This window comes from Paenibacillus naphthalenovorans (assembly GCF_001465255.1).
In the GTDB taxonomy this organism is placed as follows: domain Bacteria; phylum Bacillota; class Bacilli; order Paenibacillales; family NBRC-103111; genus Paenibacillus_G; species Paenibacillus_G naphthalenovorans.
In genome coordinates, this window is record NZ_CP013652.1 from 518,892 (window position 1) to 747,440 (window position 228,549).

The 228,549-nt window shown below is 50.0% G+C and carries 229 protein-coding genes, 1 tRNA gene, 1 other RNA gene, 5 pseudogenes, 1 CRISPR repeat array and 1 riboswitch; of the genes and pseudogenes, 147 read left to right on the forward strand and 89 right to left on the reverse strand.

Annotation, left to right across the window (positions count from 1 at the left end; translation table 11 throughout):
* Nucleotides 1-756: 756 nt before the first annotated feature.
* From IJ22_RS02495 to IJ22_RS02510, 5 genes and pseudogenes are all read left to right on the forward strand, one after another.
* Nucleotides 757-1,515 (forward strand): stalk domain-containing protein, encoded by a 759-nt coding sequence (locus IJ22_RS02495; protein WP_145862489.1) that lies wholly within the window; start codon nt 757-759, stop codon nt 1,513-1,515.
* A 319-nt stretch (nt 1,516-1,834) separates the two neighbouring features.
* Nucleotides 1,835-2,044, forward strand: a pseudogene (locus IJ22_RS25540) (transposase domain-containing protein); the annotation flags it as partial.
* Nucleotides 2,045-2,169: 125 nt separating this feature from the next.
* Entirely contained in the window at nt 2,170-3,210 is a 1,041-nt protein-coding gene (locus IJ22_RS02500) for a zinc-dependent alcohol dehydrogenase family protein (RefSeq protein ID WP_062407010.1), read from the forward strand.
* Nucleotides 3,211-3,618: 408 nt separating this feature from the next.
* Complete coding sequence (locus IJ22_RS02505) at nt 3,619-4,041, forward strand: VOC family protein (protein ID WP_062407012.1); 423 nt, start codon at nt 3,619-3,621, stop codon at nt 4,039-4,041.
* 245 nt (nt 4,042-4,286) lie between these two features.
* Complete coding sequence (locus IJ22_RS02510) at nt 4,287-4,613, forward strand: EAL domain-containing protein (protein ID WP_256380595.1); 327 nt, start codon at nt 4,287-4,289, stop codon at nt 4,611-4,613.
* A gap of 593 nt (nt 4,614-5,206) precedes the next feature.
* On the opposite strand, the gene IJ22_RS02515 is transcribed toward IJ22_RS02510, so the two are convergent.
* The 3 genes from IJ22_RS02515 to IJ22_RS02530 all read right to left on the reverse strand — a co-directional run bounded on the left by IJ22_RS02515 (nt 5,207) and on the right by IJ22_RS02530 (nt 9,579).
* Nucleotides 5,207-7,426, reverse strand: a complete 2,220-nt coding sequence (locus IJ22_RS02515) for a methyl-accepting chemotaxis protein (protein WP_062407014.1) — start codon at nt 7,424-7,426, stop codon at nt 5,207-5,209.
* A 312-nt stretch (nt 7,427-7,738) separates the two neighbouring features.
* Nucleotides 7,739-8,086: a hypothetical protein gene (locus IJ22_RS02520; RefSeq protein WP_054819727.1), complete on the reverse strand. Its 348-nt coding sequence runs from the start codon at nt 8,084-8,086 to the stop codon at nt 7,739-7,741.
* Nucleotides 8,087-8,886: 800 nt separating this feature from the next.
* On the reverse strand, nt 8,887-9,579 hold the full coding sequence (locus IJ22_RS02530; protein WP_062407018.1) for a cupin domain-containing protein: 693 nt from the start codon (nt 9,577-9,579) through the stop codon (nt 8,887-8,889).
* 591 nt (nt 9,580-10,170) lie between these two features.
* Between IJ22_RS02530 and IJ22_RS02535 the strand changes: the two genes are divergently transcribed.
* The 3 genes from IJ22_RS02535 (at nt 10,171) to IJ22_RS02545 (ending at nt 16,990) form a co-directional block, all read left to right on the forward strand.
* Complete coding sequence (locus IJ22_RS02535) at nt 10,171-10,563, forward strand: hypothetical protein (RefSeq protein WP_062407020.1); 393 nt, start codon at nt 10,171-10,173, stop codon at nt 10,561-10,563.
* 121 nt (nt 10,564-10,684) lie between these two features.
* Entirely contained in the window at nt 10,685-15,730 is a 5,046-nt protein-coding gene (locus tag IJ22_RS02540; RefSeq protein WP_145862490.1) for an NEAT domain-containing protein, read from the forward strand.
* 99 nt (nt 15,731-15,829) lie between these two features.
* Nucleotides 15,830-16,990: an S-layer homology domain-containing protein gene (locus IJ22_RS02545; protein WP_062407023.1), complete on the forward strand. Its 1,161-nt coding sequence runs from the start codon at nt 15,830-15,832 to the stop codon at nt 16,988-16,990.
* Between the two features lie 15 nt (nt 16,991-17,005).
* Here the strand turns inward: IJ22_RS02545 and IJ22_RS02550 are convergent, their stop codons facing one another.
* From IJ22_RS02550 to IJ22_RS02560, 3 genes are all read right to left on the reverse strand, one after another.
* Nucleotides 17,006-18,199, reverse strand: coding sequence for an oxalate decarboxylase family bicupin (locus IJ22_RS02550; RefSeq protein WP_062407024.1), 1,194 nt, complete (start codon nt 18,197-18,199; stop codon nt 17,006-17,008).
* 168 nt (nt 18,200-18,367) lie between these two features.
* Entirely contained in the window at nt 18,368-18,859 is a 492-nt protein-coding gene (locus IJ22_RS25940) for a phage lytic cycle repressor MrpR family protein (protein ID WP_137669905.1), read from the reverse strand.
* Nucleotides 18,860-19,087: 228 nt separating this feature from the next.
* Nucleotides 19,088-19,315 (reverse strand): hypothetical protein, encoded by a 228-nt coding sequence (locus tag IJ22_RS02560; protein WP_137669906.1) that lies wholly within the window; start codon nt 19,313-19,315, stop codon nt 19,088-19,090.
* 574 nt (nt 19,316-19,889) lie between these two features.
* Here IJ22_RS02560 and IJ22_RS02565 point away from each other — a divergent pair.
* Nucleotides 19,890-20,219, forward strand: a complete 330-nt coding sequence (locus IJ22_RS02565; protein WP_062407030.1) for a winged helix-turn-helix transcriptional regulator — start codon at nt 19,890-19,892, stop codon at nt 20,217-20,219.
* Nucleotides 20,220-20,276: 57 nt separating this feature from the next.
* On the opposite strand, the gene IJ22_RS02570 is transcribed toward IJ22_RS02565, so the two are convergent.
* Entirely contained in the window at nt 20,277-21,023 is a 747-nt protein-coding gene (locus tag IJ22_RS02570) for a polysaccharide deacetylase family protein (RefSeq protein ID WP_062407032.1), read from the reverse strand.
* 117 nt (nt 21,024-21,140) lie between these two features.
* Nucleotides 21,141-22,157, reverse strand: coding sequence for an aldose 1-epimerase (locus tag IJ22_RS02575; protein WP_062407034.1), 1,017 nt, complete (start codon nt 22,155-22,157; stop codon nt 21,141-21,143).
* A 236-nt stretch (nt 22,158-22,393) separates the two neighbouring features.
* On the opposite strand from IJ22_RS02575, the gene IJ22_RS02580 reads away from it, so the two are divergent.
* From IJ22_RS02580 to IJ22_RS02620, 9 genes are all read left to right on the forward strand, one after another.
* A complete protein-coding gene (locus IJ22_RS02580) occupies nt 22,394-23,392 on the forward strand; it encodes a LacI family DNA-binding transcriptional regulator (RefSeq protein WP_062407036.1) in 999 nt (332 codons plus the stop codon).
* A gap of 112 nt (nt 23,393-23,504) precedes the next feature.
* On the forward strand, nt 23,505-25,310 hold the full coding sequence (locus tag IJ22_RS02585) for an L-fucose isomerase (RefSeq protein ID WP_062407037.1): 1,806 nt from the start codon (nt 23,505-23,507) through the stop codon (nt 25,308-25,310).
* Nucleotides 25,307-26,980 (forward strand): ribulokinase, encoded by a 1,674-nt coding sequence (locus IJ22_RS02590; protein ID WP_062407039.1) that lies wholly within the window; start codon nt 25,307-25,309, stop codon nt 26,978-26,980. The genes IJ22_RS02585 and IJ22_RS02590 overlap by 4 nt, the downstream gene beginning before the upstream one ends.
* Before the next feature lie 172 nt (nt 26,981-27,152).
* Nucleotides 27,153-27,485: a metal-sensitive transcriptional regulator gene (locus tag IJ22_RS02595; protein WP_054819715.1), complete on the forward strand. Its 333-nt coding sequence runs from the start codon at nt 27,153-27,155 to the stop codon at nt 27,483-27,485.
* Nucleotides 27,486-27,500: 15 nt separating this feature from the next.
* Nucleotides 27,501-27,701 carry a copper ion binding protein gene (locus tag IJ22_RS02600; protein ID WP_062407041.1) on the forward strand — a complete coding sequence of 67 codons (201 nt, stop codon included), beginning with the start codon at nt 27,501-27,503 and terminating at the stop codon, nt 27,699-27,701.
* Nucleotides 27,702-28,027: 326 nt separating this feature from the next.
* Entirely contained in the window at nt 28,028-29,254 is a 1,227-nt protein-coding gene (locus IJ22_RS02605) for a GTP-binding protein (protein WP_062407042.1), read from the forward strand.
* Nucleotides 29,255-29,287: 33 nt separating this feature from the next.
* Nucleotides 29,288-29,437 (forward strand): 50S ribosomal protein L33, encoded by a 150-nt coding sequence (gene rpmG / locus IJ22_RS02610; protein WP_062407044.1) that lies wholly within the window; start codon nt 29,288-29,290, stop codon nt 29,435-29,437.
* Between the two features lie 148 nt (nt 29,438-29,585).
* Nucleotides 29,586-31,361 (forward strand): copper amine oxidase N-terminal domain-containing protein, encoded by a 1,776-nt coding sequence (locus IJ22_RS02615; RefSeq protein ID WP_062407046.1) that lies wholly within the window; start codon nt 29,586-29,588, stop codon nt 31,359-31,361.
* A 172-nt stretch (nt 31,362-31,533) separates the two neighbouring features.
* Nucleotides 31,534-32,019 (forward strand): hypothetical protein, encoded by a 486-nt coding sequence (locus IJ22_RS02620; protein WP_062407048.1) that lies wholly within the window; start codon nt 31,534-31,536, stop codon nt 32,017-32,019.
* 52 nt (nt 32,020-32,071) lie between these two features.
* Here the strand turns inward: IJ22_RS02620 and IJ22_RS02625 are convergent, their stop codons facing one another.
* Entirely contained in the window at nt 32,072-33,022 is a 951-nt protein-coding gene (locus tag IJ22_RS02625; protein ID WP_235594235.1) for an SPL family radical SAM protein, read from the reverse strand.
* A 111-nt stretch (nt 33,023-33,133) separates the two neighbouring features.
* Between IJ22_RS02625 and IJ22_RS02630 the strand changes: the two genes are divergently transcribed.
* The 3 genes from IJ22_RS02630 to IJ22_RS27105 all read left to right on the forward strand — a co-directional run bounded on the left by IJ22_RS02630 (nt 33,134) and on the right by IJ22_RS27105 (nt 35,199).
* Nucleotides 33,134-33,412 carry an alpha/beta-type small acid-soluble spore protein gene (locus IJ22_RS02630; RefSeq protein ID WP_062407049.1) on the forward strand — a complete coding sequence of 93 codons (279 nt, stop codon included), beginning with the start codon at nt 33,134-33,136 and terminating at the stop codon, nt 33,410-33,412.
* A gap of 186 nt (nt 33,413-33,598) precedes the next feature.
* Entirely contained in the window at nt 33,599-34,882 is a 1,284-nt protein-coding gene (locus tag IJ22_RS02635; protein ID WP_062407050.1) for a sensor domain-containing diguanylate cyclase, read from the forward strand.
* A 59-nt stretch (nt 34,883-34,941) separates the two neighbouring features.
* Nucleotides 34,942-35,199, forward strand: a complete 258-nt coding sequence (locus IJ22_RS27105; protein WP_082660634.1) for a transposase — start codon at nt 34,942-34,944, stop codon at nt 35,197-35,199.
* A 194-nt stretch (nt 35,200-35,393) separates the two neighbouring features.
* Here IJ22_RS27105 and IJ22_RS26645 read toward each other — a convergent pair whose 3' ends face one another.
* Nucleotides 35,394-35,522 (reverse strand): DUF6254 family protein, encoded by a 129-nt coding sequence (locus IJ22_RS26645; protein ID WP_235594236.1) that lies wholly within the window; start codon nt 35,520-35,522, stop codon nt 35,394-35,396.
* A 186-nt stretch (nt 35,523-35,708) separates the two neighbouring features.
* Here IJ22_RS26645 and IJ22_RS02640 point away from each other — a divergent pair, with 186 nt between their 5' ends.
* Complete coding sequence (locus IJ22_RS02640; protein WP_062407053.1) at nt 35,709-36,917, forward strand: MFS transporter; 1,209 nt, start codon at nt 35,709-35,711, stop codon at nt 36,915-36,917.
* A gap of 106 nt (nt 36,918-37,023) precedes the next feature.
* On the opposite strand, the gene IJ22_RS02645 is transcribed toward IJ22_RS02640, so the two are convergent.
* Complete coding sequence (locus IJ22_RS02645) at nt 37,024-37,209, reverse strand: hypothetical protein (RefSeq protein ID WP_062407055.1); 186 nt, start codon at nt 37,207-37,209, stop codon at nt 37,024-37,026.
* A gap of 173 nt (nt 37,210-37,382) precedes the next feature.
* Between IJ22_RS02645 and IJ22_RS02650 the strand changes: the two genes are divergently transcribed.
* Complete coding sequence (locus IJ22_RS02650) at nt 37,383-37,901, forward strand: DUF2062 domain-containing protein (RefSeq protein WP_054819055.1); 519 nt, start codon at nt 37,383-37,385, stop codon at nt 37,899-37,901.
* A gap of 30 nt (nt 37,902-37,931) precedes the next feature.
* Here IJ22_RS02650 and IJ22_RS02655 read toward each other — a convergent pair whose 3' ends face one another.
* Nucleotides 37,932-38,363 (reverse strand): MarR family winged helix-turn-helix transcriptional regulator, encoded by a 432-nt coding sequence (locus tag IJ22_RS02655; RefSeq protein ID WP_062407057.1) that lies wholly within the window; start codon nt 38,361-38,363, stop codon nt 37,932-37,934.
* A 111-nt stretch (nt 38,364-38,474) separates the two neighbouring features.
* On the opposite strand from IJ22_RS02655, the gene IJ22_RS02660 reads away from it, so the two are divergent.
* Both IJ22_RS02660 and IJ22_RS02670 read left to right on the forward strand, forming a co-directional pair.
* Nucleotides 38,475-38,702 (forward strand): DUF2642 domain-containing protein, encoded by a 228-nt coding sequence (locus IJ22_RS02660; protein ID WP_054819056.1) that lies wholly within the window; start codon nt 38,475-38,477, stop codon nt 38,700-38,702.
* Between the two features lie 198 nt (nt 38,703-38,900).
* Nucleotides 38,901-39,218 (forward strand): hypothetical protein, encoded by a 318-nt coding sequence (locus tag IJ22_RS02670; RefSeq protein WP_062407059.1) that lies wholly within the window; start codon nt 38,901-38,903, stop codon nt 39,216-39,218.
* Between the two features lie 207 nt (nt 39,219-39,425).
* Here the strand turns inward: IJ22_RS02670 and IJ22_RS02675 are convergent, their stop codons facing one another.
* Together IJ22_RS02675 and IJ22_RS02680 are read right to left on the reverse strand one after the other, a co-directional pair.
* On the reverse strand, nt 39,426-40,052 hold the full coding sequence (locus IJ22_RS02675) for an FMN-dependent NADH-azoreductase (RefSeq protein ID WP_062407061.1): 627 nt from the start codon (nt 40,050-40,052) through the stop codon (nt 39,426-39,428).
* Between the two features lie 129 nt (nt 40,053-40,181).
* Nucleotides 40,182-40,439 (reverse strand): hypothetical protein, encoded by a 258-nt coding sequence (locus IJ22_RS02680; protein ID WP_054819058.1) that lies wholly within the window; start codon nt 40,437-40,439, stop codon nt 40,182-40,184.
* A 272-nt stretch (nt 40,440-40,711) separates the two neighbouring features.
* Here IJ22_RS02680 and IJ22_RS02685 point away from each other — a divergent pair, with 272 nt between their 5' ends.
* A complete protein-coding gene (locus tag IJ22_RS02685) occupies nt 40,712-41,377 on the forward strand; it encodes a tetratricopeptide repeat protein (protein WP_062407063.1) in 666 nt (221 codons plus the stop codon).
* Here the strand turns inward: IJ22_RS02685 and thiO are convergent.
* Together thiO and IJ22_RS02695 are read right to left on the reverse strand one after the other, a co-directional pair.
* Entirely contained in the window at nt 41,372-42,529 is a 1,158-nt protein-coding gene (gene thiO, locus IJ22_RS02690) for a glycine oxidase ThiO (protein WP_054819060.1), read from the reverse strand. The two genes, IJ22_RS02685 and thiO, sit on opposite strands and share 6 nt — an antisense overlap.
* On the reverse strand, nt 42,526-43,170 hold the full coding sequence (locus tag IJ22_RS02695) for a thiamine phosphate synthase (RefSeq protein ID WP_062410830.1): 645 nt from the start codon (nt 43,168-43,170) through the stop codon (nt 42,526-42,528). The genes thiO and IJ22_RS02695 overlap by 4 nt, the downstream gene beginning before the upstream one ends.
* A 220-nt stretch (nt 43,171-43,390) precedes the next feature.
* Here IJ22_RS02695 and thiD point away from each other — a divergent pair, with 220 nt between their 5' ends.
* From thiD to IJ22_RS02715, 4 genes are all read left to right on the forward strand, one after another.
* A complete protein-coding gene (gene thiD, locus IJ22_RS02700; protein ID WP_062407065.1) occupies nt 43,391-44,209 on the forward strand; it encodes a bifunctional hydroxymethylpyrimidine kinase/phosphomethylpyrimidine kinase in 819 nt (272 codons plus the stop codon).
* A 114-nt stretch (nt 44,210-44,323) separates the two neighbouring features.
* Nucleotides 44,324-44,773 (forward strand): DUF86 domain-containing protein, encoded by a 450-nt coding sequence (locus IJ22_RS02705; RefSeq protein ID WP_054819062.1) that lies wholly within the window; start codon nt 44,324-44,326, stop codon nt 44,771-44,773.
* A gap of 201 nt (nt 44,774-44,974) precedes the next feature.
* A complete protein-coding gene (locus IJ22_RS02710; protein WP_054819063.1) occupies nt 44,975-45,610 on the forward strand; it encodes a helix-turn-helix transcriptional regulator in 636 nt (211 codons plus the stop codon).
* Nucleotides 45,611-45,723: 113 nt separating this feature from the next.
* Nucleotides 45,724-45,903, forward strand: a complete 180-nt coding sequence (locus tag IJ22_RS02715; protein ID WP_054819064.1) for a hypothetical protein — start codon at nt 45,724-45,726, stop codon at nt 45,901-45,903.
* A 40-nt stretch (nt 45,904-45,943) separates the two neighbouring features.
* Here the strand turns inward: IJ22_RS02715 and IJ22_RS02720 are convergent, their stop codons facing one another.
* Nucleotides 45,944-47,044 carry an LCP family protein gene (locus IJ22_RS02720; RefSeq protein ID WP_082660642.1) on the reverse strand — a complete coding sequence of 367 codons (1,101 nt, stop codon included), beginning with the start codon at nt 47,042-47,044 and terminating at the stop codon, nt 45,944-45,946.
* A 301-nt stretch (nt 47,045-47,345) separates the two neighbouring features.
* Between IJ22_RS02720 and IJ22_RS02725 the strand changes: the two genes are divergently transcribed.
* The gene (locus IJ22_RS02725) at nt 47,346-47,912 is read left to right on the forward strand and encodes an FAD-dependent oxidoreductase (protein ID WP_062407067.1); all 567 of its coding nucleotides are present in this window, start codon (nt 47,346-47,348) and stop codon (nt 47,910-47,912) included.
* Nucleotides 47,913-48,009: 97 nt separating this feature from the next.
* On the opposite strand, the gene IJ22_RS02730 is transcribed toward IJ22_RS02725, so the two are convergent.
* Nucleotides 48,010-48,645 (reverse strand): bifunctional 4-hydroxy-2-oxoglutarate aldolase/2-dehydro-3-deoxy-phosphogluconate aldolase, encoded by a 636-nt coding sequence (locus IJ22_RS02730; protein WP_062407068.1) that lies wholly within the window; start codon nt 48,643-48,645, stop codon nt 48,010-48,012.
* A gap of 251 nt (nt 48,646-48,896) precedes the next feature.
* Here IJ22_RS02730 and IJ22_RS02735 point away from each other — a divergent pair, with 251 nt between their 5' ends.
* Entirely contained in the window at nt 48,897-49,340 is a 444-nt protein-coding gene (locus IJ22_RS02735) for a DUF948 domain-containing protein (RefSeq protein WP_062407071.1), read from the forward strand.
* A 7-nt stretch (nt 49,341-49,347) separates the two neighbouring features.
* The gene (locus IJ22_RS02740; protein WP_062407073.1) at nt 49,348-49,752 is read left to right on the forward strand and encodes a YtxH domain-containing protein; all 405 of its coding nucleotides are present in this window, start codon (nt 49,348-49,350) and stop codon (nt 49,750-49,752) included.
* Between the two features lie 62 nt (nt 49,753-49,814).
* Here IJ22_RS02740 and IJ22_RS02745 read toward each other — a convergent pair whose 3' ends face one another.
* From IJ22_RS02745 to IJ22_RS02770, 7 genes are all read right to left on the reverse strand, one after another.
* Entirely contained in the window at nt 49,815-51,020 is a 1,206-nt protein-coding gene (locus IJ22_RS02745) for a phosphodiester glycosidase family protein (RefSeq protein WP_062407075.1), read from the reverse strand.
* A gap of 91 nt (nt 51,021-51,111) precedes the next feature.
* A complete protein-coding gene (locus tag IJ22_RS02750; protein WP_062407076.1) occupies nt 51,112-52,920 on the reverse strand; it encodes a putative bifunctional diguanylate cyclase/phosphodiesterase in 1,809 nt (602 codons plus the stop codon).
* A 73-nt stretch (nt 52,921-52,993) separates the two neighbouring features.
* A complete protein-coding gene (locus IJ22_RS25945) occupies nt 52,994-53,116 on the reverse strand; it encodes a cyclic lactone autoinducer peptide (protein WP_137669923.1) in 123 nt (40 codons plus the stop codon).
* Nucleotides 53,088-53,669, reverse strand: coding sequence for an accessory gene regulator ArgB-like protein (locus IJ22_RS27110; protein ID WP_082660644.1), 582 nt, complete (start codon nt 53,667-53,669; stop codon nt 53,088-53,090). The genes IJ22_RS25945 and IJ22_RS27110 overlap by 29 nt, the downstream gene beginning before the upstream one ends.
* Nucleotides 53,617-54,351 (reverse strand): hypothetical protein, encoded by a 735-nt coding sequence (locus IJ22_RS02760; protein ID WP_054819071.1) that lies wholly within the window; start codon nt 54,349-54,351, stop codon nt 53,617-53,619. Before IJ22_RS02760 ends, IJ22_RS27110 begins: the two co-directional genes overlap by 53 nt.
* A gap of 363 nt (nt 54,352-54,714) precedes the next feature.
* Nucleotides 54,715-55,317 carry a hypothetical protein gene (locus tag IJ22_RS02765; RefSeq protein WP_137669924.1) on the reverse strand — a complete coding sequence of 201 codons (603 nt, stop codon included), beginning with the start codon at nt 55,315-55,317 and terminating at the stop codon, nt 54,715-54,717.
* Between the two features lie 295 nt (nt 55,318-55,612).
* Nucleotides 55,613-56,278 (reverse strand): helix-turn-helix domain-containing protein, encoded by a 666-nt coding sequence (locus tag IJ22_RS02770; RefSeq protein WP_054819073.1) that lies wholly within the window; start codon nt 56,276-56,278, stop codon nt 55,613-55,615.
* 164 nt (nt 56,279-56,442) lie between these two features.
* Here IJ22_RS02770 and IJ22_RS02775 point away from each other — a divergent pair, with 164 nt between their 5' ends.
* From IJ22_RS02775 to IJ22_RS02795, 5 genes are all read left to right on the forward strand, one after another.
* The gene (locus IJ22_RS02775) at nt 56,443-56,880 is read left to right on the forward strand and encodes a hypothetical protein (protein WP_062407082.1); all 438 of its coding nucleotides are present in this window, start codon (nt 56,443-56,445) and stop codon (nt 56,878-56,880) included.
* Between the two features lie 212 nt (nt 56,881-57,092).
* Complete coding sequence (locus IJ22_RS02780; RefSeq protein WP_054819074.1) at nt 57,093-57,521, forward strand: disulfide oxidoreductase; 429 nt, start codon at nt 57,093-57,095, stop codon at nt 57,519-57,521.
* Between the two features lie 172 nt (nt 57,522-57,693).
* The gene (racE, locus tag IJ22_RS02785) at nt 57,694-58,503 is read left to right on the forward strand and encodes a glutamate racemase (protein ID WP_054819075.1); all 810 of its coding nucleotides are present in this window, start codon (nt 57,694-57,696) and stop codon (nt 58,501-58,503) included.
* Nucleotides 58,504-58,580: 77 nt separating this feature from the next.
* Nucleotides 58,581-59,651 (forward strand): M14 family metallopeptidase, encoded by a 1,071-nt coding sequence (locus IJ22_RS02790; protein WP_062407084.1) that lies wholly within the window; start codon nt 58,581-58,583, stop codon nt 59,649-59,651.
* Nucleotides 59,652-59,805: 154 nt separating this feature from the next.
* Nucleotides 59,806-60,039, forward strand: coding sequence for a hypothetical protein (locus IJ22_RS02795; RefSeq protein ID WP_054819076.1), 234 nt, complete (start codon nt 59,806-59,808; stop codon nt 60,037-60,039).
* A 41-nt stretch (nt 60,040-60,080) separates the two neighbouring features.
* Here the strand turns inward: IJ22_RS02795 and ytvI are convergent, their stop codons facing one another.
* Nucleotides 60,081-61,190, reverse strand: coding sequence for a sporulation integral membrane protein YtvI (gene ytvI, locus IJ22_RS02800; protein ID WP_054819077.1), 1,110 nt, complete (start codon nt 61,188-61,190; stop codon nt 60,081-60,083).
* 19 nt (nt 61,191-61,209) lie between these two features.
* Entirely contained in the window at nt 61,210-61,593 is a 384-nt protein-coding gene (locus tag IJ22_RS02805) for a winged helix-turn-helix transcriptional regulator (protein WP_054819078.1), read from the reverse strand.
* 305 nt (nt 61,594-61,898) lie between these two features.
* Between IJ22_RS02805 and IJ22_RS02810 the strand changes: the two genes are divergently transcribed.
* The 3 genes from IJ22_RS02810 to IJ22_RS02820 all read left to right on the forward strand — a co-directional run bounded on the left by IJ22_RS02810 (nt 61,899) and on the right by IJ22_RS02820 (nt 63,250).
* The gene (locus IJ22_RS02810) at nt 61,899-62,201 is read left to right on the forward strand and encodes a hypothetical protein (RefSeq protein WP_054819079.1); all 303 of its coding nucleotides are present in this window, start codon (nt 61,899-61,901) and stop codon (nt 62,199-62,201) included.
* Between the two features lie 51 nt (nt 62,202-62,252).
* Complete coding sequence (locus IJ22_RS02815; RefSeq protein WP_054819080.1) at nt 62,253-62,474, forward strand: YuzB family protein; 222 nt, start codon at nt 62,253-62,255, stop codon at nt 62,472-62,474.
* A 302-nt stretch (nt 62,475-62,776) separates the two neighbouring features.
* Nucleotides 62,777-62,868, forward strand: a riboswitch (cyclic di-GMP riboswitch).
* A gap of 82 nt (nt 62,869-62,950) precedes the next feature.
* Complete coding sequence (locus IJ22_RS02820) at nt 62,951-63,250, forward strand: hypothetical protein (protein ID WP_062407086.1); 300 nt, start codon at nt 62,951-62,953, stop codon at nt 63,248-63,250.
* A gap of 168 nt (nt 63,251-63,418) precedes the next feature.
* Here IJ22_RS02820 and IJ22_RS02825 read toward each other — a convergent pair whose 3' ends face one another.
* Nucleotides 63,419-64,594: a THUMP domain-containing class I SAM-dependent RNA methyltransferase gene (locus tag IJ22_RS02825; protein ID WP_062407088.1), complete on the reverse strand. Its 1,176-nt coding sequence runs from the start codon at nt 64,592-64,594 to the stop codon at nt 63,419-63,421.
* A gap of 228 nt (nt 64,595-64,822) precedes the next feature.
* Between IJ22_RS02825 and IJ22_RS02830 the strand changes: the two genes are divergently transcribed.
* Nucleotides 64,823-65,464 carry an O-methyltransferase gene (locus tag IJ22_RS02830; RefSeq protein ID WP_054819082.1) on the forward strand — a complete coding sequence of 214 codons (642 nt, stop codon included), beginning with the start codon at nt 64,823-64,825 and terminating at the stop codon, nt 65,462-65,464.
* Between the two features lie 84 nt (nt 65,465-65,548).
* Complete coding sequence (gene aspA / locus IJ22_RS02835) at nt 65,549-66,982, forward strand: aspartate ammonia-lyase (protein ID WP_054819083.1); 1,434 nt, start codon at nt 65,549-65,551, stop codon at nt 66,980-66,982.
* A gap of 93 nt (nt 66,983-67,075) precedes the next feature.
* Here the strand turns inward: aspA and IJ22_RS02840 are convergent, their stop codons facing one another.
* Nucleotides 67,076-67,837: an IclR family transcriptional regulator gene (locus IJ22_RS02840; protein ID WP_062407090.1), complete on the reverse strand. Its 762-nt coding sequence runs from the start codon at nt 67,835-67,837 to the stop codon at nt 67,076-67,078.
* Between the two features lie 247 nt (nt 67,838-68,084).
* Between IJ22_RS02840 and IJ22_RS02845 the strand changes: the two genes are divergently transcribed.
* From IJ22_RS02845 to IJ22_RS02865, 5 genes are read left to right on the forward strand one after another with little or no spacing between them, the layout of a single operon-like run.
* A complete protein-coding gene (locus IJ22_RS02845; protein ID WP_062407092.1) occupies nt 68,085-69,194 on the forward strand; it encodes an extracellular solute-binding protein in 1,110 nt (369 codons plus the stop codon).
* Between the two features lie 9 nt (nt 69,195-69,203).
* Nucleotides 69,204-70,325: an ABC transporter ATP-binding protein gene (locus tag IJ22_RS02850; RefSeq protein ID WP_062410832.1), complete on the forward strand. Its 1,122-nt coding sequence runs from the start codon at nt 69,204-69,206 to the stop codon at nt 70,323-70,325.
* Nucleotides 70,318-71,175 carry an ABC transporter permease gene (locus IJ22_RS02855; RefSeq protein WP_062407094.1) on the forward strand — a complete coding sequence of 286 codons (858 nt, stop codon included), beginning with the start codon at nt 70,318-70,320 and terminating at the stop codon, nt 71,173-71,175. The genes IJ22_RS02850 and IJ22_RS02855 overlap by 8 nt, the downstream gene beginning before the upstream one ends.
* Entirely contained in the window at nt 71,172-71,975 is an 804-nt protein-coding gene (locus IJ22_RS02860) for an ABC transporter permease (RefSeq protein ID WP_054819085.1), read from the forward strand. Before IJ22_RS02855 ends, IJ22_RS02860 begins: the two co-directional genes overlap by 4 nt.
* A 55-nt stretch (nt 71,976-72,030) precedes the next feature.
* Nucleotides 72,031-73,137: a M20 family metallopeptidase gene (locus IJ22_RS02865; RefSeq protein ID WP_062410833.1), complete on the forward strand. Its 1,107-nt coding sequence runs from the start codon at nt 72,031-72,033 to the stop codon at nt 73,135-73,137.
* A 130-nt stretch (nt 73,138-73,267) separates the two neighbouring features.
* Here IJ22_RS02865 and IJ22_RS02870 read toward each other — a convergent pair whose 3' ends face one another.
* The 5 genes from IJ22_RS02870 to IJ22_RS02890 all read right to left on the reverse strand — a co-directional run bounded on the left by IJ22_RS02870 (nt 73,268) and on the right by IJ22_RS02890 (nt 77,921).
* A complete protein-coding gene (locus tag IJ22_RS02870) occupies nt 73,268-74,479 on the reverse strand; it encodes an MFS transporter (RefSeq protein WP_082660645.1) in 1,212 nt (403 codons plus the stop codon).
* Between the two features lie 45 nt (nt 74,480-74,524).
* On the reverse strand, nt 74,525-75,274 hold the full coding sequence (locus IJ22_RS02875) for a metallophosphoesterase family protein (RefSeq protein WP_062407096.1): 750 nt from the start codon (nt 75,272-75,274) through the stop codon (nt 74,525-74,527).
* 63 nt (nt 75,275-75,337) lie between these two features.
* Nucleotides 75,338-76,309, reverse strand: a complete 972-nt coding sequence (locus IJ22_RS02880; RefSeq protein WP_062407098.1) for an ABC transporter ATP-binding protein — start codon at nt 76,307-76,309, stop codon at nt 75,338-75,340.
* 47 nt (nt 76,310-76,356) lie between these two features.
* Nucleotides 76,357-77,148, reverse strand: a complete 792-nt coding sequence (locus IJ22_RS02885) for an ABC transporter permease (RefSeq protein ID WP_062407100.1) — start codon at nt 77,146-77,148, stop codon at nt 76,357-76,359.
* Entirely contained in the window at nt 77,145-77,921 is a 777-nt protein-coding gene (locus IJ22_RS02890) for an ABC transporter permease (protein ID WP_062407102.1), read from the reverse strand. The genes IJ22_RS02885 and IJ22_RS02890 overlap by 4 nt, the downstream gene beginning before the upstream one ends.
* Before the next feature lie 295 nt (nt 77,922-78,216).
* Here IJ22_RS02890 and IJ22_RS02895 point away from each other — a divergent pair, with 295 nt between their 5' ends.
* Both IJ22_RS02895 and IJ22_RS02900 read left to right on the forward strand, forming a co-directional pair.
* A complete protein-coding gene (locus tag IJ22_RS02895) occupies nt 78,217-79,791 on the forward strand; it encodes a CapA family protein (protein WP_062407104.1) in 1,575 nt (524 codons plus the stop codon).
* A 529-nt stretch (nt 79,792-80,320) separates the two neighbouring features.
* A complete protein-coding gene (locus tag IJ22_RS02900; protein WP_062407106.1) occupies nt 80,321-81,133 on the forward strand; it encodes a DUF92 domain-containing protein in 813 nt (270 codons plus the stop codon).
* A 171-nt stretch (nt 81,134-81,304) separates the two neighbouring features.
* Here IJ22_RS02900 and IJ22_RS02905 read toward each other — a convergent pair whose 3' ends face one another.
* The 7 genes from IJ22_RS02905 to IJ22_RS02935 form a co-directional block, all read right to left on the reverse strand.
* Complete coding sequence (locus IJ22_RS02905) at nt 81,305-83,809, reverse strand: beta-propeller domain-containing protein (protein WP_062407108.1); 2,505 nt, start codon at nt 83,807-83,809, stop codon at nt 81,305-81,307.
* A 128-nt stretch (nt 83,810-83,937) separates the two neighbouring features.
* Complete coding sequence (locus IJ22_RS02910; protein ID WP_062407110.1) at nt 83,938-85,278, reverse strand: sensor domain-containing diguanylate cyclase; 1,341 nt, start codon at nt 85,276-85,278, stop codon at nt 83,938-83,940.
* Between the two features lie 136 nt (nt 85,279-85,414).
* A complete protein-coding gene (locus IJ22_RS02915) occupies nt 85,415-85,771 on the reverse strand; it encodes a LapA family protein (protein WP_062407112.1) in 357 nt (118 codons plus the stop codon).
* An 83-nt stretch (nt 85,772-85,854) separates the two neighbouring features.
* Nucleotides 85,855-87,645, reverse strand: a complete 1,791-nt coding sequence (gene pepF, locus IJ22_RS02920) for an oligoendopeptidase F (RefSeq protein ID WP_082660971.1) — start codon at nt 87,643-87,645, stop codon at nt 85,855-85,857.
* A 227-nt stretch (nt 87,646-87,872) separates the two neighbouring features.
* Nucleotides 87,873-88,064: a hypothetical protein gene (locus IJ22_RS02925; protein WP_235594237.1), complete on the reverse strand. Its 192-nt coding sequence runs from the start codon at nt 88,062-88,064 to the stop codon at nt 87,873-87,875.
* Nucleotides 88,065-88,247: 183 nt separating this feature from the next.
* Entirely contained in the window at nt 88,248-89,054 is an 807-nt protein-coding gene (locus tag IJ22_RS02930; protein ID WP_062407118.1) for a TerC family protein, read from the reverse strand.
* Between the two features lie 293 nt (nt 89,055-89,347).
* The gene (locus IJ22_RS02935; RefSeq protein WP_054820221.1) at nt 89,348-89,581 is read right to left on the reverse strand and encodes a hypothetical protein; all 234 of its coding nucleotides are present in this window, start codon (nt 89,579-89,581) and stop codon (nt 89,348-89,350) included.
* A gap of 268 nt (nt 89,582-89,849) precedes the next feature.
* Between IJ22_RS02935 and IJ22_RS26650 the strand changes: the two genes are divergently transcribed.
* The 4 genes from IJ22_RS26650 to IJ22_RS27115 all read left to right on the forward strand — a co-directional run bounded on the left by IJ22_RS26650 (nt 89,850) and on the right by IJ22_RS27115 (nt 91,641).
* On the forward strand, nt 89,850-90,278 hold the full coding sequence (locus IJ22_RS26650; protein ID WP_235594238.1) for a hypothetical protein: 429 nt from the start codon (nt 89,850-89,852) through the stop codon (nt 90,276-90,278).
* 292 nt (nt 90,279-90,570) lie between these two features.
* Nucleotides 90,571-90,768 carry a cold shock domain-containing protein gene (locus IJ22_RS02945; protein ID WP_062407120.1) on the forward strand — a complete coding sequence of 66 codons (198 nt, stop codon included), beginning with the start codon at nt 90,571-90,573 and terminating at the stop codon, nt 90,766-90,768.
* Between the two features lie 250 nt (nt 90,769-91,018).
* A complete protein-coding gene (locus IJ22_RS25550; RefSeq protein ID WP_082660647.1) occupies nt 91,019-91,297 on the forward strand; it encodes a transposase in 279 nt (92 codons plus the stop codon).
* The gene (locus IJ22_RS27115) at nt 91,249-91,641 is read left to right on the forward strand and encodes an IS110 family transposase (RefSeq protein ID WP_062407122.1); all 393 of its coding nucleotides are present in this window, start codon (nt 91,249-91,251) and stop codon (nt 91,639-91,641) included. The genes IJ22_RS25550 and IJ22_RS27115 overlap by 49 nt, the downstream gene beginning before the upstream one ends.
* Before the next feature lie 86 nt (nt 91,642-91,727).
* Here IJ22_RS27115 and IJ22_RS02955 read toward each other — a convergent pair whose 3' ends face one another.
* From IJ22_RS02955 to IJ22_RS02965, 4 genes are all read right to left on the reverse strand, one after another.
* Entirely contained in the window at nt 91,728-92,396 is a 669-nt protein-coding gene (locus IJ22_RS02955) for a nitroreductase family protein (protein ID WP_082660649.1), read from the reverse strand.
* A 100-nt stretch (nt 92,397-92,496) separates the two neighbouring features.
* A complete protein-coding gene (locus IJ22_RS26980) occupies nt 92,497-92,628 on the reverse strand; it encodes a hypothetical protein (RefSeq protein ID WP_256380586.1) in 132 nt (43 codons plus the stop codon).
* Nucleotides 92,628-93,821 carry an MFS transporter gene (locus tag IJ22_RS02960; RefSeq protein WP_062407124.1) on the reverse strand — a complete coding sequence of 398 codons (1,194 nt, stop codon included), beginning with the start codon at nt 93,819-93,821 and terminating at the stop codon, nt 92,628-92,630. Before IJ22_RS02960 ends, IJ22_RS26980 begins: the two co-directional genes overlap by 1 nt.
* The gene (locus tag IJ22_RS02965) at nt 93,818-95,182 is read right to left on the reverse strand and encodes an MATE family efflux transporter (protein WP_062407126.1); all 1,365 of its coding nucleotides are present in this window, start codon (nt 95,180-95,182) and stop codon (nt 93,818-93,820) included. The genes IJ22_RS02960 and IJ22_RS02965 overlap by 4 nt, the downstream gene beginning before the upstream one ends.
* Nucleotides 95,183-95,347: 165 nt before the next feature.
* Here IJ22_RS02965 and IJ22_RS02970 point away from each other — a divergent pair, with 165 nt between their 5' ends.
* Genes IJ22_RS02970 through pfkA form a run of 4 tightly spaced genes read left to right on the forward strand, consistent with a single transcriptional unit; the run spans nt 95,348 to nt 98,386 of the window.
* Nucleotides 95,348-95,665, forward strand: a complete 318-nt coding sequence (locus tag IJ22_RS02970; protein ID WP_054819020.1) for a hypothetical protein — start codon at nt 95,348-95,350, stop codon at nt 95,663-95,665.
* Between the two features lie 38 nt (nt 95,666-95,703).
* A complete protein-coding gene (locus IJ22_RS02975; protein WP_062407128.1) occupies nt 95,704-96,300 on the forward strand; it encodes a hypothetical protein in 597 nt (198 codons plus the stop codon).
* Between the two features lie 47 nt (nt 96,301-96,347).
* Complete coding sequence (locus tag IJ22_RS02980; protein WP_054819044.1) at nt 96,348-97,373, forward strand: tetraprenyl-beta-curcumene synthase family protein; 1,026 nt, start codon at nt 96,348-96,350, stop codon at nt 97,371-97,373.
* Between the two features lie 47 nt (nt 97,374-97,420).
* On the forward strand, nt 97,421-98,386 hold the full coding sequence (gene pfkA / locus IJ22_RS02985) for a 6-phosphofructokinase (RefSeq protein ID WP_054819022.1): 966 nt from the start codon (nt 97,421-97,423) through the stop codon (nt 98,384-98,386).
* 65 nt (nt 98,387-98,451) lie between these two features.
* On the opposite strand, the gene IJ22_RS02990 is transcribed toward pfkA, so the two are convergent.
* The gene (locus IJ22_RS02990) at nt 98,452-98,895 is read right to left on the reverse strand and encodes a peroxiredoxin (protein ID WP_062407130.1); all 444 of its coding nucleotides are present in this window, start codon (nt 98,893-98,895) and stop codon (nt 98,452-98,454) included.
* 180 nt (nt 98,896-99,075) lie between these two features.
* Between IJ22_RS02990 and IJ22_RS02995 the strand changes: the two genes are divergently transcribed.
* The gene (locus IJ22_RS02995) at nt 99,076-99,777 is read left to right on the forward strand and encodes a uracil-DNA glycosylase (RefSeq protein WP_235594239.1); all 702 of its coding nucleotides are present in this window, start codon (nt 99,076-99,078) and stop codon (nt 99,775-99,777) included.
* Between the two features lie 123 nt (nt 99,778-99,900).
* Here the strand turns inward: IJ22_RS02995 and IJ22_RS27120 are convergent, their stop codons facing one another.
* Together IJ22_RS27120 and IJ22_RS27125 are read right to left on the reverse strand one after the other, a co-directional pair.
* Entirely contained in the window at nt 99,901-100,026 is a 126-nt protein-coding gene (locus tag IJ22_RS27120) for a putative glycoside hydrolase (protein ID WP_375162528.1), read from the reverse strand.
* 20 nt (nt 100,027-100,046) lie between these two features.
* Nucleotides 100,047-100,394, reverse strand: coding sequence for a putative glycoside hydrolase (locus IJ22_RS27125; protein ID WP_062407132.1), 348 nt, complete (start codon nt 100,392-100,394; stop codon nt 100,047-100,049).
* Between the two features lie 248 nt (nt 100,395-100,642).
* On the opposite strand from IJ22_RS27125, the gene IJ22_RS03005 reads away from it, so the two are divergent.
* Nucleotides 100,643-101,803 carry an MFS transporter gene (locus tag IJ22_RS03005; RefSeq protein WP_062407134.1) on the forward strand — a complete coding sequence of 387 codons (1,161 nt, stop codon included), beginning with the start codon at nt 100,643-100,645 and terminating at the stop codon, nt 101,801-101,803.
* Here the strand turns inward: IJ22_RS03005 and tatA are convergent.
* The 3 genes from tatA to IJ22_RS03020 form a co-directional block, all read right to left on the reverse strand.
* The gene (gene tatA / locus IJ22_RS03010) at nt 101,796-102,020 is read right to left on the reverse strand and encodes a twin-arginine translocase TatA/TatE family subunit (RefSeq protein WP_054819025.1); all 225 of its coding nucleotides are present in this window, start codon (nt 102,018-102,020) and stop codon (nt 101,796-101,798) included. The two genes, IJ22_RS03005 and tatA, sit on opposite strands and share 8 nt — an antisense overlap.
* 134 nt (nt 102,021-102,154) lie before the next feature.
* Nucleotides 102,155-102,349 (reverse strand): hypothetical protein, encoded by a 195-nt coding sequence (locus tag IJ22_RS03015; protein ID WP_054819026.1) that lies wholly within the window; start codon nt 102,347-102,349, stop codon nt 102,155-102,157.
* A gap of 178 nt (nt 102,350-102,527) precedes the next feature.
* Nucleotides 102,528-103,358 (reverse strand): YitT family protein, encoded by an 831-nt coding sequence (locus IJ22_RS03020; RefSeq protein WP_062407136.1) that lies wholly within the window; start codon nt 103,356-103,358, stop codon nt 102,528-102,530.
* Between IJ22_RS03020 and IJ22_RS25560 the strand changes: the two are divergent.
* Nucleotides 103,314-103,712, forward strand: a pseudogene (locus IJ22_RS25560) (transposase); the annotation flags it as partial. The gene IJ22_RS03020 and the pseudogene IJ22_RS25560 overlap by 45 nt on opposite strands.
* Before the next feature lie 114 nt (nt 103,713-103,826).
* On the opposite strand, the gene IJ22_RS03030 reads toward IJ22_RS25560, so the two are convergent.
* Nucleotides 103,827-104,510 (reverse strand): DUF4247 domain-containing protein, encoded by a 684-nt coding sequence (locus IJ22_RS03030; RefSeq protein WP_235594241.1) that lies wholly within the window; start codon nt 104,508-104,510, stop codon nt 103,827-103,829.
* 49 nt (nt 104,511-104,559) lie between these two features.
* Nucleotides 104,560-105,093 carry a DUF4178 domain-containing protein gene (locus IJ22_RS03035; protein ID WP_062407138.1) on the reverse strand — a complete coding sequence of 178 codons (534 nt, stop codon included), beginning with the start codon at nt 105,091-105,093 and terminating at the stop codon, nt 104,560-104,562.
* Between the two features lie 276 nt (nt 105,094-105,369).
* Between IJ22_RS03035 and cshA the strand changes: the two genes are divergently transcribed.
* The 4 genes from cshA to fsa all read left to right on the forward strand — a co-directional run bounded on the left by cshA (nt 105,370) and on the right by fsa (nt 108,905).
* A complete protein-coding gene (gene cshA, locus IJ22_RS03040) occupies nt 105,370-106,926 on the forward strand; it encodes a degradosome RNA helicase CshA (protein WP_062407141.1) in 1,557 nt (518 codons plus the stop codon).
* A 172-nt stretch (nt 106,927-107,098) separates the two neighbouring features.
* On the forward strand, nt 107,099-107,941 hold the full coding sequence (locus tag IJ22_RS03045; protein WP_074727871.1) for a YesL family protein: 843 nt from the start codon (nt 107,099-107,101) through the stop codon (nt 107,939-107,941).
* A gap of 77 nt (nt 107,942-108,018) precedes the next feature.
* Nucleotides 108,019-108,199, forward strand: a non-coding RNA gene (gene ssrS, locus IJ22_RS03050) — 6S RNA.
* Nucleotides 108,200-108,248: 49 nt separating this feature from the next.
* Complete coding sequence (gene fsa / locus IJ22_RS03055) at nt 108,249-108,905, forward strand: fructose-6-phosphate aldolase (protein ID WP_062407143.1); 657 nt, start codon at nt 108,249-108,251, stop codon at nt 108,903-108,905.
* A 56-nt stretch (nt 108,906-108,961) separates the two neighbouring features.
* Here fsa and xylB read toward each other — a convergent pair whose 3' ends face one another.
* Nucleotides 108,962-110,494 carry a xylulokinase gene (gene xylB / locus IJ22_RS03060; protein WP_062407144.1) on the reverse strand — a complete coding sequence of 511 codons (1,533 nt, stop codon included), beginning with the start codon at nt 110,492-110,494 and terminating at the stop codon, nt 108,962-108,964.
* Nucleotides 110,495-110,685: 191 nt separating this feature from the next.
* On the opposite strand from xylB, the gene IJ22_RS03065 reads away from it, so the two are divergent.
* Nucleotides 110,686-111,882, forward strand: coding sequence for an ROK family transcriptional regulator (locus tag IJ22_RS03065; protein WP_062407146.1), 1,197 nt, complete (start codon nt 110,686-110,688; stop codon nt 111,880-111,882).
* Between the two features lie 104 nt (nt 111,883-111,986).
* On the forward strand, nt 111,987-112,376 hold the full coding sequence (locus tag IJ22_RS03070; protein WP_062407148.1) for a DUF1499 domain-containing protein: 390 nt from the start codon (nt 111,987-111,989) through the stop codon (nt 112,374-112,376).
* Nucleotides 112,377-112,479: 103 nt separating this feature from the next.
* Here the strand turns inward: IJ22_RS03070 and tpx are convergent, their stop codons facing one another.
* A complete protein-coding gene (tpx, locus tag IJ22_RS03075; protein ID WP_054819028.1) occupies nt 112,480-112,983 on the reverse strand; it encodes a thiol peroxidase in 504 nt (167 codons plus the stop codon).
* Between the two features lie 127 nt (nt 112,984-113,110).
* Here tpx and IJ22_RS03080 point away from each other — a divergent pair, with 127 nt between their 5' ends.
* Nucleotides 113,111-114,004 (forward strand): glutamate biosynthesis transcriptional regulator GltC, encoded by an 894-nt coding sequence (locus IJ22_RS03080; RefSeq protein ID WP_054819029.1) that lies wholly within the window; start codon nt 113,111-113,113, stop codon nt 114,002-114,004.
* A gap of 84 nt (nt 114,005-114,088) precedes the next feature.
* Here the strand turns inward: IJ22_RS03080 and IJ22_RS03085 are convergent, their stop codons facing one another.
* Both IJ22_RS03085 and IJ22_RS03090 read right to left on the reverse strand, forming a co-directional pair.
* Nucleotides 114,089-114,772, reverse strand: coding sequence for a zinc metallopeptidase (locus tag IJ22_RS03085; protein WP_054819030.1), 684 nt, complete (start codon nt 114,770-114,772; stop codon nt 114,089-114,091).
* Between the two features lie 30 nt (nt 114,773-114,802).
* Nucleotides 114,803-115,231 (reverse strand): helix-turn-helix domain-containing protein, encoded by a 429-nt coding sequence (locus tag IJ22_RS03090; RefSeq protein WP_054819031.1) that lies wholly within the window; start codon nt 115,229-115,231, stop codon nt 114,803-114,805.
* A gap of 368 nt (nt 115,232-115,599) precedes the next feature.
* Here IJ22_RS03090 and IJ22_RS03095 point away from each other — a divergent pair, with 368 nt between their 5' ends.
* The 3 genes from IJ22_RS03095 to IJ22_RS03105 are packed head-to-tail and all read left to right on the forward strand — an operon-like array spanning nt 115,600 to nt 118,852.
* The gene (locus tag IJ22_RS03095) at nt 115,600-116,988 is read left to right on the forward strand and encodes an ammonium transporter (RefSeq protein ID WP_418007084.1); all 1,389 of its coding nucleotides are present in this window, start codon (nt 115,600-115,602) and stop codon (nt 116,986-116,988) included.
* A 38-nt stretch (nt 116,989-117,026) separates the two neighbouring features.
* Nucleotides 117,027-118,094 carry a DUF294 nucleotidyltransferase-like domain-containing protein gene (locus IJ22_RS03100; RefSeq protein WP_062407152.1) on the forward strand — a complete coding sequence of 356 codons (1,068 nt, stop codon included), beginning with the start codon at nt 117,027-117,029 and terminating at the stop codon, nt 118,092-118,094.
* 23 nt (nt 118,095-118,117) lie between these two features.
* Nucleotides 118,118-118,852 (forward strand): exonuclease domain-containing protein, encoded by a 735-nt coding sequence (locus tag IJ22_RS03105; protein ID WP_054819033.1) that lies wholly within the window; start codon nt 118,118-118,120, stop codon nt 118,850-118,852.
* A 46-nt stretch (nt 118,853-118,898) separates the two neighbouring features.
* On the opposite strand, the gene IJ22_RS03110 is transcribed toward IJ22_RS03105, so the two are convergent.
* Both IJ22_RS03110 and IJ22_RS03115 read right to left on the reverse strand, forming a co-directional pair.
* Nucleotides 118,899-119,348: a M67 family metallopeptidase gene (locus tag IJ22_RS03110; RefSeq protein ID WP_062407154.1), complete on the reverse strand. Its 450-nt coding sequence runs from the start codon at nt 119,346-119,348 to the stop codon at nt 118,899-118,901.
* A gap of 75 nt (nt 119,349-119,423) precedes the next feature.
* On the reverse strand, nt 119,424-120,719 hold the full coding sequence (locus tag IJ22_RS03115) for an MFS transporter (RefSeq protein ID WP_062407156.1): 1,296 nt from the start codon (nt 120,717-120,719) through the stop codon (nt 119,424-119,426).
* A 175-nt stretch (nt 120,720-120,894) separates the two neighbouring features.
* On the opposite strand from IJ22_RS03115, the gene IJ22_RS03120 reads away from it, so the two are divergent.
* Complete coding sequence (locus IJ22_RS03120) at nt 120,895-121,437, forward strand: TlpA family protein disulfide reductase (protein WP_062407158.1); 543 nt, start codon at nt 120,895-120,897, stop codon at nt 121,435-121,437.
* A gap of 57 nt (nt 121,438-121,494) precedes the next feature.
* Here IJ22_RS03120 and cimA read toward each other — a convergent pair whose 3' ends face one another.
* Nucleotides 121,495-123,117 (reverse strand): citramalate synthase, encoded by a 1,623-nt coding sequence (gene cimA, locus IJ22_RS03125; RefSeq protein WP_062407160.1) that lies wholly within the window; start codon nt 123,115-123,117, stop codon nt 121,495-121,497.
* A gap of 166 nt (nt 123,118-123,283) precedes the next feature.
* Between cimA and IJ22_RS03130 the strand changes: the two genes are divergently transcribed.
* The 7 genes from IJ22_RS03130 (at nt 123,284) to IJ22_RS03160 (ending at nt 132,448) form a co-directional block, all read left to right on the forward strand.
* Nucleotides 123,284-124,591, forward strand: coding sequence for a DNA polymerase IV (locus tag IJ22_RS03130; RefSeq protein WP_062407162.1), 1,308 nt, complete (start codon nt 123,284-123,286; stop codon nt 124,589-124,591).
* Nucleotides 124,588-125,082: a molybdopterin-guanine dinucleotide biosynthesis protein B gene (gene mobB / locus IJ22_RS03135; protein ID WP_062407164.1), complete on the forward strand. Its 495-nt coding sequence runs from the start codon at nt 124,588-124,590 to the stop codon at nt 125,080-125,082. Before IJ22_RS03130 ends, mobB begins: the two co-directional genes overlap by 4 nt.
* A 99-nt stretch (nt 125,083-125,181) precedes the next feature.
* Nucleotides 125,182-125,418, forward strand: coding sequence for a ferredoxin (locus IJ22_RS03140; protein WP_054819035.1), 237 nt, complete (start codon nt 125,182-125,184; stop codon nt 125,416-125,418).
* A 142-nt stretch (nt 125,419-125,560) separates the two neighbouring features.
* A complete protein-coding gene (locus IJ22_RS03145; RefSeq protein WP_082660650.1) occupies nt 125,561-127,435 on the forward strand; it encodes a CHASE2 domain-containing protein in 1,875 nt (624 codons plus the stop codon).
* The gene (locus IJ22_RS03150; RefSeq protein WP_145862491.1) at nt 127,414-129,246 is read left to right on the forward strand and encodes a FecR family protein; all 1,833 of its coding nucleotides are present in this window, start codon (nt 127,414-127,416) and stop codon (nt 129,244-129,246) included. Before IJ22_RS03145 ends, IJ22_RS03150 begins: the two co-directional genes overlap by 22 nt.
* A 28-nt stretch (nt 129,247-129,274) precedes the next feature.
* The gene (locus IJ22_RS03155; protein WP_062407168.1) at nt 129,275-130,876 is read left to right on the forward strand and encodes a stalk domain-containing protein; all 1,602 of its coding nucleotides are present in this window, start codon (nt 129,275-129,277) and stop codon (nt 130,874-130,876) included.
* Between the two features lie 156 nt (nt 130,877-131,032).
* On the forward strand, nt 131,033-132,448 hold the full coding sequence (locus IJ22_RS03160; protein WP_235594242.1) for a L,D-transpeptidase family protein: 1,416 nt from the start codon (nt 131,033-131,035) through the stop codon (nt 132,446-132,448).
* Between the two features lie 47 nt (nt 132,449-132,495).
* Here IJ22_RS03160 and IJ22_RS26495 read toward each other — a convergent pair whose 3' ends face one another.
* Nucleotides 132,496-132,633 carry a hypothetical protein gene (locus tag IJ22_RS26495; RefSeq protein WP_171005842.1) on the reverse strand — a complete coding sequence of 46 codons (138 nt, stop codon included), beginning with the start codon at nt 132,631-132,633 and terminating at the stop codon, nt 132,496-132,498.
* A 166-nt stretch (nt 132,634-132,799) separates the two neighbouring features.
* Here IJ22_RS26495 and IJ22_RS03165 point away from each other — a divergent pair, with 166 nt between their 5' ends.
* The 3 genes from IJ22_RS03165 to IJ22_RS03175 are packed head-to-tail and all read left to right on the forward strand — an operon-like array spanning nt 132,800 to nt 135,183.
* Entirely contained in the window at nt 132,800-133,900 is a 1,101-nt protein-coding gene (locus IJ22_RS03165; RefSeq protein WP_062407170.1) for a quinone-dependent dihydroorotate dehydrogenase, read from the forward strand.
* Nucleotides 133,901-133,919: 19 nt separating this feature from the next.
* Nucleotides 133,920-134,723, forward strand: a complete 804-nt coding sequence (yjbM, locus tag IJ22_RS03170; RefSeq protein ID WP_062407171.1) for a GTP diphosphokinase — start codon at nt 133,920-133,922, stop codon at nt 134,721-134,723.
* 34 nt (nt 134,724-134,757) lie between these two features.
* Entirely contained in the window at nt 134,758-135,183 is a 426-nt protein-coding gene (locus IJ22_RS03175) for a DUF309 domain-containing protein (RefSeq protein ID WP_235594243.1), read from the forward strand.
* 73 nt (nt 135,184-135,256) lie between these two features.
* On the opposite strand, the gene IJ22_RS03180 is transcribed toward IJ22_RS03175, so the two are convergent.
* The gene (locus IJ22_RS03180) at nt 135,257-135,739 is read right to left on the reverse strand and encodes a thioredoxin family protein (RefSeq protein ID WP_062407173.1); all 483 of its coding nucleotides are present in this window, start codon (nt 135,737-135,739) and stop codon (nt 135,257-135,259) included.
* 223 nt (nt 135,740-135,962) lie between these two features.
* Here IJ22_RS03180 and IJ22_RS03185 point away from each other — a divergent pair, with 223 nt between their 5' ends.
* From IJ22_RS03185 to IJ22_RS03195, 3 genes are read left to right on the forward strand one after another with little or no spacing between them, the layout of a single operon-like run.
* Nucleotides 135,963-137,438 carry an RsmB/NOP family class I SAM-dependent RNA methyltransferase gene (locus IJ22_RS03185; protein WP_062407175.1) on the forward strand — a complete coding sequence of 492 codons (1,476 nt, stop codon included), beginning with the start codon at nt 135,963-135,965 and terminating at the stop codon, nt 137,436-137,438.
* A 2-nt stretch (nt 137,439-137,440) separates the two neighbouring features.
* Nucleotides 137,441-138,196 carry a pseudouridine synthase gene (locus IJ22_RS03190; protein WP_062407177.1) on the forward strand — a complete coding sequence of 252 codons (756 nt, stop codon included), beginning with the start codon at nt 137,441-137,443 and terminating at the stop codon, nt 138,194-138,196.
* A gap of 19 nt (nt 138,197-138,215) precedes the next feature.
* Complete coding sequence (locus IJ22_RS03195) at nt 138,216-139,028, forward strand: Cof-type HAD-IIB family hydrolase (RefSeq protein ID WP_054820140.1); 813 nt, start codon at nt 138,216-138,218, stop codon at nt 139,026-139,028.
* A gap of 96 nt (nt 139,029-139,124) precedes the next feature.
* Here the strand turns inward: IJ22_RS03195 and IJ22_RS25565 are convergent, their stop codons facing one another.
* Complete coding sequence (locus tag IJ22_RS25565; RefSeq protein WP_082660651.1) at nt 139,125-139,217, reverse strand: sporulation protein YjcZ; 93 nt, start codon at nt 139,215-139,217, stop codon at nt 139,125-139,127.
* A 190-nt stretch (nt 139,218-139,407) separates the two neighbouring features.
* Between IJ22_RS25565 and IJ22_RS03200 the strand changes: the two genes are divergently transcribed.
* Complete coding sequence (locus IJ22_RS03200; RefSeq protein WP_062407179.1) at nt 139,408-140,451, forward strand: hypothetical protein; 1,044 nt, start codon at nt 139,408-139,410, stop codon at nt 140,449-140,451.
* Between the two features lie 82 nt (nt 140,452-140,533).
* On the opposite strand, the gene IJ22_RS03205 is transcribed toward IJ22_RS03200, so the two are convergent.
* Nucleotides 140,534-141,907 carry an RsmB/NOP family class I SAM-dependent RNA methyltransferase gene (locus IJ22_RS03205; protein ID WP_062407181.1) on the reverse strand — a complete coding sequence of 458 codons (1,374 nt, stop codon included), beginning with the start codon at nt 141,905-141,907 and terminating at the stop codon, nt 140,534-140,536.
* A 210-nt stretch (nt 141,908-142,117) separates the two neighbouring features.
* Between IJ22_RS03205 and queD the strand changes: the two genes are divergently transcribed.
* From queD to queC, 3 genes are all read left to right on the forward strand, one after another.
* Nucleotides 142,118-142,594, forward strand: coding sequence for a 6-carboxytetrahydropterin synthase QueD (queD, locus tag IJ22_RS03210; protein ID WP_062407184.1), 477 nt, complete (start codon nt 142,118-142,120; stop codon nt 142,592-142,594).
* 44 nt (nt 142,595-142,638) lie between these two features.
* On the forward strand, nt 142,639-143,298 hold the full coding sequence (locus IJ22_RS03215; protein WP_082660972.1) for a 7-carboxy-7-deazaguanine synthase QueE: 660 nt from the start codon (nt 142,639-142,641) through the stop codon (nt 143,296-143,298).
* A gap of 71 nt (nt 143,299-143,369) precedes the next feature.
* Nucleotides 143,370-144,065: a 7-cyano-7-deazaguanine synthase QueC gene (queC, locus tag IJ22_RS03220; RefSeq protein ID WP_062410839.1), complete on the forward strand. Its 696-nt coding sequence runs from the start codon at nt 143,370-143,372 to the stop codon at nt 144,063-144,065.
* 52 nt (nt 144,066-144,117) lie between these two features.
* Here the strand turns inward: queC and IJ22_RS03225 are convergent, their stop codons facing one another.
* Both IJ22_RS03225 and IJ22_RS03230 read right to left on the reverse strand, forming a co-directional pair.
* Nucleotides 144,118-144,375: a DUF1450 domain-containing protein gene (locus IJ22_RS03225; RefSeq protein WP_054820137.1), complete on the reverse strand. Its 258-nt coding sequence runs from the start codon at nt 144,373-144,375 to the stop codon at nt 144,118-144,120.
* Between the two features lie 120 nt (nt 144,376-144,495).
* Complete coding sequence (locus tag IJ22_RS03230) at nt 144,496-144,948, reverse strand: helix-turn-helix domain-containing protein (RefSeq protein WP_062407185.1); 453 nt, start codon at nt 144,946-144,948, stop codon at nt 144,496-144,498.
* A 1,129-nt stretch (nt 144,949-146,077) separates the two neighbouring features.
* On the opposite strand from IJ22_RS03230, the gene IJ22_RS03235 reads away from it, so the two are divergent.
* Nucleotides 146,078-146,695, forward strand: a complete 618-nt coding sequence (locus tag IJ22_RS03235; protein WP_062407187.1) for a rhomboid family intramembrane serine protease — start codon at nt 146,078-146,080, stop codon at nt 146,693-146,695.
* Nucleotides 146,696-146,884: 189 nt separating this feature from the next.
* Nucleotides 146,885-147,091 carry a helix-turn-helix domain-containing protein gene (locus IJ22_RS03240; protein ID WP_054820134.1) on the forward strand — a complete coding sequence of 69 codons (207 nt, stop codon included), beginning with the start codon at nt 146,885-146,887 and terminating at the stop codon, nt 147,089-147,091.
* A 131-nt stretch (nt 147,092-147,222) separates the two neighbouring features.
* On the opposite strand, the gene IJ22_RS03245 is transcribed toward IJ22_RS03240, so the two are convergent.
* Nucleotides 147,223-148,365 (reverse strand): GGDEF domain-containing protein, encoded by a 1,143-nt coding sequence (locus tag IJ22_RS03245; RefSeq protein ID WP_137669947.1) that lies wholly within the window; start codon nt 148,363-148,365, stop codon nt 147,223-147,225.
* A gap of 168 nt (nt 148,366-148,533) precedes the next feature.
* On the opposite strand from IJ22_RS03245, the gene IJ22_RS03250 reads away from it, so the two are divergent.
* Genes IJ22_RS03250 through IJ22_RS03260 form a run of 3 tightly spaced genes read left to right on the forward strand, consistent with a single transcriptional unit; the run spans nt 148,534 to nt 154,138 of the window.
* Nucleotides 148,534-149,664, forward strand: a complete 1,131-nt coding sequence (locus IJ22_RS03250; RefSeq protein WP_062407190.1) for a glycosyltransferase family 4 protein — start codon at nt 148,534-148,536, stop codon at nt 149,662-149,664.
* A gap of 26 nt (nt 149,665-149,690) precedes the next feature.
* A complete protein-coding gene (locus IJ22_RS03255) occupies nt 149,691-150,968 on the forward strand; it encodes a metallophosphoesterase family protein (RefSeq protein ID WP_062407192.1) in 1,278 nt (425 codons plus the stop codon).
* Nucleotides 150,965-154,138, forward strand: a complete 3,174-nt coding sequence (locus IJ22_RS03260; RefSeq protein ID WP_062407195.1) for an ATP-binding protein — start codon at nt 150,965-150,967, stop codon at nt 154,136-154,138. The genes IJ22_RS03255 and IJ22_RS03260 overlap by 4 nt, the downstream gene beginning before the upstream one ends.
* A 57-nt stretch (nt 154,139-154,195) precedes the next feature.
* Here IJ22_RS03260 and IJ22_RS03265 read toward each other — a convergent pair whose 3' ends face one another.
* Nucleotides 154,196-155,128, reverse strand: a complete 933-nt coding sequence (locus tag IJ22_RS03265; RefSeq protein ID WP_062407197.1) for an EamA family transporter — start codon at nt 155,126-155,128, stop codon at nt 154,196-154,198.
* 36 nt (nt 155,129-155,164) lie between these two features.
* On the reverse strand, nt 155,165-155,926 hold the full coding sequence (locus tag IJ22_RS03270; protein WP_062407199.1) for an SDR family NAD(P)-dependent oxidoreductase: 762 nt from the start codon (nt 155,924-155,926) through the stop codon (nt 155,165-155,167).
* Between the two features lie 104 nt (nt 155,927-156,030).
* Here IJ22_RS03270 and IJ22_RS03275 point away from each other — a divergent pair, with 104 nt between their 5' ends.
* Nucleotides 156,031-156,324, forward strand: coding sequence for a hypothetical protein (locus tag IJ22_RS03275; protein WP_062407201.1), 294 nt, complete (start codon nt 156,031-156,033; stop codon nt 156,322-156,324).
* Nucleotides 156,325-156,356: 32 nt separating this feature from the next.
* Nucleotides 156,357-156,809 (forward strand): hypothetical protein, encoded by a 453-nt coding sequence (locus IJ22_RS03280; protein WP_062407203.1) that lies wholly within the window; start codon nt 156,357-156,359, stop codon nt 156,807-156,809.
* On the opposite strand, the gene IJ22_RS03285 is transcribed toward IJ22_RS03280, so the two are convergent.
* Complete coding sequence (locus tag IJ22_RS03285) at nt 156,735-157,781, reverse strand: YkvI family membrane protein (RefSeq protein WP_062407205.1); 1,047 nt, start codon at nt 157,779-157,781, stop codon at nt 156,735-156,737. The genes IJ22_RS03280 and IJ22_RS03285 overlap by 75 nt on opposite strands.
* A 191-nt stretch (nt 157,782-157,972) precedes the next feature.
* Between IJ22_RS03285 and IJ22_RS03290 the strand changes: the two genes are divergently transcribed.
* Nucleotides 157,973-158,575, forward strand: a complete 603-nt coding sequence (locus tag IJ22_RS03290; RefSeq protein ID WP_235594244.1) for a DedA family protein — start codon at nt 157,973-157,975, stop codon at nt 158,573-158,575.
* 113 nt (nt 158,576-158,688) lie between these two features.
* Here IJ22_RS03290 and IJ22_RS03295 read toward each other — a convergent pair whose 3' ends face one another.
* The gene (locus IJ22_RS03295; protein WP_062407209.1) at nt 158,689-159,411 is read right to left on the reverse strand and encodes a DUF4309 domain-containing protein; all 723 of its coding nucleotides are present in this window, start codon (nt 159,409-159,411) and stop codon (nt 158,689-158,691) included.
* A gap of 304 nt (nt 159,412-159,715) precedes the next feature.
* Between IJ22_RS03295 and IJ22_RS03300 the strand changes: the two genes are divergently transcribed.
* Both IJ22_RS03300 and IJ22_RS03305 read left to right on the forward strand, forming a co-directional pair.
* Nucleotides 159,716-160,285 carry a xanthine phosphoribosyltransferase gene (locus IJ22_RS03300; protein WP_062407212.1) on the forward strand — a complete coding sequence of 190 codons (570 nt, stop codon included), beginning with the start codon at nt 159,716-159,718 and terminating at the stop codon, nt 160,283-160,285.
* Between the two features lie 142 nt (nt 160,286-160,427).
* Entirely contained in the window at nt 160,428-160,751 is a 324-nt protein-coding gene (locus IJ22_RS03305; protein WP_062407214.1) for a hypothetical protein, read from the forward strand.
* Between the two features lie 118 nt (nt 160,752-160,869).
* Here the strand turns inward: IJ22_RS03305 and rpiA are convergent, their stop codons facing one another.
* Entirely contained in the window at nt 160,870-161,541 is a 672-nt protein-coding gene (rpiA, locus tag IJ22_RS03310) for a ribose-5-phosphate isomerase RpiA (protein ID WP_062407216.1), read from the reverse strand.
* 86 nt (nt 161,542-161,627) lie between these two features.
* Nucleotides 161,628-162,269, reverse strand: coding sequence for a substrate-binding domain-containing protein (locus tag IJ22_RS03315; RefSeq protein WP_062407218.1), 642 nt, complete (start codon nt 162,267-162,269; stop codon nt 161,628-161,630).
* Nucleotides 162,270-162,512: 243 nt separating this feature from the next.
* Here IJ22_RS03315 and IJ22_RS26225 point away from each other — a divergent pair, with 243 nt between their 5' ends.
* The 4 genes from IJ22_RS26225 (at nt 162,513) to IJ22_RS03330 (ending at nt 163,752) form a co-directional block, all read left to right on the forward strand.
* Nucleotides 162,513-162,656 carry a hypothetical protein gene (locus IJ22_RS26225; protein WP_160327339.1) on the forward strand — a complete coding sequence of 48 codons (144 nt, stop codon included), beginning with the start codon at nt 162,513-162,515 and terminating at the stop codon, nt 162,654-162,656.
* A gap of 64 nt (nt 162,657-162,720) precedes the next feature.
* Complete coding sequence (locus IJ22_RS03320) at nt 162,721-162,948, forward strand: hypothetical protein (protein ID WP_054820161.1); 228 nt, start codon at nt 162,721-162,723, stop codon at nt 162,946-162,948.
* Between the two features lie 246 nt (nt 162,949-163,194).
* Entirely contained in the window at nt 163,195-163,416 is a 222-nt protein-coding gene (locus IJ22_RS03325; protein WP_062407220.1) for a hypothetical protein, read from the forward strand.
* A gap of 252 nt (nt 163,417-163,668) precedes the next feature.
* Nucleotides 163,669-163,752, forward strand: a tRNA-Leu gene (locus tag IJ22_RS03330).
* 114 nt (nt 163,753-163,866) lie between these two features.
* On the opposite strand, the gene IJ22_RS03335 is transcribed toward IJ22_RS03330, so the two are convergent.
* Nucleotides 163,867-165,036, reverse strand: a complete 1,170-nt coding sequence (locus IJ22_RS03335; protein ID WP_062407222.1) for a 2-methylaconitate cis-trans isomerase PrpF family protein — start codon at nt 165,034-165,036, stop codon at nt 163,867-163,869.
* A 136-nt stretch (nt 165,037-165,172) separates the two neighbouring features.
* Here IJ22_RS03335 and IJ22_RS03340 point away from each other — a divergent pair, with 136 nt between their 5' ends.
* The 11 genes from IJ22_RS03340 to cas2 all read left to right on the forward strand — a co-directional run bounded on the left by IJ22_RS03340 (nt 165,173) and on the right by cas2 (nt 177,916).
* Nucleotides 165,173-166,045, forward strand: a complete 873-nt coding sequence (locus IJ22_RS03340; protein WP_054820096.1) for a LysR family transcriptional regulator — start codon at nt 165,173-165,175, stop codon at nt 166,043-166,045.
* Between the two features lie 190 nt (nt 166,046-166,235).
* On the forward strand, nt 166,236-167,288 hold the full coding sequence (locus tag IJ22_RS03345; protein WP_062407224.1) for a Bug family tripartite tricarboxylate transporter substrate binding protein: 1,053 nt from the start codon (nt 166,236-166,238) through the stop codon (nt 167,286-167,288).
* A gap of 83 nt (nt 167,289-167,371) precedes the next feature.
* Nucleotides 167,372-167,833, forward strand: a complete 462-nt coding sequence (locus IJ22_RS03350) for a tripartite tricarboxylate transporter TctB family protein (protein ID WP_054820097.1) — start codon at nt 167,372-167,374, stop codon at nt 167,831-167,833.
* 12 nt (nt 167,834-167,845) lie between these two features.
* Entirely contained in the window at nt 167,846-169,372 is a 1,527-nt protein-coding gene (locus tag IJ22_RS03355; RefSeq protein WP_062407226.1) for a tripartite tricarboxylate transporter permease, read from the forward strand.
* 398 nt (nt 169,373-169,770) lie between these two features.
* Nucleotides 169,771-172,197, forward strand: a complete 2,427-nt coding sequence (locus tag IJ22_RS03360) for a CRISPR-associated helicase/endonuclease Cas3 (protein WP_062407228.1) — start codon at nt 169,771-169,773, stop codon at nt 172,195-172,197.
* Between the two features lie 186 nt (nt 172,198-172,383).
* Nucleotides 172,384-173,103, forward strand: coding sequence for a type I-C CRISPR-associated protein Cas5c (gene cas5c / locus IJ22_RS03365; protein ID WP_054820098.1), 720 nt, complete (start codon nt 172,384-172,386; stop codon nt 173,101-173,103).
* Nucleotides 173,100-174,992: a type I-C CRISPR-associated protein Cas8c/Csd1 gene (gene cas8c, locus IJ22_RS03370; protein WP_062407230.1), complete on the forward strand. Its 1,893-nt coding sequence runs from the start codon at nt 173,100-173,102 to the stop codon at nt 174,990-174,992. The genes cas5c and cas8c overlap by 4 nt, the downstream gene beginning before the upstream one ends.
* Nucleotides 174,993-175,007: 15 nt before the next feature.
* Entirely contained in the window at nt 175,008-175,868 is an 861-nt protein-coding gene (gene cas7c / locus IJ22_RS03375) for a type I-C CRISPR-associated protein Cas7/Csd2 (protein WP_062407232.1), read from the forward strand.
* Nucleotides 175,858-176,517, forward strand: a complete 660-nt coding sequence (cas4, locus tag IJ22_RS03380) for a CRISPR-associated protein Cas4 (protein WP_062407234.1) — start codon at nt 175,858-175,860, stop codon at nt 176,515-176,517. Before cas7c ends, cas4 begins: the two co-directional genes overlap by 11 nt.
* Entirely contained in the window at nt 176,514-177,545 is a 1,032-nt protein-coding gene (cas1c, locus tag IJ22_RS03385; RefSeq protein WP_062407236.1) for a type I-C CRISPR-associated endonuclease Cas1c, read from the forward strand. Before cas4 ends, cas1c begins: the two co-directional genes overlap by 4 nt.
* 80 nt (nt 177,546-177,625) lie before the next feature.
* Complete coding sequence (gene cas2, locus IJ22_RS03390) at nt 177,626-177,916, forward strand: CRISPR-associated endonuclease Cas2 (RefSeq protein ID WP_054820100.1); 291 nt, start codon at nt 177,626-177,628, stop codon at nt 177,914-177,916.
* A 169-nt stretch (nt 177,917-178,085) separates the two neighbouring features.
* Nucleotides 178,086-179,114: direct repeats of the CRISPR family, unit length 32 nt; unit sequence GTCGCATCCCATGCGGATGCGTGGATTGAAAT.
* A 90-nt stretch (nt 179,115-179,204) separates the two neighbouring features.
* Here cas2 and IJ22_RS25570 read toward each other — a convergent pair.
* Nucleotides 179,205-179,516 (reverse strand): hypothetical protein, encoded by a 312-nt coding sequence (locus IJ22_RS25570; RefSeq protein WP_235594245.1) that lies wholly within the window; start codon nt 179,514-179,516, stop codon nt 179,205-179,207.
* A 374-nt stretch (nt 179,517-179,890) separates the two neighbouring features.
* On the opposite strand from IJ22_RS25570, the gene IJ22_RS03395 reads away from it, so the two are divergent.
* The 7 genes from IJ22_RS03395 to IJ22_RS03425 all read left to right on the forward strand — a co-directional run bounded on the left by IJ22_RS03395 (nt 179,891) and on the right by IJ22_RS03425 (nt 185,108).
* A complete protein-coding gene (locus IJ22_RS03395) occupies nt 179,891-180,853 on the forward strand; it encodes a VOC family protein (protein WP_062407240.1) in 963 nt (320 codons plus the stop codon).
* Between the two features lie 50 nt (nt 180,854-180,903).
* Nucleotides 180,904-181,749, forward strand: a complete 846-nt coding sequence (locus IJ22_RS03400; RefSeq protein ID WP_054818009.1) for an alpha/beta fold hydrolase — start codon at nt 180,904-180,906, stop codon at nt 181,747-181,749.
* Nucleotides 181,739-182,437 (forward strand): GntR family transcriptional regulator, encoded by a 699-nt coding sequence (locus IJ22_RS03405; RefSeq protein ID WP_062407241.1) that lies wholly within the window; start codon nt 181,739-181,741, stop codon nt 182,435-182,437. Before IJ22_RS03400 ends, IJ22_RS03405 begins: the two co-directional genes overlap by 11 nt.
* 49 nt (nt 182,438-182,486) lie before the next feature.
* Nucleotides 182,487-183,782: an aromatic ring-hydroxylating oxygenase subunit alpha gene (locus IJ22_RS03410; protein ID WP_062407243.1), complete on the forward strand. Its 1,296-nt coding sequence runs from the start codon at nt 182,487-182,489 to the stop codon at nt 183,780-183,782.
* Nucleotides 183,775-184,278, forward strand: a complete 504-nt coding sequence (locus IJ22_RS03415; RefSeq protein WP_062407251.1) for an aromatic-ring-hydroxylating dioxygenase subunit beta — start codon at nt 183,775-183,777, stop codon at nt 184,276-184,278. The genes IJ22_RS03410 and IJ22_RS03415 overlap by 8 nt, the downstream gene beginning before the upstream one ends.
* A gap of 30 nt (nt 184,279-184,308) precedes the next feature.
* Nucleotides 184,309-184,509, forward strand: coding sequence for a hypothetical protein (locus IJ22_RS03420; RefSeq protein WP_054818007.1), 201 nt, complete (start codon nt 184,309-184,311; stop codon nt 184,507-184,509).
* Nucleotides 184,510-184,622: 113 nt separating this feature from the next.
* Nucleotides 184,623-185,108 (forward strand): GNAT family N-acetyltransferase, encoded by a 486-nt coding sequence (locus IJ22_RS03425; protein WP_062407253.1) that lies wholly within the window; start codon nt 184,623-184,625, stop codon nt 185,106-185,108.
* 56 nt (nt 185,109-185,164) lie between these two features.
* Here the strand turns inward: IJ22_RS03425 and IJ22_RS03430 are convergent, their stop codons facing one another.
* Nucleotides 185,165-185,605, reverse strand: coding sequence for an Hsp20/alpha crystallin family protein (locus IJ22_RS03430; protein ID WP_062407254.1), 441 nt, complete (start codon nt 185,603-185,605; stop codon nt 185,165-185,167).
* Between the two features lie 290 nt (nt 185,606-185,895).
* Here IJ22_RS03430 and argS point away from each other — a divergent pair, with 290 nt between their 5' ends.
* Together argS and IJ22_RS03440 are read left to right on the forward strand one after the other, a co-directional pair.
* A complete protein-coding gene (gene argS, locus IJ22_RS03435) occupies nt 185,896-187,611 on the forward strand; it encodes an arginine--tRNA ligase (RefSeq protein WP_062407256.1) in 1,716 nt (571 codons plus the stop codon).
* A 74-nt stretch (nt 187,612-187,685) separates the two neighbouring features.
* The gene (locus IJ22_RS03440; RefSeq protein WP_062407258.1) at nt 187,686-187,880 is read left to right on the forward strand and encodes a YqzE family protein; all 195 of its coding nucleotides are present in this window, start codon (nt 187,686-187,688) and stop codon (nt 187,878-187,880) included.
* Nucleotides 187,881-188,106: 226 nt separating this feature from the next.
* On the opposite strand, the gene IJ22_RS03445 is transcribed toward IJ22_RS03440, so the two are convergent.
* The 3 genes from IJ22_RS03445 to IJ22_RS03455 form a co-directional block, all read right to left on the reverse strand.
* Nucleotides 188,107-189,042, reverse strand: coding sequence for a hypothetical protein (locus IJ22_RS03445; protein WP_054818016.1), 936 nt, complete (start codon nt 189,040-189,042; stop codon nt 188,107-188,109).
* A 167-nt stretch (nt 189,043-189,209) separates the two neighbouring features.
* A complete protein-coding gene (locus IJ22_RS03450) occupies nt 189,210-190,187 on the reverse strand; it encodes a YqhG family protein (RefSeq protein WP_062407260.1) in 978 nt (325 codons plus the stop codon).
* A 2-nt stretch (nt 190,188-190,189) separates the two neighbouring features.
* Complete coding sequence (locus IJ22_RS03455) at nt 190,190-191,998, reverse strand: DEAD/DEAH box helicase (RefSeq protein WP_062407262.1); 1,809 nt, start codon at nt 191,996-191,998, stop codon at nt 190,190-190,192.
* A gap of 209 nt (nt 191,999-192,207) precedes the next feature.
* Here IJ22_RS03455 and IJ22_RS03460 point away from each other — a divergent pair, with 209 nt between their 5' ends.
* Nucleotides 192,208-193,053 (forward strand): lipoate--protein ligase family protein, encoded by an 846-nt coding sequence (locus tag IJ22_RS03460; RefSeq protein ID WP_062407264.1) that lies wholly within the window; start codon nt 192,208-192,210, stop codon nt 193,051-193,053.
* 74 nt (nt 193,054-193,127) lie between these two features.
* On the opposite strand, the gene IJ22_RS03465 is transcribed toward IJ22_RS03460, so the two are convergent.
* Together IJ22_RS03465 and dat are read right to left on the reverse strand one after the other, a co-directional pair.
* The gene (locus IJ22_RS03465) at nt 193,128-193,454 is read right to left on the reverse strand and encodes a DMT family transporter (protein ID WP_054818015.1); all 327 of its coding nucleotides are present in this window, start codon (nt 193,452-193,454) and stop codon (nt 193,128-193,130) included.
* 262 nt (nt 193,455-193,716) lie between these two features.
* On the reverse strand, nt 193,717-194,556 hold the full coding sequence (dat, locus tag IJ22_RS03470; protein WP_062407265.1) for a D-amino-acid transaminase: 840 nt from the start codon (nt 194,554-194,556) through the stop codon (nt 193,717-193,719).
* Between the two features lie 392 nt (nt 194,557-194,948).
* Here dat and IJ22_RS03475 point away from each other — a divergent pair, with 392 nt between their 5' ends.
* Complete coding sequence (locus IJ22_RS03475) at nt 194,949-197,549, forward strand: adenosylcobalamin-dependent ribonucleoside-diphosphate reductase (RefSeq protein WP_062407267.1); 2,601 nt, start codon at nt 194,949-194,951, stop codon at nt 197,547-197,549.
* Nucleotides 197,550-197,816: 267 nt separating this feature from the next.
* A pseudogene (locus tag IJ22_RS25575) lies at nt 197,817-197,996 on the forward strand (transposase); the annotation flags it as partial.
* Here IJ22_RS25575 and IJ22_RS25580 read toward each other — a convergent pair.
* A pseudogene (locus IJ22_RS25580) lies at nt 197,983-198,141 on the reverse strand (transposase); the annotation flags it as partial. The pseudogenes IJ22_RS25575 and IJ22_RS25580 overlap by 14 nt on opposite strands.
* Nucleotides 198,135-198,311: pseudogene (locus tag IJ22_RS03480) on the reverse strand (IS256 family transposase); the annotation flags it as partial. The pseudogenes IJ22_RS25580 and IJ22_RS03480, both read right to left, overlap by 7 nt.
* A gap of 298 nt (nt 198,312-198,609) precedes the next feature.
* Between IJ22_RS03480 and IJ22_RS03485 the strand changes: the two are divergent.
* The 9 genes from IJ22_RS03485 to IJ22_RS25585 all read left to right on the forward strand — a co-directional run bounded on the left by IJ22_RS03485 (nt 198,610) and on the right by IJ22_RS25585 (nt 209,397).
* Nucleotides 198,610-199,248 (forward strand): Crp/Fnr family transcriptional regulator, encoded by a 639-nt coding sequence (locus IJ22_RS03485; protein WP_054818001.1) that lies wholly within the window; start codon nt 198,610-198,612, stop codon nt 199,246-199,248.
* A gap of 68 nt (nt 199,249-199,316) precedes the next feature.
* Nucleotides 199,317-200,246, forward strand: a complete 930-nt coding sequence (locus tag IJ22_RS03490) for an MBL fold metallo-hydrolase (protein WP_062407269.1) — start codon at nt 199,317-199,319, stop codon at nt 200,244-200,246.
* Nucleotides 200,247-200,975: 729 nt separating this feature from the next.
* Entirely contained in the window at nt 200,976-202,259 is a 1,284-nt protein-coding gene (locus IJ22_RS03495) for a M20 family metallo-hydrolase (protein WP_062407271.1), read from the forward strand.
* Nucleotides 202,256-203,875, forward strand: coding sequence for an ABC transporter substrate-binding protein (locus IJ22_RS03500; RefSeq protein ID WP_062407273.1), 1,620 nt, complete (start codon nt 202,256-202,258; stop codon nt 203,873-203,875). Before IJ22_RS03495 ends, IJ22_RS03500 begins: the two co-directional genes overlap by 4 nt.
* A gap of 57 nt (nt 203,876-203,932) precedes the next feature.
* Nucleotides 203,933-204,886 carry an ABC transporter permease gene (locus IJ22_RS03505; protein ID WP_054817994.1) on the forward strand — a complete coding sequence of 318 codons (954 nt, stop codon included), beginning with the start codon at nt 203,933-203,935 and terminating at the stop codon, nt 204,884-204,886.
* Between the two features lie 34 nt (nt 204,887-204,920).
* A complete protein-coding gene (locus IJ22_RS03510) occupies nt 204,921-205,832 on the forward strand; it encodes an ABC transporter permease (protein ID WP_074730088.1) in 912 nt (303 codons plus the stop codon).
* Between the two features lie 20 nt (nt 205,833-205,852).
* Nucleotides 205,853-206,866, forward strand: a complete 1,014-nt coding sequence (locus IJ22_RS03515; RefSeq protein ID WP_062407275.1) for an ABC transporter ATP-binding protein — start codon at nt 205,853-205,855, stop codon at nt 206,864-206,866.
* A 4-nt stretch (nt 206,867-206,870) separates the two neighbouring features.
* On the forward strand, nt 206,871-207,935 hold the full coding sequence (locus IJ22_RS03520) for an oligopeptide/dipeptide ABC transporter ATP-binding protein (RefSeq protein ID WP_062407277.1): 1,065 nt from the start codon (nt 206,871-206,873) through the stop codon (nt 207,933-207,935).
* Nucleotides 207,936-208,036: 101 nt separating this feature from the next.
* Nucleotides 208,037-209,397 (forward strand): IS3 family transposase gene (locus tag IJ22_RS25585; RefSeq protein WP_137670821.1). Its coding sequence is split into 2 segments (ribosomal slippage): nt 208,037-208,493 and nt 208,493-209,397, totalling 1,362 coding nucleotides; the frame shifts between segments, so codons are not numbered across the junction.
* Between the two features lie 97 nt (nt 209,398-209,494).
* Here the strand turns inward: IJ22_RS25585 and ald are convergent.
* Genes ald through IJ22_RS03545 form a run of 3 tightly spaced genes read right to left on the reverse strand, consistent with a single transcriptional unit; the run spans nt 209,495 to nt 212,876 of the window.
* Complete coding sequence (ald, locus tag IJ22_RS03535) at nt 209,495-210,613, reverse strand: alanine dehydrogenase (RefSeq protein ID WP_054817989.1); 1,119 nt, start codon at nt 210,611-210,613, stop codon at nt 209,495-209,497.
* On the reverse strand, nt 210,610-211,503 hold the full coding sequence (locus IJ22_RS03540) for an NAD(P)-dependent oxidoreductase (RefSeq protein ID WP_062407282.1): 894 nt from the start codon (nt 211,501-211,503) through the stop codon (nt 210,610-210,612). Before IJ22_RS03540 ends, ald begins: the two co-directional genes overlap by 4 nt.
* Complete coding sequence (locus IJ22_RS03545; RefSeq protein ID WP_082660654.1) at nt 211,500-212,876, reverse strand: aspartate aminotransferase family protein; 1,377 nt, start codon at nt 212,874-212,876, stop codon at nt 211,500-211,502. The genes IJ22_RS03540 and IJ22_RS03545 overlap by 4 nt, the downstream gene beginning before the upstream one ends.
* A gap of 136 nt (nt 212,877-213,012) precedes the next feature.
* Here IJ22_RS03545 and IJ22_RS03550 point away from each other — a divergent pair, with 136 nt between their 5' ends.
* The gene (locus IJ22_RS03550) at nt 213,013-214,659 is read left to right on the forward strand and encodes a PucR family transcriptional regulator (protein ID WP_062407286.1); all 1,647 of its coding nucleotides are present in this window, start codon (nt 213,013-213,015) and stop codon (nt 214,657-214,659) included.
* A 24-nt stretch (nt 214,660-214,683) separates the two neighbouring features.
* Here the strand turns inward: IJ22_RS03550 and IJ22_RS03555 are convergent, their stop codons facing one another.
* Both IJ22_RS03555 and IJ22_RS03560 read right to left on the reverse strand, forming a co-directional pair.
* Nucleotides 214,684-215,310, reverse strand: coding sequence for an FMN-dependent NADH-azoreductase (locus IJ22_RS03555; protein WP_062407288.1), 627 nt, complete (start codon nt 215,308-215,310; stop codon nt 214,684-214,686).
* Between the two features lie 61 nt (nt 215,311-215,371).
* Nucleotides 215,372-215,794 carry a MarR family winged helix-turn-helix transcriptional regulator gene (locus tag IJ22_RS03560; protein ID WP_062407290.1) on the reverse strand — a complete coding sequence of 141 codons (423 nt, stop codon included), beginning with the start codon at nt 215,792-215,794 and terminating at the stop codon, nt 215,372-215,374.
* A gap of 227 nt (nt 215,795-216,021) precedes the next feature.
* Here IJ22_RS03560 and IJ22_RS03565 point away from each other — a divergent pair, with 227 nt between their 5' ends.
* The 11 genes from IJ22_RS03565 to IJ22_RS03615 all read left to right on the forward strand — a co-directional run bounded on the left by IJ22_RS03565 (nt 216,022) and on the right by IJ22_RS03615 (nt 226,623).
* On the forward strand, nt 216,022-216,663 hold the full coding sequence (locus IJ22_RS03565) for a GntR family transcriptional regulator (protein ID WP_062407292.1): 642 nt from the start codon (nt 216,022-216,024) through the stop codon (nt 216,661-216,663).
* Between the two features lie 158 nt (nt 216,664-216,821).
* Complete coding sequence (locus IJ22_RS03570) at nt 216,822-217,718, forward strand: NAD(P)-dependent oxidoreductase (protein WP_062407294.1); 897 nt, start codon at nt 216,822-216,824, stop codon at nt 217,716-217,718.
* Nucleotides 217,719-217,839: 121 nt separating this feature from the next.
* Nucleotides 217,840-218,289 carry a tripartite tricarboxylate transporter TctB family protein gene (locus IJ22_RS03575; RefSeq protein WP_062407296.1) on the forward strand — a complete coding sequence of 150 codons (450 nt, stop codon included), beginning with the start codon at nt 217,840-217,842 and terminating at the stop codon, nt 218,287-218,289.
* An 11-nt stretch (nt 218,290-218,300) separates the two neighbouring features.
* A complete protein-coding gene (locus IJ22_RS03580; RefSeq protein WP_235594247.1) occupies nt 218,301-219,809 on the forward strand; it encodes a tripartite tricarboxylate transporter permease in 1,509 nt (502 codons plus the stop codon).
* Between the two features lie 71 nt (nt 219,810-219,880).
* Nucleotides 219,881-220,900, forward strand: a complete 1,020-nt coding sequence (locus tag IJ22_RS03585; protein ID WP_062407300.1) for a tripartite tricarboxylate transporter substrate binding protein — start codon at nt 219,881-219,883, stop codon at nt 220,898-220,900.
* Between the two features lie 138 nt (nt 220,901-221,038).
* The gene (locus tag IJ22_RS03590; protein ID WP_062407302.1) at nt 221,039-221,923 is read left to right on the forward strand and encodes a DUF6282 family protein; all 885 of its coding nucleotides are present in this window, start codon (nt 221,039-221,041) and stop codon (nt 221,921-221,923) included.
* A gap of 18 nt (nt 221,924-221,941) precedes the next feature.
* Nucleotides 221,942-222,673: a PIG-L deacetylase family protein gene (locus tag IJ22_RS03595; protein WP_171005846.1), complete on the forward strand. Its 732-nt coding sequence runs from the start codon at nt 221,942-221,944 to the stop codon at nt 222,671-222,673.
* Nucleotides 222,673-223,383 (forward strand): 4-carboxy-4-hydroxy-2-oxoadipate aldolase/oxaloacetate decarboxylase, encoded by a 711-nt coding sequence (locus IJ22_RS03600; RefSeq protein ID WP_062407304.1) that lies wholly within the window; start codon nt 222,673-222,675, stop codon nt 223,381-223,383. Before IJ22_RS03595 ends, IJ22_RS03600 begins: the two co-directional genes overlap by 1 nt.
* Nucleotides 223,384-223,599: 216 nt before the next feature.
* On the forward strand, nt 223,600-224,241 hold the full coding sequence (locus tag IJ22_RS03605; RefSeq protein ID WP_062407306.1) for a GntR family transcriptional regulator: 642 nt from the start codon (nt 223,600-223,602) through the stop codon (nt 224,239-224,241).
* A 178-nt stretch (nt 224,242-224,419) separates the two neighbouring features.
* Nucleotides 224,420-225,637: a formaldehyde dehydrogenase, glutathione-independent gene (gene fdhA, locus IJ22_RS03610; protein WP_062407308.1), complete on the forward strand. Its 1,218-nt coding sequence runs from the start codon at nt 224,420-224,422 to the stop codon at nt 225,635-225,637.
* A 26-nt stretch (nt 225,638-225,663) separates the two neighbouring features.
* Nucleotides 225,664-226,623 (forward strand): catechol 2,3-dioxygenase, encoded by a 960-nt coding sequence (locus tag IJ22_RS03615; protein ID WP_062407309.1) that lies wholly within the window; start codon nt 225,664-225,666, stop codon nt 226,621-226,623.
* 190 nt (nt 226,624-226,813) lie between these two features.
* Here IJ22_RS03615 and IJ22_RS03620 read toward each other — a convergent pair whose 3' ends face one another.
* The gene (locus IJ22_RS03620) at nt 226,814-228,151 is read right to left on the reverse strand and encodes an LLM class flavin-dependent oxidoreductase (RefSeq protein ID WP_062407311.1); all 1,338 of its coding nucleotides are present in this window, start codon (nt 228,149-228,151) and stop codon (nt 226,814-226,816) included.
* Nucleotides 228,152-228,549 lie beyond the last annotated feature (398 nt).

Sequence of the window (228,549 nt, forward strand, 5' to 3'; positions counted from 1 at the left end):
TTTGATTTGCTCGAAAATGTACAATCCATTTAACTTTTTATCGCTATTTGTAGTCAACATTAGGGACATTAATCCTATTTTCTAGTTCCTTCTTACGTTCAGCAAAACATTGTAGTTAGCGTTAAATAGGGCTAAAAGAATTAGTACTTTTTGCAGGAAAAACAATGAAAACGTCGGAATTTTGGAATGTTTGATTAATTTCCATTAGGAGGAACAAGATGGAACTCATTGAAATATCAAGACCCGCTCGTCCTCAAAATGGCGAGATCCTTTTTGGCACTCCGATCCCTCCTATTGATAAATTACTGTTACTACCACTTTTATTGGCGATTACCCTATCCCTCAAAAGTACAATATTGTTGCATCTCAGGGGATCGGTCCCAAATTAAAAGATTATATAAATCCAGCGCGCGGGTTGCCGCATGGTGGCGGAAATAATCCTCACACAATAGCCGAAGATTTGATACAGAATTGGGATAAGTATTGCAATGCAAGACTGGTATCAGCAAGAAGAGCCATGTAAACCTCACTGTAGAGTTGGAGACATATATACGCAATTTTGATTTTTCTATTGTTCAGGAAATCCCTCCCATTCAACTTATTGATGAATACAGTAAGACATAGTTTTTCTTTCAATTGGGAGTAAGTATATTTAGTATTGTAAAACTGAACTTTAAGGGGAAATTACTTTTTTTACATTCATACACCAAAAACATCCATTTATTGGTATTTTAAAAACTATATTATATAATATAGGTGAAAATAAAATTTGGAGGTTGGATTTATGAAAAAAAAAAGATAGTTATACCAGGATTAGTATTAAGTTTTTTATTTTCATCAATAGCATATTCGTCTGATTCTATTCAGGCTCTTTTATTCCCTGTATCTTTATCTATTAATGGAGAACGTGTTGAAAATTTGTATAAACCGATTTTAAATTACAATGGCGATGCTTATTTACCATTACGTTTTATTGTAGAAAAGACAAATGGTAAAGTAGATTATGACAGTTCCACTAATAATATAGATATAGAATATCAAAATACCGATCCATTAAAATCAGAAGTAACTTCCTTAATAAAAGATGAAAACTTTCACCTTTTACTAAATTCCGAAAAAAAGATTTACGATAGTAAAGAACCTATTAATATGTGGGGAACATTAAGATATATAGGGGAAGACGAAATAACGATCACCCATGGCGACCCCTTGCTTATTTATTCAATAAAAGATAGCAATGGTAATTATGAGGAGATGGGTATAAGAACCGTTTTGCTGGAAGAAACATTTAGTCCCAATAATGAATATACTTCAAAACCTCCATTATATCTTTCTGAATCATTTAATTTCCAAAAGAGTAAAATGTCAAGTCCTGAACAATTTCTTCAACAAACAAGAAAGGCATGGAAGTTAAATCCAGGTGAATACACCATAGGAGTTCGTGCATTATTTACTCAAACTTCAACTAATCAAAATAAAGAGTTATATACTGAAATCGTTATACAAGTTAAATAAATGGTTTTAGTAATGTAAATCGTAAAGACTAATTTGGTTGGCTCGTCCACAGCATGCCGAGGCTAAGGGGTAAATTCGCCGGATGCGGCGCAGTACGGCAAGGTGTTGACGCATAGCGTCGTTGCCGCTAGTCCGGTATATAAGCAAGTGTAATGGATGTGGACAGTCAGCCGCTGTATCGGCAAGAGTAGCAGTTTGCCCGCATGGGGCCGCCTTCTGTACGACTATCGGCCGACGCGCGGCGGTGAGCATTCCCGGAACTGTCTGAGGGGATTCAGCGGCTACCTGCACGTAGACGCTACTCCGGCGACCACATGGGAATGGGTTGTTTGCGAACACGCCGCGTGGGGCGAAGAGCAGCGCGATCATCTACAGCGTGATCGTAACGGCAAAAGAGAACCAGTTTAACCCGTTCAAGTACTTGATGTACCTGTTCGAGCAACTTCCCGAACAGAAAAATCCAGAAGCGTTGGACAGAAATAACAATTATCGTCGCGTTGCTGTTGAATGGCATAGTGTGTCCGGATAAAAGCTGATGATGAATACTTTTTCTTAATTAGGAAAAACTTTTTAGCGGCGATGAATGAAGCTTAAACGGTAAGTTATCTTGATCAGACTTCTCACCAACACTAGAAATTATCAGGGGGCATACGTATGAAAGCACTTGTTTACCTTGGACCGCAAAAGAAGGAGTGGACAGATAAAGAAAAGCCAAAGATTGAAAAAGCGACCGACGCGATCGTAAAAATCACGAAAACAACGATTTGCGGTACGGATTTGCATATTTTAAGCGGGGATGTACCTGCCGTGACCGCTGGTCGTATACTTGGTCATGAAGGTGTGGGCATTGTGGAGGAAGTCGGTTCAGCAGTGAACCGTTTCAAACCGGGAGACAATGTGTTGCTATCGTGTGTAACTGCTTGTGGTCGCTGTGATTATTGCAAAAAACAGATGTATGCTCATTGTGAAGACGGAGGATGGATACTAGGTCATTTGATCGATGGCACTCAGGCCGAATATGTTCGCATTCCTTATGCAGATACGAGCATGTATCATATTCCTGATGGGAGCGATGAAGAAGCATTGGTCATGTTAAGTGATATTTTGCCAACTGCTTTTGAAATCGGTGTGATCAACGGGAAAGTGGAGCCAGGCAATGTCGTGGCCATCGTCGGGGCAGGTCCGGTCGGAATGTCCTCACTTCTGACAGCTCAGCTTTATTCACCTGCAGAGATCATCATGATCGACCTTGATGAACACCGATTGGAGTTAGCCAAAAAATTCGGGGCATCTAAAACGGTAAACAGTTCTAAAGGTAACGTAATTGAAAACGTACTGGCCTTGACGAATGGGAAAGGGGTCGATGTTGCCATTGAGGCTGTTGGATACCCGGTAACTTTTGATATATGTCAACGTATTCTCAAGCCAGGTGGACGACTTGCCAACGTTGGAGTCCATGGAAAGCCTGTCGAATTACATTTGGAGGATTTGTGGATTCGAAATGTAACGATTACAACCGGATTGGTGAGCACGTCTACGACGCCGATGTTATTGAAAACTGTTCAGTCTGATAAGATTAAACCGGCAGAGCTGATTACACACCGTTTTCCACTGCAAGATATTATAAAAGCATATGAAGTATTTGGCAATGCAGCCAAAGAAAAAGCGTTGAAAGTCATTTTGTACAATGAGTGAAGCTTTTAGGCCCTAAATCACTCCTTTACGGCTATACTTATGATGTAAAGACGGGGCGTCTGGTGGAAGTTCCGCAAGCGACAGAAGCGGGACGGACGAATGCAAACGTACAATCGCAGCAGTCTTTTATCCCATAAAAAATCATCCCTGAGAACCCTCCATAGATATTCTTATAAGACAAAGGCACCGCTTAATAACGGCACCTTTGTCTTTTTGTTATAAAACCACTCTTTCCATTATAGCTTTAAAATACAGATACTATGATCAATCCCATTTTATACATCATTTCAAGCGCTTTTACGGTCTGGCTCCTGGTCAATAACTTTGTCCGTTTTTTACAAGATCACAAAGTTAAATATGCTATCATTCAGGTAAGCAAAAATAAATCGATTTGAGGAGGTATTTATGATGAAACCACGCATTTCTGTTCTCACATTAGGCGTAGACGATTTGGAAAGGTCTTTGACCTTCTATCGTGACGGACTGGGGCTGCCGACACAAGGCATCATAGGCAAAGAGTTCGAACATGGAGCGGTTGCCTTTTTCGACTTGCAAGCTGGTGTAAAATTGGCTATCTGGAATCGCATCGATCTTTCCCATGAGGCAAAGGTCCCCCTGACACCGCCGAGTTCTACCGAAATGACGATTGGTCACAATGTAGGCAGTAAAGAAGAAGTGGATAAGATCATGGAACAAGCCCAAAACGCAGGAGCCATTATTACGGACCCTGCGCATGATACCTTCTGGGGAGGATATTCCGGCCACTTCCTAGATCCGGATGGGCATTTATGGGAAGTGGTGTGGAATCCAGAGTGGGACATCACGGATTGAGTCGATGACAGATTCACAGTCGATTATTTATTATCTATCGCGGAATGTAGTACTATTAAGCTAACTTTGACCCGAGCCCGCTTTACTTTATCCAGCCATTTGGAGCGTAGCGCCTCCGATGGCGGTTTAACCGGGCCGATTTCGGTAACGCGTACGGGTGTGATTCCGCAAGATTGTTTAGTATTTGAAATCACGGAAAGTATCAGTATCCACCAATCGATTCTATACTTTGCACCCTCAATGACCTGAAGAAGATCGGAGTTCGTGTGGCGATTGACGATTTTGGAAAAGGGTATTCCGCTCTCAATTATTTGAAACACTTTCCCATCGATATTTTGAAAATTGACAAATGTTTTATAAAGGATATCAACGTGGATGAGAGAGACGCCGTGATCACGCAGGCCATGATCAATATGGCGCACGGTATGGGATTGAAAGTGATCGCTGAAGGCGTGGAAACGGTAAGACAGTTGGAATGTCTGAAACATTTGAGATGCGATATGATGCAGGGTCATTTGATAAGTAGACCTTTGCCGGCAAAAATAGCTTCAAGATTTTTAGAACATCCGTAATCATTCTTTACATAATTAGGAGTGACCCATATGTGGATTAAAAAGAAGCTTCATTTTCCCCAGCTTACCGATTTTGAACATCATTTTTTGGAAAAAGCAAAGCCGCCTTCGAATCCATGAATCATAACATTCAGGAATTGCAAGCGAACGCGCAGGATCTCCGCTCCCTCGTCATAGTCATTGAGGAAATCGGTACGGCTACTCAAAAAGTATCGCAATCAGCCGAAAAGCTTAACAATCAAGCGCTGCATAAATTCTGATCGGTATCTTCCTCCCGCCGAACTTAATTTGTCCAAGATATGAAGTGTATAAGCCAGACGTAAGTGCCAGCTGTTTTTGGCTCATTTCTTTTCTGAGCCCCGCGGCACACTCGAACATAGAAACAAAAACTCAAAAAGCTTTGATCCACAAAGTTTTCCTCTGTTCTTTCCCTTACATACAAAACTCCAATTCTCCTTTCCACCGGCAGCTATTTCGGAGGGGTTCGATCTCCCTTGGCTACATAAACGAAGAAAACCGATCCAAAAAGGTCGGTTTTCTTCGTTTTTGAATTAGACGCTGCTTTCCTGGTTATAGGTATTCTTCGATTCGGGTCAGCGGACCCGGGATTCACTCAGCTTGAATTGGCCTACGAGCTGCTGCAGCAGGACGGTAATCGCCTCCACGCTTTGCGAGGTTTGGCGGACGCTCATGATTTCGCTCATCAGCTCCTGCACCTTCGACTCGACTTCGGTTGAAATGCTGCGGTTCTCGATGCTGACGGCCGCAATCTTCTCCATCAGCGTTACGACTTCGTCGACCACCTGGGATTTCCGCTCATCCTCCGCCGTAGCGGCGGTCAGCATTCCGGAAGCGGCGGCAACCAGCTCATTGCCTTCCTTGACCACCTGTGTGCCTTCGTCCATCGATTGATACGCCCGCTGCGCATCCTGATAAATGTGCTGTATAATTTCATGCACTTCCCCGGTCGATTTTTTCGTCATTTCCGCCAGCGTGCGGATCTCCGACGCCACTACGGCGAAGCCCCGGCCGTGTTCGCCCACGCGCGCCGCCTCGATAGAGGCATTAAGCGCCAGCAGATGCGTTTGTGCGGATATTTCTTCAATGGCAATCAGCACGCTGCGGATTTGCTCGGCCGTATGCATGAACGTCCGGATCGATTCGTTGGTTTCCTGTACTTTGGAGGAGATGTGGTGCATCTTGTCCCCGATCCGCTCGACTTCACTCTGGGCCGTCGCAATTTGCCTCGCGGCTTCCATCTCCATCTGACGAAGTTGCAGCCGCATTTCCCCCGCAACGTCCTTGGCGATATCGATGTCTTTGAGCTGGCTTCGTATGCTGCGGATCATTTCCTGTACATTGAGGCTTACCCGCTCGGTCGAGTCGGCTGTGATGCCTGCGGATTTGTTTAATACGTGCTGGCTGGTCAACACGTCATTCGCTGCAGATTTGACCCGGAGCATAATGCTTTCCAGCGAATCGATCATATTGTTGATCCATTTGGCCAGCTCACGGGTCTCATCGTTTTCGAACTCATTCGGTTTTAGACGCTGTGTCAAATCCCCTTTACCTTCCGCATTGATGCGGATGAACCGGTTGATGGCGCGCAGACGATCGACAACGTTCCTTGTCTCTTTCCTGTGAAGCATCCGGGCGGCCGTTAAAGCGAACAGCAGCTGGAAAAAGGCCGCCATCGTGCCGGTTATCCAGAGAGGAGCCCGGGCGGCGATGAAATAGATCAGAAACCCGGCTATGAATGCGAAACAAACGGCCAACAACGCGTGGAGCTTGAAATGCCGCCAGCTTATGCTGCGGATCCGGTACACCTCTTCCAAATCGCCCTCGCACATCATTCCCCACAGATCCGGGCAGTGCGGGAGCCGGAACGTCACTCCCTTGCCAATGACGGGAATGTGACGATAATCGGAATATCCCGGAAATTCCACAAAAAGGTTGCTGCCGTTGCGTATGGTATTGGCGACGCCCGGGTGCAGCTGTCCGGTAGCCGGATCGGTGAATACCAGCTCCAGCTCAGTATGCTCCTTCACGCTGACAACGCCCCATTCGGTCGTCACACCGTCCTTCAAGTTTTCGCCGTGGGTAAACGTGCGGTCCTCGAACCGGCTTCTGGACAGCGCCGTACCCGGCGCGATGTGCTTATTCAGCTCAGGCTTCGCCATAAATATGTAATTGTCCCCCGAATCCGGGTAAACGTGACCGGATTCCCGCTGGATCAAGTCCCCGATCACATCGTTCGGCACTCTGCCGCAAACCGCCCCGCGCCAGCGTCCGTCCTCCACGACGGGCTGTATGAATAAAAGCGTCATTTTGTCGTGGAAGGAGGACGATCTCGGGCCGATCTGGAGCGTCAGCTTGTCTGCATACGGCCCGAACAGGCACTTCCTGCCTTCTTCGGCCGAAGCGGAATAGCTTATACCGGGACAGAACGCTTCCTGCTCCGCATAGGTTTTCCCGATATGCTGCGGAAAAGTCGAGTACACGACGCTGCGCTTGTCGTCCAACAAGAACAGTTCTGTGAAATCGGTTCCCCGATTGTAGCAGTCGGCAAACAAACGATCCCAAACCGCGGATGGCTGTCCGCTAAACAGCGAAGCGCCGTCAGCAGCAGACCTCATCAGATCGAGGAGACGATCCAGATGCCGCCAATAATCCTCCGTCCAAGACATGAGGACGTTCATTCTTGTCTCGGCGATTCCTTCAAAAATTTCTTCCACGTCCATTTTCAAGTCGTGATTCAAACGATAAGAGCGCCAAAGCGGAAACCCCTTTTTAAAACCTAACCAATCAAACATGTACCCACCCCTCACAAATGATATTTTCTATCTTTATATGTTATATATAATACCATAAAAGATTAGATTTTGGGAAAAATTATAAAAATCAAATTTATGTTATGTAATATTACTTAAGATACGTATGTTTCGGTATGGTTACGATGACACACTAGTTTCGAACCTATTCTTTCGGAAGGCAGATTCCTTATAAAAGAGCGAAACGATAAGGTCATTCTCTTACCGTTTCGCTTTTATTTTCTTTTTAAAAAGTCTGCGGGCTTGATTTCAAGCTTTGTGCAAAGCTTGAAATATCCCCAATCATGGAACAATTTACAATGTTTTCCGTGTCGAGAATCGAATCAGCGCACTTAAATCCTGTGCCTGCTTGAACACGAGCAAATACGGATGCTGACCTGAAGCATTGTGGTATGTGTAAATACCCGTGCGTAAATATTCTAAATGAAGTACATATGCATCGTTGATTACATTCCACATCAGGTCACGGATGAACTCAGCATCTAGGCCGGCTTCGAGCAGAACGTCTTTGCAGAGTTGAACATAGGAGGCTACATCAAAGTTGAATTGTCTGCGAAGATTTTCTGCAATCGATTCGGCCAGTCGTTGTTGGATGTATATCTTGCTGAGTTCAATGTTGTAGACAAGACTGCTCTGAGCCATTGGCATCACCTCCTCTCTGGTGCATCAAAAAGGGCACCATACCAGGCATAACCCAAAAGTTACGCCTTGCGTGGTGTCCTCCAATTACACGTAAGCAACTCTATAGTGAGGGTTCAGTCTATGCTTGGCTTGGGGTGCCTGGATCACTAGGAAGAAATGATTCATCTGCATCCGGATAAGGAACTTGGAATTCTCGTTGTTCTCCAAGTCAGCAATCCCAGCAGCAACATAGCAGTAATCAAGCGGAATTAGTCATTGGTGAGAATCGTGTTCTCATCGTGCTTTTTCCGGAGCCTGTATTTAAAAATTTTACAGGGAATGAAATTGCAGATCCAAAGCAATCTTCCGAAGTATTGTTTTCCATTGATGCGGAGAGCAGGGGAGAAGTTGATGAAATCGCAAAGAGGGCGGTAGAGGCAGGCGGTATGATCTTTAGTGAACCCGCAGAGCATCAAGGCTGGATGTACGGCTGCGGTTTGATTTGGATGGACATCGATGGAATGCGTTGTATATGGATATGAGTAAGTTACGTGAAGAGTAAAATGCCATTTTTGTCCGCCGCGTAGATGAGCCTCCGGTCATGATTTTTGGCGATGCAGTCTATTTTTCTACATTTGTCTTATTTTTCTGTAAATAGTTCATCTAATCCACACTCCGCTTGCGGTAAATTACCAGTCACGCAAAAAAAAAGCCGCCCTGTTCGGCAGCTTGCGTCGTTTCCCTGCTTGACAACAACAAATGAAATCGACATTTCCCGGGGATGCGGCAGATCCCGTTTTTTTTCGTTAATGCGCAATCATTCAGAGACCGTTATGATAGTATCCCCATCCATTGCCGATAACGGGCTGCTGCTGCCAGTATGCATCATGTTGAAGCTGCGGGTAGCCATATGCCCGGTTGTAGTATGTCTGATTCGTGTTGGCCGGATTGGCCGCAGCTTGGCTTTGGACCTGATCTGACATGCAATCGCTGGGTGGTCCGATAACAACGGTTTTTGTAATAGGTGCCAATGCATCCTTCACTTTTGCCTCATTGAGGCAATACGTATGAGCAAATACATTCGCCGGCGTTAATCGCAAGAGATCGGAAGCACCTATGAACTCCGGAATTGGCGCATCGAAAATGGCCAATAAATGAGTGTTGTCGGCCGAGGCTATCTCATAATGCCACCATCCCTGGGGCACACTGGCGACCTGGCCCGGCTGGATGGGAAAATGGAGAAGCTCTTTGGTAAAAGGGTTAATCAAGGAGACAACAGCGGCGCCTGAAATACAATAGACCAATTCTGAGGCATTTTGATGGATATGGGGCTCGATGACGTTTCCCGTACTAAGATAAATGTCCAGCAGGGATACATTTCCTAATGTGTTAAGCTGGTGGATGGAAAGACCGTTAATATAATTCCGATTATCCTTTTTAAAAAAAAGATTGTTGTTTAAATCAAACGAAAATTGAACGGATGGCGAAGTATAGTCCATATATGAAACCGACACTTTTTTTTCTTCCCTTCATTTTAAAATAGGCACTTGACTGATGGGATATCTTATGTTGCACCCCGAATAAACGTGCGCTTGATGAAGCCGCCGATTTGGGGAGGATTGTAGTCCAACTATAAAATGGATTCATCTATTAAAAAATTTAATAGTTGGAAATAGGGATTGACATAATTTAGAATTCGAGTATAAAATTTTGGTATCGATGAACGATGTACACGTTATCGATAATCTGCAAAATGAGGTACACGGCCTGAAGATTTATGTACCTCTGCCACAGGTTTTTTTTTACAACATGATTGATAATGATTATCGTTGTCATTATCTATATACTTCCTTTGTACTGTGGCATCAATTTCAAGCAAGCGGGAAAGGAGGAATGAAGTCCGGTCTCATTTCTAAAGCTTAGTCTGATTGGCTCATTGCTTTCATCGGACGCCTGTCAGTAATTTTTTTGCATTATTACTGATAATGATTATCATTTTTACTTATTTTTTTCTGCGGCAGGCATTCCTGCTTCAAGAAATGCTTTAGGCCTAAGCAGTCGTCAAGTTGAAAGTACAAAACCAAACTAAGGGAGTGTATTCCAAGATGAAATTATCGGTGAAAAAAACGTTCTCCATGCTGATGCTGGTGTTCATGCTCACCATTGTGTTGGCATTACCTGCTTTTGCTGCGGCTACGAACTATCAATTTTTGGATGCAAACGGGAATTACTCTCCACATGCGACTGCTTTCACTTATGATGCGGTGATTTCCGGATCGACAGTGACTGTTCATTACGATAGTGCTTACGTCTACGGCTTGAAGGTCTATAATGCCGCCACAGGTCTCTATGATACAATTCCCGGTACGGTATCAGGCAGCTATATTTATTTCACATTTGATGTGAATGACTTTGATACGAATCTGCCTGTTAAACTTGGTGTGAATGCTGGGCCTCATAGCGGAGACCTGGATTTGTTCATCGAATGGCTATTATAATCCGCAGTTAGCCGGCTAAAGGCAACTGCTAATCATGTAAGGAGTGAAGAATGGCTTGCCGTTACCGGAGCCATTCTTCGCTTGTTATGCAAACACCGAATGTTTAAGGAGAGTAATTCAATTGGCTAATCAATTTAGGAAAACTGTGGCGATGATTCTTACCTTCGTATTGTTTCTGTCTGCCATACATATAGGGCCGGCATCGGCGGAAGAAAGTCCGGCTACCGTGCCCGACGGGGTATACCCGATCGAATTCCGGTATGTTCAGGATAAAAACCCTACGCAAACCTCGGTATCCAATTCATACATGGTTCCGGGCACAGGGAAATTAATTGTGCAGAACGGAAAGGCGAAATTCGAGAATGAGATTTCGAAGGAAAACTATGCTTTATTTGAATATTTCGGTTCGCGTATGGCTGGCAGGGATAAGGCTGTCATTCAAGAAACCGCAGGTCAGGAACCGGTTATTATTGGCATTGAGGGCTATCAACCGGTTGCGACCCGGTTGACCGATGACGGCAATCATGTGATTGTCCAGATCGAAATAGCGGAAATCGGGAAGATACAAGATATTTTAATGCATATTCACGATAAGGATAATATCTATCAATTACCGCAGCCTTATAACTATTGGTATAATGTCGGTTTGGAATTGGATATAAGCGGTCTTCCCGGAACCGGCGGAGACGGTGGAGACGGTGGAGACGGCGGAAGTGGCGGTGACAGTACACCAGTTACTTTAGAAATGTTTAATAATCTGGTTACAGTGGCACGTTCCGTTTATGAAAGCACTTACGAAGGAACGGGCGATGGTTTCTATCCTGTCGGATCCAAAACGGCATTATATAACAGCATCACAACAACGGAAAGCATCGCAGCGAGTGCCGGGGGCAACCAGGTGCTGTTGAAGGCAGCCTACGATATTTTAAACGAAGCATTAAATCATTATCAATCTTTGCGTATTGTCGTTAACAAGACAAGTTTAATTGAATTAATAGAACAAATAAGGTTATTTACGGAAACAGCCAAGGAAGGCGGAACAGCTGAGGGCGGTCCGGGCGGTTCAACTACCTTTGCCATATCTGATAAAGAATATGCCTATCCCACAGTCAGCAGCTTTGTAAACAGACTTGCAGAGGCATCGAATGTTGTAGCTGACCCCAATGCTTCTCCGGAAGATGTGGCCAATCAATATAATTTGTTGTATAACGGTGATTCGCTCCGAGTCGGATTTAAAGATATCGAGAAAAGACAGTTTCTGGCTTCGACAGTGAGAATTATGGTTCTGGATACGGATACCGTAACCACTACTTACTCCGTTTATGCCAATGAGTTCAAGCCAACGGCGACCATACTCCATCAAGCGGAAGCGCCTTATTACCAAGCCTACGCTAACATTACTTTTGTCAATCCTGAAGGCGAATTGGATGTCAAACGAACCAATCCCAATTCGGCAGGATACTATACTCCAACCTCGTTCAGCCTCAGTGGAGTTCCGGTGCGGAACAGCTCGGACGAGCACAATAAAACGTACCAGGTGAGCATCAGATATCAAACTGCTGATGATTCCAAATGGAGGGGATTGTCGGGGCTGCGGTACACGGTCAACGGTGTTACCAAAACCGTCTTTATCAGCTACAATGCGGAGCAGCTTGACGCATTAAACGCCTCCATTGATGCCGCCAAGCAGATCTATCATACGGCTGTGGAAGGTACGGCGCCAGGACAATATAGTGCAGGCTCCAAAGCAAAGCTGCTGCAAGCCATTGAGCTTGCCGAAGTTACCGGAAGCAACCTTGCCGCTCCAAGACCGCAAATCGCTGCGGCTGCGACCGCTTTGCAAACGGCAGTGGAAGCATTCCAGGCAACGGCTGCGCGTACGGTCTATTTCTCGGCCGTTCATGCAACGAAGGACGCTTTCTCTTCCATGGATAACTACTTCGTGAAGCCGGCGGTCGTGACTACAGAAGAGGATGGCGCTGTCTATGCATCTGTAACCATTAAGGACAGCTCACGCATACCGGAATTCAAAGTTAAGCAAAACGGCGAATTTGTGGAAGCCGCTTTGGTGAGCGAGGATACAGCAGCGAATACAAGGGTCGTTAAATTCAAGATTGATCATTTGCAGGAGCTTCTTGATGCGAAGGTGCGTGTGGTCGTGCCGGCGCAAGGTTATGAGAGTACCCATGACATTCGTTTGAACTTTAACAATGTAGACAATACTGCGCTGTCCCAGGCTATTGCCAATGCGACTGCAGTACATCGGGCGGCGGTGGCAGGTACACAGCCGGGCCAATACCCGGAAGCGGCCAAGGCTGCTCTTCAGAGCGCAATCGATGCTGCCGGTGCCGAAGCAGCACGAGTAACGGGCACGCCGGAACAGACAGCCGCAGCGCTGCTGGCGCTGCAGCAAGCATTAAATACGTTCAAGGCGTCTGTGATTTCCAGTCCCGGCCAATATCCTATCGGTTTCACGATCTACAAAGTGAATACCAATGAACCATCGGTTATGTACGACTATGTAGATAAAACAAGCGGCAAATTAACGCTAAGAGACGGCAAAAAATATGTGTCGTTCACCCTAAATCAAAGTAAAGAAATTGTAAGCTTCAAAACAAAGTTAAACGCGGACTCGCCGTTAATCGAAACCATTACAATAAATACCGATGCAGCAGCTAACCAAAGAACGGTTGAATTCGAAGTGGAGGATTTAACGAAAAAAGTTGACGGATGGGTAAAAATTTATTGGGATTTAGGGCCTCCGATCGGCATTTACGATCATGAGTACGAGGTTCAGATCGGATTCAGCGATTTGCCGGCCATTCCCGATCCGGTCAACAAAACCGCATTAAACACATTGATTGCCGACGCCCAAGCGAAACATGCGGCGGCAGTGGAAGGAACGCAAGTTGGGCAGTATCCTGCAGGTTCGAAAGCCAAGCTGCTAACGGCGATTACTGCAGCACAAGCGGTAGCTGCCGACTCGGCGGCCACACAGCAGCAGGTGAACGAAGCGCATAACGCGCTGCAAGCAGCGGTAACGGCGTTCGTTAACTCTGTTAATACCGGCGGACCGGTGACAGTAGACAAAACCGTATTAAATGCCGCCATCGCCGACGCTCAAGCCAAGTATGATGCCGCAGTCGAGGGAACGGCGTTAGGTCAATATTTGGCCGGCGCCAAAAATAAATTTAAAAAATCGCTCGATGCGGTAAAAGCTGTGGCTGCGAATACCCAAGCAACGCAAGCGCAAGTGGATGAAGCGGTAAAAACATTGCAGGCAGCCGTAAAATTGTTCAGCTCTGCGCAGTATAAAGATGCCGTTACCCAACTGCCCGATGGAGAGTATTCATTGCAGTTCAATATTTTCACAGCAGGGACGGAGCAGCTATCGGCCGTTCAGGACTACGTTGATGCGAGCAGCGGCAAATTGCTCGTTGAAGGCGGTAAAAAGTACGTATCGTTCACATTGAATCGGGCTAAGGAAGTGAGCTCCTTCCAGACGAAGCTGAACTCAACTTCAGCCTTGACCGAAGCGGAAGTGGTCAGCAAAGACGATACGGCGGATACCAAAAACATCAAATTCGAAGTACAGGATTTGTCGATCAATAAGCAATATGGTCTTGTCAAGCTTCTGACTTCCGATGCACAAGAAGTAAATTACGATGTACAAATCGGATACGGCAAGATCCAATTGGACTTGACTAAACCGGTGAAAGACGGCCAGTACCATGTCAGCCTCGCCCCAAGATCGGATGATCCGGCAGCGCCTCCGGTCATAGATTACATCGTGGAAAGCAGACTTAACGTACAAAACGGCAAAAAACTAGCAACAGTGAAATTGAAGAGCGGAGTAACGCTTTATGAAATTTTGCTGCTTAATGCCGACGGTACGACCAATAAAGTCATCACGCCAACGTATTCGGCTAAAGCTTCGGGGCTTGTTCGGGTGCTTGCCGATGAACCTGCAGGTCAAAGCGTTCAATTTGAAGCAGCGGATGATTTGACGGCCACCTATGCATTCGGTGTAGTGAAAGACGGCCAGGATGCAACCATCAAAGTCGGGTTTGGTGCCATTGAGCCGGTAACAAGCGTTAGTGTGATCACACCTACGCCGGACGAGCCCATCGCACCGGTTGACTCTGGAAGCAATGATAGCGGAATCATCTACCCAGTAGGAGGCTCTTCAGGAGGCGCTGCGGTGATCAGCACGCTTCAGGACGGGAAATACTCCGTAAATTATGCAATCCATAATGTGGGCACGGATCAAAAATCAATTCTTCAGAATTATGTCGTGACACCGGCATTATTGACGGTTTCCGGAAACAAAAAGGTTGTCTCGGTCAGGTTGAAACAAAGCAATGAAATCGGCTCTTTAAAAACAGAGCTTAACGGCGCATGGACCGATGTAAAGGTGATTGCTGAAGATCAGAAGAATAATACGCGCGATGTTCAATTCGAGATTAAAGATTTGTCATCCAAATTAAAAATTTCGGCAAAAATCAATTCGGATGAGATCCAGGCCGAAATTTCATTTGATGCGAAAAACGTTCAAAAGGTGAGTGACGACGCACAGCTGACCGGCGGCCAAACGACTGCGGAAGGCCAAACTCCGGAGTCGAAACCAACGGTTCAAGTACTGAAAGATATCGAGAATCACTGGGCCCAAGCACTCATTGAACGCGCAGCAGGGCTTGGCATTGTCAATGGATATGAGGATGGAACGTTCCGTCCTGATGGCGAAATCAGCCGTGCCGAGTTTACAGTTCTCATTTCCCGCGCACTTCAACTGGACAAGGGTGGAGAACTGAATTTTGCCGATCTGGACAAGGTTCCGGATTGGGCGAAATCCCATCTGGAGAAAGCGGTAGCCGCAGGCCTTATCACAAGCTACGAGGATCATACGTTCAGACCTGAGCGCAGCATCAGCCGTTCGGAAATCGCGGTCATCATTGCCCGTGCATTGGATCTTCCGCTTGACGAAGAAGCTACTGCAGCATTCGCCGATGCGGAGCAAATTCCGGATTGGGCTTATGCTCATGTAGCCGCAGCCTCCAAGAAAGGGATTATTAATGGACGGGACAACCATATTTTCGCTCCTCATGCCAATGCAACAAGGGCTGAGGCCGTGAAATTAATTTTGTCGCTCCTTGATGAAGTGAAGTAACCTGGATGTTTGAAGTCGGTTTTTATCCGATTATGAAGTTGACGGGAGGATACCGGGCAACCGGCGTCCTCCACTATTTTTGCTGTGAAGGAGAAGAATATGAAAAGACCCATGAAGAAACTGATGTCCGGTGTCTGTATCGCATCTTTGCTGGTGTCAGCCGCTCCCATCCCGGCAGCATGGGCTGCGGATGCGCCGCCCGCAGTAACCGCAGCCCAACCGGGCTCCGGTTCGGCCGTACTGCAGGACGGCAAATATACTATTAATTATATGGTAAAGAAATTCGGTACCGAACAGAAGTCCGTTATGCAGGATTATGTCGTTACCCCCGGGACTTTAACCGTGGTGGACGGCAAGCAATATTTCACTATGACAATTAAACAAAGCAAAGAGACTACGGCGTTTAAAACCGAGATTAACGGCTCCTTGAAGGATACAGTGGTCGTTGGCACAAACGAAGAAAAAAACACGCGCGATGTCCAGTTTGAAGTCGAAGATTTGTCCAAGAAGGTTAAAGCCTGGGTTAAAATTGAATGGGCCGAATTGAATTACTTTCATGATTACTATGTAGACATTTCAATCGATAAAGACAGTGCCCGAAAAATTAGCGGGAGCGCGGAACCGGCCGGCAATGCGGATTCGGCGGCGGATGGGGATACGGTGCAGGAAGATCGGGGCCAGCCGGCTTCCGATGATCCATCCAAACCTGTAGAGGCACCAAAACCGTCCTTTTCGGACATTCATAACCACTGGGCTAAAGAATTCATTGAGCAGGCAGCGGAATCAGGTATTGCCAACGGTTATGAGGACGGCAAATTTAATCCGGACGGAGAGATAAGCCGTGCCGAGTTTACGGTTTTAATCGGACGTGCGTTGAAGCTGGAAGGCAAGAAAGCGGAATTAAATTATACCGATGATGACCAAATTCCGGATTGGGCCAAAGCTCATCTTGAGCAGGCGGTTGGCGCAGGCATTATTAGCGGCTATGAAGACCGCACCTTCCGTCCGGACCGCAGCATTACCCGTTCGGAAATTGCCGTTATGCTGGTTCGCGCACTGGGGCTTCAGCCGGAAACGAGCCAAAAGCTATCCTTTGCAGACGAGGGTCAGATTCCGGAATGGGCTTATCCTTATGTTGCGGCAACAACCCAAAAAAGCATAATGAACATCAGAGACAACAACCACTTCGCACCGAATGACAACGCAACCAGGGCCGAGGCCGTAACGTCAATTTTGCTTTTGTTAAAATATAAGAAGTAATGCTTACACTTCGCCCTACTTCGAGACCTGGGATTGGCCGGGATATTTGACGACAGGCCATTTTTCCTTTCGCAAAGCATCAAGCAATTCCGGACCGACATGAAGATTATCCCGGACAAGCTCCCGAGGGGTTAGCGCCATCCACTGGTTTAAGGAAATATCGGCAAACCGATCGCTCTTGAACATTTCCAAAAACCATAACGTTTCAGTCCCGGTATTTTGTATGTAGTGGCCAAAGGCGAAAGGCACGTAACCGACATCTCCCGCTCGGTAATCAAAAGTTCGCGCCACTCCGTTGCCGCCAAAAACGGTCATCCGTCCTTGTCCGGTAAGGTAATACTGCCATTCGTCATTATTGGGATGCCAGTGCAGTTCTCTCATTGCGCCGGGTTGAATTTCGACCAACGCCGCAGCAATGGTTTTTGAAATCGGGAAATTGGAGGAATCCGCGATACGCACGCTTCCGCCCGGCGTAACCAACGGAGTTTGGGCTAACAGCCGATGCTTGAAACTGATTGGAACTGTGCCATAAGGGGATTGGACTTCCTGGCTCTCCAGTGAACCTGGAACACGGGTTTGAAAGATATAAACCTGGTCTGGGGGAATGGAATCGAATGCGCTGGCAGGAACGCCGAAATTGGCTGACAGTACGTCTATTGGGGTATGAGCAAACCAATCGGAGATAGACAACGTGTTCAGGTCGGAGAAGTGTCCGTCATCGAAAACAAGTAAAAATTCGCATCCTTCCTCCAATCCCTGAATGGAATGCGGCAATCCGGCCGGGAAATACCAGAGATCACCCGGGCCGATGTCTGCAATAAAGTTTCGTCCGTTTTGGTCGACAGCCGTTATTCGTGCGCTGCCCCAAATCATGTATGCCCACTCCGCTTGTTGATGCCAGTGCAATTCCCGCGTTCCGCCCGGCATTAAGCTCATGTTAACTCCCGCAAGGGTTGTGGCGATCGGCAATTCCCTAACGGTGATTTCCCGGGACCAGCCCCCTTGATTCAGTTTCATATGAGTGTCGGAGAAAGACATTCTGAGGTTGGGCAGCAAGCCGGAATCCGTGACCGGCGGGACAAACATATTCGGATTTTCCAGGTCCCTCATAATATCGCGAGGACCGTAATCAGGCCCGCCGGCACCGTCGCTTCGAATCGGCTGGGGCACGATAAATGGCTTACCGTTATTGGGGTGAGGAGTATTCATGGTAATCAGGTTTCCTCCATTGAATGAATGTACGAACCGCTTTTAGGCATACAAAATATGTTTATGAAACAGGGCTTGGATATTATGAAGCAAAGCCAACATATCATATGCATTATGAACAAGAACGCCACTTAGCGGACCATTCTTCCGCCAGGTGGCGTTTTCTTTTTAAGCAAACACTTTTTGTGCCATGTCCAGTCTTACCGTAGTTAAATATGAAATTTGAGGAAGGGAAAAGAAGGAAGCCAAAGATCGAAGTCTGGTGTATATGGTGCGCAAAATGACAGAGTCCAGCTCAATAATCATAGATTCGTTAGCTATGTAATCCTTTAGACAAACTCGGATGAGATAGGGGCTATCTTTTAAGGTGACTGATGTTCGATGGGCGGGGTCATCATCATTGTAAAAAAAGTAATGGGTCTGCTTCACGGCATTTTGATAGAGTTCAGCGCACCGTTCGCTGACTTTTATAGTTCTTTTTTGCTCCAGACAATCTATTACGGTCAGGATTCGGTTCGAACCATCCAAAGAATCTTTTTTCAAATACACGATCTCGTGAATCTCTACCCCTTCCATGAGCAGTCGGATGATAATGGCATCCTGGGGATTCAAGCACTGCCTCTCAATAAAATACAGATTTTCCAATGTGAGGTTGGTCATAAAATATACATCTTTCCTTTCCTTTTTACGGTATAGGGGGCTGCGAGAATATATTATACATGATAGAAATATAATTGGAAACAGATGTAAAATAAGAGGTTTTGTCGTTATTTGCCGCGGCTGAAACGCTGATAATCATTCGATCCGTTATCGGCTTCCGGGCAATGCACTGTTCCGGGTTACAAAAAACGCCACTCACGGATGATGCCGCAGGGTGGCGTTTTGCTTTTAGCTTTTGCTTGATCGATGTGTGCCATGTACGCCATGTGACCCATGTACGCCATGTGCGCCGTGAACCCCGTGAACACCAGGCCAGCCTGGATGGTAACCGCCGGTATAACCGCTGTAATAACCGCCGATAGAATGTACTCCGGGGTAGTAGGAGGAATAGGGAGTCGAATAAACAGTGATCGGATAATAAGGATTATAGCCATAACCAAAAGGCGTATAAGCCATCTCATCAGCTCCTCTCAGGATGGGATGATACAACTTATGCATGGTTCATTGATCGTGATGCTTGCCCTATAAAATTAGACGAATGACACAGGAAAAATTCGGTCTAACGCTTTCATCGAACTTCAAAAAGGTGAAACAGTAAAAAAGACGACCCCGTAAGATCGCCTCGCAAAATCACTGTATAAGTTCAATGGAAAATCTCGACAAAGCTTTTAATCACCAGAAAAGGTAATGCGCCGATAGAAATAAAAGCAAAACCTATGCCTTTAGCGATCGATTTCACTGCTTCTATAATTCCCATAATGAATCCTCTCCTATTTCTGTCCAAAAGTTTGTCCGTTATGTGAATATTGTAAAAAAATTCAGATAATTGGTCAACCAAAAAATATTTTATACATAAACAATTGAATGCTAAATATAATTAATCTCTAAAATCAGGCTTGCCGGCGCTTTTAACCAAAGGGAAATAATAATTACTTATAGTAATTAAATATAAATAAAGAAATAAATTGTATTATGTGAGCTTGTTGTCGGGACAATTTTTGTTATAATAAAAGTATAGGTGGTGATTAAAATGGAACAATCTTCTTTATGCCCCAGATTTGAGAAAGGTATGCAGATTATAAGCAAGCGCTGGATCGGTTTAATTATTCATCAACTGCTGTCAGGTCCCCAGCGTTTTTGTACGATTGAAGACGCGCTTCCTAACATCAGCGGAAGGCTTTTGTCGGAGAGATTGAAGGATCTGGAACATGAGGGGATCGTAAGACGGGAGGTCTTCCCGGAAACTCCCGTTCGAATAGAATATTCATTAACAAAAAAAGGTCTTGCCCTGGAACCGGTCATCAGAGAAATCGAAAAGTGGTCTGCCGATTGGGTTGAGCTGGAACCGGAGGCCCAATGACCTGTCCCTCATAGCCAAAAAACCTTACTCTGCAAGAATAAGGTTTTTTTGGGCTGGTTAATTTTTTACGGTCGTCGATTTACGGTAATGAAGCAATTCGGATACCGTAACGAATCGATAGCCTCTCTCTTTTAATTGAGGAAGGATTTGTTTTAACGCTTCAATCGTTTGGCTTTTTCCTTCAACGTAATCGTGAAACAGAATGATGTCGCCGTTTCTGGCGTTTTTGAGTACTTTGTTGACGATTTTGGCGACACCGGGCCTGTTCCAATCCTCCGTATCTTGATGCCATGACCACATCACGACCAGATACCCCGATTTTTTGGAAGCATCGACCAAATTATCCCCGTAATAACCGCCGGGAGGGCGAAAAAGACTGGGTTTGTGACCCGTAGCATCAAGAATGATTCGTTCCGCTTTTAAAATTTCATCCCGGATCTTCTCCCCGGCAATTTTCTGTTTGAAATAAGGGTGACTATAGGTATGGTTCGCAATTTCATGGCCCTCCCTAAGTTCCCTTTTTACTAACTCAGGATGCTTTTCAACACGTTTGCCAATGACAAAAAAGGTAGCTTTGGCTTCATATTGGCGCAACAGGTCCAATATCGCCGGAGTATCCGCAGGGTCAGGACCGTCATCAAACGTTAAAGCGATTATTTTTTCGTCGGTCGGCACTTCCCAAACGATTTCTCCTCGTGCTTCATAGTAATGGCGCCCTTTGGTTGGCGGCTGCGCCTCGGCATGATTCCATAGCGTGGCCATGACACAAGCGGCGACAATGATGGATATTCTCCATTTTTGCATGGTAACCCCTCCAAACGTTAACAGGATTATCATGTCTTGTTTGTCCCCGTTCTAATTTTCCTTTAATTTCCTAAAAAAGAAGGAGCCGTTTTAGACCGGCCCCCCCAGTACGAATCTCTATGCGTTGCTTTGCGCCTTGATGTAAATCCGGCTTGTTTCTTCCCAAAGGTCTCCCGGCTCCAGGCTGTTCAAACCGATCAGCTCGGGATCTAAAGGAAAATTCAGGTTGGGTGCATTGACCAGATTGACTTGAGGCTCAGGGCAGAAAAAGCCCTCCGTTGCATTGTTGTTCCAAATCATCCATTGCTTGTAAGCTATTCCTGCATCATAGACCAATGTGATTCCTTCTTTTATGTCGGTCAGTTCCATCCGGTTGCGACCGTTTTGCGGCGCGGCGGTATAATGGTTGTCCATGGGTTCAAAATACGGCGACAGTCCGCCTTCTTTCATCCGTTCTTCCTCCGGGGTCAGCGGCTGATATTGTCCTGTCGGGAGCATTCGCTCATTCAGCTCCCAGCGCTTGCCAATGGTCATCTTGAAGCGGCAATCCGCCGCGGTGCTATCGGGGGCGAACGGAGCATTAATGGCGGTGTGAAATGCAAGCAGGCAGGGCATCCGGTCCTCTCCGTCATTGCGTACGGTCACATGCTGAAACAATCCCAGCCCGCTAAGCGTGTAGCGAATTTTGATGGTGAAGGCGTGCGGGAAATAGCGGTAAACCGGATGGTCCTTGTTCACCTTAAGCGCCAGAGTCACATGGCTTTCCGCATCATCGGCCGAGAACCGTTCGACCTGCCAAGGAATGTTATGTACGAATCCGTGCAGATGATTGCCTGTCCTCGGTTCGTTCACCGGAAATTGGTATGTCGCTCCGTTCCAGTGAAATGTACCGTCTTCATAGCGGTTCGGGGGAAACAGCACGGGAATGCCGTGAACGATCGGCTTCGCTTTAAACGAGTCCATTTCGTCCATGGCAGGCTCGCGCAAAAAACGGTAATTCTTTTCCGTGTCCCGAAAGGCGATCAGATTGCCTCCGATTTCTGGCAGAACCGCAGCCTCGTAGCAGCCTGACTTAAGCCATACGGCTTTTTCTCCTTGATATGTTCCTGCATAAGCTTTTGCGTCGTGTCCCATGTTTTCCTCCTGTGAGTAAAAGTGAAAGAGATATTCTATAGCTTCATTATATAAGACATGGCCAAATTGGAATATAACCAGTCGGATTCAAGGGAAAAAAGACGTTTGGTAAAAGCTGTCATGGGCTGCATCTGATTTGGACGACATTTTCATATTGAAACCCATTCGACTTCATGATACATTAAATGTGTAAACGTTAACCTATCATGAGTTGGAATGCGGAGGAGAGCTGTGGATTGCGCAAGCTGACGATTAAAGACGTAGCAAAGCATGCAGGAGTTTCCACCGCGACAATCTCCCGGGTGTTGAATGGCAGCGGTTATGTGAGCGAGGATGTACGGCGTCGGGTGCTGGCTTCGGTCAAGGAGCTGAACTATCGGCCCAATGCGATCGCCCGCAGCCTGAAGCAGGAGAAATCGCGAAGTATCGGGATGATACTGCCTGATATGAGCAATCCCTACTTTATGACGATTGCCCGCACGATTCAGCAAAGGTTGGTTGCTGAAGGCTACCGCCTGCTATTTATGGATTCGGATGAAAACCCTGACAAGGAGCGTGAGGCGCTGGATGCGCTTCTGAGCAACCGTGTGGAAGGCTTGCTTCTTGCCGGTACCGGGGGCAATAAGGAACAGCTCCGGCAGCTGATTGGCTCCGGCATCCCGGTTGTGCTTGTGGATCGCTGTGTGCCCGGTGTTTCCGCCGATTTGGTTATGGAGGATAACCGCGGTCCGGTACGGCAGGCCATGGAATACTTGGTAAGCGCGGGACACCGCCATATCGGTATGATCCATGGGCCCAAAACGATCAGCACGGCGCTCGAGCGGTATGAAGCCGCAGTACGGGCGCTGCAGGAAGCCGGTCTTCAGGTTGGCGAAGAGTATGTATATTCAGGGGATTTTTCCAGAAAGTCAGGCAAGCAGGCGATTCAGAAGCTGATGAAGCTGCCCGTTCCGCCTACGGCCGTATTTTCCGCCAATAATGAGATGACCTTTGGCTTGTATTTGGGGCTGCAGGAGATGGGCATCGGACTGGACGAGGTGGAGGTGGTGTCGTTCGGCGATCTGGATTTTTCATCTCTGTTTAAACACAGGCTTTCGGTCATCATGCAGCATCCGGAAAGCATTGGAGATTCGGCGGCAGGCATTCTGCTGGATAAGCTTCTGCATCAGAAGAGTGCTATGGAAAACCGGATCATCATTCCGAAATTTGTGCAAAAGAATAAGCTGTCCTTGTGATCAGGCATGAAGAAGGACGCTTTTCTTTATCTGATGTGTAAACGTTAACACATGATTTTATCATGTGAAAGCGCATTAATATTCTATTTATTATGAGGAGGCCCAAGTCATCATGAGTACACCCATCGTAAACCGACTGAATGTCCCAATGCCCAAAATCGGAATCCGTCCGACCGTAGACGGTCGTCGGGGCGGAATTCGCGAGTCGCTGGAAGACATCACCATGAACATGGCTCATGCCGTAGCCAAGCTGCTGTCCGAGAACATACGCCATTCGAACGGCCTGCCGGTGGAATGCGTGATTGCCGATTCCTGCATCGGAGGTGTGGCGGAAGCGGCGCAAACCGCAGAGAAGTTCGCCCGCGAAGGGGTCGGCGTATCCATTACGGTGACGCCTTCCTGGTGCTATCCTTTGGAGACGATGGATACCGATCCATTGATCCCGAAAGCGATATGGGGCTTTAACGGAACTGACCGCCCGGGAGCGGTGTACCTGGCTGCCGTGCTGGCGGCACACAACCAGAAAGGCTTACCGGCCTTTGGCATCTACGGTAAAGATGTACAGGATTTTGGCGATGACTCGATTCCGGCCGACGTGCAGGAGAAGCTGATCCGCTTTGCCAAAGCCGGTTTGGCGGTGGCCACGATACGCGGGAAGGCGTATTTGTCTTTGGGTTCGGTATCCATGGGCATCGCCGGTTGTATCGCTGACGAAAGCTTTTTCCATGAATATTTGGGCATGCGCAACGAATATGTGGATATGACCGAGTTTGTACGCCGCATGGAACGCGGAATTTACGATAAGGAGGAATACGAAAAGGCGCTGCGTTGGGTGAAGGAGCACTGCAGGGAAGGCGAGGATGTGAACCCGGATCACCTGAAGCGGACACGCGAGCAGAAGGACCGCGATTGGGAGACCGTTGTGAAAATGACGCTGATTGCACGCGACCTGATGGTCGGCAATCCGAAGCTCGCGGAAATGGGTTACGGAGAAGAAGCGCTCGGACACCATGCTATTGCCGCAGGATTTCAAGGCCAGCGTCAGTGGACGGATCATTACCCAAACGGGGATTTTATGGAAGCGATTCTGACTTCATCCTTTGACTGGAACGGGATTCGGGAGCCGTATATCATGTCTACCGAGAACGATGCATTGAATGCGGTGACGATGCTGCTGGGGCATTTGCTTACGGATGCGGCTCAGATTTTTGCGGATGTCCGTACGTATTGGAGTCCTGAAGCGGTGAAGCGTGTGACGGGCAAAGAGCTGGAGGGCATGGCCGCGGGAGGTATCATCCACTTGATTAACTCAGGTCCGGCGGCACTGGACGGCACGGGACAGCAAACAAAGGACGGAGCGCCTGCGATGAAGCCGTTCTGGGAAATTACCGGGGAAGAAGTAGAGAAGTGTCTTCAGGTGACAAAGTGGTGTCCGGCCGTCGATTTCTTCCGTGGCGGCGGCTTTTCGACGGATTTCCAAACGAAGGGTGGAATGCCGGTAACGATGGCCCGGATCAATCTCGTCAAAGGGCTGGGACCTGTTCTTCAGCTGGCGGAAGGCTACACCGTTGACATTCCGCAGGATGTTCACGATATCCTGGATCAGCGTACGAATCAGACTTGGCCGACCACCTGGTTTGTGCCTAATCTGACGGGCGAAGGCGTTTTTAAGGATGTATATTCGGTCATGAATAACTGGGGCTCCAACCACTGTGCGCTGAGCTACGGTCATATCGGGGCGGACCTGATAACGCTCGCGTCGATGCTGCGCATTCCGGTCAGCATGCACAATGTGCCTGCGGAGAAATGCTTCCGCCCAAGCGCGTGGAGCGCCTTCGGCACGGCGGATGCGGAAGGAGCCGATTTTCGGGCGTGCGCGGCTTATGGGCCGCTGTATGCGGGAGGTCGGGGACGTTGAGCGGGAAGTACGTTTTAGGCGTCGACTATGGAACGGAATCCGGCCGCGTGCTGCTGGTTAACACAGCTACCGGCGAGGAACTGGGCACTCATGTGACCGTGTATCCCCATGGTGTCATGGACCGCAGGCTACCCGGGGGACAGCCCTTGGAGCCGGATTGGGCGCTGCAGCATCCGGATGATTATCTGGAGGTGCTTTCGCTTTCCATTCCGGAAGTGCTGCGAGCCTCCGGGGTTGATCCGCAGGATGTGATCGGTATCGGTATTGATTTTACCTCTTGCACCATGCTTCCCGTCGACAGCTGCGGCATTCCGCTGTGCCGCAAGGAGGAGTACCGGTCTGAGCCGCACAGCTGGGTGAAGCTGTGGAAGCATCATGCCGCGCAGCCGGAGGCGGATCGGATCAATGAGCTGGCGAAACAAACCGATCAGCCTTTTCTTGCCCGGTACGGCGGAACGATTTCTTCGGAATGGATGCTGCCCAAGGTGATGCAGATATTGAATGAAGCTCCCGAACTGTATGATGCGGCGGATTTGTTCGTGGAAGCGGCGGATTGGCTTGTGTGGCAGTTAACCGGGAAACTGACCCGCAGCAGCTGCAATGCAGGCTATAAGGGAATATGGCATAAGCAGGACGGTTACCCTGCACGGGAATTTCTGAAGGCGCTGGATCCCCGGCTTGAGCATCTGTATGAGACCAAGCTGCGGGGAGAGGTCAAGCCGATCGGTTCCCGGGCGGGAATCCTGAGCGCAGAGGCTGCAAGCCGTTTCGGGCTGAGTCCGGGAACGGCAGTAGCCGTAGCGGTCATCGACGCTCATGCGGCTGTACCGAGCGTCGGCGTGGTCAGCGGCGGCAGCATGGTGCTGGCCATGGGCACCTCGCTGTGCCACATGCTGCTTAGCGAGAAGGAAGTGTACGCGGAGGGCATATGTGGCGTCGTCGAGGACGGGATTGTGCCTGGGTTTTTCGGCTACGAAGCCGGACAGCCGGCGGTCGGAGACTTGTTCGCATGGTATGTGAATCAGGCGGTTCCGGCGCATGTGAAGCTTGAAGCGGAGGCCGAGGGGCTGCACGTTTATGCCCTGCTCGAGCGTAAAGCCTCCCGGCTGGCGCCCGGCGAAAGCGGTGTGTTGGCCCTGGATTGGTGGAACGGCAGCCGTTCGCCGATCATGAATGCGGATCTTTCCGGCTGCTTGATCGGATGCACCCTATCGACGAGGCCGGAAGATATTTATCGTGCCCTGTTGGAAGCGGCGGCATTCGGAACCCGGCGCATTATCGATACGTTCGAGGAAGGCGGAGTCGAGGTGCGCGACCTCTATGCTTGCGGCGGTCTGCCGGAGCGCAACCGGCTGTTGATGCAAATATTCGCCGATGTCACCGGGCGTACCATCAAAGTTGCGGCCTCTTCGCAAACGACTGCGCTTGGCGCGGCCATCTATGGAGCTGCTGCCGCCGGGGCGGCGGCCGGCGGGTACGACAGCGTACGGGAAGCCGCCGCAGCCATGGGAAGGGTCAGAGAGGAGGCCTATGAACCGAATTTGGAGCACACGGAAACGTATGAGCTGTTGTATCGCGAATACGTCCGGCTGCAGGACTACTTCGGCCGCGGCGGAAATCGTGTGATGAAGACGTTGAAGACGCTGAAGGAAGCGGGACGGTCCCGGTAAATCGGTTCTGCGCCTTCCCGGGTGCGTAAATGAAATAACGTTTGAATTCTCGGCAGCAGGCGGGATTCAAACGTTATTTCTTTGTCTGGGCTGATCGAGGTGAGCTGAAGAGGGCGTCGGCTTGACATACCCCATAGGGGTATTATATTCTATTGGTGTGAGGAGGTACGCCATGGATCATTTAAATGGAGCCACTGAAGACATCTCGTGCTGTTCCAATACAGAGGAGCGCAGGAGTCATCACTCGGACAAGACGAAAAGCAATTTGATCAGCCGCTTAAATCGGATCGAAGGGCAAATCCGGGGTGTCAAAGGTATGATTGAGAGAGACACGTATTGCGACGATGTACTGAATCAGATTGCAGCGATTCAATCGGCCTTGAACGGTGTCGGCAAGCTACTCCTTGAGAATCACATGAAAAGCTGCGTTATCGAGCGTATCCAATCCGGCGATCATGAAGTCATTGACGAAATTTTGGTCACCATGAATAAACTGATGAAATAAGAAGGAGTGGTAAGGATGAAACAGGCAACGCTGCAGGTGGAAGGAATGTCCTGCAATCATTGTGTAAACTCTATTGAAAAAGCCATAAAAGAGCTGGGTGCCGAGGGGAAAGTAAATTTGAGCGGCAAGACGGTTACCGTGGATTACGATGAGAGCAAGTTAACTATTGAGACCATTAAGGAAGCCATTGAAGATCAAGGCTACGATGTAGTTTAATCCGCGACCGTATCGATTTTAGATTAAGACGGCTCAATCAAGAAGGGGCAAGAACAGCAGCCGGCAAAAAGTATACCATTTTTCAACGACCATACATCCACATGGAGCCGATCGGGACGATCGGCTCCTTTTGGTTTAACCGGGAGTTCCGATCCCACAAAACCATCCGGGAGGCGAAGTGCGTCCATTCGAAGAACCTGTGTGCTTCATGCGGTAGACAGATAACGCATCATAATTCATAATCGTAAAAAATACTATTTACACATAGACGTTGTTAATATACAATGTATTTAATTGTAATAATTACGTATAAAAGGAGCCTGAGTATGCTTGAAAGAAAAAACAAAATTCCCGTTACGGTATTGAGCGGCTATCTGGGCGCAGGTAAGACTACGATATTGAATCACGTATTGAATAACCGCCAAGGGCTGAAGGTCGCGGTCATCGTGAACGACCTGAGCGAAGTGAATGTCGATGCGGAGCTGATTAAGGACGGGGGCGGTCTTTCACGTACGGAAGAGAAGCTCGTGGAAATGTCGAACGGCTGTATATGCTGTACGCTGCGTGAGGATTTGCTTAAGGAAGTGGAGCGCTTGGCGCGGGACGGTCGTTTCGATTACATTCTCATCGAATCGACAGGCGTCGGCGAACCGGTACCTGTGGCGCAAACCTTCACCTACATCGATGAGGAGCACGGCATTGACTTGTCGAAAATTTGCCGGCTCGATACGATGGTCACGGTGGTTGATGCTTACCGGTTCTGGCACGATTTCTCTTCCGGCGAAACGCTGCTCGACCGCCGGCAGGCGGTAGGTGAAGACGATACGCGTGACGTGGTCGATTTATTGATCAGTCAAATCGAATTTTGCGATGTGCTGATCTTGAACAAATGCGGCATGGTGGAGCCCGAGGAGCTGAATGAGCTTGAACAGGTACTGCGCAAGCTGCAGCCGCGCGCCAAGCTGATCCGGACGGATTACGGCCAAGTGGACCCGCATGACATTTTGAACACCGGCTTGTTTGATTTTGATGCGGCCAGCACCTCAGCCGGATGGATTCAGGAGCTGGAAAAGGAGGAGCATACACCGGAAACGGATGAGTACGGCATATCGTCGTTCGTCTATGAGCGCCGCAGGCCTTTTCATCCGCAGAGACTGACCGAGTGGATGGCCGATTGGCCCGGGGAAATCGTTCGCGCAAAGGGGACGATCTGGCTGGCAAGCCGTAATGAGCTCGCACAAAGCCTGAGTCAGGCAGGCCCGTCCATCCAATTCGGGCCGGCAGGATACTGGGTCGCTTCCCTGCCCGAAACGGAGCGTCAAGCGGTGCTTGCCGAGGAGCCTGAGCTTTTGGAGCATTGGGATGCCGAGTATGGTGACCGGATAAACCGGGTGGTCTTTATCGGTATCGGCATGGATCAAGAGCGCTTTGCTTCCGAGCTGGATGCCTGCCTGCTGACGCCGGAAGAGATGAAATCCGATTGGAAAAAGCTGAAGGATGAGCTGCCGAACGCTTCCTCCGAGCAGTTGGAAGCGGCATTTGCCCAGCAGTGATATCTGAAAATCAAACAAAAAGGAGCTGTTCATATGCGAGTTATCGTAACCTTGGCGTGTACCGAATGCGGGGACCGCAATTATACGACCACCAAAAATAAGAAAACCCACCCTGGCCGGCTGGAGCTGAAAAAATATTGCCCGCGTCTGAACAAAGTGACGCTTCATCGGGAAACGAGATAACAAACACCAGAAAGGGGCGCTGCCAATTAGAACAATCGTTGGCTGTGCTCCTTTTTTTTGTATTTTTGGGTAAATATACCGCAACCTGCATCTCCCTGGATACGTCTAATGAACAAGAAAGGCAATCCGGGATGATAGGGGACTGGGTATGAAGAGTAAACAAATGCTTGCTTGGATAACCGTGCTGGGCTTACTGATTCCCGCATCAGCACAAGCGGACGCTCCGGCGTCTTCAGCAGCCGTTCATTTGAATGGGAAAAACTTGAAGCTGCAGCATGCGCCGATCGAAGAAAAGGCCGGCTTTCTCATTCCTCTGCGTGAAGTGCTGGAGGCGTCCGGATGGAAGATCACCTGGTACGATGAGGATCAGACCATTACGGCAGAGAAGCAAACCGGAAACCAAAATCATTCGTTGAAGGTCAGTATCGGTTATAGCCGCGGGGCCTTTAATGGAAATATGCTCGATCTGCCCGTCCCTCCGAGGTTGGTGGACGGAACCGCTTACCTTCCGGCAACCGCCCTGCAGCATTTGGATATGAAGCTGGATTGGGATGAAGCCAAGCGCGTCCTGATCATTGAAGAGGCTCCGGAAGCGCGAACATTCGTATATTTGAACGGAAGCCGGTATGAGGGTGAATTGTTCGGAGGTGTGCCAAACGGTCGGGGAAAGCTGTACAGCGCGGAAGGTCGTTTGATTTATGAAGGGGAAATGGCAAACGGGCTCGCTCACGGCTCAGGAAAGCTGTACAACAAAGACGGAACACTACAATACAGCGGCAGCTTTAAACATGACCAGTTTCATGGATGGGGTAAGGCGTACAGAGCTGACGGTACGCTGGAGTACGCGGGAATGTTTTCTTACGGAGAACGAACACCGGGGGGCTTTTCCTATCTAAGCAACGGAATAAAATGGGTTCCGGACCGGGAGGCGCCAGCCTTATCACAGCGGAAAACCGTTATTTATCCGAACGGAGTCATGTTTACCGGCACCTTCTCGGGAGGCCGGGCAGAGGGGGAAGGCAAGCTGGCGTCCCTGTTCGGGGAGGTCATTGCAGAAGGAATATGGAAGGAAGGGCGATTGGAGACGGAAAGCGGTTCGTCGACGAGATTGGCATCCGTATCGGACAGCGTTTATTACAGCCTGACCACGCATTCTACCAAACTGCGGCGTTATGTAAGCGAAGCCCATGGGTTTGACGTGCAGCTTCCGGACGTTTGGCTCGGCAAGCCGCTTGAGATAAAGGAAGGTCCGGATGAAGTCTCGTTTTTTTATATTTCGCCATCCCAGCCTGATCGGAAGGCACTTCTGTTTACCATCAAGCAGTATACGGAGAAGGAATGGCCGGGGACAGGGACGGCTGTCCGTTTGCGGGAGCATAACGGTTGGGTTTACGGGTATGCGATAGAGAGTGGAGGGGCGGATTTGCCTGCAGAGGAAGCAGCCGATGCTACAGCGATGCGAGAAAGCTCCGGACAATTACTCGAAGGCTTCCGGCTGATCCGTCCGGATGTTAGCGTAAGCGCAGAGGATCTTAAACGGCCGGATAAAGAGCTGTGGGAGAAGTTTGCGCATATCGAAAAGTGGACTCTGCAAACGGCCGGGATTTATCCTGAAGGTGTATGGTTGAACGAATGCGATAAGCAGCTGGTCACAAGCAGGCTTCAGGAAGTGTATGATCCCGCAATGGCTGAACGGATGTTTGCCAACCAGAACAGACCGGTAGACGGAGGCTATGAACCCATTCCGATCGGCTATGTATCCATCGCCATGATCGAAGATGACTTGAGAGTGAAGCGGGAACAGGATTCAGCCGAAAATCGGCTTCGCATGACGATAGCCGGCGATGATGTCGAGGTCATGTACACACTGGATTCAGCCACCCGCAAAATTGTGGATTATCAAGTAATCAGGTCCAACTATTAAGCGAGTGGGAAAAACCTTTTGGATCATCGCCCAGGCCTGTCCCGGTTCTCCGATATAGTGGTTGAGCGTGCTTGGGCGGGCTGTCAAATCCTCGCAAAGCTGAACTTGTATAGCATCTGCCGTACGGATGAATACTTACCTTAAGATGTCTGTATATTCTGAGGGAGGTATTATGAAAAAGCTTTATCTTTTGGCATCGATCTTACTGCTGTTCTTTGCAATCCATCCTGTTCAAGCCAAGAGCGTTGTACCCTATGAAGAACAATGGCAGAGTACGGATGATACCGGCAGGTATGAGGCCAACAGGTATAGATCGGGCAGAGGCTCTTATACGGGCGGAAGAACCGGGGGAATTGCGCCCGGCACGGGAACCGCTCCAAGGACGCCCGGCGATTATGCAAGAAACAACCCCAGAACCGCCGTTCCCCCCGGAGGAGGCGCAGCGGCCCCCAGACCAGGAACCGGCTTGGGCGGATGGTTCGGCGGATTGGCTGCCGGCGCTATCCTGGGCAGTATTCTGAATCCGTTCGGCTTCTTTGGCTGGGGGTACGGGTTCGGTACGCCGTACGGCATATTCTCGATTCTCGGGCTGCTAATTTGGGGAGCGATTTTGGTTTTTGCGTACCGCTGGTTTAAGCGGGCGATGAGAAACAGTTAGCCCATCCATGGCGTCACGCAATCAAGGCGAAGCAGCGTTCCGGTTAACTCATCTAGTCGAATGTAAAAGATAATTGGACAGGCTCGGACGATGTTGGATCAAGGTCCGCCGGTCCGCCGTTTTCTTGAAGGAACGGCCGGTAAGCGGGCACGCGATATTTTTGCAGCAGCGCATGAAGCCGGTCCATGATTTCAGTTCTGTACTGCTTTGGAGCGTATGGAGAGCGGCTGTACAGCTTCGCAAAGGGTTCCAGCATTTGGGGATAATGCTCGCGCAGCGTACCGAAAAACCATGACTTCACGGCATTCGTGTTCAGCCGGAGCACCGATCCCATAATAAAATGAGCACCCGCTTCGGACGAATGCTTAACGACTTGTTCCATTGAACCCGGGCCATCCGTCAAGAAGGGAAGGATTGGCGCCATAAAAATGCCGGCTTCCACACCTTCCCCGGTTAAGCGCTCTAAAGCTTCCAGCCTTCGCTGCGGCGAGGGAGTCATGGGTTCAAAATGACGCCACACTTCCTTATCCAATGTGTTCAGACTGATGTTGACGGAGCTGCCGGTAAGCTTCTTGAGGATATCCAGATCGCGCAAAATCAACGGGGAACGGGTCGTAATGCTGACTGGAATCCGGTAAGCCGCAAGCACTTCCAGACATTGGCGGGTGAGCAGCATACGGCTTTCGAGCGGTTGGTAAGGATCCGTTGCCGTGCCGATGGCCACTTTGCCCAGCTTTCCCCGTCCGTTTTTTGAGCGGAGTATGCGTACAACCTGAGCTTCGAGAGCCTCGCGGGCATTGTTTTTATATAAAATATGATGCTGAAACGTATCATCCGCATCCATGCCCAGAAACGAATGAGTGGAGCGGGCATAACAGAAGCTGCAGCCGTGCTGGCAGCCGCGGTAAGGATTAATAGACCAGTCAAACGGCATGGATGGGGCTTTAACCGGATTCAGCACCTGCTTGGCATGAAGCGGTTCAAAGGTTGTTGGCAAAGCCACTTTAACATCCATCCTTTCACCTGAAATAGGAATATATGTTCTGTAAACGAATTATAAAACGGAACATTTGTTCTGTCAAACTTACTGACGAAAGAAAGGAGCCATAACAAGATGGCGAGAAGAAGAGGGAGAAGGCCTCTTGTACCGGGGGCTGGACATGGATTGGATATGCTTAAGGCGGAAGTGATGCAGCGTGCAGGATATTCGGTGAGCCGGGACCGACCCGATCTGGTGAAATACGAGGTGGCCCGTTCGTTATGCGTTCCCTTGCAGACCGCGAATAACGGAAACCTATCCACCGAGGAGGCAGGCAAAATCGGAGGCCAGATCGGCGGACGTATGGTACGGGAAATGATCCGCATGGCCCAGGAGCAGTTGACGAAACAGTAACCGGGCCTTCAGAGCGTCTTCTGACGAGCAGAACGTCAGAAGGCGCAAGCAATGAAATGATGGGCCTTCCGGTTGACGGCCTATCTTTATTTTTTCTTTTTTTTACAATATTTGTTGAAAAAGAAATAATGAAATCTTATGATAGGACTATATATACTACAGTCTTGGACAAGGGAGGAGTTTTCCATGTACAAAGTATGGCGCAGACTCCTTCCGAAGCATCATTTTGGTTCCGATATAATTGAAAGTCTGACTCGCATGATTTTTATTCTGGGACTATTTTTTCTGTTTATGATCATATGGATCAATGGTTGCCTGAACCGATTGAATGAAGAAATCATGCAGTTGGAGAAAATTTCGAGACATGTGCTTATTTTGCAAAAAGCGTTTATCGATCAGGTAACCGCCCGGCAAAGTTATCATTTGACCGGAGACGCAGCGTTTTTGCAGTCTTTTGAGAGTTCATCATCGGACTACATACAATCGGTGAGGGAATTGCAAAACGCTGTCACCGCTTATCCTGAATTTCTCGAACCTATCCGGAAATTAGTAGAAGCGGGCATGCATTGGCAGGACAAATACGGATCACTGGAAGCCTTGAAAAATGGCAAAACATTGACGACCGGGGAGCTGCTCGAAGGAAAAACGATCGCCGATGATTTTCGCAACCGGTCCATGGAAATTTCCCGTATGCTTCACGCCAAGCAATCGGAAGTATCCAAAGCTTACACATCCGGGATTACAAAAATGTTGTATACGTCCATTGCCGTCTGTGCGCTGGTGATAGGCCTGGTCGTAACCGATGTGGTTCAGAAGCTGCGGCGGATTATCCGGCCGATCAAAGAGTTAAGCTCCGCTGTCGAAGGATATGCCCGGCAAAAGTTTGATGTGCCTGTGCCGTCCCTGAAAAAAAATGATGAGCTTGGCAAGCTTTTCGATCATATCGAACATATGCGGCTGATGCTGAGGGAGCATTTTGAACAGAGCCGGCGGCAGGTGTATCTGGACGGTTTAACCGGCATCGGGAACCGGCGTTACTTTGATGAATCTCTTGATTTGGCATTCGAACGGGCAACATCGGAGGGAGAGGCGTTCAGCCTGATCCTGATGGATATCGACCGGTTCAAATGGTTTAATGATACCTATGGTCATGCGGAAGGCGACAGGCTGTTGAGGCACGTTACCGGTATCGTGCAAAGAATGTTGCCGGATCATATGGTGTTCGCCAGATACGGAGGGGAAGAATTTGCGGTTATTGTCCCGGGGCTCGACATGAATGAAACGATGATCGTGGCAGAGATGCTGCGAAGCGAAGTGGAACGGCAAGCGCTGGATTCCTACCGGATCACGGCGAGCTTTGGCATCTCTTCTTTAAGAAAAGGCGATACGGCGGAAGCGCTGCTGGTGCGTGCGGATCAAGCGTTGTACGCTTCCAAAAAAAACGGACGCAATTGTGTTTCGGCAAGATAAAAAATCTAAGGACCCCACGGGCCTCGCCACGGTGGTATCCTCGGCTGTGTACGCCCAGCATGGGCGTGATCTCTAGGGTGAAAGTCCCGAACGGGGGCTGGCGAGCGTCTACCGTTAGCCAAGGGTCGGTGTTGAGTGCTTTAACCATCCTTGCAGAAATTGGGGATGTGACAAGATTTCTTTCTCCAAAGAAGCCAGCATGCTATGCCGGACTTGTGCCATCCGTTCATCAATCCGGAAAAACGCGTTATACGGGGAACATAACGAAAGAGGGAAGAGCAACACTGCGATGGATTCTGGTAGGGAGAGCGCCTTGACAAAACCGACCTTAGGTTATGATTGGTTATTAAGCAAGCCAGGGAAAATGCAGGCAGGGTCAAAAAACGAAAATGGCCCGGTCCAGTTTGTTATTGCCATTTTTCGATCCACAAGCAATACATATTTTTTGAACAAGGGACTTGCATGTTTTCATAGGTGAGAGGACGGGGGTTAGCCGCCCTCTCTTACTCGGTTACTCTTTCGGATGTTCCGCATCGTATTCAGCCGAGTATTGTGCAAGAGACTTGATTTTACCGTGCGGCCGCTGAGTTTGCTTACGGATTTTCCATTGGTTTTCCTCACGTCGTTTGGAATGGCTCATCCCTTGTCAGCTCCTTTGCTTCACGTTAAATAAAGTGGTCTTGCTTTTTTAGCATGGCGGAGCTCAAGAGGTTTTATGCTTGACTAAATTTTCACGAGCCGGTACGCGCTGCCGCAAAGATGTTTGCTTTAAAACGCAGCTGCAGGTCAGATACAATCAAAAGAAGCTTAAGAACGGGTGGAGTAGATGAGGGCGTTTTTTTGGAACGGTTGTTTGTCGTATCTGTTGATCGGATTGGCCCATGTCATTATGGGATCTCTTCTTCCTGAAATGTTGGTTTACTATAACAAGGATTACAGCGATGGCGGTCTTCTGGTATCGTTTCAGTTCACGGGGTTTCTGATCGGTGTGCTCGCAGGCCCATGGTGCGCCCGACAGCTTGGGAAAAGGGGAGCTATCCTGATGTGTCTGTTCTGCCTGAGTGCAGCGCAGCTGGTCTTTTTTTCGCTGCCGGCCTGGGGGCTTGTGCTCGCCGTCGCACCCGTGGCCGGCTTCGGATTCGGAATGGTGGAGACCATTATCGGTGCTTTAGTGATTCAATATATGGAGGACAGTCAAAAAACGTCATCCATGGCAAGGCTGGAGGTATTTTTCGGCTTAGGCGCTCTATTGATGCCGCTTTTCTCTTCCGCCTTCATCGCCGCCGGCTGGTGGCGGGGCGCTTTCCTGAGCTTGAGCCTCCTTTCCGTGATCGTACTGGTTCTTTGGGCGAAGCTGCCTCTGGGCAGAATGCAGAGTTTGATGGGACGGCAGGACGGGGGGCAGGCCGCAGAAGCCCGTACCCGGCTGAGAATGAGCGGCGGTTCCTGGACGCTGTTGATCCTGTTTTTACTTGTATTTGTGGTTTATGTAGGGACCGAGATGAGCGTGGCCAACTTCTTGCCGTCCATACTTGTTGAGAATGTCGGGGTTAAACCGGAGATCGGAGCACTCGGGGCAACCTGTTTCTGGGGCGCAATAACCGTCGGGAGATTATTTGCCGCTCAACTGGCGGAGAAGGTAGGCAAAACCCGTTATTTACTGCTCGGGTCTTTAGGAGGCGCCGTAATTTTGGCCGGATTTAACATGGCAAGCGGAGCAGCAGCCAGCTTTACGCTGATTCTGCTCCTTGGACTTGTGATGTCAGGCATGTTTGCCGTTGCGCTTGTTTATGCCAACGAGTTCTTCCGTGGAAGGGAGGAACGGATCACCAGCATGCTGATCGCGGCAGGCGGGGTTGGCGGCGCACTCGTTCCACTGCTGACGGGATGGCTTATGGAACGTCTGTCCATACAACAGGCCTTGTGGGCATTGGTTCTGTTCTATGCGCTGATGTTTGTTCTGGTGCTTCAAGCTTCGCGGTCGGTGGAAGGAAAAGACGGCTCATCGGCTTCGGCCCAAGACTCCGGGGGATAAGCAGGGCTGTTCCCCGATCAATCAAGCGAAGCGAACATTGGAGCGTATCTGATCATGCTTATTATGCAGTAAACAAAAAACGGCCAGCAGGGCCGTCTTCCGACATTCATTCATTTTTATTGTCATCTTGATTCAAATGCAAGTCTTCCAGCGTATACCGATGATTCCACAAAAATTCCATATCGTACTCCGTTGAATCGTTCGCAAGAAGTTGAAGTAAAACGACGATAAATCCAATGAGGATCGCTCCGAACAACGCCAACCACATCAGAAGCTGAATCGTATGGTACATACGGACACGCTCCCTTTCGGTTTTGTTGCTATTATCGTATGAACCGTTCCTCCAAGAGTTGATCCCGATGATGCGGAATTTATGATGGCTAATCCTTGTCAGCGGCCGAATGGGCGGCTATAATGGAAATGAACATCATAAAAAGGCTAAAACGAATAGGAGCCCGGTAAACCATGGCTCCTATTCGTTTTATCAGATCTTATGGAGACGGAATGATGAAATGGACAAGAAAATGGAGATTGACCCTGATCCGTCTGCTCCGGGTAAAATCGGCCGACCGTCATGTCGCCTTTGGACTTGTTGTCGGTTTTGTTCCGTGCTGGCTGCCTACTTTCGGCATAGGAGCCTTTCTTTCAGCCGCCCTCGCGCGCTTGTTTAAGGCCAGTGTAACGGCCGCTCTGGCATCCGCCGCCGTCGGTTCCGTTCTTTGGCCGGCCCTGTTCTACCTCAATTATAAAATCGGCGGGCTCGTATCTTTGCTCTTCAGCAGACATACTCCTGCGGAAATCGAAATCGATGAAGTGGAGTATATGGAAGCTGCAGAGAACGTTCAAAGCCGGGCACAGATAGGCATTGATTTTACAGTGGGCGCCTTGATCAACAGCGTCGTATTCTCTGTTATAGGCTACTATGTTATTCTGGCCATTCTCAACAGATACCGTGTACCGCTGCTTAATAAACTGCGTTCTTAAGTAATTCTTAGATGCGGCAGCGGCCAGCGGTTATAATATTTCTTCCCTGCTTAATATCTGTTTGAAAATGCGGGTTAAATGACGGACATCCTCTTCGGGTAAATCCCCGAAATAAGCCTCGACCACTCTCTTCTTATGAGCTCTCAAGGCTTCGATGACTTCCCGGCCTTTATCCGTAATCTCCATCATGACAACCCTGCGGTCTTCCTCCGACCGGGTTCTTTTGGCAAAGCCTCCGGCAATCAGTTTGTCGGATAACGTTGTAACGGCACCGGAAGTAATCCACAGCGCCTCGGCGATTTGGGACACCTTGAGCGGCCCGTCGCTATTCAATTTTTCCAAAATAATCGCTTGGGAAGCCGATACACCCTGTTCTTCAAATCGGGACCAGCTTGTTCTTATCCTGCGAAATAATTGTCTGAATGTTTCTTCCAACTCATATAAGTCTTGACGGCTTGTCATGGAATCCCCCTTCATTCACCGGTCTATATAAACTATTGTACCACGAATAGCCTAAATTCCCGAAGCATATGTGCAAGAGAATGTAAATGATATGAGGAGGATTTATACATAATGAACCAACCGCATGTCGTCCAGCCTCAGCCGGTATTTCAGGTAGACCCGTTCGTCGTCCAAGCGCTTCGAGCTGTCCTTGGCAAAAAGCTGGTGGTTGAGACGATCAAGGGGAGTGTTTCCGGAGACTTGAGGGATGTAAAGCCGGATCATGTCGTGGTGCAGCAAGCTGACGGAAAGCCGGTTTATGTCCGAATTTTCCAAATCGTCTGGAGCATGCCGGTATGAATCTGTCCATTCAAACACAAACCGTTTGCGTGAAACATGCGAACGGTTTTTGTAATGCGATGATGATCATCGACATTGTCCCCAAACTAATGACAGTTTCAAGACAATCGGAGAAGGCTGGTTGTATGGCCAACGTTTTCATGGTAATCTTGTGGTTGAAGCGCTGCATGTTAGGTCAACTTTGGGGAGTGAATCGCCTTGACATATGACTCCATATATTGGCTCATCCTGGGGGCCGGGTGTATTTTGACAGGTCTGGTAGGAATCGGCTCCATGATCAAAACCGGGAAGCTTCTTTGGTCTTTTTTGGCGGGAACTGCGGTTAACATGATCATTACATTTCCTGCCTGCTGGTGGTGGGCGTTGGTGTTTGCAGGACCGGATCACCATTTTTCACGCATGTTCGGCTTGTTCGGATTATTGATTTCGTTTGTAAACAACGAAGTGCTGCTGTTTTTCGCCCAATTCGTCATGAAAAAGAAAACGGGCGGAGAGCCTGCGTCCACCAAAGGATGACTTTCCCGGCTGTTTTGTAACAAAACTGTAATCTGTCTTTTATTTGATATTAATGTTGCCGGTCTATAATAAATATCGACCCCCTTTTTAATATATATCCCTTGACGGCCTGTAATCCAAACGATTACGGGTTATTTTTTGCGCATAGGATAAAAAAGGCTCCGCGGCTCGGCGTACCGGACCGGGAGTCTTTTCGTTTGCGTATCCTTAGAAGGAAGCAGCCAGCTTGGAAGCTTGGTTCAGTCCTTCTTCCACGATGGATTGTGCGCGATCTGGGAATTGATTGTGTCCTTCGATAACCGTTACTTCAATATCTTTGATTCCGAAGAAGCCCATGATGGTTTTGACGTAATTAAGCGACATTTCCAATTGAGCCGCCGGACCTTCAGAGTAAACGCCGCCGCGAGCGTTAAGCAGGACTACCTTTTTGTCGCCGGCAAGTCCTACAGGGCCTTCAGCGGTATATTTGAACGTTTTACCTGCTTGGCAGAGGTAAGTCAGGTATGTGATCAGCTGTGCAGGGACAGTGAAGTTCCACAATGGAAAAGCAATAACCACTTTATCAGCAGCCAGGAATTGGTTCAGATAGCGGTTAACGATGTCGGTCGCTTGCTTTTCTTCGGCAGTCAGCTCTATACCGTTAGCAAGCTTGTACATACCGGTCATGGAAGTGGAGTCGTAATAAGGAAGATTTTCCGCGAACAGGTCCAGCTCCGTAATTTGATCCGCCGGATGGGATTTTTTATAGCTCTCCAAAAAAGTATTGTACAGCTTTACGCTGATCGCCTGATCGGCAGGGCGGTCGTTCGCTTTGATAAATAATACATTAGACATGATGCAGCCTCCTTTAGTATGAAGAAATTAAATGTTCAACAACTTACTTAACGTAAGTATAATAAACCATGTCACTTACTAAAGTCAAGTGAATTATTTATATATAGCTCTTTGCCTCAAACCGGCTCCTTACTCTGCATCTTTGGTCAAAAATGTTCTTTCATTGGCATCCCAGCGAAAATTGGCAATGAAGAATCCGACGATACTAAACACCACGAGACGAATTGTAAACCATGATCCGTTGAAAGACTGTTGGGAGAACCATTCGACAGCCGTAAAGAGAAAGGTCAGCAGCAGTCCCCAGGTCACTACTCCGTAATACATTACATATTTCGCTTTTCCCATTTGCCTTGTTTTCCGCCATTTGCCGGCTTGTGCTTTATTCATATTCCTTCGGTCCTCCTGATCGGCTTGCCTTATAAGCTCATCCATTCGCGACCCATTCACCGAATTCCTGCATGTTCAGAGAACGTTCACAGGTAAGCCGGGTAATTTTAAAATGTTTTGCCGTTTCTTTTATCATTATTCCATATAATGCTTATACTGCAAAATAAAGGGTTTTGGGATGGCGGATCGCGCCAGCGTTCGTGTATTGTTCACTTTACAGCAAAATATGGTACAATCGGCTAAAATGATATGAAGGCAGGAAGTGATGAAGAATGGGCAAATTATTGATTTTTTCCTTGTTGTGGTGGGTTCTGGGCAATCCTTTTGTGGCCATTATTGTGGTTATCATCCTTTTTTATTTGCTGGATCGCCGCTTTATTGGAATGACACCGAGCGTGCTCAAGCCTTTCAAGAGATCGCGGCGCTTGTCGAAGCTTAAAGAGGAGCTTCGCCTGAGTCCGCACCATACATCGACCAAGCTGGATATTGCCAGAATCTATATGGAACAAAAAAAATACGCTGCTGCGCTTGAACTGCTGGATCAGGTAGGCGAGGTCATGGAGGATTCTGCGGATGTGCTGAGCGAGAAGGGAATCTGCAAGCTGAAGCTCGGAGCGGTGGAAGAAGGAGAGCGTTTGATCCTGCAGGCGGTGCAACTGAATCCCAGGGTAAAATACGGCGATCCTTATCTTAAACTGGGCGAAGCCTTCGCGGATACGGATGCAAAGAAAGCGATTGGATATCTGGAACGGTTCCGTGAGGTGAATTCCTCCTCTTGCGAAGCGTACTATTTGCTAGGTCAATTATACCGCAAGTTGGGCAGAGAAGAAGAAGCCCGCCGGTCGTTCCGCGAGGCGGTAGAACTGTACCGGGGGCTTCCGAAATACAAACGGCGCCATGAACGCCGTTGGGCGCTGCTTGCCCGTTTGAAATCATAATGATGCCGTTGCTTTTGCGGAATCTCTCATTGGCGAGAAGGGCTTGAGATCCTCAAGAGGCTTGTCTCCTGCCGCGATCTGAGCAACAATTCTGCCGGTGACCGGAGCAAGCAGAATCCCGTTTCTATAATGACCTGTGGCGAAAATCAATCCGGGAAGCTCACTGGTTTCGCCGAGATACGGCAGCCCGTCACGTGTCCCGGGGCGCAGACCTGCCCAGGAGCTTATAAATTCGGCCTCTTCTATCCGCGGCAGCAGCGCGGCCGCTTTGCCGTGAAGCTCGGCTATGGCCTTTACGGTGACTTGCTTATCGAAACCGGCTTCCGCTTGCGTCGCTCCGATGATATAGCTGCCGTCCAGCTTCGGTACGATATAGCAGCCATGAGTAAATACGGTTGAACGGATGATCGGAGCTCCCGTTTTGACCGATATGCATTGTCCCTTTACGGGGAACATATCAAGCTTGATGCCCAGCGGCCCGGTCAATGCCGGACTCCAGGCTCCGGAAGCAAGCACGACGATGTCGGCATACAGGGGGCCCTCCGAGGTTTGAACGCCGCAGATACGTCCGGTGCCGGGCTCCGTCAGCAGCTTGAATACGGGCGTCCATTCGCGGATGCGGCAGCCTTGCCGTACAATGGCTGCGCCAAGTGATTTGGCGAGCCAGACCGGATGGACCTGGTGATCGGCGTGAAAATGTAATCCTCCCCGCACTTCAGCGGAAAGCTCTGGCTCCATCCGCCGCATGTCCTCCGGCTTCATCCAGTCGGCGTTCTGAATCCACGACAGACGGCTGCGAAGCTCAAGCTCGTCTTCTTCCGTCAGGGCGGCGCGAAGTATTCCCTTACCGATGTATTGTGCCGTTACGCCGCCGATCTGCTCAAGCTCATCGATCCAGGCTTTATATATCTCCTGGCTTTGGCGGCAAAGCTCGTAGAACGGACCGGGCTGATGTATTTCCACCTGGGCCCCGAGCATACCTGCGGCGGCAGTAGACGCTTCCTGATGAATAGCCCCTTTGTCGAGAAGGGTGCAGGCATAACCGGCCTTGGACAGTTCGAAGGCCGCTGCACAGCCGATGACGCCTCCTCCGATAATGATTGCGGTGGGGGCCGATGTCCTGCCGCCGGTTTGTTGTGCTGCCGTGCTCATGTAAATCCTCTCCTTGGTTTGTGCTTGGTCCGATCAAGCGCCTCACGGTAAGCGTATACTTGTCCGACAGGGTCAGAGTGCAGCAGGACGGAAGACAGTACAGCTACGCCTGCGGCACCGGTGGACAGAACGTCGTCCACGGTCTGCGGCTCGATGCCTCCGATGGCGATGACCGGCACGTTTGCGGCAATCACAGTTTGTCTCAGGACGGCAATGCCTTTAGGGGGGATTCCCGGCTTCGAGCCCGTAGGGTAGACATGGCCGAAGATGACGTAATCCGCGCCTTGGAGGGATGCTTCCGCCGCTTCATTGGCAGAATGCACAGAACAGCCGATAGTCATGCCTGTCGGGGCGATAGCCCGTGCCTCTGCAGGCGACAGACTGTTCCCAGTGAGCTGCACCCCGTCCGCCGAGGCTGCAAGCGCAGCGTCCATACGGTCGTTCAGCACTACCTTTGTTTGAGGGAGCAGGGGCTTCAGCATCGCGTGCCATTGCACAAGCTCGTGTGCGCTCCGGTGCTTCTCGCGTATATGCAGCACATCGATGAACGACACAGGGCACCGCTTCAGAATCGCGGCAACCTCTTCGAGCTCTTGCCGTCCCGTGGTGATGATGTGCAGCGCATGCAGTCTACTGATCATCAAAGATCGGACCCTTTCCTTAACTCTTTCGTTAACTTCATCATAACGCTTTCGCTTTGACGGCGTCAAAGCGTTTATTCCAGTTGTCATAAAATGATCACCAAACGAAACAACCCCGTCCCCCCGGGCTTCTTGACGGTAAACCGACGGAAGACTAAACTTAAACTGAGGTAAATTCTAGACACTGCGTATTATCTTATTGAATAAGGAGATTGTAGGAATGGTCATATCTAAAGCTCTGACCATCGCCGGTTCGGATAGCGGCGGCGGTGCGGGGATTCAAGCCGATCTCAAAACGTTTCAAATGCTGGACGTGTTCGGAATGTCCGCCATCACGGCCGTCACGGCACAGAATACATTGGGTGTGCATGGAATATACGATATCCCGCTCGAAGGCATCGAAAAGCAGATTCAGGCGATCTTATCGGATCTCGGAGCCGATGCGGCCAAAACAGGCATGCTTTCGCAGCCGGAGGTCATTGAGCTTGTGGCGGACTGTATTCGTAAAGCCGGTCTGCGGCGGCTGGTGGTAGATCCTGTGATGGTTTCCAAAGGCGGTGCCCGCCTCCTTGCCGAGAACGCCCAGGACGCGCTACGGCAAAAGCTGCTGCCGCTGGCAGCCGTCGTAACGCCGAATATTCCGGAAGCGGAGGTCATCACGGGGATGACCGTGTCGTCGCTGGAGGACATGAAGCAGGCGGCTGTACGTATAGTGAAGGAGTTGGGCGCTTCGGCAGCCATCGTGAAGGGCGGTCATCGCAGCGGCGATCCTACCGATGTGCTCTATGACGGAGAAAGCTTCCACCTGCTGACGGGGGAACGTTATGAGACGCGCCATACGCACGGGACAGGCTGCACCTTCTCCGCAGCGATATGTGCCGAGCTTGCAAAAGGGAAGCCGCTCCTGGAAGCCGCGCATACGGCCAAGCGCTTCATTACGCTGGCGATCCGCCATGAACTGGGGATTGGCGGAGGACACGGACCGACGAATCATTGGGCCTATTCGCGCGAAGGTGCGCCCTCCAGGGAGAACGAATAAAGATGAGCTACGAATATTTGATGCAGGCCGTCGTGCTTATCGTTCTGTTGTTTGTTTCATTCCCTGCAATCCTGATATGGTCTAAACGGAGAAATAAGAAACGGAGATAACCACATGTATTATGTCAACCAGGAACAAATCGATCTGCGCTTGTCATTTGTGCCTACGCTGCTGCAGGCTTGCACCGAATTAAGAGAAGCCTGGCCGGAAGATGTACAGGGGGAGGCTAAGGAAGAACCGCTTCTCCTTCATTTTGCCCAAGAGCGGACGCTTCATCTGGCTATCGAGACGGTAACGGATGTAGGCAGTCTGCTCATTGATGCGTTTATGATGCGCGATGCAAGCAGCTACGAGGACATTATCGACATTTTAGGCGATGAAGGCGTCTTTGACCAGGACACGGCTGCAACGCTAAAGGAGCTGGTTCTGCTGCGCCGACCGTTAACACAGGATTACACTGCGGTCAGGCACAAAGGATTGCATCCCATGATCGGCAGGCTCCCGGCAGCACTCGAAGCATTCGCCGAAGCGGTTCCGGCTTTCATTCGTAAGGAAATGCTGTAGGCGGTGCTGCAACGGGTAAAAGACGTGAATCCTGTTCTGTAAATCCGTTCTCGTTTTTCATATCCGGTTCTTATAACTTTGAGCACATTCATTTACTTATGGATTATTTTCGTTTACAATGTGTTGTATTCAGACGGCGACATAACCCGGCAGCGGCATGAACAAGCGGCGCTCGGCTAACAAGAAGGACGGTGAGACCGGATGAACCACGGGGCGGACGTATCCACGAGAAAAATGATTTTAACCATGCTTAAAACCAAGGGACCGCTGAGCGTCAGCGAGATGACCAGAGAGCTGGGCATTACGGAAATGGCCGTACGGCGTCATTTGAACACGCTGGAACGAGACAACCTCATCGCATCGGAGCTGGTTCGGCAAGCGATGGGAAGACCCATGAATCAGTATTCGCTGACAGAGCATGCAGAAGACTTGTTTCCGAAGAAGTACCAGCATCTCACGTTGGATTTGTTGGAAGAGCTGGAATCCGCTTTGGGGGAAGATAAGGTGAACCTGCTGTTCGAACGCCGGAAGCAGCGCCTGATCCGACGATATGAGAATCGGATGGAAGGTAAATCCCTGGTGGACCGGGTACTGGAGCTCTCGGACATTCAGAATGCGAACGGCTACATGGTGGAGCTGGAACGGAAAGAAGACGGGTCCTTTCTGCTGAACGAGCATAATTGCCCCATCTCGCAGGTGGCTAACCAATACAATCATGCGTGCAGTTGTGAGCTGGAGATGTTCAAAAGCTTGCTTGGCAAAGAAGCCAGAGTGGAGCGAATGGAATGTCTGGCCAAGGGAGGCAGCAAGTGCGCTTACGTTATACAACCTAAATAAACCATCTTCAGAAACCGTAAACCGTAATACGGCTGAAGATGGTTTTTTGCTATTTTCATAAAAAGCGGCGGATTAGAAAAAAATAATCCCTATACTGAGGCGGAGGGAAAAGCATGGAGAACGAACAAAAAAGCCGGCTGGAGCTGCAGTTCGGCAGACAACTGACGGAAGGTGAAGCGGCGGAAATATTAAATGAGCAAATCGTTCATCCGGATGACGAGGAATATGATGAAGAAATGGATGATGCTGCGCCATCTCTGGCAGCCACCCAAATCTTCAGGAGACATCTGTAATCCGTGTGAACGCTTGATCGTATGGCTGACAGGACCTCCTTTATCGGGAAGTCCTGTAATGTGTCTGGGTTATGTTTTTGTCCCGGAGGTCGGTGACGGATGGGTCTATACCGAAGCGCTTTGAAAGTACGCTATAGGTCGCGCCTGTAACCGTGCTGCTTTCCGATGGTAGGCCCAGCTGCGTCCGAAGCGCGGCGATGGCGGCACTAAGATCCTCTTCTTTGGGCACAATATAGGGGCTATCCCATCGCCCATCCAAAGGAATCGATTCGATATGATCGGGCTTCAGCTTTTGAAAGGACAGGATGAATTTGCGCAGCTGGTCAGGCGGAATATCGGTTTGCACATTTTTGCCGGCAATGTCGAGCAATCCTCCCCATTGGGTGATTCCGGTAAACGAGGTCATCTTATCAAGCAGCGTAGACAAGACCTTCTGCTGCCGTTCGTTTCGGGCAATGTCGGAGGATTCCTGCGTGCCCCGGTTGGACTTGCGGTAACGCAGGAAATCAAGCGTTTCCTTGCCGTTGAGTGTTTGCAGCCCTTTGGACAGATTGATGTTCGTACCGTCGAAGTTATCTACATAACGCATATCCATGTCGACATCAATTGTAATTCCGTTAAGCTCGTCAATCACCTGGCGGAACCCGTCAAAATCGATCACCGCTATATAATCGATCGGAACGTCAAACATGCCGCTGAAGAATTTTTTGGTATGGGCGAGGGCCGTTTCGCGGTCCTTATTATAATAGTAAGCGTAATAATAGTTGGCTTTTTGCGAGGACAGTCCGAATTCTCTTGGCTTTAGCTGCAAGTCGCGAGGGATGGAAACCATGGTGGCTGAACGCGTCTCAGGATTGAGCGAGACCAGCATCATCACGTCGCTATTCATGCTTCCTCCGCTGCCGCTTCGGTTATCCACACCGATCAGCAGAAAGCTCATCGGTTTCAGCTGCGCGCTGCTTTCAACAGCGGCTGACTGATGTGCGCCTGCGGCGGATACGGACATTTGCTCCAGAGCTTTATCAGCTTTATGTATTAAATAACCCGCATAACTGGCTGCCCCTATACCGAAAATTCCAAGGGTAAGCATGACGGTACGCAGTATTTTTCGGTTTTTTTTCTTTTTGCGCGGTGACAACATCCGTAGTTCCTCCCGATAAGGTAAAATATGCACTATCTATCATAATAACGTATATTGATGGGTAAAATGTTACAAAAATATTAAATTTTCGACGAAAAGCATGTGAAAATTTTTTTAGAGCAGGCAGCGGCAGCGAGAACGGTGAGAAGTTGACATATGCCATAATTTGGAGGATAATAGAATAAAATAGAATACGATTTACTTTTTACGTTACAAAGCAGATTGGCATATGTAAACATTTTGGAGCGGCGGACCAATTCTCTGTTTGCGTGTCCGACATACTGGAAAGGAGAATGAAATCATGTCTTACGATGTTGCTATTATCGGAGCAGGACCAGCCGGAGCCAGTGCAGCGCTTTTTACCGCCAAAGCCGGGAAGAAGACAGTGGTTATCGATAACGATCAGAGCATTACCAAACGCGCATGGGTTGAGAACCACTACGGGGTAACGGAAATCTCGGGCCCGGATCTCGTCGAAATCGGCAAGAAGCAAGCTGCCAAGTTTGGCGCAGAACTGGTGCAATCCAAGGCGGTAAATGTAAAAAAGACTGGTGATGTCTTCCAGGTGGAAACGGAAAACGGAACCTACGAGGCGAAGCATGTCATTCTTGCCACGGGTGTTTCCGTCGAACTCGCGGAAAAGATTGGCGTATCCACCAAGCCGGGTACGGAGCCCCGGATCAAAACGGTCTTTGAAGCGGACAGTGACGGCAAAACGGCTGTACCAGGTATTTGGGCGGCCGGGACGGCTGCAGGAGTAAGTGTGCATACGATCATTACAGCCGGGGACGGCGCCAAAGTGGCTATTAACGTAATCAGCGAACTGAACGGTGAACGCTACGTGGACCACGATGTCATAAAAGGTTAAGTGAAGATGAAGGCGGCCTAAAGGCCGCCTTTTTTGGTTTAACGCTTATGACTGCCGCAGCCGCTGTTGGCTTTTGTTCTCTTTGGATGAAGCGGGCTCAGCCTCTTAAACGAGCCGTTAACCGCGATGCCTTTTCCTGAATCCATCCATAATTTCCGGCGGCAATTTCCTTTAAATTGACAAGCGAGCCGCCGATGCCGACACCGTAACACCCTATTTTGATAAACTCGACTATATTGTCTTCGTTAACCCCGCCGACGGCCATCATAGGAATGTGATTCAAAGGTCCCATCAGTTCTTTAATGTAGCCCATGCCAAGGCTGGACCCCGGAAAAATTTTCACAGCCGTCGCCCCGGCTTTCCATGCTTTGACGATTTCCGTCGGCGTCATCGCTCCAGGGAAGATCGGAACGTCACTGCGGACCGCATAAGAGATGACTTCTTCCTCCATATTAGGCGTGACCAAATAGGATGCGCCCGCGTCCAGGGCTTGACGGGCATCGTCCAAATCCAATACGGTCCCGGCTCCGATATACATCCGGTCGCCAAACTGCTCTTGCAGCTTCCCGATCATCCTGAGCGCTCCGGGCGTATTCATTGTAATCTCCATGACGGGAATGCCCCCCGCCAACAGCGCCTCAGCGACGCCGACAATGTGCTGTTCTTCCACACCTCGTACGATAGCTATGATTTTGACCTCTCCAATTCGCTGCAAGCCTTGCTCTCTGTTCATATCGATGAGTCCACCGCTTTCTTATGTAATCAGGAGAATCAGAAAACGCATCCACTTCTCTCCATTATACCTTCTTTTTTCTTCTTGCCAACCAGGTCGACGTCATGAACTGCTTATGATTGTTTTGCGTTCGGACAGGTCTGCTGCCATACTTTTTTTTCAATTGTTGTGTCAAAATGGCCCCCGGCGTCTTATACTGTAGTATCTCATAGGCATTCGTCCAGAAGCTTGATGGATCGGAGGTGACGGCCATGTGGTGGCAATGGGGACTCTTGCTCTGCATGCTCGCATTCCTTCTATTTTTATTTTTCGCTGTCAGGTTGATACAAACGGCAACAGAGGTGCTGAAGCGCAGCGAAATGAAGCTCGAATTTATGCAGGAGCAGGTGCGCAGAACGACGGAGGAATCGGAGCGGCTGGTTAAGGTTTCCACCGAAGTGATGGAAGATGTGCAGAAAAAGCTGGGTACGGTCGACTTCTGGTTTGCTGCTGCGAATGAAACGGGTGAAGCGGTGGACCGGATGTCCCGTTCCGTCAAGGCTGTATCATTGGCAGTGGAAGATACGGTATCGGAAGCCCGCAGGGCTGTCCTTAACAACCGCGACACCGCTAAGGATTTGGTAGAGCTCATGACAGCCGGTCTTCATCTCTGGCATCGACTGAAAGCTTCGAAATCAAATCAATCCAAGGAGTGAAGAGAAGATGACAGCAAACAAAAAAAACAAGGATTTGATCATTGGAGCGGTGATCGGCGGTGTGCTGGGCGCCGTAACCTCGCTGCTGCTGGCACCCAAGTCCGGTCGTGAACTAAGAAACGATATTGCAGAGGGGTATCAGCAGGTCAGTGAGAAGACACAGCGGCTGGCGGGGGATGTCGCCGAGAAATCGAAGCAAATCTTTTCCGCCGTATCGGAAACGTCCCAAACGACAGTAGAGACGATCGGAAAGCATACTTCCGAATGGGCAAGCAAAGCCAAGGAAGTGGCGATTCATGTAGGGGAAGAAGTGAAATCCTGGAAAAAAGATAAAGCCGCTCAACGGCAGGACGACATAGCTGCTGCAGAAGCTTCCGTCGCCGCTACAACAGCGGAACGCGAGGAAGCATAACATAGGCAACGGGACTTGGCTTTTACTCCAAGTCCCGTTCCGTTATATAGTTGAAGATGGATTTACCACTTGGACGGGTCGATTTTACTCGGATCCAGTCCCTCCCAAATATTGCGAATGTTCGCTTTCTTCGGATCCTTGAAAACAAGCCAGGATGTCGGCAAATATCGTTCGCCATATTCACTGGAGGGCTTGTTTACAATGACGGCCTTGGTTGTTTTATTGGTGGAAGCGGACACTGCGGCATCCTGATTTCCCTGATTCCCCAGCACCAGTACTGAGGATGAGCCGCCGTCCAAATTAGCCGCAGTGACTGCACCGCGCTCTAGAAAAATATTCTGGATGTCGTAAAGCGTGGCGCCGATGCTGTGTCCGGGTTGACGCCCGTCAATAACGGCGAACATTACCGTTCCGTCGGCCTTTTGGGCCATCGCGGTCCTGGGAGCGATGCCCCAGCCGTCGGCTTTGCTCTTAATCAGCCCGACACCGTTTGCGATAAACCTGGGAGCGAACGTGACCGCTTCCTGTACGCCCATTTTCAGAAGCTCGGACGGAGAATATTTACCTGCTACCATACGCCCCTCTTTGTCGATACCGACGATATGGGTTGGCGTATTCATGCCGCCGTCATTATAAAAGATTTGGCCTCCGGACATGACAAGCCCTGTAGGCTGGAAGCCGTTTCCTTTCCATTCCGGGTCTACAAAGCCCCCCGCATTCACGCCGGCGAGCGCATCCAGACGCTGCACCATATCGGAAACCTTCTCGCCCTTTCCGGCTTTTCCGGGCACAGCGATACGCAGCATCGTCGGATCATGGACAATCAGAAGCTTGCCTTTAAAATTCGTACCTTGAATATCTTCAATCTCAATAGGCGGCTTGGACTGCTTCTCTATCGTGGAAGTGCTTGTGCCGTCCACATGGACGAGCCCTTGATCCTGGACTTCCGAATAGGTGTCGAATTGCGACCAGTATCGATGAACCCGCTTTTCCAGCTCATCATTGCCGATAATATATTTGGCCCAGTGGCGGTGCTGGGTTGTAATCAGCGTATCGGCCATCAAATATCGAAGGTTGGTGCCTGATTCGGTTAGAAAAAACCATAGTAAGAAAAATAAGCCGAAGATAAACAATACAAACAGAGTATAGAAAAATAATGTTACCGAAACGGATAATCTGCGGTTTTTAACGTTTTTTTTTCTCTTGGGAACCGCGCTGTAAGAAGGCCGCGATGACGAACGGGAGCTGCGGGATAGAGGAGCAGGCATGGTTCAAATCCTTTCCGAATGAGCTGGACTACCATAATTTGACGAAAAAAAAAGAAAAAAGTTGCAGCCGCAGACCGCCTTTTTTCTTGGTTCAGATGTTTACATACAGTTGCTTGTTATTTTTAATTAAATGTTCAAAGTCGCTGGCGGGGATCGGCTTACTGAATACATTGCCTTGAATCTCGTCACAGCCTTGAGCAATCAGGAAATGAAGTTGGTCCATGGTTTCTACGCCTTCCGCCAATGACTTGATCTTTAATTGACGGGACATGGCGATCAAGGCCGTTACAATCGCAGCATTGTCTTCATCGGAAGAAATATCCCGAATAAACGATTGGTCGATTTTCAGCGTATGTACATGGAACCGTTTCAAATAGCTTAAGGAGGAATATCCGGTGCCGAAGTCATCAATGGAGAGGCGTACGCCGAGCACCTTCAGCTTTTGCAGGGTCTCGATAATGTAAGGGACGTTATTCATCGCTACATTTTCCGTGATTTCCAGACAGAGCCGATCGGGGGCCAAGCCGGACTCTTGCAGGGTATCCATCACCGTCTGCACAAAATTCGACTGGTGAAACTGTATCGCTGAAATATTGACAGATACGACCAGAGGGGGGAGGCCCTTTTGCTGCCACTCTTTGTTTTGCATGCACGATTGCTTCAAAATCCAGTTGCCGATCGGTATGATCAGACCGGTTTCCTCGGCCAGCGGAATAAATTCCGTGGGGGATACCATGCCCCAATCGGGGTGCTGCCAACGGACGAGAGACTCCATGCCGATCACGGACCCATGGCGAAGATCAACGATCGGTTGATAATAAATTTCAAACTCTCCGCGCTCCAGGGCTTTGCGCAAATGCACCTCAAGGTTCAAACGGTGCAAGGATCGCTTGTTCATATCCGGGTGGTAATAATGATATGAATTTCCCCCTTTCTCTTTGGAACGGTACATGGCGATATCCGCATTTTTTAAAAGGCTCTCCACTTCGGTGCCGTCCTGCGGGTAAATACTGATGCCGATACTGGACGTGACAAAAAGCTCGTTGTCCTCAATAACGAACGGTTCCTTGAGCAAATCCGATATTCCTCCGGCAAACTGCGCAGCTTCTTCCGCTTGAGTCACATCCGTAAGAAGAATGATAAATTCGTCACCGCCGAAGCGGGCGACGATGTTTTCGCCTTTAACATATTCCTGAAGCTTACGGGCCAGCATTTGAAGCAGCTGATCTCCGATATGATGTCCGAGCGTATCGTTAATGACTTTAAAGCGGTCCAGATCAAGAAAAATAACCGCCATCATCGAACCGGTGCGCTGCGCTTCTTCAAAATAGTCCTTCAGCTTCTCGTCGAACATCGTGCGGTTAGGCAGGTTGGTCAACGAGTCATGGTAGGCCATGTGCAAAATTTTTTGCTCTGCTAGCTTGCGTTCATTTACGGCACGAATGGTAGCATATGAACGGAGCAGCTGGTAATCGTTGGTTTCGCTTGTGATTTTGGTGAACAGTTTCTCATGCAGCGTAGGATTATGCTCTGCGGAAGCGGAATTGGATGTTTTAATTAGCTGTATCGCATTCTCGATGTGTTCTTTGTGAATTCTTGCGGCGGATGCGGTTATATGGCTTGCCCGGTTTGATGTCAGATACACCAGGCCTTTTTTGGAGTCGTATCGATCGACATGATTCATATTCACGATATTGGTGCTGTCCAGCTGGCGAAATCCGTCCTCGAATAACCATTCTTCTAAGTTGTCAAAGGAAAAATCCAAATAGTACTGTTCGTCTTTGGTATGAACGATGACTTCGCGGTCCCGAATGCGGTCGATCTTGATTACATCGGATGCATCGACTACAAGTGCCTCGGAACCCCTTTTGCCATCGCGAGTAACGGGAATTTTCTGCATGAATGTTCAGCTCCATGGAAAAGGATGAGGCTGACGCGCCATGGCCCGTCAGCCCTAAAGTGCTACGATGTTCTTATTTTTTCAAGAGTTCTTGCGGAGTTTCCGGACGATTCGCAATGATGGTGTTGGTGAAAACAAAGAATGAAGCAAGTACTACAGCAACGCTATTAGCTACTTTTGCCATTTTCAGTTTCATTGTACCACCTCCTTTCCATTAATTTAAACAAGAAGTATCCCGGCTTGGTCAAAGTAACGGACTGTGCAAAAAAAACGGCGGATAAAAGGGAGGATTGAAAGTAAAAATTGCTGCCTATAAATATTAAACATATGATTTTTAAGTAAAGGTAGTTTTTGGGATCGATGCGGCTTATATTTTCCAACCCTTCCGGTGCCTTGATCAAAAAAATTATGAAGCTGAGTATATTAAGAATCAACCCGGTATGAAAGTAAGCGTAATCGATATGGGCCAAGGAAGTTAAAATCGTCAAGGAAAAGATGCAACACCCCAGCGAGGAACTGAGGTGAGCGCCGCCGCTCAAGTATCTAAGGAACAAAAAAGAAAAAATCGTTATAACCGCCTCGGGCAGGCGGCCCGTAAACGTACAGATGATTAAAGTCGCAGCAATAGCCAGGGATGTATTGATCAATAAACTGAGCGAATAAAACAGAACTTTCTCGGATGCGGCATCGGCATAATTATTTCGGATTGCTTTTGCTATGCTCATTGCTGAGCGATCGATCAAGTTCATCTCTCACAGGCCTTTCATAAGTTTCTCTAATGATTTTTTTGTTGTGAATATAAGCGACATATATACCAATCAGAAAGATGAAGGCAATAAAAGTAGAACTTACAATATTCATAGAATGATTGTAAAAAGAGATCAATTCGAGCTGAGCTAGGACAATGCTCAAAACTAAAAAAGCCGACAAGATAAAATTATATCCTTTAAGTGCCGTGCGGGATGCCAAATACTTGGTTTTAAACAAGAATCCGATCTTTCTTCTTTGCAGAGGATAGATGATCAAACTGATGATGAATGCGGTAATCAATTGTATAGAACCGAGCACCGCAACCGACTGCTGAATTTGTACCGGGTCAAATAACCCCAGCTTGATGCCGGAAAGCATGACGGCGGATTCGATAATGACTCCGGCGATAAAACCGGTTACACTGACAAGAAGAGAGTAGAAAAAGGGAATTCTGTAAATGATCATGATTAATATGATTTCAGCAGACAGGGCGGAAATTACGGCAAAAGTGCCTAACTCGACGATATCCCTGAAATAAAACGTGATCAAAGACATGATGAATGCGGTACCGTATATCTTATGTAAATAGTAATAATACTGAAAACGAAACATCGTTAGAGAGAGCACGATCATAGCGCTTAGTTCGATGGAGGAAAGAAATACTTTTATAGCAAAACTCATTGGAATGGGCTCCCTTGTCTTCTATTCTATAGGGTAATTAGAACTTGGTACATAGTTAAATAGACTCATGCTGATCCATGTTCATTATTGTTGTATAAAATTTACTTGTATTTTAGTTTAATACACTTTAAGTAGGGTGACAAGCGAATTATGTCGAATTTTGCTGATAACTTGAATCTCTCCCTATATTGATTTATGTACTGGAATCAAGGCGCATAATGTGCGATTCTATTGTGCGCAGGACAGGAGTGCAAAAAGTAATGAAGAAAAACAACAGGTTCGCAGTGCCGATTGGCTTATAAATAACCGGGACTTAAGAACCATCCGTTTTGATCATAAAAAATGCGCATTTGAGTTTTGAACCTAGTCATCCGACAATTCCTTTTCATAAAAAATGCGTATGATCCCGATCAACAGCAGCACAGAAAAGAATTGAATGACCGCAGTTTCGGCCTTCCAATAAAATATGGAGGATACGGTTAGGGTAATGATCAACAGACCGGTACTCATGATAAAAAACATGGCTTTGTGAAAGCGGGGGTGAATGTGGTCTTTGCAGTTAATATGAAAGGGCACGAATGAAAAGCCGAGTCTGAATTTTTTAAGGATACAGGCGGCGGACAAATTCAGCAAGAACAAAGAAATGACGGGCATCGTCATGCTTTCCTGCGCGATCTTATAAAAATCTTCTGAAGTAAGCCGACTAATCATCAAGAAGAATCCCAGTTCCGTTGTAGTATCCACCAGATAGACCACTACACTAACGATCAAAGCGTATATAAAACGAAGTCTGAAAATCATGTAAAAGCATAAGATAACAAAAAGAGGCTGCAAAATTAAGCCTATGACTGAATGTGTCGTTTGGACAAAAACGGATATAAGCGTCAGTACAACAGCGCTGACAACAATCTGTTTCCGGTATTCTTTAAGCCGCTGACGAAACACTGCCAAAGCTAACACAATCATCGACAGCCAACATATAAAAAATAAGGGAACTAAATATAACACCCTCATAATATACCAACTTTCCTTGGGTAGTTACTTGGACATTGTATTGAAGTAAGGATGCTCCAATGGTTTATGGCTCTCGCTATATGCTTAGCGCCCAAACATGGAAAACAAGCCCGCAGCACATGATCGCGCAGACGGGCCAGTAGGCGGCGGTTGTATGAAGATTAAGATTCCAGATCAGGGCAGGGTAAACGTGTCCCGTGATGTCTCTCATCTTATGTCTGCCCATTGCTGCCAGCGCCAATTTAAGTTAAATGTGTTTGTTGGCTGCGGAAAACGTCGGGGTGTTTCCGCTTTTGCCGAATGAAAATTCAAGGCTCTTCTCGGTATTGGCCGCTACTTTGCGGGCAATCAGGTCGTGATACTTTTTCTGCCGGATCGCAGAGATGGTTACGCGGGGGCCGGTGCCGTCTTCATGAAAAAAAAGCAGTCCCTTTCGTTCGTCATACTTGCGAATGTGATTTAGATTAACATACAGATCGGTATCCATTTTCTTGAAGTCGTTTTCTTCCAGTTCGTCTAAAAACGTGCTGAAATCCAGCAGCGAATCGATGCTATGGACAATGTTCGAGCCCTCTGTATGATAAGTGATGTCCTTCCTGCCGATTTCGATAAAATACACGTGATTGAGATCCATATCCAATCGGTTGCCGTTGGATTGCGAATCGGTATCGCCGCCCGGCAGATGTCCCGCTTTGATCATCAATTCCGTATAAGAATAACCGTATGCAGCCGAGAGCTTCTTCAGCGTATCGGGCGAAGGGGTGATTTTGTCGTTGGTCGAACGGTTTCGTTCCAGTTCCAAATCTCTGATATAAGCATGAGAAAGACCGCTTTTCTTAGCCGCTTCTCTCAAAGACATGGATCCTCGAAGACCTTCAAGAAATTTTCCAAAATCAGGAATAGGACGTCCCATCCCGGTTCACTCCTTTCTAGTACTTAATTGTAATGGACAAATGCGGGAAAAGAAATAGTTTTCTTTACATTGCGCCATCTGACAAAGTATCCCTTGACGGTTTGTAATATCGATACTACATTAGATGTAGCAGTCTTTTTCAGTGTGAAGGGGGAGAATCACTATTGCGAGATAAAATAATGAGTCGTTGGAGTACATATGAACCCTTCCATGTACCATTTAACGGATATAAAATAGCCGACATCGTAATCACCAGCCACGCACAAAACCGGTGGTCCGAGCGTGTGGAAGACGAAAAGGGCGGAATTGAGCATATTTGCAGTTTTTTATGGAATAAATTGAAGTACGGCGGAATTCAACCGTATTATGCGAATGAGAAGGACGTTTATCTCATTGACGAGGACCTGGTGATGGTATCAGAGTTTGTCGAAATAAAAGATGAGATCGACATTGCCGGCAACCCTTTGCACAAAATGATCGTAGTGACGTTTCTTGGCCGCGTCTCTCAAGACATTCAGCTTCGCGATTTGAAGGCGTATTATTCATGGCTTAGGCACAGCCGAAGAATGACTCTTGTGAAGAACGGAAGAAAGAAAAGATAATGAAAACCGGTGTTCAGAGGCCGGCCTGCGGGCCGGCCTTTTTTGGGGTATCTCTGCTTTTCGGTGTAGAGAAAGAACGGTGAAACCAGCGAGCTGTGCCTGAACGGGCCAGGCTCGCTGGTTTGTTTCTGCGGGATGAGCGGACTTTCGTAAGATGGAACACCTCCGCCGGTTCTGATATGATGAGATTAATAGAAGGGAGAGAAAGAGTTATGAATTGGAGGAACACCATCCGCGAGAACGGGCTGCATCTTTCCTGGTTCGTGGCGTTGACCGCCACCCTCGGCAGCCTGTATTTTTCCGAAATTCTGCATTACATTCCATGCAAGCTCTGCTGGTATCAGCGTATTTTGATGTATCCGCTCGTCATTATCCTGGGCATTGCTGCCGTTCGCAAGGAACGACATATGTACATATATGCGCTCCCTATGTCCATTTGGGGCGCCGGCATCTCGCTTTATCATTATTTGATGCAAAAAACATCATGGTTTACAAGCGGCGCGCAAGCCTGCGGTCCGATTCCATGCGATGTCGACTATGTGAATTATTTCGGATTTATCACCATTCCTTTTATGGCATTAACCGCATTTGTAATCATTGCTGTTCTGCAGATTTTGATGTGGGCCGCAGAACGCAAATAAAGGGCGCATTCGTGGAGAGCAGCGGGTTTGGGTTTTCTTTGGACAAGGGGTCTGTTAATATAGAATAACTTGTGCGGTTACAGTATACGCCAGGTACCAATTGTTTCCTTCATTCATAGACTGGAAAAGCATACATCGTTTCAACACACCAACATAAAGGAAGCGAAAACACGTGCAGCAAGCGATAGCCATACTGGATTCAGGGGTTGGAGGATTGACCGTGGTCAAAGAGGTCATGCGTCAATTGCCGCAAGAAAAGATCATTTACTTCGGGGATACGGCCCGTACACCGTACGGCCCGCGGCCTGCGGAAGAGGTATTGATTTTTACCCGCCAGATTGTCGATTATTTGCTTCAATTTCATCCCAAAATGATTGTTATCGCCTGCAATACGGCAACGGCGGTAGCTCTTGAAGAGATTCGCAGCAGACTGCCGATCCCCGTCGTCGGTGTGATTCATCCGGGGGCCCGGGCAGCGATCAAAACGAGCAGGAATTTGAGAGTCGGGGTCATCGGTACCGAAGGCACCATCAAAAGTCGTGCTTACGAGTACGCTCTCCGCCAAATATCGCCGCAAATTCAGGTAATCTGCCAGGCTTGCCCATCGTTCGTACCGCTGGTGGAGCAGGGTCTGTTCCATGCTGAAGAGACGCGGAAGGTTGTGGCGGATACATTATCCGAGCTGAGGAAGAAGCCTATAGACTGTTTGATCTTAGGTTGTACGCACTATCCTTTTCTTTCCGATATCATCTCCCAGGTTATGGGACCCAACGTGACTCTGATCAGTTCTGCGGACGAAACGGCCAGAGAAATCAGCACGATCTTGTATCATAAGGGGAAACTTGCGACCACGGGTACCGTACCCGTACATCAGTTCTTTTGCAGCGGCGACCCGGTATTGTTCAGGAAGATCGCCCAATCATGGCTGAACGAGCATATTAAAGTAACGCCTGTGGTTTGGCAGGTTCCGAATATTATCTAATTCCCGTTCATATGCATTAGCTAGGCTATCGGCCCTTTATATGCGGATAGGCATTTGAACTTGAAGGGGGAAATGAGATGATATTCCCTTATACGGTGCGGTATGGAAAACCGTTATTCCGGTTGGCCGCGAGGAAAGGCGGGAACGTGGCGGACCGGATCGCGGCAAATCCGGGCGGTGATCCGCATCGCCCTTGTATCTGTATCGGACAAACCGTTGCTGTGGCGCCTGGCAGGACGATGGAAGCCGTGGATACGGCCAACCCCTATGATTATGAGCGCATGATGGAGGATTTGGGGCTCTTGAAGCAAAGGTATCCGTTCCTGGCGGTCGAATCGATCGGCCGGAGTGTGCTTGGAAAGACCATTCCCTCCATCCGTATCGGATCAGGACCCGCGGAGGTGCACTACAACGGTTCATTTCATGCGAATGAATGGATTACAAGCCTGCTGTTGATGAAGTTCATTGAGGACTACGCTTCAGCCTATGTGAATGGTGCGCCGCTTGGAGCATGGGATGTACGGCCGCTGTTCGAACAAACGTCGCTTTGGATCGTACCTATGGTGAATCCGGACGGAGTGGAGCTTGTCTTGCGGGGCCTTTCAAGGGAAAACCCCTATTACAGGCAGCTGATGGAATGGAACTGCGGATTGCAGGATTTCTCGGGCTGGAAGGCCAACATCCGCGGCGTTGATCTCAATGACCAGTTCCCCGCGCACTGGGAGATCGAGCGCGACCGCCGCGGCGTACCCGGGCCGGGCCCGCGGGATTATACCGGTATGGCTCCCCTGTCGGAACCGGAAGCTTTGGCGATGGCGGAATTTACGAAAAGCCGTAACTTTCAACTCGTCGCGGCGCTGCATACTCAGGGGAAAGAAATCTATTGGAATTACCGCGATCTGGAGCCCCGTGAATCGGAAGCGATAGCATGCCGATTGGCCAGCGTGAGCGGATATGAAGCGGTTAAGCTCCATGGCAGCGATGCGGGATACAAGGATTGGTTTATTCAAGAGTTTCGGCGTCCCGGCTTCACTGTGGAAGCCGGCCTCGGGGTTAACCCGCTGCCCGTTTCACAGTTTGGGGAAATGTATCGCGAAATCGCTCCTTTACTTCTGGAGGGGCTGGCGTCGGTTTCCATCAAATCGTAAATGACAAATCCTATCCTTTCGTCAAGGGGCAAGCCGGCTCTGTTATGACAGATGCCGGTTCGTCTTTTTTTGCTGCATGCTGTTGGGGTGAATGCCGGGCATTTGGTGTATAATGGAATATAGAGCTGGAAGAGCACTAGGAGGAGAGAGCATCATGTGGAGACGATTATTATCGGTAAGGCGCTGGGCGCATGTGTTCCGCCGGATTGTGCCGCTTCTGCGCTCTTCGCGAATTCCTTTCCGTGAGAAGCTGTTGTTCGCCGTTCCGGCGCTGGTGTATTGGATCATACCTGACGTGCTGCCGGCGCTGCCTATTGACGATGTGGCCGTCATCATGCTGCTGATGAACTGGTTCACCGAACGTGCAGAGCGCAAATATGGCGCCTAACCGGCAAGAGCCGCCCAAGCGGGCGGCTCTTGCCGTTATGCCTAACGGGAGGCACCGGGGTCTTGTTCATATTCTTCAGCAGGCATGCGAATCCATCTTTTCAAGTATCCCTGCTCATACAGCGCTTTAATCAGAATGATCAGAATCGGCGATAAAATCAAACCCGCGACCCCAAAAAGCGAAAGTGAAATGATGATAAACGCCAGCATGGTAAAGGCCGATACGCCGAGCGAATCACCGGTAATTTTGGGCTCAAGGATTTGTCTCGTTGTAATGACAACGGCAAGCAGCACCGACAGCCAGATCCCCAGCGTTGTTTGTCCGACGATGAACAGGTAGATGATCCACGGGATGAACAGCGTAGATACGCCGAGAAGCGGCAGCACGTCAAATACCGCCGATAAAAGCGCGATGGAGAAAGCGTTCTTCACATCCAACAAGAGCAGCGATATGAAAACGACGATAAACGTCAGCGTGATCAGCTTGGCCTGTGCCTTGATGTAGGTGACGATTCCCTTCAATACGTTTTCGCGCAGAAAATGGAACGCCTTTTTAAAGGTTTTGGGCGTTTTTTCTTCAGCCATACGCTTCCATGATTCGATTTCGATGCTTAAGAAATAGGCCAAAATGATCCCGATGGCGAAATTAATCAAAAAGGTTGAAACCGAGGTTAATGCCGTAAAAGTTCCCGTAAGAAAACCGGTGACGAATTGGGTTATTTTACCGGTGATGACCGTCGAATATTCTTTGGCCTGTTCAATCAGATCCTGGATAGGCAGCGGACCCAGGTAATTCTGAAGAGCTTCGGACCGCTGAATGATTTCCCTTTCCATGACGGCCGTATATTCGGGAAACTTATCTTTAAGGTGTAAAATCTGCGTTGTAAAAATGGCGCCGAGTCCGGTAATCGCCCCAAGGATAACCAGAATAAACAAAATGGTCGAGATGCCGGAAGCAATCGATTTCTTGAGCCCTCTGCGGTGCAGAAATTTCGCGAGCGGCTCGATAATCATGTAAATGACGAACGAAAAGAAAATCGGCGTGGCGATCCGATACAAGAGACTGAAGATGTACATAAACAAATACACCGTCAAAATCAGGAGCGCAATATCGAAGATGGTTTTGTAATATTTGCGGTAAAAACTAATCATTCGGTCACCTCGGACTTCGTCAATCCTCTGCGGCTTGCGCACACCATTTGGCGGCCCAGAGCTTCATCTCTTTTAACATGCGGTGCAAATCCTTGCCTTTGGGTGTAAGCTTGTACTCCACGGTAACAGGAACCGTCGGATAGGCGGTCCGTTCCAATACGCCGTTGTCCTCCAGGTGACGAAGCGTGTCCGTTAACGATTTGGGGCTGACGGATTTGATTTTGCGCTGAAGCTCGCCAAACCGTTTGGTACCGCCGAACAATTCGCGAATGACGAGAAATGACCATTTGCCTCCGATAACATCGAGCGCTTTTTCGATGGAGCACTCGATATGAACCGGCTTCACCGGAATAGAACTGCTGGACTGACGCTGTTTGAGCTGCTCGTTTTCCCGCATGGACATGGTTCTCATCCTTTCCGTATGGCTATGTCTGTGTAGATGCCGAGAGGCAGTAACCTTGTGGTAAGTAATGATAGGAAAATGTAATAATATCCGAATTTTTTCACTCCTTTCCATTTTATATAACAAGCCGTAGAATAGCAAATGCAGCGGCGATACCGTTTGATAGGGAGAAAGCGCGTATGAAAAGGGTGAAGCCGGTTCCCGGCTGGACGCAGCAGCGTGAGATCATGATACGTGAAAGTTGCTTTCACCACCAAGTTTCTATACAATAAGGTGAAAACGATAAGTGCTGGGAGATGGAAATCATGAAATGCAAAATTTCGCGCAATGCCGCCAAAGTGCTTTTGGCCGAAATAGAGAAAGAGGAAGACAAAGAATTGAAGCTCCGCGTATACGTGACGCATTCGCACGGAGATCATGCGCATTACGGTATGAAATTGGACAAGCCTACGGAAAACGATGTCGTCGTCTCGACCGACAAAGGCATCGATGTGATTCTTCAGAAGGACGAGCCGTTTTTGGACGGTATTCGCATCGATTACTTCTATGTGCCTGAGGAAGGCTTTTCGGTGACCAATCCGGGCAAAGGCAACCACGGCGACCACTGATTGTTTAGCGGGTTCCGCAATGGGTTAATGCAATAGAAAGGAAGCCCCCGTATGGCCAACGATATACGTATTTGCGATAAATGCAAGCATATGAGATTAAAAACGGCTTTGCCCAAGCTGCAGAAGCTGGCCCCCGACGCAGAAATCAAGGTGGGGTGCAAATCGTACTGCGGGCCCTGTTCGCGCTTTGCCTTCATCTTCGTCAATGGCCGGTACGTTACCGGCAAGACGGAGGACGAAGCGATCGAAAAGGCCAGTAAATATGTGAAGTGACTTCATAGCGGATACCTACGCGCTTATGTTCAGGTCAGGTCCTGACCGCAGGTTGCTGCGGGTTTATAAGTGTTTCGGAGTCCGCTTTTTTTCTTTATCATCCGTCTTTTTAAGGAGTTAAGTACCTCATCATTTTGGCCCGTATCGGTTCCTTATAGGAGAAATTGGGCTGTTATATATTGAAAATAGTTCCAAAGACTCAATGTATTTGGTGAAAATAGGAATTTTGAATTATGTATCTCTTAGGTCTTATCTTTTATTCTTAAGGAAATGAAGTTTATTTGAAGACATTTTTCGAGCAAACTCGATAAAGGCAAACCAGGCGAAAGCCTGGGCACGCAAAGCTATAGGGGCTAAAGCGCTGATTCCGGCGCCAAGCCAGCCAGTTGCCGAAGGTAAGGAGCGACGCATCCATTTGCTACTCCTGTACCCGTAGGTTGAGAGTCTCTTTGTTTTTGAAAAAGGAGTGGAAACGGATGCAGGGTCAGGATCGGAGCATCATGTCAAGAAAAGGCTTTTACACGAAAGTAGGGAATGATTTCGTAGGCGTGTTTTTGTCGAACGAAGGTCCGAAAATGTTCATTAACCGTGAGGTTTACGAACTGATGGCGCCGTGCTGGGACGTCGAAATGGTTAAGGGGCGCAGCCATCAGATCGTGAATTTTTACTGGCGCGGCGAAGTCAAGCTGTCTGTAAGATGCGAAGCGGATAATGACATATTCATGCCGCTATTCGATTATTTGAGCTGCAGGGAGTCTCTGGTTCGTCACGCCTGATTGCCGGAATAGAAGAATAACCGATATCGCAAAAAGAACCGCGGACAAGGCGAAGTGCCTTTGAAGCGGTTCTTTTGCATGCTTATATGATATGTCCGGGCTGCTTCAGCATAAACATGGAAAGATGAAGAAGCTTAAGACGATCACAGTACGGCAAGGTCCCGAATGTTATTGTTCGGAAGGAGCCGCCTTGTTGCTGCGCCAACCGTATAAACCGCCGGGGGCGAAATATTGGTAAAGACTGCATTCGATGCGGCCGTTGAACAGCTTGCGTTTCTTGTCGGTTTTACGGCCCATATGATGCTCAAGCTGTTTGTTCGGGCTCAGGATGAAGGCGGACCATGTAGGCAGCTGCCCGTATAAATGGCTGAACTGGCGAATAGCCCGTTCCGCTTCACCGTGGTCGCCCAGACGTTCGCCATACGGCGGATTCGTAATGATACATCCGTAATCTCCCCGCGGCATGACCTTGGCAACAGGGAGCACCTGCAGGGTCAGCTCCTTTGCCAAGCCGGCCGCCTTCGCGGCGGCCAAAGCGACATCGATCGCTTTCCGGTCGATATCGGAGCCCGTAATCTGGAGCGGGATGTCATCCTTTACAAGATCGTAAGCTTCTTCGCGGGCTTGAGACCATAATTCATTAGGAATGAGCGGCCACTTCTCGGCGTTGAAGCTGCGTCTTAAGCCCGGGGCCAAATTCCATCCGATCATTGCGGCTTCGATGGGTATCGTGCCCGACCCGCAGAAGGGGTCATAGAGCGGGCGTTCGGCCTGCCACCGGCTCAGCAGGACCAAGGCTGCGGCCATGGTTTCTTTCAGCGGGGCTTCCGTGACCAGCTTGCGGTAGCCGCGCTTGTGAAGTCCGGGGCCGGTTGTGTCCAGCGTCAATGTAGCGATGTCGTTGAGCAGCGACACCTCGATGACGAAGCGGCCGCCGGTTTCGCGGAACCACTCCGTACCGTACCGCCGTTTCATGCTTTCGACGATCGCTTTCTTGACGATACCCTGGCACGCGGGAACACTGGACAGCTGTGACTTGTGCGACCGTCCTTCCACAGGAAACTCCCCGTCCTCGGGAATCCAGTCCGGCCAAGGCAGCGCCTTGACGCCTTCAAACAGCTCGTCGAAAGTAGCGGCTTTGAATTGGCCCATCTTGACGAGTACGCGGTCGGCCGTGCGAAGCCACAAATTGGCGCGGCATATGGCTAAATAATCACCTACGAACGTTACGCGTCCGTTCTCAACCGTGACTTGATCGTAGCCGAGATTGCGCACTTCTCTGGCTACAACGGCCTCGAGCCCCATAGGGGAGGTGGCGATGATTTCAATGGAATCTGACGACATGTTGAACTCACTCCGTATCTGTTATGAAAGGGAAAACTCCGAATATCAGCAGGTTGAACTAAGTCTGGAAAAGCCATACAATTAATTAGTATAGGCGATTGACGGTGATTATACAATGACACAAAGCCATAATGGCGGGTATTGGCGCCGCATTGCAGGGTTTCGCCTATTGGCGCAAAGCATCGTGCATGGGCGCGGGCCGGCCCAAAACGGGAAGGATGGAAAACCATGACAACATCAATAACGGCAGAGCAGTACCTGGAAGGATTTTTTGAACCGGATGAGCTGTTGGAGCGGGTTAATGAAGGCATCCGGGCCAACGATATGCCGGAAATCTCGGTAGCCGCCGGTTACGGGCGGCTTTTGACTATGCTTGTGCGCATTACAGGGGCCAAAGAGGTGCTGGAGATCGGAGCGCTTGGGGGATACAGCGGAATTTGTCTGGCCCGGGGGCTGCCGCATGACGGTAAACTGGTCTCGCTGGAGTTGAAGCAGGAATATGCGGATCTGGCTTTCAAGCATGTAAGCGAAGCAGGATTTGGCGGGAACGTGGAGTATCGGATCGGTGAGGCGCTGGACAGTCTGAAGGCGCTCGATGCGGAGGGACGGAAGTTCGACCTGTTTTTTATTGACGCGGATAAAGGCAATTATCCGAATTATCTGGAATGGGCGATCAAGCTGGCCCGGCCGGGGGCTATCATCCTGGGCGACAATTTGCTTATGCGCGGGAAAGCCGTAAACCCGGAGGCAAAGGGGAATGCGGTTACCCAAATGAGGCTGTTTACGGAAGCGGTGGCTCGGGATCCCAGGCTCGAAGGCGTGCTGCTGCCTGCCTACGACGGTTTAGCCATAGCAAGGGTGAGGGAATAATCATTATAAGAGGAGCCGTTGTTTTCATATCTTGTTAGGGAAACAGGAACATGCTGCTTTCCATGCGTTTCCATCGATAGGAGGATGAGAAGTTTGACACAGGTGCGGTTAGAAAAAGATTTTCTGGGCTCCAGGGAGGTTCCGGTTCAAGCTTACTATGGCATTCAGACGCTGCGGGCAGTGGAGAATTTTCCGATCACCGGTTATAAAATTCATTCCGAATTGATTCGCGCGATGGGGATGGTGAAGAAAGCCGCCGCCACCGCCAATATGGAAATCAAACAGCTGAATCCGCGCATCGGGCAGGCTATCGTTCAGGCGGCAAAGGAAATTGTTGAAGGGCAGTGGCACGATCAGTTTATTGTCGATCCGATTCAAGGAGGAGCAGGCACTTCGCTGAACATGAATGCGAACGAAGTGATTGCCAATCGGGCGATCGAGCTTTTGGGCGGAACGAAAGGGGACTATTTCATGGTCAGCCCGAATACCCACGTCAATATGGCTCAATCGACGAACGACGCGTTCCCAACAGCCATCCATATCGCGGCCCTCTCCTCCATTCAGAAACTGCTTGAAACGATGCGCGAGCTGCATGCCGTTTTCGTGGAAAAAGCCCGGGCATTTGACGGGGTTATCAAGATGGGGCGGACGCATCTGCAGGACGGGGTCCCGATCCGTCTCGGTCAAGAATTCGAAGCCTACGCAAGGGTGCTGCTTCGGGATATCGAACGCATTACGCATTCCCGGCGGCATTTGTATGAGGTCAACATGGGAGCCACGGCGGTTGGAACCGGACTCAACGCAGACCCGAGATATATTGTCCGCGTGGTCGAGCTTCTGGCGGAAGAAAGCGGGCTCCCGCTGGTCACCGCCGAGCATCTGGTCGACGCCACCCAAAACACGGATGCGTATACGGAGGTTTCCTCGGCTTTGAAGGTGTGCATGATCAATATGTCCAAAGTCGCCAACGATCTAAGATTGATGGCATCCGGGCCGCGGGCCGGCCTCGGTGAAATTATGCTGCCGCCCCGTCAGCCCGGATCTTCCATCATGCCGGGCAAGGTTAATCCGGTGATGTGTGAGGTCGTCAATCAGGTGGCGTTCCAGGTGATCGGCAACGACCACACCATTTCGTTGGCTTCCGAAGCAGGACAGCTCGAGCTGAATGTGATGGAGCCGGTCCTGGTGTTCAATCTGCTGCAATCGATCAGCATGATGGATCAGGTGTTTCAGGTGTTTAACAAGCACTGTCTGCAGGGCATCGATGCTAATGTGGAACGCTGCCGTGAATACGTGGAAAAAAGTGTGGGAGTGATCACTGCGCTGAATCCCCATCTCGGTTACGAGACGGTGGCGCGCATTGCCCGCGAAGCTATTGTGACCGGACGCTCCGTGCGGGAATTATGCCTGCTGTACGATGTGCTCAGGGAAGAGGAATTGAATCTGATTCTCGATCCTTATGAAATGACCAATCCCGGGATTGCGGGGGCCTCTTTATTGACCGATAAGACAGAGTAAATGAGAAAAAGACTTGGCCTGTACACCGGCCAAGTCTTTTTTAGCTCCTGAAAGACCCGGACATTCCAATCCTAACGCAGCCTCTTTTTGTTTCTACCTGCCCTCCCGATACCCCAGTTCTTGGGAAATTTCCCGTGTAATCTGCAAAAGCTCCCGGACCCACTGCTCCTGATAAGGCGTCATACGGTCGGTTGGCCCGATGACGCTGACAGAGGCCGGCACTTTACCGTAAGCGTCGAAAATGGGGGCCGCAATCCCTGTCGCCCCTACGTTACGCAGATTGGAGCTGATCTCGTAGCCGTTTTTCCGGATTTCCTCAAGCCGGTCTTGCATCATTCGCGATTCGGTAATGGAATAAGGTGTGAATGTAATTAAATCGTCGGCCAGCACCTCATCGATAAACTCCCGGTCATGAAAAGCCAGTATCGCTCTGGCTGCGGAAGTGGCATACAAGGGAAATCTCCGGTATTCCTCCGCGTTGAAACGAATGGGATGCTTCGAATCGATTTTGTCCACATAGATTGCATCTTTGCCGTCGATAATACACAGGCAAACGAGTTCCTTCGTCTTTTCCGAAAGTCTTTGCAAGTAGGGCTTGGCGAAATCCACCAGATTATGATTCTTCAACACCTTGTTTCCAAGCTCCAATAGAGTATATCCTAGCGAGTACTGTTTGTTTAAAGGGTTTTGCTTGATAAACCCCTCGCTTTCGAGCGTCATTAACAGCTTATGTACGGCGCCTTTGGATAGCTCAAGCTTTCGGCTTAATTCGCTCACACCGAGCTCTTTGGGTGAATTCAAAAATATTTTCAGCAGTTTGCAGCTATTTTTGACCGAAGATAAATAATTGTCCATAGTAAATGTGCTCCTTATGTTGATAATAAGCTTGGATTCATAATGAAATTAGAGTTAGTGTAACACAAACCGAGAATTCTTCCCATATCCTTCAAATTATGTGATGTAATCTTCCATGGAAGAGAGTTTTTTTTAAAAAAGAGTATTGCACAACCTAATGCTGCATGCTAAAATCACAATATGTTTTACACATAGAAAACGTCGTTCTCATATAGAGAACGATAACACAACAAAAGGAGGAAAATCAATGAACAAAAAAGCGGGGATATTGGCAGTATTGACTTTGTGCGGAACGGTATTGGCAGCATGCGGTTCTTCGACCAAGGAAAACCCGGCTCCCGCCGCAGGGACGGGGGGACAGGACCAGTCTGCGGCGGCTGTGGAAAAAAAGCTGGTTGTCGCCGGTAACGGGGCAACGGTTGAGCAGCTGATGAAAGACGAAGTGTTCAAGAAATTCAATGAAAAGTATCCTGACGTGAAATTAACTTATGTAGCCGGCGTGGCTACGGAAATTGTGGCAAAAGTCAAAGCGCAAAAGGCCTCTCCTCAGATCGACGTTACGGTAATCGAAGCAGGCGAGCAGGAAGCGGGCCGTGTAGAGGATTTGTGGGAACCGATTACAGAAAAAGATGTCCCATCGATTTCCAAAGTGTCGCCTGAGCTCAAAGTCAATGAAAACAGCGGCGTAGCCGTCAACTTTACACCGATGGGCATTTCGTATAATGCCGCCCTTGTGCAATCCAAAGGCTTGCCGGTGCCTGAATCCTGGAACGATCTTGCCAGGCCGGAAATGAAGGGCAACCTTACGTTGAGCGAAATATCCAGCAACTTCGGCCGTTCGGCGCTAATCATGCTGTCCTATGCCAACGGCGGTTCAGAGAAGGATATGGAGCCCGGCTTCAAAAAATTGGAAACCATTGCAGGCTATATGCCCACATTTGCCAAAAATGCGGCTCAATTGCAGCAGAACCTGCAAAATCAAACCGCAGCTTATACCGCATGGACGATGGCTCGCAGCTTAGTGCAGAAAGACGCCGGGCTCGACCTCCAATTCGTCATTCCGAAGGAAGGCTCCAATCTGGTTCCGACGGTAGCCTCCGTTGTCAAGGGAACGAAAAGCCCGAACGCAGCCAAGCTGTTCATAGAATTCCTTTTGTCCGATGAAGTACAAACCTCGTTTGCCACAAAGCTTTATTATAACCCGGCAACAAATGTCAAACTTCCGGACGATATTTCTAATAAGCTGAAGGTTGATATGAGCAAAGCCGTGAAATTCGATTATGCCGTTCTTAGCAGCGAATCTTCCAAATGGCTCGATCGCTTCAACAAAGAAATCGCACCAAAAGTAGGGAAATAGGTGATCCTCGTGTCGAAAATGATTGATGTAGAATTGAAAGGCGTTCAGAAAAAATTCGGTTCCAATGTGGTTGTAGAAAATTTCAACCTGCAGGTGGAGCAGGGAGAATGCGTCTCTTTCCTCGGTCCTTCGGGATGCGGCAAAACGACTACGCTCAACATGATTGCCGGCTTCCTTGAGCCAGATCAGGGCGAACTCATCATTAAAGGAAAGAAAATGAATGGCGTTCCATCCAATAAAAGAGAGCTCGGCATGGTGTTTCAGACGTACTCCTTATTTCCGCACATGACGGTATTTGAGAATGTAGCCTACGGCCTCAAGCTGCGCAAAACGCCGAAGACGGAAATTCAAGAGCGCGTGAAAAAGGTGCTGGAGCTTGTGAAGCTGCCGCATGTGTCGGACCGTTATCCGAAGCAATTATCGGGCGGTCAGCGCCAGCGGATTGCTATAGCAAGAGCGCTTGTGACCGAGCCTTCCCTGCTGCTGTTGGACGAACCGCTCAGCAATCTGGATGCGAAGCTCCGCGAAGAGCTGCGCGACGAGTTAAAGCGTTTGCAGCAGGAGATCGGCGTGACGACGATTTTCGTAACGCACGATCAGGAGGAAGCGATGTACCTGTCGAACCGGATCGTTGTACTGGACCACGGTAAAGTGGAGCAAATCGGCAGCCCGTGGGATATTTACAATTTGCCTGCATCAGAGTTCGTTCATACCTTTATTGGCAAATCGAACCGGTTGAACGGTACCGTCATATCGGCTTCGGAGAGAGATGGAATCGTTCTGAGGACCAATGAAGGACTAGCGCTTCGTGCGTCATTTAAAGGCCGGACATTCCAGTCCGGAGAGGCGGTATCGATCTATGTGCGTCCGGAGAAAATTGCCTTTTCTACAGGTACAGGGGGAGGCTTGCAGGCGGAAGGCCGCAATGAAGCACAGGGACGCATAGGCCAGATCTCGTTCCTGGGTTCCTACGCGGAAAGTGAAGTCCTGCTCGGGAATACGGTCATCCATGTGCGGATGCCTTCGGACAGCCAGAACCGTATATGGACGGCCGGCGATACAGTGAACTTGCAGTGGAAGCCGGAGGATGTATTCGTATTCCCGGGAAAGGGGAATGAGGCTCATGGGTAAAGGCGCTTTGTCCTCTGTGCGTTCGGCCGCTTTCCTTCTTGCCCCGAGCCTTGCCGTCGTGGCAGGCGTATTCCTGCTGCCGATGCTGTATATTCTTATGCTCAGCTTCCAGGATGGTGACGGACAATTTTCATTCGAGAATTATGCGCTCCTTGTCCAGGATCCCTATTATCTGCAAATTTTGTGGAGAACGGTCAAATTGGGGCTGCTGACGGTATTGGCCTGTCTCATTTTAGGCTATCCGGTCGCCATGTATATGGCTAAGTGCTCGGGCAAAATGCGCGGTTTGATCACGTTCCTGATCATCTCCCCTCACTTGATCAGCGTAGTCATCCGAAACTTCGGCTGGGTCATCATTCTGGGGGAAAAGGGCTGGATTAACAACACGCTCATGCAGCTCGGTCTGATCGATCAGCCGATCAAGCTGCTGTATAACGAGCTTGGCGTTGTCATCGGCTTGACCGATTCGCTGATCGTTTACATGATTCTGGCGATCGCCACCAGCATGTATCAGATCGACGAATCGCTGTATAAGGCGGCCGGAATTCTCGGCGCCGGCAAATTGCGCACATTCTTTACTGTGACGCTTCCGCTCACGCTGCCCGGCATCATGGCGGGAACGACTCTCGTGTTCAGCTTGTCGATGAGCTCATTTGTGACACCTGCTCTGATGGGCGGTACGTCCGTCAAGGTACTGCCTGTGATCGCCTATGAGAAAATTATGGCTCAGATGAACTGGCCGCTCGGTGCTGCGCTTGCGTTCCTGCTGCTCGGATCGACGATTGCGCTTGTCACTTTGTTTACCCGGCTTATGGAGACAAAGCGGTATAAAGAGGTGTTTTCTTCATGATCAAACGAATCACTCCGCTGGGAGTCATCACCTTTTTCGTCGTTTTGTTTGTGATCTCGCCGCTGCTGATCATTATTCCAACCTCTTTAACGTCGGCAAAGTATCTTTCTTTTCCGCCTGTCGGTTTTTCTTTGGACTGGTATGAAAGAATATTCGACCGCCCCGAATTTGTCGAATCCTTCTGGTTCAGTCTGCAGCTTGCGGCACTTTCGGCTGTGCTTTCAACCTTGATTGGAACGATTGCCGGTCTAGCCTTGCATAAGTACAAGTTTCCCGGAAAAGACGTCATTAACGGACTTTTGCTGTCGCCGCTTACCGTGCCGGCGCTGATCATCGGCATTGCGGCTTTGCTCTTCTTCACGAGGATCGGACTGGCGGGCACCTTCACCGGCCTCCTGTTGGCGCATATCTTAATTTCGATTCCCTATGTCGTGCGCCTGGTGCTGACAGGACTCAGCTCCTTCGATTATACCCTGGAGCGTGCCGCATACATTCTGGGCGCGAAGCCGATCAACGTCTTTTGGGATATTACGATGCCGATCATTAAACCGGCTATTTTATCGGGAGCGATTTTCGCCTTCTTGACCTCCTTTGACAATGTCACGGTGTCTCTCTTTCTGGTCTCACCGACGACGACAACGCTCCCGATGGCGATATTCAGCTACATGCAGGAAACACTTGACCCGCTTGTAGCCTCGATTTCATCGGTCGTCATTTTATTAAGTCTTGTATTTATTATTTTATTGGAACGTGTGTACGGTTTGGACCGGCTGTTCGGTTCGAAATCGCATTCGCACTAACGGAGATGCTGCTTTGGTGAAGTTACAGACAATAAAAGAACAAATTGAAGGGTATATGCCTGACATTCTTCGATTGCTGGAGGAGAGTGTGAATATCGATTCGCCGTCTACAGACAAGCGGCAGAACGATTTGATGGCCGACTGGTTTACGCGTCAATTTCAACGGCTGACCGGAGGCAGGGTCATTCGGGTTCCGAACGAAACGTATGGCGACCGCCTTTTGTGCGAAGTCGGAAGCGGGGAAAAACAGATTCTTCTGTTGGGTCATTACGATACCGTTTGGCCGCTGGGAGAAGCTGCCCGAAGGCCGTTCCGCATCGAGGACGGGCGAGCCTACGGTCCCGGCGTTTACGATATGAAGGCCGGTTTGCTGCAGGCCATATTCGCACTTAAAGCGCTGTTGGACTCCGGACGGTTTCCGGAGGATAAGAAAGTCGTACTGCTCATGAACAGCGACGAAGAGCTGGGAAGTCCGACGTCCCGTGCTTTGATCGAGGAGCAGGCGAAACTGTCGGCTGTCGCTTTCGTATTGGAGCCGCCGATGGAGCCAAGCGGTGCGCTCAAGACGTCCCGCAAAGGCAGCGGACGCTATAAGCTTGCGGTACAGGGCATCTCGGCGCATGCCGGGGTAAATCCGGAGAAAGGTGTATCTGCCATTCATGAGCTGGCTTGTCAGATTCAGCGTCTTCATGCGCTTACGGACCTTTCGCGGGGGACTACGGTGAACGTCGGCGTGATCCGGGGCGGTATCGGGAGCAATGTCGTTGCGGAGCATGCTGAAGGAGAAATCGATGTGCGCGTGGCTACCTCAGCCGAAGCGGAGCGCATCGAAGCGGAGCTTGCCCGGCTTATTCCGGCGCTCCCTCAAGCCCGGCTTACGCTTACCGGCCGGATGATGCGCCCTCCGATGGAACGTACCGACCGTACGGCGGCCCTGTTCGCCTTGGCGCAGGAAATCGCCCGGACGGATCACGGAATCGAACTGGCGGAGACGCATACCGGCGGTGTGAGTGACGGAAACTTCACCGCCGCCGTCGGCACACCGACGCTGGACGGTTTGGGCGCAAGAGGCGACTTTGCCCATTCTCCGGATGAATACGTCCGGATTGACGAGATACCGCTGCGCACCGCGTTGCTGGCCGAGCTCATCCGGCGCTGCTAAAGTCTTAAATGAAACAGCCTGGTACCTCTATGGGGTAACAGGCTGTTTTGCTGTACATTCCTCGTCAGGTTTCATATCTGAAGGGCATCCTCATTCATACCCGAATGGGATGCCCTTTATTAGCGATAAGCTACGAACCTGTTTTCTGCACTTGATTTCTCGGGAATAGAGAGAGCCTGACCCATAAAGCGTTTAGCAGCAGCAGTACGGCGGCCGTCATGAAGATTCCCCGGATGCCGATCAACCCCGATACGGCTCCCCCGATGACCGGTCCGAGCATATTGCCCAAAGCCAGGGCGCTCGTATTAAAGCTATAGGCCCGGCTTTCCATGCCGCTTGGTGTATACTGGCGTATTAAGGTCTGCACGGAAGGGAGAAGCCCTCCCATAAAAACGCCCAACAGGAAACGCGAGGCGAGCAGCTGCCAGATGTTGGTGACAAAGGCCTGGGGAATAAAGGCCAGACCCGTCCCGATCAAAGCGATCGCCAGAATGCGCTGCGATCCCAGCCGGTCCCCCAGTCTGCCCAGCAGCGGTGATGCGATCATGTTCGAAAAGCCGGTCACCGAACCGACAAGTCCGGCATAAAAGGCCAGCAGCTGGCCGCTGCCGTGGAGCTCTTGTACGAACAAGGGAATCAGCGGCATCGAGCTAAGAATCGAAAACTGGATCAGGAAGGTAACGGAATACAGAGCCGGCAGCTGGCGGATCCGGATCAGCTCGCGAAACCCGCTGAACACCGACATTTTTGGCCTGGTTTTGGCTTGCTCGATGTCGAATTTTTCTTTTACCAAGAACGCGGCGAGCACGGAAGCGGCGAACAACAATCCCCCGGTGATGTAAAAAATGGGGCGAAAGCCGACCCATTCCGCCAATACTCCCCCAAACAAAGGTCCGAGAATCGTGCCCGCCACGCTGCCGGATTGCAAAGTACCCATGGCGAAGCCCATCCGTTCACGGGGCGTATTCGCGGATACCAACGCGACGGCGGCCGGCATAAAGCCCGATATAACGCCGTTAGCCAAACGAAGCAGCAGCAAATGCAGAGGCGTAGCGGCCATGCCCATGAACATCATGACAAAAGCCATGCCGAAGCCTGACCTAAGGAGCATGACCTTTCGTCCGAACCGGTCGGCAAGTCCTCCCCAGATCGGCTGAAAAATAAACGATGAGACAAAGTTGGCGGCGAAGATCAAGCCCGCCCACACGGCCACTTCATGCGGATCGTGAATTCCCATTTCCTGTATGTATAGGGGCAGGAACGGAATAATCATGGTCATGCCGGACATGACCATGAATTGTCCAAGCCAGAGTACGATTAAGTTGATTTTCCAACGTTCCAAAAAAGGTTCCTTCTTTCCTTGCTTGGATGGATAACTTACAGCGCTTCAACGTTCCAGGCCGGTTGTCTGTTCATAACGGAACCGCTCCAGCTCAGGCAGTCCGACCTGCTCTGCGATAGCGACGGCTTTCTCGATATCGTAAGGGACGCGTACGGATTGTACGGAGAACGGGGCTTCCTCCATAAGGTCCGCCACACCCTCCAGAATCACGTAGCTGGCCTGCGCCAGTCCGTCGTAGGGAGCGCCGACGCTGCCCGTATTGAATAGCAAAAGTCCTTTGCTTTGTTTGGATTTGAGCGTCTGCATGAACGGGATGTGAATGTCCCCGTAGCCGATCACATCCGGCGTATGCTCCGTTCCCAGGAATCCTCCGGTATGCTCGGTGTTCTCGAACATCGCCAGCTTTTCTTTCTTGTCCGCTTTTTGCGGTACGCGATGATAGACGCTTTTCGCTGAAGCGTGCAGCAGCCGGATACGCCTGCCGCTCATCCGAAGATCCACGAAAAAAGGCAGCTCCCGCAAATAACGGAGCCGTTCCGCTCCAAGCCGTTCCTGCTGCCACAAGCCGGATTCCTTATCTTGAGGCTGGTTGATTCCGTGTTCCCAATTGCCCAGAACCGTCACTTCGCAAAGCTCGCGAATCCGATCCACCACCTCGCAAGGCTGAGGGCCTTTGCCGACCAGATCGCCAAGACAAATGATGCGCCGGATCTCGCGGCAGCGGATGTCCCGCACAACAGCTTTCAATGCCTCCAGGTTACCGTGGATGTCTGAAATGACTGCGATTTTGTCCATTGTCACCCATGGCCTCCTGTTATTCCATTTTTTCATATGTTTTTCATTATACCACATACCGGGCTAGTATATTTGATGAATCACTTCTTCAAAATCAGGCTCCTCCATATGAACGTCGATGATCGTACCGAACGATTCCAGCTTCCGGAGCACTTCCATCGCAGGGATATCCCGCCGGTTGAAATGAATCGCAAGCCCGCGGCCGCTCGTCTTTGCGATGCTGAATTCGGGTAACGCATCCGGGCCCGGAACGTCCGCTTCCGAGGTGAAGGTAACCTGAAGGAGGGTAGGAAGCCCGATACGTTCGCGGAGCTGACCGATCGTTCCGTCATAAACGAGCGACCCGTGGTTAATGACCATCACACGGCTGCATAACTGCTCGATGTCATCCATATCGTGAGTCGTGAGCAGCACCGTTTTTCCCAGCTCCCGGTTAACGGTGGACAGCAGCTTGCGGATATTTCGCTTGGCCAGAATATCCAGCCCGATCGTCGGTTCGTCCAGAAACAGCAATTCGGGCTCATGAAGCAGGGCGGCGGCCAGATCGGCACGCATCCGTTGGCCGAGGGACAGCTTGCGAACAGGGACGTCCATCAAATCGCGCAGCTCGAGAAGCTCGTCCAGCTCGCCAAGCGTCTTTGCTTTACGGCGCGGGTCAATGCGGTACATTGCGGCAAGAATATCGAACGAATCGCGAACGGGCAGATCCCACCACAGCTGGCTGCGTTGTCCGAATACGACGCCGATCCGGGAGGCTACCCGCCGCCGGTCCTTATGGGGATTAAGTCCGCCGATGCGGACTTCCCCGGAGGAGGGATGAAGGATACCCGCCAGCATTTTGATGGTGGTCGATTTGCCGGCGCCGTTCGGTCCGATATATCCGACAAATTCGCCTTGCTCTATGGTGAAGTTAATCTCGCGGACGGCTATTTTTTCCGCACCCGCCCCGGAGAGTACCGACTTCAACCGCTCCCACCTGCTTGGATGGTTCGGGGGGAGCCGAAAGCTTTTATGCAAATTTCTCACTTCGATCATTCAAACGGCAGCTCCTCTCTATATTTATGGAAGGATGCAGGCTTGCATCAGCTTCCCGTGCTTTGATAGCGGGTAAGGCCGAGCTTCCAGAAACGCAGCATAAGCCCCAGAAAAACAACGGTAAACAGCATGACGCCGGGCAGCAGCCACCATCCGAATTCCCCTCTCAGCACATACAGTGCGGGAATGTAGTTGGCCATTCCTACGGGAATGAGCGTAAGCAGAACGGTTCGCAGCCAAAGCGGGTACAGATCCATCGGGTACTGAACGGCGGTTCGGGCGGCGTCTTCCGTCAGATTTTGAAGGTCGCTGATGCGTGTAATCCAAAAGCCGAAGGTGGCGGTGCCAAGTCCGATCGCGAACAGCAGGGCCGCTCCGGTGACAAGAATGAGCAGCGTTAAAGGAACCGCCAGCCATGTGACTTGCCCTATGCTCATCATGTGGCTTAAGCAAAGCGTCAGAATGATCCCACCCTGGATGCACTCGCCGAACATGGGCCGGAAGTTTTGCGACATCAGCGCGAGCAGAACGGGGACCGGTCGGATCAGCAGGCCGTCGAGGTCGCCCGACACCAAATATTTTTCCAGATGGTGCACATCGTTGGCAAAGCTGCGATAGAGCGCCTTGGACAGCAGTATGGTGGAATACAGATAGCCGATATCGTACAGGGACCATTCTTGGATGTTATCGAACTTCCATAAAATGATCGAAATCAGTAAAAAATCGGTCGCATTGACTACAGCGGCCAGCAGCGTAGACAGCCAGAAGTTGAATTTGTACTGCATTCGGCTGCGGATGCTTGCTCTAATTAGCAGAACATACATTCGAAGCGTGTTCATCCGCCCTGCACCTCCACTTTGCGCCGAACGAACGCGGTGGCTGCCAAACAAAGCGCCGTAAGCAGCGCGCACCACAAAAAACCGCCACACATGGTGGAGGGGGGAGCGAGGCCTAAATAGATTTTGCTTGGAACGTGCTGCATATAGGGATATGGGGTCCAAGCGCTTATCCGCGAAAGCCAGTCGGGCAGCCATTCGATCGGGACCAGAAAGCCGGAGAGGACGGAAGAGACGGAAAAATGGACCCAATACAGCCAGTTGGACTCGGTGGTCCAAAGCGCCGTGACGCCGATGAGGTAGTTGATGCAGATGTTCATATAAGAGGCGGATGCCAGCGACGTTAATGTAAAGATCCATGTTGCCGCGTCTGTAGGGACGGGCAGACCGATCGTCCAGATATAGATGAAGTAGATGGGCACCGTTTTGTATATCAGCTGATAGCCGATTTGTCCCCATTCCCGCCCCATCAACTGATAGAAAAGATGAACCGGGCGCATCAGGTCCAGGGCGATATGTCCGCTGCGAACGGAACGTTCGATGCCAAGTCCGTTGGTGATGAACAAGGTGATCCACAATACCGCCTGATTGAACGCAACATAATGGATGACATTTTGCAGGCTGTAGCCGTTCATCCCCGCGGGCTCGCCGATTCCTTTCCAGATGGAAACGTAAATAAGACCGAACATGGCGCTCGCGACGGTATTGATCGCATGCGAGGAACGGTACTGCAGGTTTCGCGAGAACGCTTTTTTAACCAATACGGGAAAAAGCATAGGCACCTCCAAGGTTTCAAACTCTCTCCAACTGGTAACGGCAGTGGAGAAGTGAATGGGTTCGTGCAATCATGCCTAAGTCCGCTCGGGGTGAGTAAGTCTGAAAATCGAAAGGATATCTATCATACCAGAAGGCAGCGGGGAACAGCAACATATTTTTGGTACAATTGCCCATGACCGGGGGAGGGCCTTTTGGTATAATGGTACACGGAGGTTGCCGGCAGTTGGGAGGAAAAAGGGGTAGGTTGCGATTAGATCACGTACAGAAAAACATAAGCGTCTTAAAGAGAAAAAAATGAATCGCATGTTATGGCTGAAGATCACTTTGTTGACAGTTTTGACGATAGGTGCCTTCGCCTATTTAATGCAGGAGCTTGATCGGCCTCATGGTATGGTGGAAGGTGAAGCGGCGTCAGGAGCCAAAACGCCGCCAGCTCCAAGCGCAGGAGTTCAGCCGCGGCAGGATGATGCGGACAAGCCGCCGGCGGTGAATGAAAACGAACAGGCGAATATCGCCCCAGATAACGATAAAGCAGCGGATCGTGTGAACATGTCCTTTGTCGGCGATGTGATGTTCGCGGGTAAAGTGGAGGCTCTCCTGAAGCAGCACGGATATGATTATCCGTTCAAATATGTTCGTTCCTATCTGGAGAAGGCGGATATTGCCGTCGCCAATCTGGAGACGCCCATTACGACCCGAGGCACGCCGGAGGATAAGACCTATGCTTACCGTTCGTCGCCGTTGGCCCTTTCCGAGCTCAGGAAAGCAGGGGTGGATCTCGTCAATTTGGCGAACAACCACAGCATGGACTATGGGGTGGAGGGTCTCCTCGATACTTTGGATTACCTGGATGCGGAGGGGATCAGGCGGGTCGGGGCCGGAAGAGACAGCGAAGAAGCGTACCGTCACGTCATCATGGAGCATAACGGAATGAACATCGCGTTTCTCGGGTTCAGCCGGGTGATTCATTCCGCAAGCTGGTATGCGGGTAAAAACAAGCCGGGGCTTGCTGAAACCTATACGACAAAGCTGCCGCTTCAGGCGATCGCCAAAGCCAGGGAAGAGGCCGACCTCGTTGTCGTCATCGCCCATTGGGGAGAAGAACGAAATCACCGACCGATCAAGGTGCAAACCGATCTGGCCAGACAGTATATCGATCAAGGTGCGGATCTGGTTATCGCGAGCCATCCGCATGTATTGCAGGGCTTCGAGCAGTATAAGGGCAAGTGGATTGCGTATAGCCTCGGCAACTTTATTTTTACGACCAACGAAAATTCGGCTACGTGGGAAAGTATGATACTGGAAGCGTCCTGCTCGAAAGAAGGAAGCTGCGATTTGCAGCTTGTGCCTATCTTGACCAAATGGGCTCAACCAATCCGTATGGTAAAGGAGGAAGGCCGCAAGCTGTTCGACAAATTGACTGCTATTTCGGTTAATGCCCAGGTTGATGAGGAAGGGCGGGTTACGGCAGCATCCCGACCGTCAACGGGGCAGGCGGCAGTGAAGTCATCGGTGAACGAGACCAAGAAGCCGACAGAATCCAATCAGGCTGTTCGATCGGGAAGCAAGGCGGACCCGGGCAACAAATCCGATAGCAATACTGCAAAGCAAAGCGAATCAGCCAAATCCGGAAGCACAGCGAATCGGAATGAAACGCCGAAATTGAACGGAACGACCAAGCCGGATGAAGCGTCGAAATCGAACGGAACGTCGAAACCGAACGCGAATCCTAATTCAGATGAACCGGCAAAAACAAATCATCCCGTCAAACCCGGCGGGACACCGAATGTGGGCGAATCCGGGCAAACCGGTAACCAAACCAATCCGGGAGGTATGGCCGAGTCCGGAGAACCTGTTTCCGGTGAGTAAACAAAAGAATGGCCATGAGGAAAATACAAACCGGCCCAGGATCGGCACAAAAGAAAGTCTGCAGCAGAACATGATAGATCCGTACATATGAATCCGTACATATGAAAAAAGACGCTCCATAAGACTGATTTTCAACGCAGTGGTCGGCGTGTGGTAGGCAGAAACGTGGTCGGCGATCTCCGGCTTCAGAAATGGGTACGTCAATAGTGGGATGAGGTGGAAGCTGACTTGGCAAAAAAGAAACAGCCAGCAGAGGGCAGGACATTTTAACGAGCCTCTTTTGAAGCTGTAGTGATTCCACAGCAGCATCATTGGCCCCATACCCACCCGTCTAGAGAATTGCCCGGCCGGCGGCCGGGTTTTCTTGATGCTGCACAATAGTAAGTTCAGTCAAGCGCTAAGTAAAACCGGGATGATGATCCGGCATCCTTGAAAGGACTTCAACGGGAATATTCCTTTTCGCAAGAAAAGCTGCTGTCAAACTTTGATCGAATGTGTTTTTTATTCAGGAAGAGGAGTTGAAGTACAAATGGCGGATCTGCTGGTTGGACTTGCCGGGAGTTTGCTAATCGCAGGAGCGGCCTATTGGAAAAAGTCGCTGACGATTTCAGGCCTGGCGGCGGCTGTACTGCTTGGCACCTTGATGTATGCGTTAGGAAGCCTTCCCTGGTTTGGGACGCTGATTGCCTTTTTTATTACCTCATCGGCATGGTCCAAATGGAAAAGCCGAAGAAAAGAGGCCGCGGAAAGCGGCTATGCCAAATCGGGGAGGCGTGATGCAGGACAGGTTTGGGCTAACGGCGGGCTGGGGCTTGCGCTGTGCATCGGATATTGGTTGTTTCCGCACCCGCTCTGGTGGGCCGCTTTTGTCGGTGTCATGGCAACGGTTACCGCCGACACTTGGGCAACGGAAATCGGCGGCGTCAGCCGCTCGGTTCCCAGGTCCATCGTCAGCCTGCGCACCGTAGAGCCCGGGACATCCGGCGGCGTGACACCGCTTGGGCTCGCCGCCTCGGCGGCCGGCGGGCTGTTCATCGGAGCCGCAGCTTGGCCGCTCCTGCTGCTGTCGCCGCAAGGGCCTCTCCCGTCCGCAGCGGCCTTGTGCTTCATCGGCCTGCTCGGCGGTTTGGCCGGGTCGTTGGCGGACTCCTGGTTTGGTGCGGTTTGCCAAGTCATGTACCGCTGCCGGGTGTGCGGCAAAGAGATCGAAAAAAACCGCCACTGCGAGGCAGCGGCGGTTCGAATCCGTGGGCATGCGCTGATGACCAACGATACGGTTAACGCCCTAAGTTCCGCGTTCGGAGGTCTGATCGCCTTGGCCATGTGGCATTGGATTGTTTAGTCTTGTTTGCGTGAATAGGCTTTGTAAGTAACGTAGATCGTTAGTCCCGAAACAACCAATGCAATAATGACGGAGATGGTAATGATGGTGTTTACCATATAAATAGGCTTACCTCCATATAGGATTTGACACTTGTAATTGTACCCGATGAGGAAGCCGCTGCCAAGCCCGTTATTGGCGCGGCTTCCATGGAGGGAGCTTGAGCGATCCGATTTCGGTTAACGTGGACAAATCGTTTGCTTTCAGCATATCCGGCGAAGCGGTATACAGGGTATCGCCGATATAGAGCAGCCGTTCGACGTTGCGGTCGCTGCTGTACCATTCACGCCCGGCCTTTTGCAGGTCTTCATCGCTCAAATGGGTAATCCTGCCCCGAAGCTGGAAGCCATTTTGCAGATCCAGCCCGTAGACGTATGCACCCTGGAACGTGAACTCGCCGTATTTTGTCGCATCTGCGGGAGCACCGCCGGAGGATTTGTCTTTGACCTCCATAACCGTCACCGGAAAAGCGAGCAAATTTTTCTCTTTGGAGAACAGCAGGGCTTTATGATTGTTCAGCAGCTCTGAATGCGTGCCCCGGCCGCCGATCGACTCTTTGAACAGCTCTTTCGGATGGGCGACATCCGATACGTCGAACAGCGCCAGCTTCATGCCTTGATAATATGCAGTAGGACCGCCTTCGAAACCGGAACCGTTTTTGTTGTCCACTACTACGGCGTCCTTGCCGAAGCCAATGATATGGTTCTCGTCATAGGGGTGCAAATAATCGCTGTAGCCCGGTATTTTGAGCTGACCCAGCACTTTGGGCGCCTGAGGATCCTTCAAATCGATAACAAACAGAGGATCGACGTTCTTGAAGGTAACCATATAAGCCCGGCTTCCGGCATAACGTACGGAGTAAATGCGCTCGCCTGGGGCCAGATCTTCCACTTTGCCTACGACATTCATCGTTTCGTTCAAAACATACATATTGTTCTTTGAAGTAAATTCATCGTCGCGCCACATGTCTCCCTTGGTGGTTGCGATGCGGAAATAGCCGCCGTGTTCATCCATGGAAAATTGATTCAGCGGGTGTCCGGGCACTTTGCCGCGTCCGAGGTACTTGACCGTGCCGTTATCCATGCCAAATTTATAAATGACGCTGCTCGTTTCGACCGGTACCGGCCGGATCGGCATAATTTCCTGCCCGATTCCGGGAACCGCCTTTGACGATTGTTCAGGTTCTTCTTTAACAGGTTCGTATTCATTCACTGTAATATACAGATTGTTTTGCGATGCATACACATATTGGCCGGAACCGAGATAGCTGGTCACTTGCATTTTTTGCTCCGGCTTACTGAGGTTGAGTCCGCCGACGAGCAAATAATTCGGCTCCACCGCTTTCGGGAAATATCGAATGTCCTCGTAGCCGATGGTGATAAACGAGTCCCCGGCCGCAGAGTCACGGTAAGCCGGTGTGGAGAGGGCCGCTTTCTTTTCCGCAGGGCTGATCTGTTTGTCCATAAGCCAATACGTATCCATCCCTTTGTTGGTGACGATGTAAAGCGAATCGCCGATTTTACGCGACGAAATGTAATTTCCCTCGAGTTCCGTTTCTCGGACAGGTTTCATTTCCGTACGGTCGCCCAGCTCATATACGATCGCCTTGGTGGTGAAACGTTGAGGCGCGGGCCAGATCATTTTTTTTCGCTCTATAAACTCGGGTACGGGCGCGACCTTGATACTTTTTGTCGCTGGGGCATCCACCGCCGGACTGCTGACCGGGGTGGAGGGATCGCTCGCAGCCGGCGCGGCCGAATTAGACGGTTTTATCTTATCGTTTATCGGATAATGGGTATTGCCGATCACCACGAGATGCTTGCCGTCGACATAAATTTCCTGCGGGTAAAATTGGGGGTCGGCCCAGTACACCGTACTGACGACGCTCATACTATCGGCAGGGTAGGCCTGGGATACGATCACCCGGTCACGGTTTACCTGATAAATGTATTTGCCGTCCGTCTTGATGATATCCGCCTCATCCACGCCTTCCACCTGTACATTAGTACCGGAGTGCGAGGGGGCTGCAGAAAACGTCGGAGCCGTAGAGGCGGATTCACTGGTTGGTGTTTTGGCGGCACCGGATTGTGAAGCCAATTTATCGGTAACCATTAAACGCATGCCGCCATGGACCGCAGCGGAATCCTTCAGCAGCTCCTCCATTCGTTCGAGCGATCCGACCGTGGGCAGGCTTTTGTCCGCGTCCACGATGTCCACCGATCGGTTGGCGCCATCCCAATACACATTAAAATCAAAAGATTCACTGAAAAAACGGAGCGGCACAAGCATATAGCCGTTATCCGATACCGGTGCCGCGTCCAGCGTTACGGGTGTGCTGCCGCGATACGCCTGGTTGCTGTCCAGGCTCAGCTTAATGTTTCGCTCTCCTTTGCTGGCTATCGCCGTCCGTTCGCGTTCGTTCCACTGCACCGTGACACCCAGAGCTTCCGAAAGCTCCCGCAGCGGTACCATCAGCGTGTTTTGGATCAAGCGGGGTTGGATCGAGAAACGGACCGATTCTCCGTTCAAGCTCAAGCCGACCGTCTTTTCCGTTTCGGCCTGCATTTGTTGAGCCGGTACGCTAGAAGCAAGCAGCGTGAGCGCGACCATGCATGAGAGCAGGGTTGTTTTTCTCACATAAGTCCCTCCATTCGTTTTTATGTATTTCCATGATTTGCTTTCAACTCTACTGACGCAAACCACACCCGATTTGTTTCAATTTAAAAACGCCCTTTTCTTCAATAAAGAAAAGGGCGCAGCTGCGTTTAGGAGGGTTCATAGGTTTTGACCCGGTTTCGTCCGTCTTTTTTGGCCTGGTACAACGCCTTGTCCGCTTGCAGGAGGAGCTCGTGGCTGGTCATCTCCAGAGTAGGAATGACCGTCGCCGTTCCCAAGCTGGCTGTCACCACGGGGGATACATCGGATTGCCTGTGAGGAATGGACAGGCTTTCCACTTCTCTGCGCAATTGTTCGGCCACCGTCTGTGCCCCGCGCTTATCCGTAAAAGGAAGCACGATGACAAATTCTTCACCGCCGTATCTGGCAATGATATCGCCGGGACGCTTGACAGCCGCACGCAGCGCATTGGCTACTTGCTGCAGACAAAGGTCTCCCTTTTGGTGCCCATAGGTGTCGTTGTACTTTTTGAAATAGTCGATATCGATTAGTATGACGGTTAGCGGAGTAGAGAAGCGAAGGGCCTGCCGCCATTCCAGCGCGTAGCATTCATCGAATCTTCTTCGGTTGGCCACACCGGTCAATGCATCGATATTGGATATTTGCTGCAGCAATTCGTTCGTTTGAAGCAGCTGATGCTCCAATTTTTTTCTGGCAGAGATGTCCCGGGAAGTGCACAGCGCTTCTTTAAACTCCCCGTCGTCGCCTCTCAGGATACTTCCGGTGGTTTCAAACCAGACATAGCTGCCGTCCTTACGGCGGAAACGATATGAAAAAAGGACAATATCGGAACGGCCATCGACGATGTCTTGCGGTTGGGGAACGGCATCCAGATCCTCCGGGTGAAGCAGCTCGTAAGCGATGATGCCGACCAGTTCTTCGGGTTCATACCCGAGAAGCTTGCGGCAGGCGGGAGAGACGTACAAGAACCTGCCCGACCTGTCGTGCTTTGAAATCATGTCCGTGGAATGATCGGCAATCATCCGGTACATTCGTTCGCTTTCGAGTAAGGCGTTCCAAGCCTGCTTGGCGTCGTCCTCCTTGCGTTTGCGCTCCGTCACATCCTGAACCAGCTTGAAATATAAAGGACGGATGCCGTTGGACGGTGTAATCTGAGAAATGCTGACGCAAGTCCACAAGGTTTCACCATTTCGGCAGATATATCTGATTTCATGCTGCTTCAACGACCGATCGTTGGCAGGACTGTCCGACAGGAACGAATACAGGAGATCGCGGTCATCGGGATGAATGACCGATTTCCATGGTTTATCGGACAATTCTTCCTCCGCATATCCGAGAAGTGAGCAAAATGAAGAATTCACATGAATAAAAAAGCCATCAGCAGATACAAGGGCCATACTTAAAGCCGATTGGTGAAATGAGCTGGCCAATAACTCTTTTTCCTGAATTTCCGCCCATTGAAAATCCATGATGACGGCATCCTTCCTTCATAGTATAGGACTTTCGCCCTGCTAATAGTACTATATTAATGAATGCCGTCATTCAGTTCAATGAGGAATGTTGAAAAATGCTCATTTTCAAATGCATTTGACTAAAACTTGATTTTTACGATTTAAAATCCTCGGAATTTGGGTTGAGCGATTCCTTTGGGAGAACGATTTCACGATCCCCCGGGGATAAAGATGAGTCCTTCCATTCCTCCGGGGCTTGTCCGTTCCCGGATTCTGCGAGCCGCTTCTCCAATTGCTTGATGGTCCGCTGCAGCTTGAACTGTCTCATGAATCCGATAAAAAGGGCAATCAGTCCTCCGAGAAAAGTGGAGCCGATAATCACCAATATGAGAGGGATATCCGCTTGCGTGAACAAAAAATTAACCTGAACCGGCTCTACGTTAATCACTGCAAATACGGCGGTAATCAGGGCAAAAATAAGTATGAACATGAGAAACCACTGTGCTTTCATAGTCCCTCCCCTTTACATGAGTGTCTATAATAAGGCTTAAAAAAGCTGAGCCGGGAGAACCGGTCTCAGCCTGCGGCGCATGGTTATTTCGCCAGTGCCTCCATTTGTTCGAGCAGCTCTTTAAATACGCTCATGGCTTGCTTGATTGGCTCCGGAGAGGACATATCCACGCCGGCCCGTTTTAAAATGTTAATCGAATAGTCGCTGCCGCCGCTTTTCAGAAAACCGATGTAGCGCTGCACCGCCGGCTCGCCTTCCTCCAGAATTTGTTTGGCGAAGCTGGTGGCTGCGGAGAATCCTGTAGCGTATTTATACACATAGAAGCTGTTGTAGAAATGCGGAATCCGCGCCCATTCCATCTCGATATCCTGGTCTACGACCATGCCTTTGCCGTAATACAGCACATTCAGATCGTAGTAAATTTGGCTGAGTAGCTGAGGCGTTAACGATTCGCCTTGCTCCGCTTTTTCGTGAATGATTTTCTCGAATTCGGCAAACATCGTCTGGCGGAAGACAGTCGTCCGGAATTGGTCCATATAGTAGGTAAGCAGGTACATTTTTTCCTTTTTGTCCGTCGACTTTTTCAACATATAGTCCATCAGCAGCGCTTCGTTAAGCGTAGAGGCGACCTCCGCCAGGAAAATCGTATATTGCGCGTAACGGTAAGGCTGGTTGACATCGGATAAATACGAATGAAGCGCATGACCCATTTCATGCGTCAATGTAAACATGCTGTTGAGATTGTCTTTATGATTCAGCAGCACATATGGATGGGTCCCGTAAGCTCCCCAGCTGTAGGCGCCGTTGCGCTTGCCTTCATTCTCGTAAATATCGATCCAGCGGTTGTCGAAGCCTTCCTGCAGGATGCCCAGATAATCGTCGCCTAGAGGCTTCAAGCTTTCTTTGACCATTTGCTTCGCTTCCGGAAACGTAATATCCATTTTGTACTCGTCGACGAGCGGAGCGAACAAATCGTACATGTGCAATTCGTCCACTTTCAGCAGCTTTTTGCGCAGCTCCATGTAACGGTACATCAAAGGCAGCGATTCGTGGATGGCGTCGATCAGGTTCGTATAAACTTCCTTTTTGATATTATCGCCGAAGAGGGACATCTCCAGCGTGGAAGGGTATTTGCGCGCCTTCGCATAAAAGATGTTCTTGGTCACGTTCGCGGCCAACGTAGCGGCAAGGGTATTTTTTTGCTTGGCGTAAGTGGAATACATCGCTTCAAAAGCCTGCTTGCGGACCTCGCGGTCTTTGCTTTCGAGGAACTGAATATATCTTCCATGTGTCAGTTCGATTTCTTCGCCGTGCTCATTTTTTACCTTGGGGAATTTTAAGTCGGCGTTATTCAGCATGCCGAAGATGGTTCCCGGAGCCTGCGAAAGATTGCCTACTTGGGCGAGCAGCGCTTCTTCTGTTTTACTGAGCACATGCTGCTTTTGGCGGATCATCTCCTCCAGCGTGCGCTTATAAAAGGAAAGCTCTGGGTTTTCGACGAGCTTATGCAGCTGTTCGTCTGTCAGGCTCAAAATTTCCGGGGAAATAAACGACATGGCTTCGTTGGCTTCGACGCTTAATTTTTTGGATTTATCGGATAAGGCCTGATATGTAGGATCCGCCATATCTTCATGGTGCTTCATGTTGGCGTATACATACAGTCGTTCGGTATGTAGGGAAATTTTGTCCTCCAGCTCGAAGCATTTTTTTATCGCAGCCGGGTCGTTAAGCTTACCTTCAAAACGCCCGATTTCTTTCAGGTCATCCTTGACCAGTTGATACTCCTTATCCCAAGCCTGTTGATTTGGAAAAAGGTCTTCCAGGTTCCAGCGGTGTTCCAAGGCTACGTCCTTACGCTTTGGCAGTTGATTCATGGGAGCCCTCCTTGTCATATGATATGGTTTGGCCGCTGCATCCGTCTGCATCGCGGATGCGCTCAGCAAGCCGGACAACAGCATGCCGCACAGCAGCAAAGGCATGATTCTCAAATTTGCTCACGCTCCATGGAAAATAGGGGTTGGTCTGGAAAGCATTCCTTAGTATGACCGGAGCGAGGCTTAAATATTAGTATATGAAAATCATGGAAGGAAGTCTAATGCCTCTAAGCGGGAGCGGCAAAAAAGCTGAATATCATCAGCACGAAGGAAAAAGAAACCAGCACCAGTGCGATGATCGCCAGAGGACGTTTCACTCCGGGGGGCAGCGTATCTCTTTTCATGATTAATACGAGTGCCAAAGAAAAGGACAAGATCATAAACGTAACAACGGATGCCGCATTGCTCAACAGAATCACCTCTTGCTAAGTAGTTTCGCCACAAAGGTTGAAATTCCTGCGTTTCCATAGGCAAGATATACCTGAAATCAGGAAGGGGAGAGTCGGCTGCAGGATGCGAAAATATAATACGCCCGAAGACGATGGTTTTCATTGGAAAAAAATAAACAACCCGGCGAGAATACCGCCGGATTGTTTTATTGGTCAGCCCTCGGATTTGGCGACTTTCACCAATACGATGCGGCCTTGATCATCGACTTTTGCTTCAAAGCTGTCATTAGCTTCGATTTGAGCTTCATTTTTTATACTGTCAGGGATGGTCAGTTGTCCTTGTTCATTGATGGAAATGAAGTTTTTTGACAGCTTCTTCAAGTAACCGGCGAGAATGACGCCGATGACGACAATGGCGATGAATGCCCACTTCATTACAGGATTTTCATCAAACCAGCCTTTGACAAAAGGATCCCCCGTCAGCATGGAACCTGCAGTGTACGCGAGCACCCCGGCACCGATCGTAATAATAACAGGGAATTTTTCGACCAAACGAATGAACAGCGTGCTGCCCCAAACCATGATAGGGACACTGACGATCAGGCCGATGATTACCAGATCGAAGCTGCCGTGGGCTGCGCCTGCCACGGCGATGACATTGTCAAAGCCCATGACTGCGTCGGCGATAATGATGGTTCGGATAGCAGGCCAGAGCTGAGGCTTCGCTTCGATGTTATGCTCCTTTTCATCCACGAGCAGTTTATACGCGATCCATACCAGCAGTACGCCTCCGATGAGCAGGAGGAAAGGCAGCTGCAGGAGCCAAACAACGGCCAACGTAGCGGCGATCCGTATGATAACGGCGCCTACGGTTCCCCAAATGATCGCTTTCTTCTGATGTTCTTTCGGTAAATTTCGGGCGGCCAATGCGATAACAATGGCGTTGTCCCCGGCGAGCACCAAATCGATCAAGATGATGTTGAACAATTTGATGAAATAATCCAGTGTAAGGAAGTCCATTTTTAAATACCACTCCTTCATCTAAATGATTTTTACACAAAAATGACCTCTACCGATACGGTAAAGGTCGTTTTCAATCAAAAATAGACCTTTACCGCAATAGGCAAAGGTCTTGCTAACAACGTTTCGTTGCCAATAAAGCCGGGGTTTATCAAAAACCCGAACTGACGACTTTATTGTGACAGCTACTCCCCTTTGGAGGACATCCTTATGTAATTGCCCTCATTATAACGAGTGGACAAGCTGCAAGTCAAGCCTAATTTTGTCGGTTTCATGTCGTAACGTTTATGGAATTATATTTGACGGAAAGCCTCGATTAAAGCCTCATACTCTTCTTCCGTGCCTTGAAAACGGTCTTTGGGGAATCGCTCGTGAACCCAGCTCATCATCTCCGGACGGCTCAGGAATGTGTGGCATTCTTCTCCCCAATCTTCGGATATTTCCCGCAGGATCAGCTGCTTTCCGTTAACCTCTACCGTCATCATATTCCATTTGTCCTTCTTGTAAATTGTGTGTTTTTTGATCATTTTCAAGAGCTCCGTTCTATTATGATATATTTGAACACCGTCTATGCGCGAAATGATACCTTAGCTGTAAGGGAAAATCAAGGAAAAGAAACAATGACGCTTTTTGTTGGGTGTATGATATAATTCCTTATACGCTTCAGCGCCGGCCCTCCGGCCGGCGCTGAAGCGTATAAGGAACAGATGAGGAGAGTGGATTTTGAGATGAGTGGAGAAGCAAGAAAGTACGAACAAGCAGGCGTTGCCATGACATGCCGTTCCTATGTGGAATATGAGCGCATGGTTCTCACTGGATGAAGAGGTGCTTGGGGCTGGCCCTATCCTGGATATTGCCGCAGGGGCTTCATCCTTTGTGGCTGAGGCGGCAGATCGCGGGTGGGAAGCGGCCGCAGTCGATCCCTTGTACGCCATGACGCCTGAAGAGCTGTTTGAACACGGAAAGAAGGAAATTCAGGTATCTACTCACAAGCTTGCCGGGCTGGAGAGGGTTTGCGACTGGACGTATTACGGAAGTCTCAGGAATCACAGATCCATGCGTGAAGCGTCGCTCGGCCGCTTTATTGAAGACTATAAGGCCCGCGGCAAGAAAAATTATATGGCAGGGATGCTCCCAAAGCTGCCGGTGGAGGACAATTCACAGGGACTTGTGCTGTGCAGCCACTTCTTGTTTTTGTATCTGATTTTCATCTGGAGGCGATAAAGGAGATGCTTCGCGTTTGCCGTCCGGGCGGTGAGATTCGTTTGTATCCGCTAGTCACACTCGGGTGGGAGAGGTATCCTTTCCTTAAATGCCTTTTAAAAGGGCTGGAAGGGAAGGAGCAGAAGCTAACTTTGATGCCTTCATCGCTTCCATTCATCCCCGGATCGAACCAGTTATTGCGTATACAAAAAAGCGATTTCGAATAAATTTCATTGTGTTGATTTATCCTTATAAGGGTGCTATAATTGAACCATTCGCCCTTGATGGCGATACATCTAGGAGGTTGTTTTCATTGAAAGGTACAGTAAAATGGTTTAACGCAGAAAAAGGCTACGGATTCATTCAAGTAGAAGGCGGCGACGATGTATTCGTTCACTTCTCCGCAATCCAAGGCGAAGGCTTCAAAACATTGGAAGAAGGCCAATCCGTTGAATTCGAAATCGTTGAAGGAAACCGTGGTCCTCAAGCGGCTAACGTTCAAAAGCTGTAAGCTTAACACTAAACTATAACTACCCTTTACGGGTTAGCATGATATAATGTTTCTCTGGAAATCAAATGACTGGCTTCTAGTACTTGCTCCTTGATTTCACAAGAAAACGTACCGCTGCTTTGCGGTGGCTCCTTTCATGTGCAGGTAGTTTTCTTATAGGTTAGTGCCACAACAACAAGCCGATAAGAGCGGTTCTTGGAATAAATCCAAGAACCGCTCTTTTTGCTAAATCAAGGTTTCGCTGCCGGCAATGGAACAAATCGTTTTATGTTCATCACTGAAGTTATTGGATTTTGTCCAACAAGAAATGAACGCATTAGAAGCAGATTGGTTTGCAAGGGCCAAGAAAAACCCTAATGTACCCTTACTTATGGGTATACCGGGCATATCGGTGTTGAGTGCTTTAACCATCCTTGCAGAAATTGGGGATGTGACAAGATTTCTTTCTCCAAAGAAGCCAGCACATGCTATGCCGGACTTGTGCCATCCGTTCATCAATCCGGAAAAACGCGTTATACGGGGAACATAACGAAAGAGGGCCGAGCAACACTGCGATGGATTCTGGTACAATGCGCGCAGCGAGCCATTCAGAGCAAGGGGAAATTACGTGCTTTTTACTTAGGGTTGAAGGAGAAGAAAGGGCATAAGATTGCGATTGTAGCAACGGCTCGCAAGTTACTGCACATCATATGGGCTGTGTTGGTTAGGCAAGAGGAATATAGGGATCTGCGGAAGGACTTGCTGGAGAGAAAGCTTAAGAAGATGCAAAAGCAAGCCGCGGAGTACGATGCTTCCATGGATGAGCTATTCAGCATGATTGAAAATTTAGAGGAATTTTCAGATGAGCATTCCCTCATAATACATATTTTTTGAACAAGGGATTTGCATGTTTTCATAGGTGAGAGGACGGGGGTTAGTCGCCCTCTCCTACTCGATTACCGCAAAAGCTGCTGTTGATATTACTCCACAATACGAAGAATATCGTCAATTTCTTTACGCGCGAGCCGTGCAGGACGCTCTGCCGGATGCCCGAGCGCGATGACCATATTGATCTGGCACTCCGGGCGAATATCCAGGTAAGCGCGAAGCTGCTCGCCGGCGAGCAGGACGGGGCCGGTCATTGGGCATGTGGCAAGTCCGCGGGCATGTGCGGCGAGCATCAGGTTTTGTGCGGCCAAGCAGCTGCTCTTGATACCTTCTTCTTCCCATATCGCGTCATCAACCAATTGGATCGGATCGAAAATCCGCTCGCGGAACTTGGAGTTGTAGGGCGTAGCCAAGCAGATAATCAGCACCGGGGCATCGGCGAATGCAGTCGCATAAGGTCCGAAGGATTTGGTCAGCAGCCGCGCTTCCCTGGAAAGTCCCCGCCGTTCGGCTTCTGCGGCTTTGAGGTGCAGCTGCTCCCAGGTCATCCGTTCGATTTCTTTAATTTTATTTCGATTCATAACGGCGATAAATTCCCAGGTTTGCGAGTTCGTATCGCTCGGGGCGTATCTGGCACAATCGATGATGTCGCGAATATCTTCAATCGAAACCGGTTGCTCGGTAAATTTGCGAATGCTGCGTCGATCCAGCAGGATCGATTTGAAATCCTGATAGGGCAGTGTCATGATGTCGTCAGTCATGTATGGTTCATCCTCTCCGTATGGCAAGCCGTCAGCTTACTGCTTAGTACTTGGTACTAAATTATCCCTTATTATACCGTTCGTCAGAGGAAAAGACAACTCAACGGTTTCGCCTTCGCCGATCCCGGAGACGATCCGTCTTCTCCATCGTTTCCATGCCGATCTGCACAATGCGGCGCCCGCCTTTAAGCTCGCCTTTCTCTTTTGCCGACAGGTGCGGTCGTCCCTCCATCAGGAGGGACCCTGTTCCAACTCATGAAGGGCCGTACGCCCTCTGGTTCGAAGGTGAAGCCCCAGGAAACCCAGCATCGCGGCAAAAGCCAATGCCGACGCCAAGGCGTACATGGCGTGCGGTCCCCAGGAGTTAAAGACGGTTCCGCCCAAAGCACCGCTAATTAAACCGGCCAGCCCGGACCAGGTGATGGCGAACAGCGCCTGGCCGCTGGCACGAAACTGGTCGGGCACCACGCTTTGAATATAGCGGATGACGGTGAACAGAAAGATCCCGAAGGAGACGGAGTGCATGAATTGAATCCCGATAACCCACAGCGGGTTGTCTATAACGCTCATCAATAAAAAGCGGGCCAAGTATACGAGGCAGCAAATGATGAGCAGAGGCAGCTCCTTGTATTTATGGCCATGCTTGCTAAGCCAAAAGAATATAGGGATTTCGCTCACGGCCGAAACCATCCAGGACCATCCGACGATGGTCTGATCGGCGCCAAGGCGTTCAAGATAGAGGGCCAGAAAGCCGTCATTCATCCGGTGTGCCACGGAGATTACGAGGACCGTGAGCAGGAACGCGAGAAACGAGCGGGAGGTGACAATCGGCACGAGTCCGGAGAAATCCGGTTTCTTATAACCCGTCTGGCGGGCGTCCTTCAGCATCAAGGATAAAAGAAGGGAGCAGCCGATCGTTATCATCATCAATACAGCCGTCAGCTCTATGCCGAAGTCTTTCAACAGCTTGCCGAAGACCAGTGCAGCGGCGGCAAAGCCGATCGAACCCCAAACGCGGAAGGAAGCATAGCTCTTTCCGGTGTTTTTGATCGTCAGCAGAATTTGGCTATCGTTCAACGAGCTCATCGGGGATTGAAAAAAATAAAAGCTCCCCATCAGTACCATCAGAAGACCGAACGCATCGGTGCGGAAGATGAAAGCCGCGGTAAGCCATTGTCCGATCAGAACCAGGATGACTATTTTTTTCACCGTTTGCCATCGGTCGCTCACCACGCCCCAGAATAGGTTGGACACGATACCGAGCATCGGGCCGACAGAATACAAGAGGCCAATTTGGACCGTTGAGAATCCCTTGGACAAAAAGTAAAGCGGAAAATAAGAAGTAATAACGGCAACCGTCGTATATATAGAGAAGGTAAAGCAGCAAAGCGTTGCAGCATTACCTCTGATTAATCGCTCACTCATGCATTTTCACTCAATTCTTTTGTGTTTCCTGCGGCAGAAAGCGGCGGTCCGGGGATTTTACCCTCCATTTTGGCCGTCTCCCGGATGACGAACCAGACTACGGCGGCTTCTGCGGCTGTGCCGAGCGACTGCGCCAAGGCGCCGATCATCCCGTTCCAGCCGGGACTAAAAGCGATGCACAGAAATAAAGCCAGCAGGGTGGCGCACACGTTTGCAGCCTGAGACCAAACCATCACCTTCGTTTGGCTGCGCAGCATCAGCAGTCCGTTCCCGTAATCCAGCCAAGGGAAAATCAAGGTCATGATCATAAACACACGGAGCGTAGCAAGACTCGCCTCCAGCAACCTCTCGTTCACTCCCATCACATGCTCCATAAACCAAGGACCGGCAGGCGTATAGGACATTACGGCAATCAGCAGGCCGGGAATCAACGAGATCATCAGCGTGAAGCGAAGCACAGACTCCGGATCCTTGCGGTAAAAATTCAGAACTAGCTGGTGCACGTAAGTAAAAAAACTTTGTACGAGCTGCGTCAGGCTGGCTGCGATGGCAAAGGCTGCTATGGACAGCTGAATATCCGTCGTTTTGCCGAGAAACGCATTGATGGCGGGGATGGAGATCACCGCAATAAACGACGAGTACATTAACGGCTTGTAGAATCCGAATACTTGCGAAGATTTCTCGATGGAATGCCCGGGATGCTTCTCCGGAATGACGCTGCGCAGCAGCGACCGGCCTTCCCAGTAACTGACGGCCGCTTCAATGATCATCCCGGTGAGGAAGATGATCGCACCGACCGTAGCGCTCGTAACCCCGGTTTTAATAAAATACAGCGAGAGCGAGTACATGCCGACCAAACGGATCAGCATTCCGATCGTAAGCCATTTCGTCCGCATGTTATAGATGATGATTCCGTGATAAATACAGCGGATGCCCGAAAAAATACTGACGAACATCAGCACCCGGTACACGTCGACCATCGGGGCGATCATGCTTTCCTCTGCTCCGAACAAATGCACGAACACCCACGGACCGATAGAGGTGTAGCTGATGAGAAGACCGATGAGAGAAACCGAGCCAAGCACATAAAAGCCCACAAGCGACATCGCCCGAAACGATTGTCTGTCGCGGACGAGGGCTGAGCAGGTTTGACGCAGCAAAACGGCGGGTTTTTCGGTAATGCCTAGTATGCTCATCGGCAAAGCGTAGGCGGAAATGATGATCTCCGGATGGGAAGATCGCGCCAATGTGCTGTTAATGATGACATGGGATATGGTAACCAAGCTCGCCGAAAATCCTAGCGGAAGGAAGAAGGCAAGCAGCTGACGAAACGTGATGCGAGTTTGTTCCGATGCGTTCATGACGGGCTCCCTCTTTTCACATGTCACACATTATACCATGAACCGGACCGGCAGGGGAGAAAAATTTGTTTTCCTACTGGAAGCAGTGAAGCGTTCGTGATACATTAATATAGATAAGCTGTCAGCGCCTTTTGCGGTGATCCGGAACAGAAAGGTGGAACAGAAATGTCTTACTCTTTTATTATGGATGAGAGGATAGGTATACCGCTGCCTCACCTGGAGAAAAATTTTGAAGATTACAGCGAGCAGGAGCAGGCGGAGATTCTTCTTCGCTGGGAGGAAATCCGGGGAATGATCCCGGATCGGATCAAGCGGCTGGAGACGATGATCATCGCCAGACAGGATCAGCTTAACGTAGAAGATAATTTTGCGGTTTCCTGCCGCCTGAATACTGAAATTGCAGATCTGGCCAGTACGATCAATGAGCTTCATTTATGGTTTCGGGTTCATCAGGACATGGCCGTGGGAGCGGCTCATCACTAATAGATTCCATTCGCTGATTGATAGAGGAGGTAAGAAGCTTGACCTGGACCGAAAGCTTATACAAGCTTGCAGCGAAGCTGACGGCTCACAAGCCTTCGCTGTATCCGACGGAGGAGCTTGACGATTTGACGGATGTCAAGATTACGAAGCTCTCCGTGGACGGATTCGAAGGCGAACGCCGATCCTATGCGCTTTCCGTTAAAGCGGGCTTGCACTTGTTTAACGAAAGTTTGGAACCGTCGCACGCCATTTCTCAGGATATCGATACGCCGACCGGAAGCTATTGGCACTCGATCATGCATCGGATGGAAGGGGATTACAGCAATGCGAAATACTGGTTTCGCATGGCGGGTGCTCATCCGGTATATGATGATGTGGCCAAAGAAGCGTTCGCGTATATAAGACAAACGGGTTTGGAGGATATCCAAAGCGCGGCGCTCAAGCAGCAGTTTGAACAATGGTTATCGGCAAGCGGCTATGATCCGGTTCGGTTCACGGATCTGGTGGAGTATCAAGTCACGAAGGCTAACGACGAGCGGGGAGAGGAGCTGCTGAAGCATATTCAATGGATCGAAATGCGTAAGCTCCTCCGGCATGGTTATGCGTTCAGTGGCGGCGAAAGGGAGTTATTCTGATTTTCTTGAACCGCAATCCTCAAGTTCCCAGAAGCCCGTTGCAGCTTATGCTTCGCGTTTATCGCCACGTTCTTCCCGCTGTCCGGGAACAGCTGGATCATTGGCGTTCCAAGGCGGAACAGATCCCGGATGCGGAGCTGCGCAAGCAGGCGATTAACAGCTTAACCTCAAAGCAGTTTCACTGTGAAGGCGGAGCCGTATATGCGGCGGCGAACCTGTCGATGCGGCATATACTCATTCCGCTCATCGCCGCTTTTCAAACGATCAGCGATTATTTGGACAATTTGTGCGACCGGAGCACATCGCTCGATCCGGAGGATTTCCGTCGGCTGCATCAATCAATGCTGGATGCGGTGGATCCGTCCGCGCCGCTGCACGACTATTACGAATTTCATAAGGAGCAGGAAGACGGAAACTACCTGAATGAGCTTGTCAAAACATGCCAGGCCAGCATTCGCATGCTTCCGTCCTATGCGCCGGCGGCTTCTTCCGTTCGGGAACTCGTCAGCTTGTATTGCGATCTGCAAGTTTACAAGCATATGGCCAAGCCTTTGCGCGAGGATGCGCTGCTGTCTTGGTGGGAGATGCACCGGGAACGCTATCCCTCTATAGGATGGAATGAATTTGCCGCTGCGACGGGATCCACTCTCGGCGTTTTTGTGCTGTTCCTAGCGGCATCCGAGCCCGAACTTAGTCCGGAAACCGTGCGGAACATCCATGTCGCTTATTTTCCGTATATTTGCGGACTGCATATTTTGCTTGATTATTTGATCGACCAGGAAGAAGACGCGATTGGCGGGGATCTTAATTTTTGCAGCTATTATGACAATATGGACAAGACCGTTGAGCGGATTGCACTGATTGTGAAGGAGGCCAAACGCACATCGGAGAGGCTGGAGCATGCCGCATTTCACCGGATGATCATCGAAGGGCTGCTTGCGCTTTACTTGTCCGATCCGAAGGTCAGAAAGCAGCGGCAGGTCAAACGGGTTTCCCGGCAGTTGATGAAGGACAGTCCGCTGATGCGGATGTTTTTCCTCGTTAACAGCATTTGGATTCGCAAAAACTCGTAATTCCAACGATAATTAATGGTGTGCTTTATCAACAAGGAGGAATCATCATGTCGGTAAAAAAAATCGCAGTACTTACAAGCGGAGGGGATTCGCAAGGGATGAACGCGGCCGTTCGCGCTGTCGTTCGCAGCGGCCTGTATCACGGGCTGGAGGTATTCGCCGTTCAGCGCGGCTATGCCGGCCTGATTAACGACGATATTCGCGAGATGGACCTGCGTAGCGTGGGTGACATTATTCAACGCGGGGGAACGATTCTGCAGACGGCCCGCTGTAAGGAGTTTCTGACGCCGGAAGGGCAGCAGCTCGGCGCGGAGAACCTGCGCAAGCGGGGCATCGACGGTCTGGTTGTCATCGGCGGGGACGGCTCCTATCAAGGGGCAAACAAGCTCAACAAGCTCGGGATCAAAACGATGGGCTTGCCGGGCACGATTGACAACGACATTCCTTTTACCGATTTTACGATCGGCTTCGATACGGCCGTCAGCATTGTCGTGGACGCGATCAACAAGATCCGCGACACCATGAGTTCCCATGAACGATCTTCCGTCGTTGAAGTCATGGGCCGCCATTGCGGAGATATCGCATTGTACTCGGGACTTGCCAGCGGGGCGGAGACCATTCTGGTGCCGGAGGTTCCGTATGATCTGGATGAGATCGCGAACCGGATGTCCGAAAATTTCAAAATGGGCAAGCGCCACAGTATCATTATTGTTGCCGAAGGGGTAGGAAAAGGGGAAGATATTGCCGCGGAAATTACGAAGCGCAACGGCATCGAACCGCGTGTGACCGTGCTTGGCCATATTCAAAGAGGCGGTACGCCGACGCATAACGACCGGATTTTGGCGAGCAACCTCGGCGATTTTGCAGTGCGCAAGCTGCTGGAGGGCGTCTCCGGTAAAGCGTGCGGCATCATCAAGGGAGAGCTTACGGTAACCGATATCGATCTGGTAGTAAACTCCAAAAAACAATTCAACATGGAGCTTTATGAATTGGCTAAACGGTTGTCTCAGTAATAAGGGAGAAAATATAAGCATTCTCACTCCTTTTGAAGGGGAGAGAATGCCTATTTTTTCAACAGTTATCGATGCTCCTCCAGCGCCTTCAATATTTCGGCGGTGGGGCGGTTGCCTTTCATGGCGTACACGATGGTTCCGTTGCGGCCGATGACATAGACGGTGCGCTGTTGACCGAGAAGACCAAACAGGGTGTGTCCGACGTCGTACAGCTTTTGAATGTTGGCTCCTTTGTCGGCAACCAGCGGAAAGTCGTACATAAATTTGTTGGCGAACTGTCGGTGCTCCTCCAGGAACCCGGAGTTGATCCCGAGCACCAGCGCATCATATTTGGCGTACTGCTCTTTAGAGTCGCGGACAGCGCACAGCTGCTTTGTACATATGGGCGTATGGTCCTTCGGATAAAAAATGAGAACAATCGGACGCTTGCCCAATGTCTCCTCCAGTCGAATCTCACCTTGTGTACTGTCCGCCGAAAAAGACGGAGCTCTTGTACCCACAGCCAGCATAAGAATCACCCCTCATCTTTGCTGCATCAAGTAAAGATGAACAGCATCCAGCTACATTGTAGCGGATTGCGGTGAACGCTTGCAAGGAAAGCGCGTCACGTTCAAGTGCCTGGAAGCTGCTGCTTGCGCATCATTTCGTCCGGTCTGATCATGATTTCAAATAAAAGGAGGCGTGCGTCGGTGGGCGTCATTCTGAAAAACGATTGGGCGGACCTGCTCGAAAACGAGTTCCAAAAACCTTACTACATCAGGCTGAAGCATTTTTTAAAACAGGAATATGCTTCGCATACCGTGTATCCAAACATGTACGACATTTTTAATGCGCTTCATTATACGTCATATGCAGATACGAAAGTTGTTATTTTGGGACAAGACCCGTACCATGGACCCGGACAGGCCCATGGCCTCAGCTTCTCCGTCAAGCCGGGAGTTCCCGCACCGCCGTCCCTGCAGAACATGTTCAAGGAGCTGCAAAGCGATTTGGGCTGCCCCATTCCGGATAACGGTTATTTGGTTCGTTGGGCGGAGCAGGGAGTGCTGCTGCTCAACACGGTGCTGACCGTGCGGGCCGGAGAGGCCAACTCGCATAAAGGAAAGGGCTGGGAATCATTCACAGATCAGGTGATTCGCCTTCTGAACGAGAGGGAGGAACCGGTAGTCTTCATTCTTTGGGGAAGCCATGCCCAAAAAAAATTGGAGCTGATTACGGAAAAACGCCACTGCATTCTACGTTCGGTTCATCCGAGTCCGTTATCCTCTCACCGCGGTTTTTTCGGAAGCCGTCCGTATTCAAAGGCCAATGAGTTCCTCCAAACCATCGGCAGGTCGCCGATCGATTGGCAAATTCCTAATATCGGCAGGAGCGGGGCGGCCAACGGATAGCTTTTATTCAAACGGTGAAGGCCCGATTCCGGTATATACGAAGTCGGGCCTGCCTGTTATTGGTATTCTACACCCTGCGTGTAAGAGTTCACAGCGTTCCATAGAAGAAACTCTTCAATGCCGTTATCCTTTAGTGCGCGGATTTGCTCTATAAATCATCGGGCAAATGACATCTACCTGCTCCGATATTTTTTGAAAATCCTGGCCGATCCCTTCGGCAGCAGGCACGGATGCGGCATAGCCGAATATATCTGCGGATACGCGGACGCCTAACGGGTTGAGCTGTTCTCTGGCATACTTCGCAAATTAATAAGTGCAGGCATATCGCGAATAATGTTCTTGGTTGTGTCCATGGCAAGCAAATCCGGGTTTCCGGTGTTATATGTGATATAGCCCCAATCGTCCTTTACATCGACTACCAGTGCATTGAGTTCCGTACGATCCATCAGCTCCAGCAGTGAATGTAACCGGGAACCGCCGGCGCTGTGAGCGGTTGCGTAGACGCCCTTAACCTTGGGAGCATCTGGTTGAGGGTCCTGCTTGTTTACCGGCCTCAATCGGTTTTCGGGGCTGCCGTTTGACGGTATCTGCTGTACAACGGCGTTTTTTCGAATCAAGAGATGCTTGCGCCAGCTGTTCGAACGTCATATTCGGATGTTCAGCGCTGACACCCCCCCAGGCGAGGAGAAACGCGGCCAGCAATAATTCCATTTTCTTGTCTCTCTTTGGCAGTTATTCTATATATTTGTAGTTTATTCTGATATTATAATAGAATAGCAGGTCATTCGGATAGAGAGTTTTGAAGTATGTTGTTGATTGGAAGGACCAACCCGCAAGAAACTAGAGTAAAAAGGATCGATATCGGATGAAGAATCAACTGCGGATGCTGCGGGGACTTAATTTTTCATACTATGCCACCAGCGCGGTGCTTATGCCGTTCTTGCCCATTTACTTCGAAGGCAGAGGATACTCCTCTTCCCAAATCGGGCTGCTGATGATGATCGGGCCTTTCGTCTCCATCTTCGCCCAACCGATATGGGGCTATTTAAGTGACCGCTATCAGACGCTGAAGCTGATTATATTCGGGCTTTGGGGGATGACCCTTTTGTCCAGCGTAGGCATCTTTACAACGACCGGCTATTCGTTTGCTTTGTTGTTCATGCTGCTGCTTTACTTTTTCATGCTGTCGTCGGTACCGCTGCTGGATACGTTAACAATCAAGTCTGCGGTGCAGGCGGGGGCCAGTTACGGCTCGATCCGATTATGGGGATCCATAGGCTTTACGCTGCTGGCTGTCTCCAGCGGGTTTATTCTGCAGGCGCTGGGCGGACTTCAGAATATTCCTTATTTATACTGGAGCATTTGGATGCTGCCGCTCGTGCTTTTACTTTTCTTAAAGGATGAACGAAGCCCTGCGCCGCGGGTATCGTTCCGTTCCTTTACCAGCATGTTTCGGAACGGCCATTTTCTTTGGTTTCTGCTGCTTGTGTTTATTCTAACCGTACCGCACCGGATGAACGACGTCATGTTCGTGCTGTATCTCAAAGATTTGGGGGCAACGAATGCGATGGCGGGCTGGGCGTGGGCCTTGGCCGCCTTCAGCGAAATCCCTACGTTCGCGCTGTTAAGCCGTTATATGCACAAGTTTCACGAGCTTGCACTTCTCGGTATTGTGGCCATATTGTACACGCTCCGTTGGCTGGCTTACGGTTGGATTACGGATCCGCTCATGCTGATGGTTCTTCAAGTGACGCACTCCATCACCTTTGCCGTATTTTGGATTGTAGCGGTACAGTATGCGGTTCGGCTGGTTCCTCCTGAACTGCAGTCCACGGGACAATCCATGCTTTCCATGGTATTTCTGGGGTTGGCCGGCATTACCGGAGGATTTGTCGGAGGTTGGATTAAGGATGAATGGAGCGGGGCGGGCATGTATATGTTCGGAGCGGGAATGACTTGCATCGCCGCGATTTTGCTGCTTGGCACCCATGTTTATTATCGCAAAAAAACCATCCGGCTTAATTAGCGGATGGTTTTTCGTTGGAAGCGGTCAGTTCTTTCTTGGTCGGCTCCGTATCATGTATGGCTTCGCTGCTGTTGCCGCTGTTTCCGTTCGTAGCATCTTTAAACTCCCGAAACATGCGGCCGAAGCTGCGTCCGAGCTCTGGAAGCTTGTTCGGCCCAAACAGAAGCAAAGCGACGAGAACTATCAATAAAATATGCATGGGTGACAAAGCGCCCATTGTAAACACCTCCGGAAAACTTTTTCTACTACAGCATACCACGAGCATAACATGAAAATGAAGCCGGCAGGAACGGTCAATTATTACGAAAAGACAACATTTTTGCGTCGCTGCGACAGATTAAAACGCCTATCTTAATGAAGATAGGCGTCTTTTTGATGTTCAGAAATGCTGTATTGAATAATTTCCATTGCATCCTCCGCTTCAAGAGCGGCCAGGCCATTGCGCAGGACAATCTCTGATTCAAGCTCGTGTTTCTTTAAAGTAGGATATAAATCAGGCGTTAATTTCATAACAATAGTCGCCAACTTTACTGTTTCCACAAGCATCACCCTTCCCGTCATCATCTAGTGTTGAAGAGAGCAAGTGCGACTTACGAGCAATACAGGTAAGGCCGGTGAAAAGATATGAAATTACGCTCATATTATAACATAATCAAAACAAAAAATCTTGGTTTATTTATGCCAAATTTGGCATCAGTCCGCCAATTGTTGAATGAGCCCGGGGCTACCGGCGGAAAAGACCCATGACATTTACTGTTTCCGTAATATTCACGAACGCTTGCGGATCCCACTGCCTGATCAGGCCTTGAAGGTCGTACAGCTCATACCGGGTGGTTACCGTCATTAGCATATGCTGAGGGTCCTTTGTATAGGATCCTTCCGTATTGATAACGGTAACGCCCCGCTGAAGCTTTTGCATTTTTTTCAGGAGCAGATTCTTTTTGCGGGTTACGATAAATACCGTCACTTTCAGATGCCGGATATGGATCGTATCGATCATTCTGCCCGTGATATAGATGGACAGCATGGAATAAAGGGCCAGATCCCAGTCGTTCTTGAAATATCCGAGGGCCAGAATGACCAGGCCGTTAAGCCCGAATAGAAAGGTACCCAGAGGAAAATCGCGTTTGCGCGTGAGGATGGAGCCCAAAATATCGAAGCCGCCGGTTGATCCGCCCGCCCACATGGATAAACCTGAACCTAAGCCGATAAGAACGCCTCCGGTGACCGATGACATAATGATATCCCGACTGACTTCCGCAACCGGAATCATGTGCATGAACCAGGAGGTCAGGATAACCGAAATCACGCTGAGAATGATAAATTTACGGCCAACAGTAAGTAAGCCCCATATCAGCATAGGCAGATTGAAAACAAAATACAAGAGGGAGATATGAAGCCCTGTAAAATAGCCTACGATCATGGAAATACCGGAGATTCCGCCGCTGAGCAGCTGATGGGGAATCAGGAACAAATTAAAGCTGGCAGCGATTAAAGCGGAGCCGAGCACACAGATGAGCACGGAGCCTATGACGGACCGTTGGAAATAGAGCATGAGCGTACCTCCCTAAGTTCTTCATGTAGTATATCCCAAAAAGGGTCCGTCCCAAAACAGGACATCAGCAAGGTGGACAACTGGTCATATGATGAAGCCAGCGAGACTTGGCATTATCCTGGCGGTCAGGCACGAGAGCTGCTCCAAAGTGAAGAAGGATACAAGCTTTCCGTTCGTCGAATGATTGAACCCGAGAGTGTGTTTGGACAAATGAAAAGCAACCGGAGCTTCCGGCGTTTCCTGCTTCGCGGCTTGCCTAAAGTGAGCCTGGAGGTCGGGTGGCTTTCCCTTGCCCATAATCTGCTCAAATGGGCAACAACGAAGGAAAAAGAGCGAGTAGGGGTGGGAATCTGACCACCAAACTCGCTCTTTTTCACTAAATCGTTGGCTTATTTGTAAACTATGGTTGTTTCTCAGTAGTTTTGATACTACTTATGAGACAGCCCCTTGGATTGGTTTCCGTTCCGGCTATCTTCTCTTAAAGGAACCGGAGCGGATGCTTGTACCTGGTTTCGAACCGGTGATGCGGGAAGGCGTTTTATAATTTTTCGTTGAACCGTCATTACGTCTGATCGACTGGCTGCTTCCTGACACCGATTTGGACGGCGAGGTGGTAAAGGTGCCTTTACGCTCACTGGTCGAAGGTGCGGTGGTTGAAGAAGGGGCGGGAGCGCTTTGGTGCTTGCCGTAATCCTCGTACCGTTTGGTAGACGTGTAGCCTCTATAGCCGCCGCTATCGCCGGACCAGACGGAGCCAAACAGCGACTGCAGCAGGCTGGCGGCCACATAGCCCTGGAGGAAGGAAGAGTCGTAATGTTCCTTCGCATACTCTATGGAATCTAACTGCACCAGCGTGGTATTCTCGTTTTCTTTGTCTTTTTGTATGTTGATGATCTTGTTGTCGTAGACCAGGAACATCTGGTTCTCATCTTCTTTACTGATTTCCAAAGGGGGTTCTTGATCTGCGAGTTCTTTGGCGACAGTCGGAACATTCTTGCCTTCTTCAGAATAGATTTTGGCCGTGCTTTTTCCTTGACCTTGAACATCAATTAAGGAATAATTCTCTTTTATATAATTGCTTGCATCCCCGCAGCCGCCCAGCAGTGCAAATACCAGTACGACGGCAAGCCATTTGGATATCCTGCTCATCATGTTCCGTCACCTCCTGCATAAAGCTTCATTTATACTTGCTTTCGCCTGGTTACTTTGAGCCTTTCAAAAATTGAATTTGACTGCCCGGAGTGGGCGCACCTTCCATGGCGACGTATTTGCCGTCTTGCCATTGCAGGAAGAAATAACGGTCTCCCGTTCCGATATAACGCCAGAACAGCACCTGATCGTTGCCGCGGAAATCCGTATTGCCTTCTGTCCTCACCGTATCGCTGCGATGATGCTCCAATTCAAAGAGGCTTTCGGCTCCGATATCAAGCCGGGTCGGAACGTCATTGGGATCGTCCAGCGATCCTTCCACAAATTCACACAAGAAACATTCATAGATTCTTCCTTTTTCCACAAGGAGGCAGGAAATATGCTTGCCGTTCTGCAAATAATAAGCAAACCGGTGCGGCGGGAATCCTCTGTCGAAATAGACGGTTTTTCCGGAAACGACATATTCCTCTAAATCTACGTTTACGATATCGCCCACTTGAGTATCCTCGAAAGGATTGGACGGCTTCGCTTCCGGCTGTGGTTTGCTGCCTTTTATGATCGAACCAACTCTTTTCCAGATGGACATGGGTGTTTCGCTCCTTTTACGGTTTAACACGAAGACTTTAGCATCATTATAATATTATATACGATATTTGATGTTTTTGGGTTTCAATTTGAAGTTATCTGGTATATGGATGTTGGGTGTGGTATAATACTAAAGATATTCTTAAGTACGGCGTAACTGTTCATTTCTGACACGTTTGAAAAGTGTTTTATGAAGAGATAAATAAAGCAAAGATAGGAGTCGCACTTAAGGGTATAGACAAATAAAAGAACCCTAGTACAAAGGAGATTGAAATTTTTGAAAACATTTAGTGAATTCGGCTTAGAGCCAAAGGTGCTGCGCGCCATTACGGAAATGGGCTTTGAGGAGTCGACACCGATTCAAGAGAAAGCCATTCCGGTAGCGTTGGAAGGCCGCGACCTGATTGGCCAAGCCCAAACGGGAACAGGAAAAACCGCTGCATTCGGTATTCCGCTCGTAAACAAAATCGATGTAAAAGAAGACCGCATCGTAGCGCTCATCATGTGCCCTACACGTGAGCTAGCGATTCAAGTAGCGGAAGAAATCGAGAAGCTGGGACGCTTCAAAGGGATTCGCTCTCTTCCTATTTACGGCGGTCAGGATATCGTAAAGCAAATTCGCGCACTGCGCAAAAAGCCGCAAATTATCATCGGTACGCCAGGACGGCTGCTTGATCATATTAACCGCAAGACGATTAAGCTTGATGATGTGCAGACCGTTATTCTGGACGAAGCGGACGAAATGCTCGACATGGGCTTCATGGATGATATCCAATCGATTCTCAAATTGGTTCCCGAAGAGCGCAACACGATGCTGTTCTCCGCCACGATGCCGGCCAATATTCGCAGGCTGGCCGATCAGTTCCTAAAGAACCCTGAACACGTATCCGTCATTCCAAAGCAAGTCAGTGCTCCGCTGATCGATCAAGCATATATCGAGCTGCATGAGCGTCAGAAATTCGAAGCGCTTTGCCGCTTGCTGGATATGGAAGCTCCGGATCTTGCGATCATTTTCGGCCGGACCAAGCGTCGTGTCGACGAGCTCTCCGAAGCGCTGCAGAAGCGCGGCTATACGGCAGAAGGACTTCATGGCGACTTGTCCCAGAACCAGCGCGATAATGTGATGCGCAAGTTCCGGGACGGCAGTATCGACGTTCTCGTAGCAACGGATGTAGCCGCTCGCGGCTTGGACGTATCCGGTGTAACGCATGTCATCAACTTCGACCTGCCCCAGGATCCGGAAAGCTATGTACACCGTATCGGCCGTACCGGTCGCGCGGGCAAAGAAGGCGTTGCCTACACGTTCGTTACACCGCGTGAGATCGACCACTTGTACTTCATCGAGAAAATTACGCGTCACCGCATAACCCGCAAGCCGATGCCGAGCTTGGCTGAAGCCATTGAAGGCAAGCAAAAATTGACGGCTGAGCGCGTGCTCGATGTGCTGCAGCAAGAAGAGCATAACGAATACAAGGGCCTTGCGATTTCTCTTCTGGAGCAGCATGACTCCGTACATTTGCTTGCGGCCGCGCTGAAGCTGTTGACCGGAGAGAAGAAGGATGTAGCCATTGAGCTTACTCCGGAGGATCCGATTCGCGCCAAAAAGAGAAGACCGGATGTTCGCAGCTACGGCCGCAAACCGGCAGGTCCTTACGGAACGGCCGGCGGTGCCCGCAGGAACGACAGGCCTTACGATCGTGACCGGAATGGACGCGGACGCCGTGAGGATGGCGGATACCGCGATAACCGCGATTATCGCGGACGTTCGGACGGCCGTGATCAAAAAGGCTATTCCCGTCCTTCCAACCGTTCGAATGAGGGAAGTTTGGTATAATGGAATGAAAGCAAGCGCGCAGGCAGTAGCGTGCTTGCTTTTTTTATCGAAGCGTCAAGTATTTAGCTCCCGGTTTTATAGACCCGTTCGTTGAGGTATTGGGTATAGATGTCTGTCTTGAAAGTGAGAATTAAGCTATAATAGTTGTTGTATTATGAAGGAGGGCATAATTTTGGAGTTTCGTGGAATGATGGGTGGGTTTTACCGCATTTCCGAGTGGATCATGCGTCTTTCGGTCATTAACATCCTTTGGGTCATATGCGCCATCCCTTTCTTTTTGCTTGGGCTTGTCCTGCTGCAATCGCAGACGGGCGATCAGGTAGTGCAAACCCTTTTTCTCATGGCGGTCGTTTCTCCCTTTACGATTTTTCCTTCGACAGCGGCCATGTTCACGGTGGCCCGAAAGTGGCTTACAGGTGAAGAGGATGTTCCTCTGCTAAAAACCTTTTTCCGCGGTTACAAAGAAAATTTCCTGCAGAGCATGCTCGGCGGATTCATCTATATACTGCTCGGCGTAATCCTGTACACGAACTTCCGGTTTTACGGCAGCCAAACGGGAGTCTTTGGAGTTTTGCGCTTCCTGGTATTATCGCTCACAGTGGTTCTGATGATCTCGCTGTTCCATTTTTTCTCCATCATGACCCATTTGCACATGAAATGGTTTCAGATTGTAAAAAATGCGATCCTGATCACGATCGGCAATCCGATCCGTTCGTTATCGATGATGGTGCTGAACGTCATCATCCTGTACGTCAGTTTCGCGATATTCACGTTTTTGATTCCGTTTTTTATGGGGAGCTTCATCGCGATCGTATCGTTTTGGCACTTCAACCTGATTTTCGGCAAACTGCAGGAAAAACAGCAGGAGATTGCGGATCAGGATGAGGAAAAGGCGGATAGAAAGCAAGGAGGAGCGGAACAGGAGTCCGAGACCCGGATGGAGAGAGGCCAGAGGCCTAGTGAATCGGGAGCGATCGAAGAGGGGGATTACCAAGGTAAGAATGGAAAGCCATAATGTCCCGCCGATTCCACAAAGATAAAAACGCAACAGGTTTACTTTCCGCTTGAAGTGCACTATAATAAGACTACAACAAAATCCTGCGATGTGCGTTTCGGTTTTCAGTTGTTTTGAACCAATGACTGTTTCTAGGGAGACCTACATAGAATCGCGGCTGACATGCCCTCGAAAAGGGACTTCAAAACCGATTCTGCGGACACCCACCTGCGAGAGCGGGTTTGAAACAAGAAAATCGGACGGCATTGCGGGTTTTTTTTGTGCACTTGTGTAAGCGTAAAAAAATGTGAAGAGAGGATTTTTGGAGATGAAGCTGTTTATTGATACCGCTAATGTAGAAGAGATCCGTAAAGCTCATGAACTCGGCGTCATCGCCGGAGTAACAACGAATCCTTCACTCATCGCTAAAGAAGGCAGAGATTTCTTCGAGACGATTAAAGAAATTATCTCCATCGTCGGCGATCTCCCGATCAGCGCAGAAGTGATCAGCCTCCAAGCTGATGAAATGGTGGAGCAGGGCAAAAAGCTCGCTGCACTTGGAGAAAGTATAGTAGTGAAAGTGCCGATGACAGAAGAAGGTTTGAAAGCGACCAAGCGCTTCAGTGAACTCGGCATCAAAACGAACGTTACGCTCATCTTCAGCTCTCCGCAAGCCTTGTTGGCAGCACGCGCAGGGGCAACGTATGTTTCTCCGTTTGTCGGACGTTTGGATGATATCAACCAGGTAGGTATGAATTTGATTAAGGAAATCAGCCAGATTTTTGCCGTACACGGTATTGAATCCGAGATCATTACAGCCAGCGTTCGTACGACAACGCATGTCATCGATGCGGCTCTGCTCGGTGCGGACATCGCGACCGTACCTTATAAAGTGATTCAACAGATGGTCAAGCACCCTCTGACGGATACTGGTATTGAGCGGTTCCTGAAAGACTGGGAAGGTGCCAACTTAACATCGTTTTAATAAGCTACATATAACAAACAACAACCCGGCATCGTTTGAATGCCGGGTTCGTTCATTCATGGCCGTGCGGCCAGATTCGTTAATTGATGCATCGTCTGCTTCAACGTACCGTATAAAGATCGGTAGATCTTGTAATAAGCGTCGTAGCGCTGAGAGCTTGAAGCATCGGGCTCGATGAGGTCCTCTATGTCAATCCATTCCCCGCATAATGACGGGATATCCCGGCCAAGGACTCCGGAAGCAGCCATGAGCGCGGCTCCGTAAGCCGGACCGTCCGTTGAGTTCACAGTAACGACGGGCAGCCCGAAAATATCTGCAATCATCTGTCTCCAGAAACGGCTTCTTGCCCCGCCGCCGTTCACACGCAGCTGTCTGATTTCGATTCCAGATGCCTTGATCAGCTCCATGGAGTCGCGCAAACCGAAGGTGATGCCTTCCAAAATCGTTCGGGTCAGATGAGCTTTGGAGTGACGCAGGTTGAGGCCAATGAACCCCCCTCGCGCTTTGGCATCGGCATAAGGGGTCCGTTCGCCGGTTAAATAGGGCATAAAGAGCAGTCCTTCGCTTCCGGGAGGAGCGGTTTCCGCCAGAGCGGTCAAATATTCATATACGTCCCGTCCTTCCGCCTTCGCTTGCTCCAGCTCCTCGCAGGCAAAGTGGTTTTTCCACCATTGGAACGATCCCCCCGCGGAGAGCATAACGCCCATTCGATGCCACTTTCCGGGCACTCCATGACAGAAGGTGTGAAGACGGCACTCCGAATCCGCTTGATAAGTATCGTCATGGACGAAGACGACGCCTGATGTGCCCAGCGCAACGGAAGCGATGCCGCTTTGTACCGCCCCGACGCCGACAGCGCCGCAGGCTTGGTCGCCGCCGCCTGCCACTACTGGTATGCCCGGGACAAGGCCTGTCGCTTCCGCAGCGTCAGGCTGAACATACCCGGCCACCTCATTGCTTTCGTAGAGCGGAGGAAGCCATTCCTCCGGCAGGTCCAGCCGTTGGAGCAGCTCGCTCGACCAACGGCGCTCGGCCACATTCAGCAGCAGCGTCCCGCTGGCGTCGGCGAGGTCCATGCCGAAGGCTCCGGTCAGCTTGAGACGCACGTAATCTTTGGGCAGCATTAAATGTGCCGTTCGTTTGTAATGTTCCGGCTCGTGATTCCGCAGCCATACGGCCTTGGGTGCCGTAAAACCGGTTAGCGCCCGGTTGCCTGTAAGTCTGGAAAGCTCATCTCTGCCGATCGTTTGTTCTATCCACCGGCATTCTGCCTCCGTTCTTTGGTCACACCATAACAGGGCGGGACGGATTGGGCGAAGCCGGCGGTCAAGAAATACCGAGCCGTGCATTTGTCCGGACAGACCGATGCCTGCAATTTGATTCCCGTTTACCCCGCTTTCATTTAGCAGTGCACGGATGCAAACGGCTGTGCCGTTCCACCAATCCTCCGGCTCCTGCTCCGCCCAACCCGGCTGCGGCTGAAAAAGCGGGTATTCCACGCTTCTGCCCGCCTTGACGGCGCCGTGATTGTCCACCAGAATACATTTGACCGCGGACGTGCCGAGATCGATCCCCAAATAATAAGTCAATGCGCTCACCCCATCTGTGGATTACAGTGCTATCGGCCTTTCAGACTTTGTTTATCGGATAAACAAATATGATTATATATATTCGCAGAGGAACGGTAAAATCCTGCACACTTTCCGGTGGCTTCAGATGAAAATCCATTGATTTTGCGGTACAATGTTAGCGAATGACACAGCTCGGAAGGTGACTGGATTTGAAGCAGGGACCGGTTTCTGGTGATAGTACATTTCTTAAAACGCTAAACAAATCAACGCTTCTGGATCTGATTCGAAGGCACGCTCCGCTTTCGCGAGCGGATTTGGCCAAAAGTACAAAACTGACGAGGGCAACGGTTTCAGCTCTGGTGGAGGAATTGATCGCGGAGCATTGGGTCGTGGAGACCGGTACCGGTGAATCCAGCGGAGGGCGGAAGCCGATGATGCTTGAACTGAACCGCAGCGCGGGATGTGTGATCGGACTGGATTTACGGATGACCAACATCCTGCTGATTGTTACCGATATGCAGGGGACGATTATTCGCAAGTCGGTGCATCCATATCGTTCCCACACGGGCACGAGCGGTTTCCCCTCCGATCCCGACCAGTTATTCGAGCAGATTGTAGCGGTCATAAAAAAGGAAAGACAGGCGCTTCCTGAGACGCCGTTAGGGCTCGTCGGAGCAGGGATCGGCGTTCATGGATTTGTGGAGTATCCTTCCGGACGCATTGTATTTATGCCGCATACCGGTTGGAAAGGGCTGAGCTGGAAGGAAGAAATGGAAGCACGGCTTCAACTTCCGGTGATTCTCGACAATGAAGCGAATTTGGCCGCATTAGGAGAGCACGAATTTGGAGCCGGTGCCGATAGCCATGCCGGAGATATGCTGTATTTAAGTATTGCCGGCGGTATTGGAGCAGGGTTTATATCGGGAGGCGAGCTGTTTCGGGGAAGCGGGGGCCTGGCCGGAGAAGTAGGGCATACGACGATTGAAGCCAATGGTTTGCCTTGCTCCTGCGGCAATCGGGGCTGCTGGGAACGGTATGCGTCTGAACGGGCGGTAGCCGACAAGCTGAATTTGCAATACGCGCCCGGGATTACGGACAGGATTTTGCGCAAGTTGAGAGAAAAGGATCCTGACGCACTGTCGGCCATCCGCGAGGCGGGAATATACCTGGGCATTGGCATCGGGAATATGATGCATGCGCTCAATCCGCAAATGATTGTTGTCGGCAATGCCATGAGTGAATACGGTCCATGGATCAATGATCAAGTGCAGGAGGTTCTCTCAACGCGATATTCCTATGTCCGTTCGTATCAGGTCCAAGTCCGGTATTCCCGGCTCGGTGAAGACAGCTGCGCTCTTGGAGCCGCATCCTCCGTCATTCGTTCGATCATGCAGCAGAGGTCATAAATATGAATAATTTGTGAATTCCCCTCTTTCTCTTCAAGGGAAACAATGATATGATTAAAGATAGTGTTTCATTGTAATTGTTACTTCATTAAGGAGGGAATGCTTTGTTAAAGCGAACCTTAGTCGGATTCATCCGCAGTCATGAGACAACAGGAGAGAAAGCGAAGGATCCGGCTTTAAAGACCCGCTATTATAAAATCTCCATGGATCAGGCCTGGGATGAGATCATCAACTTGTTAAAAAAGCTAAACGGGTATAAGCTTCTTCATGAAGTACGCAGCGTAGGGGAGATTGTGGTTGAGCGTAAAACCATCACCGGAAGAACACAGGACATCACGCTGACCTTGTTCGGTATCAACCCGCTCAAAACCGCTGTTGATATTTATTCGGCATCCCGCGGATCTCTTGGGGATCTAGGCTCCAATTATCGTACGATCCTCGATTTATATAAACATATAGATAAGCGGCTGGCCGCTTATAAAATAGACAACTGAATGTAAAAAACAGCGTGGAGTCCTGTTTTGGCACCACGCTGTTTTTTTGTGAATCAGTTATAGTACAAGTCTGAAATGAGCATCGCTCAATCCGGATAATGGATTAAACCAATTTTTTAACGGCTTCAATGGCCGCTTCGTAGTTCGGGTGATCCGTCATCTCGCTCAGGTACTCGACGTATTGGATCGTGTCGTTGGCGTCAATGACGAATATGGATCTCATCAGCAGGCGAAGCTCATCGATCAATACGCCGTAATTTTTGCCGAAAGAGTGGTTTTTGTAATCGGAGAGCGTAATCACTTTGTCGATTCCGGCAGCACCGCACCAGCGGGATTGGGCAAACGGCAGGTCTACGCTGATCGTAAGCACGACTACGTTGTCGCCAAGCTTCGCTGCTTCTTCGTTGAAGCGGCGGGTTTGCGCATCGCATACGCCGGTGTCAAGGGAAGGAACTACGCTGATCAGCTTCACCTTGCCTGCATAATCGGCCAGAGATGCGGTTTCGAGCAGATTCTTATTCACAGTGAAGTCAGGAGCTTTGTCGCCAACTTTGACTTGTGTTCCGACTAACGTAATCGGATTGCCTTTCAGTGTCGCTTGTGCCATATATACAGGGGCCTCCTTCAAGGATTGAGAATGATTGGTATTCCACCGTAATATATTATAAGCTTTTATAAGAGAACTTGTCCAATAACAATATGCATTAAAGTTAGGATACGGGAGGAAACACAACGTGGAACTCAGACAGCTGCAGTATTTTGTAAAGGTGGCGCGTAAACAGCATGTGACGCAAGCAGCCGAAGAGCTGCATGTAGCCCAATCGGCGGTCAGCCGGCAAATCCGCCAACTCGAGGAGGAGCTTGGTGTACAGCTGTTTGTGCAAAAAGGACGCAATCTGCAGATTACCGCGGTAGGGAAGCTTTTCTTAAGCCGAATCGAAGCTGTGCTTACGGACCTTGAACGCGCAGTGAATGAAATTCATGAATATTTGGACCCGGAGCACGGAGAAATTCGTGTAGGCTTCCCCCACAGTCTGGGTATATACTTGCTTCCGACCGTGATTGCACATTTTCGCAAAAACCATCCGAAGGTTAAATTTCGGTTGCGGCAGGGAACATACAATAGTCTGATCCGGGACGTCATGAAGGGTGAAATCGATTTGGCGTTTATTTCGCCGTTTCCCGAAAAGCACAGTCACGTTGCCGGCGAGCTGCTGCTCCGGGAGGAGCTGTATGCGATCGTACCGCAGGGGCATGTCCTGTGTGAATATCAAACGATTCGGCTTGAGCAATTGAAGGAAGATTCATTTGTGATGTTTAGCGAGGAATATTCGCTGCGTGCGATTGTGCTGGAGGCGTGCAGAAAGGCCGGTTTCTCACCGCGCATCGGGTTTGAGGGAGAAGAAACGGATACCATTCGGGGGTTAGTGGCAGCGGGCATGGGGGTCAGCCTGCTGCCGGAAATGGCGCTTACGGAAATCAGCGAGCTTCAACCGGTCAAGGTACGCGTTATTGAGCCGCAGGTCACCCGCAGCATAGGGCTGATTCATCGTACAGGGGAGAAGCTCCCGCTGGTTGCCGAGGTGTTCCGTGAATTCTTGATCGACTTCTTCATCAGGTACAAATAATCACGATATGGAGTCCGCCAGAAGCATAAAATGCCGCCCGGTGCTTGTTTAATGAAGCATCGGGCGGCATCTTTGTACCATCTGTTATTCGTTGCGGTTGGTGAAGATCATAATATATTTGACCAGCTCCAGCAGGGAGATCAGCGCCGCGGCGACATAGGTAAGGGCAGCCGCGTTCAATACCTTTGCTACTCCCCGTTCTTCATCGTTGGTGATAAAGCCCTCAGCGACCATCAGGTCACGTGCGCGGTTGCTGGCGTTGAATTCGACCGGCAGCGTAACAAGCTGGAAAGCTACGGCAGCGGAGAAGAAGATGATTCCGACGCCGAGCAGGAAGTTAAACTGCTGGAAGAAGAGACCCGCCAAGATCAGCAACGGAGCGACGCCCGAGGTCAGGTTGACCACCGGAAACATCCGGTGGCGAAGCACCAGCATCGGATAAGACTGTTGGTGCTGAATCGCGTGTCCAACTTCGTGGCAGGCAACCGATACGGCGGAGATGGAATTCTCGTAATACACCGGCTCCGACAGCCGTACGGCGCGGGCTATAGGGTCGTAGTGGTCCGTCAGCGCTCCCGGTACCGGTTCAACCGGGACGTCGTAAAGTCCGTTTGCATCAAGCAATCGGCGGGCGGCTTCGTAACCGGTCATACCTGAATGAATTGGAACCTCGGACCATTTATTGAAAGTTCCCTTGACCCGAAACTGCGCCCATAAGGAAAGACCGAACGCAACAATGATAAGGTAATCCATAGGGTGAAAAAACATGGCTTCATTCCTCCGTTATATTTTTTATGATTAAAGGGGACCTTTACCCAACAGCAACAACAAGGCTTCGATACATGCAGCCGCAGACGGCGTCAGTGACTTGTGAAGCGTTTTTAGCTGGGACGGCTTCAGCTTCTCAAGCAGCGGTTCAACCTCTTTCGCCTCTTTCTCCAGCTGATGCAATAATACCTGTAAAGACGTCAATTTATCTGTCACTAATTCATCATGGCTAACCTTGTTCCACTGCTGCAGCGTAGCCTTGATTTCCTCTAAGGTATATTTCTCCCGCTTCATACTTTCAATACGTTTGAGCCGCATTAAGGTTTCATCGCTGTATAACCGGTAATTGGTATTTGATCTTTTCTCAGGTTGGATCAATCCGAGCTTCGTATAATAGTCGACTGTTCTGGGACTGACATTCGATAACTGAGCCAGTTCGCCGATTTTGTAAAGCTTCATATCCCCATGATATGCTCCCTCCATTTTCGCCATATGATGGTATTTTCAAGGTCTATAGAACTAATAATACTGAAACCGAACCATACAGTCAAACGTTATACTTTGAGCTTTTCGACGAATGAACGGAGAGGAAGATCAGAAAAGAAACAAATCTGTATTAAGAGGATAGTATATGTTTGCCATATTACGAATATTCGATTTTTTTACAGCTTGTAAAACCGAATAATGTACATTTTATGTAAGGTTATTTTTCGTTTTTTACATGATTTATAGAAAAAAACCTATTGCCAAATGAAAATTACGTGTATATAATGACAATATGAATTTCAATTGATGTTATATAAACTAACATTAAAAAGGAAGTGGTCATGATGTTAAAGAAGTTACTATTATCCACGGGCCTTATGTCAGTTTTGATTCCTGCGGCAGCCTTTGCTGAGGATGCGACGCCGGTGCAGCTGCAAGGGGCAGTCGATGCTGTATGGGTCATGCTGGCTGCCATTCTTGTCATCTTCATGCAGGCAGGCTTTGCTTTGCTGGAAGCCGGCTCCACCCGAATGAAGAATGCTGGCCACGTTGCAGGTAAAACGATTCTTACGTTCGGTATTTGCGCCATCGCGTTCTGGGCTATAGGTTTCGGCTTAGCTTTCGGTGACGGCAACGGGTTTATTGGAATGACAGGTTTCTTCGTAGACGGAACGGAAACCCAAGCGGCGGCCGCATTCGGAGCATTGAGCTTCTCGGACGTTCCGATCGGAATCAAGTTTTTGTTCCAGTTGGCTTTCGCAGGGGTATCGCTGGCCATTGCATTCGGCGGATTTGCCGAACGCGCCAAGTTATCGGTATACTTTATCTTTAGCGTACTGTATGTTATTGTCATTTATCCGATTGTTGCTCACTGGGTATGGGGCGGCGGATGGCTTGCAGGTCACGGTAAACAGGATTTTGCCGGCTCTACGGTCGTTCACCTGCAGGGCGCAACGGCTGCTCTCGTAGCGACGCTGATGCTTAAGCCGCGTATCGGTAAATATAATAAGGATAAAACGCCGAATTTGATTCCAGGCCATAACCAGGTCCTGTCCGTGCTTGGCGTCATTATTCTCTGGATCGGCTGGTTCGGCTTTAATCCGGGCTCCACTTTAAGTGCTATGGGTGACGGCTTCTTTGGATATATCGCCATGACGACGAATTTGGCGGCTGCTGCCGGAGGCGTTGCAGCGATTATCGTAGCATGGATGTATTTTGGCAAGGCGGATATTCCCAGCATGTTGAACGGTGTGCTTGCTGCACTGGTTGCTATTACAGCTTCTTGCGCATTCGTTACGGTCAGAGACGCCATCATTATTGGCGTAGTTGCCGGCGTCATTACTTTCTTTACGGCACAATGGTTTGAAAAAGCAGGGATTGACGATCCGATTTACGCCTTCTCCGTACATGGTATTGCCGGAATATGGGGAACGTTGGCCAATGGTATTTTCGCCACGCCGGAGCTTGTCGAGAAAGTAGGCGTAGGTAAACCGGGGCTTCTCTATGGCGGAGGCTTTGAGCAATTGGGCGTGCAGGCGATGGGGGTATTCAGCGCATTCTTCTTCGTACTTGTCCTGTCCTGGATCATCCTGTCGATCTTGAAAGCGACCATCGGTCTTCGTGTGACGGAGGAAGAAGAAATCATCGGTCTTGACCTGTCCGAGCACGGTACGTATGGCTACCCTGAGCAAATGAAGAAAGCGGCTCAAGGCGGCACGGTGAATGCATAAGTAAACAAAACGCCTTCGTTTTTAAAGGGGATGTCGGTATGGAACGCCTCTCATTGGAAATGATTCAACAGGAAGCAGCCAAAGCTCACAGCTTGCAGGAGCTAAGGATCTTTCGGGATCAGGCGCATGAGGAGCTTCAGCGGCATCTCCTTTTTGCCCGTCCATTGGATTGGAATAGAAAAGTGAATACATTGCATGATGCGATCATCCGTCGGGTCATTCAACTGTCGGAAGCGCAGCTGGTTCGCGAGTCGGGCGAAGCCCCGCCGGTTCCTTACGCATTCCTGCTGTTCGGCAGCGGGGGGCGCGGCGAGCAAACGCTGTGGAGCGATCAGGATAACGGGCTTATCTATGCCGAACCGGACAGTGAAGAGGCGAAAGCCGGGGCGGAACGTTATTTTGCCGGACTGGCGCAGCGCATTTCAGCCAATTTGGAGGAGGCGGGATATCCGCCTTGCAGCGGCGGCGTGATCTGCACCAATGACCAGTGGCGCAAGTCGGCGGCCGGATATCGGCGGATGCTGCGGGAATGGCTGGAAAACCCGCATTGGGAGCATGTAAGGTATTTGCTTATCTCGGCCGATGTCCGAACGATATATGGCGATCCCGGTTTAGACGGCGCGATCTCCGGCGAAATCATCGGGTTCATCAAATCGAACCCCGCAATGCTGGAGCATATGCTTCATAATACACTGCATCATAAAGTTTCGATCGGGTTATTCGGTCAGCTCATTAAAGAGCGCTATGGCGAGGATGCGGGAGGCGTGGATGTCAAATACGGGGCCTATATTCCAATGGTTAACGGAATAAGGCTGCTCGCTTTGGAAGCGGGGATTCGCGTCTCATCGACCGAAAGGCGTATACAGGAGTTGATGGCAAACGGTCACGTAGATCAAGAAATCGGCCGCGATTGGCTGGAGGCGTTGACCATCGCCCTGAAGCTGCGTTCCATGACGCCTTATCAAATAGAAGGCAGCCACTACACTACCCGCGGGAAGCTTACACCGGAACAGTTGACCAAGGAACGAATAACGGAGCTTAAACGTTGTCTGCGTATCGGAATCGATCTGCAGAAGTATGTGAAAAGCAAATTTGCTAAAAGATAGAAAAGGGTTAGGAGAGATCTTCAATGAAGGATATGAAGCCGGCCGGAAGGATGTGGCATCTGTACAAAACGGGCGGGTTCACTTCTGCTCTTACCTCGATGTTCGATGTGCAGAGCGCCCAGCAGATGGCCTTCATTCGATCCATCATGAAGGAGCAACGGAAAAATTCATTGTACGACATTCCTTTACATTCGGTGGAACTGGTGGTATTCGATTTGGAAACCACCGGATTCTCTCCTTATAACGGGGATGAAATCATTGCTTTCGGTGCGGTCTCGGTTAACGGAAGCCAGATTGCCGAAAGCCAAACCTTCTACAGCCTGGTCCATCCGAAACGTTCGATTCCGGACGAAATTGAGAAGCTGACCGGGATCACGAATGAAATGGTGGCAGAAGCGCCGGACCTGCTGCATGCGCTCAGAGGGTTTCTTGAGTTTGTGCAGCGGAAGGTGCTTGTCGCCCACGGTTCCGGGCATGATAAGCATTTCCTCAATTCCGCGCTGTGGAAAACCTCCAGAGTGAGCCTGTCCCACCGGTTGCTCGACACTATGATGATCGCCAAGTGGCTGAATCCCAGGCTGAAAGCCTATGATCTGGATACGCTGCTTGATCTGTACGGAGTTGAAGTGACCAAGCGCCATCACGCCCTTGAGGATGCTTTGATGACGGCGAGGCTGTGGTCCAAACTGATGCTGGAAGTGCAAGCCAGAGATATCCAGACACTGGGCGACCTGTATACGCAATTAAGTTATCATTGACTCTTCTCCGGCGAGCGGATTGGCGGATTCGTGAACCGGGATTTTTTTATTTACAGTCTGATTCCAGGATTTCAAAGGGGTAGGAAGTATAGTGCCAGGTTCCGTCTCCTTGCTGGACATATTGATAAGCCTTCACCAAGGGGATTTGGGGATCTTCCAAAGAGACAATCCAATGCCATGCTGCTCCCCGCCAGGATGACCGTATGTCCTCTGCCGAAGGAACGGGAGGGGTGCGCGGATGCGAATGCACGATCCCCGCAGGTTTCTGATTCCCATGGCGCCCAGCAAATAAAGCCCGAATCATTTCTTCCGGATCCATCAAAAAATGCCGCTCCGGCTCGTTGTGGACGTTGGCTACCGGTACAAAATAATCCATCTCTCTTTCATTGCTCCCAAACAGAAAACCGCAGGCCTCCTGCGGCTTTTGCTCGATGCAGTGCCGAAGCATGGCAGTCCATGCCTCACGGCGGATACATAAGCTTTTCAGTATGCTCATCGTATAACGGCGACCTCATTCCAAACAGGATGGTTAGCACCATTATACAGGATCCGGCGCCTGCACGCCTCCCTTTTAGCCTCCGACCTTCCCCTCCGGTTTGATGAAGAAAAATACGAGGCCAAGCGCCAATAAGGCCAATGCCGTAACGGAAATAAATACAATCTGATGCGATTTTTCCATCATCCAGCCAAATAAGGGCGGTCCGGCCGCAACACCCAAAAATCTCAGGCTGCTGTATATGGAAGTAATCATGCCTCTCTGTTCGCGTTCGACAGAGCCGGTAATCATCGTATTCAGACAAGGCAGGAGGAGTCCCGTACCGATGCTGCTGAGCGTCAGCAAGCCGATGAACAAGGTTAGATTTTGGTTAAAGAAAAAAATGCATAAGCCCAAAGACACGGTCATCAAAGCAAGTCCGATATTCATAAGCCACCGCATCAGTATTCCGTTCTTCTTGATGACGGAGCCGGTTGTGTAAGAGGTAACCACCAGGCCGAGGAGGGGAATAGCCAGCACAAATCCCTTTTTGACGCCGTCAATATAGTAAGGCTCGAGCTCAAGAATGTCGGATAAATAAAACAGGACGCCGAATAAGACGAACAACGCCAGGGATCCTGCAAAGAAGGACGTGATTAGCCAACGGCCTTTTTCTTTCAGCACCTTCCCGATATTTTTCATGTATGGCCCCGGTTCGGGAGCTTTTTTTTCTTTTTTCGGTTCTTTAAGCAGAAACATAACGGCCAGTAAGGACATGAGACAAAAGAAAGGGAAAGCGAAAAAGGGGGCGTACCATACCCACAAGGCGAGCAGCGCGCCCAGGATCGGGCTGATGACCTTTCCGGCTCCATTCGAAGCTTCGGTCAAGCCGAGCGCCTTGCTTTCCGTTGCTTCCTTATACATATCGCCCGCCAAGGCCATAGCGATGGGAGCCGTACCTGCCGCTCCAAGTCCTTGGATGGCTCTTGCGATAATGATCACCGTGTAGGAGTTCCACACGGCCCCGAAGCCTGCCAATACCCCCGCAGCCCCATATATAATTAATGAAGGGATCATAATGGCCTTTCTGGAGAAGCGGTCGGACAAATAGCCGGAAAGCGGAATGACCAGGCCCGCCGTGACGGAGAACAGGGTGATGACGAGGCTGCTCTGAAACTGGCTGATCCCCAGCCGTTCCTGCATATCCGGCAGGATGGGAACGAGCATGGAATTCCCGAGCACAAGCACCAGAGGTACGGTGGCAATAGCGATAAATTCCCAGACCTGCCCTTTGGACGCCTCATTGTTCCGGCCTGATTCCTCCGATTTGTATTGCGGTTCAATATCGCTGTCAAAAAAAATTTGAAGCTTTTTCCTTTTGCTTTTTTCCATGTCGAACCTGCCCCTCTGAAGACAAAAGAATGTAGCTCTAATGTTCCCGTACCCTAGCGGGATCATGCCTTCCGGCTTATTCCAGCAGAAACAAGGGCACAGCCTGAAATCTTTCTGTAAATGAGGGGAATACTTAGGAGGAGAAGCACAGCGGGTCGGACTGGAGGAACCACTCATGAAAAAAAACGCAATACTGCTGCTGGTCGCGTTGCTTTTGGCAGGCATTGCCTTTTACCAACATGTCAGGGGGCCTGAGTCCTCTACACAAGCTGCATCGGCAATGAACCGGCTGGCTGTAGGTCAGCCTGTGCCCCAAATCATATTACAGGGGCTGGACGGCTCGGATTATCGGCTTGGCGGAGCCCGGGATAAACCGTTGGTGATAAACTTTTGGGCATCCTGGTGCAGGCCCTGCCATGAAGAAGCGCCTGATTTAAGTCAGGTATACGAGCGGTATCAAGGCAAAATCGATTTGTATGCAGTTAATGTAACAAAAGATGACAGTATAAACTTGGTGCAAAGCTTTGTGCAGCAGTATCGCTATACGTTTCCTGTCCTTCTGGATTCGAAAGGAGAAGCGGCGTCCGCTTACCGGATTTTATTTGTGCCGACCAGCTTTCTGATCGACCGTCAGGGGAGGCTGCTGGAGGTTATTCATGTCCTCCCTAAAGAGGAACTGGATAAAAAAATCAGAAGGCTCGTCGAATCGGCGGCCTGAAAAAAAGCCGCAGTCCTGTTTAAAGAATTAAACAGTCTGCGGCTTTTACTATAGGTTTTAATGATTGATGAGCCCGACCTGTTCCCGCTGCTGTTCTTTAAGTTGGCGGGCGGCCCGGGTTTGGCTCAGCAAGGCGTAGCGCATGCTGTCGACCAGCGCCTGCCAGCTTGCTTCAATGACATTTTCGGATACGCCGACTGTACTCCATGTGGATTGGAAATCGGACGATTCAATCAGCACCCGAACTTTTGCGGCTGTCGTATCCTTCTCGTCCAATACGCGAACCTTGTAGTCCGTCAAGTGCATATTTTGCAGCCCCGGATAATACTGCATCAGGCATTTGCGCAGCGCATTATCCAACGCATTGACCGGGCCGTTGCCCTCGGCAGCGTTATAAACAGTCTCGCCGTGTACCTTGACTTTAACGATGGCTTCGGAAACAACCGGTTGGTCCTCGGATTTGGCAACCATGATTTTAAAGGATTCCAACGTGAAGACTTCTTCCAGATGTCCGTATGCGCCGCGGATAAGCAGTTCCAATGTAGCGTCGGCCCCTTCGAATTGATAGCCTTGATGCTCCATCTCTTTAATTTGGGCGATCAATTGCTTCGTCTGCTGGTTATTGGTATTGAAATCGAGTCCCAGCTCCTGCGCCTTGAACACCAGATTGCTTTGACCCGCCAGCTCGGAAACAAGAACACGCTGCTTGTTGCCTACCAGCTCCGGCGTAATATGCTCGTATGTGCTGGAATTCCGCAAAATGGCGGACACGTGGATGCCCCCTTTATGGGCGAACGCAGCGGTGCCGACGTACGGCTGGTTCATCGGCATGTGCATGTTGGCGATCTCGCTGACGTAACGGGCGACATTCGTTAAGTTTGCCAGCTGCTCGTCGCTGATGACATCATATTTCAACTTTAATTGGAGGTTCGGAATAATCGAGACGAGATTCGCGTTCCCGCAGCGTTCTCCGTATCCGTTAATCGTCCCCTGAACCTGGGTGGCTCCGGCCATAACTGCGGCGATACTGTTAGCGACCCCGACCTCACAGTCATTGTGGGCATGAATGCCGATCGGACATTTCACCGCCCGGCGTACGGCGGCAACGATTTCCGATATCTCATGAGGAAGCGTCCCTCCATTGGTATCGCAGAGGGCAATCCAATCGGCTCCGGCTTCTTCCGCTTTCTTGATGGTTGCCAGGGCGTATTCCGGATTGCTTTTGTACCCGTCGAAAAAATGCTCCGCGTCATAGATGATTTCCAAACCGCGGCTCTTCAAGTAGCGGACGGAATCATAAATCATCGCCAAGTTTTCTTCAAGCGTCGTTTGAATAGCCGTGTGCACTTGGAAATCCCAAGATTTGCCGAAAATCGCGGCGGCTTGTACACCGACTTCCAGAATGCGGTTCAGGTTGGCATCGTTCTCAGGCAAAGTGTCCTTGCGGCGCGTGCTGCCAAAAGCGGTTACTTTGGCCTGCTTAAGACCAAGCTCCTTGACACGAATGAAAAATTCAATATCTTTATTGTTGCTTCCCGGCCATCCGCCTTCAATATAGGAAACGCCCAGTTCATCCAGCTTCTGGGCGATTTTGAGTTTGTCTTCGACAGACAGGCTGATGCCTTCCCCTTGAGTTCCATCTCTCAAGGTCGTATCGAATATTTTAATTTTGGCTCCCATGGTAAAGTCCTCCTGTTCCATTAACCTGTATACACCATCAAATGAATGAAAAATAGATTTCATAATTATAGCACATTGTTTCTTGTAAAGGATATTATTAAAATAAAAATAACACCTATCTTTTTAATGACGAGTATACTGACATCAGGGCGAGGTGACCTTGAACATGCCGGAAAGAAAGCCGGGGACCGGGGATGGTTATCCCGTGAACGGCAGAGTCATACTCCATATCGATATGAATGCATTTTATTGTTCCGTGCATGAGGCGGTGGAACCTGACAAATACAAAGACAAGCCGCTGGCCGTCGCCGGCAGCGTGGAACTGCGGAAAGGGATCATTGTCACTTGCTCCTACAAGGCCCGCAGCAAGGGAGTGAAGACGGGGATGCTTGTCGGGCAAGCGCTGAAGCTTTGTCCCGAACTGATTGTCATCCAGCCGGATTTTGAACTCTACCGGAGCTTCTCCAGACGGTTTATGAAAATCGCTTACGAATATTCGCCGCTGGTCGAAGCCATGTCTATTGACGAATGCTACGTGGATATTACAGGCTCCAAGACGTTCGGGACACCGCTTGAGATTGCTTCGGCCATTCAGGAACGAATTCGCAAAGAGCTGCACCTTCCTTGTTCGATCGGCATAGCTCCCAACAGACTGCTCGCCAAGATGGCGTCGGATATGAAGAAGCCCAACGGCATTTCCGTGCTGCGCAAAAGGGACGTGCCGGCCATGCTCTGGCCGCATCCATGCTCCTATTTATACGGGATCGGGAAGAAAACCGCCGAAAAGCTCAAAAGGCTGCAGATTCATACGCTTGGTCAGCTGGCGCATGCCGATGAGGCGGTTTTAATGCATCATTTTGGCGTGCTGGGGCCGGTCTTGAAGCGTGCTGCGAACGGAGAGGACGATTCGCCGGTCAATCCGGAGCGGGAACAAAGCAAGTCGATCGGGCATACGACGACCCTGCCGGTCAATTATACGGAGTATGCCGATATTCACCGGGTATTCCTTAATTTGGCCGATCAGGTGGGCCGGAGGCTGAGGAAGCAAGGGCTGTTGGCTCAGACCGTGCAAATCACCATCAGGGATCCCGATATGAAAACCATCACGCGTGCGGCGAAGCTCAATGAACCGACGGAGGACGCCTCGGACTTTTACCGCCTTGCTTGCCGCCTGTTCGACACGCATTGGAAGGCGGGAGATCCGGTAAGGCTGCTGGGGATCACGCTGCAAAGTCTGTCTCCCAAACGGGAAGCCGCCGTTCAGCTGGATTTATTCAGCTATCAGAAGCAGCCTGCGAAAGAGAAATTGACCCAAACACTGGATGCGCTGCGCGACAAATTCGGCGAGGGAGCCGTTCTTACCGCGGGAATGCTCGGCAACGACCCTTCGACGCTGATCCGCAACGCAAAAATCCGCGGCACCTCCCTGCAAATGGATCACCTCAGATTAAAGGGACTGGAGGAAGAGGAGTGAAAACGAAGGTGATCGGCTTTACCGGCTATGCGAACAGCGGCAAGACCACGTTAATCCGGAGATTGACGGAGCACTATGAGGCCAAAGGCATGAACGTGGCCGTCATAAAACACGACGGGCACGGGCATTATAAAGAAGCGGCCGATACGGACTCGGCCCGGTTTATTCAATCGGGGGCCTCGGCTTCCATTGTCATATCGCCGGATTCCGTCCGGACCTATGAACGTCGGATAATGCCGCTATCCGATATGATCGAAACGCTGCAGGAGCGCTACCAGTATATTTTCGTGGAAGGATTCAAGCGCGAGCCGCACGCGAAAATCGCCGTCTTCCGTACCGAAGAGCAGGCGGATATCGTTAGCTCCCTCCCGGTTCCGCCCGTCGCTTGGGTTACAACCGATGTTGCTTTGGCCGAACACCGTGTTCCGGACTGCCCTGTTTTTCAGCCGGACGATATTGAATCGATAGCGTGCTTTATCGAAAACCTATAACGATACGTTATCATTATGTTCGCTACTTTCTATTTGAACTTTATAGGCATTTATATTATATTTTAGGATGAGGTAAACAATAAGGGAGGAAGATTAGACATGGCTAAATACACATGGGTGGACAAAGAAACCTGTATCGCCTGTGGTGCTTGCGGCGCAACGGCACCTGACATTTACGATTACGACGATGAGGGTCTTGCTGAGGTAATCTACGATAACGACGGCAACAAAGGCGTAACTGAAATTCCGGAAGATCTGTACGATGATCTGCAGGATGCGCAAGACGGCTGCCCTACGGATTCCATTAAAGTGGCGGACGCTCCTTTCAATAAGTAAGACTTCAGAATTATAACAAGGCTTGTTCCTGATGCGGGGAACAGGCCTTTTTTCTGTTTTTCTACATTTTTTTCGCCGGATGTATAGGATTATATGGTAATATAAAAATTGGTAATTTGCGAGTTGGCGTAGGGGGTAATCTATGAAAAAAGGAATGAGCGAAGCCGGGGTTACCCTTATAGGCAATGGTTTCATCGCACTGCTGTGCGTACTGCTTCTGGCGACCGGCCCGTTACAGGTGCTGTCCAATTCATTATATGATTTTAATATCAGGCAAACCATGTTGCAAGCACCGCATGAAGACATTCTCGTCATCGGGATAGATGAGCGGTCGATCAAGGAAGCCGGTCCATACCCCTGGGATCGAAGGATTTATGCGGAACTGATTTCCCGCCTGGAGGAAGCGGGAGCGAAAGTCATCGCTTTCGATATCGAGCTGTATACGGACAGCAATAACCCGGAGAGCGACAAGGCGCTGGCCGAAGAGCTTGCCAAACACCGCAATATCCTTATCCCCTCTCATGCCCATGTGGAAGGAGAGTTTCAGCGAACGACCACGGTCAAAGCGGGCGAGCTGATCAAGGCCCGGTCTGTGACGGATCCGATTCCGATATTCAGCCGTTCGGTATACAGAACACATATCAACATGACGCTGGACAGCGATGGGGTAGTCCGCTCCCATTGGATGCAAATTGATACTCCGCGGGGAGTATACCCGACGCTGAGCCTTGCTATGGCGCAGTTGGCCGGGTTGGATGTAAGCCGGTTTCTGGATTTGCCCTTGATAGACAAACGTCCCCAATCCGAAATGCTGATCCGTTGGGATGGCAAGGAGAACGATTTCGAAACCGTTTCTTTCATTGACGCATGGAATGGAACGGTGCCTGCCGAGACGTTCCGCGACCGTCTGGTGCTTGTGGGCTACACCGCCCCCGGGTCCGATCAAGGGATTACGCCCGTAGAGAAGCACATGCATATGGTTTACGCGCATGCCAATATACTGAATCAGATTTTAACGGGCCAAGTGATTACCCCGGTGCATAAGGCATTTGGGATGGCGCTGGCTTTACTTACCATGCTGCTGCTCGGCTTCAGCACCTGGAGACTGAAGGCTAATGCGGGCATCATCGCGGCGTCAGGCGTCATTCTTATGCTGTTCGGCGGCCAGTTCGCGCTGTTTGCCTTCAGCTCGCAATATTTGGATGTTATGGCTGCAGCCGTATGCGGCGTGATAACCTATCTGGGCAATCTGGCCATGAAAGCTTATTTTGAGACCAGACAAAAAAATTATATCACCAGGCAATTCGGCCGCTACCTTTCACCCGACCTGGTCAAATCCATCGCCGACAGCAAGCGGGAAATTCAGCTGGGGGGCATCAGCAAGGAGCTTTCGATCCTGTTCCTGGATGTGCGCGGATTCACTCCGCTTTCAGAGAAGCTGAAGCCGGAGGAAGTGGTCGATTGTCTCAATAGGTTGTTTAACCTGATCACCGAACGGGCGCTGCACAATCATGGCACAATTGACAAATTCATCGGCGATGCCGCGATGATCTTGTACAATGCGCCGCTCGACGTACCTGACCATCCTTATTACGCGGTCAAAACGGCCTATGAAATTCAAAAAGGAATGGAGAAGGTCAGGGCAGAAATATGTGGGAAATACGGCGTAACCCTCAGTGTCGGCATAGGGATTAACACCGGCGAAGCCGTTGTCGGCAACATCGGTTCCTACCTCCGCGTGGATTATACGGCGATCGGAGATCACGTCAACACGGCGGCACGAATCGAATCCCATACGGAGCCAAACCAGATTCTCGTATCCGAAGCGACGTATGAGCTGACCAAAGCATACTTCGAATACCGCTATGCCGGGGAAAAGCGGATGAAAGGCAAAAGCGTTCCCTTGAAGCTGTTCGAGGTGGCGGGCGTCAAAGGGGCTCCGGCTTCCGGGAAGGACGGGATTCCTGCTTCTGCGTTAAAGAAAGGGGTTTTCAGGTGGAGAAAGCAAATCGGTTGAAAAGGAAAAAACGGGCAGCAGCGTTCATGTGGGTGATGATGTTCGCCCTGCTCTTCTCTATGCTGTCATTCGTACCAGCCCCGCCCGTTCAGGCTAAAAGCGTGCGCGCTGCAGTAGTGGTTGAGGTCAAAGGGAATGTGACTTACACCAAATCCGGGGGTTCAAAGTCGCACCGCGCCTATGTGAATTTGAGCCTGAACCGAGGCGACGCCATATCGACAGGGTCTTCTTCTTCCGTCGTCATACGCATCGTTGACCGTGAGGATGAACTGACGATCGGTTCGAACGCGGAAGTGTATATCGCGGATTTGCTGGAGGAGAACGGCGGCAAAAAGTCCAAAGTGAAAGCATGGGCCGGTTCGTTATGGGCAAAGGTGAAATCGCTGGTGAGCCCGGAGGATGAGTTCGAGGTGGAGACGCCTACGGCCGTCATGGGTGTTCGGGGGACGCAATATATGACGCTTGTCGATCCGGTTACCGGCAGAACGACCATGTACGTGGCGGCGGGTATCGTAGAGGCGACGTCTACGCTTTCCACCGGTTCGGAAGGCCATCCGTCGGGATCTGCTGCCGTATACCCGGCGCAGCAAATCGACATGGATTTGCGGGCGCAGGCCGAGGATTTAAGGATTCTGGTATATTATGCGGAACCCAAAGCCATCGTCGAGTCTGCATCGCCGCGAGTGCTGGAAGCATTCCTGACCGCCATACCGGAGATTCAGGCGGAGAATGAAGGAATAAAAAACCGGATGCAGGAACAATTCAATCAAGGCATCCGGCAGCCGGACGACCGGTCGATTCTGAGGTACCTTACGCAGGATGAATTGGACAACGTCTTGCGCAACTTCGACGCTCTCGTGACGGAACTGGTTCAAGAGGCCGTGAGAGCAAACAAGCTGGATCCGCGAAAGGTAGATGAAGTGAATGCCCGGATTACGGATCCGGGCAAGAGAATCGACTTGACGCAGCCCCCGGCAGTCGACAGGACGGCAGGGCTGGACCCGGCCATTGAAAGGCTGAAGCAGGTCAACAGGAATACGGAAGCAAGCCCTGCAAGACTGGAACGGCTCCGGATGGAGCAGGCTATGCGGAAGCTGGGGCCTTATTTGGCGGAGCTGGCAGGCGAAAGGAACAGGTTGGCGGAGGAGAACCGAAAGACGGAGGACGCTGCCAATCAGAGAGCCTCGGAAGCCTTGATGAATCAATTGTCCGATTCGGAACGCCGGAAGTTCTTGGAGAATCGGCTCAAGCTCGGGGAGCTGATGAATTCCAATACCCCGGCACCGCCAGCTGGCGGCGGTCCATCCGGCGGCGGAGAACCTGCCATACAAGTGCCGGGTCCTGTTAAGCCGGCCGTAACGGTCAAGCAGCATGGATCGCCTGTAAACGGCTTTATTCATCTTGATCTGGAAATGCGGCATTTTACGGACAAGGAGCCGTTCTACGCCGTGGAGGCTCACCTCGTCTACAATCAGAGCGAATTGAACTATAGGCAAACAGCGAAATTTACGAATGCGGCCAGTGCTGTATTCAAGGACCGGCAAGCTGCAGAGACATTGACCCAGCACAAGGGAGAAACGCAAAATGAGCTGATATACGCAGCATCGCAATATGAAACCGGTCCAGATCAGCCTGTGGATCACATCCGGTTGAACGGATCCGGACTGTTGGCGCGCATTCCGCTGCAAGTGTTGGATTCGGCCGCCAATACGGCGAATGTCGAGCTGGTATACGTGAAGGTCGTCGATAAAGAAGGCAGGACCGTTTACGAGCTGACAAGCCCGCAATCGATCACGGTTATAACGAGGTAAAGGTTTGTGCGTACGGAAGGAGAAACCAATGAATAAAGCTGTACTACGGGCCGCTTTAGCCGTCCTGGCTTCCGTCATGATCGGCGGTCAGGGCGCCTTAGCCGCCTCTTGGGAAACGGATAGTCTCCGGGGCCCGGAGCAGCAGATCATGGTCAATGTCACCAGTCAGGCGGGCTCCGGGGATATGGGCAGCATGAACGGGGCGGAGAAGAATGCGACGTTTCGTATTCCGTCCCGGCTTGCCGTGCTGCCGGACAGCACGGTACTGATTTCGGATTCAAGGAATCATATGATTCGCATGCTGGCTCAAGGACGGGTTGGCACCTACGCGGGCATCCTGTATGAAATGGACGGTAAAGGGTTCCCGGTCGGAGGTCTTTTGGACGGACCTGGCGACATGGCTCTATTCCAGGAGCCGCACGGAATGGCCGTAGATGCCGGAGGCAATGTCTATGTAGCTGATGCGGGAAATCACGCGATCCGGAAAATCGACGCTTCCGGCAGAGTCTCTACCGTAGCCGGAAACGGTTTGATCGGATTAAAGGACGGCAGGGGAAAAGACGCCTCCTTCTACCGCCCGACGGATGTGGTTGCCGCGCCTGACGGAACGCTGTATGTAGCGGATACGCTCAATCATGTCATCCGCCGCATTACTCCGTCCGGTGAGGTAAAGACGCTGAATGCCCCTTCAGCCCGGGCCGTGGAAGTGTCTCCGGGCCAGGCTTCACCGGCCGGCGATTACGCCGACGGCGACTTGAAACAGGCGAAATTTAACGAGCCGGGCGGGCTCGTGATGGACGACAAAGGCAATTTATATGTCAGCGACTCGGGCAATCAACGCATTCGCTATATCGATTTGCAGGCGGGTACGGTAACCACCGTAGCCGGAGGAGGGACCGCCTCCGCGACCAAAGACTTGTATGCTCCGGGGGATTATGCGGACGGAGAAGCGGGCCATGCCAGATTCAACTTCCCGCTCGGCCTGGCACGGACAAGGGAAGGCGGGCTGATTATTGCGGACAGTCAAAACCACGCGGTTCGTTATTTATGGAACGGCCGGGTTACTACGCTTGCAGGCGTACCCGGCAGCACCACGGGCGAGCTGGACGGCATTGAAGGACACGCGCGGATGCATAGGCCTACCGGTGTAGCCGTACAAGCTGACGGCAGCATTCTGGTGGCGGATGCCTATAACAACAAGCTGCGTCAAATTCGTTTGTACAGCCTTCCGGCGGATTTGCCCAAGGACAACAACGTCAAGGTCGTAGTAGACGATCAATGGATTCCATTCGAAGTCCATCCGGATTTGACAAACGGCCGCACGATGGTACCGGTCCGCACCCTGGCGGAAGCGCTTGGCTATGAAGTGACGTTCGACGCCGGGACCCGCACCGTACGGCTCAGCAAGGACGGTACAATCATTGAAATGGGCATGGACAGGAATGGATTAAAGCGGACGGCAAAAGGCAGGGAATGGAGCTCGGAAACGGATGCGGCGCCTTATATCAAGCAGGACCGCATGTTCGTTCCTATACGTTTCGTTGCAGAAGCAATCGGCCTGGACGTCCAATGGGATAACGCTTCCCGTACGGCCATCCTCCGTCATAAGACCATCGACACTGCGCGTTAAACGTTCAAAGCCGGGAAGAGGGCTATCTTCCGACTTTCAATGAAATTCGCCTTCCCGGCCGATCGTTCGGCCTGCGGAAGGCGTTTTTGTTCCCCATACTCTCAAAAACCGCACGGCAAACGCCGATAATTTAGTGGACGAGGCGGAAAGAGGGGAATGCTCTTGAAATCGAAGGATCCAAAAGATCAGCTTCAACTCTTTTTTAAGCAGGACCCGCAGTATTTAAAAACATATGTCAAAGAGCATCCGAACAATAAGATGGCGTGGTACTTGCTTGGACGCGAATACGAAGCGCAGGGCAAACAAGGCAAGGCGCTGTATTGTTACGCCCAGGCAGGCGAAATATACGAGGCTTATGAGAATCAGAAGGTCAATCTGCCCCCCGAAGCATTGGAGCAGATCCGGGGTTGGGGCTCGACCCGCAAGCGCCGCCGCCGTATGGGCCGTCTCCGATTAGGCTTGGCGCTCCTGATGTTGGCGGCTGCGGTATTATTCGCGCCAGGCGCTCCTTCATTGCCTGTATACGTAACGGAGAAGGAAGTGCCGCTCCCGGAAGGCGTAACCCCCGCACAGCTGCAGGAGACAAAAGTCTATTATATTACCGGAGGGAAGACCCAGGAAAGGATCGGAGCCGCTTTACAGAGCATGCTGCTGGAGGAGAGAATCAGCAGCTTCGCGATTTTGGCCAGGGGGATTCCGATGGGACAAACCTCGTGGATCAGCTGGCTGAGAAAGCCGGAGGTGCTGCTTTCCGTCGAAGCGAAGCAGGATGCTTCGCAGCAGCAAATCAATTACCATGATGCCGAGAGCTGCGGCTGTCAGCCGGCCGATCCTGGCAAGGCGGAGCAGATCGTAGCCGCATGGATGTCCAAACAGGAGCAGGAGCTCGTGCTGAAATCAGCCATAGCGTATTATACCAAAGCGAATGGCCGGGCACCGGAGCAGTTGACGGAATTAACCGCGTCTTATCCCGGTAATGTGCTGCCCGGCGTTACCGCGGACATGCAGGGGCTGTTCGACCGGCAGAAGGATGAAATCGCTGCCGAAACGGCCGAATGGGTAAAGCAAAACGGGTCGCCAAAAGCGTCAGAGGCCATGCCGGGCGCGGAAGGCTTGACGAAGCCGATGAAGGAGCCGCTGCGGATTGTGGTCGACAAGTCCGCCCACCGTTTGGCTCTAGTCAGCGGCAATCTGATCGTGCGCAGCTACGCCGTCGGGCTGGGAGGCGACCGCACGCCCGAAGGGACCTTTGCGATCACGGAAAAGGTCCGCAACCCGAACGGGAAGTCGAACGGCGAGTTCGGCAGCCGGGGCATGACGCTTTCGGATACCCTTTACGCCATTCACGGAACGAACCGGCCGTCGAGCATCGGCAAGGACGAGTCCCTGGGCTGTATCCGGATGCGCAAGGAGGATGTGGAAGAACTGTTCGACATGACGCCGCTCGGTACACCGGTAACGATCGGCAGAGGGCTGCTGCCGGCGGAAGAATCACGCAGCGGGAGCCCGTTCAGGCTGCCGCTGCAGACCGGGGAAACGAACCCGGGGAAAGTGTACCGATGGCTGAACTGAAAGGTCGGCTTGGCCGGACAGAGGCTTCGGGCTTCCCTGGAGGATGGCTAGCTGCCGAGGATGAGGAGTACGGCCATGATGATGACAATCGCTGCAAATATGGAGCTGATCCAGATGATCAGCTTTTTGTTCGGCTGCTCCTTCGCTTTGCGCTGCAAATAGGAGGAGTTTTTTTTCTTTGGCATGACAATCGGCCCTTCCGAAAGAGTGAGTTTAAACATAATATTAACATAATGCAGCCGGATTGGCAGGGGGATTTTGCAGCTTGTCCTCTTTATTTTTGTCCCGCAAAACGATACACTGTCAAAAGAGAGTAAAAGACGAGAGAACGTGCGGGGAGAGGACAGAAGTATGCTTTACAAAAAAATCGCCAAACCGGTTCTATTTGGGATGGACCCGGAAAAAGCGCATCATGTTATCATTGACGGAATGCATACGGTCGGTAAGCTGCCAGGGGGGCGAATGCTGCTCCGTTGGGTATGGGGGGTTCGGCCGGCTCCTGAGCTGGAGATGCAGCTTTGGGGAATTACGTTTGCCAATCCTGTCGGATTAGCAGCGGGACTGGATAAGAATGCGAAGGCGGTCCCCGCATTTTCAAACATCGGCTTCGGGTTTATGGAGGTTGGAACGGTAACGCCCAAGCCCCAGGCGGGCAATGAGCTGCCCCGCTTGTTCAGACTGCCGGAGGACGCTGCGCTGATCAACCGAATGGGCTTTAATAATGTAGGCATTGAAGGAATGAAGCGTAATTTGCGGAATCAGGGGAAGCGAACGATCCCGCTGGCGATTAATATCGGCAAAAATAAATCGACGCCAAACGAGCAGGCGGAGGAAGATTACCGTGCATGCATCCAGGCGCTGTATGGTTACGGCGACTTTTTCGTTGTGAATATCAGCTCTCCGAATACGCCGGATTTGCGCAATCTTCAGCATGGAGACGACTTGTCCAGGCTGCTTGCTGCCGTAAAGGACGAGGTACGCAAGCAGCATGCGCGCTTTGGCGGAAGGGAAAAGCCCGTGCTGGTGAAAATCGCTCCGGACCTGCAGCCGCAAGAAGTGGAATATATGGTGGATACGATCTTGCGGAGCAATATTTCCGGCATCATCGTCTCGAACACGACCATCTCCCGCGACGGGCTGCAGAGTGCGCACCGCAGCGAGGCCGGGGGATTGAGCGGCCGTCCGCTCACTAAGCGATCCACGCAGCTCATTCGCGCTGTTTACAAAGCAACAGGCGGGCAGCTTCCGATTATCGGTTCGGGGGGGATTTTCTCCGCGGAAGACGCCTATGAAAAAATACGGGCCGGGGCCAGTCTGGTTGAAGTCTATACGGGATTGATCTATGAAGGTCCTGCTCTTATCGGACGCATTAACGAGGGACTTCGGGCTTTACTTCGAAAGGACGGTTTCAAGCATATTTCCGAAGCGATCGGTTCAGAGCATCGAGGCTAGGAGAATGGAGGAGTAGCGATTGGACGGACGCGATTGGAAAAAATTCCTTATGCCCTATGAACAAGCGGTTGAGGAATTGAAAGTAAAGTTCAAAACCATGCGCGCAGAACTGAAAATCTGGGAGGAATATTCTCCGGTTGAATTCGTCACGGGCCGGGTCAAACGGATTTCGAGCATTCTGGAAAAATCCAAGCGGCTCAATGTGCCTATGGAAAAGCTGGAGACAGGTATCGAGGATATTGCCGGGATCCGGATCATGTGCCAATTCGTCGAGGACATTGAACGGCTGGCCGAACTGATCCGCAAACGCGAGGATATGAAGCTGATCTACGAGAAGGATTACATTCTCAATAAAAAGCCAAGCGGCTACCGCAGCTACCATATGATCGTAGAATACCCGGTACAAACGGCGCTCGGCATGAAGCGGGTATTGGCCGAAATCCAGCTCCGCACGCTGGCGATGAATTTTTGGGCTACGATTGAGCATTCGTTGAACTATAAATATCGGGAAAGCCTGCCGGAGAAGGTGCTGAACCGGCTCAGCAAGGCGGCGGAAGCGGCGTTTCTGCTCGACCAGGAAATGAGCAACATCCGCGAGGAAATTATGGAAGCTCAGAAGCTGTTCGAGGATAAATCGAACATCGTCAACCGGGTTCTAAACGGCATCCAGGAGCTGTATTTTTACCACCGGGTTCGCGAGGCGGCGCAGTTTCAGCTGCGCTTCAACGAGCTTTGGGATACGGATGACGTCTGGCATTTGAAGCGTCTTTCCAGCGAAATCGAAGATGCCATCATCCGGGCCAAAAAAGGTTCTACGCCGTAAACCGGCTCCGGATAAAATGGGGGAGGGTTGCCCTTTGAATACCTATGATCCTCTGTATGTACAGTTTGTATACTATTTTAATGAAGCAAGGGATTACTTCGAATGTCACGAGGTGATGGAGGAATTGTGGCTGGAAGAAGGCCGAAATCCTCTTTATCAAGGCCTGCTGCAGGTAGCGGTAGGCCTTTACCATTATAGGAACGGGAATGTGAACGGGGCGATAAAGCTGTTTACCGCTGCGATAGAAAAGCTGGAGGGATATCCGGGCGATCGTCTCGGGATCGATCTGCACCAGCTTCGCGAGGACAGCAAAACGTATCTGGCGAAGCTTCTTCGTTTGGAGGAAGAACCGTTTGCTTTTTACGATTTGGATATTCGGGTCACGGATCCGCAGTTGGAAGCGCTGGTGGAAGAGCTTCGCCTGCATCCGCCGGAGGCTCATGAAGAGGATGCGCCGTGAAGGCCCCGGGATCATAGGGACAACGGGCTGAAAAAAGCAGAGGACAGCGGCTCCTCTGCTTCTATGTGAAGGGCTATTGTTTATGTTTGGCGATAAAGCTGCGGAACGTATCGGCGGTTTGTTCGCCTTCCAGACGTTCTACTTCTTTGCCGTCTTTATAATATACGAAAGTAGGCGTGAATTGAATATTATACCGCTGCCGGGCGTCACGGTATTCCTCCAGGTTAAATTGTTTGACATCCACGTTCAGTTCTTTGGCGACAGGCATCAGCACCGGAGTCGTCGCTTTGCAGTGGGAGCAGGTGGATGCAAAATAGTAGAGGAAAAAATCTTCCTGTGCGGCGATTTTCTTGTCCAGTGCGTCAGGTAAAATAATGTTCTGGTAGTTAGGATCGTCAAGCAGCTTCAGCGTTTCGGGATGAAGCTTGCTCGGGTCAATGCCGTATACATTATCGGCATACTTGCCGTATTTGGCTTGATTGGCCTGCTGATTTACAACATAAAGCGCGCCGAAGAGAACGACGATGATGGATAAATAAATGCCAAGCTTTTTCATAGTGCTCCTCTTTTCTTCTTAGTGGTGTAACGTTCTTTCAAAATATTCGTTACTTACTCTTTCGTTTCCTTCTACGATTGTACCCTAAAAATGAAGGAATTTCGAACTTGCGGATGACATGAGCGGTTGAAGCGGATGCGGGGACCCGCTCGTTGCGGAGCCGGACGATAATAAGTACAATTGGACTAATGCCTGTAGAACAATTAAAGCGAGTTGAGAACTGATGACGGTGCTGATGCTGCCTGAAGCATTTTTGGATAAAATGGAACGTTTGCTGGGGGCGGAGTCTGCGGATTTTCTGGCTTCCTACCATAAGGAGCGGCTGTACGGGCTGCGTGTCAATTCATTGAAGCTCAAGCCGTCCCGGTTTCAGGAGCTGACGAATTTCCGGCTGGAGCCGGTGCCCTGGACGGAAACCGGGTTCTATTACCGTGAAGAGGATCGTCCGGGGAAGCATCCGCATTACCATGCCGGACTATACTACATCCAGGAGCCAAGCGCTATGGCGCCTGCGGAGCTGCTCGACGTACGTCCCGGCGACCGGGTGCTTGATTTGTGCGCCGCGCCCGGGGGCAAAACCACCCAGCTCGCCGGGAAGCTGCAGGGGACCGGCGTGCTGGTCGCCAATGACGTGCATCCGGACCGGGTCAAGGCGCTGGTGAAAAATATCGAGCTCAGCGGAGTTCGAAACGCGGTTGTGCTCAATGAAAATCCGGACAAGCTGGTGGAGCCTTTCGCCGGATATTTCGATAAAATCCTGGTCGATGCCCCCTGCTCGGGGGAGGGGATGTTCCGCAAGGAAGAGGACATGGCGAAAGCCTGGCGTCCGGATTGGCCCGGGAAGTACGCTGCGATACAGCGGATCTTGCTGCGGCAGGCGGCTCGTATGCTGCGTTCCGGCGGCCGGCTGGTGTATTCGACCTGCACGTTCTCGCCGGAGGAGAATGAAGCGATCATCGCGGAGTTTCTTGAAGCGCATCCTTTATTCGAGGTGGAGCCGATTCCGGAACGCAGCGGCTGGATGCCGGGACGTCCTGACTGGCTGGGCGAACAAGGCGGCCGCGCGGCCGAGGTTGCCGGCACGGCAAAGCTGTGGCCCCATCGCCTTGCGGGCGAAGGCCACTTTGTCGCGGTGCTGCGCCATCGCGGGCAGGCTGCGCCGGAGGAGGCGGGCGCGCGGCCCGTCGTGACGCAGGCCGCCGCTAAGGCGCCACGCCGGGAAGGCAAGCGGCCCGCGAAGGCCGCGGCGGCCGACCCGCGCGAGGCGCTTGCGCGCTTTGCGGCGGAGCAGCTGGCGGCGGCGCCGTACGACGCCGCGGGCCTTGTGTGCCGCGGCGAGCATGTGTACGCCGCGCCAATGGGGCTGCCGCCGCTGGACGGAGTCCGGGTCATCCGGCCCGGCTGGTACCTCGGCAGCGCTGCGGGCCAGCGCTTTGTGCCGTCGCACGCGCTGGCGATGGGGCTGCGCGCGGAGGAGGCGCTGCGTACGGTGACCTTCACGGCCGACGATCCGCGGGCCGTGCGCTACTTGAAGGGCGAGACGCTGATGCACGCCCCCGACGAGCTGCGTACGGCCGGAGAAGGTGTGCCGGCCAAGGGCTACTGCCTCGTCTGCATCGACGGTTTTCCCGCCGGCTGGGCCAAATGGCAGGACGGCCTGCTCAAGAACGAATATCCTCCCGGCTGGAGGTGGACATAGAGATGAAAGCAACGCTTCGTTTAGACAAGCTTCTCGCTCATACGGGCTTCGGTACGCGCAGCGAGATCAAACAGCTGGTAAAACGCGGAGCCGTCAGCGTGAATGGCAGGACGGTCAAAGACAGCGGGCAGCAGGTGCATCCAGAGCGCGATGAAATCCATGTGGACGGAGAGCCGGTCGTGTACCGGGAATTCGTTTACCTGATGCTGAACAAGCCGCAGGGTGTTGTTTCGGCCACGGAAGACACCCGGGACCGTACTGTTCTGGATCTGATCGATAGTAGGTACGCCCATTTTGATTTGTTTCCCGTCGGACGGCTGGATAAAGATACGGAAGGGCTGCTGCTGCTGACCAATGACGGCAAGCTGGCTCATCAATTGCTGTCTCCCCGCAAGCATGTGCCCAAAACGTATTATGCCGAGGTAGAGGGAGCCGTAGACGAAAGCGATAAGGCCGCGTTTGCCCGCGGCGTCACGTTGGATGACGGGTACGTCACGATGCCGGCGGAGCTTGTCATTCTGCACAGGGGAAACCCGGCGCAATCCGAGCTGTCCCGTATTGAGCTCACCATTATGGAAGGGAAGTTTCATCAGGTAAAACGCATGTTCCAATCGGTTGGAAAACGCATCGTTTTTCTCAAACGGATCGCCATGGGACCGCTGAAGCTTGACCCGAATCTTCCTGCAGGGAAGTACCGGGAGTTGACGGAAAAAGAACGGCTGTCTTTAAAGGAGCATGGCGAATATCATAAGAGCTAGAGAAGGAAGTGGGCAGGAAATGCAATACCAATTAATTGCGCTTGATGTGGACGGAACGCTGTTGAACGACAATTACGAGCTGACAGAGCGTACGGTATCCACACTCCGGCGGGTTCATGAGGCGGGGAGCCGTATCGTGCTGTGTACCGGGAGAGCGCCGGAAAGCTCGGTTCCGATTATGGAGCAAATGGGATTTGAGGGGGTGCTGATTGCGCATAACGGGGCCGCTACGGTCGAGACGCCGGGCTCCCGGCTGCTGCATGAATTTTCTTTTCCGATCGGGCATATTGCGGGGCTTGTCCAATACTGCCGCGCGGAGCATGTGCATTTTGACTTGAACACCTCATGGAAAATGTATGTGGAACACGTAGGCGAAGCGGAAGCGGCGATGTACGAAAAATATATGGCGGTTCCGGAACGGGTCGATGATGTGCTTGCCTTGACGGTACCTATCGTGAAATTTACGATGTTCGGTTCGCAGGAAGCGATGGATCGGGTAGAACGGCAATTGGCTTCATTCGACCTGCCGTCCTCGCTTCAAGCGATCCGGAGCGGAGCGCATTTTATCGACGTCATGCTCAAATCCGTATCCAAGGGACGTGCGCTGAGCAACCTTTCCGGGATGTGGGGGATTGAACCGTCCTCTATTCTGGCCATGGGCAATTATTATAACGATATCGACATGCTCCGCTTTGCCGGGCTTGGCATAGCCATGGGCAATTCTCCGGAGGAGGTCAAGCTGGCTGCGGATGAGGTTGCACTTTCAAATAATGAGGAAGGCGTGGCAGAAGCGCTTATGCGTCATGTGTGCCCGGAGTTGGCGGGCCAATAAGCGTATGTATGAGCTGCCGCGGCCGGCAAAAGAAGGCTTGGAGAATGCTCCGGCCTTCTTTTGCCGGCATGCTCTTTCATGGATTACCGCAGCAAATCAATAAATGCCTGCCCTAAGCAAGACCACCAGCAGAATAAACAAAACCAGAATGACACCCGTCGATGTGAAATAACCGTGAGAATGAGACATGGAAATACCTCCTTAACGTGATTGTTTTCATCCAATGCCGCATTGAAATCTTTTATAGGGCAACTGTCTGCTATAGGATATGACATATGACCGTATTGGTTTGGGCGGATGACCCGGGGCGCATAAATTTTGGCCGGGAGAGGACATGCTAATCGTGTAACCATACTGTGCCAGCTTGGAGGGGACCCGAATGAATCATGTCATGCTTAGACCGGATTTGAAAACGGCCGGCGGAGAGGTTTGCGACATTTTGTACAAAAATCGTTTTGTTGGAACGCTGGCGTTAGTCTACCGGGAATCCGACCGAATCGCGGGCACGCTCCAGTTGGAGAAAGAAGTGTTGTCCGAGACCGAAAAAGACGAGGTATCCGATCACGTGCACACTTATGTCTGGGCGCTTGTGGACGCTTTGCGTGCACGTGATTGCGAAGTAATGGTCACTTACAGCAGTTATGATCACGTCATTGCGACAGAAGACGCGCCATCGCCGCAAAACCGCAGTTCCGATGCGGAGGAGGTGCCGGAATACGGTCCCGATTGGGTGGACTACAGTACACGCCTGGAGGATGAGAATCCGGACGAACGGGAAGAGTATACGATGGCCGATTATGAAATGGTCGTTGTTGGTGAGGACGACGATTCGATTGAGTATCATATTTATGACAATGAGGACGATCTGGTAGCTGAAGTTTTCCTCACCATAGAAGACCGTATCGTGACAGGAACGGTCGATTGGCTGTTCGAGCCGTCGGGAAAAGAGCTGAATACCATCGCCGATTTGATCATTCTTGATTTTAACGAGGATGAAGTGGACGGCTTTGTCATTCATATGCAGCACCTCGATGAACTCATCGAAACCATCGAACTGACGCATGAGGATCTGCTGCCGAAAGACGATGCAGACGATGATCCGGACGTTTATTCAAGCCCTTTGCGGAATGAGTATACGATTGTCCTGGCACGCGATGACGGGGGTGTGCTTACGTATGAGATCTATCAGCAATCTCGCGGCGGCTTGCCGATCGGGACGGCTACGGTGGATATCAGTCAGCGGCAGCTTACGGGCTTTATCGATTTCCGGGAGCCGGGAAGCACGGACGATCGCGAGCTGATCGCTACCTTATTGATGGAAGAGCTGGATAAAGAGAAGGACTATGATACCATAAATCTGACGATGATGCACAAAAACCGGCTGATCGAAGAAGTATTGTTCGAGACGGAGCACGTGCATTAATGAGAAAGGCTGTTCCGCAAGATGAGCTCATCCAGCGGGACAGCCTTCATTATATTACCGGCAAGACGCCGATCGCTTGCCTTTAGCGCCTGAGCCCTTTGGGGTAGTGATTCTTAAGCTGGTGCCCCGTTTGCTTGCCCCAGCCGAGGGGGTAACCGTCAACGGTAACCAGGGTCCAGCCGCTGCCTGCCGCGGGACGTTCGATGACTTCTCCTTGAAGATAGCGCTGTACTTGCGAACTGTCCGCTGCGAAGTCCGCCGCATGGCTGACAGTCAAAGCCGAGGGCAGGGCAAGAGCGAGGGCATGGGCAGGCTCAAGCCGTCCCTTCTTCACTTCCCCAAGATGCAGACCCGGTCGCAGCACCTTCATGCCCTGTAGCCATGCGCCGTCAAACGGGCAGTCCATCACGGTCGGCAGCCAGTACAGCTGCCCGCCGAAGAGCAGCGGTTCACCCGGCGGAAGCTCGAAACGGCCGGGGCTCAATGCCTCCGCGGCGAAGTCTTTAAACAGCCGCATGGCGTCCTCTTCGGGACGCTGTTTTCGCCCGCCCCGTTGTGCCCTTTTGCGAGATTGGGAGGCTGCCGCCGTTAGGCTCCCCGATGCTTCCGAGAGCTGCAGGACGGCTACAAAGTGACCTTCCCCGGCCTCAAGATGCGGCCAAATGCGCTCCATCCGCTCGAGCTGAAGCTTCGGGTACCGCTGCAGCAGCGCTTCGACCGTCCGTTCATTCTCCAGCTCATTGAATGTGCAGGTGGAATAGGCCAGCCGTCCGCCCGGCTTCAGCATCGTGACGGCGGCATCCAGGATGTCCTTCTGCCGCGCCGCGCACATCTCCACATGTTCAGGCGACCATTCCTTGATCGTGTCCGGATCCTTCCGGAACATGCCTTCGCCGGAGCAGGGGGCGTCCACCATGATTTTATCGAAAAAGCGGGGAAACCGTTCGGCCAGCTGCCGAGGCGCCGCGCTGACCACAACGGCGTTAGGCACACCCATCCGTTCGATGTTTTCCGACAAGATTTTGGCCCGCGCAGGATGGATTTCATTCGAAATCAGGAGCCCCCGGCCCGCAAGCTTGCCGGCAATCTGTGTCGACTTGCCTCCCGGAGCGGCGGCAAGATCCAATACGATCTCACCGGGACGCGGATCCAGCAGCTCGACGGCGGACATGGCCGAAGGCTCTTGTATGTAATACACGCCGGCCGCATGGTAAGGATGCTTTCCCGGTTTTGTTTCCTCCCGGTAATAAAATCCGGTGTCGCACCAGGGCACCGATTCAAGACCGAACATCTTTACCAGCGGCTCTAAGGCGAGTCCGTTACTCCTGCTGATTTTGCCCGGGTTCAAACGCAATCCCAGGACCCGGGGAAAAGTATAGCTCAAGAGGAACGCTTCCGCGCCGTCGCCGAGCTGCCGTTTCATTTGTTCGATAAATGCTTCGGGTAATTGCATCATAGGATGCGTTTCTCTCCTTTGTCTGCAAACTATTCTTCATTATACAAGCTTCGCCATATTGTGAGAAGTCTACCCCGCGTGATATAATAGTTCGTTGATTCAGTAAGGTTGTCGCCAAGATTCTATACCCGTATCTGAATCACCTTGACTGACGCTCCGTCCCGAGGGGCCGGCATCGCGTTTATCCTTGGGTAAAGAGGTGAATGACCAATGGAATACGAAATCCCCAAAAAAGTGCAAACGTTAGGGGAAGACATACAGAAGAGCCAGCTCAAGTATCATGACAGAGAAGTGCTCGTATCGAAGGAATTCACATTTGACAGCGCGCACCATCTGCATTGTTATGAGGGCAAGTGCAAAAGCCTCCACGGGCATACGTATAAGCTCCAGGTGATCATGCGGGGCAAGGTGGACGAGCGGGGCATTACGATTGATTTTGCCGACATCAAACGAATTGCGAAAGCCCGCATCCTCGACAGGCTGGATCACCGTTATTTGAATGAAGTCCTGCCGCCGATGAACACCACGGCCGAAAACATGGTCGTCTGGATGTATGAGCAGCTGCGGGACGCTTTGGCAAGCGAAGGGCTGTACCCTGCGGTGCGGGTAGAGGAAGTCCGTTTATGGGAGACACCTACCAGCTACGCTTCGGTGACGGCTAGGTTGATGGGAGATGAACTCTCTTGAGTCAAGCTGCCGAACGTGTAGACATAAACGAGATTAAACTGCCCATGGTTGAAATTTTCGAGACAGTGGAGGGAGAAGGGTCGCGAGCGGGCTTCCCGACGGTATTTATACGTTTGTTCGGATGCAACCTGCGCTGCACCTGGTGTGATACCAAATACAGCTATCCGCCAGCGGAAGCGGAATTCGTGATGACCATAGGCGATATCGTGGCGGAGGCAAGCCGTTATTCATCAAAGCATGTGTGTCTGACGGGCGGCGAGCCGCTGCTCTACGGGGACAGATCGACGGCTCTGATTGAAGCCCTGGCTGCCACCGGGAGATATACGGATCTGCATATCGAGACCAACGGAGCCATTGACCTTACCCCGTACCTGGAAAGGATCAAATCTCCGATTGTAAGGTATATTATGGATTACAAGCTGCCCGATTCCGGTGAAGAGGACAAAATGATTACAGCGAACCTGTCCAAGCTGCGTCCCCAGGACGAGCTGAAATTCGTGATCGGCAGCGACCGCGATTTTCTGGCGGCCAAAACGGTGCTCGAAACGTTCCCGACGGCTGCGCTGCCGCTGTTCAGTCCTGTATGGGAAACGATGCCCCCTGACAAGCTGGTCCGTCTCATGCTGGAACACGGGTTGTCCCAGGTCAAGCTGAATATGCAGATGCACAAAATCATTTGGGACCCGGCGATGCGCGGCGTATGAGTGCGGCCGGGCTTTTCGGTTTGAAAGGACCAACCAACGATACGAGAGTAAAGGCAGGGATAGTATTGCATATGAAAAAGGCAGTCGTCATTTTAAGCGGCGGTTTGGACAGTACAACGTGCATGGGAATTGCACAAGAAGCCGGTTACGAACTGTATCCGATTACCTTCGATTACGGGCAGCGTCAAAGAAGAGAAATTGAGAACGCCCGGCAGGTGGCCGAATTTTACGGCGTGTCGGACAGGCATCGGGTGATTTCTCTCGGATTCCTTAAAGAATTCGGCGGCAGCGCGCTGACCGATGAATCGATCGAGGTGCCGCCGGCCGGGGAAAGTGGCGCGGTAGACTCCGAGATTCCGATTACTTATGTACCGGGGCGCAATCTGCTGTTCCTTTCGATCGCCACGTCTTATGCCGAGGTGAGCGGAGCAGAAGCGATCTATATCGGTGTCAATGCCCTAGATTACAGCGGCTATCCAGACTGCCGTCCGGAGTTTATCCGCAAGGTGCAGGAGGTCATGGCTCTTGCTACCCGCGTAGGTGTTGAAGGGGGGCCGATCCGGATTGAGACGCCACTGATCCATTGGACCAAAGCGGAGATTATCCGGGAAGGGATGCGGCTTGGCGTGCCGTATCAGCTTACGACCTCTTGCTATAACGGGCAGGAGGAGGCCTGCGGCGTATGCGACAGCTGCCGTCTCCGGCTGAAAGGCTTTGCCGATGCGCAAGCAACGGATCCTGTTCCGTATCGGACCGGAAAGGAATAAAAAATCCGGCACTCCAGGCTCAAATGAGCCTCAAGTGCCGGATTTTTTTACGTTAATGCTTCAATTCCTTTTCGATCTTTTCGATCAGTTGTTCCGAACTGGCGGCTTCCATATATTCCGATTCGTAACCGAACCATTTCTTAGGGCGGTTAACAATGACAAACGGGTTAAGCTTGCATCGTTCGCAGTGGTCCAGACAGCCTCTTACTTTTTGGATAAGATGAGGATGGTTATCTTCCATATGTTCATAGGTTTGTGTATTCTTCAGCCGCAGATTATTGCTGCAATATTCTAAAAAGACGGATCTCAATGACAGCACATCCTTATCCGGGAATCAGCTTAGAGAACTTCACGACGGTTGTAATTATATCGATGTACCCGAGCCTCGTCAACAAAAGGGGGATGTGATGCCGAATATCGCCATCGGAATTTATTTTTCGTGATCATATGTAAACGTGGTTCCAACCTCCGAATCGTGCTCCGGAGAGTGCCGTTCCTGGCCTTGCAGCTTTTTTTGTTTCCAGAAGAGGACGGTAAGCATCCGTTCAATCCATTCCTTATCCGTAGGGGTAAGCTCAATGCCGTCAAAAACAAGATCATTCTCGCGAAGAAACCTCCGCAAGTTAATGTGGGTCTTTTTATAGTTGCGGTTTTCATGCTCTACGGATGATTTGTCCAGGTAGCCGGCGATCTGCATCAGCTCGGTGTAAGGGATATTCAGCCCTTCCGACAGCTTCATCAGCACGTCGGGTGAGGGAACGCCGCGGTTCCCGTTCTCCAATTGGGAGATGTAGGCCGCCGAGACGCCGGACCGGTCCGCCAGCTCGCGTATCGTGAACCCTTTCATTTTGCGCATATCTTTTAACTGATCATAGAAATCCATAGGCAACCTCTCATTAAAAGGATAAAAAACGAACGGGTAAACAAAGGTTAACAATATTATAATATCAGTATACAATAGCAAATACAATGTCGGACCAACGAATCATTGGCCGATGGATGATATTCAAGTTTTTTTGCGAAATTTCGTAACTTTCTGTAGAGTTTTGGATACAAATTGTATATAATTGTCGTATAAGTCAAAAAGGAGTCGGGCATTATGTACTATTGTATTTTATGCGAAGAGATCCATGCGTTGAAATATTCCGAATGTGAAACCGTTTTTTCATCCGGATTCCATTACTATAATCTTACCCTTTACAATGCAGGCATGTGCCAGTGTGAGTACTGCCATCTGGAAGAGGAGCATTCGGCTTCAGCCTAAGGCCGGTTGACATCTCGTCGGGATATCCTGAACCGGCTTTACAGCGGCCGGCCGTTTGGCCTGCGGCAAAGGGTTCTCCCGATCTTGGTTGCAACGCGATATTCCTGCCTAAGGAACGTTTTCGGTGAAAAAAGACCAAGGGACCCTTACGGGTCCCGAAGTTTTAGTTTGGTAAGAGACTCAGATGTCGGAATTCCTTGTAATCCATCGAATTTCTCAGCACCCCGATGATCTGTACGGATCATGCACCATCCCCCATTAAACCATCTACGGACCAATTCATTTGACCCCCGGAGATCTCGTCGTATTTGAAACGAGTGCATTGAGGACGAGTGGATAAACAAAGACGAAGCGGTCGAGGACTCGCCCGCCGCTTCAAAAGAACGCGCAGCAGTTTCAGCAACGGATGCTATAAGGAAACCCCGTAGAGTCTACCGGCTGCTGCAAACCTTTTTTTCATTTTATGACCTGCTGATGATAATCCGGATTGAGTTTACCACTGTAGATCGTTATCATGCTGCCCTGCCAGTTGCCCATTCCGCCAAACATAAACCTGAAGGCTTTGTCCAATCCGAATCTCCTAGAGATCTTTTGGAACAGGAGTAAATGGTTAACAACAACACAACGACTAGACCTCCGGTCCGATCTATCCGGACGTTATCTAATTTTTAGATCGATTTGCTGTTCCGGTACATTTTTCATTACAATTAGATAGAAGAATAAATCGCGGGAGAGGGTGTGGATAACGGTGTTCAGCCGGACAGAGAGCTTAAAACAATATATCAAGTGGTACCCCGTCACTGCGGTTTTGATCTGTATTCATATCATTCTGGTGGGTCTGATGGAATGGTTCGGTTCATCCCAGGATACCGTTACATTGATTCAATTCGGAGCATTATATGACCTGCCGAATCTGGAACCGGAAGCGTGGCGGTATTTTACGGCGATGTTTTTGCATATCGGATTCGCTCATTTGCTCTTTAATTGCTTTGCTTTATACGTGTTTGCGCCGCCGCTGGAGCGAATGCTTGGAAAATGGAGGTATGCGCTGTTTTATCTGGTGTGCGGCTTGGCCGGGAACCTCGTCAGCGCCTGGTTTCATCAAGACTATTTTGTCTCGGCCGGCGCATCGGGCGCGATTTATGGCATTTATGCCGCATATTTATATTTGGCCGTGTTCCGCAAAGATATCATCGACCACCAGACGAAGCAAGTCGTGCTTACGATTATCGGAGTCGGATTTATCTACTCCATCGTTGTTCCGGATATCGATATTTATGCCCATCTGGGAGGCTTTCTCGGAGGGCTGGCGGCGATGGCACTGATCGTGCTTTTTATAAAAAGAAGAACCCGGAGATCAGCTTAGAAAAAGAGGCAAGGCCAAATGCAGGCGCCAAAGGTGAACAACACTTGTTCTCCAGGCGCTTTTTTTGTCGAAGAAAAGACATAAAAATATACAATAGTGAACTTATTTGGTTGCATTAGTAAATTAAAGTGGTATAATTGTAAGTGGTATAATAAAAAAGTAGGTTTGTGAAAGTTTGGGGGGCTGAAAATGAAAATTAAAGCCAAAACGAACGCCATCGTAAGAGCGCGGATTGTCAAAGGGATGACACAGCGGGAGCTTGCAAAATTATCGGGCTTAAGCTATGCGTACATCAGCCTGCTGGAGCGTTCGGTCAAACCTGTCGGGCCCGCCACCGCCAAGAAGCTCAGCGAGCTGTTGGAACAGCCGATGGAGGAGTTGTTTAACATCGAGTAAACCTGCGCCGGACGGATGCCGATTGCCGACATGGAGTGCAGCATAGCCGCATCCGGACTTTGTTCATAAAATACGGCAGTCGGAAGCTTTCTGTCTCTGTCTCCGGACTGCCATCACTGCGCTCGCTGAGTCTAAAAGCCTACGACTTTGTTTTTTCCGGTCGTTTTGGCTTGGTACATCGCTTCATCTGCCTGCTTGATCAGTTCCTCCGCTGTTACCCCTTTGGAATAATAGCTGTAGCCCACACTGACGGTAACGTTCGTTTCCTCTTCGACCCTTGAACGTATCCGCTCTGCCAGACTTTCCGCCTTCGTATCCGGATCCGTGATCAGCACGACGATTTCCTCACCGCCGTAGCGCCCGCAAATGCCGGCATCCTCTGTTTCCTCCTTCACGATTTGGGCGACCTTTTTTAATGCCAGATCCCCCATCTGATGGCCTTTCGTATCGTTTAATTTTTTGAAATTGTCAATATCGCTGAAAAGTACGGCTACCGGCACACGTTGCTGTACGTATTGCTTCACCCGGTTTTCAAAATATTTGCGGTTATACAGCCGGGTCAGTCCGTCGGTAATGGACGATATATAAATGGCTTGCATCAGCTCGATGACGCGTTCGAAGATAAACAGAAACAGTACGATATGGAATGCAAAAGGGATGGTTCGTTCCAACAGATCCAGCGCACGCTGACTTCCGTTAAAGAGATAAAGATTGGCCATATGTACGGTATGCATCACGAAATAAACGGTTAGCATCAGCTGGTATTTGCCGTTTTGTCCGATTCTCGGATTCACCAGCATAAAGCTTACAAAAATAAGAATAAACAAATACAGCTCCATGCCGAGCGGGCGCAGAAGCGCATGATGTTCCTCGCTGCTCTGAAGCCAGATTGGAGCATACCAATAGGTTAGTGCTGCCGCAACGCTTAAAGCGCCGGACAAGCAAAAAACGACAATATCTCTTTTGCGCGTGACGTTATACAGCTGATACATTCCGATATTCATCATAACAAAGGCGAGCACTTTAAGCACAAGCGCCGTAAATGTCTGCACATCGCCCGTATTGTGCGATAACGTCTGGTGAACTAATTGGCCGTACTGCAGGAGAAAAATACCAAGTGCCACGACCATGGAGAGGTAGCCGATTTTGCGGCGGGTGATCAGAAGGCGGATCGAAACGAACATCGTCATCCCTATAATTACAATCAGCATGGAGTGCAGGAAAACCGGCCCCGCAGGTCCGAAAAACATATCCGATATCGTGAAGTTGTCCATGAAAAGTGGCAGGCCCCCATCATCAAACGGTTACATATGACCCATTATACCAAACATATATTCGAGCAGGGAAGTCTTGTAGTCCTTTTCCATACCTGATAGGATTAGGATGAAGAGATATGCGGGACAGCCGCAACAACAACGGGAAGACCGGAGGTAGGTCTGCTAATGCGCATATTGCAAGCTTTGTTTTTTCCCCCGGAGCAGCCGGGCGGGGTTTCCTCCATGGTTCCCTTCATGCTGGAGCGCTTCAACAAACGGGGCTGGGAAATGGAACTGTTTTCCTTGCCCAAGAGGGTGCGAGGCAAAGGCGGCGAAGAGGTTCATTTCTCTACGTTCGATTGGGAGCCGTACGCCGGAAATCCGGTAGTCGATAAATATATTCAGACGATAAAGGACTATATATGGTGGACAAAGCTTCGCATCAAATCTTCTTACGATCTGATTCATGCCCATCATCCGATTGCCGGTCTCGTCATGAAACGGCTTTTTCCGGATACGCCGCTCATTATGACGATCCATTCCAGCTACGAACGCGAATTGAAGCTAAACGGAAAAATTAGTGAAGACGGCCCGGAATACCAGTTTCTTACCTCGCTCTACAGGGAGCTTGAGGAGAAGGCGGACCAACTGATCACCGTATCCAACTCATTCAAGCAGTATTTATCCGATTATGTGCAGGAGCCCGAGAAAATCGGAGTCATTCCCAACGGATTCGACGAGAAAAGGTTTCGCCCGGTACATCATGAGAATCAGGTGCCCCAGCTGATCAGCGTCTGCCGCCTGGTTCCGGCCAAAGGGCTGGATACGCTGCTGTACGCTTGCGCGGAGCTGAAACGCAAGGGGCTGCCGTTCGTGCTTCATTTGATCGGAGACGGACCGATTCGTCCGGAGCTGGAGGCGCTGGCGCAAAAGCTGGGCATTTATGACGATACGATTTTTTACGGCTATATGCTTCACCCGGAAGATTTTATGCCGTTTTTCGATGTGTTTGTACTGCCTTCCCGCGCAGAAGCTTTCGGGTCGGTGTTCGCCGAGGCTGCGCTTTGCGGTCTTGCCCTCGTAGGGACGCGGGTCGGAGGAATCGCCGAGCAGATTGAGCACGGCGTCAACGGTCTTCTGGTTCCCGTAGACGATGTGGCTGCGCTCGCGGCGGCGCTGGAGAAAGTGGCCGGCGACCCGATGTACCGGTATCAGCTGTCGAGGGTCGCGCTGGAGAAGGCGCTCAAATCGTATTCGATGACACGGATTGTTCAGCAGCTGCGTAGTGTGTACCGCAGCTACCGGAAAGACGCCTAGATTTCTTATGAAAGGTCGTGAGAAGCATGAGGTCTTTTCGTTTTATTCACGCGGCGGATCTGCACTTGGACAGTCCGTTTCGCGGTTTGGCCGGACTTCCCGAAGCATGGCGGGAGCGGGTGAAGGAGGCGAGCTTCACCGCGCTTTTGCGGCTCACGGATCTGGCGGTCAGCCAGAGGGCTGATTTCGTCGTGTTCAGCGGCGATATATATGATGCCAAAGACCGTTCGCTGCGCGCTCAGCTGCGGTTCCGGCAAGCTTTGGAGACGCTGGCGGGTCATCGGATACCCGCCTTTGTCATCCATGGAAACCACGATCCTCTGCATGACGGATACAGCGCGAAGCTCACATGGCCCGATGAAGTCAAAGTGTTCGGCGCAGGCGGGGTGGAAAGCGAAATCGTCCGGGCTGCGGACGGGGAGGCTTTGGCAAGGGTCTCGGGCATTTCCTTCGGAAAATCTTCGGTGACGGACAATTTGACGCCGGGGTTTCGCGGTTGGGGTGACGGTTTGTATCATATCGGAATGCTTCACACCAACGTGGACGGCGACGCAAAGCACGACAACTATGCTCCGTGCCGTCTGGGCGATTTGCTTGCCCGCGGCGTCGATTACTGGGCGCTCGGGCATATACATACGCGGCGCATCCTGCACGAGAAGCCGTGGGTTGTTTATCCGGGCAACGTGCAGGGCCGGCATATTCGCGAGACCGGGCCCAGGGGATGTTATCTCGTCGATGTCTCGGCTTCAGGAGAGACGGAGCTTACGTTTCACGCGCTGGATGATGTGAGATGGCAGGAAGCGGAAGCGGCTATAGACGGCCTGGAAACGGAACAGCAGCTGATGGAAGCGTTGGAGGAAGCCGTTTGGGCAGCCGCCGAGGCAGGCGAAGGACGGGCCGTGATCTTGAGGGTGACGCTGACAGGCCGGGGTCCGATGCATACCGTGCTCAAACGCGGCGGGGTGCTGGCCGAACTTGGATCGGCCCTGAAGGAAAGCCTGGCCAAGCATACCGTCTGGGTGGAGTCGGTAGAAGACCGGACCGGCGCGCCGATAGACCGCGGAGAACTGGAAGGCCGCCCGGGATTTCTCGGGGATCTGCTGCGGCTTGCGGAAGCGGCAGGCGCGGACCCTGCCCGGTTGGCTGCGTTTGCGGCCGAAGCGCTCTCGCCGCTTTCTGCGCAGCCCCGTCTTGCGGCGCTGCTGGCGGAATTGGGCGAGGAGGAGTTTGGGCAATGGCTGCGTGAGGCGGAGGAGCTTGCCATCGACATGCTGGCAGGGACGGAAACGAGGTGGAGCGGATGAGAATCGAGCGGCTGGATATCGGAGCGTTCGGAGGGATCCGGGACCTGAGTTTATCTTTTGAAGGCCCCATATCTCTTGTGTACGGGCCGAATGAAGCTGGTAAAAGCACGATCTTGAATTTCATCCGTGCGGTGCTGTTCGGCTTTGGGACGAGAGGAGCGGCGGACCGCTACAGCCCGCGGCAGGGAGGCGGCCAAGGCGGTGCGATTACGCTTTCGGACGAGCAGGGCAGACGCATTCGCGTGGAGCGTTGGTCCAGCCCTCAGGGCGGCCGCGGAAGAACGCCGGCAGCTGGCCGGGTCCGCGTGACGTTTCCGGACGGGACGACAGGCGGGGAACCGGAGCTGTCGGCGCTGCTTGGCGGCATTACGCCCGAACTGTTTCGCAGCTTGTTCGCTTTCGGCCTGACGGAGCTGCAGGAGCTGGGGACGCTGCAAAGCGATGAGATCAGCGGCTTTTTGTACAGCGCGGGGCTTGGCGCAAGCGGAACGGAGCTTCGCGCAGCGGAGAAGAAGCTCGCTCAGGAGCTTGAGCAGCTGTTTCGGCCGCGCGGCCGGACGCCGCTGATCAACCGCGCGCTGCAGGATCTGGATGCGGCAGAAGCGGAGCTGGCCGAAAGCCGGGCTCAGGCGGAGCGGTATAATGCCATGGAAGCGGAAGCGGGGCAGCTGGCCGCCGAGCAGGAAAGGCTGGAAGCGCTGCAGACGGAGCTCGCCATGCAGGCGGACTGGTTGGAGCGCTGCCTTCGGGCGAGACCGCACTGGGTTCGCGCCAAGGAACTGAAGCAGGAACTCGGCGCGCTTCCGGACGGACTGGAGCGGTTTCCTGAAGACGCGGCCAGTCGGCTTGACGCAATCTTAACCGAACGGGAGCGGCTTGCTGCGGAAAAGGACCGTCTGGAGCTGGCGCAGTCCGAGCTGCGCCGGGGGATAGAGGATTTGCTTTCAATGGAGGGTTCGGACCGGAACGTCCTGGACCGGCAAACCGAGCTTGAAGACCTGCTCGAGCGCCGCCCGGCCTATGAGGAGGCGAAGCGGCTTCTTGCCGAAGCGGAGGCGGAGGAAGAGCAGCTTGCCTCTGAGCTGGAGCGGCTGCTGCGGAGGATTGACCCGCAGTGGACGGCGGAGCATGTGGAAGGGCTCCCGTCGCCCGTCATGCTGCGGGAGCAAGCGTCCGCCTTCAGGGAGGAGTGGCGTGTCTGGCGGCAGGAGGATGCGCTGCTGACGGCGGAACTGGAGCGGATCCGGCAGGAGCTCGGCGATTCGGATGGACGGCTGTCGGAGGACGAGCCGTTCTACGCTGCTGATGAAGAAGCCGTCCGCGAAGGGCTGGAGCGGATCAAATCGGCCCGCCGCCTGCTGTCCGACTGGAAGGATGCGCTGAAGGAAATCCAATTTGCCCAGCAGCGGGAGAAGGATTGGGAGCAGTATCACCGCTCAGGCTCCTCAGGGGGCGGTTCCGGCGCCCCTTTATACGGAGTCTATACCCTTACGCTGTTGATTCCGGGCGCGCTGGCGATCATGCAGGAGTTTGTGGCCGCAGGCGTTACTCTTGTCATTTTGCTTGGCGTTAGCCTGGTTTGGACCGTCACGCGCCGATCGGCGTCGAAGGGCGCGTCACGGCAGCGCCGCCCCTACGCAGGCGGGTTGGCCGCGGATGCTCCGGCGCAGGCGGCCGCGCTGGAGGCGGCGCTGGCTGCGGAGCTGCGCCGGCTGCGGCGTCTCGCGGATGCGGGAGCCACCGCGGAGACGGCCGCCGCAGCCGAGCCTGCCGACTGGCTCGGCGCCCCGGACCCGGCGCCTGCCGCGCTGCCGCTGCAGCCGGAGGGCATCGAGCCGTGGCTCGATGCCCTCGACCAGCAGCTCCGCACGCGGCAGGCGCAGCTTGCGGCGCGCGCGGCCGCCGGCGAGCGGCTGCTGGCGCTGCGCGCGCAGCGCGAGCGCCACGCCCGGGCGGGCGAGCCGCTGCGCCAGCGCTGGCAAGCCTGGCTGCAGGCGCACGCGCTGCCCGAGAGCGCGAGCGCCGAGGCGGCGCTGGAGCTGCTGCAGCTGGCGGAGCAGGCGCTCGAGCAGCTGCAGCGGCTGCGCCGGCAGGCGGCGCGCTGCGAGGCGATGCGGCGCACGATCGCCGGCTTCGCGGCGGAGACGGCGGCGCTGCTCGGCGACGCGGCCGGGCGCGACCCGGGGCCCGCGCTGAGGGCGTGGCAGGCCGCCCGCGACCGAGAGCTTGCTCGGCTGCAGCAGCTGGAGCACGGCCGCCGGCAGCTTGCTGAACTGCAGCAGCAGGCCGCGCTTTTGCAGCAGCAGCTGGAACGGTGCGAAGCCCGCCGTCTGGAGCTGCTCCAGGCGGCGGAGGCGGAAGGGGAAGAAGCGCTGCGCAGGCGCTATGTGGAGTACCGGCGGCGGCTGGAACTGCTCGCCGAGCTGAGGCAGGAGGAGCTTGCGCTCAGAACCCTGGCCGGCGATGAACAGCTGGAACGGTTGAATGAAGAATTGGAGCGGCGGCAGGCCGCAGATTTGGAAGAAACGCTTCAGGCTTTGCAGGAAAACCTGGAGTCAAGCCGCGGATTGCTGGAACATGTCCGGGAGGAGAAGACCCGCCGGCGTTATGAGCTTGATCGGCTGATATCCGGCGGGGACCATGTGGACAAGCTGCAGACGGTGGAGGAGCGTCGGGCCGAGCTGCAGCGCTTGATCAGGCGCTGGGCCGTCCATGCGATGTGCAGCTCGCTTTTCGTAAGGACAAAGAAGATGTACGAGCACGAGAAACAGCCCTCCGTCATGCAGAGAGCTTCGGTTTACTTTGAGCGTGTGACCGCCGGACGCTACGTCCGGATGCTCGCCCCGCTGGGCGAGCAGAAAGTGCTCGCGGAAAAAGAAAACGGGGAGCAGCTGGATACGGTTCATTTGAGCCGGGGAACGGCGGAGCAAATGTATTTGTGCATCCGCTTCGCGCTTGCGGACGAATATGCCGCATCCGGTATCCAACTGCCGCTTGTCATCGATGACTTGTTCGTCAATTTTGACGATGAGCGGCTGGGATACGGGCTGGACCTGCTGCGGTCCGTTGCGGAACGGCATCAGCTGCTGCTGTTCACCTGCCACAGGCACGTGCTGGACGCTTATGCATCCCGTTTTCCGGCGGCATCCGTCAGTCGTCTTACGCCATAATCGTTTCAGCTGCCGGTTGGCGTCAGCTTTCTCCCATGGAACGCCGGCATGATGCTTTTAAGCTGACAGCCTCAAAAGAATCATGCCTATCAATACGCATAACAAGCCGCCCAATTCGAGGCGGCTGAATTTTTCTTTGAGCACGAAACGGGCATATATCAGGATGAGTACGACATTCATCGAAACGACGGCGCTGACAAGTCCGGTTACTCCGAGCTTGAACGCCTGCATGAGCAGCATCATGCCGATGGCGTTCGTGCTGCCGACCACCATCCCCCACAGCACCGTTCTGCCGGGTGACCACAGCTTTGTCGAATCCGCGGCGGCGGCAGGAGGACTTCCCGCCTCCTCCGCGGCCGCCGCGATTTCCTTCACGGCACGGTCAAGTCCTGCGGCCGCCTGTCGCCTCATATTCAGCAGCCATACGACCCCGAACAAAATCGCACCGGTCGTAAACATGAGTGTGAGCGTCGGCATTGCCGCCGCTTCAAGCAGGGCGGATTGCTTTCCGGTGAGATCGTTCAAGGCGAAGAACAGCATGGCGAGCGCTCCCCACTGGGCGCCTTGCAGATTGTTCAGAGACAGATCGCTGGAATAACGGATCAGGATAATCCCGGCGATGATAACCAGAAACGAAACCAGCTGCCAGCCGTTCAGCTTTTCGCCCCAGAATAAATAAGCGAGCACTACGACCACTACGGGCGGAAGGCCGGTAAACATCGCCACAAGCGATGTTTTTCCGACGGCGAAGCCTTTATACATCGACGCGTTGGAGGCAAATGAAAACAGCCCCATGAGCACTCCAATCCATACAGGCCTGGTCCAGGCTTGTCCGGTCACCAGGCTGGCGGACAGCGCGACCAGCGCGCCCATCAGAAAAACGCCGAACAGAAGCGGATCACGATGGATCGGCCGCTGCGACGTCCATTGATACAGGATGCCCCTCAATCCGAAGCAGATCGATGAGGCAGCCGCAAATACGAACCACATGATGCTAATCTCCTCATTGTCAGACGGATAAGGTGCTTATTCTTCGTAAATCATTTTGACCGTCATGCCCCCGTCGATCACGAGGTTCTGCCCGGTAATAAAGCCGGCCCGGTCATCGGCCAAATACAGACAGGCTGCGGCGATGTCTTCAGGCGTTCCGACGCGTCCCACCGGGTGCTGCAGCCGGTCACGCTCGGTATGGACCGGATTCCGGCGTTTGGATGCCTTCTGCCAATCACCAACCTCGATCCAGCCGGGACTGATGGCGTTCACACGGATCCCGTAAGGGCCCAGACTGACGGCCATGGCATGGGTGAGCGCCAGCAAGCCGCCTTTGGAGGCAGCATAGCTTTCCGTATCGGCTTCCGACATCAGTCCTCGGGTAGAAGCCATATGAATAATAACACCGGAACCCTGGCGTTTCATAGCTCTGGCGGCATGCTGCGAGCATGCGAACGCTCCGCGCAAATTGACGCCGATGACCCGATCGAATGACGCCAGCGGCAGGTCCAGCATGGACCCGTGAATGCCGATCCCGGCATTGTTGACGAGCACATCGACCCGGCCAAGCTCTTCGAGCATAGCCTTGAACCATTGTTCAATATCCGTTTCCCTGGACACATCGGCGGGAAAGAACAGGATTTTGCCGCCCAGCTCGCGGATTTCCGCGACTAGCTCGTCTCCTGCTTCCTGGTCCGTATCCAACACGGACACCTCATAGCCCGCTTTGATGAATTCAAGGGCAACCGCTTTACCGATCCCTTGCGCTCCGCCTGTGACGGCAGCTACTTTACGCATTGAACTACCTCCTGATTGGCATCGAAACATTGCTTTTTTTTGAGTATATCGAATACTATAGGGGTAGTACAAGAATAATGTGAAGACGAGGGGAGAGACCGTTCATGAATTCGGAACCATCTGAATCGCCTAACAAGCAGCGTGTCTCCCGCGAGATGACGTATCGTGACGGCCGAAAGCGAAAAACCATCACGGGGACAGGACAGGCCGCCGCCCTCTCATCGGACGAGGCGGGAACGTTGTCCCTGCCGGAATCCGCTTGGCGCCGATGGGGTCTGCTTTGGCGTGAAGCGCCCGTACCCGCAGGCATCTTAAAAGCGTCCATAGCGATTCTTCCCGCTGTGTTGTTTGCTCTTTTTGTGTGGATGGCCTATGAATTGAGCCGATATACCTTTTAGTATCCAATAATCGCTTGTGAGGTGCTGCAACCATGATGACGCTGTTAGCTCTGTTCGGCGGTGCGTTGGGACTTGCCGTGACGGGCTCGGCCGTGCTTCTGGCCTGGTCGGTCTTTGCCGGGGCTCAAGCTCGTAAGGGGGAGCCGGACGGGGAGGAGAACGGACCTCCGGGAAACCCTTCCGGCTGGCTTCAAAAAAGTGCCCCGCATTTGCTGAAATGGACTTATTTCGATTATGCGCTGCTCGTTTTGTTTATGGTCGGCAGCATGTTCTTATTCACGGATCTGGTCGCCGTATTGCGGGATGCGGATCAATATCCCCCTTACCATTTCGGGTACTTGCTGTGCGGATTCGTTTTTACCCTGTCCGGTATGCTGATGCTGATCGTCCGTTTAGCGCTGACCTTATCGTTAGTTCGGACGGATCGAAGGAGTCCTGCGCCACATCATCATGACCATCCAGGCCATGCTGAGCATGCCGAGTAAAGGATAAAGCGATGAGATCAGCGCTTTAAAGCCGATCTGACTGATGCCATAGCTGAGCAGGAGAACAACGGGGACGATGGTCTTGTAAGATAAGCGTGTCCGTTGTTCGAGCTGAAGGGATAAGCCGTACACATCGGCCAGCAGGGTAGTGAAGATTTCGCCGTAAATGACGAGCACAAACAACAAGGGCAGCAGCGAGCCAAGGCCCAAGACCAGCTGGCCCATGGGAATATCGTAATTCATAATGCCCGGCATTTGCGCGGAGAGGGCAAAATGTCCTGCGATAAGCATCAGGCCGATGCCGACTCCACCCCATAATCCGCCCCAGAACAGTACCGAACGGTCATCGATTTGGGCGCCAAGGGGGACTAATACGGCCTGGGCCATCGTCAGGTTAAAGGCCACGTACAAAAAAGGGGCAAACCAAATGCGCTGCAAGGAGTAACCGGTTTCGAGCAGCAGCCAGTTGGCGGACCCCGGTGAGTTCACAGCGTTCCAAACCACGATGCAGCTGAATATCATCATTAACGGTACGACGATGGAATTGACGGTCATAATGGCGTTCATTCCTTTGATCAGGAGCACATAGGACAACAGCAGCGTAACGGCCAATCCTGCCTGGTACGGCAGATTCAGATGCTCGGAAAAGACGGAACCGGCGCCTGCCAGCATCACGGTGGATACACCGAACAAAGAAATCAGGGTAAAAAGGCTGATCAGGCTGCCGATGCGCTCCCCAAACAACAGTTTGTTCAGATCTTCATATGATTTGGCTCCTGCAACGTTGGCGAGCAGCATCAGCTTGATCCCGAGCCATACGAACAGCACGCTCGCGATCCCGATGGTCAGCGTGGCCATCCAGCCGTAGCGGGTAAAAAACTGCAATATTTCTTGCCCGGTGGCAAATCCTGCACCGACGACGGTACCTACATAGGTGAAGCTGACCTGCAGGATGCTTCCCCATCTTCTCATTTATGCGATCCTCCCCTTTAACGGCTTGGCTACTATATAACGTATGAAATTCGGTCAAGCCTCATGACTTTTTATTGCCCGGAAGACCGTCAGGAAAGTTGTTCTTGGGTAAATGTCAAACATCTGGTACAATGAGACTAGCTTGAGTTTCGACAACTTTTTCGCTGGAGCGTGTCAAGGTGGAGCATCTCTTGCAATTGATAGATCACTACGGTTATTTTGCTCTATATGGTTTATTGGCACTGGGAATCGTCGGTATTCCCGTTCCTGATGAAATTTTAATGACGACTGTCGGTTCTCTTACCGCAGCCGAGGAACCGCTGCTATCGTTCGGCGTTACATTGGTGGTCAGCTTCTGCGGAGCGATGACGGGTATGGTGGTAAGCTATATTCTTGGAAGGAAGGTCGGAAAGCCTTTTCTATATAAATATGGAAAATGGGTCAAGCTTACGCCTGAACGGCTGCATGTGGCGGAGAACTGGTTCAAAAAATACGGCATGTGGGCAGTTGCTTTCGGGTATTACGTTCCCGGGGTGCGCCATTTTACCTGTTATTGGGCAGGCGTCAGCAATGTGGGGATTTGGCGTTATTTGCTCTTTGCGGGGATCGGCGGATTGATCTGGGTGACTACCTTCTTGACGCTCGGACATGTGATTGGTATGAACGCTCCGCGAATCCTGGAGGCGGCGCATCATTATTTGTGTATGCCTGTGTTTATTATTGTCGCCGTCGCCTGTGTCGGGGCCTATATCTATTGGAGGTACCGCAAGCGGGCGCTGTATGGCTCGAAATAAGTCTTTCATCTGCGGTCATCTGCGCATCGATGAAAACCATTTCAATTCCTTTCGCACAAAACGCGTTAAACACGAAATAACCCGCCCGTTTTTAACCGAACCGGGCGGGTTATTTATTCTGCAAACAATTTGATCGAATTCACGGTTTGTGTTTTGGGATCGATATCCAGCTTCAGCATGGCGCCATTGGCTTTATAAGAGAGTACATAGGTGGTGTTGACATCCGGCTTGCCGAGCGCCTTTGTCACGTTTGCTACAGGATCGCCCAGCTTCAGGCCCCCCAGTCCGGGATTGATATCCGCGCTTCTGACATCGATAAAAAGCAGTTCGTTCTTTTGGTTAAAGCCCATCAGGAAATCGGTATAGTCGTATACGGTAATCGGATCGGTATCGTCTACCATGACGAACTGCTCCCTCGGTTTGCCGATCCTGCTCACCACTTCCTCCGCACTGGTCTTCAGCGTGAAGCCGAGCAGAGTCGGGTTGGCTTCGGTGTAAGGCGATTCGATTTTGATTTTGGGCTTGGTGCCGCCTCCGGTTTTCGGAGCACTGCCGTTCCTTTCATTGTCTTCTGTACGTGCGCTGGCAAGAGAGACTTGTTCATTCGTATCGGCAGGGGAAGCCGAGTCCGGCGGAGCGTCGGCAGACGGGTCCGTTGCAGGTGTCTGAGGTGACCATGCTTCATCGCCGGGTGCCAGTGTTCCAGAGACGACCGCTTGTGCGCTTCCATCCGGAGTCTCGCCCGGTCCGGCTTGCTCCTTTGTGCATCCTGCAGCGATGAGCGCTATCACCATCATAACGGACAAGAATCCGATGAAACTTTGCCTTTTATTCATCACGAGCTTCCTTTCCGTGTAACATTACACCATTGAGCCTACTTCATGATACTCTTTCACAGCCGGCTTCACAAAGACCAAAAAACACCGAATCTGGTCAAATGGCATGAAAAACAGGGTTACCATTTACAAAGCTTCATTTTTACTCCGGCAGACGATCTTTCTTCCTTATAATGTTATAGACGAAGGAACAAGATAAAAGGTTGCATAAATTTATGGAATCCGCTTAAAGAAGATACTTGAAACCTAGTTTGCCGTTATGATAAGTTATCCAAATAGAGGTTCAGAGACGGAGGCGTGGAGAATGGAATTATTGAAGCAAAAAATAAGGGAAGTGGGCGTTGTTCTATCCGATGAGGTCATTAAGCTGGATGCCATTCTGAATCATGCGGTCGATCCAGCCCTGACAACAGCGATGGGACAGGAATTCGCCAAGCTGTTTCGGGAAGAAGGCGTGACGAAGATTGTTACGATCGAGTCGTCCGGCATTCCGATCGCTTTTGCGGCCGCACAAGAGTTGAACGTCCCGCTTGTATTTGCGCGGAGGAAGAAAACACTGAATACGGATACGGAAACCTACTGCGAACGTGTACCGTCTTTTACCAAAGGGATGGTGACGGATATCATGGTATCTAAAGAATTTTTGAATGAAACGGACCGGGTTGTGCTTATAGACGATTTTATTGCAAACGGGGATGCCGCACGAGGACTTATTCGCATTATCCGACGCTCTGGAGCCACATTGCTCGGTGTGGGAATCGCGGTTGAAAAATCATTCCAGGCCGGCGGCCGGACGATCCGCGAATCCGGCGTTCGTGTAGAGTCTTTGGTGAAAATCTCATCGTTGGCCAACGGGCAGATTCAATTCGAGTAACCGTATCGGAACTTATTTTCGTGCGACAGAAAGCCTTCCATCCAAGCGCATTTTACTATATAATGATGAGTAAGCGAATTAAATGAGCAATGCTTAAAGCCAGTTCATCTGCAACTGACTAACATGGGGAGGTGCTACTTGCATGGGGAAAGAAGTTCCGTCCGATTTTTTCGTAACCAAATTAAATGAGGCGAAATTACACTTTGAACGTGCCCTTGATTGTAAACATACGGATTTTGACGATCTGTATCCCTATATGATTGAGCATCCTCAATTTTTTTGGTACAAACGGTATGTGGCTTGGTCTGAGCTGTTGACGATCGTAAAGCTTTGCAACGAGCTCCAGATTTCATGGGAGGAGCAATTTTCGCAGCAGCAGGTCGATTACATCAACAAGCGGGTTATGTCCAGCAGAGTACTCGACTACTGGTTCGAAACGAATGATTCAAGAGAACATGTCAGTTAGTTAAATAAATGATCGATTGCTGATAATGCAGTCTTCCATAAGAACCTGTCCGCCGAAGCATAAACGGCGGCACAGGTTTTTTTTTTGAATCACGGGGATGCCTGTCGTTGAATGGCGTTCATTTTATGATTTCGACCGTGCCGTCGCTGCGGCCGATATAGGCCGCCGAGGCCATCCGCACGAACAGGCCGTTCTCCACGACGCCCGGAATTTGATTGAGCTGCACGGCCAGCCATTCCGGGTCCGCGATGGAACCGAACTGGCAGTCGGCAATGAAGTTCCCGTTGTCTGTCCAGTAAGGCCGGTCGCCGTCAAGACGGACGGTGGGCGTGCAGCCCAGTTCCCGCAGGCGGTTCAGCGTCAGCCGTACCGCAAACGGAACGATCTCCACCGGCAGCGGGAACCGCCCCAGCGTCTCCACCCGCTTCGATTCGTCGGCTATGATCAGAAGCTTGTCGCTGTTTGCCGCCAGCACCTTTTCCCGCAGAAGCGCGCCGCCCCCGCCTTTGATCAAGCGAAGAAAAGGATCGATTTCGTCCGCCCCGTCGATCGTCACATCGATCCGGTCGATCTCCTCGATGCCGATCAGCGGGATTTCCCACTCCGCTGCAAATTGTTCGGAACGTTCGGAGCTTGGGACCCCCTTGATGTCAAGCCCCTCCCACACGCGCTCCGCGATGCGTTTGATCGCCCAATAAGCGGTCGATCCGGTGCCCAGTCCGACGATCATGCCGCTTTCCAGCGTTTCCACCGCTTTTTCGGCCGCCAGCTTTTTTAAATTCTCATTCATTTCCCGACACCTCGCTGCCGCATTATGCAAAAGTATGGAACGTCGCTCAGCTATTCATCAAGTACGGCCTTGCTTCAGGGTTCAATTTATGGTTCACCAATGCCATGAACCGTTATCGTCTCATTGCGGCTGATCTTCTGAGGATATACCCAGCCAATTTGAAGCGAAGGCTTGTTCATATCCAACTCTAGCACGACAAGATCGCCGTTATCAACCAGCGGGTCCTGCCCAAGGGAAAAATCGAGTCCGATCGCAACCGCATGCTCCTCGATCATGGCCTGATCGAGCGCATCCAAATTATTGGAAACGAACAGCAAATTTATTCGGCCGTATTCGGCCATCAGGCGATCCTTGAACTGCAACAGGTAATTATCGTGATAAAGAACCATGGGATGCTGCAGCAGGACATCCGGCTTGATGCTCCGTAATGACGCAAGCGGAGACGTCCTGCCGGTCACCAATACGAATTCCCCCGGAAGCATAGGCTCAAACAGAAGTCCCTTGGCCGCGTTCATCACGCGTCCGGAATAAACGATTAACCCGATATCCAGACGATCGTTTTGAATTTCGTTGACGACATCCTGCGAAGCCATCTCGATGATACTCGTTTGGATGTTCGGCGCCACCTTTTTTAATTCAACGATGGTTTTCACAAGGATGGGCATGAATCCGGACAGCGCCGCCACTCTGAGCTCTTGGTGAAGCGTCGAATGGCTGCCTTGCGACAAGCGCTTCAGGTCTTCGATGTGACCGAGAACCTCCTCCGCGTTGGCAATGATCGCTTGTCCCGCCGGCGTGTCTGAAGGGAGCTAAAATCGGAATCGCCAAGCGCGACCGCGAATCGGACTTGTCAGTTCGGAATCGACGAAAATGGAAATTCGCGCCATACCCCTCCCGAAGGTTGTCAGGTGCGGGCAGTGCGCGGTACAATCAAGACAACATTCCGACTGCTCCAAAGGGAGACGCCGAACTTGCGGACCCACCGCCAAGCGTTGGACATCGCGCCGCGCAGTATGGCGGAAGATGGGCCGGCCATTGTCATTGTCGCGATTTATCATCGCACGATTGTGGGAAGAAGAGCGACTGCCGGCCTGAAGCCGGTGTCTCCCGCGTAGTCTGATTGAGCAGGTTTATGGCAGCCCCTGGATGGGGTAATCTTAAACCAAAGGAGGGTTATCCGTGATTTCGGATGAACAGCTGGATATTTATAGATTAGAGAGTACCCTGTTGAGAGTTGTCCGTGATGCGGACAGCGCAAACGATGTCAAAGGCATTGTAGTCGCATGGGACGACAACACGGTGATGATTCGTAAACCGAACCGCCGGTTGGTCAAGCTGGACCGGCGCTATCACTATCAGCCGTTTTCCGAACCCAGGGTTTCCTTGTTCTCGATAGAGGAAGAATAATGGCCGAAAAAAGCCCGATATGCGGTACCTTCGTTCCCGCTGGCCGGCTTTCGTTCCGGATTGCGCAGCCGCTTGGGTAAACGCGGTTAAGCTGCAAAAGCAAAAGCGGCTGCATTCCAGGAGTTGAATTTTCGGCTGGAAGAAAGCGATATGACGGTGACGGGTACAACAACCGACGTATGAGGTGACCGCGCTTGGGGCACCATAGGTTATAAAGAACCGGCGCAGATCAAGGAGTGATAACCAATGCAGGAAAGCGGGGGGATGCAGGAGGAGTATATTTTTTTGGAGGAGCATTATGTTCTCAAAATTCGCAAGAGCGGCGAAGGGGTCGAGGGAGAGGTCCTGATGCGGGATTTCACGAGTCCCGGCCACGCGGCCCATTTGTTCGCAGCTCCCCGGCAGGAGACGCCGGAAGCGCTTGAAGCTTGGGCACAGCAGGCGCTCCGCGCATACAGGGAGGGCTAGCCGACGGCGCAGTATAGGTAACGCGGTGAGCAGCAGCAAACCGGGTGTTGCGATCAGAACGACTTCACTTGACGGCACAGGGGGTTGGAAGAAGCTTCGGCTTTAATGGCCTCGGTAAACATACGAATGGCATCATATAGATTTAGAAAAAAAGGGGACACAAATGCTTGACTTCCCTTTTGAACGATGGTATTATACTTCTTGTCTCCTTGGAAGAAGTGCTTTGATAGACTTTCCCGGAGAAATAAATTTGCGGTCGTGGCGGAATTGGCAGACGCGCTAGATTCAGGTTCTAGTGGTGTAACAACCGTGGAGGTTCGAGTCCTCTCGTCCGCATCAAAAGAAACGAATAATCAAGGGTTTGAGCCTCTGGGGTTCAAGCCCTTGATTTTTTTGCATGAAATAACGGGGCCTGGAAGCCCTGTAATAAGAAATATATTGCTCGTGGACTCATCTATCATGCGCTGCCAGCACGGAATAAGGGATATAGGCATATCCGTCCATTAATCTTCTCGCGGTTCTTCCGCATGCCGCCCGTTCTACGCTCCAGGAGGATTTATGTTGTTCAACCTTGGCTTCTACATACAGGATTCCGGAGGGATGACCTACCCGTACTCCGGAGCCGCTGGAAGTCGTTAATTGATTAGGAATACTCCCCGGGATTTGACAAGCCGCTGCCAAAGCCATGGCGCCGCTTACCGCATGGGCTTTATGAAGCGTACCCATGGCAAGATACCGGGAAAGAATATCCGTATCTCCAGCCGGAACCATTTGGTTCGATGAAGTGATATAATCTGCCGGGGCAGCGACCATGGCTATCTTGGGCAAGGCATGTGTCGATGGATGGACGATTTCATCCGGTCGAATTAAACCTGTCTTGATTCCTGCCTGTACCCGAATTTGCTCCAATGTATCCAACAATTCCTTGTTGCCGTTGATTTCTTGGTGAAGTTCAGTCCCTTTTGCCCCTACATCGTGCGCTCTGACGAATACCACCGGATTGGAGCAGTCGACGAAACTGATTTCAAATCGTCGTCCATCCTGAAGCCAAACTGTATCGACCGGAGAACCGGTTGGCAAAGTCTTTCCCGTGAACGTTCCCCCGGAATCAAGAAAATTCAGCATGATTTTCGAAGCGACTCCCGGTACGCCTGCAATGGAAAAATCCCCTTCATACTTTATTTGTCCATTCTCAACCGGAATTTCAGCTACGATGATCTTATTGATGTTGGTGTTATAAATGCGGACCTCGGTAACGGGCTCCGTTAATGCCACATAGCCTTCTTCTGCCGCATAAAGTCCTACGGCGGTGATCAGATTACCGCAGGTTACCTTATAATCGATGACGTTTTTCTCCAGACTGACTTGACCGAAGGTATAATCGATATGGGCACCTGATCTTGAAGGCGGGCCAACCAATGCCAGCTTGCTGGTCAAGCTGGTGCCGCCTCCCAGGCCGTCGATTTGATTGCTGTCCGGGCTGCCGAACAACCGGAGTATCATGTGATCCCGCAATTGCGGATCGGAAGGAAGGTCAACCTTGCGCAATATAAGCCCTTTGCTGGTTCCTCCCCGCATGATAGTTGTCGGTACTTTTACTAATTTTCCGAAATCGAACATGCGCGTCACTCCTTGATTTATTGGAGAAAGTTAGTTTTTGTATTTTTAAATGTAACTTACGAGAAGAAATAAATATAATATTAAAATTCTATATATTATAATAGAAAAGGTTGATTTCTAACGGAGGTTTGTAATGATGGAAGATAAAGACTGGATGATCCTGGAAACGCTGCATCGGGAGCAAAACATCACAAAGACGGCGGAGCAGCTGTATATTTCACAGCCTGCTTTGACCTATCGATTACAGCAGCTTGAGAAGGAGTTCGGAATCAAGATCGTCAATCGGGGAAGAAGAGGCATTCAATTTACCGCACAAGGCGAGTATCTGGTGAAGTATGCCCGTGAAATGCTTCTTGAGCTGCGCAAAACCAAAGAATATTTATGGAATCTGGACAGCAAGGTAACCGGCATTCTGCGTTTGGGGGCTTCCAGCAGCATTGCATCCTACAGGCTTCCATCGATTTTGAAACAGTTTCTGGAGCAGTACCCCGACGTGGAAGTAAGGGTGGTGACGGACTGGAGCTCTGAGCTCGTTCATTCCGTATATAAGCAAAACGTTCATATCGGCATGATTCGTGGGGATTATGATTGGCCCGATGAAAAGCATTTATTGCTGGAGGAAAGCATTTGCGTCGTTTCCAAAAAGAAAATCGAACTGAGCGATCTTCCCAATCTTCCCCGAATCAACTACAAAACAGACCAGTCCTTAAGAAATACCGTAGATCATTGGTGGAAGGAACGCTTTTCCCAGCCTCCGAGCATTGCTATGGAAGTGGATAAAATGGAGACGGGAAAAGAAATGGTTCTGAATGGACTGGGCTATGCTATTCTGCCTACGATTGTGCTGGGAGAGCAGGAGGATCTGCATAAAATCAAGCTGACCTCTAAATATGGGGAACCTATCAACCGAAAATCGTGGATGATTTATAAGAAGGAGTCGTTGGATCTTCAGCTGATCAAAGTGTTTGTTGATTTTGTAAGGAACATGGAATTCGGCCAATTGAAATAGACATAAAAGAAATCTATTAATAATAATAGAAAAACGGTATTTAATTTATCTCAAAATCTGAATTACACTAAGCTTACTATCTGATGCAGTCAGAAGAGAGCCGACAAACAGGAAGAGGCGATGAGATACAGGGGATCTTTTCGCACTTTCCTCCGTTGGGCTAAAAATGAATAGCTTGGAGGTACAGATGATGAGAAAATCAAATTGGAAGTTAGGGGCTCTGTCTGCCGTATTGTTAATCAGCTTAACGGGATGCGGAACGGCCAAAGAAGCAGGTACTGCGAATGCAAATGAAACCGCAACCAAAACGGCGGCCAAATCAAATTATCCGGTGAAGCCTATCACTTTCGTGGCTCCTAACGGTGCGGGAGGCGGTTTGGACAAAACAGCGAGACTGATTGTCAAAGGGCTTTCCGAGACCAAGCTGGTCACCGAGACGATGACCGTCGAAAACAAACCGGGCGGCGGCGGATCGGTCTATATGGCCGAGTATGCAACAAAAGAAACCAAAAACCCTTACAAGCTTCTAGTCAATTCACCGCCTGTGATCATCAACAACTTAAAGAAAGAAGGAAATAGTCCCTTCGGCTATAAGGATACGACGCCGTTAGCTCAATTGACCAAGGATTACGGTGCGATTACGGTTCCTGCCGATTCGAAGTACAAGGATTTGAAAGCGCTGTTGGAGGATATCAAAGCGGATCCTGCCAAAGTGATTATTGCCGGCGGCTCTTCGCCGGGCGGTATGGATCACTTGTTTGCCATGCTCCCGGTATATAAATACGGTCTCGATCCGAAAGCCATCAAATATGTCGCTTACGACGGCGGAGGAGAAGCGATCACGGCGCTGCTCGGTAACCATGCGACCGCTGCCGCTAAGCCGGTGTCGCTGATTCTTCCTTACGTGAAATCCGGACATGTGCGTGTACTGGCCGTCACTTCTCCGGAAAGAATTCATACCGACCTGCTTAAAGATGTCCCAACCTTAAGAGAGCTTGGATTAGACGCAGACTTTACCATTTGGAGAGGCGTGTTAGGCCCTAAGGAAATGGGCAAAGATGAAATCGCTTACTGGGATAAAGTGTTCAAAGAGCTCAGTGAAAAAGAAGAATGGAAAAAGCTGCTGGCAGAAGACGGCGTGGAAAGCGAATATAAAAGCGCTGCAGATTTCAAACCGTTCCTGGATGAGCAGGAAAAGCTGATTAAAGAGATTTTAGACGTGCTTGGCATGTCGAAGAATTAATCGGGATCCATCCGTAAAAAGCAGGAGAAGCCCTTGTCCTTCGCCTGCTTTTTAGTGGAACCGGAATCGGGGAGAGGGCGAATTTGAATAAATCATTTGACAGATGTTCCAGTATCGTTTATTTGGTTACAGGCGCGGCGTTCATGCTGTTAAGCCAAAATATTTCCACAAGCGCTTATGGAAGCGAGGTGGGGCCCAATATTTTCCCGTTTGGACTGGGCTTGATCCTTGTTCTTTTAAGCTTGCGTTTGTTATATGAAACGTTCCGCTACCCTGATGCTGCAAAAGTAAAAAAATCTCTGGATTATAAAAAGTTCGGCATTCTGTTTGTGTCGGCTGTACTTTATGCCTATTTCCTGGAAGACCTCGGATATGTCATCGGAACGTTTTTGTTTTTGTTGATCGGCTTTCAAACGTTGGAAAAAGGGAAGTGGCTGATTTCCATTGCCGTATCGGCTCTTTTATCGATCGGCATTTATTATGTATTCGTTGAAATCTTGCAGGGATCTTTACCAGGCTTTCCTGTTTGGCTCGGATGGGAATAAGGGGGTTTAACCGTGGAAGTTCTTCAGTTTTTAGGCAGCGGTTTTATTACGGCTTTGCAGTGGCATAATCTTGTGTTTGCATTTTTCGGTGTGTTGATCGGAACCGCGGTAGGCGTTCTGCCGGGCATTGGTCCTATTAGCGGCGTGGCCTTATTAATTCCGATTACGGCTTCCATGACATCGGGTTTAAGTCCCGCAGAAGCGGCCACAAGCTCGATTATTTTGTTGGCGGGAGTCTATTACGGCGCAATGTACGGCGGTTCTACGACGTCCATTTTGCTGAATACCCCCGGTGAGGCGTCCTCGGTAGTGACTACGCTCGACGGTCATCAAATGGCCAAGCAAGGCCGGGCCGGCTCTGCTTTATCTATAGCGGCGATCGGCTCCTTTGTCGCAGGCATCGTTTCCCTTTTATTTCTGGTCTGTCTTGCGGGGCCCCTGTCGGATTTAGCGCTGACCTTCGGACCCGCTGAATATTTTTCGCTTATGGCTTTAGGGCTGTGTGCGGTGAGCGGGCTTGCCGGCAAATCGGTTACCAAAGCGCTGATTATGACCATTCTCGGACTGCTGCTGGCAACCGTAGGAATGGATGCGGTTTCCGGTGTGGCCCGCTTTACTTTTGATAACCCTTCTCTTTATCAGGGATTTGAATTTTTGACGGTGGCGGTCGGTTTATTTGCTCTGGGTGAAGTGTTTAAAACTATTTTGGAAAAAGATACGGATGACGGTCCGATCTCCAAAATTAACCGAGTGATACCGACTAAACAGGATCTTAAGGAGAGTGCGGCACCGATTCTCCGCGGTTCGTTCCTGGGATTTTTCATTGGCGTACTGCCGGGCGCCGGAGCAACGATTGCTTCTTTTTTTGCTTACATCATGGAAAAGAAGCTCAGTAAACATCCCGAGAAGTTCGGACAAGGAGCGATTGCGGGCGTAGCCTCCCCTGAATCGGCCAACAATGCGGCCTCGGGAGGAGCGTTAATCCCGATGCTGACCATGGGTATCCCTGGATCGGGTACAACGGCCATCTTGATGGGGGCGCTCATCATGTACAACATTCAACCGGGTCCGCTTTTGTTCAAGGAGCATCCCCAAGTGGTATGGGGTTTGATCGCAAGTATGTTTATCGGAAACGTGATGCTGCTCATTTTGAATATGCCTATGGTTAGAGTGTTTGCCAAAATTATTCAGACGCCAAAAAAGTTTTTGCTGCCCATGATCGTGGTCATTTCCATATTCGGTGTTTATGCGGTACAGGCGAGTATTTTCGATTTAATGCTGCTGATGTTGTGCGGCGTTGCGGGGATTTACTGGACGCGCAATGATTATCCGCTGGCGCCTCTGGTTCTTGGCCTTGTTCTGGGACCGATGATCGAAAATAATTTGCGCCGGGCGCTAACGATTTCGAATGGAGATTTTATCATTTTCGTACAAAAGCCGGTTTCGGCCGTCTTTTTGCTGGCTGCGGCCTTATGGCTTATCATCCCGGTTGTTTTAAAGATGAAAGGCAAAAATGTATTACAAAGCGAGGAAGGATAAGAGGAGAAATTTTCCTGCTTCACAGGCGAAATGAAGTAAAGCTAAGTAGTTATCCGCCTTCTTCTCTTTTCGCGGGAATGGAGGTTTTACTGTAATGCCTTGGCGATTTTGCGGGAGGGGTACCATTTCTGCGTGTAGCCTTAAACAATAATCGGCTAGCCCTCAGTCATTTTCATGACTTATGGGCCGGCCTTATTTTTTTCATTCCTTATCCAAAAATAAATTTACTGTGCTGCGCGGACCTTGGTTTGGACTGAGTGACAAGGTATCTTTATAATGCTGGCTGATCCCGCGCTGAGTCGAATCTAATCAGAATATATGTTCCCTGACAACTTTTGAACATAAGATGGTGTATATTTAGTTTGACAAGGCAAAAGTAAAGAACTGGGAGGGATAAAATGAATTACGTCGCTCATATTCGTGAAAGTGACAATCAGATTCAAGGCGTTGAGGAGCATTTGCTTGGAGTAAAAGATTTGGCGGAATCATACGGGGAGAAGATTGGCGTCAAGCATATAGCAGGTCTTGCGGGCATGCTTCATGATATGGGCAAATTTACCCATGAATTTAGAGAGTACATACTAGAGGCGGTGAGAAATCCGGATTCTCCGCCGAAAAGAGGCAGTGTAGACCATTCGACAGCGGGCGGAAAGTTATTATACCAGCTGTTTCATACGGGGAACCCTTCCAGGCTTCAGTGGATTTTGGCTGAAGTTGTAGGTAACGCTATTCTGTCTCACCATTCCTATCTTCACGATTTTCTCAATAAGGATTTGGAGTCGCCTTACTTGAAGCGCGTGCAGGAAAAACAATTAAATGAGTTTGATCGGTCTGTACAGTGTTTTTTTGACCATGTGATCAGCGAGGCGGAATTTCACCAGTATGTTTCAAAAGCATTAGTAGAATTAGAGGCTTATCTGATGAAACCCTTTGCGGGGAATGATGAAAGCAAGCTGATGTTCCTGACCAAGTTTATTTTTAGCGCATTAATTGATGCCGATCGAACGAACACCAGATTATTTGAAGAAAATAAGACCCACGAACCGGAACAGAACCGCAAGGAGCTGTTCGATGGCTATTATGAGAAACTGATGGCAAAGATTCACTCGTACCAAATTCAAGACGCCGCAAAAACACAAATGAATATCCTTAGAAGGAAAATGTCGGAACAGTGCGACCAGTTTGCCGGGAAGCCGTCGGGGATCTATACCTTATCGATTCCAACCGGAGGCGGCAAGACATTGGCCAGTTTAAGATATGCACTCAAGCATGCCAGTCTGCACGGCAAGAAGCACATCATATATGTAGTTCCATATACAACGATTATTGAGCAAAATGCCGAAGAAATTCGCAAAATCCTGATGGATGGCGGACATATTTTAGAGCATCATTCAAACGTCATCATCGAGGACGGGAATGAGGACGACGAGAACGAGGACGGCCTGATCAATACGCGGCAAAAGCTGAAGCTGGCAAAGGATAACTGGGATTCGCCGATTATTTTTACAACGATGGTGCAGTTTTTGAATGTGTTCTATGCCAAAGGCAGCAGAAATATCCGGAGGCTTCATAATTTAAGCGAGTCGGTGATTATTTTTGACGAGGTGCAAAAGGTTCCCGTTTCATGTGTATCGTTATTTAATCAAGCACTGAATTTTTTGAAAACTTATGGCCATTCCAGTCTCATTCTTTGCACTGCAACCCAGCCTGCATTGGATTTTGTGGAGCATAAGCTGGCATTGAACGCAGACGCTGAAATGATTGAAAACCTGGATCGCGTGATCGAGGCTTTCAAACGGGTGGAGATTATTGATAAAGCAACGGATGAAACGTTTAACAATAATAAGCTTGCCGATTTTATTGCGGAAAAAATGGACGAAGTTCAAAGTGTGCTTGTTATTTTGAATACGAAGACGGTTGTGAAGAGGTTATACCGTCAAATGGCGGGGAGTCATGTCCCCATTTATTACTTAAGCACATCGATGTGCGCCGCGCACCGAAATCACATATTGGAACAAGTGCGGGAACATCTTGAGAAGCATGAGAAAGTCATATGCATCAGCACACAACTGATTGAAGCAGGGGTAGATGTAAGCTTTGATTGTGTGATTCGTTCTTTGGCGGGTCTCGATTCAATAGCACAAGCTGCCGGAAGATGCAACCGTCATGGGGAGCGGGAGATCCAGCAAGTGTATGTTATTGATCATGAGGAAGAGAAATTGGATTATTTGCCGGAAATAAAGGTTGGGAAAAAACTGTCCAGGAGGATTCTCGTCGATCTCAAGCATGACCGGAACCACCATGGCGGCCATGTTTTATCTGCTCAGGCTATGGACAGGTATTTTAAGGAATTTTATACGGAATTCCGTTCGAGTTTGAACTATTTTATCCCCAAATTAGAGAAGGACATGACCGAGTTATTGGCGTCTAACAGGACACACAATTCGTATAACCAAGCCTATACGCATCACAAGAAAGAAAGCTTGCCATTATTTATTGTCAATAGTTATCGAACGGCAGCAGAACACTTTTATGTAATTGATAACCATACAACCTCTGTTATTGTCCCTTACGACGATGAAGGCAAAGACATGATTGCAAGGCTGAATGGCAATGAGTCGATTGAGGATTTATCACGATTATTGCGCAAAGCTCAGCAGTATACGATTCATCTGTTTCATTACGAATGGGCGCAATTGGCGCAGAACGGGGGGCTGGTAAGCCTGATCGACGGGAAAATATTCGCGTTGAAGGAAAGTGCTTATAATAAGGAATTTGGCCTTGATCTCGACAATGATAGCCCATTTGAATTGGGGATGTTTTGAAGATGGACAAGAAACTTATCTGATCGATCGGATAGGTTTCCACATCACACACTATACTTTTCAATCCAGACGCTTTGTTTTTTTATTATATCATGACTTAAAGTTAAATTTACAAGATTAAAGAAATGGAATATTATTAAAATATAGTAAATAAGTACTATATCAAGCTGTGAAGGAGGTGAATCGATGAGGAACTCGATCGAGTTTGTCGTACACGGCGCTTATGCGTTATTCACGGATCCTTTGACTAAGCTTGGCGGGGAGAAACTTTCCTACCAAGTGCCTACCTACCAATCTCTGAAGGGGATTGTTGAATCGATTTACTGGAAACCGACGCTCCTAATGATCGTCGATGCCGTCCGGATCATGAACCCCATCCGTATGGAATCCAAAGGCATTCGTCCGATGGATTATAGCGGAGGGAATACGCTTGCCAACTATACGTATCTGAGAGATGTCCGTTACCAGGTGCGTGCACATTTCGAATTCAACATGAACCGGCCCGATATGGCTTATGACCGTAACGAGCACAAGCATCACAACATTATGAAGCGCTCTCTCCAGGCTGGCGGCCGAAGAGACATTTTCCTCGGTGCCAGGGAATGTCAGGCTTACGTTGAACCTTGCGAATTTGGCGAGGGGGACGGGTTTTATGACGGCTATGGCGATATTCATCTGGGAAATATGGTCCATGGCATCAATTATCCGGATGAAACAGGCCGCAACCAATTGGAAGTGCGTCTATGGAATCCGGTGATGAAGGATGGAATTATCCAATTTATAAGACCTGAACAGTGCACGCAGGTTCGTGTGATTACGGACATGGAACCGAAGCATTTCAATCATGCCAATGTCGAATCGGCAGATGAGCTGTTCGCACAATTGGAAGAGGGGGGGAATCCATGAGCTGGCTTTTGAATCTCTATGAAACCTATGAAGCTAATTTAGACCTTGTTGGCAAGATTGAAAAAAAACATAACGATCAAGAGTACACGCTGCTGCCTGTCTCCCATACAACGCAGAATGCACACATCGAAGTGGAGATAACGGAAGATGGAGAGTTTCATTCGGCGACGGTGATTGACAAATCCGACGCGAGTACATTAATTCCATGCACCGAAGATTCTGCGAACCGAGCAGGCTCCAAGATTGCCCCCTATCCGCTGCACGATAAATTAAGTTACGTAGCGGGAGATTATGCAGCCTATGGCGGTGAAATTAAAAAAGAAGAGCCTTTTACATACTACATTAAACAACTGGAAGACTGGGCTAATTCTCCATATGGTACCTCTAAGGTGAAGAGCATCTATCATTATTTGAGCAAGGGGCGGCTTATTCAGGATTTAGTGGAACACAAGATTTTATTTATAGATGCCGATAACCGCCTTATTGACAAATGGGACGACAAGAAATATGAGGCGCTGTATGGCTCAAAGCCGCCTATATTCTCAGTTATTAGCGGCGAGCAAGCAAGCGCATTCGTTCGGTTCAACGTCTATTCGCCTAATAAGATATTAACGGAAGTATGGAAGAATCAGGAGATGTACGATTCTTTCATCCAATTTTACAGCAGTCGGTTAGGCAAAGAGGATCTTTGTTACGTCTCGGGGAGAACGCTTCCGGCCACGGACAAGCATGCCAACAAAATTAGAAATGCGGGAGACAAGGCCAAATTAATTTCGGCCAATGATACCAGCGGTTTTACGTTTCGAGGACGGTTTAATCTAAGCCAAGAAGCGGCAAGCATTAGTTATGACGTATCCCAAAAAGCGCATAATGCATTGAAGTGGCTCATTCTTCGTCAGGGGAAGACCATTGATCAGCGGGTGTTTCTTGTATGGGGTAACGACGATTTGGATGTTCCGGGAGTTAATGAGGATCTTTATTCGATTTCCCCTGCGCCGATTGCCGCTAAAGAGAAAAAATCGTTTACCAATAAAGAGTTCGCCGTAGAAGTTGCCAAAGCGTTGGACGGGTATCGAAATCGGTTGTCGTCTTCGTCTGAAGTGAATATTTTAATTCTGGATTCGGCCACAACAGGGCGCATGGCCGTGCTGTACTACCGGAATTTGAACAAGGAGCTTTATCTGGACAAGCTTACGAAATGGCATTCTACCTGCGTGTGGCTGCACCGGTACCGCAAGGATGGCAATGGCGAATATGTGCAATTTTACGGGGCGCCCGCCACAAAGGATATCGCGCTTGCCGCATACGGGCCAAGTGCGAGCGACAAGACGGTCAAAGGGGTAATGGAGCGGATGCTGCCATGCATTATCGACGGGCGAGATATTCCGTTGGATATTGTAAACAGCGCTTATCACCGCGCGTCAAACCCCGTATCGATGGAAAAATGGGAATGGGAGAAGACGTTGAGTATTGCCTGCGCTCTAATCAACAGACGGGAGGGATACAATGTGGCATTAGACACAGACAATAATGACCGCAATTATTTATTCGGCCGCTTGTTAGCTGTCGCCGATGTTTTGGAAAGACGCGCGTTAGGCGCTGAAGAAACCCGCGCCACCAATGCCATTCGTTATATGAATTCGTTTTCCAGGCATCCGGCAAGAACCTGGAAAACCATCCAGAATGCCTTGCAGCCGTATCAAGCCAGGCTGGGAACAAAGGGAACCTATCTATCCAAGATCATTGACGAGGTAGCTTCCCGAATTCCGATTGCCGAATTTAATAATAAACCATTGTCCGAAGTATATTTGCTGGGCTTCTATAGTCAACGGCATGAGCTTTATCAGAAGAAAGAAAATAATGATGATGCAGCGGCTGCATCTGATTGAATAGGAGAGATGGACATGACTACTTTAGATCATAAAATTGATTTTGCAGTTGTATTGTCTGTAACCAAGGCTAATCCTAACGGGGATCCCCTGAATGGTAATCGGCCGCGGCAAAACTATGATGGTTATGGTGAGATTTCGGATGTCGCGCTTAAACGGAAGATCAGAAATCGTCTGCAGGATATGGGCGAATCTATCTTTGTCCAATCTAATGATCGCAGATCAGATTCTTATAGCAGCTTAAGAGAGCGTGCGGATGCGAATGCCGAGCTGGCGAAAATTCTGAAGTCTAAGACAAGCTCCAGTGATGAGTTTGCCAGAATTGCTTGCCGGGAATGGTTGGACGTCCGAAGCTTTGGCCAAGTATTCGCTTTCAAAGCGGATAAGGGAGCTGGTGTCTCCGTCGGTGTAAGAGGTCCAGTGTCTATTCATACGGCAACGAGTATTGACCCTATTGATATCACCAGCATGCAAATTACCAAAAGCGTCAATTCAGAGCCCGGTGCGGCAAAAGGCTCGGATACGATGGGGATGAAGCATCGCGTAGATTCAGGTGTCTACGTTTTTTATGGCAGCATCAATACGCAGCTGGCCGAGAAAACCGGATTTACGAATCAGGATGCCGAGAAGTTGAAGCAAGCGCTCGTTACCTTGTTTGAGAACGACGCGTCATCCGCCAGACCGGAAGGAAGCATGGAGGTCCACACGGTATATTGGTGGGAGCACAATTCCAAGCTGGGCCAATATTCTTCCGCCAAGGTACATCGGTCTCTAACGATTGAAAAACTTGTCGAAGAACCCAAGTCGTTCACAGATTACAAGTTTACTGTTCAGCCTTTGGAAGGATTAAAAGTAGAGAGCATCCATGGGAAATAATGAAGACGATGATTATTTAATGCTGTCCGGCATACAGCATTTTCAATTTTGCAAACGGCAGTGGGCGTTAATTCATATTGAACAGCAATGGGAAGAGAACGTCAGAACCATTGAAGGGGAGTATCTTCACCAGAATGCAGATCAGCCGTTTGTAAGAGAGAAGCGAGGTGATAAGCTTGTCGTTCGCGCGATGCCTGTGAAGTCGGAGAGCCTTAAAATATCAGGTATTTGCGATGTAGTAGAGTTTATAAGGGACGATAGCGGTGTTGAAATTAATAGCGCTGAAGGGAAATACATCGCCTATCCGGTTGAATATAAACGCGGAAAGCCGAAGCTGAACGATGAGGATATTTTACAGTTGGCTGCACAAGCCATTTGTCTGGAGGAAATGCTGCTGTGCGGCATTGATCAAGGCTATTTGTTTTATAATGAGATCAAACATCGGGTGGAAGTACCGCTAACCGCAGCGATTAAAAACAAAGTGAGGCTTGTTGTTGCTGAAATGCAAGACTACTATAAGCGCAGGCATACGCCTAAAGTAAAAACGGGGTCTTTCTGCCGAAGCTGTTCCCTTCAACATATTTGCTTGCCGGAGCTCATGAGTAAACGGACCGTTAAAAGTTATGTTGAAGGGAGAATCGGTGAATGAAAAAGCTGCTTAATACGCTATTTATTACGCAGCCCGATGTTTATTTGTCACTCGACGGAGATAACATTATTCTGCTTAAGGAACAGGAGAAGCTGGGCAGACTGCCGCTTCACAACCTGGAATCCATTATCGCTTTTGGTTACACAGGTGCAAGTCCGGCACTTATGGGATATTGCGCGGAGCGCAATATCTCATTAGTATTTTTTACTATGAACGGTAGATTCCTTGCCAGAGTGATTGGGGAAAGCAAGGGCAATGTCGTCCTGAGAAAGAAACAATATGCCATATCGGAAGATGAGGTCCTTTCGGCGAAGATAGCGCGTAATTTTATTGTCGGCAAGATTTATAATCACAAATGGATTATTGAGAGAATGACCAGAGATTATCCTTTACGCATCGATGTTGCCCGGTTCAAAGCGATTTCACAGCAGTTATCCGCTATCATGCTGGATGTAAGGGCGTGTGAAGATTTGGAACGATTAAGAGGGTTGGAAGGTCAAGCTGCAGTTAGCTACAATAAACTATTTGACTCGATGATATTGCAGCAAAAAGAGGATTTCTACTTTCACTCGCGTTCCCGCAGGCCACCGTTGGATAACGTGAATGCGATGCTGTCATTCGCCTATTCTCTGTTAGCGATTGATGTGGCATCCGCACTGGAAGGTGTCGGGCTGGATGCATATGTGGGATTTCTGCATCAAGACCGGCCGGGACGCGCTTCCCTGGCGCTGGATGTGATGGAGGAGCTGCGAGGTGTCTATGCCGATAAATTTGTGTTGTCATTAATTAACAAGAAAATGGTTAGTAATGAGGATTTTTTGAAAAAAGAGAACGGTGCTGTTATGATGAGGGATGAGGCGAGAAAGAAGTTTCTAACCGCATGGCAAAGTAAGAAGCAAGAGAAGATCACGCACCCCTATCTCGGTGAGAAAATCTCCTGGGGATTGGTACCGCATGCGCAAGCCCTACTATTAGCCCGTTATTTGCGCAATGATTTAGATGAGTACCCGCCTTTCTTATGGAAGTAGATGAGGCATATTTTGAAACCTGTTTCCGTCGCATCTCAAGCGGACGCATGGATTGAAAATTGTGAAAGTAGGTGATCGGGCTGCTGGTATTGGTTACGTATGATGTAAGCACAGTTAGCAGTTCAGGGCGAAGAAGACTGCGTCAGGTATCGAAAATATGCCAGAATTACGGCCAGCGTGTACAAAATTCAGTATTTGAGTGCGTTGTCGACGCCACTCAATTTGCTGTTTTAAAATTAAAGCTCCTTGATATTATTGATCAAGAACAAGACAGCCTCAGATTCTATCAGTTGGGCCATAATTACAAGAGCAAGGTAGAACATATTGGTGTGAAAGAGTCTTTTGATTTAGAAGGCCTTCTAATTTTATAGTGCGAATGTGTAGTGCACAAGGTTTTCCGGGGACATTCGCACCGGGAAAATGGTTAAAACCTCCCATTTTGTTTACAGTTTTATCCATATTATTTCAGAAATTCATTGATTTACGCGTATTTTTGATCATAAAAATGGAGTTTCAGGCATATTTGAATCAAAAATCGCTGTCGCATCCCATGCGGATGCGTGGATTGAAATTCTTTTCGGTAAACAGCAAAATCAACAATGGACTTGTCGCATCCCATGCGGATGCGTGGATTGAAATTCCACCCTTTTGAGCGCCTTTCTTGAATAAAACAGTCGCATCCCATGCGGATGCGTGGATTGAAATCGGCAGCAGCTGCATAACGAAAAGCTGAAGGTTTTGTCGCATCCCATGCGGATGCGTGGATTGAAATAGCGACGGGCTGCGCACCCTTAACGTCCAGGACAAGTCGCATCCCATGCGGATGCGTGGATTGAAATCGTCCAAGTGTTGTACGGGGAGTCGGCTGGCACGTCGCATCCCATGCGGATGCGTGGATTGAAATATATACATCGGCAGCGATACACAAAAAGAATCCAGTCGCATCCCATGCGGATGCGTGGATTGAAATCTAAAATAAAAAATGATTTGCGTAAAAAACTTGACGTCGCATCCCATGCGGATGCGTGGATTGAAATGACAAAGTTACAGGAACACCGTTTCAGCCTTAAGTCGCATCCCATGCGGATGCGTGGATTGAAATTTTTCCCCTCCTGCTAGTTTTAGCCCACATGCTCGAGTCGCATCCCATGCGGATGCGTGGATTGAAATTCCCCAGGACTTGGACATAATCAATCGGGAGTTAGGTCGCATCCCATGCGGATGCGTGGATTGAAATTACTAACAAAACAGTAGGCTATAATGGGTTTAAAAGTCGCATCCCATGCGGATGCGTGGATTGAAATTACCGTGGCAGGAAATTACCTCTATCCCATACCGGGTCGCATCCCATGCGGATGCGTGGATTGAAATATCATGTACTTTGTCAGATAGGCACCCACGTTGTCGTCGCATCCCATGCGGATGCGTGGATTGAAATCAGGCGTAGAAGTCAACATGAAGGAAGGTCTGAGTCGCATCCCATGCGGATGCGTGGATTGAAATTAGACCGGCGGCCAACTCGCAGTTTACGCCGTCAGTCGCATCCCATGCGGATGCGTGAATTGAAATACCGCAGATTAGAAGGGTTATGAAACTATGATTTGCTTCGTTATCTACCCAGTAGCGCGAAGAGCCAAAACTATTCACTTTTTGTATGATTCATGTTACTGCTAACGCGTAGTGTCGGCGGTTGACGGTGTAATTTGTCTTGCTGGTGCCGTAGATCAGACAGTGTGTACATACCTTGTTGGCCGGGCAAGCACCACTGGAGAAACGATAAACCTCGTCGATCGCACCATCCGAAAAGATATCATGCTCCGCACCGGCGGTAAGCCATATGCCGCTGGATGTAAGCGCCAGCCTGTGCGCGGTCGAAGTGCGATTGCACTGCAGTTCAATACATTGGCGGATCGCAGCGTTAGCGTGAAGCGCAAGACGCTCCCACAACTCGCTTTGTCCTCTCGTCCGCATCCATACATACAAATAAGCCCTTCAGACTTTGTCTGGGGGGCTTATTTGCGTACATCCGCATCCAACCCATCTATAAAGTGATTTTTTGGGAAAGCGGTCAACTGGAACTTCATTTTACAGCTTCGCATTCGTCCGGTTATGGCATGCGGAGCATTTTTTCTGTCTTTTTAATTTCTCGCTGCATTCTTCGAGGCATTGGGGGTTAGCTTGACTCCGACAACACGAATAATATCAGGCTGCATCCGCTGGATATATATTTTTTACAGGTATTGACATCACCGGTGTTAAAATGTTAGTATTTCATTAAATCAAAAAATAAAGCGCTTTCATTCCCGATTATATGATTGATTTCAACCTATTACGGAGGTGTTAAAATGTTAGTTCCGGAAATTGCAAAGCTTGGCCATGTTTCATTGGTTACCCCTGATTTGCAGAAGTCATTATGGTTCTTTAAAGAAGTGTTGGGATTGGAAGAGATTGAGCGTGCGGGAGGCGCAGTTTATTTACGGGCTTGCGGGGAATTCGAACATCATAGTCTTGTCTTGAAGCAAGGGGATCGTGCGGTCGTAGACCATATAGGTTGGCGTGCCAAAAGAGCAGAGGATGTAGAGAAATTCGCTGTACAGTTAGAAGCGGCGGGTACAAAGATTCAATGGATTGAGGCGGGGCGGGAAGCCGGACAGGGGAAAGCGATTCAATTTAAACTCCCCAGCCAGCACACGTTTGAGATTTATTATGAAGTGGAGAAACCGAAGGCTCCCCAAGGAGAACGTTCCGGCCTGAAGAATCAAACGCACAAATCATGGGCTCGCGGGATATCGCCGCGCAGAATTGACCATGTGAATCTCTGGACTTCACATGACCCGGGATCGGTTCACCAATGGTTGTCGGAACAGCTCGGTTTTAAGATGCGCGAATACGTAAAGCTGAATAACGGGAAGGTGATCGGAGGCTGGATGAGCGTTACGCAGCTAGTTCATGATGTAGCGATGATGGGGGCGCATGACCCTGAGACTCCGGCTCGATTCCATCATATTGCCTATTGGTTGGATAATGCGCAGGACGTACTTCGAGCGCTCGACATCCTGCGGGAAAACGGGATTCAGATAGACCTTGGTCCGGCAAAGCATGGGATTAGCCAAGCGGTCTGTGCGTATGTGAGAGATCCCGGAAGCGGACACAGGGTGGAATTGTTCAGCAACGGATATTTGATTTTTGATCCGGATTGGGAACCCGTTGAATGGGGACAGGAGGAATTTGGGGTGGCTCTTCAATGGTGGGGGCCGGAATATACTCCGGGTCATGGTCATGCCATGGATGAAACAACGGAGGCTTAAGTTTAATCATTTCCGATGATGACTATTATTGAGGAGAGAGGAAAACGAACATGGTAAACATGAATATACGCAAAATAAAGACGGGTTCATACTCAACTTATCTTTGTGAGTCGGGAGAACAGAACTCCGAGACGGTCATCTTTCTCCATGGCGGAGGTCCAGGAGTAACTGCGGAATCCAACTGGAGGGATGTGCTTCCCGGTTTTTCTGGATCTTATCGCGTTGTCGCTCCTGATTTGGCAGGTTACGGCAATACGGATCATCCAGATCCTGTGCCGCAAGGCGGGTTGATGGGATGGATGCGTCTAAGGGTAGAGCAAATTCTGACATTGATGGATGAACTTGATATTGCCAAGGCACACTTGGTGGGAAATTCCATGGGCGGGGCTCTCGCGCTTCATCTTGTCATGACAGCGCCTGAGCGCTTCCAGAGTGTGGTTTTAATGGGGAGCGCCGGCGCGCCGTCTACTCCGACGCCGGAAGTGATTCGCATGTTGAATTTTTATAAGGATCCGACTCCTGCTGCGCTTGGAAATTTGCTGAAGTGGTTCGTATACGACGAAAATATAATTGGCGACAAATTAAATCAAATCGTTCAGGAGCGTTTTGAAGAAGTCATGCGGCCAGAGGTTCGCAGATCTTATGAATCGATGTTTTCAACGTCGCCTGCTGAGGTTATTGTACCGCCGTCAGCTCTTAGACGCATGAATATGCCGTTTCTGCTTGTTCATGGCAGGGACGATCGTTTTGTATCCGTAGACTCCAGCGTTTATATGCTGCAGCATTTACCGAACGTACAGCTTCACGTGTTTGATCGTTGCGGTCACTGGGCGCAGTTGGAGCGAAAAGAGAGTTTTACAAAGCTGGTGACGGATTTCTTTAAAGGTGAATTTTAAGCGAGAGCTGGTTGGGTTTGTTATAGCCATGACAATCACTCCCGTAGAAAAAGGAGTGGCAGATCTGAAGAAAGATAATGCCTATATGTATATAAAAAATCGCATTCTTGACCGTGAGTGGGATATAGGCTCTGCGATCAACGTCAACGAGATTTGTCAGGTGCTGAATATGAGCCGTACTCCGGTACTGGAGGCTATCTCACGCCTGGAACGGGAAGGCTTTCTTTCTATTATTCCACAAGTAGGAGCTTTTGTCCGCAGACCTACCTCGAGCGAATTGTTTGAACGACTTTTGATGCGAGGCTCGTTGGAGGCATTAATGGTTGAATGGGCCGCGCGCAAAATCGAGAAGACGCAGCTGGATATGATAGATGCCGTGCTTAGACGCATGGAGGAACCCGGAATATCCATTGTCGATTATGCGAATTTGAATCGGGATTTTCACAGGATCATTCACGAAGCCTCGGGTTTATCTTATATTCAAGGCTTGGTGGAAGAACATTGGGATTTTTTCGAGTACGCAGCCGCCCTGGATAAAGTGTTTAAAGAACATCGGATGGCCCGGTCGTTGCTTGAGCACCGAATGATATTCCATAGTTTGAAAGACGGTAATTCCACCCTGGCCAAACAATTAATGGAGCAGCATGTAGTCAGAGTAGCGTACCTCGTAAAAGAGGAGAGCGGCTGATTTCATGATTCCAATCTGATTCACGCATGAAGAGGAAGGGGAATGGTAAATGAAATTGTTGGATCATTATGTCAATCTGGAAACGGGTTCAATTAGTCGTAAAGTGAATTATGATCCGGAGATTTATCAGGATGAAATGGCGAAGATCTTCACCAAGACATGGCTTTTCGTTGCCCATGAAAGCCAAATTAAACATCCTGGCGATTACATCACCAACTATATGGCTGAAGATCCGGTTATCGTAACCAGGGATGGTACAGGCAAAATCCATGTATTCTTAAATTCCTGTCCCCACCGGGGGATGAAGGTTTGCAGTGTAGATGCAGGAAACTCAAAATTTTTCCGTTGTCCGTATCATGGTTGGACCTTTGAAAACAACGGAAATTTGATCGGCGTACCCGAACTCCAATATGCATATTACGGCGAACTGGATAAATCGAAAAACGGTCTAATCACCGTTCCACGGGTTGAATCGTATAAAGGTTTTATTTTTGCCAATTGGGACCCGAACGCGCTCCCGCTAAAGGAGTACTTTGGTAAAGATCTGCTCTGGTATTTGGACACTGCCTTCGAAAGAGCTTTAGGCGAATTTGAAGTGGCAGGTCCCATCATGAAACAAAAAATTAAAACCAATTGGAAAATTTGCACCGAAAACTTTGGTGACGATTATCACGTGCTGTACACTCATGGATCCGCTTTCAAAATTGGCTTTATGCCGCCTTATGATCAATTGGGAGAGTACAACGCCTATTGTGATCATGGTCATAGCGTAGGCGATATACCCAAATTTGGGGTGGGTCTGGAATTGGATCGGGCCATTGCGAAACAAATTGGACCTGAAGCAGAACAGTACGTTGAACAGATTGACCAAAGACTTAAAGAACGGCTTAGTCCCGAGCAGGCGAATTTACACCAAATCGGGCAAATTCTGATATTCCCGAATCTAACCTTTCTTACCTTTGGCTGCTTCCGAGGTATTCATATTTTCCAATGGCATCCTAAAGGAACAGATGAAGTTGAATTATGGCAGATCAGTTTGTATGACAGTGAGGCGCCTGATCAAGCCAAACAATTCGCGAGAATTTTCTCACAACGGGAAAATGCTCCGGCCGGTTTATTTGCCGCCGATGACGGATCAAACTTTGAACAAATTACCGAGTCCACCAAGCCGTACGTTTCGAGGCAGCATCACTTTAATTATTCGATGGGTATCCGTCATGAGGGGGAAATCAAAGTACCAGGTTTGCCGGGACATCTTGGCCGGCATTATTCCGAACAAAATCAAAGGAATTTTTATCGGTACTGGCTAAAGCTTATGAAGGAGGAAGGGATTTTCCATGAATAACCACTTGGAACTTCATAAGGAGATTGAATTATTTCTTTATCACGAAGCTCACTTGCTGGATCAAAGTGATTTTGAAGGTTGGTTGGATTTATTTACAGATGACGCCCGTTATTGGATGCCAACCACCGAAACAAGGGATGTTGATCAGAAGCAGTCACCTTTAAAACAGGAGTGGCATCTCATCGAGGACGATAAGCCATTTTTGCATAAACGCTACGAAAGATTGCAAACCCGATTGGCGCATGCGGAACAACCTAGATCGAGGACAAGAAGACTGGTGACGAATATTCTTATTAAAGAGAATCATAACAATCAAAAATTGCTTGTCCTTTCAAACTTTATTATTTTCCAATCCAGGCGCGACAATGAAGAGAGTTTTTTTGTGGGGCGGCGCGAGGATACTTTGGATCGTTATGGCGATAAGTGGAAAATTTCCAATCGTTCCATCTTTCTTGACCAACGAATTTTGCCGCGGGCCATTTCGATTTTTTTCTAGCGGCTCATTCACAGCTCCAGGGGGTAATCTATGAGAATAACAAACGAGTTTGCAAGCGTTATGGTTGAAATAGATTCCAATGGGAACTCCCATCGACTGAAAATACAGGATTGCCGAACAGGCAGAGTGATCTATTTGGATGCCCTGCAGCTGGAAAGCTTAACGCGGCAATCGGATCAGATTTTCCGTGAATTTCTGCAGTACCCCTTTGGTCCGGAAAAGGAAAATTAAATGTAAAAACAGGCTGGAATTCATTCAGAGGGTCATGATATTCTGAGGAGGAATGATTTTATGTAAAAGTTACCTGATGTCAAAAAGCCTTTGAGAGGAAAGGAAAGCTCCAAATGAACATAAGGCAGGCAGTTGCAGCGGATCTCCCATCTATTCTGGACATATACAACGACGCGGTTCTTCATACGGTGGTTACGTTTGATACGGTTCCCAGAACCATGGAACAGCAGGAGCAGTGGTTTGAGCAGCATGGGAAATCTTATCCGGTTCTTGTAGCAGAGGATAACGGTCTGGTAACCGGCTGGGCGTCGCTCAACCGTTACTCAGACCGGCTCGCCTATGCTCGTACGGCCGAGCTTTCCTTATACATTCGGGACGGGTACCGCGGGCATGGGCTTGGCAAGACGATGCTGGAAGCGATTCTGCGGGAAGGGAAGACCGCCGGATTGCATACGGTGCTCTCCCGCATCACGGAAGGCAACGACAACAGCATTCATATCCACCGCGTGTTCGGATTCGAAATGGTGGGCACCATGCGGGAGGTCGGCTTTAAATTCGGGCGGCTGCTGGATGTGGTGCTGATGCAAAAAATGCTGTAGCTCAACAAACGGACCCCATGCCAATGCATCGGGGTCCGTTTGGTTAACGTCAAGCTTTAGTGAAACTGCACGTCGATTCGGCGGCGCGTTTCCTTTGGCGCTTTGGGCATCCGCACTTCAAGAATGCCGTTCTTGTACGATGCCGTGGTTCCTTCCTCCATCACCTCTGCGGGCAGGGCTATGGACCGGTGGAAGCGTCCGGTGAAACGCTCCTTGCGGTGAAACTGCTCTTCCTTGACTTCATTGAACCTGTTGATGGTCCCGGAAATCGTCAAATTATGAGGCTCGACCTGAATGTCTACGTCTTCTTTTTTGTCCAGGCCGGCAATTTCGCAATGGGCGATAACCTCATTCTCCGTTTCGTGAACGTCAATCCGCGGTGCGCCGAATTCCTGATTAAATCCGAATGCGGCAGGCAGCCCCTCATTAAAAAAACGGTCCATTTCCTTTTTCAAATGATCAATACGCCGGAACGGCTCAAATGGAACTAAAGCCATGAAATGATTCCTCCTGTAAATTCAGCATAGGTTCACCATATATTTTGATGAAGAAAATGATTAGATATGCATGGGCAGGCGAGGGAAGTGATGGCAATAAAAGCGCATGGTTTCGCCATAATCGCGCTTGACTCGTATTTTGCGTGCCGATATAATGGATGGTATGCAAAGGCTGGCAATTTTCGCATAATGCCCCGAATGGAGGCACCCCTTAAGGGGTGCTTTGTTGCATCAAGGGGTACCATGCGGTTGCCGCAGCGTTCAACGGAATGAAAGGAGCATGACTTGTCATGAATTATAAACAATGGCTTGCGGAGCAATTGGCCGGTAAGCTTGAGGGCGTATCCCGGGAAACGCTGGCGGAGCTTATCGAATACCCGCCCAATCCGCAAATGGGAGATTTATCGCTGCCGTGCTTTAAGCTGAGCAAGCAGTTGAGAAAGGCGCCCCAGGCGATTGCCGAGGAACTGAAAGCGGGTTGGAGCGGACATGCCTTGGTCAGCCGTATCGATGCGGTATCCGGTTATTTTAACGTATACCTGGTTCCGGAGCAGTTCGCTTCGCAGGTCGTAAACGAAGTGCTGACTCAGGGCGACCGGTACGGCGCTCAAGATATCGGGCAAGGCCGCAGCGTCGTCATCGATTTCTCTTCGCCGAATATCGCCAAAACCTTCCATATCGGCCATTTGCGCTCTACCGTGATCGGCAATGCGCTGTATCGCATTTTCAAGTTCATGGGCTACAACAGCGTAGGCGTCAATCATCTGGGCGATTGGGGAACGCAGTTCGGCAAACTGATCGTCGCGTATAAGCTTTGGGGCAACCGGGAGGCGGTAGAAGCCGACGGCATAGGCGAGCTGCAGAGGTTATATGTGAAATTCCACGATGAGGCGGACATCCATCCGGAGCTGGAGGATGAGGCGCGCGGGTGGTTCGTCAAGCTGGAGCAGGGAGACGAAGAGGCACTGAAGCTTTGGCGCTGGTTCGTGGACATTAGCTTGAAAGAATTTCAGAAGATGTACGATCTGCTCGGCGTTACGTTTGATTCTTATGCGGGCGAGAGCTTCTACAACGACAAGATGGCGGCCGTCCTGGAAGAGCTGAAAGCAAAGCAGCTGCTCGAGGAAGACGATGGGGCTCTCCTGGTCCGTTTGGACGATTATCAGATGCCTCCGGCGCTGATGGTGAAGAAAGACGGAGGCACGCTGTACCATACGCGTGACGTTACAGCGGCCATTTATCGTAAAAACACATATGATTTCGACAAAGCGATCTATGTTACGGATGCCGGACAAAGTCTTCACTTCAAGCAGTGGTTCAAGGTGATTGAGCTGATGGGTTATGACTGGGCAAAGCAGCTTGTTCACGTGCCTTTCGGTAAAGTCAGCCTGGAGGGTGCGAAGCTGTCTACACGCAAAGGCAACGTGGTTAATCTTGAGGAGCTTCTGACCAAGGCGATTGAGAAGACGCGCGAGATCATCGATGAGAAAAACCCGGGCATGGAGAACAAAGATGAGGTGGCGCGCGAGGTTGGCGTTGGCGCCATTATTTTCAACGACCTCAGCAACAACCGGATTAAAGATATCGTCTTTTCCTGGGATGAGGCGCTCAATTTTGATGGGGAGACCGGTCCTTACGTTCAGTATACGCATGCGCGGGCTTGCAGTGTGCTGAGAAAAGCGGAAGCGGACGGAGGGGCTGCCGCCGGCGCAGGCGCTCTGGCCGCGGCTCATCTGACGAATGCCGAAGCCCAAGGCGTATTGCGGGAGCTGTACCTGTTCAAGGAGCGGATCGAGCAGGCGATGGACCGGTTGGAACCGTCCATTATCAGCCGATATTTGGTGGACCTGGCGCAAAAATTCAATCATTTCTACCATGAATGTCCGATACTGAAAGTGGAAGACGCGGAACTCCGTCAGGCCCGTCTGGCCCTGGTCCGCTGTGTAAGCATTACATTGAAGAACGGCCTTTCCTTAATCGGACTGAAAGCACCGGAGAAAATATAAATCATCCGTCAAGTAACCGAAGGTTTGCCGCGGCCGCAGCTTGCCCATACTACGGGAAGGAGGCTGATCGAACCATGGAGAAAAAAGAGGAACTGGTCAAATATGTAACCCAGCAGGTCGTAAAATATATTGACACCCCTAAAGAGGTGCGCAAACAAGTCAAAGCCGGCAAAAAGGTTGGCCGGGAACCGTGGCAGTACCGATGGTTTGGCATGCTTCCTTTTGTCCTTCGCATGTGGATGGAGCCGCTGCGGCGAAAGCGCGGATAAGTAAGGATTGCAGCATGGTATCATTTGGGTTGCGCAGTTGAATTGGGCGGCAGGCCTGTCTCCGGGAAGGAGGCAGGCCTATTGCTGTTCTTCTGCGAATGATGGCCTGAACAAAAAAAAGAAAAGCTTCTGGGTTCCATAGCGGCCTGATACCTGATGCACTGATGCACCATGCCGCCCATGAAGAAGGAAGCTTTTCTATATAAGGAAGAGAGGAGAAAAACCGTTAGGGATAAAATCCGCCAAGCGGATTGATCGTATGGAGGGGGAGATAGCGATCGTCATCCTGTCGAACCCCCACGTAGCTCTCGCCGCCGGACCAAGCCTGATAACCGGTTACAGGCAATGGCACGTGGACCCTGCCGCCATATAGCTCGGCTGCGAAAATGGGCTTGCGTCCTTGATCGATCCACTTCTGCAGCAGCTCGAAGCGAACGAGCGTCTCCGGCTTGTTCTTCACCCAGGGAAGCCGTTCATAGGCTTCCGAAGGCTCCGTTTGACCGGCTGCTATTATAGTATTCAAAGCATCCGAATCGGTGACCGGGAGCGGTTTCACCAACAGGCCTGAATCGGCCGCGGGCAGTTGGCTGTCGTTGGTCAACGGCAGCTCTTCGCCGGATTTGGCGTCGATATACCAAACCCGGTCCGCCTGCGGTGCCGTGACCTTCCAGAGCGCCTCAAGAGGATTATAATATATACGTTCCAAGTGATAAGGATATTCGATAATGTCAAGCCGTACCAGACTGCGGGACAGCGTCTGCATGCTGAAAAGCGGGTAAGGGCCTTTGCCGTATTCGATCAAACGGTATGTATCCTGTCCGGAGGCTTGAACGACCAGATAGCCGGCTTCCTGCCCGTCCACCGTAATCATGACAATCCATCCGTGTGTTCCCGGTCCGAGCGGATAGGTTGTCCAAGCGCCTTGTTTCCATTGCTCGAACCCTTGTTGGGACGCCAGCTCCCGGATGATACGGTCCACCGCGTTCTGAAGGGATGGGGCTGAAAGATCACGCTGTATGGCCGGCTGCACCTGCAGCGTCTGAACGGCCGGCTCCTGCGGCGCTGCCTGCACGGCGTCAGCGGGCCATGAATCCAATGTTGCCGCAGCAAGCAGGCTTGTACTAAGGAGCAGTGACGTCAGATAGTAAAGAAGCTTATTCATCTTATCCATACACCTGCTTCACTTGAGAGTCGGTTCATTGGGCACTATGCGCTCGCTTGGCGAATATGCCTTATACTTTAAAGCATATGCGCTGAAAAGTTTGTTAGAACCTGTAGCCTTGGCCTGAAAAAGTTTCCCGTAAATTTGTTTTAGTTCGGGGAAGTTCGTCACCGGTTTGGTTCCTGCATGGAAAGAAAATGAAACAAACCGCAATTTATGGCGGATATTTGAATGCGCGGTCGGTACTGCCACTCCACTTCCTGAAGGCGGGCGGTAAACCGCGCTTCAATTTCGGCCTTGTCGTCCTGTCCGGCATCCTGAAGCAGAGGCTCGTAATAAGCACGTACCCGGTTCATTTCATCCTTGAGCCGAAGCTGCGCTTCCTGCGCCCATCGGTGATCGTATTCAGCCATCTTCTTTTCCAAGTAATCCTCGAGATAGATCACCGCCCGGGGGAGTGTGATCCGGTCCGGTGTGACATAGACATGGGCAGGCAGTCGCGGAGTCAGCTTTTTGCCGGCTAAACGGTCATGGAACCGCTCGATAATATCACCGGTCTGCAGCTGAATGCCCAACGAATGGATTTCACTGCGCTTCATGTCGCAGGCGAATTCCACTTTGTAGTTGACGCCAAGCCATGTTTCGTAAGGGATCGTCGCCGCTTGCTTGGGCTGCTCCGGCGCGTACTGCTCGAACAGCCTCACGAACCGGCCTTTACCGCGGACGGCGGAGAAGATCTGTTCGAGCCGGCGGCTGCCGTAGGTCAGCTCGTCGCGAGGAACGCGGGCAGTGAAGACCGTGGGCACGAAGCCGAAGTAGCGGCCCAGAATACTGTCGCCTTGAGGCTGCGGCGTACCGGGTTGAGCTGCAGGCTGTACCGCAGGAGCGGCCGGCACATTTTGCGATCCCTGCTGCGGATGAAGCTCCCGATAGGCTTCGGGATCAAAAATGAACGTGCAGGTCATGGTTTCCGGTACGGCCCCGGTCCGTTCCACAAAGCTCCAATAATACGGCCGCTGCGTTAAAGCTTTGTCGGCGGAAGGGGACAGCTTGACGGTGATGTAGGCGGGATGCTTTTCGAGAATGTCACACTGCTCGGCCTCCAAATAGCGCAAAACGTAGAACTGGATTTCCTGCGCATTCATGCTTATGGCTGCACCTCCCCGCTGCCGTATTGCTGGACTCTAACCGTGTGCAGGGAGGAATTCACCGGATTCGAAAGCCCCGCCGATTCGTTTAATTCTTGCTCCACCTGGGATTTCACCACCGTGAACGACCTGCCCAGATCATCGAGCTGCCGGCGGATTTCGTCCTTGCTGTTGGAGGTGAGGATCATTTTGGCCAGATGCGACTCTAAGGATGTTTTTTGCTCAAACCGTTCCAAAATCGTATCCAGCTGACCGATCACCAGCTCAAACATGTTAATTTTCTCATGCAGCAGGGAGAGAATATGCTCTTCGATCGTCCCGAGCGTCGACAAATTGTAGATTTTGACATCTTCCTTCTGTCCGAGCCGGTGCACACGGCCGATCCGCTGCTCGACCCGCATAGGATTCCACGGCAAATCGAAATTGATCATGTGATGGCAAAATTGAAGGTTGATTCCTTCTCCCCCGGCCTCCGTGGCAATAAGCACTTGGGCGCGTCCCCGGAACAAGTCCATCATCCAATCCTTTTTGCCGCGGTTCATCCCACCTCGGTAGGGAACGGCCGGAATTTTATGTTCCTTTAAATACTGCAGCAAATATTCCTGGGATGCGCGGTACTCTGTGAAAATAATCGTTTTATCGTTAATGGACTCGATGAGCTCCAATACCTTTTCGGCTTTCGTATTGGCTTTGACGCCGCGGATTTTCTCCACAAGCTCCCAAATCCGCTGCCGGAGGGGTGAGTTTTCATCGGTTTTTTTGAACATGTTGACCAGCGTAATAAAGACGGCATCCCGGCTGGAGCATACTTCACGCTGCAGCGTGACAAGGGAGAGCATGCTGCCGATATCGCCCCCGGACTCCTGATAGCGTGTTTTGACGAAATCGGTTACTCCATCGTACAGCGCCTGCTCCTCGTCCGATAACTGGAGCGGAATATTGCGCACAATCCGTTTGGTGAAGCTTACGTTGCCGTCGCTTCGGCGGTTGCGGATCATGACCTTGCTCAGCTCCTGCTGGAGCTGGTCCTCGTTCTTGGGGATGCGTTTGCCGACGACATAATTGGACTGGAAGCTGCCTTGTCCGCCAAGCTGACCCGGCTTTAGCAGCGTAATCAGGTTGTACAGCTCCTTGAGATCGTTCTGAACCGGCGTTGCTGTCAGCAGAAGGCAGTATTTTTTACGCAGCTCGTTGATAAAACGGTAGTTGGTTGTTTTTTTGTTTTTCAGCTTGTGCGCTTCGTCGACGATCAGCATATCGTATTCAATGCCAAGCACGATGTCCCGGTGCGGATCGCGCTTAGCGGTATCCATCGAGGCGACGACAATATCGTTTTGCACCCACATATATTCTTTCTTTTGCGCCACTGCGGGGATCCCGAACTTTTGATTCAGCTCCCGGACCCATTGCAGCACCAAAGAAGCGGGAACGAGAATGAGCACTTTTTGAACCAGGCCCCGGATCATGTACTCCTTGAGGATGAGTCCCGCCTCAATGGTTTTGCCAAGCCCTACTTCATCGGCAAGAATGGCCCGTCCCCGCATTTCGGTCAGCACTTTTTTGGCGGTTTCGATTTGATGCTCCATCGGAACGAGGCTCGGCAGATGGGTCAGGCATTGAAGCTCGTCGAAGCTGCGGATGAGTCCGGCCTGCTCGGCCTCGAGGGCGAGCCTGAACATGACGGGGTCATCCCAGGGGCCGTTGTGCAGCGCCCTCTCATGCAACTGCTCAAACCATTCTCTGTCGTAATGGAGCTCTACATGTTCATTCAGCTGCCGCACGTGCTCTTTTCGCTCGGTTGGTTGCATTCTCACGCGCTCCTTTTTTGGTGATTCAGAAAGTATAGACAAGGCCTAAAGTTAATTTTTAGTATGTACAAATTAGGGGCTTTCAAACCGTACGGTAATGTTTTATGATGGGGTAACAGCGTAATTGCGACGGCGATTTCTGCGCGTATGGCATTAAGACACGCTGTGAACATGGCGGGCTGACGTACAGTAAAGGAATGGTGATATAGATGAACAGAGAATGGCGGTTTATCCGTTCGGGCTTTGGCGCGCCGGATTACAATATGGCTGTGGATGAAGCGATTCTGACGGCACATAGCGAGGGCCTGGTTGCTCCAACCGTCAGGTTTTATGGATGGGATCCCGCAACGCTGTCGGTCGGTTTTTTTCAGAAAGCTTTAAGCGAGGTGAATTTCGACGCGCTGGAGCAGGAAGGCATCGGCTTTGTCCGGAGGGCGACCGGAGGGCGCGCCGTGCTTCACGATAAGGAGCTGACGTACAGCATGATCGTGTCGGAAAGCTATCCCGGCATTCCGCGGAGCGTCACCGAGGCGTACCGTGTGCTCAGCGAAGGGCTGCTGCTCGGGTTTCGCAAGCTTGGGTTGTCGGCGGAGATGGTCCAGCTGGAGAATGAAGAAGACAAGGAGAAGTACGCATCCATGGGTTCGGCTGCCTGCTTCGATTCTCCGTCCTGGTACGAGCTTGTCGTAGAGGGAAGGAAGGTGGCCGGGAGCGCGCAAACCCGGCAGAAAGGCGTTGTGCTTCAGCACGGCTCGATTCTTCTGGATCTCGATGCGGATCAGTTGTTCAGATTGCTGCGCTTCTCCAGCGAGCGCGTGATGGAGCGGATGAAGCAGCAGTTTTTAAAGAAGGCGGTTGCGATTAATGAAGTGCGCGGCGGAGCGGGTCTGCCGAGGGTGACATTGACCGAGGTGGAAGAGGCTTTCCTGGCAGGCATTGAAGAAGGGCTGGGGATTCGGCTGGTCCCGGCAGAACTGACGGCCTATGAACAGGAGCTCGTCGAACGGTTAAGGGTTGAGAAGTACGGCAATTCAGAGTGGAATCTCCGGAGATAGCGGTCTCCGGTTTTTTCGTTTTGGCCACGAAGCTGTGACAGACCATGATCAACAAGACCAACATGCCGGCAGCATCAGGATTTGACGGTTCTCAGATTTAATACAATCACTCCCGCAATAATAAGCAAGACTCCAACCACTGTGTTTAAGCTCAATTTTTCTTTCCAAACCAGAAAGCCGATGAGCGCAGTGGCGGCCGTACCGACTCCGGACCAAATAGCATAAGCGATGCCCAAGGGGATTTGCTGCAGGGATAAAGAAAGTAAATAGAAGGCCGCCGAAAAACCGATGATGACGCCAATACTGGGAAGTAATTTGGTAAACCCCCCGGATGCTTTCAGCATGGAAGTGCCGAACAGTTCAAATCCAATCGCCAAGGCCAAGAATAAATAAGCTTTCAATGCCGTTCCTCCTTCGTTAAGCCTGCTGCGCCGCCAAATCTGATCCGGCTCCTGAAGCTTCTCTAGGAGCGGCTCCGGATGTAGAGTGACACCTGCAAGCAGACCGGAGCATCGTCCATAAAAAACACTGTACCGTCTGGACGGTTTATCTGTCAATCCCGCATTTTCGGCTGATCCGCCGGCCAACGGTCAAAAGCCGCACGGCAGGTACTGTGCGGCGGCGTAAGGCACTTTGGTACAGGGGATACTGTAATGTGATGGACTAGAACGAAATCGTCTTCTCAAACTCGTTTTGCAGCCTGCGGGTGATCTCTCCCGGACGGCCGTCGGCTACGGGGACGCCGTCGACGGAGATGACAGGAGTGACTTCCACGGTCGTACCCGTGATGAAAACTTCATCTGCGGCGCGAAGCTCTTTCAATGTAAATGGCGTTTCCCGAACGGAGAGGCCGAGTCCTTGAGCCAGCCGGAGCACAACCGCGCGGGTGATGCCGTGCAGGATCAGATGGTTGGCAGGATGCGTAATAACGGCGCCGTCTTTGACGATCATGATATTGGATGCGCTGCATTCCGTTACGGTGCCGTTGCGATGCAGAATGACATCGCCGGCTCCCTGATCCACCGCATGCTGCTTGGCCAGGACATTGGGCAGCAGATTTAATGTCTTCAAATCGCAGCGGAGCCAGCGGATGTCTTCCATCGTCACGGCCGAGATGCCTTCTTTCATGGTGTTCAGCGGACGGCGGGCTTCGGTGGTATACGCCATCAGGATCGGCTTGGTGTCCGCGGGAAACGGATGTGAACGCGGTGCGGCTCCACGGGTCACCTGCATGTACACGGTACCCTCGGACAAGCCGTTGATGCGGATCAGTTCTTCCAGTCGTCCCGTCAGCTCCCCGGAAGGAAGGGGAAGCGGAATTCTCAAAGCAGCGGCGCTTTTCTCCCAGCGCTCAAAATGAGCCGCGGCTTCATACAGCCTTCCATGATATACGCGAAATACTTCATAGACCCCATCGCCAAAATAATAACCGCGGTCTTCGGGAGAAATCTGGAGTTCTTCTTTTGAAACGAACCGGTCCTGATATAAATAAGTTAAGGACATCAAGAAACCCTCCTGTACAATAGAGATACGAACATATGTTTGCATAAATTCAGCGAACATGATACACTATTTCTAGACTAGCAATCCGCCGATCGATTGTCAAAACCGCCTGCGGATTGCCGCCCTGTCGGATTTCAATCGAATTTGTAACAGGGGCTTAAGACCCTTTTTTATGAAGAAAAATTGAATGTTTTGTCGAAAATGGTGAAAATTTTAGAGATGAAAAAGAGAGCTATAGAGAGAAAAAGGAAGCTTTCCGCCAGCGTGCTTGGACTAAATCGCCAATTTCGTTTTTTTTGTATTAGAAACACTATATATTGTATTGTATAATGGATCCTACATACCATATATTGTGATTCATCTTTTTGAATATATTCCGGGAGGTTATTGTTTTGAAGACCATGCAGGAGACCAAATTGGAAGGCTTAAGCGAGAAAATTTTTCTGGATCGCTACGCGATGAAGAATGCGGATACCAGTCAAACGAAGGTTGGAGATACAGTATTGGTGCTGACAAAGGACGACCCTAAATTTCCTGCCAAGGAAGTCGGCGAAGTCATCGAGCGTAACGGGAGACAGGTCAAAGTCAAGCTGCGCAGCGGTGAGGTTGTCGATTCCTCTGTAGAGAAGCTTACATTAACCTTGGAAAAAACGCCTCAGCAAATGTGGGACCGTTTGGCCACTGCTATGGCTTCTGTGGAAGCGACTCCGGAGAAACAAGCCGAATGGACCGAAAAGTTCCGGTACATTCTGGACGACTGGAAGCTTGTACCCGGCGGACGGATTGCCGCAGGCGCCGATGCTAGCGATGAGCTGACGCTTTTCAATTGTTATGTAATTCCTTCTCCGCATGACAGCCGTGGAGGAATTATGGCCACGCTGTCCGAGATGACCGAAATTATGGCCCGGGGCGGCGGTGTAGGGATTAATTTATCCTCTCTCCGTCCGCGCCGTTCCATTGTCAGGGGAGTCAACGGGTCTTCAAGCGGCGCCGTTTCCTGGGGCGGACTGTTCAGCTATACAACGGGCTTGATCGAGCAGGGTGGCAGCCGCCGCGGCGCGCTGATGCTGATGATGAATGATTGGCACCCTGACGTATTGGATTTTATTACCGTCAAACAAACGATGGGGCAAATTACGAATGCCAATTTGTCCGTATGCGTCAGCAACGGCTTCATGAAAGCCGTGAAGGAAGATTTGGATTGGGAATTGGTGTACCCGGACACGACGGACCCTGAATATAACGAGATTTGGGACGGGGATCTGGAGAAGTGGAGAAAAGCGGGTAAGAACATTATTCATTACCGTACGGTGAAGGCCCGCGACGTGTGGCATACGATTATCGAATCCGCCTGGAAATCCGCGGAACCGGGCGTCGTATTCATGGAATACTACAACCAGATGTCCAACAGCTGGTATTTCAATCCGATCATATGTACAAATCCTTGCGGGGAGCAGGGGCTTCCGGCTTGGGGAGTCTGCAACCTGTCGGCAATCAACCTGTCCAAGTTTTACGACGAAGAAAAACATGATGTGGCTTGGGACGAGCTGGCGACGGTGGTCCGTTATTCGACACGGTTCTTGGATAATGTCATTGACAAAACGCCTTACCATTTTGAAGAGAATCGGATCAACCAACAGGGAGAACGCCGCATAGGCCTTGGCTCCATGGGTCTCGCCGAGCTGATGATCAAGCTGAACATCCGTTACGGCAGCACGGAATCGCTGATGTTTCTTGATAAGCTTTATGGCTTTATTGCGAAGGAAGCATATCTCGCATCCGCAGATATTGCGGAAGAAAAGGGCTCCTTCAAGCATTTTGACACAGAACTGTTCCTGCAAAGCGGTTTTATGAAGACGATGACCTCTGTTTACCCGGAAGTCGGCGCAGCCATCAAGAAGAAGGGGATGCGCAATGTCACGGTCATTACGCAGGCGCCTACCGGAAGCACGGGTACGATGGTTGGCACATCGACCGGGATCGAGCCTTACTTTGCGTTTGAATATTACCGTCAAAGCCGTCTGGGCTTCGACAAGCAATATGTGCCGATTGCGCAGCAGTGGAAGGATCAGCACCCGAACGAGGAGCTGCCGGATTATTTCGTCACTGCGATGGACTTGTCCGCAGAAGATCATATTCGTGTACAAGCCGCCATTCAAAAATGGGTGGATAGCTCTATCTCCAAAACGGCCAACTGCCCTGCCGACTTTACGGTGGAAGAAACGAAGCGTCTGTACGAGCTCGCCTTTGATTTGGGTTGTAAAGGCGTAACCATCTACCGTGACGGAAGCCGCGACGTACAGGTGCTCAGCACAGACAAGAAGGACGATAAGGCTGAGGAAGCAAAGGGAACGGAAACGCAAGCAGCTCCTGCTGCAGATGCAGTCAATGCGAAGGAACAATCCTCCTTGACCGGCCTCACCCAATCGTTGGCTGTGAATATCGACGCGAAGACGGAGCAGGTGTTCGACAAGCAGTACAAACGCCGTCCGCAAGCTCTCCGCGGCGCAACCTACAAGTTCAATACGCCTTTCGGCATGGCTTATATCACGATTAACGATATGGATGGAAGCCCGAGCGAGATTTTCCTGAACGTGGGCAAGGCCGGTTCCGATGTATTCGCGATGTCCGAAGCGCTCGGCCGCGTCTGCTCATTGTTCCTTCGCTACGGCGACCACGGCAACAAGGTGCAGCTTTTAATCAAGCACCTGAAGGGCATCGGCGGCTCCGGCGCGATCGGGTTCGGCGCCAACCGCGTCGAATCGATTGCCGACGCCGTCGCCCAAGCGCTTGAAATGCACGTCAATTTCTCCGACAGCGCGGAAAACTACGTCACCGCCACCCAGGAAGTCGTCCAGGAGACAACAGCTCAATATGCAGTAACCCGCAGCGCAGCCACATCCCTTGACCTGTGCCCGTCCTGCGGCTCCGCCTCACTGATCAACAGCGAGGGCTGCAAAAATTGCAGCAACTGCGGCTACAGCAAGTGTTAACTCGGGTATGATTAATAACTGAAACTAATGAGCCCCTTTTTCTTGATATGACAATACAGGCGGCATATACACATGTATATGCCGCCTGTATTTATTTTGGGTGAGGAAAAATGTTGGAGGAAAATGCTGTTGATAAATGCAGAGTAATAATATATACACGTATATATACTGAAAGGGAATCAAGCTATATAAGTTGAACTAATGATCCCAATTACAATCTGATGCACAGACGATCAATGATTTTCATGGGATTTGTCGTGATTTGTACCGTTTCTGAGCGAAATGAACGGAAGAGTCAAACTGGTCTTTCTGCCACCTTACAGCCCACAACTCAATATCGTTGAAGGTCTTTGGAAATGGCTGAAGGCTGATGTCATTAACAATGTCTTCTACCACACTGTGGAGGAGATTCGCCTAAACGTTCGCACCTTCATGGAGGGTACTTGAAGAAGGTAGCCAGCTCGTCCCAATTGCTGCGCCACGAACGGATGATGAGCGGATATTTAGCGCCCCATGTTTCCTCGAAACGATCCAGCTCCACAAGCGCCATCTCCTCCGTCACCGCTTTATAGATCGGCTTCAGATCAGCTTGTTTTTGACGTCGTTTTTTTCGTAGCCGAGGTGGGTGTCCATCTCCGCTTCGAGCATTTCCTGGATCGTCTCAGCAAACAATTCCTTCAGTGCATTCTGCGCATCTTGAGCCGTTACCAGATTGTTTTCTTTAATAAACTGACGCAACTGCTCTTTACTCCATAATCCCATGTCTACTCCCAACCTTTCGATGCAAAGTTTAAGTTTTTTTAACATAAGACTTTGATTCTTATTCCACAATGGGTGCGATAATTCAATAACGAATACAGCCATTTCCTTACCGGGTATTTTCTTTGTGAAGAAGTAGATTTTTTTCGATTTGTTGTGCGCCCCGATCTATTTGCGTTGAAGCTTTTTTAAAATTGTTTGATTTTTGTCGGGTATCCGACTGTTTTATAACAAAACATACACTATAATACCAATATGATAACTATGGATTATCGGATTCGTTATACGAGGTGACAACAACATGATCAATGAACGGAAAGAAGAACATATTTTGGCCGAACTCTTTGAAGAAAACGGGGTTTTGCGGAAATTCAAAAAGAATGAATTTATTTTCAGGGAAGACGAGGAAAGTCAGGACGTTTATTTTGTTCGATCGGGTCTTGTCAAAATCTCACAGTCGGCTCAGGAAGGACAAAATATCACCTTGTTTTTGCGCAACACGGGTGAAGTTTTCGGTGCCGCCGAAGTGCTGACCGGCCAACGGCGGCAACGGTACGCACGGTGCATCTTGGAAAGCGAAGTGCTGCTGGTTCCCGCATCTCAATTTACGAGCTTGACGTTAAGCCGGCCCGATGTTCTGTATGCATTAACGGTTTCCAATGCGCGTCGACTGCTGTATACCCAACAGTTCGTGGAAACGTTGATTTCCAGGCCTGTGGCTTGGAGGCTGGCCCATTTTCTTACCCAACTGGGTGTACAGAAGCAGAACAAAATTCATGTGAGCTTGCCGCTAAGTCATGAAGAAATCTCCTACATCATCGGGTGCAGCAGACAGACGATTACGGAAACATTAAATAAGTGGAACGAAAAAGGAATCATTCAATACGAGAAAAAACGAGTGACGATTAACGATTCCAATGCGTTTATGTCCAATCTTTAGTCATATTTACCGCGATAGAAGACGTTTCATTTAATCGATAAACAGAATAAATCAATGGAGGAATCAACATGCTAATTCAACCACAGGAGAATCTGCAGCCTGAGTTTCATGAGCATTTAAAAGTTATTTTATTGGGTACGGGTTCGCCTCGAGCCTTCTACGGAAGGGCTAAGCCGGGAGTCGCCGTATTAGCGGGAAATAAAACCTTTTTAGTCGACTGCGGCGGTGGCGTTGTGGATCAATTGATTAAAGCGGGTGTCATGCCGCAACGGATTTCCGACGTTTTGTTCACCCATCATCACTATGATCACAATGGCGGTTTTTTCGATGTCTTTATTACAAGCTGGAGGACGCATATTACCCCGGAGCGTGTATTCGAAGGACGCTCAACGCCTATGCATGTATACGGACCTGAAACGACTAAAGAAATCATTGGTAAAATGAGGGAATCGTTTGAGTTCGATGTGAAGCTGCGGGTAAGTTACAATCTGTCGGATGAAGCAGGAGCACGGATTGAATATACTGAAAGAAATGAAGGCGTCGTCTATGATCAGGACGGGATTAAGATTACAGCCTTTGAAGTGGATCATCGTCCGGTCTATCCGGCGGTTGCGTACAAATTTGAATTCAACGGGAAATCGGTTGTTATTTCCGGAGATACGATCCCTGTGTCCAATATGATTAGGCAAAGCCAAGGCGTTGATCTCTTGGTGCACGAAGCTTATAACAAAGAATGGTTAGACGAATTAATTCATAAATACCCAGATTATGACAAAGCGCTCTCTAATCCGGCCAAGTATCATACCACCACATTGGAGGCAGCCGAAATTGCGAAGCAAGCAGGGGTCAAGCATCTCGTGCTTACTCATCATATTCCGGCGCCTGCGGCTAACGAGAATGCCGAGCAGGAATATATGAAGGGTATGAGAGACATTTTTAACGGAACGATCACGGTTGGACGTGACCTCATGACGTTTGATTTGGGTAACGAAGTATAGGATTCGTTGAGCGTGCTTGAAACCGCTGCATTGGATAGAAAAACGGCGTCGTCGATGCCGACTGCTTCAATTGCTTGTATGAAAACTACTATGATCGAAACTTGGCGGAATACTATCGCAGACTCCAATTGATACAGGAAATTCGAAAAGCCCCCGAAAAGTTTCCCCATTTCATAACGTGAATCAAATAAAGCATGGCGATCTTGATATTGAGATACGCCGTGCTTTTTTGTTTGTAGAACGTACATTCTGAGTTAGATATTAGCAAAGCAGCAGCGAAATGATACCTCCAAGAGACCTTCGCTGGATTCCCTGAGGTTGGTGCCCAGGTTCTTCTCGAATATCTCGATGGTCACTTCATTGACTCCGCCGCTTCCCTTATTTTCATTTATATTATGTTATATTATATTACATATAATCCAATTATACCTCAATAATGTCATATAATATAACTCGATTTAACGTAACTTTCTTGATGGATATGCAAATTGTACAATGGAAAACGGAATATTTAACCATTTTGTATAGTGATTTCATTTATTTAATGTAATATAATATAACATAACATATAATAGTGGAAATTACTTGGGGGTGAAATGAAACATGACGACATCATCCGATATCGAAGCACTTTATGGGATTTAGCCGCACTGTCGGACTCCATTAGGAATCAATTCAATACCGCAAAGTTTTATTGTCACCAACTTAGGATCATGCGAGGTGAGTCTGATGTCAACCACTGAATACCAAGTTGCTATAAATCGTTCGAGGATTGAAAAGAGGATTACGGAGCTGGGACAGATTGGCCGGATAGGCGATACAGGAGTATGCCGTTTGGCTCTATCCCAAGAGTACCGCCAAGGAGTGGAATTAGTCAAAGCATGGATGGAAGAGGCGGGGATGGTCTCGCGAATCGATCATTTCGGCAATGTAATCGGACGTCTGGAGGGAAAGAATCCGCATGCTCCCATACTCATGATGGGGTCGCATATTGACTCTCAGCCCTATGGCGGCAGATTTGACGGAGTGGTCGGCGTATTAGGTGCGATTGAGGCGGTCCAGACGATGAAGGAAAACGGGATTGTACCGGAAGTGCCCATTGAAGTCGCGGCTTTTTGCGATGAGGAGGGCTGCCGCTTTAATAACGGTTTTTTTGGTTCGAGAGGTATTTTGGGGCGATTGGAACCTGGAGAATTGGATAGGACAGATAAAAACGGGATCACAAGGAGGCAGGCTTTGATCGAATTTGGCGGCGATCCGGCTAAATTTGCAGAATCGGAATATGCCGCCGAGAACATCGGCGCCTATTTGGAATTGCACATTGAGCAAGGGCCCGTGTTGGAATCGCTGGATCGTCCTGTGGGGATTGTTACGGGAATTGCCGGTCTGCTGTGGTTGACGGTGGAAATGACGGGAACCGCCGGACACGCCGGATCGGTACCGATGCCGCTGAGAAAGGATGCTTTGGTAGGTGCGGCAAAAGTGATTGCTGCGCTGAACGATATTGTGAAGCCGAGCCCTGATTCTAAAGCCGTTGGGACGGTAGGGAATATACAGGTCTTTCCGGACTCGAGAAATATTATACCTGAAAAAGTCAAATTCACGATTGATTTGCGGGATATCGATCAGGGCAAGCGGGATGAGAACGAGAAGCGACTGAGAGAAAAGATCGAAGCCATTGCCCAAGAACACGGATTGACCTATTCGATCACCGAAGATAATAATAGCGAGCCAAGGTATTGTGCAGAGTGGATCAAATCGATCATAAATGAAGAAGGGGAACGAATGGGGCTGGATTGTCCCGAACTGATGAGCGGACCTGCTCACGATGCGTTGATCATGTCCTATGTCACCGATTACGCTATGATATTTGTCCGCTGTAAAGAAGGGATTAGCCATAATCCGAAAGAGTTTTCAAGTATAGAAGACATTTCATTGGGAACCGAACTCTTATATAGAACTGCTGTAAGGATAGCTACGGAAGCTTTCACAAAAAGGGGGGATTTGAGATGAAAAAATATTCGCGGTCCGTTCTGATTACAATATTCATTTGTATGTTTGCTGTTACTGCCTGTACCGATTCACCGTCGTCCTCAAGTCCATCCGATGGTGCGCAGCAAGCCGGCGGGACTTTGATCATCGGAACGGAATCGGAATACGACCAACTCGATCCGCATCGGGGTCAAGGCTGGGTAACGATGCGGGTCAATCATCAAATATATGAGTCCTTAGTCGAGGAAGATTTGTCTAAAGATTCGCAAGCGGCGCCTGTTCCGGCATTAAAACCGGCCCTGGCGACCAAGTGGGAAGTATCGCCGGACGGCAAAACCTACACGTTCACCTTGCGGGAAAATGTCAAATTCCATGACGGAACACCTTTTGATGCGGCTGCGGTCGAATTTAACGTCAGGCGTCTGACGGACGAAAGCTTCCAATACTATGATAAAATCGCCGCCAGTAAAACGTTTAGAACTTGGCGCTTTTACGATTCCGTGAAAGTGATCGATCCCCAAACGATCGACATTACGTTGAAGGAACCCTTTTCCACTTTCCCCCGAATGCTGGCCCAAATTAACTCTTTCCAGATTATCAGCCCGGAGGCCGTTAAAAAGTATGGCAATGATGGATTGGGTGAACATCCAAGCGGGACAGGGCCTTTCAAATTTTCCACTCGGGTACGCGGTGAAAAAGTCGAATTGGTTCGAAATGAGGAGTATTGGGGAGAAAAAGCAAAGTTGGACAAAGTTATTTTCCGCCCGCTGCCTGATCCGGCAGCAAGGGTAACAGCTTTGCAAAATGGAGAGGTTGACGTCATCGCCGTACCGCCCCCCGATTCTCTCGAAGGGCTGAAGAAGCAAGGATTTCAGGTGGTCTCCGGTCTGCCTCCGCATGTATGGTACATTGTCTTTAACTTTACCAACCCGATCATGCAGAAGAAAGAAGTCAGACAAGCGATTAACTATGCGATTAACAGGGAAGGCATTGCCAATGAACTGTTGAAGGGAACGGCAAAACCGGCTTACACAATACAGTCCCGAGGTCATGAAGCTTTTGATCCGAATAAAAAATGGTATGAATACGATCCGGAAAAAGCAAAACAATTGTTGGCGCAGGCCGGTTTGCCGGACGGTTTTGAAACGACCTTTATGACTTCCATCGATGGATCGGGACAATTGCTGCCTCTTCCGATGGCGGAATGGATTCAAAGAGATTTGGCTAAAGTGGGAATCAAACTGAAGATCCAGACTTCGGAATGGATTCAATATGTCAACAATTTCACGAACGGCATGCCTCCAGAGGTGGGGATGAATCAATTTTCGTCAGGCCGGACAGCGCCTTACTTCCTGGCCATGGTGGCGCACTCTGCGTTTAAAGCGCCCGGAGGTTTCAACTCCGGACAATATGTAAATAAAGAAGCCGATCAATTGATGGATATGGCCACACACGCCATCAATCCGGATGAAGCGATCAAATATTGGAAGCAGGCGGAGGAGATGATTATGGAGGATGCGGCTTTTGCCCCGATTGTAAATGATACCGCGCCTTATGTCGTTTCCCCGAATGTTAAAGGATTTATTTCCCCATCGGAAGAATGGTATGATCTGGTGCAAGTATCCATCCATAATTAAGTGATTAAGGGGACTCCGGGCTTGGAGCCCCCTTCCACGTAGAAAGGCGGAGAGAGGATGCTGCGTTATTTGGTTTTGCGAACCTTCATGACGATACCGATCCTTTTTGGAGTTTCCATCGTTGTTTTTATTCTGATTCAACTGATTCCGGGCGATCCCGTAAGAACGATGCTGGGGACGGAAGCCACGCAGGAAGCTGTAGAGCAGCTCCGAAAAGACATGGGATTCGATCAGCCGCTTTATGTGCAGTATGTTCATTGGCTTCTTAAAGTGCTGCAAGGCGATTTCGGCAAGTCCATCGCTCTGCACGTACCGGTCGCCGACTTGTTACTGCCGAAGCTGGGCAACACGATCATACTAACCATCGGAAGTATGCTGGTGTGTACTTTGATCGGCGGCATGACAGGGATCATTGCCGGGCTGAAGAAGGATTCCTGGTTTGACCGTATCAGTTCGGGATGGGCATTAATCGGAGCAAGCATGCCCGTTTTTTGGCTGGCGCTGATGTTGATGTGGTTTTTCTCGATTTATTTAGGTATTTTGCCGGTAAGCGGAATGTACAATTTGCGCAACCCGGGCGGGATTCCGGATCTTCTGCTTCATCTGATCCTTCCGTCCGTGGCTACGGCCACCGTTTCTACGGCCGTCATTGCCCGGATCACGCGAAGTGTAATCATCGAGATTCAGCAAAAAGAATACGTGCGCTTTTTCCAATCCTTCGGATTATCCTCCTTTACCAATACGACACGGCATGTATTGCGCAACGCCTTCTCGCCCATTTTGAATATTACCGGGCTGCAGATCGGTTATATCATGGGAGGAGCATTATTCAGCGAAGTGGTATTTGCCTGGCCGGGTCTTGGCCAGCGGATCTATATCGCCATCACCGCCAAAGATTATCCCGTGATTCAGGCAGGCATTCTGATGATTGCAGTCGCCTTTGTGCTCGTTAATTTAATGATCGACATCATCAACATGGCGATAAATCCGAAGCTGCGGGATTCGATTTAACAACTATTCGCTTATCCAAGAAAGGAGCGATTTTATGCAAGCGATCCGTAAGGAGCGTCGATCGACATGGCACTTGGTTCTTGCCCTGTTTTACCGGAATAAAGTGGCCATGACGGCCGCTGCGGTGATTTTGCTCATTACCGTTGCTTCCTTGCTGGCTCCCTGGATTGCTCCCTATCCCCCCAATGATGGAGATGGCAGCCTTCGGTTAGCTCCGCCGGGAACTCCGGGACACCTCTTGGGGCTGGATGATCAAGGGAGAGATATCCTGAGCAGGCTGCTTTGGGGTGGCCGGTTGTCCTTGATTTCGGCTGTCGTTCCCGTCGTTATTTCGGCTGTGATCAGTTTGCTGTTGGGGATAGTAGCGGGATATTATCGCGGTTTTATCGGAGAAACCATTATGCGGGTGCTGGATATCTTTTTTGCCTTTCCGGCTGTGCTTTTGTCCATTGCCATCACTGCGATTCTGGGGACGGGGTTGTTTAATGTCATGCTGGCCATGGTGATTGTGCGAATTCCTTATATGACGCGAGTGGTATATACCGATACGGTCATCGAGTGCCAAAAAGAGTATATCGAATCTGCGATAGCTCTGGGTGCCGGCGGTATGCACGTTCTTTTCCGCCAATTGCTGCCCAATGTTCTGACTTCTCTTGTTGTGTATGCCACAACGTTAACAGGGGTGACGATCATTACTATCGCAGGTCTGAGTTTTTTTGGTTTGGGCGTACAGCCCCCTGATGCGGACTGGGGTCGAATGACCAGTGACGGAAGGACGGTTCTTATGCAGGGTGCGCCCCATGTCACGTTATTTCCGGGATTGATGATTCTGATTGTATCTTTGGCATTCAGCCTGCTTGGAGATGGTCTTCGTGATGCCCTGGATCCTCAGCGCATTACGGCTGCGAGCGGCAAGAAACGGCGCATGGTGTCGACCGTGGAATAAATACGAGAGGAGGGTGCTGCATGGCCATTTCAAACATCTTGGAAGATCGGAAAAAGAACCGGCTTTTGGACGTTCAAAATTTATCTGCATATCTGACGACTGCGGACGGCACGGTGAAGGCGGTGGATCGCGTTTCATTTACGATCGACCAGGGAGAAATTATGGCTGTTGTCGGCGAATCCGGTTCGGGAAAGACGATGATGATTTCTTCCATAATGAATATGATCCCTTCTCACTTGCTGCAAAAATTGGAAGGCAGTGTCATGTTCCAGGGGGAAAAACTGTTTACGTTATCCGAAAAAAAAATGAGAGAGATCCGAGGAAATGGTATGGCCATGGTTTTTCAAAACGCAATGACGGCCTTGGACCCTTCCTATACCATCGGATCGCAGTTGATGGAATTGCTTCGCGAGAAAAAAGGGCTGTCATCGCAAGCGGCGAAAAAGCGAAGCCTCGAATTATTGTCTCAGGTGGGAATGCCTGCTCCCGAAAAAATGTTTTCCTCGTATGCCCACCGTTTAAGCGGAGGATTGCGCCAAAGAGCGGTCATTGCCATGGCGCTGTCCTGCGAACCATCCCTTATCATTGCCGATGAACCGACAACAGCGCTTGATCCCACCGTGCAGCTGCAAATTATCGAACTGTTTGAAAAGATCAATAAGGAGACGGGGACTGCGATTTTATTGATCACGCATGATTTTGGCGTGGTGGCCAGATTGGCCCAAAAAGTGGCTGTCATGTATGCGGGACAGATTGTGGAGCAAGGTTCGCTTGAGGAATTGTTACAGTCTCCTGCCCATCCGTATACAAGAAGCTTGTTGGCTTGTATTCCCAGTACCCAGTGGATTTTTTCAGGTAAAGAAAAACAAAAGCTGGTTCAAATTGAGGGGGCGCCTCCTTCCTTGGCGCATTTGCCGCCAGGGTGCCATTTTGCCGATCGGTGTCCGGAAGTCGAAGCCATTTGCCGGAAAGAGAAGCCCGAAATGGTGAAGATCAGTCATACTGCAGAAGTGCGATGCTGGAAAAGGGGGTAACGTCATGCAGAATGTTCAGCAGTTGAGATATTTGCCCGTTCATGAAAAACCGCTTATCGAGGTGCAGGAGCTTTCCAAAACCTATTTCCAAGGAATGCTGAAGAAAAAAGCAACAAAGGCAGTGGATGGCGTCAGTTTCTCGATTCGCCGGGGAACTTCGTTCGGATTGATCGGAGAATCCGGGTCAGGCAAAAGTACAGTAGGACGAATGCTTCTGCGGCTTATCAAGCCTACCTCAGGCAAAATAGTTTATGACGGAATAGATTTAGTCGGCCTGTCCGGCAAAGAACTGACTCGTTTCCGGCAGAAAATACAAATCGTCTTTCAGGATTCGGCTTCGGCCTTTAATCCCCGGCAGATGATCGGTGAACAGTTGGCGATCCCCTTATGGCGTTTTAAAAAGGTGACAAGCCAACAACAATTGAACAGCCGAATCGGGGAATTGCTGGAATTGGTAGGTTTAAGCGCCAGTTATGCAAACCGGTTTCCCCATGAATTATCGGGTGGACAAAGACAACGGGCAGGAATCGCCAGAGCGTTGTCGGTAGAACCGGAATTTCTGGTGCTTGACGAACCGGTATCCGCCCTCGATGTTTCCGTAAAATCACAAATCATCAACTTGCTTAAGCATTTGCAGGAGCAGTTGGGACTAACTTACTTATTTATTACCCACAACCTGGATATCGTCTCTTATCTTTGCGATGACGTGGCTGTGCTTTATCAAGGAAGGATTGTGGAGATGGGGGATACGAAAACGTTATTTCGGAACCCCTGCCATCCGTTTACGAGAGAGCTCTTGGGATCGATTCTTACCTTGCAAGGGCCATTGGCCGATTACTACGGGTTCCCCAAAAAATCGGACGGAAGCGATCTGCTGGAAAGTGTGCTTGGCTGGTCGGGCGCATGTCCCTATATGGCCAAATGCCCGTACCATACAACGACATGCCGGACGGGAGTTCCGGAATTGACGATGGCTGGCGACAACCATTACGTTCGCTGCTTTCAGATGGATCAGATTGGAAGCGAAAAGGAAGAAGAGAGGCCATTGTTGATGAATACAAACGGATGAACTTCATCCGTTTCTCAGCGTACACAAAAAGGAGCGGACTCGAACGGTGAACTGCACCCCAATTGTTAGACACACATCTAACAATTGGAGGTGCTTTTCTTTTGGCTAAATTTACAGCAGCAGAAAAAATAAAAGCGGTCAAACGATATTTAGAAGGACATACAGGTTATCAAACAATCGCACAGGAAATCGGTGTACATGTTAGTAAACTACAATATTGGGTGAAAAAATATCAATATCATGGAGAAGGGGCCTTTATAAAAACCTATACAAAATACACTGCCCAATATAAACTAGACGTAATTAACTATATGAACGAACACGGGACGTCCATTATTGAAACGGCAGCGAGATTTAACTTGTCTTCCGAATCGATTCTTTGGAATTGGCAAAATACCTTAGACACACTAGGCTGGGCGGCCCTGGAATCAAAGAAAAAGGGGCGTCCAACGATGAAAAAAGATGGTCAGAAACCAACAAACAAAACTGCACCAGCAGAAGGTTCAGCAGAGGCTTTGCAAGCAGAATTAGAGCGTTTACGTATGGAGAATGCTTATTTAAAAAAGTTGAATGCCTTAGTTCAAAGCAAGGAAAAATCACCAAACAAGACAAAGCGCAAGTAGTCTTTGAATTAAGGCATGAATTTCCGGTGAAATCAGTACTCAAGCTAGCAGGGATTCCACGTAGTACATATTATTACTGGGTGAAAAACTTTGGGAAATCGGATCAAGATGTCGAGTTAAAAAAACAGATCCAATCCATCTTTGACGAACATGAAGGGCGTTATGGTTATCGTCGTATTCGGGATGAATTGGTGAACCGTGGTTATATAGTGAATCATAAAAAAGTACAGCGAATCATGAAAGAATTGAGCTTGAAGTGCGTTGTCCGCATGAAAAAATATCGTTCTTACAAAGGGACAATAGGTAAGATTGCCCCCAATCTCTTAGACCGTCAATTTACAGCGGAAAAACCAAATAAGAAGTGGGTAACGGACATCACAGAGTTCAAATTATTTGGCGAAAAACTTTACCTGTCACCTGTTTTAGACTTATTTAACGGAGAAATTATTGCGTATACAATCGCTTCAAGACCAACCTATTCCCTCGTCTCGAAGATGCTGGAGAAGGCATTTGAACGACTGTCAGAGAACGATGTACTCCTCCTGCATTCCGATCAAGGCTGGCATTATCAGATGAAGCAATACCGTCAAGCCTTACAAGAAAGGGAGATCACGCAAAGTATGTCCCGTAAAGGCAATTGTTACGACAATGCGGTAATTGAGAATTTCTTTGGTATATTGAAATCCGAATTCCTCTATCTAAAGGAATTTGAAAGTGTGGAACACTTTAAACAAGAATTAGCGAAATATATCGATTACTATAACCACAAACGAATGAAGGCAAAATTAAAAGGCATGAGTCCAGTTCAATACCGTACGCATGCCTTACAAGCTGCCTAATAACATAACCTAGTCTAACTTTTTGGGGTCACTTCAACGGAGCTGCTCCTTTTTTTAGAATGGATAGCAATGAAAGTGGCGCTTACGGATTCAAGCCTCAAGCACTTATCATTTTCTCGACTTCCGAAAACGGGTAACCAAGCGCTTCGGCGACGCCTTTGAACGTAATTTTGCCATCCAGCGTATTCACTCCACGGGCGATCGCTTTATTTTTGGCAATCGCCCCTTTAAAGCCGTCGTTGGCGATTTGCAGCGCATAGGGAGTCGTTGCGTTGGCCAGCGCCAATGTGGATGTGCGGGCAACAGCTCCAGGCATATTCGACACGGCGTAATGGATGACGCCATGCTTGGTATAAGTTGGCTCATCATGCGTGGTAGCGCGGTCAATCGTTTCAATCGATCCTCCCTGATCAATCGCAACATCGACGATGACCGAACCCGGTTCCATTTGCTTCACCATCTCTTCGGTTACGAGCCGGGGTGATCGCGCCCCCGGAATCAGAACGGCTCCGATCACTAGATCCGAATCTTTTACGGCTTGGGCGATGTTATAAGGATGGGACATCAATAACCGGATTCGGCCGTTAAAGATTTCGTCCAGATACCGGAGGCGGCTTGGGTTGATGTCGAGCAACGTGACCTGCGCGCCCATGCCTGCTGCTATTTTCGCGGCGTTGATCCCGACGATGCCGCCGCCGATAATCGTTACCCGGCCAGGAAGTACGCCCGGTACTCCGCCAAGGAGCACCCCTTTTCCCCCTGAAGCTTTTTCGAGATAATGCGCGCCGACCTGAACGGCCATGCGTCCGGCCACCTCGCTCATCGGCTGCAGCAGCGGCAGTTCTCCGTTATCCAGCTGAATGGTTTCATAAGCAATGCCGGTAACTGCGTTATCCAGCAGCGCTTTTGTCAAATCCGGCAGCGGGGCAAGATGCAGGTAGGTGAATAAAATCAAATGTTGGCGAAAATAACGGTATTCTTCCGGAAGCGGTTCTTTTACTTTCATAACCATGTCCGCTTCCCAAGCGTCTTCCGCCGTTTGTACGATCTTCGCTCCCGCTGCGGCATAATCTTCATCGGCAAATCCGCTTCCAATGCCGGCCCGTGTTTCGATTTTGACCTGATGCCCGGCTTGGACAAGCGTCGAAACCCCTGCAGGCGTAATCGCTACGCGGTTTTCGTTATTCTTTATTTCCCTCGGCACGCTGATAATCATACGGATTCCCCTTTGACAATCAATCTGTATTTGTCTTCCATCGGACGGATAACGGCTGACACATCAGAGGCGCCATACCCCGATTGCTGGGCGGCTGCAATAGCTTCCCGGGCCGTTTCCGCCACGCGCAGCACCATCCCTTCATTACGGGCAACCTCACAGGCGATGCGCATATCTTTCAGCAATAGATCAATGCTGAAGCGTGGAGCAAATTCACGGTTGACGATTAACGGAAAAACCCAGTTAAGAGCCGCGCTGTTCCCTGTGCTCGATTGGAGCACCGAGAACATTTTTTCTTTATGAATCCCCGTTTTTTCTGCAAGCACCAGAGCTTCGGCAAGAACGGATGTATGCGCCCCGAAAAGCATATTATTAATCAGTTTCGTAATGCTGCCGCTGCCGCTGTCCCCCATATGCATGATCTTTTGGCCCATCGCTTGAAACACGGGAAGGGCCCGGTTCAAGGCTTGCTGATCTCCGCCGCACATGATGGTCAGGGTGCCGGCCTCTGCGCCCGACGGACCTCCGCTTACAGGCGCGTCGATGAAGGAAACGGCTTTTTTCCTTGCTTCCGCATCGATTTTTCGGCTCAAATCCGGACCTACCGTGCTGTGATCGGCCAGGATCATCCCCGGTCGGATACCGGCCATGATGCCGTTTTCTCCGAAGTATACCTGTTCCACCGTATCCGGCATAGGCAAGCAGGTAAGCACGATATCGGTTTTCGCCGCCAAATCTGCCGGATTCAAGGCCTCCATAGCTCCGTGGGATACGGCCGTTTCGATCGGTCCGCGGCTGCGGCTGTATACATAGACTTCAAACCCCCTTTTTAACAGATTCGTCGTCATCCTTAACCCCATAGTACCCAGGCCGATAAATCCTACCTTCATCCGATCCGTCCCCCTATATTCACTTTATCCGCTGCGGCTAAACATTCCAATGCTTGATCCAGCGTGTCCACGATAAAATCAATTTCTTTTTCGGAGGTGACAAACGGCGGAGACAATGTGATGATGTTGTTGAATCCCGGAACGGTATCGCTGTTTTTACCTGCCAGCAGTCCTTGTTTTTGGCATTCCGATAGCACCTTCAACATGATATCGGTAGAGACTGGCTCTTTGCTTTCTTTATCTTCCACCAATTCAATCCCGGCCAGAAAACCAAATACCCGGATATCCCCAACATGCGGATGAACGGTCAATCGGGCGAGTTTTTCCTCCAATAACTTGCCCATTTTGGCTGCTTGACCGACCAGATTTTCTTTTTCAAGAATTTCAATATTTTTTAAGGCGATGGCACAGGAAACCGGATTGCCTCCGAATGTATTAATGTGTCGGAAATGAGCGTCGGCCTCCGGTTGCTTGAACGCTTGATATATTTCGGCCCGGACCGCTGTTGCGGAAAGCGGCGAATAGGCGCTTGTGATGCCTTTGGCCATGGTGACGATGTCCGGCTTCACCGAAAAATTGAAGTGTCCGAATTTTGCTCCGGAACGCCCAAATCCGCAGATGACTTCATCGACAATCATCAATACACCATATTTGTCGCAAATTTTTCTAACCTCTTGCAAATACTCGGGAGGCGGCACAATAACCCCTCCGCCGGTAATGACAGGTTCAAGTATGACGCCGGCGACCGTTTCCGCGCCTTCCCAGTTCATGACCTCATCATAAATTTGCGCGCATTCCAGCTGGCAGCTTCCTTTCTCCTTGCCAAACGGGCAGCGGTAGCAATAGGGCGGCGGGACATGCAGGAAACCCGGCGTCAGCGGTTCATATTTGATTTTTCGGTGTGCTTGACCGGTCGCTGCTAATGCTCCCATCGAGTTGCCATGATACGCCCGATGCCTGGAGATAAATTTATGACGCGTAGGCTCGCCGTTTTGGTGATGATATTGGCGGGCAATTTTGAATGCTACTTCGTTGGCGTCCGAACCCGAATTCGAATAAAAAATCCGGTAATTTCCTTCCAGCCATTCGTTGATTTTCGCCGCCAGTTCTATGGCAGGCACATGACTTTGCACAAGGGACGCATAAGCAATCGTCTTGATCTGTTCTTTTGCCACTTCGGCGATTTCTTCACGCCCATGACCAATGTTTACGCACCACAGGCCCGACATCCCATCGAAAAACCGCTCTCCGTCAATGGTCGTAATCCAGCTTCCCTCTCCCGATACAACAATCATCGGATTTTCATTGTGCGGGGAAATTTGATGCCATAGATATTTGCTGTCTTTTTCCAACAGTTCCTGTTTGTTTAACATGTTTTTTTTCTCCCTCATTGACTTTAATGTAATATTAGCTTACATTAAAATTAACATCTTTTTAGCTGACAAAGTGTTTAATGATCTTGTAAATAATTAGACATATTGTCAATCAAGTCATTAAGGGAGGCACGTCATGGATTATGATGACAAATTAACCGTCGAAGCCATTCTCGAACGTCCTCTTTTCCGCCATGCTCGCATCATTGCCGGTCACGAGGGAATACGCCGTAACGTACGCTGGGTGCATATTGTGGAAACTACCCATCTGAGCCCATTCGTCAATGAAGACGATTTGATCTTGACAACCGGTGTCGCTCTTAAAAGTATAAAAATCCGGCATATTTATATGAATCAATTAATTGAACAAAAAGCAGCCGGACTTTGCATTGAATTGGGAGAACATCTGACGACCATTCCCGGTGACATGATCAAATTGGCCGATAAACACCATTTCCCGCTCATTGCTTTCGAACAACCGGTCCGTTTCGTCGACATTACCCAGGATCTGCATGCATGGCTTATTAATAAACACCATCATTTTTTGCAGGAATTGGAACAGTTGTCCCGGGAATTACAAAAATTGACGCTTCAATCTACCGAAATTAAACCGATTCTTCAATTGCTGCATGAACGGACCAAATATCCGGTACTTTTTTATTCTCTCGTCGGCAACTCCTATGCCATTCCTTCCAGCTATCACACGGAGCTCGAAACTTATCAGCGGCTTGTAGATGGACGAGCGGATGTCGTCTCTTCCTTATGCGAATTGCCTTTTGACGCTTCCCGGAAAATTATGATCCAGCCGGTCATTTGTTTTGGAAATACCCTTTCATATATAGCGCTGTTGCTGCCCGACCAGACCGTATCAGACCATTTGCCGTTTATTCTTGATTATGCGATACAGGCGACAGCTCACGTGCTCCTCCGAAAATTGTTTCTCGAAGAAAAAGCGATGGAAACCCAACAGCAATTCATGGAAGATTTATTAATAGGCAATGTTCATCAGGAAGATGCGATGCGCGCGCGCATTGGTTTGCAGCCGACAGATAAGCAAGATTATTATTTTATGGCGGGAATCATGCAGATTGTTCACGACCTGAAGCATGAAAATGAGGAAGTAATAGAATCGGTCAAGCAGGATTTGCTCGTATTATGCCGTACTTTATTGAGAAAGCAAGGATTTCACTGCTTGCTGCTGAATAAAAAAAATCAATTATATATCCTTTGTTTTAAGGAATCGTATTCTTTTTCAGCCTTTGATTTTAAAGGAAAGTTAACAAAAACCTTGCATGAGCTCCGGCAAAATCTATCCCATAATTTCCGTGGGAATCTCGATCTGTTCGTAGGGTTCAGCCAGCCGAAGACACGACTGATCGATATGCATTTCAGTTTTGCCGAGGCGGACAAAACATTGAACATCGGCATTCTGCTGCCGGGAGCCAGCCCTTTTTATGATGAACTGGGAGTCTATCAAATTTTGACCCATATTTCGGATACGCGGTTGTTAAAAAAATTTGTTCATGACCATATCGGACCTTTGCTCAAGTTTGAGGACGAAACCGATATTCCGCTTTTGGAAACACTTTCCGTCTATTTTAAAAACATGGGGAATAAACAGGAAACGGCGGAACAGTTGTTTATCCACAGACAAACGCTGTACCACCGTCTGGAAAAATGCAAAGAACTGCTCGGCCCCGATTTTTTAAAACCGCATAAACGAATTTGCCTCGAACTGGCGATCTACGCTTATCATCTTGTAGATCATCCGCTTCATAAGTGAAATCATCCGATTGACGCTGTCTAATTAGAAGCTGCTTGCGAAAGTAGTCGCTTTTACAAGTCCTTCGTGAATAATTTCTTCTGCCTTGTCAGGGAATTGGTTGTGCCCCTCTACAATGACGGTTGTGATGTCTTTTACTCCCCAAAAGTTTAAAATATTGGTTACATAGTTGACTGCCATCTCGGCAGATTGCGCAGGTCCGCTGGAATAGACGCCGCCCCTTGCATTTAACAAAACAACCTTCTTATTCTGAAGCAGCCCGACGGGGCCTTCTGGAGTATACCGGAAGGTCTTGCCTGCTTGACTCAGATAATCCAAGTACGTATGAAGTACGGAAGGAACAGTGAAGTTCCAGAGCGGGAAGGCGAATACGATCTTATCCATGGCAAGGAATTGGTCCAGATATTGATTTACCGTATGGGCAGCCGCTTGTTCCTCCGGAGTAAGTTCCAATCCTTTGGCTAATTTAAACATCCCATTAATTTTATCCGCATCATAATACGGTAAATTTTCCTTAAACAGATCCAATTCAATGATCTCATCCTGGGGATGGGATTCTTTGTAGCTTTCGAGGAATGCCTGGTACAGCTTAACACTGACAGCTTGCTCAACCGGGCGGGGATTTGCTTTGACAAAAAGTACCTTAGCCATAATAACCTCCATCGATGCTGTTATTTTGTTGTTATAGCAACTATTAGACGGAGAAAAGCTCCTACTCCATATTGGAACTCATTTTAGTAAGGATTCGTCTTAACTCGGTTAGCTCTTCCTCGGTAATTCCTTTACATACCAAACGATTAAATTCCTCGGCTATGGGAATGACTTGCTCGCCTAATTTTTTTCCTTCATCCGTCAGGAAAACCCTTAGTGAACGCCGGTCGTGTTCTCCGACCACTCTGTGAATAAAGCCTTTTTGCTCCAGATTATAGACCATACGGGCAATATTCGTTTTATCTTTTTTCAGCTTCTCGGCAATTTCATTTTGATTAAGGCCGTCTTTTTCCCAAAGAAGCATCATAATCAAATTCTGCTCCGGCGCGAGCTGAAAAGGAGCCAGCTTGGATTTAATATAATTGGTGAGGGTTAAATCGGTCTGATGAATAAAAATGCTGATATATTCTTGTAAAGGAAGCATCAAATCCAGCCCTCTCCTTAAAAAGTTGCTATAACAAATGTGATTATATTCATAAATAGCCCAGGTGTCAATTAGGATGAGGAATCGAACCGTTTTCCTTCAAAAAAGTGGAAGTGGCGCGCATTCATTTGCTCCTTGACATCCACTTACGAAATATTTATGATTAATTTTGCACATAATTGTATTACAAAATTGTTCAATAAAACTTTATCATAGGAGAAAAGATAATGAGTAATCAAACAGAGTATGCCTATAAATATATTCGTGAGCGAATATTGGACGGTACTTTCAAACCAACTCAAAAATTGATTGAAAGTCAGTTGTCGGAAATGATAAGCGTAAGCCGAAACACTGTGAAAAAAGCTTTGTTAAAGCTGGAGCGGGAAAATTTGGTTAGCATTGAAAACAATAAAGGAGCGACCATTAAATCGTTTACCTTGGAAGAAGTGAAAAATTATCTTGAAATAAGGGAAGCCTTGGAGGGGATCATTGCCAGATCGGCGGCACAGCATATAAAGGATACAGAAATTGATGAGCTGGAGCAGCTCTTATTAAGAATGGAACATTGTATGAAGCAAAATCAAATTGATGAATATTCCAAATTAAACAGGTTATTCCATAATATACTTTACAATGCATCCAGAAATATACAAGCGACGGAAATGGTGAGTATGATAAAAACGCAGTTAATGCGGTTCCACTTCAGAACACTGCTCATTCCCGGAAGAAACGAAAGTTCTCTCAATGAACATAAAATGATTTTTGCTTCTTTGAAAAACCATGATGCGGCAATGGCTGAGTTGGCCATTAAGCAGCACATCTCTAACGTCCGAAAAACAATAGAAAATAATTATCAATATTTGTTGTAACAGGCTCCAATTTTTCGACTTTTTTTGCTAAGTTATTGACACGAATTTGCAGATGCGTTATATTTTTTGTTGTAAACATAATTGTTGAACATTATTGTAGTCTATATGTTTCAACTTTCATGTATTTGATTGCTTACTGATAAAGGGAGGTTAGTACATTGAACCAACCGGGTATAGGCTTCATCGGATTCGGTGAAGCAGCATTTCATATGGCGAGCGGTTTAGTGTCCGAGGGAGTTTCATCTATCTTCGCATTCGACGTAATGGCAGCAGAGCCGGTGGCTGGGGCTATCATTAAAGAAAGGGCTGATTTGGCTAATGTGACTTTAACTTCGTCTTTGAAGCAATTAATTGAAAGCAGCCGCATTGTTTTTTGTGCAACCAGTGCCAAGTATGCGCTTATGATCGCTCAAGAAGCCGCTGCATTTTTGCGAAAAGAGCAAATTTATGTGGATATGAATTCGGCATCTCCAAAAGTAAAGCAAGAAATTTCTAAGCTTATGGATCAAGCAGGCGTATGGTTTGCAGATGCGGCAGTCATGGAAGCCGTTCCTCCTCACCGCCATAAAGTTCCGATTTCGGCCAGTGGTACAGGTGCACGTAAGTTTTCGGATGTCATGGGGAGATACGGAATGAACATTACCTATATCAACGAGGAGGCCGGAAGCGCTTCAGCAATGAAAATGATTCGAAGCATTTTTATGAAAGGGTTTACGGCCTTGCTTCTGGAAACATTGACTGCAGCTTATAAATCAGGAATTGACCGAGAAATATTGACTTCCATCCGGGGGACCCTATCTAGCCATTCCACTGAGGAATTAGCCAATTTACTTCTTACACGTACTGCTATTCATGCGGAGAGAAGAGTAGCGGAGATGGAAGAAGTCATCGGCACATTGAAGGATCTGGATTTGGATTACTCTGTATCCTTGGCGACCAAGGGAAAGCTGCAGCAGATCGTTGACCTGGATTTAAAATCCCATTTCGATATGAAGGTTCCCGGTCATTTTGTGCAGGTTCTTGAAGCATTAATGAATAAATCCGTACCACAATAAATCATAGGCGAGAGATTGAAAGCGCTAACCAGGTAAAAATTGAAAGTCTGATAAGCAGGGGTTTGGCACGAGTGAAAACGGATAAAAGTTCATGCGAGAATGAATAAAGGATGTGCTTCATTTGAAAAACTTAGGTGTTTACATGGCTGTTTTCTTTCTCCTCTATAGCGGAATCATGTTTTGGGAATCATTATCGATGGATTATTACAGCGAATACGGCCCGGGTCCCGGGATGCTGCCACGGTGGGTGAGCGGACTCACTTTCGTTTTTTCCATAATCTATCTGGTCATTTCGCTAAAAAAAGATATCATTCTTTTCTCCCGGATTTTGCCTAAAGGTGAAGGGCTTATCAATGTTTTGGTATGCGCGGGTTCTTTCATCCTATTTATCATTATCGCACCTTTATTGGGTTTTTTAATTGGCAGTACGATAACCTTATTTCTCTTGTTTATGCGGGGCTATAAATGGTATTGGAGTTTAGGGCTCTCCGCTTCGATATCTTTCATCGTATTTTGGGTTTTCGGAATCCTTTTACAGGTGCCGTTACCTGTAAATGACTTGGGATGGTAGGAGGGGAAATCGTGGAATCGTTAGGTTACTTACTGCTTGGATTCGAGACAGCGCTTACGTGGCAAAACCTGTTGTATTGTCTGTTGGGCGTTACATTCGGCATGTTCATCGGCGTTCTTCCCGGATTGGGTCCTACAGCAGGAACGGCGCTCCTTTTGCCTTTGACTTTTGCACTTGAGCCGGTATCTGCGATTATCATGCTGTCCGGCATTTACTATGGAAGCATGTACGGAGGAACCATCACATCCGTATTGATTAATACCCCAGGGGAGGCCTCCTCGTTAATTACATGTCTGGACGGCCACCCGTTAGCCAAGCAGGGTCGAGCGGGGGCAGCGCTTGGGATCGCGGGTATCGGTTCGTTCATCGGAGGCATTGTTTCCATTGTCGGGTTAGTTTTAATCGGCCCCTTTCTGGCGAAGCAGGCGCTTAATTTTGGTCCTCCTGAATTTTTTGCTTTGGTGATTTTAGGGCTCTCTTTGCTGCTTGGATTAATGGGAAAATCCTTATTGAAGGGGGTTATCGGAGCGCTTTTCGGTTTATCTATAGCGTTTATTGGCCAGGATCAAAGCTCCGGCATCATTCGATTTGCTTTCGGTCAAACGGAACTGATGAAAGGTATAGACTTTATAGCCATTGCGATGGGGATGTTCGGGCTTTCCGAACTATTTATCAATGCCGAAGAAAACTTGAAAGGGAAAGCTGCAGTACCTTCTAAGGTGAACGGTCTGCTTCCTAAAAAGGAGGAATGGGGACCTTCTATGAAAGCGATCGGCAGGGGAAGCATATTGGGCTTCCTGATCGGATTAATTCCGGGAACCAACTCGGTCATTCCTACGATTCTTAGCTATTCTATGGAAAAGAAGCTGTCTAAACATCCTTCCCGCTTTGGAAAAGGGGCTTTGGAAGGGGTGGCCGGGCCGGAAACGGCTAACAATTCCTACAGCGGTGGCGCATTAATTCCGCTGTTCACACTGGGGATTCCGAGCTCTCCTACCGTCGCGGTATTGTTAGGCGCTTTTATTATGCATGGTCTTACTCCGGGACCGACGCTGTTCCAGAAAAACCCGGACCTGGTATGGGGAATTATAGCGAGTATGTTTATCGGAAACGCCATTCTGTTAGTCATGAACCTGCCGATGGCCAATGTGTGGGCGAAAATTACGATGATTCCCTTTAAACTTCTCTTGCCGATCATTATCATGATCACAATTGTTGGAACGTACAGCCTGAATAACAGCATGTTTGATGTAGGGGCAATGCTGGTCTTTGGAATTCTAGGCTATTTATTTAAAAAGGCTGAAATTCCACTGGCTCCCATTATTTTAACTTATGTGTTAGGCGTTCTTTTAGAGAAAACGTTATTGCAGTCTTTAACTATTTTTCAGGGGGATGTTCTCGGGTTCTTCACGAGACCGCTTTCCGGGACGATCTTATCGATCGCCATTCTCACCATGCTCATCAGCATCGTTGCCTCGATAAAAAATAAACGGCCCGTTACAGAAGATGTGGAAATGTAAGATTTGGCGTCCATGTGAGAATAGACGTTCGGATAAAATTTATATAAAAAAATGATAAAGGGTGGCTTGCTATGAAAAAAACGTTTGTTGCTTTTGCCATTATTGTATTAACCCTTGGAGCGCTTATTGGATGTACCCCGCGGTCCTCTAATGATTCTACGGATGCAGCCGGTAAGGGGGCGGCCGGAACTCAGCAAATCGATTGGCCCAATAAGCCGATTAAGCTCATTGTACCCTTTGCCGCAAGCGGGGGAACTGACCTGGGTGCGCGTCTTTTAGCCTCTTATTTAGAGAAGGATTTGGGAGTTCCGGTCGTGGTTGAAAATAAGGTGGGGGCTGCAGGTTGGGTAGCTTACGCCGATTTAGTGAATGCCAAACCTGATGGCTACACCCTTGGTGTCATCGTTAATCCGGCGTTAATTACTGGATATATCAACCCTTCCGCCAATAGAAAAGAGAACTTGGACAGCTTTGAACATATTATTAATCACGGGGTTGATGAAGGACTCATTGCTGTACGTCCTGACGATAAACGTTTTGCAACTATTAATGATCTTATTGAGTATGCAAAAAATAACGAGATATCCGTAACCAGCAATGGTATAGGTTCAAGCAATCATTTGATTGCATTGTCAATGAACAAAGAACTGGGAACGAAATTTAGATTCGTTCAATTTGGCGGTACGGGGGAAGCTATAGCAAGTGTACTCGGCGGTCATGTCGATGTACTGATTGGGGAAATCGGGGGAGCGATTGACCAGGTTCATAGCGGTCAGTTAAAGGCTCTAAGTGTTTTTGGGCCGGAACGCAATCCTAAGCTTCCGGATGTGCCTACGATGAAAGAAAAAGTGGGTTTCGAGAATTCGATCACCTATGCATCCAGAGGTATAGCAGGGCCTAAAGGCATTGATCCGCAAATCATTGCAAAGCTCCAGAGTGCTATTGAGAAAGCAGAAACCAATCCGGAATTTATTAATAAAGCGAGCGAATTGGGCATGAAGGTTGATCTGACGAAAGGAGATGCTTATATACAGCTGTTAAAGAAGCAGGAAGCAGCCATAATGGAGCTTAAGACGATGCTTGGTTGGTGATGTCATGTTTCAATGATGCAATTGACATAAATCAAACAGCGGATTATAATCATTATTGCGCAATATTGTTTAACAATATTGAAAACTTTAATGAAACTCAATTAATTGACCTTACTCTTAAGAAAGCGAGGAAATCATGTGTATCCAGAATTGCTTGAAGGGGCCTATGACCTGCATGTTCACACGGGACCGGATGTCATGTCCAGAAAGCTTGACGATCTTGAAATGGCGGAACGCATCCGAAAAGTTGGGATGAAAGGATATGGAATAAAATCACACTATTTTTGTACGGCAGAACGGGCGAAATTAGTCCATAAAGTTTATCCCGACGTAAACTTGATTGGAGCGATCAGCTTAAATAATTCAGTGGGTGGACTCAACCCTCTGGCTGTAGAAATGGCAGCCCGCGATGGAGCGAAAATTGTTTGGATGCCTACATTTGACGCTACGAACGAGCAAGAGTTTTTTAGAAAAGGATCCCATACCAAATTACCTTTTTGGGCCAAATTGCAGATGGAATTAATTGAACAAGGAAAAACCCAATCCAGTATATCCATATTGGAGGAATCCAAACTTAAAAAAGAAGTTTACGATATTTTGGATATCATCTCGCATTATAACCTTATCCTCGCTACCGGGCATTTAGGGAAGGCGGAGACATTCGCTTTAGTGAAAGCAGCCGTTGATTTAAAAGTCAAGAAAATCGTAGTTACGCATCCGAATTTTCCTTCTATCGATTTTACAAAGGAGGAACAAAAAGAGCTGGCTCAACAAGGGGCATTTATGGAACACTGTTTTACCACGCCTCATTCCAATAAGACAACCTGGGAAGCGGTATACGAGCAGATTCGTTTCGTAGGTCCTCAAAACTGTATTTTATCAACGGACTTAGGTCAACCAAACGGTCCGTACCCCGATGAAGGGTTGGCGATGTTTGCTGCCAATTTATTAAATAATGGTTTTACTAAAGAAGAACTGAAAAACATGATGGTGGAAAATACTTCATTTTTAGTAGAAGAATAAATTAAGGGAGATGAAAGCATGATTGATCAGAACACGAATTTATTGGTTGTCAGTGCCCATGCAGCGGATTTTGTGTGGAGAGGCGGAGGTACGATTGCCAAATACATCAAGCACGGGGCTAACGTCTCGTTAGTCATATTAAGCTACGGCGTTAGAGGGGAATCGAATGACCTTTGGAATATCGAAGGGCAAACCGTCGAAAACGTCAAAAAAATCCGGCGCCAGGAAATCGAACAAGCCGCGGAGCATCTTGGCATCCGTCAAATGGAAATTTGGGATTATGAAGATTACCATATGAAAATAACTGACGAACGGATGGAGCGGATGGTTTGTAAAATCCGTGAAACGGCTCCGCATCATATTTTGACACATGGCTTTAAAGACGCATTTAATCCGGATCATGAGACCGTTGGGAAGTTCGTATTTGATGCAAGTGTTCTTTCGACCTCGAACGGTGTGCGAATCGACGGGTATCCGACGGCCAAGCAGGCGCGCCTATTCGGCTTTGAGCCCCATCAATCCGAAATCAGCGACTTCAAGCCCGACGTGATCATAGATATTACCGAAACCTACGAGCAGAAGGAAGCTGCGATGAACTGCTTTAAAGCCCAGAAGCATTTAATTGAATATTACGGGGCAAAGGCCAAGCTTCGGGGCAATCACGCCCGCAGGGTTTCCGGCAACAATCAATACCAATATGCCGAAGCCTTCAGCCGCTGCTTCCCTTATGTTGGAGGCGAGTTCAACTGATGGAAAGGTACATTGTAAGAAACATTGACCGGCCTGATCAAACGATCATCGAACAATTTTCCAAGCTTGATGTCTCTACCGTATATGAGGCCCAGGGAAAAATCGGCCTTGTAAGTCATGAATTGCAGACGGTCAAACCGGGAAATAAGATTTGCGGTCCAGCGGTCACCGTCACCTGTTATGCGGGAGATAATTTAATGATTCATGCCGCCATCGAAATTTGCAAGCCGGGTGATGTTCTGGTCATTACGACAATCGGGGAAAGCCGCACGGGTATGATAGGGGAGCTCATCGTCAATGCACTTTTGAAACGCGGAGTTCAAGGTGTCGTTACCGAAGCGGGAATCCGCGATGTAGCCAAAATCAGAGAATGCGGATTTCCGGTTTGGTCCAAAGCCATTCACTCGCAAGGCTCGACGAAATCACGCGGTGGCTGGGTGAATGCACCGGCGGTGTGCGGCGGAGCCTCTGTTAACCCCGGAGATTTGGTGATGGCTGATGATGACGGAATTGTTTTTGTGAAAAAAGAAGACCTCAAGCTTGCACTGGAGAGCTCTAACCAAAGAATGGCCAAGGAGGAAAATACCAAGACCAGAATCGAAAGAGGAGAGCTAAGCCTTGATTTTTATAATTTGAGAGGGATTTTGGAAAAAGAAAATGTAGTGTATTACGAGAGCGAGGAAGCAAGAACGGCAAGGAAATCGTGTTGACAATGTTGACGATGAAGAATCTCAGTACGTTCTTATGAGCAATCCTGGGTAATGCGGGTAGTTACAAGGAAATGACGGGCGGGTTTGCGTGCGGCGCAAAACCCGTTTTTTCTTATTTGTATTGACATTTTCATAAAAAAAATATATTGTATGATAGTATTGTTCAACTTTTTTGTATATCTAAATTAAGCACATGGTAAGAAATGGGGTAAGGATATGGGCGGTCAAACGGACATTGCTTTTCAATATATTAAGGAAAAAATTTTGACCGGTGTTTACAAACCATCGCAAAAATTAACGGAAAACCAGCTTGCAGAGGCCATAGGTGTCAGCAGAAATACCATTAAAAAGGCGCTTATGATGCTGGAACGGGAAAACTTGGTTGAAGTGGAAAACAACAAAGGAGCCACCATCAAATCTTTTACGCTTGAGGAAGTCATCAATTATATGGAAATACGCGAGGTTCTTGAGGGATTAGTGGCCAAAAGTGCTGCTAAGAACATCAGTGAAGCCGACATCAAACGGCTTGAAAACATTCTCGAGACCATGAATTCACATATTAAAGAGAACAGATTTGACGAATATTCCTTATTGAATCGTGAATTTCACAATGTCATATACAATGCATCGAAGAATGTTCAAGCTATTTCATTAATCAACACCATTAAAACGCAATTAAATCGCATTCACTTCAAAACCATATTAGTCCCGGGGAGAAATCAGCAGTCTTTTATAGAGCATGAGAGAATACTTCAGGCCCTCAAATCGCATAATGAAAAGGAAGCAGAAGAAGCGATTAAGAACCATGTGGCTAATGTGCGTCAAACCATTGCACAGAACTATCAATATTTGCTTTAGGCATATTTTAAAACGTCCAGTGGCAGGGCGTTTTTTTTGTGCGCAGCGCAGGATAAATTTAACATTTGCATTGACATACGAATATGAAAAAACTATACTTGAACTGCAATCAATATTGTTGATCAATATAGAATTCATTTTTGAATTATTTTAATGAAACGATGAAGGAGGAGAAAGCATGGCAGGGAACAGGGCGGTTGTGTATAAGGGATCAGGGAACGTAGCGGTTGAAGATATTCAATATCCCGAATTAATTCTCAGGGATGGCCCGGGAGTGAACCCCAAAAATGTCGGACGCAAGTGTGATCATGGCGTTATCCTTAAGGTTGTAACAACGAATATTTGCGGCAGCGATCAGCATATGGTACGCGGCCGTACAACAGCCCCCGCCGGTCTGGTGTTGGGACATGAAATCACGGGTGAAGTGATTGAGGTTGGCCGGGATGTAGAGTTTATCCAAAAAGGTGACTTGGTGTCGGTTCCTTTTAATATTGCATGCGGCCGCTGCCGCGCTTGTAAAGAACAGCATACACACGTCTGCTTGAATGTAAATCCGGATCGTCCTGGTTCTGCGTACGGTTACGTGGATATGGGAGGCTGGGTAGGAGGTCAATCAGAGTACGTCATGGTCCCTTATGCAGACTTCCAGCTGTTAAAGTTTCCCGATAAAGACCAGGCCATGGAGAAAATTCGCGATTTGACGATGCTTTCAGATATTTTTCCAACGGGCTATCATGGAGCGGTATCCGCAGGAGTAAGACCCGGCTCCACCGTTTACGTGGCAGGCGCGGGCCCTGTAGGGTTAGCTGCTGCACATTCGGCACAGTTGCTGGGGGCCGCGGTAGTTATAGTTGGAGACTTGAACCCGGAGCGATTGGAGCAAGCCAGAAGCTTTGGATGTGAGACGGTCGACCTAAGCAAGCATGACAATTTGGGGGAACAAATCGAACAGATTCTTGGTGTGCCGGAAGTCGATTGTGCGGTTGATTGTGTAGGATTCGAAGCTCATGGACACGGACCTCAACATTCGGAGGCACCGGCAACGGTCTTAAACTCGATCATGCAGGTCACGCGGGCAGGAGGCAAATTGGGGATTCCGGGCTTGTATGTGACGGGAGATCCCGGTGCTCTAGATGAAGACGCCAAGATAGGAACCCTGAAGATCAGATTCGGATTGGGTTGGGCGAAAGCGCATACATTTGTGACAGGGCAAACTCCCGTTATGAAATATCATTATGAATTGATGATGTCGATCCTTCGCGGCAGGGCGCAAATCGCAAAGGCAGTGAATGCGACGGTCATATCGCTGGATGAAGCCCCTCAAGCCTATGCGGCTTTCGATAAGGGAGCCGCCAGGAAATATGTCATTGATCCTCATGGCATTCTGAAGAAATAAAAATGATATTTCAGAGGTGAATGAGGATGGATTCGTATCATGAGCCAATCAGAGATATTGCGCATCTGGGTCATGTGGAGCTTTTGACACCCAAACCGGATGAAAGCCTCCGGTTTTTTAAGGATATTCTCGGTATGGAAGAAGCGGGGCGTGCCGGACAGTCGGTGTATCTCCGCGGATGGGGACAATACGAAAGGTATTGTATGAAATTAACGGAATCGAAACAGCCGGGCATTGGTCATACGGCATTGCGGACTTATTCTCCGCAAGCTTTGGAACGCCGATATGCCGCGATTGAAAAAAGCGGATATGGCATAGGCTGGACGGATGGCGATATCGGTCATGGCAAGTCTTACCGGTTTATGGATCCGGACGGTCATCAGATGGAAATTTATTTTGAAGCCGAAAAGTACCAAGCCCCTGAGCATTTACGCCCGGCGTTGAAAAATCAGCCGCAAAAATACACGGGCAAGGGTGTAGGTGTGCGGCAGTTGGACCATATCAATTATTTAGCTCAGAAAGTGGAACCCAACAGTCAATTTATGCAGGATGCATTGGGGCTGAGGGTGAGTGAACAAATTGTTTTGGATAATGGAACTCATGCGGGCTCCTGGTTGTATGCCGGACAAAAATCCTATGAGTTGGTCTATACGCTGGATGCGACTAACCGTCGGGGAAGACTCCATCATATTACGTTTTGTGTAGATTCATGGGATGATCTCATGCGCGCAGCCAATATTTATGTGGAGAACGATATTGTGATTGAAGGCGGTCCGGCAAAGCATGCGATCCAGCAAACCTTATTCTTATATTGCTTTGAACCGGGCGGCAATCGGATAGAACTAGCCACCGGCGGATATTTTATTTTTGCGCCGGATTGGGAAACGGTGACATGGACGCAGGCGGAAAGGGCCAAAGGTCAAGCGTGGAGGACGCCTACCATCCCAAGCTTCCATACCTATGGAACACCCGTTGTTGAAGAGTAGTTTGGCCATTTTGCTTTTGTCCGGTTACCCGCACCTCGAAGAGGCAGAGATATTCGGCGAGAAAGCACTCCCTCTTTTTAAACGAAAACTGGCGGAGAGGAACGCCCGGCTCAGAAAGGCGGCGACAGTTCATCCATAATATGGCGGAAGCGCCTCCCGATCTTAAACGGAGGCGCTTCTTTTCATGCAGCTATACGGTTTGGCGGCAGAAGCGGTTGGGCGGAACGGGTAAACCGAAATGCTCCCTCAATGTGGTTCCTTCATAATCTTTTTTAAATAAGCCCCGTTGTTGAAGAATCGGGACCACCCGATCGATGAACTCTTCCAGGCCGTCCGGTAAGGCCGGAGACATGAGCATAAAACCGTCTGCGGCGCCTTCAAGAAACCATTTTTCCAACGTATCGGCAATCTTCTCCGGGGTTCCAATGAGGTGATCGCCGCTGAATGAACCGATGATTAACGAATAAACTTCCCTTAAGGTCGGGTTTTCCCGGATGATCACCGGTTGATGCTTGCGATAATCGGGATGGATGGCGTTTAGGGTATGTAAGCCGGCTTCTTTAGAGGCGGTTTCCGGCGTAAAGCGGCTTAGATCGAGTTCCCTAAAATAATCGGCGAGAAATCCCATAATGGTATCATCGGGAAGCAGCCTCTCCAGCCTCTTTAGCTTTAGGCGCGCCTCCTCTTCCGTTGCTCCGATGACAGGAGAGATCCCCTGGAGAATGTAGACATCGTCCGGATTTCTGCCGAATGACACGATTCGTTCTTTAAAAGCTTGATAATATTGCCTTGCGTCTTCGAAGTTAAATTTGATGGCAAAAATGATTTCCCCGATTTGAGCCGCGAATTGTTGTCCGGGCTCAGAATTCCCCGCCTGAACGAGTACGGGATGCCCTTGGGGAGAGCGTGCGATATTCAGCGGACCCTCCACCTCGAAAAATTCCCCTTTGTGCCGGATGCGATGAAGCTTGTTCGGATCAAAGACAACGCCGGTTTCTTTATTGAAAATAAAGGCGTCGTCCTCCCATGAATCCCATAAACCCCGAACGACGTTTACGAATTCCGCCGCCTTTTGATAGCGAAGGGCGAGCTCCGGATGGGTCGAGGCGCCGAAATTTCGGGCCGTGCTGCCGGATAAGTCTCGCGTCGTGACGATGTTCCAGCCGACTCGCCCTTTGCTGATATGATCGGCCGACATAAATAAACGCGCGAGATTGAACGGTTCGATATAAGAAGTAGAGGCCGTTGCGACAAGTCCGATACGGGATGTGGCCCCCGCCAATGCGGCAATGAGCGTAATCGGCTCGAAGCGGTTCAGAATATTGGGGTGGGACTGATCATTAATCGCCAAACTGTCCGCGAGAAAGGCGATGTCGAATTTACCGCGTTCGGCGGTCTGAACCAGCCTGCGGTAATAGTCGATGTCGATGCTTGCTCCCGGATGGGCTTGTTCAAGCCTCCATGAGCCAGCGTGCATTCCGGTTCCGACCAAGTAGGCCGATAATTTCATTTGTCTCTTACGGGCCATGGACACCACTCCTATGTCTGATGGGGGGAATAAAAATAAAAAAAGACACCTTCTGCGGCAAAAGAAAGTGTCTCCAGTCGGTCTGGTCGATCCATCGGCTAACAAATACCTTCATAAATAGCAGAAATTAGAAGCTTATAGTTGAATCCTAATCAGAAAATGAGTTCTTGTCAACTCATCCTTATAAAAAAACATCTATTGACCATTTTCATATACGTATGCTACTATTACTCCCATATATAACCAACTAAACTTGTATGAATACTTTCATTACCAGTCAACTGGAGATGTCGATATCTGATGCTCATCATCAGATAGGGCGTCTTTTTTTATAGCTGTTTCTGATCCACATGCAGCAGGAGGGGAGGAGCGGAAAGGATGTCCGATACGGCGAGGCT

What these genes read in the sequence shown, in the direction of transcription:
- IJ22_RS03595 (WP_171005846.1), top strand. Translation starts at nt 221,942, where the DNA reads ATGATTGATCAGAACACGAATTTATTGGTTGTCAGTGCCCATGCAGCG.
- IJ22_RS03255 (WP_062407192.1), top strand. Translation starts at nt 149,691, where the DNA reads ATGAGGTCTTTTCGTTTTATTCACGCGGCGGATCTGCACTTGGACAGT.
- IJ22_RS02805 (WP_054819078.1), bottom strand. Translation starts at nt 61,593, where the DNA reads ATGTCCATGCGGGAAAACGAGCAGCTCAAACAGCGTCAGTCCAGCAGT.
- IJ22_RS03620 (WP_062407311.1), bottom strand. Translation starts at nt 228,151, where the DNA reads ATGGCCCGTAAGAGACAAATGAAATTATCGGCCTACTTGGTCGGAACC.
- IJ22_RS02745 (WP_062407075.1), bottom strand. Translation starts at nt 51,020, where the DNA reads ATGCCTGCTCCTCTATCCCGCAGCTCCCGTTCGTCATCGCGGCCTTCT.
- IJ22_RS25565 (WP_082660651.1), bottom strand. Translation starts at nt 139,217, where the DNA reads ATGTCTCATTCTCACGGTTATTTCACATCGACGGGTGTCATTCTGGTT.
- IJ22_RS02550 (WP_062407024.1), bottom strand. Translation starts at nt 18,199, where the DNA reads ATGAATACTCCTCACCCCAATAACGGTAAGCCATTTATCGTGCCCCAG.
- IJ22_RS03460 (WP_062407264.1), top strand. Translation starts at nt 192,208, where the DNA reads ATGAACAGAGAATGGCGGTTTATCCGTTCGGGCTTTGGCGCGCCGGAT.
- IJ22_RS02830 (WP_054819082.1), top strand. Translation starts at nt 64,823, where the DNA reads ATGACAACATCAATAACGGCAGAGCAGTACCTGGAAGGATTTTTTGAA.
- rpiA (WP_062407216.1), bottom strand. Translation starts at nt 161,541, where the DNA reads ATGAATGAGAATTTAAAAAAGCTGGCGGCCGAAAAAGCGGTGGAAACG.
- IJ22_RS25570 (WP_235594245.1), bottom strand. Translation starts at nt 179,516, where the DNA reads ATGCGGACGAGAGGACAAAGCGAGTTGTGGGAGCGTCTTGCGCTTCAC.
- IJ22_RS03215 (WP_082660972.1), top strand. Translation starts at nt 142,639, where the DNA reads ATGGTTGAAATTTTCGAGACAGTGGAGGGAGAAGGGTCGCGAGCGGGC.
- fdhA (WP_062407308.1), top strand. Translation starts at nt 224,420, where the DNA reads ATGGCAGGGAACAGGGCGGTTGTGTATAAGGGATCAGGGAACGTAGCG.
- IJ22_RS03295 (WP_062407209.1), bottom strand. Translation starts at nt 159,411, where the DNA reads ATGAATAAAAGGCAAAGTTTCATCGGATTCTTGTCCGTTATGATGGTG.
- IJ22_RS03030 (WP_235594241.1), bottom strand. Translation starts at nt 104,510, where the DNA reads ATGATGAGCAGGATATCCAAATGGCTTGCCGTCGTACTGGTATTTGCA.
- IJ22_RS03495 (WP_062407271.1), top strand. Translation starts at nt 200,976, where the DNA reads ATGTCAACCACTGAATACCAAGTTGCTATAAATCGTTCGAGGATTGAA.
- IJ22_RS25940 (WP_137669905.1), bottom strand. Translation starts at nt 18,859, where the DNA reads ATGACCAACCTCACATTGGAAAATCTGTATTTTATTGAGAGGCAGTGC.
- IJ22_RS03400 (WP_054818009.1), top strand. Translation starts at nt 180,904, where the DNA reads ATGGTAAACATGAATATACGCAAAATAAAGACGGGTTCATACTCAACT.
- IJ22_RS02520 (WP_054819727.1), bottom strand. Translation starts at nt 8,086, where the DNA reads ATGGCTCAGAGCAGTCTTGTCTACAACATTGAACTCAGCAAGATATAC.
- IJ22_RS02675 (WP_062407061.1), bottom strand. Translation starts at nt 40,052, where the DNA reads ATGTCTAATGTATTATTTATCAAAGCGAACGACCGCCCTGCCGATCAG.
- IJ22_RS02680 (WP_054819058.1), bottom strand. Translation starts at nt 40,439, where the DNA reads ATGAATAAAGCACAAGCCGGCAAATGGCGGAAAACAAGGCAAATGGGA.
- IJ22_RS03260 (WP_062407195.1), top strand. Translation starts at nt 150,965, where the DNA reads ATGAGAATCGAGCGGCTGGATATCGGAGCGTTCGGAGGGATCCGGGAC.
- cas4 (WP_062407234.1), top strand. Translation starts at nt 175,858, where the DNA reads ATGGGAAATAATGAAGACGATGATTATTTAATGCTGTCCGGCATACAG.
- IJ22_RS02845 (WP_062407092.1), top strand. Translation starts at nt 68,085, where the DNA reads ATGAACAAAAAAGCGGGGATATTGGCAGTATTGACTTTGTGCGGAACG.
- IJ22_RS03500 (WP_062407273.1), top strand. Translation starts at nt 202,256, where the DNA reads ATGAAAAAATATTCGCGGTCCGTTCTGATTACAATATTCATTTGTATG.
- IJ22_RS03615 (WP_062407309.1), top strand. Translation starts at nt 225,664, where the DNA reads ATGGATTCGTATCATGAGCCAATCAGAGATATTGCGCATCTGGGTCAT.
- IJ22_RS02750 (WP_062407076.1), bottom strand. Translation starts at nt 52,920, where the DNA reads ATGCAGAAAATTCCCGTTACTCGCGATGGCAAAAGGGGTTCCGAGGCA.
- IJ22_RS03545 (WP_082660654.1), bottom strand. Translation starts at nt 212,876, where the DNA reads ATGTTAAACAAACAGGAACTGTTGGAAAAAGACAGCAAATATCTATGG.
- IJ22_RS03515 (WP_062407275.1), top strand. Translation starts at nt 205,853, where the DNA reads ATGGCCATTTCAAACATCTTGGAAGATCGGAAAAAGAACCGGCTTTTG.
- IJ22_RS02600 (WP_062407041.1), top strand. Translation starts at nt 27,501, where the DNA reads ATGAAACAGGCAACGCTGCAGGTGGAAGGAATGTCCTGCAATCATTGT.
- IJ22_RS02500 (WP_062407010.1), top strand. Translation starts at nt 2,170, where the DNA reads ATGAAAGCACTTGTTTACCTTGGACCGCAAAAGAAGGAGTGGACAGAT.
- IJ22_RS03020 (WP_062407136.1), bottom strand. Translation starts at nt 103,358, where the DNA reads ATGCTCTATTTCCAACGGTCCGTCATAGGCTCCGTGCTCATCTGTGTG.
- IJ22_RS03035 (WP_062407138.1), bottom strand. Translation starts at nt 105,093, where the DNA reads ATGTCCATCTGGAAAAGAGTTGGTTCGATCATAAAAGGCAGCAAACCA.
- IJ22_RS02615 (WP_062407046.1), top strand. Translation starts at nt 29,586, where the DNA reads ATGAAGAGTAAACAAATGCTTGCTTGGATAACCGTGCTGGGCTTACTG.
- IJ22_RS02570 (WP_062407032.1), bottom strand. Translation starts at nt 21,023, where the DNA reads ATGCAAAAATGGAGAATATCCATCATTGTCGCCGCTTGTGTCATGGCC.
- fsa (WP_062407143.1), top strand. Translation starts at nt 108,249, where the DNA reads ATGAAGCTGTTTATTGATACCGCTAATGTAGAAGAGATCCGTAAAGCT.
- IJ22_RS02955 (WP_082660649.1), bottom strand. Translation starts at nt 92,396, where the DNA reads ATGACTGACGACATCATGACACTGCCCTATCAGGATTTCAAATCGATC.
- IJ22_RS02875 (WP_062407096.1), bottom strand. Translation starts at nt 75,274, where the DNA reads ATGGACAAAATCGCAGTCATTTCAGACATCCACGGTAACCTGGAGGCA.
- IJ22_RS02705 (WP_054819062.1), top strand. Translation starts at nt 44,324, where the DNA reads ATGTATTATGTCAACCAGGAACAAATCGATCTGCGCTTGTCATTTGTG.
- IJ22_RS03200 (WP_062407179.1), top strand. Translation starts at nt 139,408, where the DNA reads ATGAATCATGTCATGCTTAGACCGGATTTGAAAACGGCCGGCGGAGAG.
- IJ22_RS03280 (WP_062407203.1), top strand. Translation starts at nt 156,357, where the DNA reads ATGATGACGCTGTTAGCTCTGTTCGGCGGTGCGTTGGGACTTGCCGTG.
- pepF (WP_082660971.1), bottom strand. Translation starts at nt 87,645, where the DNA reads ATGAATCAACTGCCAAAGCGTAAGGACGTAGCCTTGGAACACCGCTGG.
- dat (WP_062407265.1), bottom strand. Translation starts at nt 194,556, where the DNA reads ATGTCCTTAACTTATTTATATCAGGACCGGTTCGTTTCAAAAGAAGAA.
- IJ22_RS02810 (WP_054819079.1), top strand. Translation starts at nt 61,899, where the DNA reads ATGAAATGCAAAATTTCGCGCAATGCCGCCAAAGTGCTTTTGGCCGAA.
- queC (WP_062410839.1), top strand. Translation starts at nt 143,370, where the DNA reads ATGAAAAAGGCAGTCGTCATTTTAAGCGGCGGTTTGGACAGTACAACG.
- IJ22_RS02630 (WP_062407049.1), top strand. Translation starts at nt 33,134, where the DNA reads ATGGCGAGAAGAAGAGGGAGAAGGCCTCTTGTACCGGGGGCTGGACAT.
- IJ22_RS02910 (WP_062407110.1), bottom strand. Translation starts at nt 85,278, where the DNA reads ATGGATTTTCAATGGGCGGAAATTCAGGAAAAAGAGTTATTGGCCAGC.
- aspA (WP_054819083.1), top strand. Translation starts at nt 65,549, where the DNA reads ATGAGAAGTTTGACACAGGTGCGGTTAGAAAAAGATTTTCTGGGCTCC.
- IJ22_RS02915 (WP_062407112.1), bottom strand. Translation starts at nt 85,771, where the DNA reads ATGAAAGCACAGTGGTTTCTCATGTTCATACTTATTTTTGCCCTGATT.
- IJ22_RS02965 (WP_062407126.1), bottom strand. Translation starts at nt 95,182, where the DNA reads ATGAACGCATCGGAACAAACTCGCATCACGTTTCGTCAGCTGCTTGCC.
- IJ22_RS02620 (WP_062407048.1), top strand. Translation starts at nt 31,534, where the DNA reads ATGAAAAAGCTTTATCTTTTGGCATCGATCTTACTGCTGTTCTTTGCA.
- IJ22_RS02695 (WP_062410830.1), bottom strand. Translation starts at nt 43,170, where the DNA reads ATGATCAGTAGACTGCATGCGCTGCACATCATCACCACGGGACGGCAA.
- IJ22_RS02885 (WP_062407100.1), bottom strand. Translation starts at nt 77,148, where the DNA reads ATGAACACGCTTCGAATGTATGTTCTGCTAATTAGAGCAAGCATCCGC.
- IJ22_RS03140 (WP_054819035.1), top strand. Translation starts at nt 125,182, where the DNA reads ATGGCTAAATACACATGGGTGGACAAAGAAACCTGTATCGCCTGTGGT.
- IJ22_RS03120 (WP_062407158.1), top strand. Translation starts at nt 120,895, where the DNA reads ATGAAAAAAAACGCAATACTGCTGCTGGTCGCGTTGCTTTTGGCAGGC.
- IJ22_RS02505 (WP_062407012.1), top strand. Translation starts at nt 3,619, where the DNA reads ATGAAACCACGCATTTCTGTTCTCACATTAGGCGTAGACGATTTGGAA.
- IJ22_RS03450 (WP_062407260.1), bottom strand. Translation starts at nt 190,187, where the DNA reads ATGAATGCGCAGGAAATCCAGTTCTACGTTTTGCGCTATTTGGAGGCC.
- IJ22_RS03360 (WP_062407228.1), top strand. Translation starts at nt 169,771, where the DNA reads ATGAATTACGTCGCTCATATTCGTGAAAGTGACAATCAGATTCAAGGC.
- queD (WP_062407184.1), top strand. Translation starts at nt 142,118, where the DNA reads ATGGAATACGAAATCCCCAAAAAAGTGCAAACGTTAGGGGAAGACATA.
- IJ22_RS02565 (WP_062407030.1), top strand. Translation starts at nt 19,890, where the DNA reads ATGGAACAATCTTCTTTATGCCCCAGATTTGAGAAAGGTATGCAGATT.
- IJ22_RS03410 (WP_062407243.1), top strand. Translation starts at nt 182,487, where the DNA reads ATGAAATTGTTGGATCATTATGTCAATCTGGAAACGGGTTCAATTAGT.
- IJ22_RS02970 (WP_054819020.1), top strand. Translation starts at nt 95,348, where the DNA reads ATGTCTTACTCTTTTATTATGGATGAGAGGATAGGTATACCGCTGCCT.
- IJ22_RS02840 (WP_062407090.1), bottom strand. Translation starts at nt 67,837, where the DNA reads ATGGACAATTATTTATCTTCGGTCAAAAATAGCTGCAAACTGCTGAAA.
- IJ22_RS03565 (WP_062407292.1), top strand. Translation starts at nt 216,022, where the DNA reads ATGAGTAATCAAACAGAGTATGCCTATAAATATATTCGTGAGCGAATA.
- IJ22_RS03145 (WP_082660650.1), top strand. Translation starts at nt 125,561, where the DNA reads ATGAAAAAAGGAATGAGCGAAGCCGGGGTTACCCTTATAGGCAATGGT.
- ald (WP_054817989.1), bottom strand. Translation starts at nt 210,613, where the DNA reads ATGATTATCAGCGTGCCGAGGGAAATAAAGAATAACGAAAACCGCGTA.
- IJ22_RS03205 (WP_062407181.1), bottom strand. Translation starts at nt 141,907, where the DNA reads ATGATGCAATTACCCGAAGCATTTATCGAACAAATGAAACGGCAGCTC.
- IJ22_RS02605 (WP_062407042.1), top strand. Translation starts at nt 28,028, where the DNA reads ATGCTTGAAAGAAAAAACAAAATTCCCGTTACGGTATTGAGCGGCTAT.
- IJ22_RS03100 (WP_062407152.1), top strand. Translation starts at nt 117,027, where the DNA reads ATGGAACGCCTCTCATTGGAAATGATTCAACAGGAAGCAGCCAAAGCT.
- IJ22_RS03285 (WP_062407205.1), bottom strand. Translation starts at nt 157,781, where the DNA reads ATGAGAAGATGGGGAAGCATCCTGCAGGTCAGCTTCACCTATGTAGGT.
- IJ22_RS02980 (WP_054819044.1), top strand. Translation starts at nt 96,348, where the DNA reads ATGCTTCGCGTTTATCGCCACGTTCTTCCCGCTGTCCGGGAACAGCTG.
- IJ22_RS02595 (WP_054819715.1), top strand. Translation starts at nt 27,153, where the DNA reads ATGGATCATTTAAATGGAGCCACTGAAGACATCTCGTGCTGTTCCAAT.
- IJ22_RS03155 (WP_062407168.1), top strand. Translation starts at nt 129,275, where the DNA reads ATGAATAAAGCTGTACTACGGGCCGCTTTAGCCGTCCTGGCTTCCGTC.
- IJ22_RS02715 (WP_054819064.1), top strand. Translation starts at nt 45,724, where the DNA reads ATGGAGAACGAACAAAAAAGCCGGCTGGAGCTGCAGTTCGGCAGACAA.
- IJ22_RS02640 (WP_062407053.1), top strand. Translation starts at nt 35,709, where the DNA reads ATGAGGGCGTTTTTTTGGAACGGTTGTTTGTCGTATCTGTTGATCGGA.
- IJ22_RS03520 (WP_062407277.1), top strand. Translation starts at nt 206,871, where the DNA reads ATGCAGAATGTTCAGCAGTTGAGATATTTGCCCGTTCATGAAAAACCG.
- IJ22_RS03095 (WP_418007084.1), top strand. Translation starts at nt 115,600, where the DNA reads ATGATGTTAAAGAAGTTACTATTATCCACGGGCCTTATGTCAGTTTTG.
- IJ22_RS02685 (WP_062407063.1), top strand. Translation starts at nt 40,712, where the DNA reads ATGGGCAAATTATTGATTTTTTCCTTGTTGTGGTGGGTTCTGGGCAAT.
- IJ22_RS03250 (WP_062407190.1), top strand. Translation starts at nt 148,534, where the DNA reads ATGCGCATATTGCAAGCTTTGTTTTTTCCCCCGGAGCAGCCGGGCGGG.
- IJ22_RS03335 (WP_062407222.1), bottom strand. Translation starts at nt 165,036, where the DNA reads ATGTTCGATTTCGGAAAATTAGTAAAAGTACCGACAACTATCATGCGG.
- IJ22_RS03430 (WP_062407254.1), bottom strand. Translation starts at nt 185,605, where the DNA reads ATGGCTTTAGTTCCATTTGAGCCGTTCCGGCGTATTGATCATTTGAAA.
- IJ22_RS02990 (WP_062407130.1), bottom strand. Translation starts at nt 98,895, where the DNA reads ATGCTGGCTGTGGGTACAAGAGCTCCGTCTTTTTCGGCGGACAGTACA.
- IJ22_RS03115 (WP_062407156.1), bottom strand. Translation starts at nt 120,719, where the DNA reads ATGGAAAAAAGCAAAAGGAAAAAGCTTCAAATTTTTTTTGACAGCGAT.
- IJ22_RS03445 (WP_054818016.1), bottom strand. Translation starts at nt 189,042, where the DNA reads ATGAATAAGCTTCTTTACTATCTGACGTCACTGCTCCTTAGTACAAGC.
- IJ22_RS03190 (WP_062407177.1), top strand. Translation starts at nt 137,441, where the DNA reads ATGAAAGCAACGCTTCGTTTAGACAAGCTTCTCGCTCATACGGGCTTC.
- IJ22_RS03005 (WP_062407134.1), top strand. Translation starts at nt 100,643, where the DNA reads ATGAAGAATCAACTGCGGATGCTGCGGGGACTTAATTTTTCATACTAT.
- IJ22_RS03105 (WP_054819033.1), top strand. Translation starts at nt 118,118, where the DNA reads ATGAAGGATATGAAGCCGGCCGGAAGGATGTGGCATCTGTACAAAACG.
- IJ22_RS03270 (WP_062407199.1), bottom strand. Translation starts at nt 155,926, where the DNA reads ATGCGTAAAGTAGCTGCCGTCACAGGCGGAGCGCAAGGGATCGGTAAA.
- IJ22_RS03550 (WP_062407286.1), top strand. Translation starts at nt 213,013, where the DNA reads ATGGATTATGATGACAAATTAACCGTCGAAGCCATTCTCGAACGTCCT.
- IJ22_RS26495 (WP_171005842.1), bottom strand. Translation starts at nt 132,633, where the DNA reads ATGCCAAAGAAAAAAAACTCCTCCTATTTGCAGCGCAAAGCGAAGGAG.
- IJ22_RS02790 (WP_062407084.1), top strand. Translation starts at nt 58,581, where the DNA reads ATGATATTCCCTTATACGGTGCGGTATGGAAAACCGTTATTCCGGTTG.
- IJ22_RS02560 (WP_137669906.1), bottom strand. Translation starts at nt 19,315, where the DNA reads ATGGCTTATACGCCTTTTGGTTATGGCTATAATCCTTATTATCCGATC.
- IJ22_RS03605 (WP_062407306.1), top strand. Translation starts at nt 223,600, where the DNA reads ATGGGCGGTCAAACGGACATTGCTTTTCAATATATTAAGGAAAAAATT.
- IJ22_RS02880 (WP_062407098.1), bottom strand. Translation starts at nt 76,309, where the DNA reads ATGATCGAAGTGAGAAATTTGCATAAAAGCTTTCGGCTCCCCCCGAAC.
- IJ22_RS02635 (WP_062407050.1), top strand. Translation starts at nt 33,599, where the DNA reads ATGTACAAAGTATGGCGCAGACTCCTTCCGAAGCATCATTTTGGTTCC.
- IJ22_RS26645 (WP_235594236.1), bottom strand. Translation starts at nt 35,522, where the DNA reads ATGAGCCATTCCAAACGACGTGAGGAAAACCAATGGAAAATCCGTAAG.
- IJ22_RS03185 (WP_062407175.1), top strand. Translation starts at nt 135,963, where the DNA reads ATGACGGTGCTGATGCTGCCTGAAGCATTTTTGGATAAAATGGAACGT.
- thiD (WP_062407065.1), top strand. Translation starts at nt 43,391, where the DNA reads ATGGTCATATCTAAAGCTCTGACCATCGCCGGTTCGGATAGCGGCGGC.
- IJ22_RS02895 (WP_062407104.1), top strand. Translation starts at nt 78,217, where the DNA reads ATGAATCGCATGTTATGGCTGAAGATCACTTTGTTGACAGTTTTGACG.
- IJ22_RS02770 (WP_054819073.1), bottom strand. Translation starts at nt 56,278, where the DNA reads ATGGGACGTCCTATTCCTGATTTTGGAAAATTTCTTGAAGGTCTTCGA.
- IJ22_RS03245 (WP_137669947.1), bottom strand. Translation starts at nt 148,365, where the DNA reads ATGGACAACTTCACGATATCGGATATGTTTTTCGGACCTGCGGGGCCG.
- IJ22_RS03325 (WP_062407220.1), top strand. Translation starts at nt 163,195, where the DNA reads ATGCAGGAAAGCGGGGGGATGCAGGAGGAGTATATTTTTTTGGAGGAG.
- cas5c (WP_054820098.1), top strand. Translation starts at nt 172,384, where the DNA reads ATGAGGAACTCGATCGAGTTTGTCGTACACGGCGCTTATGCGTTATTC.
- IJ22_RS03305 (WP_062407214.1), top strand. Translation starts at nt 160,428, where the DNA reads ATGGGGAAAGAAGTTCCGTCCGATTTTTTCGTAACCAAATTAAATGAG.
- IJ22_RS03420 (WP_054818007.1), top strand. Translation starts at nt 184,309, where the DNA reads ATGAGAATAACAAACGAGTTTGCAAGCGTTATGGTTGAAATAGATTCC.
- IJ22_RS25550 (WP_082660647.1), top strand. Translation starts at nt 91,019, where the DNA reads ATGGAACAAATCGTTTTATGTTCATCACTGAAGTTATTGGATTTTGTC.
- IJ22_RS02795 (WP_054819076.1), top strand. Translation starts at nt 59,806, where the DNA reads ATGTGGAGACGATTATTATCGGTAAGGCGCTGGGCGCATGTGTTCCGC.
- IJ22_RS03485 (WP_054818001.1), top strand. Translation starts at nt 198,610, where the DNA reads ATGATCAATGAACGGAAAGAAGAACATATTTTGGCCGAACTCTTTGAA.
- tpx (WP_054819028.1), bottom strand. Translation starts at nt 112,983, where the DNA reads ATGGCACAAGCGACACTGAAAGGCAATCCGATTACGTTAGTCGGAACA.
- IJ22_RS03110 (WP_062407154.1), bottom strand. Translation starts at nt 119,348, where the DNA reads ATGAGCATACTGAAAAGCTTATGTATCCGCCGTGAGGCATGGACTGCC.
- IJ22_RS02855 (WP_062407094.1), top strand. Translation starts at nt 70,318, where the DNA reads ATGGGTAAAGGCGCTTTGTCCTCTGTGCGTTCGGCCGCTTTCCTTCTT.
- thiO (WP_054819060.1), bottom strand. Translation starts at nt 42,529, where the DNA reads ATGAGCACGGCAGCACAACAAACCGGCGGCAGGACATCGGCCCCCACC.
- IJ22_RS02655 (WP_062407057.1), bottom strand. Translation starts at nt 38,363, where the DNA reads ATGACAAGCCGTCAAGACTTATATGAGTTGGAAGAAACATTCAGACAA.
- IJ22_RS02860 (WP_054819085.1), top strand. Translation starts at nt 71,172, where the DNA reads ATGATCAAACGAATCACTCCGCTGGGAGTCATCACCTTTTTCGTCGTT.
- IJ22_RS03440 (WP_062407258.1), top strand. Translation starts at nt 187,686, where the DNA reads ATGGAGAAAAAAGAGGAACTGGTCAAATATGTAACCCAGCAGGTCGTA.
- IJ22_RS02780 (WP_054819074.1), top strand. Translation starts at nt 57,093, where the DNA reads ATGAATTGGAGGAACACCATCCGCGAGAACGGGCTGCATCTTTCCTGG.
- IJ22_RS03230 (WP_062407185.1), bottom strand. Translation starts at nt 144,948, where the DNA reads ATGGATTTCTATGATCAGTTAAAAGATATGCGCAAAATGAAAGGGTTC.
- IJ22_RS02825 (WP_062407088.1), bottom strand. Translation starts at nt 64,594, where the DNA reads ATGTCGTCAGATTCCATTGAAATCATCGCCACCTCCCCTATGGGGCTC.
- rpmG (WP_062407044.1), top strand. Translation starts at nt 29,288, where the DNA reads ATGCGAGTTATCGTAACCTTGGCGTGTACCGAATGCGGGGACCGCAAT.
- IJ22_RS02730 (WP_062407068.1), bottom strand. Translation starts at nt 48,645, where the DNA reads ATGAACAGAGAGCAAGGCTTGCAGCGAATTGGAGAGGTCAAAATCATA.
- IJ22_RS03240 (WP_054820134.1), top strand. Translation starts at nt 146,885, where the DNA reads ATGAAAATTAAAGCCAAAACGAACGCCATCGTAAGAGCGCGGATTGTC.
- IJ22_RS03510 (WP_074730088.1), top strand. Translation starts at nt 204,921, where the DNA reads ATGCAAGCGATCCGTAAGGAGCGTCGATCGACATGGCACTTGGTTCTT.
- IJ22_RS03345 (WP_062407224.1), top strand. Translation starts at nt 166,236, where the DNA reads ATGAGAAAATCAAATTGGAAGTTAGGGGCTCTGTCTGCCGTATTGTTA.
- IJ22_RS27105 (WP_082660634.1), top strand. Translation starts at nt 34,942, where the DNA reads ATGGGCGTGATCTCTAGGGTGAAAGTCCCGAACGGGGGCTGGCGAGCG.
- IJ22_RS02515 (WP_062407014.1), bottom strand. Translation starts at nt 7,426, where the DNA reads ATGTTTGATTGGTTAGGTTTTAAAAAGGGGTTTCCGCTTTGGCGCTCT.
- IJ22_RS03425 (WP_062407253.1), top strand. Translation starts at nt 184,623, where the DNA reads ATGAACATAAGGCAGGCAGTTGCAGCGGATCTCCCATCTATTCTGGAC.
- IJ22_RS03300 (WP_062407212.1), top strand. Translation starts at nt 159,716, where the DNA reads ATGGAATTATTGAAGCAAAAAATAAGGGAAGTGGGCGTTGTTCTATCC.
- IJ22_RS02710 (WP_054819063.1), top strand. Translation starts at nt 44,975, where the DNA reads ATGAACCACGGGGCGGACGTATCCACGAGAAAAATGATTTTAACCATG.
- IJ22_RS02645 (WP_062407055.1), bottom strand. Translation starts at nt 37,209, where the DNA reads ATGTACCATACGATTCAGCTTCTGATGTGGTTGGCGTTGTTCGGAGCG.
- IJ22_RS03090 (WP_054819031.1), bottom strand. Translation starts at nt 115,231, where the DNA reads ATGAAGCTTTACAAAATCGGCGAACTGGCTCAGTTATCGAATGTCAGT.
- IJ22_RS02930 (WP_062407118.1), bottom strand. Translation starts at nt 89,054, where the DNA reads ATGGACTTCCTTACACTGGATTATTTCATCAAATTGTTCAACATCATC.
- IJ22_RS03585 (WP_062407300.1), top strand. Translation starts at nt 219,881, where the DNA reads ATGAAAAAAACGTTTGTTGCTTTTGCCATTATTGTATTAACCCTTGGA.
- IJ22_RS03505 (WP_054817994.1), top strand. Translation starts at nt 203,933, where the DNA reads ATGCTGCGTTATTTGGTTTTGCGAACCTTCATGACGATACCGATCCTT.
- IJ22_RS03395 (WP_062407240.1), top strand. Translation starts at nt 179,891, where the DNA reads ATGTTAGTTCCGGAAATTGCAAAGCTTGGCCATGTTTCATTGGTTACC.
- IJ22_RS02900 (WP_062407106.1), top strand. Translation starts at nt 80,321, where the DNA reads ATGGCGGATCTGCTGGTTGGACTTGCCGGGAGTTTGCTAATCGCAGGA.
- IJ22_RS03340 (WP_054820096.1), top strand. Translation starts at nt 165,173, where the DNA reads ATGGAAGATAAAGACTGGATGATCCTGGAAACGCTGCATCGGGAGCAA.
- IJ22_RS03085 (WP_054819030.1), bottom strand. Translation starts at nt 114,772, where the DNA reads ATGTTTTTTCACCCTATGGATTACCTTATCATTGTTGCGTTCGGTCTT.
- IJ22_RS02575 (WP_062407034.1), bottom strand. Translation starts at nt 22,157, where the DNA reads ATGGGACACGACGCAAAAGCTTATGCAGGAACATATCAAGGAGAAAAA.
- IJ22_RS02865 (WP_062410833.1), top strand. Translation starts at nt 72,031, where the DNA reads ATGCCTGACATTCTTCGATTGCTGGAGGAGAGTGTGAATATCGATTCG.
- IJ22_RS02535 (WP_062407020.1), top strand. Translation starts at nt 10,171, where the DNA reads ATGAAATTATCGGTGAAAAAAACGTTCTCCATGCTGATGCTGGTGTTC.
- IJ22_RS02760 (WP_054819071.1), bottom strand. Translation starts at nt 54,351, where the DNA reads ATGAGTTTTGCTATAAAAGTATTTCTTTCCTCCATCGAACTAAGCGCT.
- IJ22_RS02735 (WP_062407071.1), top strand. Translation starts at nt 48,897, where the DNA reads ATGTGGTGGCAATGGGGACTCTTGCTCTGCATGCTCGCATTCCTTCTA.
- IJ22_RS03165 (WP_062407170.1), top strand. Translation starts at nt 132,800, where the DNA reads ATGCTTTACAAAAAAATCGCCAAACCGGTTCTATTTGGGATGGACCCG.
- IJ22_RS02660 (WP_054819056.1), top strand. Translation starts at nt 38,475, where the DNA reads ATGAACCAACCGCATGTCGTCCAGCCTCAGCCGGTATTTCAGGTAGAC.
- IJ22_RS02720 (WP_082660642.1), bottom strand. Translation starts at nt 47,044, where the DNA reads ATGTTGTCACCGCGCAAAAAGAAAAAAAACCGAAAAATACTGCGTACC.
- IJ22_RS26650 (WP_235594238.1), top strand. Translation starts at nt 89,850, where the DNA reads ATGAGCGCATGGTTCTCACTGGATGAAGAGGTGCTTGGGGCTGGCCCT.
- IJ22_RS02725 (WP_062407067.1), top strand. Translation starts at nt 47,346, where the DNA reads ATGTCTTACGATGTTGCTATTATCGGAGCAGGACCAGCCGGAGCCAGT.
- IJ22_RS02765 (WP_137669924.1), bottom strand. Translation starts at nt 55,317, where the DNA reads ATGATTGTGTTAGCTTTGGCAGTGTTTCGTCAGCGGCTTAAAGAATAC.
- argS (WP_062407256.1), top strand. Translation starts at nt 185,896, where the DNA reads ATGAATTATAAACAATGGCTTGCGGAGCAATTGGCCGGTAAGCTTGAG.
- IJ22_RS02820 (WP_062407086.1), top strand. Translation starts at nt 62,951, where the DNA reads ATGCAGGGTCAGGATCGGAGCATCATGTCAAGAAAAGGCTTTTACACG.
- IJ22_RS03015 (WP_054819026.1), bottom strand. Translation starts at nt 102,349, where the DNA reads ATGCTTGTGGAAACAGTAAAGTTGGCGACTATTGTTATGAAATTAACG.
- IJ22_RS03265 (WP_062407197.1), bottom strand. Translation starts at nt 155,128, where the DNA reads ATGTGGTTCGTATTTGCGGCTGCCTCATCGATCTGCTTCGGATTGAGG.
- IJ22_RS03490 (WP_062407269.1), top strand. Translation starts at nt 199,317, where the DNA reads ATGCTAATTCAACCACAGGAGAATCTGCAGCCTGAGTTTCATGAGCAT.
- IJ22_RS02935 (WP_054820221.1), bottom strand. Translation starts at nt 89,581, where the DNA reads ATGATCAAAAAACACACAATTTACAAGAAGGACAAATGGAATATGATG.
- IJ22_RS02650 (WP_054819055.1), top strand. Translation starts at nt 37,383, where the DNA reads ATGGCTCCTATTCGTTTTATCAGATCTTATGGAGACGGAATGATGAAA.
- IJ22_RS03180 (WP_062407173.1), bottom strand. Translation starts at nt 135,739, where the DNA reads ATGAAAAAGCTTGGCATTTATTTATCCATCATCGTCGTTCTCTTCGGC.
- IJ22_RS02960 (WP_062407124.1), bottom strand. Translation starts at nt 93,821, where the DNA reads ATGAGTGAGCGATTAATCAGAGGTAATGCTGCAACGCTTTGCTGCTTT.
- IJ22_RS03540 (WP_062407282.1), bottom strand. Translation starts at nt 211,503, where the DNA reads ATGAAGGTAGGATTTATCGGCCTGGGTACTATGGGGTTAAGGATGACG.
- tatA (WP_054819025.1), bottom strand. Translation starts at nt 102,020, where the DNA reads ATGGGCGCTTTGTCACCCATGCATATTTTATTGATAGTTCTCGTCGCT.
- IJ22_RS03555 (WP_062407288.1), bottom strand. Translation starts at nt 215,310, where the DNA reads ATGGCTAAGGTACTTTTTGTCAAAGCAAATCCCCGCCCGGTTGAGCAA.
- IJ22_RS03275 (WP_062407201.1), top strand. Translation starts at nt 156,031, where the DNA reads ATGAATTCGGAACCATCTGAATCGCCTAACAAGCAGCGTGTCTCCCGC.
- cas7c (WP_062407232.1), top strand. Translation starts at nt 175,008, where the DNA reads ATGACTACTTTAGATCATAAAATTGATTTTGCAGTTGTATTGTCTGTA.
- IJ22_RS03560 (WP_062407290.1), bottom strand. Translation starts at nt 215,794, where the DNA reads ATGCTTCCTTTACAAGAATATATCAGCATTTTTATTCATCAGACCGAT.
- IJ22_RS02815 (WP_054819080.1), top strand. Translation starts at nt 62,253, where the DNA reads ATGGCCAACGATATACGTATTTGCGATAAATGCAAGCATATGAGATTA.
- IJ22_RS25945 (WP_137669923.1), bottom strand. Translation starts at nt 53,116, where the DNA reads ATGAAACTGAAAATGGCAAAAGTAGCTAATAGCGTTGCTGTAGTACTT.
- cas8c (WP_062407230.1), top strand. Translation starts at nt 173,100, where the DNA reads ATGAGCTGGCTTTTGAATCTCTATGAAACCTATGAAGCTAATTTAGAC.
- pfkA (WP_054819022.1), top strand. Translation starts at nt 97,421, where the DNA reads ATGTCGGTAAAAAAAATCGCAGTACTTACAAGCGGAGGGGATTCGCAA.
- cas1c (WP_062407236.1), top strand. Translation starts at nt 176,514, where the DNA reads ATGAAAAAGCTGCTTAATACGCTATTTATTACGCAGCCCGATGTTTAT.
- IJ22_RS02545 (WP_062407023.1), top strand. Translation starts at nt 15,830, where the DNA reads ATGAAAAGACCCATGAAGAAACTGATGTCCGGTGTCTGTATCGCATCT.
- ytvI (WP_054819077.1), bottom strand. Translation starts at nt 61,190, where the DNA reads ATGATTAGTTTTTACCGCAAATATTACAAAACCATCTTCGATATTGCG.
- IJ22_RS02890 (WP_062407102.1), bottom strand. Translation starts at nt 77,921, where the DNA reads ATGCTTTTTCCCGTATTGGTTAAAAAAGCGTTCTCGCGAAACCTGCAG.
- IJ22_RS26980 (WP_256380586.1), bottom strand. Translation starts at nt 92,628, where the DNA reads ATGGAGGGACGACCGCACCTGTCGGCAAAAGAGAAAGGCGAGCTTAAA.
- IJ22_RS03130 (WP_062407162.1), top strand. Translation starts at nt 123,284, where the DNA reads ATGCCGGAAAGAAAGCCGGGGACCGGGGATGGTTATCCCGTGAACGGC.
- IJ22_RS03600 (WP_062407304.1), top strand. Translation starts at nt 222,673, where the DNA reads ATGGAAAGGTACATTGTAAGAAACATTGACCGGCCTGATCAAACGATC.
- IJ22_RS02740 (WP_062407073.1), top strand. Translation starts at nt 49,348, where the DNA reads ATGACAGCAAACAAAAAAAACAAGGATTTGATCATTGGAGCGGTGATC.
- IJ22_RS03455 (WP_062407262.1), bottom strand. Translation starts at nt 191,998, where the DNA reads ATGCAACCAACCGAGCGAAAAGAGCACGTGCGGCAGCTGAATGAACAT.
- IJ22_RS03160 (WP_235594242.1), top strand. Translation starts at nt 131,033, where the DNA reads ATGCTCTTGAAATCGAAGGATCCAAAAGATCAGCTTCAACTCTTTTTT.
- IJ22_RS02585 (WP_062407037.1), top strand. Translation starts at nt 23,505, where the DNA reads ATGAGTACACCCATCGTAAACCGACTGAATGTCCCAATGCCCAAAATC.
- IJ22_RS03415 (WP_062407251.1), top strand. Translation starts at nt 183,775, where the DNA reads ATGAATAACCACTTGGAACTTCATAAGGAGATTGAATTATTTCTTTAT.
- IJ22_RS27110 (WP_082660644.1), bottom strand. Translation starts at nt 53,669, where the DNA reads ATGAACTTGATCGATCGCTCAGCAATGAGCATAGCAAAAGCAATCCGA.
- cimA (WP_062407160.1), bottom strand. Translation starts at nt 123,117, where the DNA reads ATGGGAGCCAAAATTAAAATATTCGATACGACCTTGAGAGATGGAACT.
- IJ22_RS03195 (WP_054820140.1), top strand. Translation starts at nt 138,216, where the DNA reads ATGCAATACCAATTAATTGCGCTTGATGTGGACGGAACGCTGTTGAAC.